Origin of the sequence: Bradyrhizobium sediminis (assembly GCF_018736085.1) — a bacterium.
GTDB classification, from domain to species: Bacteria; Pseudomonadota; Alphaproteobacteria; order Rhizobiales; family Xanthobacteraceae; genus Bradyrhizobium; species Bradyrhizobium sediminis.
Genome location: NZ_CP076134.1, coordinates 1,395,494 through 1,619,563 on the forward strand (window position 1 = coordinate 1,395,494; position 224,070 = coordinate 1,619,563).

The window sequence follows — 224,070 nt, forward strand, 5'->3', positions numbered from 1 at the left end:
CAGCGAGGGCTGGGTGCGGGTGACCGCGGGCAACGCCAAGGACCGCTACGGCAATCCGCTGACGATCAAGGTCCACGGCCCGGTCGAGCCGTATTTCCGGGACAAGGCCCCGTCCTGACGCTGTGCTTCGTCATTGCGAGGAGCGTTAGCGACGAAGCAATCCAAATCCACTCTTCCGCTTTGTGGCGCAGTATGGATTGCTTCGCTTCGCTCGCAATGACGGGGTAGGCCCCTTCCGAAAGCCCAACGCATGTCCGTCCGCATCACTGACATCAGAGAGATCACCAAGCCGATCTCCTCGCCCATTCGCAACGCCTATATCGACTTCACTAAAATGACGACCAGCCTGGTCGCTGTCGTCACCGATGTGGTGCGCGACGGCAAGCCGGTGGTCGGTTACGGCTTCAATTCCAACGGCCGCTACGGGCAGGGCGGATTGATCCGCGAGCGTTTTGCGCCTCGCCTGATGGAGGCCGATCCCAGGACCTTGCTCGATGAAGAAGGCCGCAATCTCGATCCGGACAGGGTCTGGGTGACGCTGATGTCGAACGAGAAGCCGGGCGGCCACGGCGAGCGCTCGGTCGCGGTCGGCACCATCGACATGGCGGTGTGGGATGCGGTGGCGAAGATCGCCGGCAAGCCGCTGTTCCGGCTGCTTGCCGAGCATCACGGCCGCAAGGCGAATCCGCGCGTGTTCGTCTATGCCGCCGGCGGCTATTATTATCCCGGCAAGGGCCTGTCGATGCTGCGCGGCGAGATGCGCAGCTATCTCGACCGCGGCTACAATGTCGTCAAGATGAAGATCGGCGGCGCGCCGATTGCGGAAGACCGCACACGCATCGAGGCTGTGCTCGAGGAGATCGGCAACGAGGCGCAGCTTGCAGTCGACGCCAACGGCCGCTTCGATCTGGAGACCGCGGTCGCCTACGCCAAGATGTTGCGCGACTATCCGCTGTTCTGGTACGAGGAGGCCGGCGATCCCCTCGATTTCCAGCTGCAGGCGGCGCTGGCGGAATTCTATCCAGGTCCGATGGCGACCGGCGAGAATCTCTTCAGCCATCAGGATGCGCGCAATCTGCTTCGTTACGGCGGCATGCGGCAGGACCGGGACTGGCTGCAGTTCGACTGCGCACTGTCCTACGGTCTCTGCGAATATCAGCGCACGCTGAAGGTGCTGGAGACCTGCGGCTGGTCCGCGAGCCGCTGCATTCCCCATGGCGGCCACCAGATGTCGCTCAATATCGCGGCCGGCCTCGGCCTCGGCGGCAATGAGAGCTATCCCGACCTGTTCCAACCCTATGGCGGCTTCCCGGACGGCGTGCGCGTCGAGAACGGTCACATCACCATGCCTGATCTGCCGGGTATCGGGTTTGAGGGAAAATCCGATCTCTACGCGGAGATGAAGGCGCTGGCGGCCTGACGTGTCGGTCAGGACCCTCCCGGGTGTGGAGCCCGACAAGATCAAGGTTCGAACAAATAGCCTCGCTCAAGCGCGGACTCGCGATCTCTGAAGATTGCCATTGCTGTCTTCATCCGCAAGAATCCGAGCTTCGCATAGAACGGCTCGCGGCCTGGGACTGAATAGAGGATTATCTTCGCGTGCGATTGCGACTGTGTGACGAGCCTGGCGACGATCTCTTTTCCTAGTCCAATTCCCTGATGACTCGGCGAGACCGCAATGTCGCAGAGATAGGCGCAATCACGACCATCCGCCAGGACCCGGCCCGCACCAACAAGCCGGTTTCCGTCAGAGGCAAAGCAAAAAAAATCTGCTGTTGCCGAAGACGATTTCCAGGTCGGTTGCGTTCTTGTCTCCGAGCGGCGCCGCGCGATAGACAGCCGCAAGCTCCTGCCAATCGACGCCGACTCGACTGTTGCTCCAGGTGATCGTCATTGCATGACCTCACCTTGCGCCCTGCGCGCGGACCGCTGTGACGATCTCGGCGGCGTCCGGAAAATGGCCCTTCAGGCGCCGGGCCACGGTCTTGCCACCGACCGATACTTCGAACACGCCACCCTTGCCGGGCACGAGGTCTGCAACAATTCCAAGCTGCCGCTGCAGCGCCATCGCAACCTCCTTGGCGCGCTTCTCATAGCCGCAGGGACGACAATAGATGATGGATACGTCCGTCATGATGACCTCCTCGTACTGGCTTCAGCGTTCACGCCGCGGCAGGCAATACAGAAATCGCTCGGGCGGCTTCGATTCCCGCGATCCATCCTGTAAGCGTGCGACCTATTGCATCAGGATGATCCTCCTGCAGGTAGTGCAGTCCGGATCCGAGATTCATCACGCTGCAATGCCGCAGCGAAGCGGCAAATTCGCGCCCGAACGCCGGCGAAACGAGTGCCCCGGGCTCGCCGGTGAACAACAGCTTCGGATATTGCGCGGTCTTTAGCGCTGCGTGAGCAGTCTCAAGCATTGCGTGAACGTCCGAAGGCTCGCCCGCTATCGGGAGTTCGCGCGGCAGGGCAAGAACTGGCTTGCGGCTTTCTGCCGTGGGGAATGGCGCACGGTAGGCGGCAAGTTCGTCATCGGCGAGCTTTCGAACGATCGAGCCCGGCAGCACACGTTCGACGAACGCGTTGGCCTCGAGCACCATCTGCTCGCCGACGCCCGGCGTCCGGAATTTCCTGAACGTCTCCCGTGCAACCGCTGTCTGATGGAAGTCCTCCCATGAGGCCATTGGGCGGATGAACTCCATGAAGGCGAGGCCACGCACGAAATTTGGCCTGCGTGCGGCGAGATGGAAGGCGAGCGCAGTGCCCCAGTCTTGCGCCACCAGATAGGCAGATTGAACGCCGAGGCTGTCGACGAATGCGTCGAGGTAGCGCGCGTGGTCGGCAAACCGGTAGTCCAGGTCTGGGCGTCCTGATTGTCCAAATCCGACAAGGTCCGGGGCAATGCAATGCCCCACCGACTCGACAAACGGGATGATGTTTCGCCAGATGTAGGAGGAGGTTGGGTTGCCGTGCAGGAACAGCACGACAGGCGCGCTGGCCGCACCGGCTTCACGAAACGCCATCGTGGTGCCGAGTACCTCGCGCGTGCTCACTTCGATCTCCAAACGGTTGGTCATTGCTCCACCTCTTTCAGGACAGTTGAAAAAACGATCGACTTGAAGCGCTCGAGTGAGGCCGGGCTGCGCTCGACCTTCATGCGCAGGATGGCCCCCTGCCAGGACGTGAGCAGAAACTCGGCCAGGTCGTTCGGATTGAACGCGTCGTCGATTTCGCGCCCTGCTTGGGCCTCAGCAATGCAGGCGGCAAACGGGGTGCGCCACTCCTGAAAAATCTCGTCCAGCCGGGCACGGAGCGCCTCGCTGCTGGTCGAGGTCTCAAGGCTCAGGTCGCCGATCAGGCAGCCGCGGCTCCAATTGTCGCCTTCCAGCCTGCCGGTGATGATGTCGAGATAGCGCCTTAAGCGTTGGCGCGGCGTCAGCGACTTGTCATTCAGCGCTTGGGCCACGCATTCTTTGACATGTGCGAAATAGCGGTCGAGCACCTCGCGCGCGAACGCCTCCTTGCTGCGGAAGTGGTTGGTGAATGAGCCCTGGGGCGCGCCCGCCGCGGCGGCAATGTCGCGCACGCTTGTGCCGTTGTAGCCGGTGCGGAACATCGTCTTGAGGCCGGCATCGAGAATTGTGTCTTTGAGAGATGGCTTTGGCATAAGTGATATAATACGTACGTACGTATTAAAGTCAACCGCAGATTTTTGTTTGGAATGAGTACCCCACCATGCCGATCTGGTCTGATTGCCCGACGCCCGATCCGGTCGCGCCGGTTTCGGCCGGCTACGACAGCCGCATATCCAGCAGCCGCCGGCCTTCGGTCTTCAGCAATTTCTTCACCGCGCTGGAAGCGGCGACCTCGCCCTGGTTGGCGTAGGCCTCGTGGTTCTTTTCGATATCCTCGAGGCGATAGAGATAGTTGACCATGATCCCGGCGGATTCGCGCAGGCCCTTCGGCGAGAGATCGCCGAGCCAGTCGATCCGCTCCAGCCGCGCGCCGTTGCCGAGATGGAATCGCGCCACCGAATCGATCAGCCGGCCCTTCGGCGTGCGCGCTTTCAGGAAGTAATAGGCCGCGAGCGGCTCCAGCACCGCGCGCAGTTTTGAAGCCAGTTCCGCATCCTCGAACCAGTCGGGCTTGTCGAGACTTTCCAGCAGCGCCCGCTCCTCGTCGGTGACCGGAACGTCGTTTCCCTGCTTCAGCCACGTGACAAAACCCGGCACCGGCGACAGCGTCACGAAGTTCTCGAGCTTCGGCAGTTCGCGCCGCAATTCCTCGACCACCTGCTTGATCAGGAAGCTGCCGAACGAGATGCCGCCGAGCCCGCGCTGGGTGTTGGAGATCGAATAGAACACCGCGGTGCGGGCGCGCTCGACCGGCACCAGCGGCCGGTCTTTGGCGAGCAGCGGCGCGATCGCGGCGGGAATCGCTTCGGTCAGCGCCACCTCGACGAAGATCAGGGGCTCGTCGACCAAAGCGGGATGGAAGAAGGCGTAGCAGCGCCGGTCGACAGGATCGATGCGGCGGCGCAGATCGTCCCAGTCGCGGATCTCATGCACTGCCTCGTAGCGGATGATCTGTTCCAGAATGTTCGCTGGCGTCTGCCAATCGATTCTGCGCAGCACGAGAAATCCCCTGTTGAACCAAGAAGACAAAAGATGCACGGCGTCGCGGTCGACCGCGGCGAGATCCTTGTGCCCATTCATGAGGCGGAGCAGATCGGCGCGCAGCGCCACCAGTTCGCTGGTGCCGCCGGGCGCGCGGTTCAGCCGCCGGATCAGTTCCTGCCGCCGCGGCTCCGACGCAAAGTGCAGGTCGCTGGCGTCCTCGTCGGAGGGTTGGCTGCGCCAGGCCTCGATCGCCTGTGCAAGCCGTTCCCGGTCCGGGCCGTAATCGCGGGCCAGGGTTTCGAAGAACGAAAGCCGGCCGGCCTCGTCGAGGTTGCGATAGCGGTCGAGAACCTCGCGCGCCATCGCGGTGCCGGAAGCCTCGCCGCGGCCCGACAGCAGCGCCTCGCACAGCTGGGCCAGCTCGGAGACGTCCTGTTTCGCGTCCGAGGACCCTGCGCGGCGCAGCAGGGTGCGGCCGCGCTCGGAAATCGAGGCGAGGAGGTCGGAAAAGAAGGCGTTGCTGCTCATGGGCACCGGTCGAATCCAGATCAGGCGGAATGCTACAGGAGAATTATGTCGGAAGGGATCACAATCAAGCGGGAGAGACTGAGCAAAAAGGCATCATGTTGCCACGGCGGCGGTGCGAGCGATGACCGCATTGGCCGGCAAATCTCACATGCTGAAACCAGAACCCGGGATGAAGCGGCCTCATGGCTCAAGACCCGCGGTGACCGGCGGATTCCTAAAAGTGATTTGCCCGACATGTTAAGCGATTTATTTCGAGTCCGGGGCTTGACCCCGCATTTTCAGGATCGGAGTTGATTTGCCCCGTCGTTGTGTCGCGGGTTTCCGAAGGGGGTGGCAACCCCAAACCAAAAATATCGAAAACAACCCCATGCACAGTAGGCGGCAGCCGTTAGGGCGGGTTAGCGAAGCCCAACCCGCCGGCACGAAAAAGACAGGATGGCGGATTACGCTGAAATCCGCCCTACCGATTCCTCTTCGGAAGGGGGGCTCTCACCGCCATGATGCGACAGCGCAAAGGGGCCGGGCGTGATATCGTCGAAGGCAGTTCCAACATGTTGATCGAAGGACCCCGGGCTTGAGCGTTGCCTTCACCAAGGAAGACAGTGCCGAAACGGCTTCTGAAACGCTGCTGCCGGACCGCCCGGTTTCACCTCATCCGAACCTCGTGACGGAAGCGGGATTGAAGGCTCTGGAGTTTCACCTCCAGCAGGCTCGTGAGGCCTACGAGACCGCGCAGAAAATCGAAGACGTCAACGAAAGACGGCGGCAAGCCGCGGGCCCCTTGCGGGACGCGCGCTACTTCGCGGCGAGAGTTCGGACGGCTCAGGTCATCGCCGACCCTGCGTCAACCGACACGGTGGCCTTTGGGAGCACGGTGGTTTTCAGGCGCGACGATGGGCGCATCCAGAAATATCGGATCGTGGGAGAGGACGAAGCGGACCCCAAGGCCGGTTCTATTTCCTTTGTATCTCCCGTGGCGAGGTCCCTGATGGGGAAGGCGGTTGGGGATGTCGTCGGCGCATCTGGTCAGGAGCTTGAGATTATTGCGATCTCGTAGGGCGCAGGCAACCTAGTGCCGTCATTGCCTGCGACAAACGCAAAGCGTTTGCGCAAGGGAGCACTTGCGACGAAGCAATCCATTTTTCTTGTCGCCTCACGAAAGCTGGATTGCTTCGCTGCGCTCGCAATGACGGCGGATTACGTTATCGCTAGTCCGCCCTACGGGCTGATTGTCATTGCCGGGCTTGACCCGGCAATCCATCCTCTTCGAAACGACTCTTGATGAAGCATGATGGATACGCGGGTCAAGCCCGCGTATGACGATCTCGTTTGGAGCGGCATTAGTGCTCACGCCTCATTCCTTTTCCGCAAACTCCGTCGGCGTCTTTCCCGTGACCTGCCGGAACGCATGCGAAAAGGCCGGCACGCTGGCGTAGCCGAGATCGGAGGCGAGTTGCTTGACCGAGACGTTGGCGTCGACGGAAAGTTTTTCGATCGCAGCCGCGATGCGCGCGCGCTGGCACCAGCTCTTGAAGCTCAACTGCGTCTCCGACGAAAACAGCCGCGACAGCGTCCGCGCCGAGGTCCCGACCGCGCGCGCCAGCGTCTCGATCTCGTGCAGGCCGGTAGGGTCGCCGAGCACGATGTCGGCGGCGCGGCGGCAGCGCGGCTCGTGCGGCAATGGGATGAAGGTGGTGGAGTCCTCGGCCTGATGCAGTTCGAGCATGGCGAGCTTGACCAGAAGCCCGGTACGAACAGGGTCGTTGCGGCCGTCGAACAGCGCCAGGATGGCTTGGTGCAGCAGCGGCGAGACCCGCACTACGAATTCGGCATCGAGGCCGGCGCTGCGGTCCTCCCGCTCGAGCCACGCCAGATCGAAATAAAGCGTCCGCATGTCGGCATCCGCCAGCATGTCGATGGCGTGTTCAAGCCGCGCGGGCACCCATACCGCGCGGTCCGGCGGCACCAGCCAGCGTCCCTTCGGCGTGGTGACCTGCATGGTGCCGCGGGCTGCGTACACCAGTTGCGCCTCGCGGTGCATATGGGTGTCGAGCCGGACGCCCTTACGGTAGTGGTTCGCAATCATGTGGACGCCGTCGCCGGTCGAGATACGGCGCCCCTTGATCCCTGCAATTGGCTTTTCGGCGATATTCATTGGCCACATCCCGTCAGCCCGACCACGTATAACCTATTTCAGGAAACAGCGGGATTCGCCAATGAACAGCCCGAGCCGGGTGATCGGCTTCGTCAACGCCGCGCACTTCATCGACCATTATTCGATGCTGATCTTTGCCGCCGCTGTCATCGTGATGGGGCCGGCGCTCGGCATGGCCTATTCGGAGCTGCTGCCTTACGCGACGCCGGGCTTCGTCGCCTTCGGCGCCGGCTCGCTCTTGACCGGCTGGCTCGGCGACCGCTGGAGCCGCCGCCACATGATGGTGATCTTCTTTGCCGGGATCGGCCTGTCGATGATCGCGGTCGGCCTGGTGCAGACCCCGCTGCAGCTCGGCGCGGCGCTGTTGTCGATCGGCCTGTTCGCGTCGATCTACCATCCGGTCGGCACCGCCATGATCGTGTCCTATGCCGACCGGCTCGGCCGCGAGATGGGGCTGAACGGCGTCTGGGGCAATCTCGGCGTGGCGTCGTCGGCGCTGGTCACCGGCGCGATCGGCCAGTATCTCGGCTGGCGCTGGGCTTTTGTCATTCCCGGCATCGTCACCATTCTGATCGGCGTCGCGTTTGCGCGGATGGTGGTCCACGAGGACCGCTCCGGCTTCAAGCAGGCGGCGGCGCAGGCGCGGGTGGCGAAGAAGGACATGTGGCGGGTGATCCTGGCGCTGTTCATCGTGGTGATCGCGATTTCCACCACCTTCAACGCGGTGACGGTGGCGCTGCCGAAGCTGTTCGCGGAACGGCTCGCCGACATGACCAGCAGCCCGGCGCTGCTCGGGGTGATCGCGGCCTGCGTCTATGTGTTCGGCGCGATGACGCAATATACCATCGGCAAGCTGATCGACCGCTACTCGCTGAAGGCCATCTCGATGCCGCTGTCCCTGCTGCTGGCGCCGTTTTTGTATCTGGCGGCGACGCTGTCGAACCTGCCGCTGATCCTGGCTTCGATCGGCATCGTGATGGGCGCGTTCGGCCAGGTCACCGTCAACGACGCCATGGTCGGTAAATACACCAGCGAGGAATGGCGCAGCAGAGCCTATTCGGTGCGTTATTTCCTCGGCTTCACCGCGGCCGGCGCTTCGGTCGGCCTGGTGGCGTGGCTGTACGAGCAGGGCGGTTTCGTCACCATGCTGCATGCCTTCGGCGGGCTGTGTTTGCTGGTGATCGCCGCCGCCATCATCCTGCCGACGGAGATCAAGGTGCCGGCGACCAGCGCGAATTGACGGTGCCGGCCGCGAAGGCGATTGCGTAGCCGACGGCGGCGCCGATCGCGGCGCCCAGCGATTTGAACTCCACATCGCGCAGGCTCGGATGGCGGCCGGCGGCGATGAACTGGAGCGGCTCGAATAGCGCCGCCGCCAGCGACAGCGCCAGCACGATCAGCCAGAGTTTCCTGGGATAGGCCGCGGCAAACAGCGCGCCCACGGCAGCCATCGCGCAGAAGCGCTCGATGTTTGGCGACAATCCCGTGGTGGGGCGGAAGCCGATCGGTACGATCGTGACCAGGAGAACGATCGCAATCGAGAGCCAGGCCGCGCCCCTGATAACCCGCCGCATATTCATCACGCTGCAGTCCTTCACATCGGCTCAGCGCCTGAAAAGCTTACGGAAAAGCTTTTGCGACTTGGGAAACCGGTTGTTGTCGATCTGGGTCGGCCATAATCCGTCGACGTCGAAATAGGCCGCATAGGCGATGCCGTCCTGATTGTTCCGGAACCAGTCATGCATCTGCTGGATGAAGAAGGGGTTGTCGCCGAACTGGCCGACGCCCCATTCCGGGTAGCTCATGCGCTTGCCGTGCCGGGCGGCAAAGTCGCGCTGCCATTGCAGGCCGAATGGCGCTTTCAGATAATAAGCGTCCCAGCGCTCCTGCGGCGATCCCTGATATTTGAAATCGTAGACATCGAGACCGATGTAATCGACCACGTCGTCGCCGGGATAAGCGAGGTCGGCGGCGAGTTCCTGCGGGCCCCATCCCGGGCACCAGTCGTATTTGAAGCCGTCCGAATGGCGCCTGAAGATTCCGACCACGCGCCGGAAGGCCGCGATGTAGTCGGTCTCCTGGCCCTTGGCGAACCATGGGGAGTCGACGAGATTCATCTCCCAGCCGAGCCGGATGATCGCTTTTGGCTGGGCCTCGGCAATCGCTTTCGCCGCGGCCTCGAACTCGGCGTCGTGCAGGCCGTTGGCGATCTCCGCGAGCGGCGTTCCCTTCACCGTCAGCGGAACCGACCAGACCACGTTTCGCGCCGGGTTGAGCTTGTTCCACATCCCCGGCACCCAGCTCAATTTGAAGAAATCCTCCCAGGTCGATTGGGCGTAGAAATCGACGCCGAGCACCGACGACGGCGTCTGGTTCAGCCATTTTTCCCAGGCCTGCAGCATGCGTTCGCGGCCGTCGGGCCCCCAGTTGACGAAGGCGCCGGCAAGTTTGGCGGAGTTCGAGGCGTTGCGCGCGGCATCGTTCGCGCCATGGGCCGGAGCGGTGCCGCCCAGCGCCAAAACCGCAGCGCCGATTGCCGGGTAGAGAAGCGCCCGCGCCGCGCGCGCGCGCTCAGTTCGAAACATCGTCGGCCCTCGCCAGTTTGTCGATAAAGGCGGTTGAGAGCCTTCGCCCCACCACCACCGATCCCTTCGCCGTGAGATGACCCGCGTCGAACTGCAAGGGAATGTCGCCCTCCGCGAATTCGTCGCAGACGCCGTTGCGGCACACGGAATCATAGACCGAAACGTAAGCCGCGCCCTCGGCCGCGACGACCCGCCGCATCGCCTGGTCGCGCTCCAGAACCCCGGCCTTGCGCATGGTTCCGGCGACCGCCGGATTGTTTTGCAGGATTTCATCGGCGAGCAGCCGCGGCAGCGCGCTGTCATATTCGACGATCGGCCCGAGTACGGTGACCTCGAACCCCCTCGATTTCAGTATCCTGAGCGTGGCCGACAGGATCGGCAGATCCTCGTCCTTCCATGACGCGGCGAGCAGAATCTTGTCGACCTTGTTGTTGACGAGGAAGTTGCCAAAGACAAAGTCCATCAGCCTCCGGCAAGATGGCGTGTCATGCCGCGAGCCGGGCTGTACGGCCGGCCGGCACAGGCTGGCGGTGGCCTGCAATACGTTGACTTCCGGCATCGATGAAGACAGACCGAACCAGAGATGGGCGGCGTGGCTGTCGCCGACCAGAAGGTAATTCGGCCGCATGGCGTCCAGCTTCATGCAGGCCGGCGTATCGAAATGCTGGCGGCTCGACGCCAGATAGCACTGCCCGGACCGAAACGCGGCCGAGGGATCGTAGGCGAGATAGGAGGCGATCGACACCACCCGCTCGGGAAAGCGGAACGGCGCGCCGCCGACGAACAGCACGAGGCCACAAAATGCTATAGCCGAGGCCACCGCGGTAGTGGCCATGCCGAAGACTGCGGCCTTGGAGGTTTCGCGAGCCTTCGAGCGGAACGGCGTCTCGACGAATTTCCACGACAGGAAGGCGATGCCGGTCGAGGCCGCGATCAGCGCAAGCTTGGTGACGATGCCGGATGAGTCGGCAAGCAGCAGCCCGTCGGTGCGCTGAAATACGATCAGCGGCCAATGCCACAGATACAGCGAGTAGGAGATCAGGCCGACGAAGGCGACCGGCCGCAGCGACAATAGCCGTCCAACCGTCGAAACGCCGCTTTCGCTGGAGGCAATCACCAGGGTGGCGCCGACGCTGGCGAGCGCTGTCATCAAGAGCAACGGAGCCGAGGGCGAACCAACGAGTATCGCGCCGAGCAAAAGCAGGATCCCGCCGGCGCCGCAGACAGTTTTCCAGAATGAGGTCCTGGGCGCCGGAATGAATCCAATCGACAGCAGCGCACCGAGCGCCAGCTCCCAGGCCCGAAACGGCGTGAGATAGAACACGAAGGTGGTGTTGCGATAGCTGATCGCGAGCGCCGCGGCAAAGGACGCCGTGGCGGCGACGGCAAACAGCAGCCTCGCGCGTTTCGGCGCGACGCGCCAGGCGAGCAACATCAGCAAGGGAACGATCAGGTAGAACTGCTCTTCGACTCCGAGCGACCAGGTATGCAACAGCGGCTTGGTCTCGGCGGGCGCGTCGAAATACCCGGCGGTGCCCGCGAAGTAGATATTCGAAATCGAACCGGCTGCGCTGGCGAGGCTCCGGGCATAATCTTCGAGCTCGACCGGCAGGCAGTAGACATAGGCCAGAATGCTGGTGACCAGGAACATGACGAACAGCGCGGGCAGGATGCGCAGCGCCCGGCGCTTGTAGAAACTCCCGAGCGAGAACGTTTCCTTGCGGATGTCCGCATCGATCATGCCGCAGATCAGATAGCCGGAGATCACGAAGAAGATATCGACGCCGACGAAGCCGCCGGGGAAACCGGGAACGCCGGCGTGGTAGAGAACGACTGGAACGACGGCAAGCGCCCGCAGGCCGTCGATATCGGCGCGATATTTCATGATCCACGCCTCAAGGCGGCGAGCACGTGAGGAGCCGGTTCCGTGGCGGAGGCGCGCAAGGCGTTAACGATCCGGCCGGAGCGGTCGCCGCAGACGGCCTTCGCCGTCGCAAAACCGGACACCCCGGACAGTCCGCCTGTGCCGAAAAGGGCTGGTGCCGCGGCCTTCACGCCATCAGCGCGAACAAACCGCGGGAAATACGTTCCATTCGTCATGCGTCGACACCTTCGCCGAGAAAATCGGCGATGTGGGTTGGTCTTTGCAATATCCGGTCCAGCCGCAATATCCGGTCCAGCGCGCCGCCGTGCGCGGCAGGCGCGGCCGCATGGTTAAGGCGAGTTCATTAACCGACACGGGAAGATTGCGGCGCCAATGCGCGCTTGCTGCCCTATAATTTCAGTTCGGGGTTTTTGCACGTCGCCCAGAACGTAACGTCCCGGGCGATCAACCACTCCTGACCACAGCCGACGAGTCTTGCCGTGAACAGGTTGTCCGCCCTCTGGATCGAGTCGCCGATCGGCCTCTATGTCGGCCGGATCGAGATCGCGCACATCCTGCGCTTCGCGCTGTTCATCGCCATCTTCCTGCTGCCCTGGATTTCCTTGCAGCCGTTCGCCAATCTCGGCGACGCCACGATCGGCGATGCCGCCGCGGGACGCGGCCTCACCTACGCGTCGTTCGGATTTCTCGCCGTGCTTTCGCTGGTGCTGGTGACGCGAAGGCACGCGGAAGCGCTTCGTTCGTTCGTGTCGACACCCTACATCCTGTTCGGCTGCTGGATCTGCATCAATCTCGTGATGTCCCGCGACCCCGGCGCCTCCACGCAACGATTCGTCCTCACCGCCTGCGTGTTCGTCGTCGCGGCAACGGTGCTGCTGCTGCCGGCGACCACGCGCGAATTGAACCGTTGGCTCGGCGCCGCGGTGCTGTCGTTTCTGGCGGTCTGCTACCTCGGGGTCATGGTGGCGCCCGGGTTTTCAATTCACCAGGCCACCGACGTCGCGGAATATCATCTGGCCGGGGACTGGCGGGGTGTTTTCGATCACAAGAACACGGCGTCCGCCATCATGGCGATGCTGGTCTTCGTCGGGTTCTACCTGATGCGATCGGGAGCGGTGCTGGTCGGGCCGCTGATCACGGCTCTTGCGGTGGTCTTCCTGCTCTTCTCCCGGGGCAAGAGCGCGACCGCGCTTGTCATACTGGTCCTGGTGCTTGCCGAAGGGGTGGCGGCGGCAAGGACGTTCCGGGCTCGGGTGGTGCTGTGTTATGCGCCGCTGATCGTTCTCAATCTCCTGAGCATCGGCACCGTCGTCAGCCCGACCCTGTCGGCCATCAGCAGATCGCTGCCGTTGGACACCAGCTTTACCGGACGCGACGAAGTCTGGAAATTCGCCTTCGCGTCGATCGCGCAGCGCCCGATTTTCGGTTACGGCTATTTTGCTTTCTGGGGCAGCGATTTCGTGCGCGACGCCGATCCCGGCGAAAGCATCCATGAATGGGTGGTGATCGCGTCGCACAGCCACAACGGCTATCTGGATTCCGCGCTAGCGCTCGGGATTCCAGGCCTGCTGTTCCTGATGGCGATCCTGATCGTTGCACCGCTGAGGGACTATCATCTCGCCGAGGCACGCGGTCAGGGGACGCCGCTTGGCAAGATGTTCCTGCGGATATGGCTGTTCGGGATCTACCTCGCCTCGCTGGAAAGCTTCTTCCTCGATCGCGCCGATCCGGTATGGTTCACCTTCCTGGTGTCGGTGATCGGCCTGCACTACGTGTCGCGATTTCGAACCACCTGAGAGGCGCTGTTCGACGGCTCCTTCCTCGCAAGGGAGAGCGGTCGTGCCCTGAAGACCGCATTTGTACGGAGCTGAGAAGGCCGGAAGACTTCGGCGGCCTGCTCCGGAATTCACGAGGTTTGGCGCGGCGGGTCGCCCTGGAGACGCCTGACGCCTGAGTTTAGGAGCCCATTTACGTTGTTTGGTAACCCGGTCTTTGCTGCCCCCTGTCAGAGTCATTGCCGAATAAGGGGGGGGGTATGAGTCAAGTCGCGGGCAATTTCCCAAAAGGGAAATTCATTCAACTCGTTCTCGCAGCGATCGTCGCTGGCGCGGCTGGCATTGGCTCGGCCCATTCCAGCGATGTGGTTCTGCAGGGGTCGACTACCTTTGCGACCGGAATAGCGCAACCTTTCGCGAGTTCGGTCGAAGCTCAAACCGGCCACCACCTTGAGATCATCCCGAACAAATCGAGTCTCGGGCTGCTCGCCCTGCTGGAGCGGAACGCGGAGCTGGCGATGATTTCAACCACCCTTGACCGGGAGGTGGAGATCCTGCGCCGGTCCGATGCAGGTCTTCCGTTCGGGAGATTGAAGGCGTTCGAGATCGCCCGCACCCGCGCCGCGCTGGTCGTTCACCCGGACAATCCGGTTCGCGCGGCGCGTCTCCAGGAAATTGGAAAAATACTAACCGGCGAGATTTCCAACTGGAAGCAGCTGGGCGGGCCGGATCTGCCGATCCGGGTCGTGGCGGTCCGCGAAGGCGGCGGCGTGCTGGCTTCCGTCGAAGCAAGGCTGCTCGGCGCGGCGCACATTTCGGCTCCCGATACGATCCGGGTTCAGGTCGGTACACAGATCATCAAGGTGGTGGCGCAGGAGCCCGGAGCCATCGGCATCACCCAGCTGGCCATCGTCAAGTCGAGTTCCGCGGTGGAGTTGGTGACGGACGAACCGATCGAGCAGATCCTGAGCCTGGTCAGCCTCGACGATCCATCGCCTGCGGCCAGCGCGATCATCGAAGCGTTTCGACGCATCGCCAGTCAAGGCAGTTGAGGAGCGCGCCATGCTGTCCCGGCTTTGGAGGTCGATCCGCTACGGCATCGCGGCCAAGTTCTATCTTCTCACCGCCATCGCGCTTGCGGCGCTGGCGGTGCTGGCGGCCGCGTCCACCCACTTCGCCAGTCAAACCAGAACAGCCGCCGAACGGCTCTACGGCGAAGGGGTTGTGGGGATCCAAACCGTTACCGAGCTCGAGGTCCTGTTCGAGCAGCATCGCGCACTGATAACGGCAGCGCCGGCGCTGCTCGACCGAAGTCGCATTCGAAACAGCCGACTGGCGGTGGCGGCGCTCAATGCGCGGATCGAGGAGAGCGTCCGGACGCAATTGTCGCGGAGCGATGCGACCAGGGAAATATTGCTGCAGCAGATCGCCGCCCATGTTCCCACATTGAGCCAGGCTGGCGATCGGGTTTTGATGCTCGCCCACAATTTCGCTCAGGAGAAGGCGCTCGCGGTCAGCGAGGGCGAGTATGCGCAGGCGGCCAACGTCATCCAGGGCGCCATGGAGGGACGGTATCAGGAGCAAATCCGCCACGTCGATCGCGAGGTCCATCGGCTTTCGGAGGCTTCCAGCGGCCTGATGCTATGGGTGGTTGCATCCGCATTGGTCGCCTTCGTGCTGATCGGCCCGGTAACCTTATGGGCCAAACATCGCATCCTCAGCCGGCTCGGCAAGATCACCGCGGTCATGCACCGGCTGTGCAACAACGAACTCGGCGTCGACGTGCCCTATACGAAAGCCCTCGACGAAATGGGCGACATTGCCAGGACCATCGACGTATTCAAGGGCAACGCGATCGCGCTCGGCCTCACTCATCTGCAGCTGGATGCGGCCCTCAACAACATGGTGCAGGGCCTTTGCATGCTGGATGCGCAGCATCGGCTGGTGCTGTGCAATGACCGCTTCCTGGAAATATTCAGGCTGTCTCGCCAGGATGTCACGCCCGGCATCGGCCTGTTCGGATTGATACAATGCATTGTCTCCGCCAACGGCTTTCCGGAGGGGACGGCGGAGCTATTTCACGAATACTACGTCGCCCGCGCTTTCGTCGACGGATCCGACTCCTACCAGCAGGAGTATCCCGATGGCCGGGTCATTGCGATTTCGAGGCGCGAATTGCCGGGCGGAGGCTGGGTCGATACGCATGAAGATATTACCGAGCGGAGGAGAGCCGAAAAGCGGATCGCCTACCTCGCGGAATACGACACCCTCACCGACCTGCCGAACAGGAACCTGTTCCAACGTAATCTTACCGAAGCGCTGGAAGTTGCAGATACCGATCAACTCGCGATTTTCTGCCTGGACCTCGACGGCTTCAAGACCGTCAACGACATGTTCGGTCATTCGATCGGGGATGAGTTGCTGAGGCAAGTCGCCAGGCGACTGCAGCACTGCGTCGGCGAACAGGGAATGGTGGCGCGGCTGGGCGGCGACGAATTTGCGATCCTGCAGCGCGGGCAGCCGCAGCCCCATGGCGCGAATACGCTGGCGCTGACGGTGACCGAAGCCCTGGAGGCGCCATATGACCTTGCCGGAAATCACGCGGTCGTGGGAGCGAGCATCGGGATTGCGAATTTCCCGGGCGATGCATCGTCGTCGGACGAGCTCCTGAAATGCGCCGATATGGCCTTGTACAGCGCCAAAGCCGACGGACGGGGGATCTGCCGTTTCTTCGAGCCGGAAATGAATGCCAGGGTCAAGGCACGGCGCCGGCTCGAAGTCGATTTGCGGGCGGCCATCGCCGGCAAGCAGTTCGAGATGTTCTATCAGCCGGTGGTTTCGGTCGATAGCAACGAGGTGATCGCGTTCGAAGCCCTCATCCGCTGGCGTCATCCCGATCGCGGGATGATATCGCCGGCGGAGTTCATTCCCGTGGCAGAGGAAACCGGCCTGATCATTCCCCTCGGTGAATGGATATTGCGGCAGGTTTGCACCGATGCGCTGAGCTGGCCCCGGAATATCCGGGTCGCGGTCAACCTCTCACCGGTTCAGTTCAGGAGTCCCAACCTCGTTCAAACCGTGTTCACGGCCCTGGCCGTCAGCCATCTCGAGCCGGGCAGATTAGAGCTGGAAATCACCGAAACGACCCTGCTCCAGGACAGCGAGGCCATTCTCGAAAGACTGCATCAGCTCAAGAGCTACGGCGTTCAGATTTCGATGGACGATTTCGGCACGGGATATTCGAGCCTGAGCTATCTCAGAAGTTTTCCTTTCGACAAGATCAAGATCGACCAGAGCTTCGTTCGCGGGCTGGGCAAACTGCAGGATTCCCTGGCGATCATCCGCGCGGTAATCAGTCTGGGAAAAAACCTCGGCATGACCACCAATGCCGAGGGGGTCGAGACCGCCGATCAGCTCCGCATCCTCAAGGAGGAGCTTTGCGACGAGGTGCAGGGATTCCTGTTCAGCCCGGCCGTCCCCCTGAAGGAAACCCATCGGCTGCTCGGGCTGTCTCGGTCGTCGGCCGTGATCGTCGCCTGAATTTCGTCGTCTCCCGTCCCGGCGCTGCCACCGGCCTTGCACCGGGCATCACCAATTCTGGGCCGGAGACGATGAACATCGGCGAGCCGATCACGGGAATACACAGGAGTTGGACGAGGACGGGAAGCAGCGCCTGGCAATTCCCATCAATAGAGGGCGGCGTCGAAGCTTTCAGGAGGTCTTCGACACCGCCGGATGGTGCGGCCTATCGGGCCTAAACGGATTGGCAGCGGCGGAGGGTCAGAATGCCGGCGCGCCTGGGCCGAAAACTTACCCCTCGATCACGCGCGCAATTTTGCGACGGCTTTGATCTCGACCAGCGCGCCGGGGCGCGCGAGCTCTGTAATCCCGATCGCCGTCCACGCCGGATGAGGCTCGGGGATGAACCGGTCCTTGACCTTGAGGAAGGCAAGAAGCGTCGCCTGAAGACCGACGTGATAGCTGGTAAGCTCGATCACATCGTCGAACGTCAGGCCGGCTTCCGCGAGCACTGTCCCGAGCGACTGGAACGCCAGCGGAAACTGGATCTCCGGGTCGGGCGACAGTTCCCGTCCTGGGCCAAATCCGATCACGCCGGAACAAAAGAGAAATCCAGAACTCTTCACTGCCGGCGCGAAGTGCAGCGTTTCATAGGTCTTCTGCATTGATGCCGGCACCACGATATCCCGCCTGGAAGTCACATTGATCTCCTTTCCGAATAAAGTCTTGATTGCAGTTGGCGTTACGCTTACGCGCTGAACTCTGGTGCGGAAACCAGCCGCAAGAGCGCGCGGAACAGCACGCTCCCCGGGACGCCCATGTCCTCGATCACGTCGGCATGATTGCGGTGGGAAACGACAATCTGCTCGGTGAGCACCTCGGGCCATCCTTCGCCGAGCAGCGCCGTCTGGCGGTGAAATTCCGAGGTCTCGAACTCTCCGACCGCCGTCACCAGCCTCACCCCGACGTTGGGGCGAAAACGAACCGGGCTTAGTCTTGCGACATCGGCCGCACCTAGCCGCAGAATGTCCTTTATGAATGGAGCCTTGGCGAGCGGCTCCAGATCGTGAAGGCCCGAAACCGAGACGCCGCCTTTCACGAGACTCTCCGGAAGGCCGTCCCCCAGCTCCGCCCACCGGGTCGCCAGCAGCATCGCGGTGAGGTGCCCGCCCGCCGAATGGCCGGCGGCGAACACACGATCACGGTCAAAACCGAGACTTGCCGCTTCCCGCCACAACCACACGGCCGCTCGGCGTACGCTGTCCACGACCTCGTCCAGCGCAACGTTCGGGAGGAGCGGGTAGTTCAAGACCGCGACGTTCAGGCCGGCATCGACCATGGCCGGCGCGAGATAGGAATATTGCGACTTGTCGAGGGCGTGCCAGTAGCCCCCATGAATAAACATGACGAGAGGCGCCCGTGCGTCCGGCGCCGGAAAGAAGTCGAGGCGCTCCTTGTCAGCATCCCCATAAGCCACATCCAGGCGGCCATTGAGCTTCGTACGAACGACCGCGGATATGTCCGCGCCGCGGGCAATGACCTGCCGAATGTCAGGCGCGGCGATAAACACATCATACTGCTGGTCGTAGTCGTCGATCGCTAAAGGGACACCGCGCTTGGGCGATTGAGGCTGCATCGATCATGGCCCGGAATTGGATTGGCAATTTGCGCTCAGCCACCGACTGGGTCAGCGCCGCCGAGAGAATGGTGCGAACGGATCGTGGCGGGTATGACAAATAGCTGGGTCAATCCGCCAAATCATGGACCGGCGCCCCATGACCTGCTCAGGAACGGCGCGACTACTGATCCGTCATGATTGCGAAAGCGCGACGATACACGGTCGGTGAGGCGCCAAATCGTCGGGCAAAAGCTGTTGAAAACGCTGCGGCGTCACCAAAGCCGCAGCGAGCCGCCACCGTTTTCACGGGTATCGAATTATTTCTTAGCAGAGCTCGTGCATGATCCATCCGCAGCTCGTTCAGGAGCTTTGCCGGAGCCATTCCGAACGCCGCGAAACACCGGCGGTAGAAACTGCGCTCGCTCATCCCGATCGCCGTCGCCATCTCAGCTACCGTCGTTTCACGGTGCCGCCGCTCACTCAGCCATGAAATGAGCCTGCCGAGATCGGGCCCGGCGCTGGCTTGAAGCGACAGCGGCGCTGCAAACTGCGACTGCCCGCCCGGCCGCACGAGATGCAAAACGAGACCTCGCGCCACGAGTAAGGCCATGTCGTGCCCAAGGTCGCGGGCCACGAGAGCCAACGCCAGGTCTATTCCGGAGGCCGCGCCGGCCGATGTCCACAGGCGTCCGTCTTCGACGAAGAGCGCCTCGCGCTCAACACGGGCCTTCGGAAATTTCTCCGCCAGCCTATCGAGCCAACCCCAGTGGGTGGTCGCACGGTGGCCGTTGAGCAAACCGAGTTCGCCAAGCAGGAAAGCCCCGGTGCAGATTGAGACGACACGCGTCGCCGTGTCAGCCGCTTTAGACATCCAGTCCATGAGTACGGTGTCGGCCATCGCGGCGCGCATCGCGTCGTCTCGGGCGCCGGGCACAATCAGGGTGTGAACGGTCCGGCGGGCGCTGGGCAACGGCTTTGCATTCAATACCAGCCCCGCAGATGTGCGCACGGTGGGTTGCGACGCGACGAACATCACCTCGTAAGTGCCGCCACCCGCCCGCCGATCGGCCTGTACGAGCACGTCGGCGGGACCCGCCGCATCGAGGAGCTGAATATCTTCATAGAGCGCGATGACAACGCGCCGCGGTTTGGCAGTTTCACCCATATATTTATCATAGCCGCCAAGTGCCGATTGATCAATCTTGCTTACTCGCTGCGAGTGGCAGTTCGGATTCCGGACAATCAGACATAGAGGCCAGCGATGAGAATTCAGATGCTCGTATATCCGGGGATGACGCTACTTGACCTGATCGGCCCCCTTCAGACTTGGGCCCGATTGCCCAATGCAGAGCTGCAATTTGCCTGGAAGGCGCCGGGAGACATTCCGACCGACGCAGGCCTATCGGTCAACGCCACGGTAGGTTTTTCCAATGCATGGGAGGATCCCGACATCCTGTTCGCGCCGGGTGGGCTCGACCCGACGTTCGCCCTCCTGGATGACGATGAAACAATCCATTTCCTGGCTTCGCGGGGTGAAAAGGCGAAATGGGTGACCAGCGTATGCACCGGCGCGGTCTTGCTAGGCGCAGCAGGGCTTCTGAAGGGATATCGCGCAGCGACACACTGGTTTTTTCTGGATCAGTTGGAGCTCTACGGCGCGACGCCATCGGACGCGCGGTACGTTTTTGATCGCAATCGAGCGACTGGAGGCGGCGTGACCGCTGGCGTCGACTTCGGTCTGGTCATGGCGGCGCGCATCGCTGGCGAGCCCTTCGCCCGTTCGGTGCAGCTAGCGATGCAGTATGCACCTGAGCCGCCCTTTCGATCGGGTACGCCGGCCGAGGCTCTTCCAGAAACAGCCGCCGCTGTCAGGGCGCGGTTCGAGGCGAACGGCCGAGCTCAAGCATTGCGCGACGCCTGTATCCGTACCGCGGCTCGAATGAAGTGAGACCTGAGATTCGAAGAGTTGCGTCGACGACGGCGATGCCTGCGGGTCCGCGATGTGCATCGACGCGACGCTTCGTTGGATCAAAAGCACAACCGGGCCGATTTGGAGCTTTGAGATCGTGGAAAAGAAAGTAATGTCGGCGGTATAACAAAATCAGGGAGAAAACATCGTGCGCAAGGTAATCAGTCTGTTTGTATTCACGGCGTTCATCGGGTTGACTTTGTCCCAGGCTTTTGCCCAGTCGACGGATGAGCAGAAGAAAAAGTGGGGCGGGGGCAAGCAGCGCGACTGCGTTGAGCGCGGCAATTGCCCAAAGTAATCTCCATCATTCCGGACGGTCCGTGGCGCGGGCCGATCCGGAATCTCGAAGTGACCTGAGAACCTGCTTTCCGCGAGATTCCCCGATGTGCAATTGCACATCTGAGATTCGCGCGTTTTGCGCGCGGCCCGGAATGACGAACCCTTCTTCAGCTCACGAATTGACGTGCACGAAATCCCGCAGCAGCGGATAGATTTCGTTGTTCCAGCGCTTGCCCGAGAACACGCCGTAATGGCCGACGCCGGCCTGCATGTGATGCACCTTGCGATAGGCGCGCACGCCGGTGCAGAGGTCCTGGGCCGCCAGCGTCTGGCCGATCGAGCAGATGTCGTCCTTCTCGCCCTCGATCGTCATCAGTCCCATGCGCCTGATCGAGGCGGGGTTCACCGGCCGGCCGCGATGCATCAGCTTGCCTTGCGGCAGCAGATGTTCCTGAAACACATCGCGCACCGTTTCGATGTAGAATTCGGCCGGCAGGTCCATGACCGCGAAATATTCGTCGTAGAAGGTCTTGATGATCTCGGCCTTCTCCTTTTCGCCCTTGGCCAGATGCTGCGCCAGATCGATGTGCGACTTGATGTGGCGCTCGAGGTTCATTGACACGAAGGCGGTGAGTTGCACAAAGCCGGGATAGACCTGCCGGAACGCGCCCTTGCATTGAACGGGCACGCAATTGATCAGGTTCTCCTCGAACCATTTGATCGGCTTGCTCCTGGCGAATTCGTTGACCTTGGTCGGCTGAATGCGGGTGTCGATGGGACCGGTCATCAGCGTCAGAGTCGCCGGGCGGGCGAGGTGATTGTCCTCCGACATGATCGCGGCGGCCGCGAGCGCCGACACCGAGGGGGCGCATCGCCACGATTGCGATTTCCAGATCGTCATCATGACCAAGGGCTGGGCGCGCTTCATGTATGAGGACAAGCCGACGCTGGTGCAGGCCGGCGACGTCGTGCATCAGCGGCCGGGCATCGTGCACTACCTCTACGATTACTCGCCGGACATGGAGTATCTCGAAATCGTCAGCCCGGCGGACTTCAAGACCGTCGACATGCCGCCGGCCACCGACAGGGTGCCGCCGGCGACGCCCTGGAAGTAACTGCCATGTCGTCCCCGGAGGAATTAACCTTTGTTGTCGGCCGCTGGCTGCGGCCGATCGTGGCTGTCCTGCATGTGGTGCGCTGGATCCTGCCGGCACCGATATCTAGCCGTGAACAGGGGAGTACAGAGCCCAACCGCTGATTCGGGCGCGATTCGTTCCGTCCGCGTTCCGAACCTTAAGATGCCGCCGGCTCCCGTTGCATTTTGGCACAAAGACCGGTCTCAAGGCCGGGTGCGAACGCCGGGAGCCGGCAGGCGCCAGCCGACCACCGTCGCCTCGACGGTGCCGCCGGATTCGTTATTCTTCCATTCGCCATCGATGAAGCGGCAGGCGAACGGCAGTTGGTACGTGCCGCTGTGATCCTCGCAAAGTACCTGAACCGGTTGATCCGGCGGCGGTTCACCGTTGCCATTGAATTCGGCCAGCCGTCGTTCGCGCGTCGCCATTTCGTATCTCTCCTTCAGCGCGGCGCGAGGTGCCGCGGTTTGGGTTCCCGCGCCCTGAGCGCCGTTCCCCGGTCCAGGCCTTTAACGCAGCAAACCTCAACGCGCGAATGAGGTTTCAGTATGATAACGTTCGGCGTCTTGCGCCAACTCGCAACAAATTGACCGCGACGGGCGCCTTTTGAATGGGGATTTTGATGATCGGCCGCATCGTTCTCGTCGCGTCGGTGGTTTTGGCGTCCGGTCTCGCGATGCGCGGGAACGCGCGGGCCCAGGACGTTCCCGGCATCGAAATCTGCACCGTCGAAAAGACCATGGAGCGGCGCACTAGTTGCCTGCAGAGCAACGTCGACTTCCTGATGAAGACGATCACGAAACTCGGCGCCGATCATCGGCAGAAGCTCGACGCCGCCAGCCGCCAGATCGAGGCGCTGAAAGGCGCGCTCGCCTCGTTGCAGAAGACCGTCGACGATCTGCAGGCGGCGCAGCAGAAGGCGGCCGAGGATTCGAAGAAGAAGGCCGACGCGCCGGCGGGCAAGGATGGCGCGAAGTAATTTCGGCGCACCTGATGTTTCCGCAATGCGGAGGAAGCCGGTTTTCCCGTTTCGCGGACAAGCGACCGAGAGCAAGGACTGTCAAATGCAGCGTCTGCAAATCGATCATGATGCGGGCGCTTCGAATGAGGGCCGTACTCCATGAATCCCGCCCAGAAGGCGCTGTGGTTTATCGAAAGCCATCTTGCCGGCGAACTCACGCTCGACGGGATCGCCGCGATCGGCGGCATCTCGCGCTTCCATATGGTCCGCGCGTTCGGCGCCGCGACGGGGCTGTCGGTCATGCGCTACGTGCGCGCGCGACGGCTCACGGAAGCGGCGCGGGCGCTCGCAAATGGCGCGCCCGATATCCTCAACCTGGCGCTGGAGGCGGATTACGGCTCTCACGAAGCGTTCACCCGCGCGTTCCGCGACCATTTCGGGGTCACGCCCGAAACGGTCCGCGGCTCGACGTGCCTTGACCGCCTCAAGCTTCAGGAGCCGATCGTCATGGATTCGACCGTCATCGACAACCTTCAAGCGCCGCGCTTCGAAGCCGGCAAGCCGTTCCTCGTCGCCGGCATCGGCGAGCGCTACACCTGCGAAAGCGGCGCCGCGATTCCCGGCCAATGGCAGCGCTTTCACCAATCCGTCGACCGCATTCCCGGCCGGCTCGGCAAGGTGGCCTACGGCGTCTGCTGCAACGCCGACGATGCCGGCAATTTCGACTACATCGCCGGCGTCGAAGTCTCCGACTTTTCCGACCTGCCGCGCGAACTCGCAAGGGTCCGTATCCCCGAACAGAGATATGCGGTGTTTTCCCACCGCGAGCACATCTCGACCATTCGCCGCACCGTCAACACGATCTGGAATCACTGGCTGCCGTCGTCCGGCCTGAGGGCCGCCGATGCGCCCAACTTCGAGCGTTATGACGAGAAGTTCGATCCGCTGACCGGCAATGGCGGGCTCGAGATATGGATACCGGTCGCCCGATAGGCTTGCACGCAACGCTGCCCTGCGCGGCTGCATGTCCCGACATTGCTTGGCAAGCGATATCGACTTTGCCATAACATGGCGCAACGAAATCGTTGCGCGTGCGGAAGAAGCCTGGAATCCGCCTGCAGCCAAAAAAGCGGGGGATTTCATGTCCAATGTTCGCGTTCTCGCCACCGGCCTCGAATTTCCCGAAGGGCCGGTCGCGATGCCGGACGGCTCGGTGGTGCTGGTCGAAATCCGCGGCCGGCGGCTGACCCGGGTCTGGCCAGACGGCCGCAAGGAGGTGGTCGCCGAGATTCCGGGCGGGCCCAATGGCGCAGCGCTCGGCCCCGACGGCAAGATGTATGTCTGCAACAATGGCGGCTTCAGCTGGATCCCGACGCGCAACCTGATCATGCCGGGGCCGCAGCCCGACGACTATCTCGGCGGCTCGATCCAGCGCGTCGATATGCAGAGCGGCAAGGTCGAGACGGTCGTCGATAAATGCGGCGAGCATCCGCTGCGGGGGCCGAACGACCTGGTGTTCGACAAGCATGGCGGGCTCTGGTTTTCCGATCTCGGCAAGCGACGCGCCCGCGACATGGATGTCGGCGCGTTCTACTACATCAAGCCCGGCATGAAGGAGATCGTCGAGGGCGTGCATGGCATGCTGCCCGCCAACGGCATCGGGCTGTCGCCTGATGAAAACACGGTCTATATCGCGGAGACGCCGACGGCGCGGCTGTGGGCGTTCGATCTTTCGGCGCCCGGCACGGTGAAGCCGCGCGACCCGATCTATCGCGGCGAGCGTGGCAGGCCGATCGCGGGGCTCGGCGGCTACCAGATGTTCGACTCGCTGGCGGTGGAAGCTTCCGGCAATGTTTGCGTCGCCACCCTTGTCTCCGGCTGCATCTCGGTGATCGCGCCTGACGGCACTCTCGTCGAGCAGGTGCCGACCGGCGACCGCGTTACCACCAACATCGCCTTCGGCGGCCCCGAACTGAAGACCGCCTACATCACGCTGTCAGGCAGGGGCGAACTGATCGCGATGGACTGGGCGCGGCCCGGCCTGCCGCTGAATTTCTTGAACAAGTGACGATTTCGAAAAACGCAATCGTCATTCCGGGGCGATGCGAAGCATCGAACCCGGAATCTCGAGATTCCGGGTCTGGTGCTAGCGCACCATCCCGGAATGACGGCACGGGAAACGGAGTACTGAATGCCCTGGCTTGAACCGATAACCCTGCGCGGCCAGTATGCGCGGCTGGAGCCGCTGTCGCCAGATCATTGCGACGGGCTGACCGAGGCGGTGAAGGACGGCGAGCTGTGGAAGCTCTGGTACACCTTCGTCCCCAAGGCCGAAGACATGCGCAAGGAGATCGACCGCCGGCTTTCCCTGCAGGCGGCGGGGTCGATGCTGCCATGGACGGTGTTCGATGCCGACGGCAAGATCGCGGGCATGACGACCTATATGAATGTCGACGCGCCGAACCGGCGGGTCGAGATCGGCTCGACCTGGTACGCCAGGCGCGTGCAGCGCAGCGCGCTCAATACCCAGTGCAAATTGCTGCTGCTCGCCCACGCCTTCGAACAGCGCGATTGCATCGCGGTCGAATTCCGCACCCATTTCTTCAATCATCAGAGCCGGCGCGGCATCGAGCGGCTGGGCGCCAAACAGGACGGCATCCTGCGCAACCATCAGATCGCCTCGAACGGCACGCTGCGCGACACCGTAGTCTACAGCATCATCGCCAGCGAATGGCCGACGGTGAAGGTGCATCTGACCTATCAACTTCATGAAAAGGCGCGGTAGCGTACCGCCGGAGCCACGATGACCGATACATTCGACTACGTGATTATAGGCGCGGGCTCTGCCGGCTCGGTGCTCGCCAACCGGCTGAGCGAGGATGCCGGCACCAGCCTCTGCGTGCTCGAGGCAGGTCCCAGCGACTGGCATCCGTATATCCACTTGCCGGCCGGCTTCATCAAGACCTTCCATATGAAGAGCATCAACTGGGCCTACCAGCAGGAACCGGGGCCGTGGACCGGCGGCCGCAGCATCTACGCGCCGCGCGGCAAGACCCTCGGCGGCTCCTCCTCGATCAACGGCCACATCTACAACCGCGGCCAGCGCCAGGATTTCGACACCTGGGCCCAACTCGGCAATCGCGGCTGGGGCTATCCGGACGTGCTGCCTTACTTCAAGCGGCTGGAGCGGCGGGTCGGCGAGGGCGATGACACCTATCGCGGGCGCGACGGCGCGCTCACCGTCACCACCATGGACTGGCGCGATCCGCTCTGCGAGGCCTTCATGGCCGGCGCCATGAGCCTCGGCATTCCGAGAAATCCCGATTACAACGGCGCGATCCAGGAGGGCGTCTCCTACGCCCAGCGCACCATCCAGAACGGCCTGCGCGTCAGCGCGGCGACCGCGTTCCTGCACCCGGCGCGGAAACGGCCGAACGTCCATGTGCGCACGCACGCGCATGCGACCAACATCATCTTCGAGGGCAAGCGCGCGGTCGGCGTGCGCTACATCAAGGGCGGCAGGAACGGCACCCCGGTCGAAGTGCGCGCCAGCAAGGAAGTCATCCTCGCCGGCGGCACCTATAATTCGCCGCAACTCCTGCAATTGTCCGGCGTCGGTTCGCCGGAACTGCTGGGCTCGCTCGGCATCGAGGTGCGTCACGCGCTGCCGGGGGTCGGCGAGGGATTGCAGGACCATTACGCGCCGCGTTCGGTCGCCCGCGTCAAGAACATCAAAACCATCAACGAGCTCAGGCGGGGCTTGAGCCTGTGGGTGGAGGCGCTGAAATGGGCGACCACGCGGCGCGGCCTGCTGTCGTTGTCGCCGACCATGGTCTACTGCTTCTGGCACTCCGGCGAGAGCACCGAGAGCTCCGACCTGCAACTGACCTTCACGCCCGCGAGCTACAAGGAGGGCGTGCAGGGCCAGCTCGAGGACGAGCCCGGCATGACGGTGGCCTCCTGGCAGCAGCGGCCGGAAAGCCGCGGCTATGTCCGCGCCCGTTCGGCCGATCCTTTTCAGCCGCCGATCATCCAGACCAATTACCTGGTCGAGGAACTCGACCGCCGCACCGTGGTTGCCGGCATGAAGCTGGCGCGGCGGTTGCTCGGGTCGGCGCCGTTGGCGCCGTACTTCGCCTATGAAGACTTTCCCGGACCCAACGTGCAGTCCGACGATGAGTTCCTGGCGGCGGCGACACAGCGCGGCACCACCACGTTCCACCCCGGCTGCACCTGCCGGATGGGACCGGCCGATGCCAAATGGGCTGTGGTCGACGACCAGCTGCGCGTGCACGGGCTGCAGGGCCTGCGCGTGGTCGACGCCTCGATCATGCCGCGGATGATCTCGGCCAACCTCAACGCCTCGACCCTGATGATCGCCGACAAGGCCTCGGACATGATCCGCGGCAAGGCCGCGCCGGAAGCGGCGGTCGTCTAGTCAGCCGGCAGCTGGTTTACCGTCATTGCGAGCCAACGGGTCGCGCGAATGCGCGCCCGATGACAGGCTCCGCGAAGTAATCCATAGCCGCGATGAAAGTGTGAATTGCTTCGTCGCTTTGCTCCTCGCAATGACGGGGCTCCCGCCTAAACCTCGCGCCGGCTCAGGAACGCCAGCCGCTCGAACAAATGCACGTCCTGCTCGTTCTTCAACAGCGCGCCGTGCAGCGGCGGGATCAGCTTGCGCGGGTCGCGCTCCCTGAGCATTTCCGGCGTCATGTCCTCGTTGAGCAGCAGCTTCAGCCAGTCCAACAGCTCCGAGGTCGATGGCTTCTTCTTCAGCCCGGGCACCTCGCGCACCTCGAAGAAGATCCGCAACGCTTCTTCCACCAGGCGCTTCTTGATGCCGGGGAAATGCACGTCGACGATCCGCTCCATGGTGTCGGCGTCGGGGAACTTGATGTAGTGGAAGAAGCAGCGGCGCAGGAACGCGTCGGGCAGTTCCTTCTCGTTGTTCGAGGTGATCATCACGATCGGACGAAGCGACGCCTTGATGTTCTCGCCGGTCTCGTAGACGAAGAATTCCATGCGATCGAGCTCGAGCAGGAGATCGTTGGGGAATTCGATGTCGGCCTTGTCGATTTCGTCGATCAAGAGCACCGGGCGCTTCTCGTGGGTGAAGGCTTCCCACAATTTGCCGCGCTTGATGTAATTGCTGATGTCGGAAACCTTGGAGTCGCCGAGCTGGCTGTCGCGCAGGCGCGATACCGCGTCGTATTCGTAGAGGCCCTGCTGCGCCTTGGTGGTCGACTTGATGTGCCAGGTCAGGAGCGGCGCGCCGAGCGCTTTGGCGACTTCCTCAGCCAGCACGGTCTTGCCGGTGCCGGGCTCGCCCTTCACCAGCAGCGGGCGCTCGAGCACGATCGAGGCGTTGACCGCGACCTTGAGGTCATCGGTGGCGACGTAGTCCTTGGTACCGGTAAATTTCATCGAGCACTTGCCTTGTTGTTTGTTCTTGAGCGCACCAGCGCGCCACGGTCTGAACGGGAAACGACCGCCGTTCCGGCGGTCGTTATCGGGGTGAAGGGATGTGTCAGGCGCGTCTGACCAGCGACAGGATGACGAGCACGATCACCGCGCCGATGGTGGCGTTGACGATATCGCGAAACGCGCTGCCGCCGAGGCTGACGCCGAGTTGCGGCAATATCCAGCTTGCGACGAACGCGCCGATGATGCCGATCACGATGTTGCCGATCAGCCCGAAGCCGGCGCCGCGCACGATCAGGCCGGCGAGCCAGCCGGCGATCGCGCCTATCACGAGTACCGCCAAAATGGTCATTTATGATGCCCCGTTGAAAAGCCCTGTTGGCTTAATTCTAGTTGAAAAACCCGGCAGGTCTAGGCCTCTTCCATGCACGGAAGCCCCTTGACGTCCACCGCCCGCCGGGCAATCTGTGACCCATGTTTTTGCAGTTCTTCACATCGCTGCGCGATGCCCAGGTTCCGGTGACCTTGCGTGAATATCTGACGCTGATGGAGGCGCTCGACGCCGACCTCGCCGGGCAGACGGTGGAGAATTTCTATTATCTGTCGCGCGCCGCGCTGGTGAAGGACGAGCGCAATCTCGACAAGTTCGACCGCGTGTTCGGCACCGTGTTCAAGGGGCTGGAAAGCCTGCTCGACGCCATGGAGAAGGCGGACATTCCCGCCGAATGGCTGAAGAAGCTCGCGGAAAAATACCTCACCGAGGAAGAGAAGAAGCAGATCGAGGCGATGGGCTGGGACAAGCTCATGGAGACGCTGCGCCAGCGCCTCAAGGAGCAGCAGGGCCGGCACCAGGGCGGCAACAAGTGGATCGGCACCGCCGGGACCTCGCCGTTCGGCGCCCACGGCTACAATCCGGAAGGCGTGCGGATCGGCCAGGAAAAGAACCGCAACAATCGCGCGGTCAAGGTATGGGACAAGCGCGAATTCAAGGATCTCGACGGCAACGTCGAACTCGGCATCCGCAACATCAAGATCGCGCTGCGGCGGTTGCGCAAATTCGCCCGCACCGGCGCGCCCGACGAACTCGATCTCGACACCACCATCAAGGAGACCGCCAACCACGGCTATCTCGACGTGCACATGCGCCCCGAGCGGCGCAACGCGGTCAAGGTATTGGTGTTCTTCGACATCGGTGGCTCCATGGATTCGCATATCGAGCAGGTCGAGGAGCTGTTCTCGGCGGCGAAGAGCGAATTCAAGCACATGGAATATTTCTACTTCCACAACTGCCTCTATGAAGGCGTCTGGAAGCAGAACAAGCGGCGGTTCACCGACCGCACCCCGACCTGGGACGTGCTGCATAAATATCCGCACGACTATAAGGTGGTGTTCGTTGGCGACGCCTCGATGTCGCCTTACGAAATCATGGTCCCCGGTGGCTCGGTCGAGCATGTCAACGAGGAAGCCGGATCGGTCTGGCTCGATCGCATCACCCGCACCTATCCGCACGCGGTCTGGCTCAATCCGGTGGCGCAGAAGCATTGGGACTATTCGGAATCCACCACCATCATCCGCCGGCTGTTTTCGGAGCGCATGTTCCCGATCACGATCGAGGGCCTCGAAGGCGCGATGAAGGAACTGGTGCGGTAGACGTTACCGTCGTCATTCCGGGGCGCGCGTCAGCGCGAACCCGGAATCCCGATGCAATAGAATTCGATCCAGATCCGGGTTCAACGCGTTGCGTTGCCCCGGAATGACGGGAGGACCACCAAATGCCCCAGGACATCCACACCGGCATCAAGGCGCTGATCGACGAGGCCAATGCCGAGATCGAGACTCTGAGCGCCGCGGAGGCGATCCAGGCCGCGCAGGACGACGGCGTCGTGATCGTCGATATCCGCGACCCCCGCGAGATCGAGCGCGACGGCCGGATCCCGGGCGCATTCTCCTGCACCCGCGGCATGCTGGAATTCTGGATCGATCCGGCGAGCCCCTATGCCAAGGCGATCTTCCAGGAAGACAAGAAGTTCATCTTCCATTGCGCCGGCGGCCTGCGTTCGGCCCTGGCCGCCAAGACCGCGCAGGACATGGGACTGAAGCCGGTCGCGCATGTCGCCGGCGGTTTCGCCGCCTGGCGCGACGCCGGCGGCCCGGTCGAGAAGTTCGAGCCGAAGAAGCCGAAGGGCTAAAAGGTCGTCACCCGCGGGCTTGACCCGCGGGTCCATCTTCTTCGAGTGATGGATTGCCGGGTCAAGCCCGGCAATGACGCTCATAGGGATGCCGGGAAATCACATGACATCGCCACACGATCCGCTTGTCTCCACCGACTGGCTCGCGACGCATCTCGGGGATCCCAAGGTCAGGGTTATCGACGCATCGTTCAAGATGCCGGGCGTCATGCCGCTGCCGATCGACGATTACCTTGCCTCGCATATCCCGGGCGCCGCGTTTTTCGACGTGGACGCGGTGTCGGATCATTCAAATCCGCTGCCGCACATGTTTCCGGACGCCGAACAGTTTGGCCGCGATGTCGGAGCGCTCGGGATCGGCAATGACGACACGGTCGTGGTCTACGACGCAGGCGGCTGGGTTGCGGCCCCCCGCGCGTGGTGGATGTTGCTCTCCTTCGGCCATCGGAATGTCCGCGTGCTCGATGGCGGCCTGAAAAAATGGGTCGCGGAAGGCCGCAAGGTCGAGAGCGGTCCGGTGACACCGAAGCCAGGCACGTTCAAGGCAAGTTTCGACGCGCGGCGCACGCGCAGCCTGCAGCAAATGATCGCCAATATCGCAAGCCGGGCCGAGCAGGTGATCGATGCGCGGGCCAGTGAACGTTTTCAGGGCAAGGTACCCGAGCCGCGACCCGGCATTCGCTCCGGCCACATCCCGGGCAGCCTGAACCTGCCCTACAACAATCTATTCGACGCCTCGACCGGTACGATGAAATCGCTGGACGAGTTGCGGGCCGCGTTTCTGGGCGCGGGTATCAGGCTCGACGCACCGATCGTGACGAGTTGCGGCTCCGGCGTGAGTGCGGCCGTGCTGACGCTGGCGCTGTACCGCCTCGGCGTCGAGAACCCGGCGCTCTACGACGGCTCGTGGACGGAATGGGGTGCCGAGGACGGCCCGCAGATCGCGACCGGTCCGGCATAATCCGGCATAATCCGGCATAATCAAGAAGCCTCAGCGGCTGCGGACATTCGTCGTGGGCTGCGCGAACGGATCGGCGGCCTGTTGTTGAGCCGCGACCTGTCGCGCCAGCCGCGCGCGTTGCGCGGCCCGGCGGCGCTGGGCCGCCCGGCGGGCCTGCTGCCTTTTCTTGACGACGCTGGGGTCCGGCTTGGCGCTGGCGGCCTTCGCCGACGCCTCGGCCTCGATGGTGACGGGCTGATCGCCCAACGTGGCGATTTTCGTCGCGGCGACATCGGTTTCCGCCGCGGCCGCCTGTTCGGGTACCGGCGTTTCATCCGTCGGCGGCAAGGCCCGCGCCGCGGTTGCGATCCCGGTCTCGTCAGCGGAGGCGGGCGCTTCGGCCGGCGCGGATGCGCCTTGCGCCGGGTTTTCCGCCGCGGGGATTTCCGGTTTCGCCGCCTGCGGCGGACTGGAATCCTGCGGGTTCACCGCTGCGACCTTCTCGGGCTCAGTGGCGACGGTGGCGATCGCCGGGGGCTCGGCCGGTGCTGCCGCCGCAACGCCGTCCGGTGGCTTCTGCTCGGATGGGTCCGGCTCAAGGCGCAGCATCGCCAGTACGGGAATGGGAGCCTCGTCTTGTTGGGCAAACCTTGGTTCGGGCACGCGCCATGAGGGGTTGGCGGCAAATTCCTCGTGGGCGGCGCGGAGCAGGGCCGCTGCTCCGAGCCCGAACACCAATATCGACATCGTCAGCACGATCGCGGCGAACAGAAAACGAAAGCCGGGGAGCATGGAAGCATTCCGCCTTCGCAGGGGTCTGGAAGGCTCTTGAGCCAGCGGGAACGCGGTGACCACCACAGGTTTGGCCGGCTTCGCGGCGCAGAATACCGCCAACACGGAGCGAATCAGGCTGATATCAGGATACCGCAACCGTCCCGTTCACGTTTGTTACAAATCAGCGGCCTCGGCACCCCAGGGGCCCTGCCGGTTGGCGATTTCGGCGGGGGTGAGGCATCGTTGCCACGACGCGCCAGGCCCATCACAAAATGCCGGAATCGGGCCGGATTTCGCGGATTTGTCTTGAATGCGCCGCTATCTTCCGCCATCTGCCGTTAACGGTCCGGTGTCGGCTTGGGGACTATACAAGAACGATGATGATCAAACGCATTCTGACGATTTGTGCTGCCTTGGCGGCGGGTGCAGCGGGAACCTCGCTCGGATCCCCGCTTGCCTTGGCGCAGGGCTATTCGCAGGCCCCCGGCTCGGTCTATTCGGCATCGCCGGCACCCTATCCGCCCGGCGGTTATGTGGTCGATGAGCGCCGCCTCCCGGGCGCGCCGGATTTCGACGCGCTGGAGGACGATGACGCGCCGAATGCGCAGGGTTCGACGGCGCTCTTGCCCCCCGGTCCGGTGCTTTCGCCCGCCGATCCGCGCTATGGCCGCCCCGATCCTGCCCGGCCGCTTTATTCCGACCGCGGCGCGCCCACCGGCCCGATCCTGTCGCCTGACGATCCGCGCTACGGCCGGCCGGCCGGACCGCCGCCGGTGATCTATTCGGACCGCCCCGCCGGTCCGCCGCAGCAGACCTATTCAGACCGCAGCAACGACACCCTGCGTCCGCCCGAAGCGGTAGGCGCCCCGGCCGGCGTCACTGGGGCGGTACAGCCTCAGCAGAGCCAGGGGGCCGACGGCAAGCCGCTGGTGTTGTCCGCGCTGCCGCCGGAAGAACAGCCTGAAGTCGCACCCGCGCAATTGCCGCCGAACCTGCGCCGCCAGGAGGTCCCTTTCGTCACCAAGGAGCCGGCGGGCACGCTGGTCGTCGATACCCCGAACACCTACCTTTATTACGTCCTGGGTGGCGGCCGCGCGGTCCGCTACGGCGTCCGCGTCGGCCGCGACGGCTTTACCTGGACCGGCGTGCAGAAAATCACGCGCAAGGCCGAGTGGCCGGACTGGCATCCGCCGACCGAGATGATCGAGCGCCAGCCTTATCTGCCGCGCTTCATGGCGGGCGGACCGGGCAATCCGCTCGGTGCGCGCGCGATGTATCTCGGCTCCACCGTCTATCGCATCCACGGCACCAACCAGCCCTCGACGATCGGCAAGTTCGTCTCCTCGGGCTGCATCGGCATGCTGAACGAGGACGTCTCCGACCTGTTCGAGCGCGTCAAGGTCGGCACCCGCGTGGTGGTGCTTCCGGGCGGCCCGCCGCCGGGAACCGCAACCGCTTCGGCACAGCCGGTGCCCGCGCCGGGCTCGGCGCAGGCGTCGAACGCTCCCGTTCCCGGCATGGCGCCCACCGTGGTGCCGCCGCTGCCCGCGCCGGTGACGGTGCGGTAACAGGGATTGAAAACCCGCTATCGAGAAAGGCCCGCCGAAGCGGGCCTTTTTTTCGTCATTGCGAGCGAAGCGAAGCAATCCATGGGGCCACAAGCGAAGAATGGATTGCTTCGTCGCGGAGCCTGTCATCGGGCGCGCATTCGCGCGACCCGTTGGCTCCTCGCAATGACGGAGGCAGATGGCTACGCCAGCCTTCGAACCGGCTCGCCCTTGAACCAGGCGTCGATGCCTTCGACCATCTGGCTGTAATGGGCGCGAAAAGTCTCCTCGGTGACGTAACCGAGATGCGGCGTCAGCACGAGATTGTCGAGCTTGCGGAAGGGGTGGTCGACCGGCAGTGGCTCGACCGAAAACACGTCGACCGCGGCACCCGCGATCTTTTTCTGCTGCAGGGTTTGCAGCAATGCGGCTTCGTCGATGATCGGCCCGCGCGCGGTGTTGACGATGAAGGCGGTCGGCTTCATGCGCGCCAGATCGGCGGATCCCACCAGCCCGCGCGAGCGCTGGCTCAGCACCACATGGATGGTGACGATGTCGGCGCTGGCGAACAATTCCTCCTTGCTGGCGTAGCCGACGCCGACTTCCCTGCATCGCTCCGGCGTCAGGTTCGGGCTCCAGGCGATCACGTTCATGCCGAACGCCTGTGCGAGTTTCGAAACCTTGGCCCCTAGCTTGCCGAGGCCGACGACGCCAAGCGTCTTGCCCTCGATCTCGAGGCCGACGAATTTCTGCAAGGGCTCGCCGGCGTGCATGCGGGCGTTCTCGCGGCCGATATTGCGGGTCAATTCCAGGATCAGCCCCATGGTCAGGGGGGCGGTGGGGTCGCGGCCCCATTGCGTCCCGCACAGCACCACATCGTGGTCCTTGGCGGCCTCCAGATCGAGCGCGGCATTACGCATGCCCGAGGTGATCATGAGTTTCAGCCTGGGCAGGCTCGCGAACAGGGCCCGCGGAAACGGCGTGCGTTCGCGCATCGCGCAGATGATCTCGAAATCCTTCAGCGCGGCGGCGGCGGCCTCCTGCGAGGCGAAGGGCTGGTTGAATACGGTGACGTCGACGCGATCTGTGACCTTCGACCAGTCCGCGATATCAAGGGCCAGATTGAGATAGTCATCGAGAATTGCACAGCGCAGCCGCGTCATGGGAGGTCCGTTCATGGCGATGATGACGGGGCGGAAGCGCGCCGTCCGGGAGGTGCCATGGTCGCGTGCAATCTTTCAGCGTGCAAGCGCCCGCGGCCCCAAAAGCGCCCGCGGCCTCAAAAGCGCCCGCGGTTCAGGAAGCGCCGCAGCCCGATCAGCGCCGCGGTGTCAGCGGTCGGGGATGGTCAGCTGGAGTGGCGGTGCGACGAGGCCTTCTGCTTGGCGCGGCAGGCCGGGCCGGGGCCGCGCATATAGTGCAGTTCCGGCCGGTAGGGGTTGAAGGCCCGGGCGAAGAACTGGTGCCAGAAGTCGCGGATTTCGGCGAGAGCGCTTGCCTGCCCGTCGCGGCTGGCTGCCGGGGAGGAGAGGGACGCTGAGTTGCTGGTTGCCATGACGCGGGCCCCGCCGTTTTTCGTGCGCGGCTTTTGCCGCGAGAGAGCCCCTTTGGGGCGCCGAAAACGAGTTTTCGCCCGATTTGTTAAAAGAAGGTTTCAATTGTCATGATCCGGCGCAAGCATGGTATCTATCGCGTAATCATCCGTGGTGAAGGGATGGAAAACGCATGCGCGCGGTTGCCCTTTCGGGGCTGCATCGCTACATCAGCGGCAGCAAATTTCCGATAAATGCAACGGTTTCAAGGATCGCGATGGCGCGCCAGTTCGTCTACTTCATGCAGGGTCTTTCCAAGACCTATCCCCCCAACCGCAAGGTGCTCGATAACGTCCACCTGTCGTTCTATCCCGACGCCAAGATCGGCGTGCTCGGCGTCAACGGCTCCGGCAAATCGACGCTGCTGCGGATCATGGCCGGCCTCGACAAGGAATATTCGGGTGAGGCCTGGGTCGCCGAGGGCGCGCGGGTCGGCTACCTCGAACAGGAACCGCAGCTGGATCCCGCCAAATCCGTGCGCGAAAACGTCATGCTGGGTGTCGCCAAGCAGAAGGCGATCCTCGATCGCTACAACGAGCTGGCGATGAACTATTCCGACGAGACCGCCGACGAGATGACCAAGCTGCAGGACCAGATCGAGGCCGCCGGGCTCTGGGATCTCGACAGCAAGGTCGATCAGGCGATGGACGCGCTGCGCTGCCCGCCGGACGATGCCGACGTCAGCAAGCTGTCCGGCGGCGAGCGCCGCCGTGTCGCGCTGTGCCGGCTGTTGCTGGACCAGCCCGATTTGCTGCTGCTGGACGAACCGACCAACCATCTCGACGCCGAGTCGGTGTCATGGCTGGAAGGCCATCTGCGCAACTATCCCGGCGCCATCCTGATCGTCACCCATGACCGCTACTTCCTCGACAACGTCACGGGCTGGATCCTCGAGCTCGACCGCGGCAAGGGCATTCCCTACGAGGGCAACTACACCGCCTGGCTGTCGCAGAAACAAAAACGGCTCGCGCAGGAGGGCCGCGAGGAGGCCGCGCACCAGCGCACGCTGGAGCGCGAAAAGGAATGGATCGCGGCCTCGCCCAAGGCCCGCCAGGCCAAGTCCAAGGCGCGCTACCAGCGCTACGAGGAACTCCTGAAGCAGGCCAGCGAGAAGCAGACCCAGACCGCGCAGATCACGATTCCGGTGGCCGAGCGGCTCGGCCAGAACGTGATCGATTTCGACGGGCTGACCAAGGGCTTCGGCGACCGCCTCTTGATCGACAACCTCACCTTCAAGCTGCCGCCGGGCGGCATCGTCGGTGTGATCGGCCCCAACGGCGCCGGCAAGACCACGCTGTTCCGGATGATCACCGGACAGGACAAGCCGGACAAGGGCACCATCACCATCGGCGAGAGCGTGCACCTCGGCTATGTCGACCAGTCGCGCGACAGTCTCGACGGCAAGAAGAGCGTGTGGGAGGAGATTTCCGGCGGCAATGAGCTGATCCTGCTCGGCAAGCGCGAAGTCAATTCACGCGGCTATTGCTCGTCGTTCAACTTCAAGGGCGCCGATCAGCAGAAGAAGGTGGGTTCCCTGTCGGGCGGCGAGCGCAACCGCGTGCATCTGGCCAAGATGCTGAAGTCCGGCGCCAACGTGCTGCTGCTCGACGAACCGACCAACGATCTCGACGTCGACACGCTGCGCGCGCTGGAGGAGGCGCTGGAGGATTTCGCCGGCTGCGCCGTGATCATCAGCCATGACCGCTGGTTCCTAGACCGCATCGCCACCCACATGCTCGCCTTCGAGGGCGACAGCCATGTCGAGTGGTTCGAAGGCAACTTCCAGGACTACGAGAAGGACAAGATGCGCCGGCTGGGACAGGACTCCGTCATCCCGCATCGGCTGAAGTACAAGAAGCTGACGAGGTGAGGCGACGTTTGATATCGCCGAACCCATCGAGAAAGTTCCGCGCACGGGACAGCGCGTTACGGAGGTATTGATTTGGCTGTCGCGGCCAAAGTCCTTCGGCCGACTCGGCGCGGCCGGTTGGCAGGCGTTATTATCCCACCTTCTCCGCCAGCCACATCTTGATCAGTGACTGATACGGCACGTCGCGCTTGTTGGCGGCGATCTTGATCTGCTCCAGCAGGCTCACAGGCAGTCGCAATGAGATGGCTGTGGTCGATGGCTTCAGGTTTGGGAAGCGCACCCGCGCGGCCTTGCTCAGGTCAAAATAGTCCGCAGTATCGTGCGACTCCCAAAAAGAACGTTCCTGGGATTCGTTGGCAAATTTGGGGACTTGTTTAAGTTTCTTCGGCATAGCGTGTACGCTCCTTCGCGCTCATCGGACGTACTGAAATGATCCGTAACAGAGTTGCGTCCTGCCTCAATGTGAAGGCGATCTGCAGAAGACGACCTGCATGTGTCTTTCCGTAAGCATGGTATCGCTGTTCGGTCGCGCTGTGCTCGGGGTCATGTAGCAGCAGAAGCGGAGTGTTCAGAAACACCTGCTCCGCCTCGGCCTGGCCGACGCCGTGTTTGTCCGCGCTCTTTCGGCTGTTGCCATCGTCCCAGTCGAAGCCGGCGATCCGGTCGAAGTTGATCATTGTGTATATGTCCAACATATACAAAAAGGCGCATCGATGCAATATGGCTTCAAAGAAGCGCTACCCTGATCTGCGCTCACACCCCGCCTGCGCCAAATGGCCGCTCGGCCCCGGACGTCCGGAATGTGCCATATCCGAATGCTAGAGTTAACGCGATTCCGCACACTGATTCCCGCACGGAAAGACCCGCCCTATGTCCATGACGCCGGAAACGCCCCTGCCGCCCAAAGGCAAGGGGATAGAGTTACGTCCGATCCCGATGCTGATCTTCGGCTCCCGCTGGCTGCAATTGCCGCTCTATGTCGGCCTGATCGTCGCGCAGGGCGTCTACGTGGTGCTGTTTCTGAAGGAGTTGTGGCACCTGTTCGCCCACTCGTTCGATTTCAGCGAGCAGCAGATCATGCTGGCGGTGCTCGGCCTGATCGACGTGGTGATGATTTCCAACCTGCTGGTGATGGTGATCGTCGGCGGTTACGAGACCTTCGTCTCCCGTCTCAACCTGCAAGGTCATCCCGACGAGCCGGAATGGCTCAGCCATGTCAACGCCAGCGTGCTCAAGATCAAGCTCGCGATGGCGATCATCGGCATCTCGTCGATCCACCTGCTGCGAACCTTCATCGAGGCCGGCGGACTGGCGTCGGGGAAGACCGGCTACACCGAAACCGGCGTGATGTGGCAGACCATCATTCACACGGTTTTCATCCTGTCGGCGATCGGCATCGCCTATGTTGACCGTCTGTCGAATATTGCGACCGGAGAAGCAAAGCACTCCGCTTCGCACTGATGGGCGACATGGCATTCGATCGGGTTCCGGTTCTGCGCAACGGCGTACTCGCCGCGCTTGTTCTGACGGTAGTTGCAGTGATGATCGGCGTGCCGCATTCCGCTCGCGCCGCCGATGCCGGCTTCACCCGGTTCATCGCCTCGCTGTGGCCGGAAGCGCAGGCGCAAGGCGTGCCGCGCGCGACGTTCGACGCCGAGACCCGCGGGCTCGCGCCGGATTACAAACTGCCGGATCTGATCCTGCCGGGACGGCCCGCCACCGGCGCGCCGTCGCAGGCCGAGTTCGTGCAGGTGCCGGCCGACTATGTGAAGGAATCGAGCATCGCGCGGCTGGCGGCGGAGGGGCAAAAGCTGATGGCGAAGCACCGCGCCGCGCTCAGCGCGATCGAAACGCGCTTCGGTGTGCCCGGCGCCATCGTGCTGGCGATCTGGGGCCGCGAGACTGATTACGGACGCTACGCGCTGCCCTATGACGGTTTGCGCGTGCTGGCGACGCAGGCCTATGTCGGCCGGCGCAAGGATCAGTATCGCGGCGAGTTCATCCTGGCGTTGAAGCTGATCGGCGAGGGCGTGGTGACGCGCAAGGATCTGCGCTCGTCCTGGGCCGGCGCCACCGGGCTGACGCAATTCCTTCCCTCCGAGCTCTACAAGCACGGCGTCGATCTCGACGGCGACGGCCGGGTCGATATCTGGCATTCGGTGCCGGACGCGCTCGCCTCCGCCGCCCAGCAGCTCGTCAACAAAGGCTGGCAGCCGGGTGTCCGCTGGGCCTACGAAGTGCGCGCGCCGGCTGGCGCCGACTGTACCCAGGGCGTGCCCGAGGTGACGAAGCCGATCCGCGAATGGCTGCGCGAAGGCTTCGTGCCGGTGCGCGGACAAAAGCTCAGTGCCGCCGAGCAGGCGCAGCCGGCCTCGCTGCTGCAGCCCGAAGGCATCTACGGCCCGGCGTTCCTGACCACGAAAAACTACTTCGTCATCAAGGAATACAATTTTTCGGATCTCTACGTGCTGTTCGTCGGCCACCTCGCCGATCGCATGCTGAGCTCGCAGCCATTCGCGACGCCGTGGTCGGCCTCGACCCAACTGCGCACATCAGCGGTCGAGGCGATGCAGCGTCACCTCACGCGCATCGGCCTCTACGGCGAGAAGGTGGACGGCAAGGCGGGCATGAAGACCCGCGCGGCGCTCGGTGCCTACCAGAAATCGGCCGGGCTCAAGGTGGACTGCTGGCCGAGCGAAGCCGTGCTGCGTTCGATCGGCACAGCGCGCTGAGGCAAGATTCCGACGACCGTTCTCGTCATTGCGAGGAGCCAACGGGTCGCGCGAATGCGCGCCCGATGACAGGCTCCGCGACGAAGCAATCCATTCTTTCTTTCCTCGGCAAGATGGATTGCTTCGCTGCGCTCGCAATGACGGTCTCAAAAGAAAACCCGGCCGCACGGGCCGGGTTTCAGAATCACAATGCGGTAATCGAAGCGCAGGTCAGCTCAGTCGCAGACCTCGACGCGGCGATAGCGCCAGCCGTAACCGTCCCAGAAGCGCTCACGCACCATACGGCAGGCCGGGTAGTCGTCCACATAGACCGGGGCCGGGGCGGCGTAGGCCGGGCGGCTGGAGGCGATGGCACCGCCGATGATCGCGCCGCCGATCAGGCCGGCCGCCACGCCTGCGGCCACGCCGCGCTGCGCGCTGGCGGGCGTCGCGGCGAGCGACCCGGCGATCGTTGCGACCGCGACGAAGGCAGCAAATGTTTTCTTCATGTCCTGGACTCTCCTGGAGATGGCGCCTTGCGCCGGCGCCGGGTTTAGATTGACTCACACGCCGTATTCGAAACCGTCCGTCTCGCTTAGAAAGCGCATAACGGTCAATCGAAGGTAAACGCTGGCGAAGCAGTGGCCGGAAAAAACGGTTTTTTCAGGCCATCAACGAAAACGCCCCGGAAAACGCCATGTTTCCGGGACGCCGCTGATGGTTTTAATGAAGATAAACGGCTTAATCGCAGATCCGAACGTTGCGAACCCGCCAGCCATAACCGTCCCAGAACCGCTGCCGTTGCCAGAAGCAGCTGGGCTCGGCGACATAGACCGGACCGCCGTAATAGCCGTATCCCGGGCCATAATAGCCCGGCCCGTAATAGCCATTCTGGGACGCAATCGCGCCGCCGACAATGGCGCCGCCGAGCAGCCCGGCCGCGACGCCGGCGGCAATCCGGCCGTTGCGAGCCTCGGCGGCCTGCGGCGCTGCCACGGCCGAAACAGCCAGGGTGGCGGCGGCAGCGAGCGCCATCAATGTCTTCCTCATGGCCTTCACCTTTCTCATTGAACCGGGACCGCCAAATGGTCTGTCCGGGCAAAAGTTCCACATTTTGCTTGAATGATCAATGAACGGACCTGCCCGATTTGGCGACGAATCCGGGCTGGCGCGGTGTTTTTGCGGCGCACAGGCCGGGTTTAGGAGCGAAGGAAACCCAATGACAAACGCGATGGCGGCATTCGGAATTGCGGCCGGCGGTACCTCCCTGATCTGCTATCTGCTGATGACGCGAAAGCCGAAACGCCGCGCCCTCGGCGGCTCGTCCGGCGACAGTTCCGGGCAGGATGGCGGCATGGCCGGGGGTGACGGCTGGAGCCTGCTGAGCTGGTTCGGCGGCGATAATTCCACGTCCGACAGTTCGGGCAATCCAGGCGGCGGCGGTGGTGGCGATTGAGTCTGCAAAACCCGCAAGAATGGCGCCATTTGATCTGGCGCAACCGCATCTCTTTAGATCAGTTCTAGCCTGCATGTGCGATCACTTTGGAATCGCTTGAAAAGACGGTTTTTCTTTTTGCATCCCGCCGCGCCGTTACATATCGATAGGCTTACGCATCACCGATGAGCCCTGCCGTTTCATGATTGTTTGTTCCTGCAACGTCATCAGCGACCATGATGTCCGTAGCGCCGTCAACGCCGCGGACGATCTTCCACGCAGCCCCAAGCAGGTCTATGACTGCCTCGGCTGCAGCGCCGAGTGCGGTCGATGCGCGCGCACCATCAAGACCATCATCGACGACGCCCTGGGCGCCTGCGCCAAGTCCTGCGGCGCCGGATGCCCGCACAGCGCGGCCGCCGCGGAGCCGCATGTCCATGCCGAGTTCGCGCTCGCGGCCTCCTGAAACCTGCAAAGATTCTCCCGCTTGCACCATCGGACCCGTTCGGCACGGGTTTGCTGCCGCATATTAACGCATGATCCTGTCGCCCAACCGCTTACCCTTTGGAGGGTCTTGCGCTAGTAGGCTTCTGAATCCACCTTACCTCGGCAGCGGGAGTGCATCATGCAGGGCGACGCAAAGGTCATCGAATATCTCAACAAGGGTCTTCGCAGCGAACTCACCGCCATCAACCAGTACTGGCTGCATTACCGGCTGCTCGCCAACTGGGGCCTCCTGGAAATGGCCAAGGTCTGGCGCAAGGAATCCATCGAGGAGATGGAGCACGCCGACAAGTTCACCGACCGGATCCTGTTCCTCGACGGCTTTCCCAACATGCAGGTGCTCGATCCCTTGCGGATCGGCCAGAACGTCAAGGAGATCATCGAGTGCGATCTCGCCGCCGAGATCAGCGCCCGCACGCTCTATCAGGAAGCGGCGACCTATTGCCATGGCGTCAAGGACTACGTCTCGCGCGATCTGTTCGAGAGCCTGATGAAGGACGAGGAACACCACATCGATTTCCTCGAAACCCAGCTTGATCTGATCAAACGCATCGGGCTCGAGCTCTACACCCAGAAGCATGTCGGCGGGCTCGAGAGCGAGGGCTAGGGCAACGCAACTAAGTCGTCCGGATCTACCGACACCTTGCCCTTGCCGCCGACGCGCAGCGTCTCGTCGATACCAGGCACGAAGAAGATCAGCTGCACCAAGCCCGAACCCTCCACGATGTTCCTGAAACTGTCGATCCGGTTGTTGCCGGAGCGGTCGGGCATCAACAGCCGGTTCGGCCCGGCGATGGATCCGGATAGATCGTCTTGAGGTCGCTGGCGGCAAGCTCGGTCAAGATTGCTCTCCGGCCGGAAGATGCTCTCGCAAAACTATCATGACGAAGCGCGCCCGCAAAGCGAGCGCGGCCTCACTCACACCGCGTCTGCAGGGACAAAGCAGCTGATCACGATGCTGCCGCGATGATGCACGTACCACACCACGGCTTCGCCGACCGGGTTGCCGCGGTCGCGGATGATGGCGTGCGCCGGCACCTGCATCCATTTGCCCTCGATAGGTACCCAGTAGGCGCCGCCACGGACGTCGTACTCGGTGCGATGACCGTCGGAGATGTCGCAGCAGGGCACGCCGTTGGGCGCGATCACGCTCTTGAACCAGGCGCGGATATCAGGGGGAACGTGCTCGTACTGCCCGTTGTCGAAGGCGAACGCCGCGCCCGCCAGTGCGCAACAGCACGCCAGCAGCGCGGCCTGCGCGAACCTTCGCATGCGATCCTCCACGCTTCTGCGTCCGCATCGCCACGTCCGGACTTGCCGCCGCCACGAATCGAACGATTGCATGCGATTAGGCCCGAGCTGCCGGGCGGATGCATGCTCAAAAAATATGCGACGAGCGGTCTGCGGTTTGATGCGGCGCGGAATCAGGACTTCGCCGTTGGTTGCAGCTTGAGCAGCGTCTTCGGCGCGACGTTGCGCCACGCCATTGAAAGAGCGCTCCTGAGCGTCGTCTGATCGGCTTTCGCAAGCCGTACATTGGTGTAGCCTTGCTTGCCCCATGCTCCGGGGATCGGGCGGAAGATTTCGGGCTCTGCCTCCACCAGCACCGACTGCTGCTCGGGCGTGAGCTTCACCATGCCCCATTTGTCGTCGGGATAGCCGAGCGTAGCGAAGATGCGCTTGCCGGCGCGGAAGTCCGTGCGCCCCTGATGCGAGCCCTCGATCGCTTCAGGCTGGGAAAGTGCGACACGGCGAAAGCGGCTCGACGACATCTGTGCTCTCTCCCGAAATACGGCCGCTTGGCAGCGGGCCTGGCATATGGCGGCTATTTCGTCGTCACCAGATCGCCGAACAGCGTGTAGTTGGCTTTCGGCCCCTGCATCACCAGCGTCCAGTGCGAAAAATCGTCGGCGCTGGTGCAGCTGTTGCCGGCGCCTTGCAGGATCAGCGTCAGCAACTGACGCGGTGCGATGCCGGGCCGGAACACGCCGCTGCCCGCGGCCGGCGCGGTGAGCTTCCATTCCTTGTAAAGCGCGGGCCCGTGTCCGCGGTCGGGGCGGTCGCGCGGGTCGACTTCGAACACCGACACCGTGTTGGGACGGGCCAGCGCCAGGGCGCCGGTGTGGCCGGTCTTGTCGCGGAACGACAGCACCAGCCGGTCGTCCAGCCATTTGGCCGTGAATTCATAACTTCCCGAAGGCGTGGCGATGCCTTCGATCCCCTCGACGTCGCCTTCGCCGGTGAACAGCGTCGCCTTGCCGGAAAAGCGCAGGCTCTCGATCTCCTGGCGCTTGCCGGAGTCCAGCGCCACCGTCGCGACGTTGCGCTGGCCTGCGTTGGTGCAGCAGGCACAGGCGAAGGCGGGCGAGGCGGCGCCGATCAGGACAAGCAAAGCTGCGGCAAGGCGAAGGCCATGGCGGATCAATTCGGTCATCGGTTGTTCCTTCGCCGCGTCATCGGATGATCGACGTGGCGGCTGACGCGTTCCACAGCAGGGCCAGGGCGTTCGCGCAAGCTAGGCCTTGTCCTCGACATCGGTGTCCGGACGGTCGATGCCGGCGGCGGTTTCGGTGTGCCAGATGCCGTCGGGGGTCTCGTACTCGATCACTTCGGTGCGCCCGGGCACGCGCTGTTCGGCGGCGGCGCGCTTGGCGGCGGCAAGCGCTGCGGCATGGGTCGCGAAGGCTTCCGAAAACACGCCATTGACGGTGTAGGCCCAGCCGTCGTCGTGCTGAACGATCCGGTAGATGACGTGGCTCATCGGGAACTCGCTGTTTTGCTGGCGCGGGCACGGCGACCCGGGGGGTGAACGACCGGCCTATTCTATGACAAAATGGGGCGCGATGTAGGGGTTGCTTCTGGCCGTTCGTCCTTTCGTAGGGACGCAGGATCAGGGCGCCGGCGGGCAAGGGAGAAGATAAATGTGCCGTAACATCAAGACGCTGTTCAATTTCGAGCCGCCGGCGACCGAGCAGGAGATCGAGGCCTCCGCGCTGCAATTCGTGCGGAAGCTGTCGGGCTTCAACAAGCCGTCGCAGGCCAACGCGGAGGCCTTCGACCGCGCCGTCGCCGAGGTCGCGGCCTCGGCCCGGCGGCTGCTGACGTCGCTGCATACCCATGCCCCGGCGCGCGACCGCGAGACCGAGGCCGAGAGGGCGAAGGAGCGGTCGCGGCTGCGGTTTGGCTGAGCGGTTCGCGGTTACGTGATCCGCCTCACGGTGCAGCGAGACGGCGGCGCTCATGATGGCTTGAAGCCGTTCAGCCGCTGGAGAGAACCATGAACCCGGGAACCTCATTGAAACTCAGCGCCATCGCTTTCACGGTTCTATGGACCGGCTGGATGCTGTGGTGGGGTGGATCGTTCGAGCGCGCCAACGTCATCCTGCTCATGATCTGCGGTATCGTGGCTGGTTATGTGTGGTACCGCGCCATGCGCTGGCAATTCCAGCGCACCGGCATGCTGCCACGAAACGAAGGTCCGGCCGATCCGGCAGCGAAGCGATAGGCGCTTGCTACTGCACGGCGAGTTGAATATTCGACGTCACCATCACGGGCTGGCCGGCCTTGACGACACGGACATGCCCGCCTTGGGCGATGCCGTTGCTGCCGCCGGTATGGGCGGCGATGCTGATGCCGGCGACAGCAATCGCGCCGATCAGCGCCACGGTCACGACCTTCAAATGTGTGGTTCTGTCGACGCTGTAAAATGAGTGATTCATTCCAAGCCCCCCACCATTCAACCGATCTGCCCGCATGCTCCTTATGATGCTTGGTAACCGCTGACGCCGGAGACCGCCATTTCGCTCGATGCCTTAAGGCGAGTTCCCTACGTAGTTTGCCGGAGGCGGCCTGCTGCTGGCCGGCTCAACCGGCTGGCTAACCCGCGTCCCACGCGACCGGCAGATTGAACAGCCCGCGAAACGCCCAGCCGCCGATCCGCACTTGCTCGCCATCGTCGAGCCGCAGGCCCTTCAATCTCGCAAACACGCTCGGCAGCGCGACGTCGGCGACCATCGCCCGGGAGGCGAAGGCGCCGGCGCAATAATGCGGGCCGGCGCCGAAGGCGATGCTCTTCTGGGTATCGCGGGTGAGGTCGAAGCGGTCGGGGTCTTCGAAGCAGGCCTCGTCGCGATTGGCTGAGCCGAACATGAAGAACACGCGGTCCTCCGGCTCGAAATCGACGCCGCCATAGGACCACGGCTTCGCCACCCGCCGCGGCGACATTCCGATCGGCGCGATCCAGCGGGCATATTCCTCGAACACGTCGAGCCACTTCGCCTTGCCTTCGCGGACCAGCGCGAGCTGATCGGGATGGGTCAGGAGCGCCCAGACCGTGCCGGAGATGGCGTCGCGCGGCTCGTTCTGCCCGCCTGAGATCGCAAGCTTGATGTTGGCTCGGATGCTCGGGATCGGCTGGCCGGCCGCCAATAGCACGCTGAGGATCGAGGTGTTGGGGTGCTTGGTCACCACCGGGATCATGTCGTCGATCGCGGCGTCGATGCCGGCGGTGGCGGCATGGCAGCGCGCCTCCACTTCCTTGTTGCCGGTGTAATTGGCGATGCCATCGATCATCGCCTGCGACCACGCGTCCATGTCCGCAAAGCGCACATTGGTGAGCCCGGTGATGTCCTTCAGGCACTCGGCTGACAGCGGCAGCGCGAAAGCCTTGCAGAGGTCGGCGCGCCCGAGCGGCGCCAGCTCGTCGAGGATGCGGTCGGCATGGGCCTGGAACTGCCGGCTCCAGGTGTCGCGCACGGCGCGCGGCGACACCGAGGGAAACATCGCTGCGCGCTCGGCCATGTGCGCGTCGCCGTCCTTGCGCATCATGTTGTGGCCCATCAGCGTGTTCATCAGCCCGGCCGGCTGATGCGAGGAGAACACGTCGATGCGTTTTTCCTGGGTGAAGATATCGTCACGCCGGGTGAACACGGTGGAGCCGAGCTGCGGCACGAACGCGATCGGCGCCTGTTTTCGCATCTTCGCCAGATCGGGATAGGGGTCGGCCCAGAATCGGGCGACATCGATATCGAAATGCGGCGCGTTGGACATGGCGTTCGGCTCCCCACCCGGGGCTTTCCGCCCGGCTGCAGGGAACTCTAGCGTGAATCCCGCAACAGTGAATACCAAGCCTGAGTTGCGCCCTCCGCGGTAAGCCGGATGCGGTCGCCCTAGTCCCGATGCTCGGGCACGTCGATGCCGTCGGCCACATATTGACGGATCTTGTTGCGCAGGGTGCGCACGGACACCCCGAGCACGCGCGCGGCGCGGGTGCGGTTGCCGCCGCAGCGGCCGAGCGTCTGCAGCACCAGTTCGCGTTCGACCTCGCCGACGGTGGACCCGATCAGCAGCGGCACGATTTCATTCGGAGCGAGTGCGGGCGCCGGCACAGGCGGCGCGGAAACAGCATGGGTCATCAACACCTCCCGATCAACGCCCGCTCGAATCATGGAGCGGCAACATCGAGAACAAACTACCCCCAACAACCAGAACGTGCGCGGAGTCGGTTAACAAATTGCTAACGCCGGCGGTATGGAACCGGACGAGGCCCGGTTCCACACCCGGTTCCATATCCTTGCGGTCCCCAATGAGCGTCATCATCCGCGAAAGCGGATGATCCAGTACGCCGTGGCCTCTCGATTCATCACAGCCGTCCCGGAGTACTGGGTCGCCCGGTCGAGCGGGCGACGACAGCGTTGGGCTCGCTCAGATCGTCCGGTAGCCGCCATCGACCATCACGATGGTGCCGCTGACATAGGCCGACAGATCCGAGGCGAGGAACACGGCCGGTCCCACGATATCCTCCGGCTTGCCCGCGCGGCCGAGCGGCGTGTGCTCGATGAACACTTTCGCCAGCTCCGGATTGCTGGCGCGCACCTTTTCGTTGAGCGGCGTTTCGATGAAGCCCGGGCCGATCGCATTGACGCGGACGCCGTCCTTGCCGAGTTCGGCGGCAAGCGCCTTGGTGAAGCCGAGCACGCCGTGCTTCGAGGCGGTGTAGGCGGGCGAACTCGGCGTGCGCAGATGCACGAAGGACTGGATCGAGCCGATATTGACGATGCGCCCCCTGGCGGCGCGCAAGGGCGCGAGAAACGCGTTGGTCACGTTGAACACGCCGGTGAGGTTGATGGCGATGATGTCTTCCCAGTCGTTGATCACGGCCTCGGGCGCGCCCAGCATGCCGTTGCGCCGCGCGATGCCGGCATTGTTGACCAGGATCGAGACCTGCCCGACCTTGTCGGCGACCTTCTTCGCCACCGCGACGCAGTCCTCGCGTTTGGTGACGTTGAGCACGAAACTCTCGGCTCTGCCGCCCGCACTGCGAATTTCCTGCGCGGCTTCGGCCAGCGCCTTCTCGTTCATGTCGAGCAGCACCACCTGCGCGCCCTCGCGGGCGTAGCCCGCCGCGATCGCGCGCCCGATTCCGGAAGCAGCACCGGTGACGACCGCGATGTGGTTTTGGAGAAGGGGCATTGGCGTTTCCTCTGTGTTTTTGGTTTTTGAATTCGGACAAGCTAATTCAAGTTTGAGCGGCCGCAAACGGAAAGCTTTACCGGGAGAGTTGTATTCGTCTTGTCCGGTGTTGCGCCATGGATAGCAAGCTCAGGCAATGGCAGCTCGATATCGAGCGGATCTGGCAGGCCCCCGCGTCCGACTGGCGCGAGGCCGCGCGGCTCGCCGACGTGATGGCGCGGACCAGTCCCGAAGTGCTGCTGCGGCACGCGGCGGCGCAGGCGCTGCCGATCCTGCGCCATGCCGCGGCTGAGAGCGGCGACCCTGAAATCACCGAGGCCGCGCGGCGCCGCCTCGGGATCATCCGCGAAGTGCTGCATACGCTGACCACCCCGCGGTTCGGCCGCCGCGACATCCCGGTGAAGACGCTGACGCCGGGCGAACGTTACCGGCAACTGCTCGGATTGCCGCTCGACCGCCGTCTGACGGCGACGGAAATTCACCGCGCCTACAAGCGCGTCGCCAAGACCGCACACCCCGATGCCGGCGGCAGCGCGCATGAATTCCAGGCGCTGTCGGCGGCGCGCGAGGCGCTGATGAAGGAGCGGTGAGGGAGGCTGGGCGGCGCGTCCCCAAAGGGAATGGGCACGGCGCCAGTTAGCGCACGTGCCCATCCTTTCCGCCGATCGAACAGTTTCAGGGGCCCAGGGCTTGCACCCCTTTTTCAGCATGCCGTCCTTGAGGCCAAGCGGCGCCGAACTTCGGCGCCGGCAAGGAATGCGCCTGCCGGGGACGTCAGGCATTGATGAAGGTCAATGACGGGCCGGGTTTCAATTCAGCGCGAAGCCTGTTTGCTCCATGGGGAAAGAGTTTTGGCCGCCTCTCGCGGGTTGACTGGGGGAGGACGGTGCCGGGGGTCGGGATACCCGGACAAGGAGTGAGTGTCGGGAACCGGCGCGAAGGTTCAAGCGAAAATGCGCATAGAGTAGGCAAAGCCACCGGGTCGCGCGAACGAACTCCGTGCGCCCACCACAGTGTGGACACACGAATGCGCTTTGCCGATCCGGCCCATCGGCTACACTTGCCAAAACGCGACTCAATCTGCGTCGCTGGCGCTGCCCGCAAAGCTCTCAAGGAGACCGTCCCCATGAAGATCCTGTCCGCCATTCGCGTTGCGCTGGTCGCGCTGACCGCTTTCGCCGGCGCCACGCTGTCCTCCGCCTCGCACGCCGACGAGGGCACCGTGTCGCTCGTGATCTACAAGGCGGGCTGGATCATCGGCGGCTCCGGCGGCAGCGGCACGCTGACCTTCCGCGGCCGGGTCTACCCGCTCTCCACCGGCGGACTGGACTACGGCCTGGTGTTCGGCGGATCGAAGACCGTGCTGCGCGGCCGCGTCAGCAATATCTACCGGCCCTCGGATGTCGCTGGCGTCTACGGCGCGGCCGGCGCGGGGCTCGCGGTCGGCTCAGGCGCGCGCGCGATCGTGCTGACCAACCAGAAGGGCGCGGTGCTGGAACTGTCCGGCCGCCAGGTCGGCCTGATGGCGAACGCGGACCTGAGCGGGCTGGCGATTACGCTGAAGTAGCGACGTGGCGCGGCGAGCGGCCATGAAGCCGCGCATCCCGAGACTGAAACCGCTGGCGTTGTCGAAGGTCTACCAGTTGCTCGAGCCCGGGCCGGTGGTCCTGCTCACGACGGCGCGCAAGGGCCGCGCCAACGTGATGACGATGTCCTGGCACATGATGGTGGAGTTCGAGCCGCCGCTGGTGGCGTGCGTCGTCTCCGCCGCCAATCATTCCTTCGCTGGCCTGCGCGCAGGCAGGGAATGCGTCATCGCCATCCCGGCGCGGCGGCTCGCGGCAAAGGTGGTGAAGGTCGGCAACAGCTCGGGACGCGACATCGACAAGTTCGAAGCCTTCGGCCTGACGCCGCTGCCGGCTTCCCGCGTCGCGCCGCCGCTGATCGCGGAATGCTTCGCCAATCTCGAATGCAGGGTGAAGGACACGCGCCTCGTCGGCGCCTACAATCTCTTTATCCTCGAAGTGCTCGCGGCCTGGTCCGACCCGGCGCAGAAAAATCCCAAGACCATCCACCATCGCGGCTATGGCAGCTTTGTGGTGGACGGCCCGGTGATCCGGCTGAAATCGCGCATGCGGTAGTGCGTATTCCAGCCGTATGGAATCATGACGTCGTATGCCATGGCCTCGTGGTTCGAGACGCGCGGCGTTGCCGCGCTCCTCACCATGAGGGTCTAGGACCTCATCCTGAGGAGCCGCGAAGCGGCGTCTCGAAGGATGAAGCCAGCGTCGGGAAAATGCACTGGCGCGCGTGCGTGGGCAGCCGATCTCCCCATGTCGTCCCTGCGTTTCGCAGGGACGACATGAGGCAAGTTCCAGATTCGAATATCAAACAGCGAGAGGACGTGCGTCCGCATTGTCGCGGCGCGATGCGCCCGAGCTTTGCGTCGAGTGCCGCCCTCGAAGAGAACAAGAGGGCGCAGGGAAAGCCGGGTGCGCGCTGCACCCGCGGTCTCGTGTGCAAGATGCACATAGAAAGACGCACACGAGCATACAGGTTCAGCGGAGGCAATCCGGCCTTGGGCAAAGCGCAGCGTGCCCACCATCTTTCCGACGAAACAAGAATGGTGGCACGGCACGTCCGCCGTAGCTCGAAGGACTAAGGCGGAAGGCGTAACCCGGATTACGGCGCGGCATTCTCCAATTGCGTCCGCAATAATCGCGAATACGATGGCGCGACACCGGCAGCAGGAGGTTCGCGATGGCCCTCGACACCGACAAGATCGACGACGCAGCGCTGGCGCTGCTCTATCTGACGCTTCACAACGGCTACAGAGCCTGGAAAGGAATAGACTGGGCTGTGCTCGATCGCCTGCACGACAAGGGCATGATCGACGATCCCGTCGGCAAGGTAAAATCGGTGGTGTTCACGGAAGAAGGATTGGAGCGAGCCAAGACGCAGTTTGAGGCGATGTTCAAGAAATGATGTCGCCTTTATGGCGGCTTGGCAGTGGCCTGTAGGATGGGTTGAGCGATCGCGTCCGCCGAAGCCCAAGCTGGCGAAGGTGGAAGCGAAACCCATCGTGGCCATCGCGATGGGTTTCGCAAGGGCTCAACCCATCCTACCAGCTCAAAATGAAACGGCTGGGCTTTCGCCCGGCCTTTCGATTGCCCGATGGAACGCCCGAGGCATTCCCGGGCACAACGAGGAGAGGATGCCTCACAACACCCGATTACTCTCCTTCACCTTCTCCGCATCCAGGTACACGCTCGACCCCATCTCCTTGAATTTTGCCGACATCTGCGCCATGCCGTCCTCGATCACGCCCGACACCGACATGCCGACGGCGCCGCCGGCCACCGCGCGCTTGTCGGGGTCGTTCAGCGTCGCTGCATAGTCGCGCACGTCCTGCGTGATCTTCATCGAGCAGAATTTCGGTCCGCACATCGAGCAGAAATGCGCGACCTTGTGGGCTTCCTTGGGCAGCGTCTCGTCGTGGTAGAGCCGGGCGGTTTCAGGGTCGAGGCCGAGGTTGAACTGGTCCTCCCAACGGAAGTCGAAGCGGGCGCGGCTGAGCGCGTCGTCGCGGAGTTGGGCCGCCGGGTGGCCCTTGCCGAGATCGGCGGCGTGTGCGGCGATCTTGTAGGTGATGACGCCGACCTTGACGTCGTCGCGGTTGGGCAGGCCAAGATGCTCCTTCGGCGTCACGTAGCACAGCATCGCGCAGCCGAACCAGCCGATCATGGCTGCGCCGATCCCTGAGGTAATGTGGTCGTAGCCGGGTGCTATGTCAGTGGTCAGCGGCCCCAGGGTGTAGAACGGCGCCTCGCCGCACTCCTTGAGTTGCTTGTCCATGTTGATCTTGATCTTGTGCAGCGGCACATGGCCGGGGCCTTCGATCATGACCTGGCAGCCCTTCTTCCAGGCTACTTGCGTCAGTTCGCCGAGCGTCTCCAGTTCGGCGAATTGCGCGCGGTCGTTGGCGTCGGCGATCGAGCCGGGACGGAGGCCGTCGCCGAGCGAGAACGACACGTCGTATTTGCGCATCAAGTCGCAGATCTCTTCAAAGTGCGTGTAGAGGAAGCTCTCCTTGTGATGCGCGAGGCACCACTTCGCCATGATCGAGCCGCCGCGCGACACGATGCCGGTGACCCGGTTGGCGGTGAGGTGGATGTAGGGAAGCCGCACGCCGGCGTGGATGGTGAAGTAGTCGACGCCCTGTTCGCACTGCTCGATCAGCGTGTCCTTGTAGAGCTCCCAGGTCAGTTTCACCGGATCGCCGTCGCACTTCTCCAGCGCCTGATAGATCGGCACCGTGCCGATCGGGATCGGCGCGTTGCGCAGGATCCATTCCCGGGTGGTGTGGATGTTGCGGCCGGTCGAGAGGTCCATCACGGTGTCGGCGCCCCAGCGGATCGCCCACACCATCTTGTCGACTTCTTCCTCGACCGAGGAGGTGACCGCGGAGTTGCCGATATTGGCGTTGATCTTGGTGAGGAAGTTGCGGCCGATGATCATCGGCTCGAGTTCGCCGTGGTTGATGTTGCAGGGAATGATGGCGCGGCCGCGCGCGATCTCGCTGCGGACGAATTCCGGGGTGACGAAGGCCGGCACCGAGGCCCCAAAACTTTCGCCGTCGGCGATGGCGGCTTCGGCGCGTTCGAGCTGCTGTTTGCGGCCGAGGTTTTCGCGGGTCGCAACGTAGATCATCTCCTTGGTGATGATGCCGGCGCGGGCGAATTCCAGCTGGGTGATCATGTGGCCGTCGAGCCCGCGCAGCGGCTTGTGATGCGCAATGAAGGATTTCGCGGCATGCGCGGCGCCGACATTGCCGTTGTCTTCCGGCTTGATGTCGCGGCCCTGATACTCCTCGACGCCGCCGCGCTCTTTCACCCAGGCGATGCGGTTGCGCGCGAGCCCGGCGTTGACGTCGATGGTGACGGCGGGATCGGTGTAGGGGCCTGAGGTGTCGTAGACCGGCAGGTCAGGCTCGCCGGCGCCCTTGCTCAAAATGATCTCGCGCAGCGGCACGCGCAGGTCGGGCGCTTCATCCGGGGTGACGAAGATTTTGCGCGAGGAGGGCAGCGGGCCTGTGGTGACGGCGGGCAGCGTGGTGTCGGGATTGGAGCGGATGTTCATGGCCTATCCTCCTGTGTATTTCTGATTCTTGATCCCGTCATTGCGAGCGCAGCGAAGCAATCCATGGTGCAGCGAACCCGGTGAAAGATGGATTGCTTCGTCGCTTGCGCTCCTCGCAATGACGGCTGGTAGTTCCGTGAAACTCATGTCACGCCGCCTCCGCGTTCAACCCGAGCCACGCGCGCACCCGCGCGTCGGGGTCGGCATTCTGGGTGACGTCGCTGACGACGGCGATGGAATCGGCGCCGGCCTTGAAAATCTCTGCGGCGTGTTCGAGCTTGATGCCGCCGATCGCGACCAGCGGGATGTTGCCGATGCGCTTCTTCCATTCGGTGATTTTTGGGATGCCCTGCGGCGCGAAGCGCATCGATTTCAGCGTGGTCGGGAAGATCGGCCCCAGCGCGACGTAATCCGGCCTGGCGCGCAATGCGGTTTCGAGCTCCTCGTCGTCGTGGGTGGAGATGCCGAGCGTCAGTCCGGCGTTTCGGATCGTCTTGAGGTCGGCTTCCGCAAGATCTGCGAGGTCCTCTTGGCCGAGATGCAGGTGTTTGGCCCCCGCCGCGATCGCCGCGCGCCAGTAGTCGTTGACCACCAGCCTGGCCGGCGTGCCCTTGATCACTTCCAGCGCGTCGCGCACGATCTGCAGCGCGTCGGCATCGTTCAGCTCCTTGGCGCGCAGTTGAATGGTGCCGACGCCGAGCAGCGCCAGCCGCGCCACCCAGGCGACGCTGTCGACGACGGGATAAAATCGATCAGGATACGCGTGGCGATCAGGATACGGCATGCCAGAACGGGGTCCCAACGACAGGGGTTGAAGGAGAGGCGAAATCGCGGGCTTCCATCAAGCCCGCCTCATAGGCTGACCGACCGGCCTCGACGGCCTGGCGAAACGCTGATCCCATCGCGACGGGGTCGGCGGCCTTGGCAATCGCGGTGTTGAGCAGCACGGCGTCGTAGCCGAGTTCCAGCGCCTGCGCCGCGTGGCTGGGTGCGCCCAAACCGGCATCGACCACCAGCGTGATGTCGGGCAGCCGGTCGCGCAGCAGCTTCAGCGCGTCGCGGTTGACGATGCCCCTGGCGCTGCCGATCGGCGCCGCCCAAGGCATGACAACCTTGCAGCCGGCGTCGACCAGCCGCATCGCGACGCCGAGGTCCTCGGTGCAATAGGGGAATACTTCAAAGCCGTCCTTGATCAGGATGGAGGCCGCCTCGACGAGGCCGACCACGTCGGGCTGCAGCGTGTCGTTGTCGGCGATCACTTCCAGCTTGATCCAGGAAGTGCCGAACAGTTCGCGCGCCAGTTTTGCCGTGGTCACCGCCTCGCGCACGCTGCGGCAGCCGGCGGTATTCGGCAGCACCGTGACGTCGAGCTCGCGGATCAGCGACCAGAACGCATCGCCGGTCTTGCCGCCGGCGGATTCGCGCCGCAGCGACACCGTGACGATGTTGGCGCCGGAGCTGCGGATCGCCTGCTGCATGATCGCCGGCGACGGATACAACGCGCTGCCGATCAGGAGGCGGGAGGAAAATTCGCGGTCGTAGAATTTCAGCATGATTACTCTCCGTCATTCCGGACGGTCCGCACAGCGGACCGATCCGGAATCTCGAAGTAGTGTGAGGACTTGCTTCCGCGAGATTCCGGGTTCGCGCTTGCGCGCGCCCCGGAATGACGACCGAGAGGCTGCGGCGTACTGGATCGCCCGGTCAAGCCGGGCGATGACAGCGCAATTTGGGGATGCAGGCGACTCATCGCCATCTCACCCTCCCTGCCGTGGCGTGATGATTTCGATCTCGTCGCCGGCCCGAAGCGGCGTCTCTGCCCAGCGGCTCTTCGGCAGCACGTCGTAGTTCAGCGCGACCGCGAAATGGGTGCCCTCATATTCGAGCTCGGCGAGCAGCGCGTCGACGCTTGACGAGGAAATCTCCCGCGCCTCGCCGTTGACGATCACACGCATCGCATCACCTCGTTGTCGATCTGGCCGCGTTCGACGAAGTTGAGCGTCAGTTCCGCCAGCGCCGGCGCGATCAGGAAGCCGTGGCGATAGAGCCCGTTGACCGCGATGTGCTTTTTGTTGATCGCGATGCGCGGCAAATTGTCAGGAAATGCCGGGCGCAGGCCCGAGCCGAATTCGAGAATCCGCGCTTCGGCGAAGGCCGGGTGCACCGCATAGGCCGCGCCCAAGAGTTCCAGCGCGGAGCGGACGCTGACGCCGGTGTCCTCGGCCTCGATCGAGGTCGCCCCCAGCATGAACAGGTTGTCCTCGCGCGGGATCACGTAGAGCGGCCAGCGCGGATGGATCAGCCGCACCGGGCGCGCCAGTTGAACCTCGTTAGTTTCGATCAGGATCAGCTCGCCCTTGACGCCGCGCAGCTCGGCTTGCGTGTCGCGCGCGGAAAGCCCGCGGCAATCGATCACGATACCGTCGAGTTCGGCAGGCGCCGGCTCGCTGTTGAACTTGATGGTGCCGCCGGCGGCGATGATGCGCTCATGCAGTTTCGGCAGCACGCGGCGCGGCTCGACATGGCCCTCGTCGGCAAAGAACAATGCTTCGCGGAACCGGCCCTCGAGCGAGGGTTCGAGTTCGGCGAGGCCGCGCGCATCGAGCCGCTGGTGGCCGGAGGTGAGCTTCGCAAAGCGTTCGAAATCGTTGCGCTCGCGCGGCAGCGCCACCACCAGCGAGCCGTTGAACGGCGTATCCGGCAATTCGCGGCGCCACAGATCGAGCGATTTCAGGCCGAGCCGGCTGATGATGGGTTCGGCGACCTCGCTCTCGCAATAGGGCGCCAGCATGCCGCCGGCCCAGTGGCTGGTGGATAGCATCATCGCCTCGTCGCTGCGCTCGTGCAGCGTGACGTCGTGGCCGGCCTGCGCGAACAACAGCGCCTGCCAGGCGCCGGCAATGCCGGCGCCGATGATGGAAACCGGGGAGTCCCCCCGGGGCGCGACGGGCAATTGCCCGCGCTGTGCTTTCGAACTCTGGTACATCCCTGTCCCTTCGCCGGCATGACCCGGATCAGGTTCAAAGGGTCACCGCGGTCTCTGGCCTGAAAACAGGTTCGAGCTTGCAGTATCTCAGCTCCTCATCGGAGCTCCCCTCGGAACGGGGCTAATGTAGGCCGATGGCAGGGAGTGTCAACGCTGCGCCCCCGGTTTGCACCGGTCTAGCGCGCGGGAACCTGCTGTGCCTTGGCGTCGACGGAGTTCCTGGCCGCGTGTTTCCGCGGCGGACCGCCGGATATCTCGATCGGATTGCCGGAGGGCTCCCGCCCCTGAACCGCGACGCGCTCCAGCCGCTGGCGCTTGGCGACGTGGTAATAGCCGCTGGCGTAATAGGCCATGGCGCGGTTGTGGTCGCCGTTGGCGGCGCGCAAGGCGCCGGCGAGATACTTCACGCCATAGGTCAGATTGGTGGCGGGATCGCGCAGCCCTTCGGCGTCGCCGCTGTAGCCGAGGCCGCGCGCAGTCGCGAGCTTGATCTGCATCAGCCCGATGGTGCCGCCGCGCCCGACCAGCTGCGGCTGGTAGCGGCTCTCATGCTTGATCACGCGATGCACCAGCGCTTCCGGCACCGCATTGGCGCTGGCGTGGGTCGCGACCAGCGCATCGTATTCGGCGCGCTGCGCCAGCGCCGTTTCGGAAAATGGCAGCGTGGCGATGGCGGCGAAGCAAGCGAGCGACAGCAAACGTTTCATCGGGAAAAGGGCCTTGGTGCGATGATGGGGGGTCTGGGCATCTCCATTGCCGCAATCGCCGGGCAGGGATGTGGCCAAATCCCGGCTTTCTCGGGCGTTTTGCACATGCTTTGGCGGGCCGGGTTTACCAAGAATTATGCCCTGGCGTGCTTCGATTGGCCGGAATACCTCAAGAAAACCGGCCGCGCCATGACCATGTCCGTTGCCCACACCACGGAGGTCGCGCACCCCTTGCGCGGCTTGCTGCCGCTATGGGTCGGCGTCGCCATCTACGCGCTGTTTCTTTTGGCCGGAAACCGGCTGCTGATCGACCCCGACACGATGTGGCAGATCACCGTCGGGCAGTGGATCATCGACCACCGCGCGGTGCCGGAGACCGACGTCTATTCCTTCACCATGCGCGGCCAGCCCTGGATTTCGACGCAGTGGCTGGCGCAGGTGATGTACGCCAAGGTTTTCGCGATGTTCGGCTGGAGCGGGCCGGTGGTGCTGGCGGCATCAGCGATATCGGCGACCTTCGCGCTATCAACCAAATTCCTGAACCGGCATTTGAGCGAAAGCACCACGCTGGTGTTCATTGCCGCAGGCTTGGCGCTGGCGGTGCCGCATCTGTTGGCGCGGCCGCATGTGCTGGCGCTGCCGGTCATGGTGGCGTGGGTCGGCGGCATGATCGCGGCGGCGGAGCGCCGCGCGGCGCCGTCGTTGTGGCTGCTGCCGCTGATGGCGCTGTGGGCCAACCTGCATGGCGGCTTTGTGTTCGGCCTGGTCTTGATCGCGCCTGTTGCGCTCGACGCGGTGTGGAGCGCGGAGGCGCGCTTGCGCAAATCGCTGGTGCTGCGCTGGGCGGCGTTCGGCGTGGCGGCGCTGCTGACGAGTTTCGGCACGCCCTACGGCTGGAATGCGCTGCTGGCGTCGCAAAAGATCCTCGGCCTCGGCGCCGCACTGCCGCTGATCATGGAATGGAAGCCGGCGGATTTCGGCAGCCTCGGCGCGCTCGAGGCATGCCTGCTGCTCGGCACCGGGCTCGCGCTCTACCGCGGCATCAAGCTGCCGCCGGTGCGCATCGTGCTGCTCCTGGGACTGGTCCACATGGCGCTCGCCCAGGGCCGCGCCAGCGAAATCCTGGCGCTGCTGGCGCCGCTCGTTCTCGCCGCCCCGCTGGCGAAGCAGATCGGCGGCGCAGAGACGGCCCATTCAGCCGCCGCGCCGATGCGCGGGCTATTGTTCGCCGGGGTCGCGGCAGCGCTGCTGGCGGGAACGATCGCCTGGACGTCGGTGCATCGCTTCGAGCCGCATACCCGCGGCTCGCCGGTTGCCGCCGTGGCTGCGCTGAAGCAGCTGAATCTTTCGCGCGTGTTCAACGATTACGATTTCGGCGGCTACCTGATCGCCAACGGCGTCGCGCCCTTCATCGATGGCCGCACCGAACTCTATGGCGAGAAATTCTTTGTCGACCACAATGCGGCGTCTGGCCTGATGGAACCGGAAAACCTGTTCCGGCTGCTGGAAGCGTACAACATCGAGGCGACGCTGATGCGAACGCAAAGTGCGGCGACCAAATTGCTCGACCATGTCGACGGCTGGCAAAAGACCTACAGCGACGACATTGCCACGATTCATCTCCGTAAATCAGGTGCGGTGCACACCAGGGAGCCGGCGGTCGATCCGAAGGCGAAATGATATCATCTTGCTTACCCTCCCCCTCCGGGGGGTGAAGTTCATCGCCCCGTAATAGACGCAATGCGCGGCAAGAATTACAATCCGCTCGCGTCAATATCCGGCAGCAATTCTGCCCAATCTGCTTCCAGTACCACCACCCACTCAAAACCAAGAGACGACAAGGGAGACGCGCATGGCCCGAAAAGAGTTCGGCTATCTGCCTCGTGAGAATCCTTGTGCCCAATGCGGCGAGCCGATCGCCGCCCCGGACTGGATCGAAAACGGTCCGCGCCGCATTTCCTATCTGTGGTGCTGCAAGGCCTGCAATTACCGCTTCGAGGCGGTGGCGTTCTACGATGCGTCGCAGCCGGACCGGGAAACGCCGCTGGCGGCCTGACGGAACTCGTTGAAGGGCATAGCGTTAGTCTCCTTCATCAACCCAGGGAGGGATGATGATGATCGACGTCATGACCAAACAACATCAGTTGATTGCGAGCGACCGGGTCGAAGGCACCGCGGTGCGGCGGCCCAACGGCGACAAGATCGGCCACATCGAGCGGCTGATGATCGACAAGGTTTCCGGCAAGGTGGCCTATGCCATCCTCAGTTTCGGCGGGTTCCTCGGCATGGGAACCAACCTCTTGCCGCTGCCGTGGGAGCGCCTCACTTACAATACGACGTTCGAGGCCTACCAGCTCGATATCGACGACGAGGAGCTCAAGCGCGCGCCGTCGTTCCGCGCCGACAAGGATTTCGACTGGGGCGACCGCTCGCAGGAAGCCGAGCTGCATCGTTATTATCGCACACCGCCGTACTGGGGCGGGTTCTGATCGAGTTCCCAGACCAGACCTGAAAGCCGCGCAACGCAGCAGCGCGAGCTGTCCGCGCATACGGCGACGTGTTCCGCGGAACCGATCGCCATCCATCGCACATGTTGAAAATGCGTCCGCCCCTGGAACGGCCGGGGACGTAGCGGGTTTTCTCTCCATCGATTTCATATCAGGGAGACCCCAGATGTTGGCAAAATTCATGACGGCGGGTCTGGTCGGATCCGCATTGCTTGCGACGGTTGCGTTCGCGCAGACCCCGACCGCCACCACTGACAGCGCCAAGTCATCGCCGTCGGTGGTGTCGGACACTTCGATGCAGGGCAACTGGCGTGCCTCGAAGCTCGTCGGGCTCAGGGTCTACAACGACGCCAATGAAAGCCTCGGCTCGATCAACGATCTCTTGACCGACAAGAGCGGGAACATCAAGGCGGTGGTGCTCGGCGTCGGCGGCTTCCTCGGCGTCGGCGAGCATCTGGTCGCCGTTCCCTTCGACAAGATCAGGTTCGTCAATGAGCCGATCGCCTACACCGGCGCCGCGAACGCGCCGGGCAGCCGCCCGTCGTCGACCACGACCACGGGCGCTGCCACCGGCACCGCGCCGGCGGCGACGGCCTCGAAGCCCAATCCGTGGTATCCGGACCACGCCGTGTTCAGCGCCACCAGAGATGCGCTGAAGGCAATGCCCGAGTTCAAATATTCGATCTGAGCGGGCAAGGCCCACGCTTTAACGCCTTGAGCCGATGATCCGAAACGGCCGGACGGCAGCGCTGCCGCCGCCCGGCCATTTTCTGCAGCGGTCCGATGCGCCGGCTGCGGCGCACGGAAGCATGCTGCGCCGCATCCTTTCGGCGCCGGTATCCCGATGTTAGGCTTCCCGCGCGGCAGGAGCACCCTGTGTCCTGCCTGACATCAACGGGAGGACGACATGGCTGAGAGCGTCTACAAGGTCATCGAGCTGATCGGCACCAGCAAGGAATCCTGGGAGAAGGCCGCCACCGCAGCCGTCAACCGGGCCGGCAAATCCCTGCGCGATCTCCGTGTTGCCGAAATCGTTCAGCTCGATCTGCAACTGGACGCCAAGGGCAAGGTCGAAGCCTACCGCGCCAAGCTGAAAGTCTCGTTCAAGTTCGAGGGCTCATGAAGCGTCAAGCTGCGAGCCCGCTTGCCTAACCTCGTCCCGTAAGCGGGGCGAGGTTTCTCATTTCAAACTGACCCGGACACCGGGGCTGACCTGATCGCTGGGGTAGACGATCACGCGCTCGCCCTGGGCGAGCCCCTTCCTGACCGCGGCAAAACCGCGGGAGCGGCGTATGAGCTCGATGGTTCGCGGTTGCGCGCGTCCATTGTCGGCGACGTAGACGCTCCAGCTGTCGCCGCGGCGGAACAGGGCGCCGGCCGGGATGATCTCGATGTCGTCCTGCGTGAACACGGTGATCCGCGTGTCCACCTGAAAACCGTCGCCGAGGCCGGCCCATTGCTGCGGCGGCGCCAACACGTCGATCAGCACATTGACCCGCTGCTCTTCGACGCCGAGCGTCGACACCTTGGTGAACGCCGCGGGCTCGACCCGGCGCACCCGTCCCGAAAGCGCGCCGGGCCCGCCCCAATGCTCGATCGTAACGTCAGCGCCGGGACGGATTTCGACCGCATCGGTGCTGAGAACGTCAGTCACGATTTCGAGGTCGCGCGGATCGCCGATTTCCATCAGCGGCATTCCCGACTGCACCACCGTCTCGCTCTCCTGCAGGACCTTCAGCACCACGCCCGATACCGGCGCCGTGACGTTCCAGGGTTCGGTCGGTGCGTCCACGCCATCGCTGTAACGGCCGAGCAGCGCCTTGGCCTGAGCGACTTCATGGCCCGCCGCATGATCCTGGAATTCCGCAGCCCGCAGGTCGCGATCGGCGATCCGCTGCGCGAGTTCGGCGCGTTCCAGCGCCTGCACCGTCGAGGCCCCGCTCGAGGCCAGCGTGCGGGTGCGATCGAGATCGGTCCTGGCCTGGTCGGCCTGGGCCTGCGCGCGCTCGACGGTAGCCTTGCTGCGCTCCAGCGCGGCCTCGGCGGTGCCCAGCCGTTCCTCGGCCTCGCGGCGGCTGCGAGGGTCGAGCAGCGGCGCCGGCGGCGGCAGGATCGCGGCCACGACCTCGTCGGCGGCAACCGGGTCGCCTGCTTTCAATCGGACGCGCGTCAGGCGCCCGGCGATCGGGGCTGCCACCACATAACGCTGGCGGATGCGGGTCTTGCCGTCGTCATCGACACTGGCGACAAAGCGCCCCTTGCTGACGGCCGCCGTCTCGACCGGGATCGCCTGCGGCATCACAAACCAGGCGATGCCCGCGGCCGCAGCCAGTGCGCCCAGCGCCAACCCCACACGACCGGCCGTCATCTGCATCGTCAATCCCTCGTCTTCAGTACCGCAACCAGATCGAGACGATCGACCCGGCGGCGTACGATGTACGCGCTGGCCGCGGCGGTGGCCACGACGATGGCGACCGCCACCACATAGGTTCGCGCGCTCACCACGCCCGGAATCTGGAAGCTCTCGTTGGAATGAAACCGCGCGATCAGCGTGACGATGCTCTGGGAGAGCACCAGCCCGATCGGAATCGCCAGCGCGATTTCGGCGGCGAATTGACTGAACAGGATCTGCGCCACCTCGGCGCGGGTGAAGCCGAGCACGCGCAGGCTGGCGAGCTCCCAGGCGCGCTCCTGCAAGGCGATGCGGGCGCTGTTGTAGACCACGCCCACCGCGACGATCACCGCAAAGGCGGTGAGAATGCCGGCGCTGACGAGAACGATGCCCGCGATCTTGTCCAGGAACGAGCTCAGCGTGTAGGTCTTCACCGCCACCGACTCGATGACGGGCAGTTCCTTGAATCGCCGCGACAGGGCCGGAAGCGCCGACGGCTCCACGAACAGGGACGCTGCCGACACCACCGCGCCTTCACCGGTCAAGCGGTTGAGCGTGTCGATCTCCATGTAGGACGACATCCCGATCGTCTCGTCGACGATGGCGCTGACCGGCAGGTCGATCTTGCGGCGCTGGCCCTCCATGACCTCGATCGTCACGATCTCGCCGGGGCGGACCTCGATCCGTTCGGCCAGCCGGCGGGTGAGGGTGATGCCATCGGGCGGCACGTCGATCGGACGCAATGCCGCATCGTGCGGGCGCCGCAGGCCGGCGTTGAACGGCAGGCCGATCACCGACGTCAGGTAGCTGCGATGTCCCGCGCGCAGGCGGACCGGGACAAATCGCAGACCTTCGGCGACGAGCACGCCGGGCTCGCGCGCGAGGTCGCCGATCACGGTGCGGTTGAGCGGATGGGGGAACGTGACCACGGCGTTGCCGCGTTCGACCAGGTTGAACTGGACTTCAATCATCTGGTCGATCGCGTCGCGCCAGAACAGGCCGAGCACGACCATCGGCACCGCGAGCGCGATGCCGACGATCGTGAATGTGCTGCGCAGCGGACGGCCGGCAAAATTGCGGATCGCCAGCACCCGCCGCGGCGTCAGCGCCTTCGCCGACAGCAATGCCTCGATCCACGAACGGCGAAAACGCCGCGGCGCAGCCGGCCGCATCGCCACCGCCGGCGCCAGCGCGACGACGTTTTGCAGCGCCGTCACCACGCCGAGCGTGGCCGCCGCGAGGCTGATCAGGAAGCCGGCGAGCGCGGACCAGGGCGTCAGTTCGAACACCAGCGCCGGCAGGCGAAAGAAGCCGTGATAGCTTGCCACCATCGCCTCGCCGAACATGTAGCCGCCGGCGAGACCGAGCGCCGATCCGAACAGAACCACGACCGCGACCAGCTTGAGATAGTGCAACACCAGCGGCGTCGTCGGAAAGCCGAGCGCTTTCAATGCGGCGATCTGCTCGCGCTGCGCGGTCACCAGCCTTCCGAGCACCACGTTGAGCAGGAACGCGGCGACGCCGAAGAAGATGAAGGGAATGGTGATCGACATCACCTTCTGCTGGTTGAGCTCGTCGTCCAGGAAACGATTGGACGGCTGATCCCGCCTGGCGATGGCGCCGACCGAACCGTAGGGCTCGAGCAGGCGGTCGAGCTGGTCGATCACCTGCTTCGGGTCGGTGCCCGGGGTGAGCGACACGATGGCGTCGTTGAACGCGCCTTTCATATCGAAGGCGGCCTCCGCTGCGCTGCGGTCGACCCAGAGCACGGCGTAGAAGCGGTCGTCGGGGATCGGCACCCCCGGTTTCACCGCATAGACATATTCGGGCGACAGCGCCACGCCGGCGACGCGAAAATTCTGGATACGCCCGTTCAGCACGACCGGCACGTCGGTGCCGAGCTTGACCGAATTCGCCTCGGCAAAGGCCTCGTTGATGGCGACGGTTCTGGTGTCGCCCGGCTCCGGCGGGGTGCCTCGGCGCACATGCAACCGCGCCAGCGGCTCGTCGCCGGCATGCGTCAGCGAAACCATCCGCGCCGAAACCGGCAGGATGGCGGAGGGCCAGTCCAGAATGACGTCGCGCACGATCCGCGGTTCGATCGCGGCCACGCCCGGAATTTCCCTGAGCTGCGCCACCACCGAGAGCGGCGCCCGCTTGAGGGTTACGAAAACCTGCGGAAACCGCGTGGCGGCGTAGAAGCGGTCGCGCCCGGCGCGCAGCGAATCGTAGGTCGAGATCGAGGCGATGAAGACGGCCATGCCGGCGGCGACCACCAGCGCAATGGTCGTCACCTGCCCGCGCATGGCCAGGATATCCCGCAGCAATTTGCGATCGAGCAGGGTCACCAGCGCACCTCGTCCGGCGAAAGCCGGCGCGCATTGCGCTCTTCGCCGACGATGCGTCCGCCGCCGAGACGGAGAACGCGATCCGCCATGCCGGCGATCGCCGCGTTGTGGGTGATGATGATGGTGGTGGTGCCGAGTTGCTCGTTGACCCGCGCGATGGCGGCCAGCACCACCTTTCCGGTCTCGTAATCGAGCGCGCCGGTCGGCTCGTCGCACAACAGCACATCGGGCGACTTGACGATGGCGCGGGCGACCGCGACGCGCTGCTGCTCGCCGCCGGAAAGCTGCGAGGGAAAATGATCGAGCCTTTGGTCGAGGCCGACCAGCGCCAGCGCTTCCCGGGGATCGAGCGGCTTGTCGGCGATCTCGTTCACAAGCGCCACGTTCTCCAGCACGGTCAGGCTCGGAATCAGATTGTAGAACTGAAACACGAAGCCGACATGCTCGCGCCGGTAGCGGGTCAGTTCGGCGTCATCGGCGCCGACCAGGTCATGGTCGCGCCAGCGCGCCTGACCGCCGGTCGGGGCGTCGAGCCCGCCGAGGATGTTGAGCAAGGTCGACTTGCCCGAACCGGACGGCCCGAGCAGCACGACGAATTCGCCTTCATAGATGTCGAGATTGACGTCCCTGAGGGCGTGGACCTCGACTTCGCCCATAACATAGGTCTTGGACAGATCGCGGGCCTGAAAGACCAAGCGACGGGGTTCGCCTTGCTGCCGGGGTTGGTTCAGCGCCACGATGTCCTGCTACTGCCAATGCGCGCTTCAACGAGCGGCCGATGATAGGTAGCGCCTTGCGTCGTACCCTGTTTGAGACAGGTCAATCTGGCGCCCGGCGCTAGCCCCGTCACAGTCCCGGCAGCGCCGTGAGATAGACATTCATCATGCCCTCGGCCTCCGCGGTCACGCGTAGCGTCCTGGAATCGAAGGCGATGCCGGCGAGCCGCAGGCTCGAGATCTCGGCCGCCACCCGCACGCCGTCCTCGTTCTTCTGGAAGTCCGCGATCACGGCGGCGATCTTTTTCTGCGCATTGCTGGCGAACGGCTTGAGGTCGATCGTCGCCTTGTCGGCCAGCGACTTCTGCAGATGCGGCATGGCCGCGCGCGCCGCGGCGCCGAGCAGGCCGAACGCGGCTTCGGATTCGACCGCGAGTTCGATGTCGGTCAGCCGCAGCGTCTGCTTGGCCTGATCGAGCACGGGCTTGCCCCAGATATGCACGTTGGCTTCGCCGCCGAAGCCGAAGAAGCTCCTCTTCTCCTTGGCGTTGACCAGGAGCGAGATCAAGAGCCGGTCGCCCGAGGCGGCGACGCTGGCGCGCTTGACGGTGACGTCGACCGCGCCCGAGCCGTCCTCGGGAAAGGTCTTGCCGGCGAACTGCGCCTCCACGATCTTGTTGATGTCGGTGAACGGCATGTCGATCGGCACGCCGATGCTGACCCCGCCGGGCGTCGCCGGGATGATGGCGATGGTCGCCGGGAACGGACAATTGGGCTTGGTCTGCACCGGGGTGATGCGGGTTTCCGCCTCGATGCCGAGCGTCAGCGTGACCGCGGAGGCATCGACGCGCGGCTGCGCGGCGATCGCCCGGGTCGGCCGCAATTCCAGCCACAGCGCCGGCAGCGACGAGGTGGCGCCGGTGCCTTGCAGCGGGATCGAGCGGCAGGCCTTGGCCCATTGCGCCCGCGCGTTCTGCTCCAGCGCCGGATCGTTGCGAATCCGCGCCTGGGTCGCGGCGATCTGGTCGGATACCGTCTTGTCGATCAGCGGCTTGACCTGTGCCGGAACGTTGACGCGCGCGCCCGCCACCACGAGGCTGCTGTCGCCGAGATTGACCTGCGCGGCCAGGTTCGGCTCGATCCGCCAGGCGGCGGCGAGCTTCGGCCGCGCGGTGATGGCGACGTTGCCCTTGATCTCGGCGCTGGCGTTGAGGTTCTTGATGCTCACGCTGCCGATCTGTTTGGCGACATTGCCGCCGAGCAGGCCGCCGAGCGCGTCGCCGACCGCGCCGGTTGCTTTCGCCGACAGCGAGCCCGTCACATTCAGCGTCCCCGTCAGGGGGGTGGCCAGCGACAGCACGTCCTGGGCGCCGGTCGCCGTGATTGGCCCGCGCGAGGCGGTCCAGCCGATGTCGGCGTTCTGCAGGATCTGCGACACCGGATTATCGGCCTTGCCGGCGAAGGTGCGCGGCGCGGCGCGATCGGCAGCGTCGCGAATCGCGGACAGCGCGATCGCTACCGGTGCGATGATGCGGGAAGAGCGCGGGGCCGGCGGCAGCGGCGGCAATTCGACCAGCACCGGCGGGCGGAACGTGCCGCGCGGGGCCACCCAGTCCATGATCTTCAGGCTGACGAAAAACGAGACCGCGACCACCGCGACCCCGAGCAGGATCGTCCTCAGATTTATCGGCAGCCGCATCGTCCCCCCGGACCAAATCAGCGCGCGAGTCTACAGGGCGGGCGGGGGCGGCGCCAGAGCGGGGGGAGAGGTGTCAGTAGCTCGTGATCTGTCGCCTGTTTGTAGCTCGTGAAGTGTCGTGTTTTTGGTGCCCCGGAACAAAGGGGGCACGATGGGCACGGCATCCATTCACGAGGGTGTACGACGGATGCGGTTTTCGAGTTTGCTGGATCGGACTGAGGCGAAGGAGCTGACGCAGGAGGCGGCGTCTGAGCTTCTGGGGATCAACGTGCGGACGTTCCAACGTTGGGCGGAACGCTTTGAGGCGGAGGGCGATGACGGGCTGGTCGACCGGCGCATGGGCCGGCGATCACCGAGGCGTGCGCCGGAGGAAGAGCTGGAGCGGATGCTGGGGCTGTTCCGGGACAAGTACGCCGATTTCACGGTGAAGCACTTCCACGAGCAGCTGCAAAAGCGACATGGCTATGTGCTGGGCTACACGGTGACGAAGCTGGCCTTGCATGCTGCGGGCTTGGTGCAGAAGGCGCCGAAGCGTTCGGCGCACCGCAAGAAGCGTCCGCGCCGGCCGCTTCGGGGCATGCTGCTTCACCAGGACGGGTCGCGCCACGTCTGGATCGAAGGTCTGCCGGCGATGGACCTGATCGTCACGATGGACGATGCGACGAGCGAGATCTACTCGATGCTGCTGGTCGAGGAAGAAGGGACGGCGTCGACGTTCCGGGCCTTGGGCGAGGTGATTGGCGAGCGTGGTCTGTTCTGCGCGCTCTACACCGATCGCGGCAGCCATTACTTCTACACCCCGAAGGCCGGCGCGAAGGTCTCGAAGACGCAACAAACCCAGGTGGGACGGGCTTTATCGCATCTTGGGATCGAGCATATCGCGGCCTATTCGCCGCAGGCGCGCGGGCGTTCAGAGCGGGTGTTCGGCACGCTGCAGGGCCGGCTGCCGAAGGATCTGCGGCTCGCCGGGATCAGGACGGTCGAGGCCGCCAATGCGTGGTTGAAGGCGCATTACATCGCCGAGCATAATGCGGCGTTTGCGATCGTGGCCGAACAGCAAGGCACGGCGTTCGTAGCCGACCGGCACGAGGCCTGGCGCGAAGCGCTGTGCGTGATCGAAGAGCGAACCGTCGCCAACGACAACACGATCGCATGGAGCGGCCGGCGGCTGCAGTTGCCGGAGAGCCGGCTCAGGCCCCACTTCGTCAAGGCCGTGGTGCGGGTTCACGGGTATCCCGATGGCACCGTGGGCGTGTTCCTTGGCCCGCACCGATTGGCGAGGTTTGCCGCCGATGGACAGCAGATCAGCCCCGACGCGCCTCAGCCTGGCAGCGTGCTCGGAGCCGTCAAGGACAAGCCCTTACGGGCGCGCAAGTGCGCGTCCTTGACCGCTCCTGCGCGCGCCGCCGTCGAGATAGCGCGGGTCGGGGCGGAGAAACGGGCTTCAAGTCAAACAAAGAAACCAACCCGAGGGGCTAACCTGCCACCAATATCCATGGCATGACCAAACCGGCGGAACCGTCCACGCCTTCCGGCTCCTCCGAAACTCAATAACGAAGGCGACAGATCACGAGCTACAAAAATACGACAACTTCACCCGCTACGGACAGAGCGGGGGGAGAGGGGGCCAATGGAATTAGGACGTATTAGCCGTCATTGCGAGGAGCGAAGCGACGAAGCAATCCATGCCGTCCGTGTCCAAGCTATGGATTGCTTCGCGGAGCCTGTCATCGGGCGCGCATTCGCGCGACCCGTTGGCTCGCAATGACGACTGTAACACTGACGCGTCAATTCAAGAGCAAATCAGACAGGCAACAGCAAAAACAAAAAATGGCGCGGAGGTCGCGCCATTTTTCAAATCACGTGTTCGGCAAGCCCTGAAAAATTATCCCCGCTTGCCGATCGAATTGTCGGCGCGGCGGTCCATCGGCAGCACGATCACCTTGGTGCCGACGTTGACGCGCGAATAGAGGTCGGTGACGTCTTCATTGGTCAGGCGCAGGCAGCCGGAGGAGACGTGGGTGCCGATCGTGTGCGGCGCGTTGGTGCCGTGGATGCGATAGATGGTGCCGCCGAGATACATGGCGCGGGCGCCGAGTGGATTGCCGGGGCCGCCGGCCATGTGACGCGGCAGATAGGGCTGACGCGCGATCATCTCCGGGGGCGGGGTCCAATCCGGCCATTCCGCCTTCTTGCTGATGGTCTGCACGCCGGACCAGGTGAAGCCGTCGCGGCCGACGCCGATGCCGTAGCGGATCGCCCGTCCGCCGCCCAGCACGTAATAGAGATAGGTGTTGGGGGTATCGATGATGATGGTGCCGGGCGCCTCGCGGCTGGCGTAGCTGACGATCTGGCGCTTCAGGCGCGCCGGCAACTCGGCCACGGTGCCTTCATCGTCGGAAGGCGCGGCCTGCACCGGCGGCGGCGCGGCTTGCACCGGCGGCGTCATGATGAAGGGAAACAGCTGCAGCGGCGCGGCCGCCGCGGAGCCGGAAAATGCGAAAGCACCGATCGTCAGCGCGCCGACGGCGGCTGCGAGGCGGGAATTCAGCCTGAATGAGTTGAACATTGGTCGTCCCCTGTTTGCGCCTTGCGCGCCATTTTGGCGCGTCGTTGGGGAAACCAGTACCGATCAACCGTTTCAGGACGTTTGCACAATGTCGCCAAAATGGTTTCATCGCGGTAAGATTTGTTTCATCGCCGGCCTCTCGACGACATAATACGGCGTGGGGTTATTCATTCCCGACCCCGGGCGATAAGTTTTTATCGATTGGTTTCAGGTGCTTATTAGGGGTGGCGTTTGCCGGGCTACAGCGCCCGCATGCGCGCCGGTTCGGCCCCCTCGGAGGCTGGGCCGATGGCGGCGCGGCGGTCGGCTACCGCGTGGTTGAACTGGTCGAGCACAAGGCTGATGGCGGCCAGATCGCCTTCCTCGATCGCCCCGTCGTCGTAGCAATTCAGCGTTTCCCGTAGCAGGCGGTCCGCCTCGGATTGCAATGCCGTCAGTTCGTCGGGTGTATCCGCCAGCCGCACGCTCGAAATGATGGCGAGCAGATGATCGCGATGCTCTTCGTATTGCTCCCTCTCATCCCGCTTCAGATAGTGCCGCAGCCAGGCGCCGGCCGAGCCGAGCCCCGAGAGCACCAGAATGGCGCCCCAGATGTAGTCGGTATATTTCTCGAGGAAGGTGCGTTCGGTGCCGTCGATATAGGCCGCCGCGCCCTGGTGTGCGGGCAGGGCGGCGTCCTTGTCGGTATCCGGCTTCTCGATCTTGGCCGCGCTCGGCACTTCCCTGGCAAGTGAGGAGCGCACCGTGAACAATTGCCGGACGAAGGCGGCGACCGCGGTTTCCGACAGCGACTTCGGCGCGATGATCAGATGGTTGACGCTGACGGTGTCGACCTTGTCCTCGGGGCGCGCGGGCGACGTATTGAAGGTGCTGCCGGGAATTTCCTCGGCTTCGTAGAGCGGATGTTTCTGGGCCAGCGCCTCCGACACCTCGATCGCCAGGAATTTCGGCTCGCCCCGCGCTTTCGCGGTGGCGGCGATGGCTTCGGTGGTGATCTTGCTGTTGAGCGGCCCCACCGCCATGAACGCGTCGATGGCGGGATCGCGCGCCATCTCGGCGATCTGGTTGGTCGCGAACTGGGTGACCGTCACCTTGTCCGGATTGACGCCGGATTCGCTCAGGATCACGCGCAGCAAATTGACGTTGGCCTTGGTCCGGCCGATGACACCGACGCGATGTCCGGCGAGATCGCCGATCTCCTTGATTTTCGACACCGGCGGCTTCTTCGAACCCCTGGGCGGATGGCCGGCAACCGACCACAGCACCACGACGTTCTTGCGCAGGATGGCGACCGACTGGGCGTCGGCCGGCAAGTCCAGGTCGCCGCGCGCGACCGCCAAGTCGGCTTTCTTCGCCGCCATCAGCGCGATGCTCTCGACCGCGCCTTCCGTCGTGATCGGCGTCAGCCGCACCGGACTTGCGTCGCGGGCGAAGGTCTGCGCCAGCGCCTGCACCAGTTTCTGGTCGTCGCTGCCGGGCGGGCCGACGGCGATGCGCAGGGTGACCGGGCGCAGCACGTAATACAGCCCGCCCGCGGCCGCGCCGAACAGGAAGATGCCCGCCGCCAGCACCAGCAGCGAATAATCGCGCCGCTTGCGGCGCCGGGGAGGCGCATCCGGCGTTTTGTCAAGTTCTGATGACGACATCGTTGCGCCACGCTACACGAAAAACCCGCGAGTGGCTCGAAAAAGACGGCCCCGCGCAGGGTGACGTCACACGCCTGAAATATCCTTGGCCGAACGTCCGCAATTGAGAATCATTAGCTCTCAGGTTCCTTCATGCGGATTCTAGTTGCGACCGACGCTTGGCATCCGCAGGTGAACGGCGTTGTCAGGACGCTGACCTCATTGGCCCGCAGCGCTTCCGCGCTCGGCGCCGAAATCGACTTCCTGACCCCCGACGGGTTTCCGTCCGTTGCCGTCCCGACCTATCCGGGGTTGCGGGTAGCGCTGCCGAACCGGCGCGAGATTGCCCGGAGAATAGAGGCGGCATCGCCGGACGCCATTCATATCGCGACCGAGGGGCCGATCGGATGGGCGGTGCGCGCCTATTGCCGGCGCCGCAGGCTGGCATTCACGACCTCTTACACGACACGCTTTCCGGAATACATCGCGGTGCGTTCGATCGTTCCGGCCTGGCTCAGCTACGCCGTGCTGCGGCACTTCCACGCGTCGGCGTCGATGACGATGGTCGCGACCTCGTCGCTCAGGCAGGAACTCGGCGCAAGAGGTTTTCGGAAACTGGGCAACTGGACGCGCGGGGTCGATACCGATCTCTTCAAACCCGACGATCCGGTCGAGCTTGATTTGCCGAGGCCGATCTTCATGACCGTGGGCCGCGTCGCGGTCGAGAAGAACCTGGAGGCGTTTCTCGCGCTGAACCTGCCCGGATCGAAGGTGGTGATCGGGGACGGGCCGCAGAAGGCGGTGCTGGAGCACAGATATCCGAAGGCCAAATTCCTCGGCGAAAAGACCGGCGCGGATTTGACTTCGCATATGGCGGCGGCGGACGTCTTTGTCTTTCCGAGCCTCACCGACACCTTCGGCGTCGTTCAGCTCGAAGCGCTGGCGTGCGGCACTCCGGTTGCGGCGTTTCCGGTCACAGGCCCGCTGGATGTGATCGCGGATCACCCCGTCGGCGTTCTGGATAGCGACCTTCGCCGCGCCTGCATCGGGGCGCTGAGCATCTCCCGCGAAGCGTGCCGGCGTTTTGCGCTCGAGCGTTCCTGGGAAAACAGCGCACGGCAGTTCATCGGCAATCTGAGCGCATTGCAGCCGAGCCGTTCGCTGCGGCCCGCCCGCCGCATGGCAAGCAGAAGCGCCGTGCAGGGCTAATCGGAAAAAAGGTAGAGCAACGATGGCAGAAATAATCAAGCTTGACGGTGCAAGGCAGTTGGACTTCGACCGCGAGATGGTCGAGCAGGCCTATGACCGCTGGGCGCCGATCTATGACCTCGTGTTTGGCGGGGTGTTCAGCAAGGGCCGGCGCGCCGCCATTCTCGCCACCAACGGCATCGGCGGCCGCGTGCTTGAGGTCGGCGTCGGAACCGGCATCTCGTTGCCGCAATATGCCTCTCACCTTCATATCTTCGGCACCGATATTTCGGAAGCCATGCTGCGCAAGGCGAAGGCGCGGGTAGCCGATCTCCGCCTCAAGAATGTCGAGGGTCTTGCGGTCATGGACGCCGAGAAGCTGGAATTTCCGGATTGCTCGTTCGATGTGGTGATGGCGCAATATGTCGTGACGGCGGTGCCCAACCCGGAAGCCGCGCTGGACGAGTTCGCCCGGGTTCTGCGGCCCGGCGGTGAACTCATCCTGCTGAGCCGCGTCAGCGCCGATGCCGGACTGCGCCGCTTCATCGAGCAGCGGCTGCAGCCGGTGGTGCGCCAGCTGGGCTGGCGCACCGAATTCGCGTGGTCGCGCTATGCGCAATGGCTGGCGGGCGCGCGCGACATGGAACTGGTCGAGCGCCGTCCGGTGCCGCCGCTCGGCCACTTCTCGCTGATCCGCTTTCGCAAGACCGAGGTTGCGGCCGCCTAGGCGCGTCGGCAGGCATCCATCAACCGCCGCCCGGCGAAACGTCACATGTCATTATGATGTCGTCACACCCCGGACATCGAATCTCGGTAAACGATATCTCGACTGATTTTGGGGGGAGAAGATGATGAAGAACTTCCGCGAACAATTGCGCACGCAACGCTGGGATGACCATCGCTACTACCATCACAGCCGCATCAACCAGAGCCTGCACTTTGTCAGCGCCGCGAGCTTTCTGATCGCCTATGCGATGTTGTTCGTCGATCCGCTCGCCGCCGCGCTGATCGGCTGGCTGGTCTCGATGACCACCCGGCAGGCGGGGCATTTCTTCTTCGAGCCCAAGGGCTACGATCATATCAACCAGGCGACCCACGACTATAAGGAAGAAATCAAGGTCGGCTACAATCTGAACCGGAAGATCGTGTTGATGGCGATCTGGGCGCTTTCGCCGCTGGTGCTGTTCCTCGACCCGACCCTGTTCGGAGTCTTTACGCCCTGGAGTTCACCGGCGGATTTCATGCGGCAGGTCGCCAAGGTCTGGCTGGCAATCGGGATCGGCGGCCTCCTGTTCCGGACCGTGCACCTGTTCTTCATCCGCGACGTCGAGACCGGCCTGGTCTGGATGACCAAGATCCTGACCGACCCGTTCAGCGATCTCAAGCTGTACTACAAGTCACCGCTGTACTTGATGAAGGGCGAGTTGATCGATCCCGGCCACGATCTGATCGATCACGGTGTCGAAAAGCACGCTTGAGTGCTTGATTCGGACAAGGGGATCGGCTGCGGTGCAACAAGACTTCGTCATGCCCGGCCTCGTGCCGGGCATCCACGTCTTGGCGGCATCGCGGCAGGGAAGACGTGGATGGCCGGGTCAAGCCCGGCCATGATGGCGCCTTCACTGCGGCCGTCTTCGCGTGATCATCTCCTTCAGGATCTGCCGGCGGATGTTCTTGTTGGTGAGCGAAGCGGCATGCCGCCACCAGCCGTCCTGTTGCATCTTCGATGCCGCAGCAACAAACCGGTCGGCCACTTCCGCAAAATCCGCGTCGGTATAATTCAGGCTGAAAATCAGGCGGCCGGTCCCGACCCAGCTCAGGGCGAGCCCTTCCGCCCGCAGATAGTATTGAAGCATCCAGTTGTAGCGCGACGGCTCGGTATATTGCACCATCCAGATCGACGACAGGTTGGAGAGGCGAACCGGCAGATCCTGCGCGGCCAGCCTTTCGTTGAGCTGCCGCGCCCTCCCGTCCCAGGTGTCGTCGAGCCCGTCATAGACCGAACGGAACGCCGGATCGGCGAGCCGGTTGAGGAATTCGTCCATCGCCGTCATGACGTAGGGGTGCGAATTGAAGGTGCCGCGCGCGAAACAGACATCGACCGGGCGATCTTCGCGGAAGCGCCGCATCAGGTCCCTGCGGCCGCAGACCACGCCGACGGGGAGGCCTCCCGCCAGACTCTTGCCGTAGGTCACCATGTCGGCGCGCACGCCGAAATATTGCTGCGCGCCGCCGGCGGCCAGCCTGAAGCCGACGAACACCTCGTCGAAGATCAGGACGATGCCGCGCTCGGTGCAGACTTCGCGCAGCGCTTTCAGCCACTGTCCATAGGCGGCACGATCGAAATGCCCGGCCCGCGAGCTGTCGACCAGCGCGGAATCGGCGTGCGCATTGGCGTTGGGGTGAAGCGCCTGCAGCGGATTGACCAGCACGCAGGCGATATCGCGCCGCGTCTTCAGCACACGCAGCGTCCGTTCCGACATGTCGGCGAGCGTATAGGTCTCGTGCGGCGAAATCGGATTGCCGACGCCGGGCTGCACGTCGCCCCACCAGCCGTGATAGGCCCCGGCAAAGCGCACCAGATGCGAGCGGCCGGTGTGATAGCGGGCAAGCCGCACCGCCTGCATCACAGCCTCGGTGCCGGACATGTGGAACGAAACTTCGTCGAGCCCGGAAATCGCGCACAGCCGCGCGACGTTGTCGGTAATGACGGGATGATAGGAACCGAGCACCGGGCCGAGCGCATGGGCGCGCGCCTCGGCCCCGGCAATGCATTCCTTGTAGAAGTCGTTGCCGAAGATATTGACGCCGTACGAACCGGTCAGGTCGTAGAACATATTGCCGTCGAGGTCGGTGAGCGTCACCCCCGCCGAGGACGCCATGAAGGCACCGCTGCCGAGATGCTCCCGGACCAGCCGGCTGTACTGGAACGGCACCCGGTAGGCCTCGGTGAATTGCAGGTCGGAGATTCTTTCCGATGCCTGCAGTGTCATCTGCCGGCCCTTGGGGAAGCGTTCCTTGAAGAGCGCCGCGAGTTTGAAAAAGCCGTCCTGCCGCTGCAGGGCGATTTCGGACGGTGCGCCATCGGAACGAAAGAAGTCGTCGATGTCGAATTCATAGAACGGCACCAGCCGCGCGACCAGGCGGGACATTTTGGAGTGTCCGGTCAGCGACCGATGCTTGGCCCGCGACAGCGCCAGCCGTGCGTGCAATTTGGGAAAGATGGTCGCGGCGCCGGTGATCGCGGCGGCGGACAAGGCCAGAATCGGAAGAGGCGAATCCATGCCACCAGCGCTAACCAGTCCCGCTGACAGATTCATGACAATCCGAGGCCTGATCTCCGCCCTGACACAGCAGGAAGACCTGAACTTCCTCTTGACCAATCGCATCCCGCGGGCGGCGCTGACCCGGTTCATGGGTTGGTTCAGCAAGATCGAACAGCCGCAGATCCGCGATCTCTCGATTGCATGCTGGCGGCTGTTTTCCGATCTCGATCTGAGCGAGGCGCGCCAGACCAGCTTCAAGAGCCTGCACGATTGCTTTACCCGCGAGCTGCGCCCCGGGCTGCGGCCGCCCGATCCAGACCCATCGGTCGTGGTCAGCCCCTGCGACGCCATCATCGGCGCGCACGGCCGGATTCAGGATACCGAGCTGTTTCAGATCAAGGGCGCGCCTTACTCGCTTCCGGACCTGCTCGGCGATCCCGCGCTGGTGGAGCAGCACCGCAACGGGCGCTTCGTCACCCTGCGTCTGATGTCCAGCATGTACCATCGCTTCCATGCGCCGCACGATTGCCGGATCGAGCGGGTCACCTTCATCCATGGCGATGTATGGAACGTCAATCCGATTGCGCTGAAGCGCGTTGAACGGCTGTTTTGCAAGAACGAACGCGCGGTGCTTCAGACGCGGCTGGCGACCGGAGAGGCCCTGACGCTGGTGCCGGTGGCGGCCATCCTGGTTGCAAGTATCCGTCTGCATTTTCTCGACGTCACCCTCAACGCCCGGACCAAGGGGCCGGTCACGTTCTCCTGCGATGCAAGCGTTCGCAAGGGCGACGAACTCGGCTGGTTCGAGCACGGATCGACGATCATCGTGCTGGCGCCCGGCGATTTCGAGTTTTGCGATGATATCGTGGAGTCGGCGCGGATTTTCGCCGGTCAGCCGCTGTTTCGAAAACCGTCCGTGCGATCTCGATTTTGACGCCGTGCGCCTCTATGTAGGGCGGTCGAAACCCGATTCGAGATTGCAGGGGACCTGGCAAGGGGCGTGGGATGACGCGGGCGCCGGTGCTGGCGGCGGGAGGCATTGTGCTGCGGCAGGAGGAAACGCCGCTGGTCGCGGTGGTGCGCCTGCGCAAGCGTAACGAATGGGTGCTTCCCAAGGGCAAGCTCGACGACGGTGAAACGGCGCGCGCCGCCGCCGAGCGCGAGGTGCTGGAAGAAACCGGGCATGACGTTGCCGTGCACGAATTTCTGGGCACGCTGGTCTATGAGTCCGGCGGTCGTTCCAAGGTCGTGCACTACTGGCGCATGGAAGCGGATGGCGGGCAGGTCCACGAGCTGATGAATGATGTGAAGGCGGTCGACTGGCTGCCGCTCGACGCCGCCGTCGAGCGCCTCTCGCGCGGCTATGAACGCGCGTTTTTGGCCAATGTCGGTCCGCTCGCGCTGGAGGCGGCCGCGCTGGCCCGGATCGCCCGGCGGCCGAAGCCAAAGCAGCCGGTCCTCGAAAAGCGCAGGGCCCGGCAGGTTGCCGTGCCCCGGCCTTCGCTCGCGATACCGGTATCGGCTCCGCCGCCGCCCGATCTGGCGACCTCGGCGATCGGGCAGGAGGAGCGCCCGATTGTCGCCTGCGATGTCGTTGAAGCCAGGACGCCAGCGGAGTTCGGGCCGACGACGCGATTTCCGGAAGCCGCCGCTGCCGCGCCGGCAAGGGAGCCTGAACCTGAAAACAACGATCGGCCCGGAGCGGTGCAGGGGCGGCGAAGCCTGGTGCAGAAGCTGCGGGACTGGCTGCGGGCTCCTTGATTGATTTTGCGATTCGATGGCGCCGGTTACTTCACCCGGGCCGGTACCAGATTGACCGGCTTGGCGGGTTTTGACGTCGTATATTTCACGGGAGTGGCCGCCGCGGGCGTCTCCTTCTGGAACACCGCCTTGCAGCCTTCGCTGAGCAAGGCGCGCTGCCGGATCATGCAGGCGGTGATGCGGTCGACATTGGGAATTTCCGAACTGCACAGCCGCATCGCGTCGCCGGTGCACATCTGTTCCTGCTCCGGCGTGTGGGCCAGCGACGCCGTGGTCAGCATGCCGAATGCGAGTGTTGTCGCGATCAGCAATTTGCAGCCGCGCGTATTTAAATCCGTGAAAGTCATTGAATGTCCCCTTGGTCTGCGCCCCGAGTCACGCGCCGGTCCCGGGCGCCTCGTTGTGAAGAAGCTACACGGCGACCGTTTCAGGACGTTTGCGTCAAACGCACAAATTGGTTTCGTCGCCTTGAGATTTGTTTCATCGTGGCCGTTAACCGTTAACCGTCATTCCGGGATGGTCCGAAGGACCAGACCTCAGATGTGCAGCTGCACATCGGGGAATCTCGAGATTCCGGGTTCGCGCTTTCGCGCGCCCCGGAATGACGAGGGAGGCAGTCTTCAGCTGACGCGCTTCCAGGTCTGGCCGCCGCAGAACATGCCGCCAAAGGCGCAGCCCTGAACCCGCAGCGCGTTGGTCCCCTTCATCGCGATCGTCGAGTCGTAATTGCGGCCGCTGTCGGGATCGTGAATCCGGCCGGTCCATTTGGAAGCCGACGGCTTCATGTTGATCAGGATCCTCTCGCCGGTCTTCACGGCATATCCGCACAGGTTCTGCCCGCATTGCTCGATGCGGACGTTGCCCTTGTTTTCTTCGGTCGCCCAGACGCCGAGCGGCGTGGTCGGCGCCGGTACCGGTGCGGCGGCGACGGGTGCCGGCGCAGCGGCGGCAGGGGCGGGCTGCGCTGCGGTGGCCGGGGCCGCCGCCGGGGCGGGCGTATCGAAGCCGACTGACGGCGCGGGCGAAGCGGCCGCAATCGTCGTCGGCGCGGCAGCTGCCGTGCTGGAGGTGGGCGCGGTGCTGGCGACAGGTGCAGGGCTCGTGACAGGGGCCGCCGGCTGGGGCGCAGTCGCCTGAACGGCGGGAGCGGGGGCGGGTGCCGCCTTCGGCGCCGGCTCGGCAACGACATCGTCATCGTTGGAGCTCTTCGACTTGAAGCCCTTGAAGCCGCCGAAAGAGGAGCCGGAAAGGCTCGGCGCGGAGATCTGGATGCAGGACAGCGAGTCGCAATTGCGCGGCGCCTCGATGCGGATGCGGTGTCCCTCGATCTGGAAGGAAATCGAATTGCCGGCATGGGCCGAACTGGTGGCCATCAGCAGCGCGGCGAGAACATAGAACTTCTTCATGTGAGCCTCCTGAAAGCGGCTGGTGAACTTGCCGTGGACCCTATGCCGGGCCAGGGCGCGGTTCTGTGATGCGGGTCACCAAGCGAGGCGGTTACGCGGTGCGCTGCGGCACGGTGATTCAAGTCACATTCAGTCCCGCTTCCCGGCGGTTAGGTTTCGCGCCAAACCCGGGAGGCTCCGATGAAACGATTCTGGTTTCTCGTTGTGCTGATGGCGCTGAGTTCATCCGCGGATGCCGGCAATTCGCTGTCCTTCGTCGTCGGCGGGCACCGCATCCGCATCGAGGCGCCCCGGCATTGCCATTCCACCTCATGCGTCTCGGTATCGATCCCCGGCATCCAAGAAACGCGCCGCTGGCGCGACCGGGATGACGACGAGCGCGATGTTGCCGCGCCGTCGAAACCGGCGGTCACCACGGCAGCACCGGTACCGGTGCAGGCCGTTCCGCCTCCGAGCAATTCCCCTGTTGCACCCGTCGCCGTCGCGCCGCCGCCGGCGGTCTTCAAGCCGGCTGCTGCCGCGACGCAGCAAGTCACCGCGCCATCTCCGGTCAGTGCGCCGCCAACGGCGCTTCCGCCGGTACCGCCTCCGCCGGCAGCGCTGCCGCCGCTGCCGCCGGTCGAGCGGCCGGCCGAGGCCGCACGGCCCAGGCCGGAACCGCAGGTTCAGAAAGCTTCGCATCGAATGGAAGACGAACCGGCCGATACGCCGCTCGGCGACTGGCAGAGCGAGGGCAACAAGGGAACCGTTCGCATCGAACGCTGCGGCCATGCGCTCTGCGGCTATGCGATCCATTCACCGTCGAACGACAAGGGCGAGGCGGTGCTGGTCAACATGAAGCCGAAGACCGACTCGCAATGGACCGGCAGCGTCTACAGCCACGACAGCGGCGATACCTATTACGGCACCATGGCCTTGAAGGGCTCGAACGCGCTGCAGGTCGAAGCCTGCGCGCTGGGGCGGTTCTACTGTTCCGGCAACGTCTGGACACGGATTACGACGAAGTCCGAGAGGCTGGTCACCTCACGGCAGATATCGCCGCAGCCGCGGTCGTAACGACAATGCTTGATCGGCGGTGATCCACCGCCAATGAAAATGCCCGGCGGCTGGATCGATCCAGGCCGCCGGGCGCTCGAAATTCCGGTGTGGTGCCGGGTCCTAGAACATCCCAAGCACAATGGCGCCGACGAAGGCGAACGCTATATATGCGGTCACAACGCTCATTCGGTTGACCAGAGACACGAGAAATCTCCCTGTTTCACGTCACTGCCCGCTTTAACGCCAAAAGCTAGCAAACCGTTCCGGACGGAAAAAGTCAGCTTTGCTGTCGCTCGCGTCATCCGCTGTGATGCTGCACCGCCGTCAACGTGGTTAAAGACTCGTAAAAACAACGCATTGAAGAGTCCTTAAATAAATTCGTTGAAGTTCTCCGCATGACGCGCGGAGTTCGTTTGTATCTCGTCGGCTCCTTCGTCCTTGTTTCGTTGGCGGGCTGCGGCCGTGGATTTTTTTCCGCGGAGCGTGAACCGTGGCGGGCCGAGGCCGAGATCGCGTGCCTGAAGTCCGGCGCGGTGAAGGAAACCCCCGAACTGGTCCGCATCAGCCCGATTTCCGGCCCCGGCGCTTGCGGGGCGGAATATCCGCTCAAGGTGGCCGCGCTCGGCGAAAGCAGTGGCAGCTTCGGTTTCGCCGACGACCTGCGGCCGCCCGGCAGTATCGGAAACCAGCCGCGCTGGCCGGTCGCGCAGCAGCCGGTTTCGCAGCAGCCGCTCCCGCCGGCACGCGCCTCCTCCTATCCCGTTGAACCGATGCGGCAGCCGGGCTATGGCGCGGCTGCGGGCGGACCGATTTCGCTCGCCGCTCCCGGCGTCGCGCGCGAGGAGGACGATATCGACCTGCCGGCCGAGGGCACGCCGGGGCAGGCCTATCCGCAGCGCGATCGCTATCCGGCGCCTTATTCGGAGCGCCCCGGCGCGCCGCCGGCTCTGCCGCGGCTCGGGCCGGCGCAGGGCAATCCGGTCGCCGGTTTCGGTCCCGTCTCGATGAAGCCCGCGGCGACGCTGGCCTGCCCGATCGTCTCCGCGCTCGACCGATGGCTCGCCGATTCCGTGCAGCCCGCCGCACTGCGCTGGTTCGGCACCCGCGTGGTCGAGATCAAGCAGATCTCCGCCTATTCCTGCCGCGGCATGAACGGCAATTCGCGCGCGCATATTTCCGAGCACGCCTTCGGCAATGCGCTCGATATCGCCGCCTTCACGCTCGCCGACGGACGGACGGTGACGGTGAAGAACGGCTGGAAGGGCATGCCGGAAGAGCAGGGCTTTCTGCGCGACATCCAGGCCGCCGCCTGCCAGCAGTTCAACACCGTGCTGGCGCCGGGCTCCAACGTCTATCACTACGATCACATCCACGTCGACCTGATGCGCCGCGCCAGCCGTCGCATCATTTGCCAGCCGGCCGCCGTCTCCGGCGAGGAGATCGCGGGCCGGGCCGGGATGCGCAATCCCTATGCGTCGCGCGAGCCCTACGTGACCGGCTCGCTCGGCGGCCGCAAGACCCTGACGCACCGGCGCAAGGCCAGCGAAAAGGTCAACGAAGAAGACGAGTTCATGGACGACTAGAGCGTTTTCAAGCGAAGTGGATACCGGTTCGCGTGAAGAAAACGCGTCAAAACAAAAAGATAGAGCCCCGTTCCGATTCAATCGGAACGGGGCTCTAGGCGCGCAAGGTCCGTCGCGCCGCAATCCGTGCTACACTTGCTTCAGGGAGATTACGAATACGCAGCCCAACCGCATCGTGACCGAGGAGTGGGATGATGGCCGACAGCATCATGTTTCACGAGGGCAATCGCAGACTGCAGGATCAATTCGACAGCCGCCGCATTTCCGACCGCCTGGAACAGTTCGCCCGCAAGGAATTCACGCCCGACGACCGGGCATTCATCGAGAGCGCGCCGTATTTCTTTCTTGCCACTGCAGACGCCGGGGGGCGGCCCGATTGCTCCTTCAAGGGCGGCATGCCGGGGTTCGTTGCCGTCACGGGGCCGTCCGAGCTCGCGTTCCCCGACTACGACGGCAACGGCATGTTCAAGAGCCTCGGCAACATTCTGGTCAATGCCGGCGTCGGCCTGCTGTTCATCGCCATGCATGGAAAGCCGCAGCGCCTGCGTGTCAACGGCACGGCGACGGTGAGCCGCCAAGATCCGCTGCTCGCCCGCACCGTCGGCGCCCAGCTGATCGTCCGTGTCACGGCGCGCGTGATCTTTCCGAATTGTCCGCGCTATATCCCGGACATGCAGTTGATGGATCCTTCGATCTACGCGCCGCGCCCGGGATGCGATCCGCCCGAGCCCGCGTGGAAGGGCTTCGACAGCTTCAAGGACTGCGTGCATCCGCGGCAACCGACCTTCAAGGGGTGACTTCAATCGGAAGCGATCGCTAGCCTGACGGCGGCCTTCGCGGAAAGCTCATCAGCACGGAGGAGGTTCGACATGCGTTGGGTCAATATGGCTGTGATAACCATCCTCGTCGTCGCGGCGCTGATTTTTGCCGTGCAGAATTTTCAAAGCGTGACGGTTTCTTTTCTCAGCTTCAGGATCAGCGCACCTCACGCGTTCCTGGTTGCGATCATCTATCTGCTCGGCATGATCACAGGCGGCAGCCTGTGGGCATTGATGCGCCGTGTATTCGAGGGAGTGCGATCATAGGCTTCCCCCTACAAGCGGACGTTCATGCGACCAGGGACGGTCAAAAGGAACTCAGTGTTCCGTCACCTCACGGGGCATGCCGGTTTTCTTGATCGCCGGCATGCACAATCTTGCCATTACCGGGATCACGAGCAGGCTGCAGATCGGCGACAGCAGCATGCCGCCGACGATGACGCAGGCCAGAGGCTGCTGCACCTGTGAGCCGATCCCGGTCGAGATGGCGGCCGGGACCAGTCCGATACAAGCTGACAGGCCGGTCATGAAGATCTGCCGCATCCGCGTTTCGGCGGCGCGGATGATCGCATCTTCCGTCCCCATGCCTTCATCGATGTCTCGCCGGATGTAGGACATCAGCAGGATGCCATCCATCGCCGACACGCCGAACAGCGAGATGAAGCCAACCGCGGCCGAGACGCTGAAATTCAGGCCCCCGATATAGAGCCCGAGAATTCCGCCGGCTACCGCGAACGGGATGCCCGATAACGCCAGCAGGCTGTCCCGTATGGAATTGAACAGGCTGTAGAGTAGCATCAGGATCAGAAGCAGGCTCAGCGGCACGATCAGCGCCAGCCGCTTCTTGGCGTCGACCAGGGCGCCGTATTCGCCCGACCATTCGAGCGAGTAGCCCTGCGGAACCGGGACCTTCTTGTGGATCCGGTCCTGGGCCTCGACCACGGTGGAGCCGAGATCGCGGTCGCGGACGCTGTATTTCAGCGGAATGAAGCGCTGGCTGTTCTCGCGGTAGATATAGGCCGCGCCGCTGACGAGCTTGACCTCGCCGAGATCGCCGAGCCGGATATAGGCGGTCGGCGTCTTCGAGTCCGGATTCGGCAGCGCCACCGGGATCGAGCGGATGGCCTCGACATCGGTGCGAAACTCGGGCGCCAGACGGACCGTGAGCGCGAAGATCATCTCGCCTTCATAGACCTTGGACACTTCCTGGCCGCCGATCGCTGCCTGCACGACGGAATTGATGTCGGTGATCGAGAAGCCGTAGCGCGCGACTTTGGCGCGGTCGATGCGAATGATCAGGTTGGGCTGGCCGAGCAGATTGAAACTGGCGGGGTCGGCGACGCCGCGGACGCCCGAGAGTTCGGTCTTCACCGATTTGGACAGCCGTTCCAGTTCGACGAGGTCCTTGCCGAAGATCTTGACTGAGTTCTCGCCTTTCACGCCGGAGACGGCTTCCTCCATATTATCCTGAATATATTGTGAGAAATTGAAATCGATGCCGACGAATTCGCGGTTGAGCCGCTCGCTCATCTGCTTGACCATCTGCTCCTTGGTCAGTCCTTTCGGCCACATGTCGACCGGCTTGAGCGGGACAAAGAACTCGGCGAGAAACGAACCGTCGGGATCGGTGCCTTCATCGCCCCGTCCCTGCTCGGAAAACACGGTCTGCACCGGCGGATAGCTCGATATGATGGCGCGGATCCTTGCCACGGTATCCATCCCGGCCTCCAGCGTGATGGTCGGCGGCATCACGGCCCGGATCCAGAGATTGCCCTCTTCCAGCTTGGGCAGGAATTCGGTGCCGAGCCGCAAGCCGAGGCTGAGGCACAGCACCAGAAACACCGCGGCAATGGCTGCCGCGCGGCGATAGTTGTGGACTGCGCGCACCAGAACGGCCTGGTAGATGCTGCGGATATGACGGACCACGAAAGTTTCCACTTCCTGGACATGCGCCGGCAGCAGGATCGATGCCAGCACGGGCGTCACGGTGAAAGTTGCGATAACGGCGCCGATCAACGCATAGGCATAGGTCCGCGCCATCGGCCCGAAGATCTGACCTTCCACGCCCTGCATCGTGAACAGCGGCAGGAAGGCTGCGATGGTGATGATCACCGAGAAGAAGATCGCCTTGTCGACCTCGATGGCACCCGTCAAGACTCGGTGGAGCTTGTCGCTGAGCCGCGCCGGGCGATCCCTGGGCACCCCTGGCGTGTGATGGGCGATATGACGGAAGATGTTTTCCACCATGATCACGGTGCCGTCGACGATAATGCCGAGATCGATGGCGCCGACCGACAGCAGGTTCGCGGACTCCCCTCGCATCACCGTGATCATCACCGCCAGGAACAGCGCAACCGGAATCGTTGCCGCGACGATCAGCGCGCAGCGCAGGTCACCGAGAAACACCCACTGGATCAGGAAGATCAGGGCTATGCCGAACAGGAGATTGTGCAGCACCGTCTGCACGGTGATCGCGACCAGGTCGCCGCGATCGTAGAACGGCACGATCTTGACGCCCGCCGGCAGCGATCCGTCAGTGTTGATGTGCTCGACGGCCGCGCGTACGCGCTTGACCACGTCCATGGTGCGTTCGAGTTTCTGCATCAGGACGATGCCGGTGACGACGTCGGTCTTGTCGTCACGGCCGGCGAGACCGAGCCTGGGCGCGTAGCCGATCTGAACCTTGGCGACATCGGATACCAGTACGGGCACGCCACCCTGCTGGGTCAGGACGATATTGCCGATATCGTCCAGCGAGGTGATGACGCCGATGCTGCGGACATTGACGGACTGTTCGCCGATCGAGATGGTGCGACCGCCGACATTCGAATTGCTCGCCGAAATCGCGGTCATGATCTGCGGCAGCGTCAGCCCATAGGCCATCATGCGGTCGAGATTGATCTCGGCCTGGAATTCCTTGGTTTTTCCGCCGAGCACCGCGACGTCGGCGACACCGGGCACGATCCGCAGCTTGCGTTCGACCACCCAGTCCTGCAGCGCCTTGAGCCGCATGACGTCCATGCCCGGCGGCCCCACCAGTTCGTAGCGGAAGATTTCGCTGATGCCCCCGGCGGGCGAGATCACCGGCAGCACGCCTGCCGGCAGGACCGCATCCTTCAGCCGGTTGAGCGTCTGCTGGCGCACGAAATGATAGTCGCGGCCGTACTCGAACTGCAGGCGGACGAAACCGAGCCCATAGACGGTGTTGGAGCGGATGAACTTCAGGCCCGGCGTAGAGGCGACCGCGACCTCGATCGGGATCGTGATGTAACGCTCGACTTCCTCGGGGGACTGGCCCGCTTGCTGGGCGATAATTTCGATGATCGGCGGCGCCGGATCCGGGTAGGCCTCGATGTTCAGCGTCGTGAAGGCGGCGTAGCCGAGGCCGAGAAAGGCTCCGAACGCAACCAGCACCAGCAGTCGCCGGGAGAGGCAGAACGCAATGAGACTACGCAGCATGAACGGCCCCGGCCACCCGAATCATTGGCGCCACTCGTTATCGACGAAAATCGCGCCGCGCGCGACGACCAATTCGCCGAGAGCGAGGCCGCTGCGAATCTGAGTCAAGCCGTCCTGCTGGATGCCGATCCCGACCACGCGGCGCTTGAACAGCATCGGCTCGGACTCGACCCACACCGTCGCAACGTCGCCTTCACGAATTACCGCGACGGTCGGCACCGCCGGCGTTGGCGCGGCCGCTTCAGTCTCGATCCTGAAGCTCGCGTACATATCGGACTTGAGTGCGCCGTCCGGATTGCCGATCTCCGAGCGGACCATAACACGGCGCGTCGTCAGGTCGGACGCCGAGCTGATCGCGCTGATACGCGCCTTGAAGATCCGGTTCGGCGCAGCCGCAACCCTGGCCTCGATCTCCTGGCCGATGCGCACGAACGCGATATCCTGCTCGAAGATCTGGGCCTTCAGCCACATCGTCGAAAGGTCGGCGATGGTATACAGCGCCTCGCCGGAATCGGCCCTGACATATTGTCCCGGCCCGACCTTGCGCGAGATGATGGTGCCGTCGATCGGCGCGGTAATCCGGGTGACGCGGCTGAGAACGCCCTGCTGCTCGAGTGTCGCAATTTCCGCATCGGTGCGGCCGAGGATGCGCAGGCGGATGCGGACGGCTTCGAACGCCGTGTCGGTCGATCGCATGTCACTCTCGGCGGCGGCGAGTTGCGCCTCGGCCTGCTGCAGTTCCTTGAACGGGGCAGCCTTGCCCTCATAGAGATCGCGGACGCGCTTCTCGACGATCTGCGCCAGGTCGAGCTGGGAGCGCGCCTTGTTTCTGGCGGCCTGAGCGGCGATGAATTCGTTCTGCGGCGTGACCTGCTCGGGGCTGTCGATTTCCAGCAGCGCATCGCCGCGCCTGACCCGGTCGCCGACCTTGGCGATCAGGCGGATGACCCGGCCGGAGAAAGGCGCCAGAACGATGGTGCTGGCGTCTTCATTGAACCCGATCTGACCGATCGCCGATCTCTGCACGCGGAAGGTATGGGGATCGACCTTCACCACCTCAAGCTGGTGCATCTGATCGGTGACGACGCGCACATAATCGCTGCCCTTCGTCGTGCCTTCGGCCGCCGCAAACGACGTCGTCAGCGCCATGCCAAACAGCATTGCGATCAGGCGATACGTTGTGGCAGCGATCGACCAGGCCATGAACGATAGCCCTCCCTATAGATAACCGGCTGTTTTCGCCGATAGCGCGTTCCAGCCGCCCGCTGGCGTCGCAACAATTCCTTTTCGCGCTGCAGCACGATTGGGGTTGTTGGCCTTTCGTTTCAATTCAAGTGGCGGCATAGCGGACGTCGCAGCAATTCGCCAGTGGCAAAACGGAGTGATGGAAGCAACATGACAAGACCGTGTCAGAACGTTCTTAAAAACGTCGTTTGCGAGCGCCTCCGGCAAAGGCTAAAAAAGCGCCGGGATGCTTCGGCTGCCGCCGAATGCCTCCCCCCAAGGGGCAAATGCTAGTGGAAATTGGCAACAAACTTCGAACGCTCAACCATCAACGGCTGGCCGTTGGCGTGGCCTTGCTGGCGCTTGGTGTGTCTGCCGTTGCTGGACTGCTCTATCCAAGGAATGCGCTGGTTGGTCATTCCGACGTGTCGAGCCAGGACCGCAAGGGATTGCAGCGCTACACCCCGACCCAGGCCGAATGGGCCAGCCTGACCATCCAGCCGGTGACCGAGCGCGCCTTCCGGGCGGAGCATGTGACCGAAGGCAGGATCGCGGTCGATGAGGATCGCTCGACGCCGGTGTTTTCGCCCTATGCGGGCCGGGTTACCAAATTGCTGGCGCGGCCGGGCGACAGCGTCACGCAGGGACAGCCGCTATTCGTGATCGAGGCCGCCGAAAACGTGCAGGCGCAGAACGATTTCATTGCCGCCATCAGCGCGTCCAACAAGGCCAAATCGGCGCTCGATTTCGCGCAACTGCAAGACAAGCGCACCAGGGATCTGTTCGATGGCAAGGCGGTCCCGCTGAAGGAATATCAGCAGAGCCAGGCCAGCCTGATCCAGGCGCACAACGATCTGCGCTCGACGGAAACGGCGCTGGAAGCGGCGCGCAACAAATTGCGGATCCTTGGTCTGACCGACGAGGCGATATCGGCCTTTCAGGAAAAAGGCCGCATCAATCCGGAAATGACGGTCTTCGCCCCGATCGCGGGAACCGTGGTCCAGCGCAAGATCGGCCCCGGCCAATACGTCAACGCCGGCGCCAGCGATCCGGTGTTCGTGATAGGCGATCTTTCCACCGTCTGGCTCACCGCCTTCGTCCGGGAGACCGAAGCTTCCGCGGTGGCGGTGGGGCAGGAATTGACATTCAACCTGCTGGCATTGCCCGGCCGCGTACTTACCGGCCGCGTCAACTACGTCGCGGCGGCGATCGATCCCGCCACCCGCCGGCTGCTGGTGCGCTCCACCGTGGATAACAGCGGCGGACAATTGAAACCGGAAATGTTCGCTACCGTGACGATTTACGAGCCCGGCGACCAGCCGTCGGTTGGCGTTCCGAAGCAGGCCCTGATCTACGAAGGCGACCAGGCCCGGATATGGGTCGCGCACGAGGACAAGTCGATCGAACTCCGTCAGATCAAGACCGGCCCTACAAGGGGCGACTTGGTCGAGGTTCTCGGCAATTTGAGACCGGGGGAGCAGATCGTTACAAATGGCAGCCGGCTCATCGACCTGGCGTCCGGCAGCTGATGCCGAAGGGATGCGGCTGGTCCTAGTGAACCGTCCTGGGTTGGCGATCCATCTGATCGGCGAGCGAAACAGCCGCATAGAGCCGATAGAGTTCGGCTTCCAGATGCTCATTGACCAGCAACAGAGCCTCGAGCGCTCCGTGCAAGTTGCCATCGCAGGATGCGATGATTTTCTCGATAACGATGTCGGTTCGTTTGGCAGCCATGTGCAATCCCCTGCTACGCTTACTAGCCCGCTAGAGAGAGAGGGATTGGGGCGGAATTCTGCGCCCGGGAAGATCATTTGGTGAGCCCGTAGAACTACGGGGGCGCTGGATTGCCGGAACGCAAAGCCAGCATTGGTGGCCGCCGCCTGATCCACGATCGTCAGGGTTGAATCGTGAAGCCGCCCGCAAGGCGCGGCTTTTGCGTCGATCGCCTCGAGGCCCGTCCTAGCCGGCCGGCAGCAGCAGCTCGGCGAGCCGCCGCCGGTGATGGGTCGCGTCGCCGAAGGCATATTGCAGCCAGAGCGCGCGGCGCAGATAGAGCTGCGCGTCGCAATCATAGGTGAAGCCGAAGCCGCCGTGAAACTGCACGGCCCGGTCGCCGGCGTAAACGAAACTGTCTCCTGCCTCGACTTTCGCCATCCGCAGCGCGACCTCGGCGTCCTCGCCGGCGGCGAGCAGGGAAGCTGCGTGATAGACGTGCGAGCGCGTGCGCTCCAGTCCGACCAGGATCTCGGCGCAGGTATGCTTGAGCGACTGATAGCTGCCGATCTTTCGCCCGAACGCCGATCGCGTGTTGAGATATTCGACGGTCGTCTCCAGCGCGCCGGCAATGCCGCCGGCGGCCTCGGCCGCGGCGAACAGCAGCGCAGCGTCGCTGATGGCCCTGAGTGCGGCGCGCGCCTTGTCGCCGGTGATCAGGGAAGAGGCGGGAACGCTGACGCCGTCGAACTCGAGGCGCCAGGCGCGGCGGGTCTCGTCGATCACCGTCTCGCGTGTCCTGCGCTCGCGCGGCAGATCGGCGGCCTTCACGATTGCGAGCGCCGGCGCGCCATCCAGCGCAACCGACACCAGAACGAAGTCCGCCACCGCAGCGTCGCAGACCAGCGTCTTGGCGCCGCTCAACCGCGCCGCATCGACTGCGATCACGGCTTGGCTCTCCAGATGTTCGAGGTTCCAGTCGCCGTCGCCTTCGAACAACGCCACCGTGCCGACCGCACCATTGCAGATCTTCGGCAGCATCTCGCGCTGCTGTTGCTCGCTGCCGCCGGCCAACAGCGCCTGTATGAACAGCTGCGTGGAGATCAACGGCGTGCCGGCGAGGTGACGGCCCATCGGCTCGATGATCACCGTGACATCCGCAAGCGAGAGCCCGCTGCCGCCGAAACGCTCCGGCACCGCAATGCCGAGCCAGCCGAGCTCGGCGATCTCGCCCCAGAGTTCGCGGTCGAACCCGGACTCCGAGGCGATCTGCCGGCGCACGGTCGTGATCGAGCTTTTCTCGCGGAAGAAACTGGTCGCGATGTCGAGCAGCATGGCCTGCTCGTCGGTGAAGGTGATGGTGTTGCTCAGTTGCGCCATCGCATCAATCCTTATCAATCCTTGGGCAGGCCGAGCACGCGCTCGCCAACGATGTTGGCCTGGATCTGGCTGGTGCCGCCGCCGATCGTGGAAGAGAACGCGTTGAAATAGCCGCGCTGCCACTTGCCGCCGTCGATCGCGCTGCTGTCGCCGACGAAACGCACGGCGTTCGCTCCCTGCAGCGACAGCGCGAACTGCATCAATCGCCGCCGGTGCTCGCTGACGCGCAGCTTGACGGAAAGCCCGATCGCGTTCGGCCGCTCGCTGCACAACGCCGCGATCTCGCCGCGTTTGGCGCACAGCCGGTCGCCCTGGTCTTCGATCATGAAGCGGACGATCTGGTCGCGGATCGCGGGATCCTGCAGCGCCGGGGCGCCGTCGCGTCGGGAGCGGCGCGCCAGCTCGACGACGTCATTGAGGCCGGGCGCGACCCGGCTGATGCCGCCGGCCTGTCCGCCGGTGACGCCACGCTCGAAGGTCAGCGTCAGCATCGCGATCTTCCAGCCTTCGCCTTCCTTCCCCATCAGGCACTCGGCCGGAATGCGCGCATCGGTGAAAAAGGTCTGGGTGAAGCCGTATTCGCCGGTCAGCTTCTTGATCGGCCGCGGCTCGATGCCCGGCGTCTGCATCGGCACCAGGAAGAACGAGAGGCCGTCGTAGCGCGGCTTCTGCGGATTGGTCCGCGCCAGCAGGATCATGTATTTGGCGTAGCTGCCGAGGCTGGTCCAGATCTTCGAACCGTTCAGCACGTAGTCGTTGCCGTCGCGTTTGGCCGCGAGCTGGCTGTTGGCGAGGTCGGAGCCCTGGTCCGGCTCGGAAAATCCCTGGCACCAGATGTCGTCGGCGTTGAGGATGCCCTTGATGTAGCGCTTCTTCGCCTCTTCGGTGCCCATCGCCAGGATCAGCGGGCCGGCCCAGTTGAGGCCGATGGTGTTGGGCACGAACGGCACCTTCTGCCGCGCCATCTCGGCGTTGACGATGTCCTGATAGATTTGCGGCTTGCCGCCGCCGCCATATTCGCGCGGCCAGGCCATGCCGAGGTAGCCGGCATCATAGATCTTGCGTTGCCAGTTGCGCAGGAATTCGAACTGCGCGTCGGAGCCGACTTCCATGAAGGATTCGGGCAGCAGGAAATCCGGTTCCGGCGGCCGGTTGTCGCGAAACCACGCCTCTACCGTGCGGCGGAATTCGTCAAGCTCGCTCATCTGTCGTTGCCTCCCGGCACTTTTCTTTTTCTTCGTACCAACGTCCGATAACGGGACTTTCGACCCGGCGCAATCGCAACCGGCGAAACTCGCGCCGCCGGCGGGAAAAACCGGACCGCGGCGCTTCCGTATCCCGGCTGGTGCTGCTAGCGTTCATTCCCCAAAGACAATCAAGCGCCGGCGGCTTCGATCGTTCGGCGAACATCGGGAGGCAAGAAGCGGTATGTTTTCGCATGTGATGATCGGCACCAACGACCTGGAAAAGGCCAAGTCGTTCTATGACGCCTTGCTCGGCACCCTCGGCGTTCCACCCGGACGGGTCGACCGCCATCGCGTTTTCTACCGCACCAAGACCGGCGTGTTCTCGGTGTCGCTGCCGATCGACGGCAAGCCTGCAACCCACGCCAATGGCGGCACCATCGGTTTTGCCGCCAGCTCGCCCGAGCAGGCCGACGCCTTCCACGCGGCCGGTATCGCCAATGGCGGCAAGACCTGCGAGGACCCGCCGGGCGTGCGCGAAGGCCCCGCCGGCAAACTCTATCTCGCCTATTTGCGCGATCTCGACGGCAACAAGATCTGCGCCATGCACCGGATCGGTTGATCCGGCGCGTCCGTATCCTGCGGCAACAAGGGTGGGCACAGCGCAAGCGCGTTCTTGCCTACCCTGCAACGCCTACGCCGCCAGCCGCTCCAGCAGGTCGTGCACGACGCCTTCCAGCAGATCGTGCTTGTATGCCGTCATCGGCAGCGGCCTGGCGCCGGATGTCGCCTGCCTTGCCGCCTCCGCGATCGCAGCCGCAGTCGCCGGCTTGCCCTGCAGGGCGGCCTCCGCCGCTGCGAGGCGAAGCGGGACCGGCGCGATGCCGCCGGCACTGATGCGGATAAACTGGAACGCGCCGCCGGCGACGACGGCGCGGGCACATACTTCGGCCAGCGGCCACTCCGCATGGCTGCGGCTGATGGCGCGCTTGTAGAACGCGCGTTCGCCGCGGACCGGCGGCGGCAGCTCGACGTTACGGATCATTTCGCCCGGCGCGAGGGCATGATCGGCAGCGCCATTGGAGCCGTCCCCCAATAGATCAGCGATCGAAAGCCCGTTTCTCCGATCGGTGACGATCCTGGCGTCATAGGCGAGCAGGGCCGCCGCCATGGTCGAGGGATGCGGCGCCACGCAGGGGCCGAGATCGAAGGCGACGCCGTAGAGATGATTGCCCGATCGGGCCGGGCAACCGCTGCCGCCCTTCTTGAGGCAGGCGATATGCGGATCGCGAAAATACCAGCAGCGCGAGCGCTGGGCGAGATTGCCGCCGAGCGTGGCGAGGTGGCGGATCTGCGGCGTGGCAAGACCAAGCGCGGCAGCCGCGATGCCCGGACAGGCCTGCGCAAGCCGGGCGTCGGCGGCGATCGCGGCGATGGTGGTGAAGGCGCCGATGCGCGCGGCGCCGTCGGCGCCCCATGCGACGCCGATGGTGTCGGCCGAGGGGGCAATATCGATCAGCGGTCCGGTCGAGACGCCGCTGCGCCGCCGTTCGGAAAGGTCGGTGCCGGCGGCGCGGAATTCGGCCGCGCCTGAGACGGTCATGGTTGCGGTCGTCATGCTGCGGCCCTCCCTTTCAATGCGGCGATCAGACGATCGGGCCGGATCGGAATCTCCGTCAGCCGGACGCCGGTGGCGTTGCGGATGGCGTTGGCCAGCGCCGGCGAGGTCGGCACGGTGGCGACCTCGCCGATGCCGACGCTGCCGCCGAGCACATGGTCGAAGCCATGCTCGTCGAAGTGCACGTCGATCCCGGGCGTGTCTGATATCCCGGGGATGCGGTAGTCCTCCATCCCCGCGCTGAGGATGTCGCCGCTGCGCGGATCGGTCTCGCGCGCTTCATAGAGCGCATAGCCGAGGCCCTGGATCACCGAGCCCGCCGCCTGGCTGCGCGCCAGCGCCGGTGCTGCGATCCTGCCGACAGCAATGCCGGTGTGGACGTTGAGCACGCGGACATGGCCGAGCCAGGTGTCGACTTCCACCTCGATCACCTGCACCGAACTCGGAACGCCGGCGCCAACCACGATGTTGGAAAAGCGCCGCATCATCCAGCCGAATATCAGGCCCATGAAGCCCGCGTCCTTCAGCGGCGAGCGCACCCCGGGAGACTTCGGCCTGGAATCTTCGGGGCGCACCGCCGAGGCGCTGAGATCGGGCGCGGCCGCGATCATTTCCCGCCACGGTGCGTTGGAGCCGCGGACCGGCTTGCGCGTCGCACTGCGCTCGATCGCTTCCTTCAGCTTCTGCACCGCGAGCAGCGTCGGCGGAATGACGGAAGCCGTCGAGCGGCTGCCGCCGGCGCCGGGGCCTTCGGGCAGATTGGAATCGCCGATTCTAACCTCGACCTCGTGCGGCTCGAGCCCGAACGCATCCGCGACCGTATTGGCGATCACGGTGCGGCTGCCCTGGCCGATGTCCTGCGTCGACGTGCTGGCGACGATGCGCCCGCTTTTGACCGCGACCTCGATCCTCACGCCGGGCTGCCAGAGATAAAGCCAGTAGCCGCTGGCGACGCCGACGCCGCGGCGATAGCGGCCGGTCTGCGGCGCCGCGCGCTTATTGCCGCGCCAGACGTCGAGCTCGGCCGCCCAATCATAAAGACGCTGGCGATTCGGATTCGGATCCCAGCGTTGGCGCAATGCGATCGGATCGACCTTCATCCGCAACGCCGCCTCATCAATCGCCTGTTCCAGCGCGAACGCCATCGGCGGTCCGCCGGGGCCGCGGAACGGCGCGCCGGGCGGCAGGTTGCTGACGACGTCGTAATCGGAAAGCGCCTTGGCCTCCGCCGGATAGATCAGGCGGGCGAGTGCTGCCATCGTCGAATTGGTCGCCGCACCCGTATCGGCATAGGCGGTGAGCGACAGCGCCTTGAGGCCGCCTTGCTCGGAGGGCAGCAACGCGATCTTCAGTTCCGCCGCCGGCCGGTAGCCGGTGACGGAGAGTTCTTCGTGGCGGTCATAGGCGATCCTGACCGGCGCCTTGGCCTCGCGCGCCAGCTCGATCGCCGCAATGGTTTCGGTGCCGAGGCTCGCCTTCGACCCGAACCCGCCGCCGACATGATCGGCGATGACGCGGACCTTGTCGTTTGAGAGCTTGTAGCGTTTGGCGATCATCTCCATCAGATGGAATACCGCTTGCGTGGAGACGTGCACGGTGAGGCTGTCGCCGTCGAAACGCGCGACGGCGGCGTGTGGCTCGAGGCAGGCATGCGACTGCGTGCCGGTGCGGAAAGTCGCTTCGACCAGCAGCGGGTTCTCGTCCTCGCGCGCGGCCGCGATCCAGCTCCGCGCCTTGCCGGCCTTGTTCGAGAACGCAGCGGACGGTCCGCGGACGTTGCCGTTCCAGGGCGCCGGCGCCGGCGTTCCTTCCGAAACATTGCCGGCTTTCTTGCGGGCCGATTTTTCGAACACCACCGGCGCGCCGCTCTTGCGCGCGGCATCGAGCCCGATCACCGACGGCAGCGCTTCGCTCTTGAGCCGGATGGCGGCGATGGCGGCCAGCGCGGTCCTGCGATCCTTTGCGGCGACCGCGGCGATGGGAGCGCCGACATAGCGGACGATGCGGTCGTCGCCGAGCAGCGAAACCGCCGCGCTGACGCCTGCAAGCGCGCGCGCCGGCGCGAGATCGAGTTCGGCGATGCGGGCATGCGCGAGCTGCGAGCGGAGGATGACGCCTTGCTGCTGCCCGTCATGGCGGATATCGACGGTGTATTTGGCTGTTCCCGTCACCTTGGCGTGCGCCTCGACGCGGGGCGAAGCGAATTCACGGCCGTCGAACTGGCCCATGCAGGCCGCGGCCACCGCGTCGAAAATGCCTTCATAGGCGCCGCAGCGGCACAGATGCCCCGACAGCGCCGCGCCGATTTCCTCGCGCGACGGCTCCGCGGTTCCCTTCGCCGCGCGCCAGCGGTCGCAAAACGCGGCGGCCTCGACGATGAAGCCCGGCGTGCAGAACCCGCATTGCAGGGCGTCATACGCCATGAAGGCTTTCTGCACCGGGTGCAGCGTGCCTGCGCCGATCGCCTCCACCGTCGTCACCGCCTTGCCCGCCGCTGATCGCGCCGGCATCAGGCAGCTTGCGACCGGCGCGCCGTCCACCAGCACGGTGCAGGCGCCGCAAACCCCGGACCCGCACACCAGCTTGGTGCCGGTGAGATCGAGTTCATTCCTGATGACGTCGACCAGCAGCGCGTCGGGATTGTCGGGCAGGGGAGCGAGGCGGCCGTTGATGGTCATGGTGCTCATGTTCGACCTCCAGGTTTTTTCGGCGTGGGTTTTTTCGGAAGGAGTTTCCTTGGCAGCACTTTCTTCGCGGCGGGTTTTGCCGGCCGCGATTTCGGCGAGGACACGACGGCGCCGGCGATCAGCGTCCGCGTCATCACGGTGAGATCGCGCAAGAAAGCGTCGGCCGGCTGCATCCCGGGGTTGGCGGATTTGGCACCGTTGATCGCCATCTCGACGCAGCGGGCAAGCCCCTCGGGCGTCATGTCCTTGGCCAGCGCGAGGCGCTGCCTGCGGCAGATCCGTTCGATCGTCGCCGCGCCCTGCGCGGCGTAAAGCCCGGCATATTTCTGATAGAGATCGCGCGCCTGCAAGAGGTGTTCGGAAAACAGCTCCTCGATATGCGGCGAACCGTCGAACGAGGCGATGAACTGCTGCAATCGGGCGCTGACCCCGGCGACGAGAACGTCGGCAAGGCTGCCGCCGGCCTTTTCCGCGGCGTTTACCGCCGCGATCTCGGCAGCCAGCGCATCCTCATGCACCCGCTCGATCACGGCGCGGAACAGCGCTTCCCTGGACTTGAAATGGTGATAGAGCGCCTGCCGCGTCAGCCCCGCGGCCTCGGCGGCCTGCTCGATCGACGAGCGCCGGAACCCGTGCCGGCGGAACACGGCCATGGCGGCGTCGAGAATGCGGTCGCGCGGCTTCATTTGACGATTTTGACAAGATGAGACGAAGTGTCAAATAACGGATTTGTGTAGCTGGCGACAGTCGGGATCCAGCGCATTATTAGGTAATACTAATGTAATGAAGACTGATAGGTCGAGCATCACGCAGAGGTGACTTGCTTGTCGCTGCTCGCCTGAAGCAGAAAGCGCGAATGTACGGGCACCACCCCATCGATTCCAAGCGCGGAATGCCGAGTCGGTCAAAGGGCTTGTGGCGTTCCTTGCTTGCGCTGTTGTGTATCTTGGGGATGTTTGCATCGTTCCTTCAGCCCGCCCTCGCGCGCGCGCCCTCAAAGGCCGCATCAGCGGCCTTCCTGCAGAGTCATTCGGTCAAGGGCGACAAACCCTGCCAACGGGCGGCGCTCGGCGCCCTGGGCATGTCGTGCAGCGTCGGCACCCTGGTTGGGTTGGAGATCAAGGCTTCCACGGTGATGGAAGCCCTGCATGGCAAGGCCGGCGTGGTGCCGTTCGCTGACAAGCTGCTCCATGTGCAATGGCTTGCCGCTCCCCAGTTCCGGCCTCCGCGGATCGGCGCATAAGGTCAGCTTCGCGCTGACGTCATCATTGCGTCCATAGATACCTTCGGAGACTTCTCATGACATCGCCGTTAGCCGCACTCCGTGCGGCGGCGCATCCGTGCCTGCGCGCTCTTTGCGCCTCCGGATTGACCGCTCTGCTGGCAGCCTGCAATCAGGCAACGCTCCAGCAGGCGTCGTATGCGCCGCCCCGTCAGCCACAGTACCCCGCACTTGCAGACAACGCGTTCAAAATTCCGGCGATCGACGCTGGAACGATCGACCCGAAATACGTCAAACAACGCGTCCGCTACGTGGCCCAGCATCCGCCCGGCACTATCGTCGTCGATCCCTATGCCAGGTTTCTCTATCTCGTGCAGGATGGCGGCTTTGCAATGCGTTACGGGGTAGGTGTGGGCCGCGACGGCTTTGGATGGTCCGGAACAGCGGACGTTCGCCGCAAGGCGCAGTGGCCGACATGGACGCCGCCATCATCCATGATTGCCCGGCAGCCCGAACTGAAGAAGTACAGCGCAGGTATGGGCGCAGGGATCGAGAATCCGCTCGGTGCACGTGCGCTGTACCTGTTCCAGAACGGCAAGGACACGCTGTTTCGCATTCACGGCACCAACGAGCCTGCAAGCATTGGCAAGAATGTCTCAAGCGGATGCATCCGGCTTTTGAATCAGGACGTGATCGATCTCTTCGATCGTGTGCCGGTCGGGTCCAGGGTCGTTGTTCTCTCGGAACAGGAAGCGCGTGCGGCCTCCTCGATGGAGGCCAATCTCCGTACCCGAGCCGAGGTGTCGAGATGATGCGTCTCCTACTCCGCGCGATGGCCGCGCTCACTTTGATATCCGCGGTCGCCGCTGCGCAGGGCGGGTCCTTCGCGCAAGCGTCAGCCGAGAAGCCTGATATCAAAGCCGACCTTCTGACAGGGAACTCCGAAGCAGGCGGTCGGGAGCTTTGGATCGGTGTCCGTCTGAACCTTGGTTCCGGCTGGAAAACCTACTGGAAATCCCCCGGGGACGCCGGCCTCCCCACTGAGTTCGATTGGTCCGGCTCGCAGAATATCGTCGACGCGGAGGTGAACTGGCCCGCGCCATCCAGGCTGTCGATCCTCGGATTCGAAACGATAGGGTACGCACAAGAAGTCCTGTTCCCGGTGAGGATCAAAGTTCGAGATCCAGGTGTCGAGACGCGGATCCGCCTGAAGCTCGCGATCTACGCCTGCGGCACAATCTGTGTTCGGGAGGAGCGCACGCTCGCTGCCACGATCCGGCCGGGCGCCAGCGGTGACTCCCCGACAATCATCGATGCATGGCGATCCAGGGTGCCGCTCGCCACGTCCATTGTGCTGTCGGTTCTCTCGATCGAGCGGTCTCTAACCGGGCCGGCATCGCTGCGGATCGAGGTCCAGTCGGCCAGGCCGCTCCTTGAGCCAGATGTCTTCGTCGAGAGCGATCCGCCGGTCAGCGGGGACAAGCCGATCATAACATTCGATCAAGGCAATCGGGCGACCCTGATCGTAAACCTGCCTGGCGAGACCGCCGAGAGCCTTCGCACGCGCCCGGTGATCGCCACCGTTGTGTCTGACGATGCAGCCGTGTTGGCGGTGTCACCCGCGCCGCTGGCAAACACCGGAGCAACAAATGGTTCAGGGGCTCCGCGGCCAGCGCTGGATGCTCCGGGCAGCATGCTCGCTTTAATCGGAATAGCGCTTGCCGGCGGGTTCATTCTGAACCTGATGCCCTGCGTGTTTCCGGTGCTGTCACTGAAACTCCTTTCGTTCGTTCACGGTAGCACCGGCGATCGTGGCCGGGTTCGCAAGGGATTTGCGGCTTCGGCCGCCGGCATCGTGGTGTCCTTTCTGCTGCTGGCGGGCACGCTTGCCGGCATGAAATGGGCCGGCGCCAGCGTCGGATGGGGCATCCAGTTTCAGCAGCCGCTGTTTCTTGGCGGCATGGCAGTTGTCCTGTCCCTGTTCGCAGCGAGCCAGTTCGGGCTGTTTCACCTCGCGGTATCCTCGGGCTTTCTTACCTGGGCAGGTGGCCTCGCGGGCGGCACATCGGCGACATCGCATTTTATGAGCGGCTTCGTGGCGACGCTGCTCGCAACTCCTTGCTCGGCGCCGCTGGTCGGAACCGCCGTGGGTTTCGCGCTGTCGCAGGGAGCCGCCGAGATATTTGCGATATTTACTGCTCTCGGCATCGGCATGGCGTCGCCTTATCTGGTCGTGGCGGCTTTTCCCGCGCTGACAAGCGCCATCCCGCGGCCTGGGCCCTGGCTGGCCCATGTCAAACGACTCTTTGGCGTGGCGCTCCTGGCGACGGCGGGCTGGTTGTTGCTGGTGCTTGGCGAAGTGTCCGGGCGATTGCCCGCGATTTCCCTGGGCGCTGCCTTGGCCCTGGGATTCGTCATCTTCGGTCTGTCGAAGGGCTTCGTTGCAAGAAAAATGGCGGTAGCGACTGCGACGATCGCGATCATTGTCGTCGCGCTTGCTGCCATGGCGCCGCGGTCGCAAACGCAGGACCGGATTCCGATACCCTGGCGCTCGTTTTCTAGCAACGAACTGCGAATGCTGGTCGGCGCCGGGCGCACCGTGTTCGTCGACGTCACGGCGGATTGGTGCATCACCTGCAAAATCAACAAGGCTCTCGTCATCGACAGGCAGGAGGTTGCAGGACGGTTGTCTGCGGATGTCGTGCCGATGCGGGCCGACTGGACAAAGCCGGACGACGAAATCGCAGGGTTCATGCGTGAGCACGGGCGCTTCGGTATCCCGTTCAACATCGTCTTCGGCCCCGCAGCCCCCGATGGCATCGCCCTTCCGGAAATCCTCTCAACCTCGACTGTATCGGCAGCGTTCAACGAAGCCGCGGCAGCCTCGAATAACCCTCAACAGAAACAGGTCACACCATGAAGAAATCCACCATCGCCGCCGTTGCCGCATTCACGCTGTCGCTTGGAGCGATCATCAGCTTTGTGCCGGGAGCACAGGGCGAGAGCGCGGACGCCTTCAGGGAAAGCGTGCTCCGTGACCCGGATGTCCCGTCGATCGGAAATCCACAGGGTGATATCACCATCGTTGAATACTTCGACTATCAGTGTCCCTACTGCAAGAAAGTCGCCCCCGAATTGGTCAAGCTCGCCAGGGAGGATGGCAAACTGCGCATCGTGATGAAGGACTGGCCCATCTTTGGCGGAGCCTCGCAGTATGCGGCCAAGATGGTTCTCGCGGCCAAATACCAGAACAAGTACCACGAGGCACACGCGGCACTGATCGGGGCCAGCGCGAAACTGAGCGAAGACGTGGTTCAAAAACTGCTTGGAGAGGCCGGTATTGATGTAGATCGCGCGACCGGGGACATGGAAACGCACAAGCCGGCAATAGAGGCTCTGTTGCTCCGCAACAATGCGCAAGCCGAGGCATTTGGATTTCAAGGGACGCCTGCGTTCATTATCGGCACATTCAGGGTACCTGGGGTCCTGGATGCAGCCGGCTTCAAGCAGGCCATCGCCGATGCACGGACGGCTGCGCGCAAGAAGAAATAGAGCATCGCGGAAGGGCAGTGGCCAGGAGGCAAATCTCGCCGCGGCGCCGGCGCCGCCCGCTACCGAGTAGGCAGCGGGTTACGCCGGAACCGGTCTTCGGCCGCGCCTTTGCACTGATCCGGAAGAGCAATGGCAGCGCGGCCATGGCGCAGGCGAATATGCGCCGTGTGGTGATGCAATCGCCGGGCAAAGGGGCGGTTGATCCCGTGCCACAATGCCTTGAGGATCGAGCGCAGCGACGCGTCAGTCCGTTCGGGAATTCGAGCAGGCCAACAAGCTCGCCTCCACGGGCGAGCGGAGCAGCAGCCAGACTCTCCTGGCCACGGTCATGCTTCTCGCGGCCGGCCGGGGCGCGCCGGCTCCACCGGTCGGCGTCCTGGCGGCTCTGGTTCCTCAGCTCTGGTCGATGCTGCAAATTGCGAGCGATGGAATGTTGCGGCCGCTTCGTGTCCCCGCGTCACTCGGCCTAACGCCTGGCAAAACTCAAATTGCACAGCCGGTTTTCATTGCGTTTTCCGGCGCCCGACGAGCCATCAAACTGCGCCGTGACCGTATAACCGTAGGGTGAACCAGCCTTGGCGTGACCAAGAGTAGCCGCAGGGCTTGCTGTAAGACCCTTCGCAACCAAGGTGGCCTTGCCGTCCGTTCCGATCTTTCCGTCAATGGCGAGCCAGCCGGGCGTTCCGCGTGTCAGCTCCTCGGCGTGAAACGTGCTGTCCTTGACAGCCGCGATCATGAATTTCGAGTAGGCGCCGACATTCCCCGTCTGCGGGCAGAGTATTTTCACATCCCACTCTCCATCGAACTTACCTGTTCCGGTCTTTGGATCGGATGGCAAAGGGGGTGCGAGTGCTGCTTTCTGCTTCAAGCCGTCGATCCGCGCCCTGGCGAGGTTGCTGAACGCGCATGTGGGGAATCTTGCGACGTGATCTTCATACGCCGTGACCGTGCCGATGACGTCGGCGGCTTTCCAGTGCGTCTCAGCCGCCGAGCAGAGGTTGGCTGGGGCGGATTGGGCCGGTGGCGTTACCGTGATCGAAACCGGTCCGTTCAGGTAGAATTTTCCAATGATCGATAGCGACAGTTCGGGAAGCTGTGATCTGCCACTGGTTTCATAGACGTCGGCGCTGATGTCGCGAAAGACCTCGCCAATTTCCTTCGGTTCCTCGATGCGCCTGACGAAGGCCGCGGTGTATGGGCTGTTGCGGCCGGTTCCATCGTCAGCCGTTTGCCCTGCCTGGGTCGAGAATGACACGATCGTGCCGAGAGGGGCGTCCATTTTTGATAACCCTTGCCTCACCGAGGCGCCTCTGGTCGGCCCAAGCGACCGCTTCAAGGCTTCCGGGAATGGATTGTCGCGGCAGGAATCCAGGACCAGGATCCGCAGGTTTTTGGCTTGCTGCAAATCATTCATAATATCGTCTACTCGGGTAAAGCGCTTTAGGTCCGCCTCATCATCCAGCTTGGCGTCGATTGGCATCAGATAGTTGACGCCATTGAATTGCATCGCATGGCCGCTGTAACAGAAGAGCGCAACGTCAGCGTTTCTTGCCGCACGCGAGAAACGGATCGCCGCGTCCTGCATTTCCAATTGGCCGAGATTGTTGGCCAGGATGACTTCAAAATTGGTTCGTTTGAGCGCAGCCGCCACATCCGCGGCGTCGTTTTCCGGATTGGTCAATCGCGCCTTGTGGGAGTAGGCGCCGTTGCCGATGACCAGGGCCACCCGTCTTTCGGCTGATGCCGGGCTGCACCCCAGCGCGCAGGCGAACAGCAGCAGCAGGCAAACCTTCCAAAATGTCTGCATCTCGACCCCTGATCGCATTCCGAGCAGATTATTCAACAATGCCGGAATCGCAAGAATCCTCAGTGAGGTTCGTCACAGTGCTCTGATGGCAGTGGGCGAAACTTCTTGCTCAGCCCGGGCGCTACGCGCCGCGGAGCCCCAATCTTTTTCGCCACTCAACTCAGTGGTGATGGGCTCCGGCTCAAGGCCGGGGCGACGAGGTGGAGTGAATCTCCCGCATGCGTGGGGGATGACGGTCTTGAGGTGGGGCTTCCTTGTTCCCGAAGCGTGCTTTGGCGTTCACCGGGGCGACGGGCAGGGCGGAATGCACGATCACTCCCGCTTGTTTTGATACCCCGCCAGGAAAATCCGCGTCGCGCTGCCGACTACTTCGGCGATGCGCTCGGCCGTCGGCGCCGGCGCTGCCTGAAACAGGAACGGCATGAACAGCGAGGCCTGGCACAGCTGCATGAACTGCGTCGCCGCGAGCTGGCAGTCCTCGATTTCGAGATCGCCGGATGCGACGTGAACCTCGAGATAGGCGGCGAGCCTGGTGATGGTGAGCGACACCACGTTGTCGTAGAAGCGCCGGCCGACCTCCGGCATCCGCTCGGCGATCGCCATCACCGTGCGCGTGGCCGATCCGCCGCCGGGCCGGCACAGCAACTGGATATAGGCCTGGCCGAAATCCATCAGCGTGGTGGTGACGTCCCGTTCGGGGTCGAAGTTGAATGCCACCTTGCCCTGCGCGAGCGATTCCTCCTCGACGATGGCTTCGAACAGCCGGCTCTTGTCGGCGAAGTAGACATAGAGCGTGCCCTTGGAGACGCCGGCCGAGCGGGCGATCTCGCCCATGCTGGCGCCGTCGAAGCCGAGATCCAGGAACACCCGGCGCGCGCCGTCGACAATCTGGCGCCGCTTCGAGGAGTCCTGCTCGTCGCCGACGGGGTGAAGGGGAGTGGGCTTCGCTGCAACCATTGGTTTAGCTTTTCCGGAAAGATTCCCGCCCCGATCAGGCCGGGGAGGGGAACCGCATTGTATGGTCTGGCGAATTACATACCTTGACCGAACCGTTCGGTCAATGTTACTTGAGGGGCTGGTGTGGCGGCAGGGCGGGTTTTGGCCTGCCCGCATCGCATCATTGCAGTTGGGGAGGCCTTGATGGCCGCAGCGAGAGACCAGGCCGCACGCATCCTTCGTCCCGAGCCGGACGCCAGGGAAGGTGAGTTTGCTCGCGACGCTTCCATGCCTCCCGCCGATCAGCCTCGTTCCCGCGTTGCGGAAGAGCCCGTCGCGCACCGTCCCGCGGAAGCGCCCGCGAGCCCGGCCACGACGAGTCCTGCCACCGCAAAGCCGGCCGGCGCGCTGGAAGCAGCAGCGCCGGCATCGGGCAGGCGCAAGCTGGTTCTGATGGGCGTGCTCGCGCTGCTTGCGCTCGCCGCGGCCGGCTACGGCGTCTATTTCGTCCTGGTCGGACGCTTCTACGTCTCGACCGACGACGCCTATGTGCGCGCCAACAACACCATGCTCGGCGCACGGGTGTCCGGCCACATCGCGGCGATCCTTCCCGGCGACAACGCCGTGGTGCGGACCGGCGATGTCATCTTCAAAATCGACGATGGCGATTATCGCATCGCGGTTGACGCCGCGCGTTCCAGGATCGCGACCCAGCAGGCCACCATCGACCGCATCGGCCGCCAGGTCACCGCACTGGAAAGCGCCGCCGAACAGTCCAAGGCGCAGCTCGCCTCGGCCGAAGCCGTGTTGAAGCGGGCCGGTCTCGATTTCGAGCGCCAGCAGGCGCTCTCCACCAAGGGCTTCGCCTCGCGCGCCACCTTCGAAGTGTCGGAAGCCGGGCGCGACCAGGGCGTGGCGGCGGTGAGGTCGGCGCAGGCCGCCTACGACGCGGCGCGCGACAATGTCGAGGTCACCAAGGCGCAGCAGGCCGAGGCCCGCGCGCAGCTCATGGAATTGCAGGCATCGCTCGCCAAGGCCCAGCGCGATCTCGACTTCACCAATGTGCGCGCGCCGGTCGACGGCACCTTCTCCAACCGTCTCGTCAACACCGGCGACTTCGTCCAGGCCGGACAGCGGCTCGGCAACCTGGTGCCGCTCAACGACGTCTTCATCGATGCCAATTACAAGGAGACGCAGCTCAAGCGCATCCGTCCGGGCCAGCCGGTCAGGATCTCGGTCGACGCCTACGGCCACCGCAAATTCGCGGGCTTCGTCGACAGCATCTCGCCCGCGGCAGGCTCGGTGTTCACGCTGCTGCCGCCGGACAACGCCACCGGCAATTTCACCAAGATCGTGCAGCGGCTGCCGGTGCGTATCCGCGTGCCGAAGGACGTCGCAAAACAGAACCTGTTGCGCGCGGGCATGTCGGTCTACACGACCGTCGATACCCGCGAGGGCGCCGTGGACGCCGACAGCGAGGCCGATCTCGATGCGCCGGCCATGGTTCATCCGAAATGATTTCTTTCGTCTCGGGCGGCTCGCCCGATCCGATCGAGCCCGCCCCTGACCCGGTTAGACCATGGCTGACGCCACCACCGCCCCGCCTTCGATGATGAGCGCCCCCGCGGTGCCGGACGAGCGCATCCCGCCGCGGCGGCTGTTTGCGTTTCTCATCATGGTGTTCGGGATGTTCATGTCGATCCTGGACATCCAGATCGTCTCGGCCTCGCTCGCCGAAATCCAGGCCGGCCTGTCGGCCAGCTCATCCGAAGTGTCGTGGGTCCAGACCTCGTATCTGATCGCCGAGGTGATCGCGATTCCCCTGTCCGGTTTCCTGTCGCGGGCATTCGGCACCAGGCTGTTGTTTGCGATTTCGGCCGCCGGCTTCACCATCGCGAGCTTCCTGTGCGGCTTCGCCACGACCATCGAACAGATGATCCTGTGGCGCGCGATCCAGGGCTTTCTCGGCGCCGGCATGATCCCGACCGTGTTCGCCTCGGCCTATACGGTGTTTCCGCGTGCGAAATTCTATATCGTCGGCCCGATCATCGGCCTGGTCGCCACGCTGGCGCCGACCGTAGGCCCGACGGTCGGCGGCATCATCACCGACTGGTTGTCCTGGCACTGGCTGTTCTTCATCAACATCGTGCCGGGCATCGGCATCACCGTCGGCGTGCTGGCGCTGGTCGATTTCGACCAACCGAACTTCAAGCTGCTGGAGCGGTTCGACTGGTGGGGCCTGATCTTCATGGCGGGCTTTCTCGGCTCGCTCGAATATGTGCTGGAGGAAGGCCCGCAATATGAGTGGCTGCAGGATACCTCGGTTGCGGTCTGCGCCACGATCTGCGCGGTCTCCGCGATCGCCTTCTTCTGGCGCGTGCTGACGGTCGACGAGCCGATCGTCGATATCAGGACGTTCGGCGACCGCAATTTCGGCATCGGCTGCCTGATCTCGTTCTGCGTCGGCATCGGCCTGTACGGCCTGACTTACATGTATCCGCGCTATCTCGCCGAGGTGCGCGGCTATAGCGCGCTGATGATCGGCGAGACCATGTTCGTGTCCGGCGCCGCCATGTTCCTGACCGCGCCGATCGTCGGCCGGCTGATGCAGCGGATCGACATGCGCGTGATCATCGCCATCGGCCTCGTCATCTTCGCGCTCGGTTCCTTTCAGATGACCTGGATCACCCGCGATTACGATTTCTACGAGCTCTTGGTGCCGCAGATCCTGCGCGGCGTCGGTATGATGTTCGCGATGGTGCCGACCAACACCATCTCGCTGGGGACGCTGGCGCCGGAGCGGGTGAAGAACGCCTCGGGCCTGTTCAACCTGACGCGCAACCTCGGCGGCGCGGTGGGCCTGGCGGTCATCAACTCGGTGCTGAACCAGCGCACCGACCTGCACATCGCGCGGCTGCACGAGAGGGTGACTTGGGGCAACGCCACCGCGACCGAAACCCTCAACATGTTCACCCAGCGCCTGCAGGGCATGGGCGACGCCTCGCTGATGGCGATGAAGCAACTGTCGCAGATCGTGCATCGCCAGGCCGTGGTGATGGGATTCGGCGACGCCTTCCTGATGCTGACGGTGTTCTATTTCGGTCTCACGGTGATGGTCGCATTTCTGAACAAGCCTGCCGGCGTTCTGTCGGAACCCGGGCATTGAGCGCGATCATGCGCTTGCCATGTTGCCAAAACCACAGGATGCATTTATAAGCAGCACATTGTCGCTCGAACCGGGGAGGATTTGCATGATTTCGATGTATTCGCAGATCGCGTCCTCGCGTCCGAAGCTTTTTCCGGATGCCCGCGTGGCCCTCTGAGGGCCAACTCCGCCAGCATCGATCGGGCCTGACCACCCGGTCCCGCTAACTTCCCCGTCTGTATCGACTTTTTTCAACGACGCGCGTTCGGCCCGATGCCGTCGCGCGCCAAAACGGAGCCGGCCCGCGCCCGCGCGCAGCCGGATGAGGCCGACCCCATGAAGGACTTAAGCCAGGGCTCGATCGTGAGCCACATCGCGGTGATGGCTCCGCAGATTTTCGTCGGCATGATCTTGATGATGCTGTGCGGGCTGATCGATTTGTATTTTGTCGCGGGCCTCGGTGACGCTGCGATTGCAGGCGTCGGCGCCGCAGGCAATGTCGGCTTCCTGATCAACGCGCTGACTCAAATTCTGAGCGTCGGCGCCGTGTCGCTGATTTCGCAGGCCGTCGGACGCAAGGACCGGGCCGATGCCAATCTGATATTCAATCAGTCGCTGGGGCTATCGGCGGCAGGGGCCCTGTTTACGATGGTTGCAGGATGCATGCTGGCGCGCAGCTACATGCGGTCGGTTGCCGTTGACGAGGCCGTGATCGAGGCGGGCACCACCTATCTGGTCTGGTTCGTGCCGGCGCTGGCGCTGCAATTTATCGCGCTGGTGATGGGCTCTGCGTTGCGCGGCACCGGCATCGTGCGTCCCACCGTGATCGTGCAGGCCGTCACGGTGATCATCAATATGCTGCTTGCGCCGATTCTGATCTCGGGCTGGGGCACAGGTCTGGCGTTGGGCGTTGCCGGCGCCGGTCTGGCGAGCACGGTCGCGGTCGCGATCGGCGTGGCGATGATGTGGATCTATTTCCACCGCTACGAGCACTACGTTGCCATCAACAGCGCGTTGTGGCGTCCGCAATTGGCGCAATGGAAGCGCATACTGGGCATCGGGCTGCCTGCCGGAGGCGAGTTCGCCATCATATTCCTCAATATGGCGGTGATCTATTTTGCGTTGCGGCATTTCGGCGCCGCGGCTCAGGCGGGCTTCAGCATTGGTTCGCGCCTGTTGGGCCTCATTCATATGCCGGGGATATCGATTGCCTTGGCGGCTGGTGCCATCGCCGGACAGAATTTTGGCGCTGGTAACGGTGAGCGTGTGAGAAGGACGTTCAAGACGGTCTTGCTATTGGTCACCGCTGTGATGATCGGCTTCACGATGATTGCGCAATGGCGGCCGGAGTTCTTCCTCGGCGGCTTTACCGAAGACGCCGCGACGATCGCGGTCGGCGCGCTGTTCCTTCGCATGGTCTCGCTGAACAATGTCGCGCAAGGGGTGAATTTCGTTTGCTCGAGCATGTTTCAGGGACTGGGCAACACCAGGCCGGTGCTGCTCAGCTCCGGCGCACGGCTGCTGACCAATACGCTGCCGCTGATCTGGCTGTCCGCGATGCCCGGTTTCCGGATCGAGCACGCCTGGTATTTGTCGATTGCCACGACCACGCTTCAGGCGGGGTTGAGTTTGTGGTTGCTGCGCCTGGAGTTCAGGAAGCGGCTGGGACCGGTACTGCAATGACTTCACCCGCGTTTCGGCCGCGGAATAGGGCTGCTGCGCCATTGCGGCGCGTCGACCGCTTGAGCTAGGTATGCGTGCGCCGTGTCGGGCGCGCCAGGGAACCGGGGATGATTGAAGCTGCAAGAAGAGAGCCCGGCCGGTCCAGGCTTGCGCTGGTCCTTCCCGCCCCGTTCAGCCCGGCGGCGTGGATCCTCAGCGTCGATCTGCTGACGGTGCTGATCGCGGTGCTGTTGCCGTGGTCGACCTCCGGCGTCGCGATTGCCGCGGTGCTCTGGCTCATCGCGCTTATTCCCGCCATCGAGCCGCGCGCCTTCTTGCGCTCACTGATGCGGCCGGTCTCCGCGCTGCCGATCGCGATCTTTGCGCTGGCGCTCGCCGGAACCCTGTGGTCGGAAGCAGCTTGGGGCGCGCGGCTCTATGCGGTCGGCCCCACCGCAAAACTGCTGGTGCTGCCGTTATTGCTCTATCATTTCGAACGCTCGTCTCGCGGCGTATGGGTTTTCATCGCCTTCCTCGTCTCCTGCACGCTTCTGATGCTGGTGTCCTGGGCGGTCGCTTTCGAGCCCAGCCTCACGCTCAAGCCCAGCGCCGAAATGCGGGGGATCTTCGTCAAGAACTACATCGATCAAAGCCAGGAATTCGCGCTGTGCGCGGTGGCGCTGGCCTATCCGATCATGACCTTGCTGCGAGCCAACCGGATCCGGCTTGCGGTGCTGCTCACGGCGGTCTCCCTCAGCCTGCTGGCGAACATGATGTTCGTCGTGGTTTCGCGCACCGCGCTGGTGACCATGCCGATCATGCTCGCGGTGTTCGCGTTGCTGCACTTGAAATGGCGCACCAGCCTCGCGATATCAGGCGCCGCTGTCGCCATCGTCGGCCTGGCGTGGACGGTGTCGCCTCAGTTGCAGTGGACCACCACGACGTTCCTGAGGGATTACCAGATCTACAAGGAGCTGGATCAGCCGACGTCGATCGGATTGCGGCTTGAATTCTGGCAGAAATCGCTGCGCTTCATCGCCGAGGCCCCGGTGATCGGGCATGGGACCGGATCGACGCGGGGGCTTTTCGAGCAGGCCGCGACCGGACCCAAGGTGCTTGCCGGCAGTCAGGTCGTCAGCAATCCGCACAATCAGACCCTGCACGTCGCGATCCAGTGGGGCGTGCTCGGGGTCATCGTGCTCTATGCGATGTGGTGGCGGCACTTGGTGCTGTTTCGCGGCGAGGGCCTGGCGGCATGGATCGGCCTGCTGGTGGTGGTGCAGAACGTCTTCACCTCGCTGTTCAATTCGCATTTGTTCGATTTTCACGAAGGCTGGATGTACGTGCTGGGCGTCGGCGTCGCCGGCGGCATGGTGCTGGGCGCGCGCCGCGATGCCGCAACCAGGGCCCCGGGTCAGCCCTGAGTAACCGGCGCCGGGCGGCTTCGGGTGCGCGTGCTGATCGCCACCGTCGCCACCACGGCCGCTGCGAACAGCAGGATCTGCAGCGTGATGGTCTCGTCGTTGAAGAACGCCGCCAGCGCGAAGGTGACGAACGGCTGCAGCAATTGCACCTGCGACACCCGCGCGATACCGCCCATCGCCATGCCGGCATTCCACGCGAAGAACCCGATCCATTGCGAGAACAGCGCGACGTAAAGCAGCGCCAGCCATGGTTTCAGGGCGATCTGGCCGATATCGGCGGGCATCGTCAGCGCCGCCGCCGGCAGCGAGATCGGCAGCGCCATCACCAGCACCCAGCTGATGACCTCCCAGCCCGGCATTTGCGCCGTCAGCCTGCCGGAGAAGGCGTAACCGATCGCGGATACGGCCACCGCCGCGAACAGAAAGAGGTCGCCGGCCGAGAACGCGCCGCCGCCCTGGCGCAACGCGAACGCAATCACCAGCGCAGCACCCGCCATCGCCGCGATCCAGAACAGCGGCCTTGGGCGCTCGTGGGTGATGACGACGGCGACCAGCGCGGTGGCGATCGGGAGAATCCCCAGCACCACCCCGCCATGCGAGGCGTCGACGGTCTGCACCCCGAGCGCCATCAGGAACGGAAAGGCGATGCTGACGCAAATCATCGCGATCGCCAGTTGCGGCCACAGCCGGCGCGGCGGCAACGGCCGGCGCAGCACGATCAAGAGCGCCAGCGAACACAATCCGGCAATCGCGGTGCGCAGCGCGGTCATGGCGAGCGGATCGATCGCGGAAACCGCGATGCGCGTCGCCGGCAGCGTGCCGCCGAAAATCGCCATGCCGACGAAGCCCAGCAGCAGGCCGAGATGTTCGCGCGACAGCGCAGGGGACGTGAGGGTGCGTGAGGTGGAGGACATGTGCGAGAGGTAGCGAGTTTGATGGCGCGCGTACAGCGCCCGGGCTTGCCCGCATGGCGGGCATGCATCGCGGCGATCGGCGGCGGCTAGCGCAGGCCCAGACTGCTCCAGACCCAGACTCCCATCGCCAGCAGCGCGCCGACAAACAGAACTGTAAGCGCGGCCGTACCCATCAGCGATTTCCGGATTTCTGACTGTCATTCCGGGGCGTGCGAAGCACGAACCTCAGATGCGCAATTGCGCATCGGGGAATCTCGAGATTCCGGGTCTGGTCCTACGGACCATCCCGGAATGACGGCTGCTGTGGGGTCGCAACATTTACACCGCGCTTCGGACGGGTACTATCGCAATCGACCCCGGTCCAACAACCCTGCTCGCAAATGGAAACAGCCCGATGAACGCTCCGTCCCCCAAGACTTTTCTCGTCTGCCACGGCGCGTGGTCGGCCGGATGGGCGTGGAAGAAGATGCATCCATTGATGGCCGCGGCAGGGCATCGCCTGCTGACGCCGACCTATACCGGCCTCGGCGAGCGCGCGCATCTGGCCAATCCGTCGATCGATCTCGAAACCCATGTTCAGGACGTCCTGAACGTCATCAAATATGAAGACCTGCGCGACATCGTGCTGGTCGGCCACAGCTATGGCGGCATGGTCGCAACCGGCGTCGCCGACCGCGCCCGCGACCGCGTCACGCAGCTGATCTATATCGACGCCTTCGTGCCCGATGACGGGCAATCGCTGCTCGACCTCAACGAAGTGGCGCGAGCGCCGATGACGGAACTTGCGAAATCCGGCGACGGCTGGCGGGTGCCGCCTAATCCGACACCGCCGGATACGCCGCAAGCCGATCTCGAATGGCTGACCGAGCGCCGCGTCAATATGCCGGTCAAATGCTTCGAGATGAAGCTCGAGCTGCATGGCGGCCCGCTGACGTTGCCCCGCAGCTACATCTACGCCACGCGGATCGCGCCGGCGGACACTTTCGGCCGGTTTGCGAAGCAGACCAAAAACGATCCCGCCTGGCGCTATCACGAGATCGACGCCAGCCATTCGCCTAACGTCACCGCGCCGGAAGCGCTGATGTCGCTGCTGCAGAAGATCGTCGCGGAGCAGAAGCCGTGAGGCAGATCCGGATCGGCGACATCACCGTCGACGCGGTGATCGAGCGCGAAGGCCCGTGGCGGCGGCCGCAGGATTTCTTCCCGGCCTATGACGACACCGTCTTCAAGCGCCATCTGCCTGACATGGAGCCGGTTCGACTACCGGTTCAAGCGGGATTGAGCTGCCGTGTCTCAGCGTCATTCCGGGGCGCGCAGCGAACCCGGAATCTCGAGATTCCGGGTTCGCTTCGCGTCGCCCCGGAATGACGGGTACAAAAATGGCGAGGGGTCCGGCGCCTTACGCCGAACCCCTCATTCTCAGCAGACGCGTTTTCTTCGAAAACGCTTCCGTTAGAAGCATCAGCCAGCCTGTAAGCCGGGTTCTGTAGGGCACCGCCTGCTTGCGCAAGCGGTACGTGACGGCCATTCCTCTGGGACAACGTTTGCACGTTGCCTCGAGCAACCTACCCGGACGGCGAGCCTGACATCGCCCTGCGGAGTTATCGCTTTGCAGCGAACATCCCGCGTTGCCGTCCCTATTCGGTCTTGCTCCCGGTGTGGTTTGCCATGCCGGTTCCGTTGCCGGACCCGCGGTGCGCTCTTACCGCACCTTTTCACCCTTACCTCCCCCTCCCTTAATCCCTCCCCCGCAAGCGGGGGAGGGTAGGGTGGGGGAAGGCGGTTCGTTCTCTGTGGCACTGTCCCTGGGGTCGCCCCCGCCGGACGTTATCCGGCACCGTATGTCGATGGAGCCCGGACTTTCCTCCCCCGCAGCCTTTCGACCGTAGCGGGAGCGGCCGTCCGGCCGACTGACACCCTTGTGATGGGGGCTCGAGGCCGTCGCGTCAAGCCGATAACGGCGACGCCGGCCCTGAAAATAAATTATCCTGAAGATGTCGTTTTGCGTTGTCGCCGTTCGACTGGGGGCCGGCGATCCAGCCGATCAAAAGGAGCTGACCCGATGCAGTAATCAGGCGCTGAGGAGGCAAATCGAATCGCGCTCGACAGCGACCGGGGTGTAGGGCGGATTGGCGTAGCGTAATCCGCCATCTTTGCTCCAGGCATGCCCTGCGCGGTGCCGCCGGTTACTTTGCATGGGGTTGTTTTCGATATTTTTGGTTTGGGGCTACCGCGCCGCGACCGCCTCGTAGATGTCTTCTTCCTGCGCGGTGTGCAGGCGGACCAGCGTCTCCACCGCCTCGATCAGGCGCTGGGCGTCGCGGACGAGATAGCGGTCGACCTTCTCCGACGGCAGGTCCTCGACGACGCGGGCGAGCAGGCGGGCGAGATGCAGGATCTCGCGGTGCGCGCGGCTCATTGCCGAGAGGCCGTGGCTTTCCCGCAAGACCGTGGCGAGCTGTGGATAGACGTGGCCCTCGTCGTCGCGCTCGTGGGCGACCACCTGGTCCTGAACCAGTTTGTTGGCCTCGGCGATGATGACGGCGGCGCGCTCCGGGCTGGCATCGTCGAGCTCGTCGACGATCGATCGCAGCCGGTCGAGGTTGCCGATCAGTTCGAGATGACTGCGATGCAGCTCGTGTCCGGCCGCAGCGGTCATGCTTCCGCCGGCGCGGCCGCGACCCGGGTTGAGGGCGCGCAGCGCATTGAGGATCACGGCAACATCGATCACCTCCTGGACGATGGCCGCCGGAACCGGCAGCAGCCAGCCTAAGGTCGCCGCCAGCATGGCGAGCGTCGACAGCGCCATGCCTGCGACGATGCTTTCGATGGCGATCCGCCGCGCGCGTTGCGCGATCTCGATCGCCTCGCCGACCCGGTCGAGCCGGTCGGCCAGGATCACCACGTCGGCGGCTTCCGACGAGGCGCTGGCGCCGCGGGCGCCGAGTGCGATCCCGACATCGGCCGCAGCCAGCGCCGGCGCGTCGTTGATGCCGTCGCCGACCATGATGGTCGGATTGAGCCGCTGCTCGGAGCGCACCGCGTCGACCTTGTCGGTGGGCACGCGCTCGGCCAGCACCGAGTCGAGATCGAGTGCTGCGCCGATCGCCTGCGCGGCGCCGGCGCGGTCGCCGGTGACCATGACGATGCGGGCAACGCCGGCCTCGCGCAGCAGCCGGATCGCCCGCGGCGTGTCGGAACGCAGTTCGTCGGCGAGCAGCAATGCGCCGATCGGCCGTCCCTCGACCGCGACGAAGACGATCAGCGCCGATCGCCACGAGGCGCGCCGGATCGCCCGCGTTGCCCATTCGGCGACCTGCGAGCTTGCAAGAATCATTTCGCGCGAACCCGCGCTCACGCGCCGTCCCTCGATCACGCCGTGCAGGCCCGAGCCCATGGCCTCCCTGACCTCTTCGGGCAGCTTGAGATGCAGGCCGCGCTCGGTGCCGGCCTGCACGATGGCGCCCGCGATCACATGATGCGACGCCTGTTCGAGCGAGGCGCCGAGCAGCAATACCTCTTCGGCGGTTTCACCCGGCGCCACTTCGACGGAAAGCAATCGCGCGCCGCCGACCGTCAGCGTCCCGGTCTTGTCGAACAGCACGGTGTGGGCGCGCGCCAGCGCCTCCAGCGGGCCGCCACCCTTGACCAGGATGCCGCGCCGCGCCGCCCGGGCAACGCCGGCGATGAAGGCGACGGGAGCAGCCAGAATCAGCGGACACGGCGTCGCCGCCACCAGCACGGCGAGGCTGCGCAGCAGATCGCCCGAGATCAGCCAGGCGACGAGCGCCAGCGCCAGCGTTACCGGCAGGAATACCAGCGCATAGCGGTCGGCCAGCCGCACGAACGGCGCCTTCGCGGTCTGCGCCGTGGTCACCAGCTTTACGATGCCGGCATAGGTGCTGTCGCCGGCGACCGCCGTCACCGTCATTTCAAAGGTCTCGCCGGCGTTCAGCGAGCCGGAGAGGATCGCGGCGCCGCGCGCTTTGGCCACCGGGATCGGCTCGCCGGTCAGCGCCGACTCGTCGACGACAGCCGTGACCGAACTGACGATGCCGTCGACCGGAACGACTTCGCCGGCCCGCACCAGCAGCCGGTCGCCGACCGCCACCGTGCCGACCAGCACTTCCTCGATTCGGCCATCGACGCAGCGATGGGCCTCGCGCGGCGCGCGATCGACCAGCGAACGCAGATCGTGTTCGGCGCGGGCAACCGCGATATCCTCGAGCACATTGCCGCCAGAATACATCAGCGCGACCACGGCTCCAGCCAGCGGCTGGCCGAGCGCCAGCGCTGCACTCATCGACACCAGCGCGATGGCATCGACGCCGAACCGGCCCGCCAGAAAATCTCTCACGATCGAGACCGCCAGTCCCGCCACCACGGGTACGGTCGCCAGCGTCCAGCAGAGATCGGCAAGGTCGGTGCGGCCGTCCAGCGCGGCCAGAATTCCCGCTGTCAGACCCGCGATGGCGATCGCGACCAGCGCCGACCGCAGAACGCGCTCAAACGACATCGACCCATTTCCTGCTCAAGCCGCCATGGCGGCTTGTCGCCGAAAACGCGCCGGTCGCACTTGATGAAAGTCAATGGCCGGGCCGAATTGTCCCGATGTTACCTTGCTGCGACGGCCACGGCTTCGGCCGGCAGGCTCTCGAGCAGCGACTGCAAGGTGACCAGCGTCGAATGATCGGCGACGCCGTCGACGCGGGCAGGGCGGAAATGGCGCTGGAACGCGGCGACCACTTCCATGGTGGTGCCGTCGTATTTTCCATGCGTGGGGATGCCGTAGCCGTACTTGGCCAGCGCCCGCTGCAGGCCGAGCACGTCGTCGCCGATGCTGCCGAGCTTCATCGCTTCGCCGCGCACGATCGGCGCCGGCTGCACCCAGTGGCCGACCCCCGAATTGGCCAGCGAATGCCAGGGAAATTTCTCGCCCGGGTCTTTCTTGCGGGAGGGGGCGACATCGGAATGGGCGAGCACGCGATGCGACGGCACCTTGCGGCGGAGCATGATGCCCCGGCACAGCGCGATCACCGCGGCGATCTGGCGCAGCGGAAAATCCGGATAGCCCCAGTCGTGGCCGCGATTGACGATCTCGACGCCGATCGAACAGGAATTGATGTCTTCTTCGCCTGCCCAGGACGCCGCGCCGGCATGCCAGGCGCGCTTGGCCTCCGGCACGCACTGCACGATGCGGCCGTCTTCCAGCACGATATAATGCGCCGATACGTCGGTGCCCGCCGTGCACAGTTGCGCGATCGCGCCTTCGACATCGGGCATGCCGGTGTAGTGCAGCACGATCATGTCGGGCAAACGGCCCTTGTTCCGCTCGCCATAATTCGCCGACGGGATCACGTCGGAGGCGATCGAGGAATCCGGGGTGAATGTCTTCATACTGGCGTTGGCCTTGGGCAACGGGACGGCGCGACGCCTCGAATCAATCCCAACAGGCGGTGCGAACGAACCGAGCGACATAGGAAGGCTCAAACCGGGCAGGAGAACGGCAATGGCGCGTTTTCAAGACGACCTCGTTTACTATTCCTTTACGATGTCGTCAGCGCAATCGGGCAGCGCCCTGCCGCTTCGCATTTTGGCCGAGTGTGTGCGGGAAGCATCACCGGCCGTCCGGTTCCAGGCAATAGACGGGCATTGCCGCGAGGAGCGGCCGCGCGCCTTGCCCGCGACCCAAATCCTCCCCAATCCTTCAACGCTTTCTTAACGCTAACTGACGTTACTAAGTGGTGAAGAGCCGGACCGGTTTTGGGGGACGGCCGAGGCCAGCTTTGACGCTCGAAATCCCATGGCAGCCCAGCAAATTCCATCGGGAAATCCGGGCTTGCGATGGGGGATACGCGGGATCGGCAATCGTGCCTCGCCAAGGCTTTCTTGTCGAACGCCGTCTTTCGAGGCGAAAAGTCCGGCGAAGCGCAGGGATTTGAGGCGCAATGGGCCTGTTCGCGTCCAGTTTCCGCACCTTCCCCCGGACCGTATCCGGAGCCGGGGCATGAATCCGGCTGGCCCACGTCATATCCCCGTGCTCGGCCGTCAGGCGATCGAGATGCTCGCCCCGCGCGACGGCGGCATCTATGTCGACGCCACCTTTGGGGCCGGCGGCTATAGCCGGGCGATCCTCGACGTCGCCGGAACCCGCGTCATCGGCATCGATCGCGACCGCACGGCAATTGCGGGCGGATTCGATCTGGTGGATCGATCCGGCGGCCGGCTCACGCTGGTCGAGGACCGCTTTTCCAATCTCGCCGAAATCTGCGCCGCGCAGGGCGCCTCCGCGGTCGACGGCGTGGTGATGGACGTCGGGGTGTCCTCGATGCAGCTCGACCAGGCCGAGCGCGGCTTTTCGTTTCGCCTCGGCGGCCCGCTCGACATGCGGATGGGCCATGACGGGCCGAGCGCGGCCGACGTGGTCGCCAGGGCGTCCGAGGCCGATCTCGCCAACATCATCTACATCTTCGGCGAAGAGCGTCACTCCCGCGCCGTCGCCAAGGCCATCGTCGCCGCGCGCAAGGAAGCGCCGATTACGACCACCCGCGCGCTGGCCGATATCGTCTCGAAGGTGGTGTGGTCGAGGCCGGGCGAAATCCACCCGGCCACCCGCACCTTCCAGGCGCTGCGGATCTTCGTCAACGAAGAGCTCGACGAACTGCATCTGGCGCTCGCAGCGTCGGAACATGTGTTGAAGCCGGGCGGCCGGCTGGTGGTGGTGTCGTTCCATTCGCTGGAAGACCGCATCGTCAAGAATTTCCTGGTCGAGCGCGCCAGGGCCGGCGGCGGATCGCGGCATCTGCCCGAGGTGAACCAGGCCGCGCCGAGCTTCGTCATTCTGACCAAGCGTCCGGTCACGGCCGATGACGACGAGATTGCCGCCAACCCGCGCGCGCGTTCGGCAAAGCTGCGTGCGGCCGAGCGCACCGCCGCACCTGCGCATGCAGGTGCGGCATTGCCGGCATGGCCTGTTCTCGATGACGTGATGAGGGGAGGCTGACCATGCGGATCATCCATCTCCTCGTGATCGCCGCTTTGGTGTTCGCCGCCGCCTATGTCTACCGGATCAAGATGGAATCCACTTCGCGTACCGAGCGCGTGCTGCGGCTGCATGCGGAAATCCGCGAGCAGCGCGACGCCATCGCAGGCTTGCGGGCGGAATGGGCCAAGCTGGACTCGCCGTTGCGGCTGCAGGGCCTCGCCGAGCGTCACCTGGGGCTGAAACCGCTCACCGCCGCCCAATACGATTCATTGAAGAACCTGCCCGAGCGGCCGCCGCGCTTCTTCAAACCGGGCGATCCCGATCCGATCGGGGCGATGCTCGAGACCATCGATGCCGCGGCCGATGCTTCGACTGTGACGGGTTCGGTGCCGGCACCGGGGGATCGGCGATGACCGGTTCCGCGCCCACCGCCGTCAAGCCCACGGAACCATGGCGGCAGCGGCTGATCCGCAGCCTGTTGTATGGGCGCAATGTCGACCGCGCCGCCAAGGCGCGCGCCCGTGTCGGACTGGCCATCCTGGCGTTCGCGGCGATCTACGCCGTGATCGGCGGCCGGCTGGTGATGTTCGCGATCGGCGCCGACAATCACGCCGCGCGCCGCACTGCGGCGCAGGACGCCATTGCCACCGCACGGCCCGACATCGTCGACCGCAACGGCGAGGTGCTCGCCACCGACGTCAAGTCGCCGAGCCTGTTCGGCGAACCGCGCCGGATCATCGACAAGGACGAGGCGATCGAACTCCTTACCGCGACGCTGCCGGATCTCGACACCGGCGAAGTGCGTGAACGGCTGTCGTCGAAAAAGGGCTTCGTCTGGCTCAAGCGCGAAATCACGCCGAAGCAGCAGCAGCAAATTCACCGCCTCGGCATTCCCGGCATCGGCTTCCTGCGCGAGAACAAGCGGGTGTACCCCACCGGCGCCGAGGTGGCGCATCTGATCGGCCTGGTCAACATCGACAACCAGGGCATCGCCGGGATGGAGAAATGGCTCGACAACAACGGTCTGGCCGATCTGCATCGCGCCGGCTTCGCCACCGACCGGCTGCAGCGGCCGGTGGAACTGTCGATCGACCTGCGCGTCGAGCACGCGCTGCGCGACGAACTCCTGAAGGCCAAGGACAAATACAAGGCCAAGGCCGCCTCCGGCCTCGTCTCCAACGTCAAGACCGGCGAGATCGTGGCGATGGTGTCGCTGCCCGACTTCGACCCGAACAATCCGAAGGAAGCGCATGATCCTGATCGTATCAACCGGCTGACGACCGGCGTCTACGAGATGGGCTCGACCTTCAAGGCGCTGACGCTGGCGATGGCGCTGGATTCCGGCAAGGCCAATCTGAATACGCTGTTCGATGCGCGCGGCGCGCTGCATTACGGCAAATTCACCATTCACGACACCCATCCGCTGGGCCGCCAGATCACGCTGTCGGAAGTGTTCACCTTCTCCTCCAACGTCGGTGCGGCGCGGATCGCGCTGGCGCAGGGCGTCGAGGCGCACAAGGCGTTCCTGCGCAAGATGGGTCAGCTCGACCGGCTGCGCACCGAGCTGCCCGAAAGCACTTCGCCGATCGTGCCGAAGCGCTGGAGCGAACTGAATACCATCACCATCGCCTTCGGCCACGGCCTTTCGGTCGCGCCGCTGCAGGCGGTGATGGGCATCAACGCCGTCATGAACGGCGGCTACCTGATCCCGCCGACCTTCCTCAAGCGGTCCGAAGCGGAAGCCAGGGCGATCGCGAAGAAGGTGCTCAAGTCGGAGACCTCCGACAAGATGCGCTATCTGATGCGGCTCAACGCCGAAATCGGAACCGCCAAGAAGGCCGACGTGAAGGGCTACTATATCGGCGGCAAGACCGGCACCTCGGAAAAGGTCGTCAACGGCCGCTACTCCAAGAAGCAGGTGCTGAACTCCTTCACCGCGATCATGCCGGCCGACAATCCGCAGTTCCAGGTGCTGGTGATGCTGGATGAGCCGAAGCCGCTGCCGGAAACCCACGGCTTCATTACCTCGGGCTGGAACGCTGTGCCGACCGGTGGCAAGGTGATCGAGCGCATTGCGCCGCTTCTGGGGGTCGAGCCGCGGTTCGATCTGCCGCCGTCCGAGCGCCTTATTCTTGCGGCATCCAAGGGAAGCCAGTAAGGCGTATATCATTGTCGCCGGTTTGAAGTTCCTGCCGTGGGTGCCGCGAATTCCTTTAGAGACTTCAAATTGATAAGCGACGCCAAGGCCGGCCGGACTGGAATATCATGAGACTTCGCGATCTGTTCAGCGACGACGCCACGCTTCCCCCGCAGGCGGAAGCGGTCGTGGTGTCGGGGCTTGCGGTGGACAGCCGCGCGGTCAAGCCGGGCGACCTGTTCTTTGCGCTTGCCGGCAGCAAGACCGACGGCGCGCGCTTCATCGATGCGGCGATCTCTGCCGGCGCCGTGGCGGTCGCGGGCGATCATCCGCCGCCGGATGGCATCGGCGTGCCTTTCGTCATGACGCCGAACCCGCGCCGCGCGCTGGCGCTATCAGCGGCAAGGTTCTTTTCCCGGCAGCCTGCCACGATCGCCGCGGTCACCGGCACCAGCGGCAAGACTTCGGTGGCCGCCTTCACCCGGCAGATCTGGCAGCGGCTCGGTCATGAATCGGCCAGCATCGGCACCATCGGGCTGGTGTCGCCGAAGCGCACCGTCTACGGCTCGCTGACGACGCCGGATCCGATTGCACTGCATCGCCAACTCGACGAAATCGCGGGCGACGGCGTCACCCATCTCGCCTTCGAGGCCTCCTCGCACGGGCTCGATCAATACCGGCTCGACGGCGTGCGCATCGCGGCCGGCGGCTTCACCAATCTCTCGCGCGACCACATGGATTATCATCCCGACGTCGCCCATTACCTCAATGCCAAGCTGCGGCTGTTCCGCGATCTGGTCGCGCCCGGCGGCGCCGCGGTGATCTCGGCCGATCATGATTGCTCGCAGGACGTGATCGAGGCGGCGCGCGCGCGGGGCTTGCGCATCGTCACGGTCGGCAGCAGGGGCGACGGCGCAGGCGAGGGCATTCGCCTGGCCGGGGCTGACATCGACGGCTTTGCGCAGAAGCTGACACTCGAACATCGCGGCCGCCGATATCCGGTGCGACTGCCGCTGGTCGGCGCATTCCAGATCGAGAACGCGCTGGTGTCCGCCGGGCTCGCGATCGGCACCGGCAGCGAGCCCAAAGCGGTTTTCGCCTCGCTCGAACTGCTCGAAGGCGCAAAAGGCCGGCTGGAGCGGGTCGCCGAACGCAACGGCGCGCCGATCTTCGTCGACTATGCGCACAAGCCGGATGCGTTGGCGAAGGCGCTGCAGGCGCTGCGGCCTTACGCCAAACGCCGGCTGGTCGTGGTGTTCGGCGCCGGCGGCGACCGCGACGCCGGCAAGCGGCCCTTGATGGGTGCGATTGCCGCCGGGAATGCCGACAGCGTCATCGTCACCGACGACAACCCGCGCAGCGAAAATCCGGCAGCGATCCGCGCTGCGATCTTGAGCGCCGCCAGGGGAGCCAGCGAAATCGGCGACCGCGCCGAGGCGATCCGATCAGCGATAGCGGCGCTGCAGCCGGGCGATGCGCTGCTTATCGCCGGCAAGGGCCACGAGACCGGACAGATCGTCGGCAACAGCACCTTGCCGTTCAGCGACCACGACGCGGTTGCATCCGCGCTGGCCTCGAGGGTGGCATGAGCGCAGCACCGCTATGGACGATTGCCGAAGTGGCCCGGGTACTGGGCGTGTCCGGCGCCTTTCCCGAAACCAGCATTGACTTCGTCACCCAGGACAGCCGGCTGGTGAAGCCTGGAAGTTTGTTCGTGGCGCTGAGCGGAACGCCGAGCGGCGGCTTCGTCTCGAGTTTCGCCAGCGCGCGCGACGGATGGGAGTTCGCCGCAAATGCCGAGAAGGCCGGCGCGGCGGTGATGATCGTGCCGCACCGGATCGACGACGTGAGCGTGCCTCAATTGGTGGTGAAGGACACGCTGCTCGACGGCCTGTGGGCGCTCGGCCGCGCGGCGCGCGCGCGCTTCAAGGGCCCGGTGATCGGCCTGACCGGCAGCGCCGGCAAGACCAGCACCAAGGAATTCATCGCGGCCTATCCGGGGGCCTATGCCAGTCCGAGCAGCTTCAACAATTTCTGGGGCGTACCGCTGACCCTGTGCAATGCCAACCCGGCTGCCGCCGTGTGGGTGGTCGAAATGGGCATGAACCAGGCCGGCGAGATCGCGCGGCTGAGCGATCTGACACGCCCGACCGTGGCGCTGGTCGTCAACGTGCAGCCGGTGCATCTGGAAAAGCTCGGCAGCCTGGAAGCGATCCGGCAGGAGAAGGTCAGCATTGTCCGCGGCCTGCCCAGCGACGGCGTCCTGGTATTGCCGGCGGGAATCGATGCGCCGGAATGGCGCGGCAAGACCATCCGCTTCGGCGGCGCGTCGGAGGTGCGGGAGCTGAAGCATTCGGCGCGCGGCGAGAGCTGGGACGTATCGGCCGAAGTCGGCGGCAGGCAGATCGCGTTCAGCCTGACGCCCGGCGCGCCGCACCGGCTGCAGAATGCATTGGCGGCGCTGGCGGCGGTTCACGCCGCGGGTCTGGATGAGACGGCGCTTGCCGCCGAACTCGACGACGTCGGTATCATGACCGGACGCGGGGTGGAGCAAACCGCTGGCGGCGCCGTTCTGATCGACGACAGCTTCAACGGCAATCCGGCCAGCATGGCGGCGGCGCTCGACAGCCTGAAGGCGCGGCCGGTCAAAGGCGGCCGGCGCATCGCGATCCTGGGCGACATGCTGGAACTCGGCGTCGAGGCGCCGGCCTATCACGAGGGCCTGGCCGAACATCTGGCGGGTATCGATGGCGTGTACTGCGTCGGTGCGCTGATGCACCATTTGTACAGGCTGCTGCCGGCGGGCCAGGCGCTCGGCTGGCATGAAGACCCGGCCACGCTCGAGCCGCGGCAAATCGCCGGCTTGCTCAGGGAAGGCGACGTCGTGGTGGTCAAGGGCAGTAAAAAAATGTTCTGGGTCAACAAGTTCGTGCCACGGCTTGCGGCGGCCCTGCAGACGAGGGCGTAAATCGGTCGACATCTCACGGCTTTGTGAGACGCTCTTCCCACGGGCGAACGGGGCTTGTATGCCGATGAAGTGGACCGCAGCCAGTTTCCGCGATTCGCGCTGGCGAAAATGAAAAAGATTGTAACCGCGCTCGAAAAGCGCTTTCCCGGCAAGGCCGCGCGCGACGAAGCCGCGGTATAGGGCGGATTGAATGTTTTATTGGCTGATTGACCTTTCCAACACGGTTCCCGGTCTGGGCGTGTTCCGTACATTCCTGAACGTGTTTCGCTACATCACCTTCCGCACCGGCGGGGCGATGGTGACCGGCGCCCTGTTCGTTTTCCTGTTCGGCCCCTGGATCATCGATCATCTGCGGCTTCGCCAGGGCAAGGGCCAGCCGATCCGCACCGACGGCCCGCAATCGCACCTCATCAGCAAGAAGGGCACGCCGACCATGGGCGGGCTGATGATTCTTTCCGGGCTGGTGGTTTCGACGGTGCTGTGGGCCAATCCGCTCAACCCCTACGTCTGGATCGTGCTGGCGGTGACGCTCGGCTTCGGCTTCGTCGGCTTCTATGACGACTATCTGAAGGTGACGAAACAGACCCATAGCGGTTTCGCCGGCAGGATCCGGCTTCTGATCGAAGCGGTGATCGCGCTCGCCGCCTGTTACGCGCTGACCCGGCTCGGCCGCGTCCCGTTCTCGACCTCGCTGGTGATTCCCTTCTTCAAGGACATCGTGCTGAACTTCGGCTGGTTCTTCGTGATCTTCGGCGCCTTCGTCATGGTCGGCGCCGGCAACGCCGTCAACCTGACCGACGGTCTCGACGGCCTCGCCATCGTGCCGGTCATGATCGCGGCGGCGAGCTTCGGCATGATCGCTTACCTCACGGGCAACGCGGTGTTCTCGGATTACCTGCAGATCAATTACGTCGCCGGCACCGGCGAGCTCGCGGTGCTGTGCGGCGCGGTGCTCGGCGCGGGGCTGGGATTTCTGTGGTTCAACGCGCCGCCGGCGTCGATCTTCATGGGCGACACCGGCTCGCTGGCGCTCGGCGGCATGCTCGGCGCGATCGCGGTGGCGGTCAAGCATGAGATCGTGCTTGCCGTGATCGGCGGCCTGTTCGTGCTGGAAGCGGTTTCGGTGATCGTGCAGGTGGCCTCGTTCAAGCTGACCGGCAAGCGGGTGTTCCGGATGGCGCCGCTGCATCATCACTTCGAGCAGAAGGGCTGGACCGAACCGCAGATTGTGATCCGGTTCTGGATCATCTCGGTGATGCTGGCGCTGGCCGGCCTCTCCACGCTGAAACTGCGGTGATCGTGTTGCATCGGTCTCTCTACAGTCATTCCGGGGCGTGCGAAGCACGAACTACGATGCGCAATTGCGCATCTGAGAATCTCGAGATTCCGGGTTCAGCCCTGCGGGCTGCCCCGGAATGACAGCGAAAAAACCATGATCCCCGTCACCTCCTTTGCGGGCAAGACGGTCGCGGTGTTCGGCCTCGGCGGTTCCGGGCTGGCAAGCTGTCACGCGCTGAAGGCGGGCGGGGCGGAGGTGATCGCCGGCGATGACAGCGCCGACAATGTCGCCAAGGCCGCGCAAGCCGGTTTCATGACAGCGGATCTGCGCAAGGTGTCGTGGGCGAATTTCGCGGCCCTGGTGCTGACGCCGGGCGCGCCGCTCACCCATCCGGCGCCGCACTGGTCGGTGCTGGCAGCGCGCGAGGCCGGCGTCGAGGTGATCGGCGATATCGAATTGTTCTGCCGCGAGCGGCGGCGGCATGCGCCGGATGCGCCGTTCGTCGCCATTACCGGCACCAACGGCAAATCGACCACCACCGCGCTGATTGCGCATCTGATGCGCTTCGCGGGTTACGACACCCAGATGGGCGGCAATATCGGCACCGCCATCCTGTCGCTGGAGCCGCCGCGCATGGGGCGGGTCCATGTCATCGAGATGTCGTCGTACCAGATCGACCTGTGTCCGTCGCTCGACCCTAGCGTCGGCATCCTGCTCAATGTCAGCGAGGACCACATCGACCGCCACGGCACGGTCGAGCATTACGCCGCCGTGAAGGAGCGCCTGGTCGCCGGCGTGCAGCCGCATGGCACCGCGATCGTCGGCGTCGACGACGGCTGGAGCCGCAATACCGCCGACCGGATCGAACGGTCCGGCAAGCGCGTGGTTCGCATCTCCGTGAAGAATCCGCTGGCCGACGGCATCTATGTCGAGCGTGAAACCATCCTGCGCGCTGCCGGCGGCGCCCGCACCGAGATCGCGCGGATCGGCGGCATCGGTTCGCTGCGCGGCCTGCACAATGCGCAGAACGCCGCCTGCGCCGCGGCCTGCGCGCTGGCACTCGGCGTCTCCACCGAGGTGCTGCAGAATGGCTTGCGCAGCTTTCCCGGCCTCGCGCACCGCATGGAACAGGTCGGCCGCCGCGGCAACGTGCTGTTCGTCAACGACTCCAAGGGCACCAATGCGGACGCCGCGGCGCATGCGCTGTCGTCGTTCGCCGATATCTTCTGGATCGCCGGCGGCAAGCCGAAGCTCGGCGGCATCACCGGTCTCGCCGAATTCTTCCCGCGCATCCGCAAGGCCTATCTGATCGGCGAAGCCGCACAGGAATTTGCCGGCACCCTCGGCGACCGCGTGCCGCACGAGATCAGCGAGACGCTCGATGTCGCGGTCGCCAACGCCGCGCGCGACGCGGAAGCCTCGGGGCTGGCCGATCCCGTGGTGCTGCTGTCGCCGGCCTGCGCGTCGTTCGACCAGTACCGCAATTTCGAAATCCGCGGCGCGGCCTTCCGCGACCTGGTCACCGCGCTGCCGGGCGTCAAGCCGGTGGTTGTCGTCGCCCGCGAAGGCGGGTGACCCAGTATTCCAGAGCCGTTGCGGTTCGATCGCCGGCGCAGCGGCGTACTGGATCCCCGCTTTCGCGGAGGATGACGAGTTCTTGTGCTGCAAGGCCTGCGACCAATCTCAAAAGTTACCCATCCCATTAACCGCTTGGAAACCATCCTAGGCGACCAATGGGCGTTACCTCTGCCTGTTGGGGACGCCCATGATCTCCCGTGAAGAACGCACCCCCTTAAGCGAATGGTGGTGGACCGTCGACCGCCTGCTGCTGGCGGCGATCATCGCGTTGATACTGGGCGGCGTGATCCTGTCGCTGGCGGCCAGTCCGCCGGTGGCGACAAGGATCGGGCTCGATCCGTTTCACTTCTTCAACCGCCATGTGCTGTTCCTGCTGCCGTCCTTCATCGTGCTGATCGGCGTTTCCTTCCTGTCGCCGCGGCAGATCCGGCGCGCCGCGCTGATCGTGTTCACGGTCTCGGTCGTGCTGATCGTGGCGACGCTCCTGATCGGGCCGGAGGTCAAGGGATCGCGGCGCTGGATCACCCTGATCGGCGTCAACATCCAGGCCTCCGAATCCGCCAAGCCCGCTTTCGTGGTGCTGGCGGCGTGGCTGTTTGCGGAATCGGCGCGGCGGCCGGAGATGCCGGCCACCTCGATGGCGATGGCGCTGCTGCTGACGCTGGTGGCGCTATTGGTGATGGAGCCCGATTTCGGCCAGACCATGCTGATCCTGATGGTGTGGGGCGCGCTGTTCTTCATCGCGGGCATGCGGATGATCTGGGTGCTGGGACTGGCGGGCGCCGCGGGCGCCGGGCTGTTCGGCGCCTATCTGTTCGTGCCGCACGTCGCCGGCCGCATCAAGCGCTTCATGAATCCGGCCTCGGGCGATACCTTCCAGGTCGATACCGCGATGGAAGCCTTCTCCAACGGCGGCTGGTTCGGGCTCGGGCCGGGCGAGGGCATCGCCAAGCGCAGCCTGCCGGACAGCCACACCGATTTCGTATTCGCGGTGGCGGCGGAGGAGTTCGGCATCATCCTTTGCCTGGCGCTGCTGGCGCTGTTCGCCTTCGTCGTGATCCGAGCGCTGACGCGCGCCTATGCCACCGAGGACATGTTCGCGCGGTTCGCGGCTTCCGGCCTGGCGATCCTGTTCGGGGTGCAGGCCGCGATCAACATGTCGGTCAATTTGCAGCTGATCCCGGCCAAGGGCATGACGCTGCCGTTCATTTCCTATGGCGGCTCGTCGATCATCTCGCTGGCTTACGGCGTCGGCATGATGCTGGCGCTGACCCGGCATCGGCCGCGCACCGAGATGGCATCGATCGGCGACGCCAACGCCAAGGCCGCGCCCAACTACGCTTGACCTGAGGGGCAAGACGCGCTCTTTCGTCATTGCGAGGAACGAAGTGACGAAGCAATCCATCTTTGCTTCATCCGGTAGTCCATGGATTGCTTCGCTTCGCTCGCAATGACGGTGTTTCATTCGCAGAGATTGCCGAGATGGATCCTTCGCCCCTCATTCTGCTCGCCGCGGGCGGCACCGGCGGCCATCTGTTTCCCGCCGAGGCGCTGGGCGTCGAATTGATCCGGCGCGGCTATCGCGTGCGCCTCGCCACCGATTCCCGCGCGCTGCGCTACAGCGGCCTGTTCTCCAAGGACACCATCGACGTGGTGCCGAGCGAGACCGTGCGCGGCCGCTCGCCATGGTCGCTGGCGCGGACGGGCTTCCTGCTCGCCGCCGGCACTGTCGTGTCGCTCAATCTGATGCGCAAACTGAAGCCCAAAGCCGTGGTCGGTTTCGGTGGCTATCCGACGCTGCCGCCGCTGCTCGCGGCGCGGCTGTTCGGCGTGCCCGGCATCATCCACGATGCCAATGCGGTGCTCGGCCGCGCCAACCGCTTTCTGTCGAGCCGCGTCAGCGCGATCGCGACCTCGCTGCCCGGCGTGCTCGATCGCGATCCGCAGCTTTCGGGCAAGACCACCACGGTCGGCACGCCGATGCGCCCCGCGATTCTGGCGGCGGCTGCGGTGAACTATACGTCTCCCGAAGCGACCGGCCCGCTGCGCCTGCTGGTGGTCGGCGGCAGCCAGGGCGCGCGGGTGATGGCCGACATCGTGCCGCCGGCGATCGAGCGGCTGGAGCCGGCGCTGTGGAGCCGGCTGATCCTGACCCAGCAGGTGCGCGAAGAGGATATGGCCCGGGTGCGCGGGGTCTATGACCGGCTCAAGATATCAGCCGAGCTGGCGCCGTTCTTCACCGATCTGCCGGCGCGGCTGGCATCGAACCATCTGGTGATCTCGCGCTCCGGCGCCGGCACGGTGGCCGAACTCGGCGCCATCGGCCGGCCGTCGATCCTGGTGCCGCTGCCCGGCTCGATCGATCAGGATCAGTTCGCCAATGCCGGCGTGCTGGTGCAGGTGGGCGGCGCGCTCCGGATTCCGCAAACGGATTTCACGCCCGACCGGCTGGCCGCCGAGATCTCCGCGCTGGCCGCCGAACCCGGGCGGCTGACCGCGATGGCGGCGGCCGCCCGCACCGTGGGCCGGCTGGACGCCGCTGAGCGGCTGGCCGATCTGGTCGAGAAAGTCGCCGGAATCTAGGCGAAAGACTCCGGATTCTTGAAATTTAGCGTCATGGCCGGGCTTGTCCCGGCCATCCACGTCTTGCATGAAGTGAGGGAGATTCGTGGATGCCCGGGACACCTGGCGCGAAGACGCGCTTCGCGCTTTTACCCGGGCATGACGGCAACATACGGAAAACCTCATGAGACTGCCGCGCGAGATCGGACCCATCCACTTCGTCGGGATCGGCGGCATCGGCATGAGCGGCATCGCCGAGGTCTTGAGCAATCTCGGCTACACCGTGCAGGGCTCCGACGCGTCCGAAGGCGCCAATGTCAACCGGCTGCGCGACAAGGGCATCAAGGTCACCGTCGGCCACAAGGCCGAGAATGTCGACGGCGCCGATGTGCTGGTGGTCTCGACCGCGATCAAGCGCGACAATCCGGAACTGATGGCGGCCCGCGCGCAGCGCATCCCGGTGGTGCGGCGCGCCGAAATGCTCGCCGAGCTGATGCGGCTGAAGAGCTGCGTCGCGATCGCGGGCACCCATGGCAAGACCACCACGACCTCGATGGTCGCAGCACTGCTCGATGCCGGCGATCTCGATCCGACCGTGATCAACGGCGGCATCATCAACGCCTACGGCACCAACGCCCGGCTCGGTGCCGGCGATTGGATGGTGGTGGAGGCCGACGAGAGCGACGGCACCTTCCTCAAGCTGCCGGCCGACGTCGCCATCGTCACCAATGTCGACCCCGAGCATCTCGATCACTTCAAGACCTTCGACGCCGTGCAGGAGGCGTTCCGCAATTTCGTCGAGAACGTGCCGTTCTACGGCTTCGCCGTGATGTGCATCGACCATCCGGTGGTGCAGACCCTGGTCGGCAAGATCGAGGATCGACGCATCATCACCTATGGCGAAAATCCGCAGGCCGATGCGCGGCTGGTCGATCTCACTCCAACGGGCGGCGGCTCGAAATTCAAGGTCGCGTTCCGCGATCGCAAGGCCGGCACCTCGCATGAAATCGCCGATCTCGTGCTGCCGATGCCCGGGAGGCACAACGCGCTCAACGCCACCTCGGCGATCGCGGTGGCGCACGAACTCGGACTTGCCGACGACACCATCCGCAAGGCGCTCGCCGGCTTCGGCGGCGTCAAGCGGCGCTTCACCAGGACCGGCGAGTGGAACGGCGTCACCATCATCGACGATTACGGCCATCACCCCGTCGAGATCGCGGCGGTGCTGAAGGCGGCGCGGGAATCCACCGCCGGCAAGATCATCGCCGTGGTGCAGCCGCATCGCTTCACCCGGCTGCAGTCGCTGTTCGAGGAATTCTGCACCTGCTTCAACGACGCCGATACCGTCGTCGTCGCCGAGGTCTATCCGGCCGGCGAGGCGCCGATTGCGGGCATCGACCGCGATCACTTCGTGCTCGGCCTGCGCGCGCATGGCCACCGCGAAGTGATCCCGCTGCAGAATGCGGGCGAACTCGCCGGCGTCGTTGCCGGGGTGGCGAAGAGCGGCGATCTCGTCGTCTGTCTCGGCGCCGGCAACATCACGCAATGGGCCTACGCGCTGCCGGGCGAATTGAAGGCCTTGGGCTAGAGGTGACGGACTTCCCCGACATCACGCCCGAACTCAAAGCCGCGATGCCTGGCTTGCGCGGGCGGCTATTGGCGAACCAGTCGCTGGCCGAGCTGACCTGGTTTCGGGTCGGCGGTCCGGCGCAGGTGCTGTTCACGCCGGCGGATGAAGACGATCTGGCCTATTTCCTGGCGCATCTGCCGCCCGGGCTTCCGGTCATTGTCGTCGGCGTCGGCTCCAATCTGATCGTGCGCGACGGCGGCATTCCGGGCGTGGTGATCCGGTTGTCGCCGCGCGGTTTCGGCGACGTCCGCGCCGATGGCGACATCGTCAGCGCCGGCGCCGCCGCGCTCGACAAGCGCGTGGCGGAAACCGCCGCCGCGGCCAATATCAGCGGGCTGGAATTCTACTTCGGCATTCCCGGCACCATCGGCGGCGCGCTGCGCATGAACGGCGGCGCCAACGGCAGCGAGACCAGGGACGTGTTGATCGAGGCCACCGGCATCGGCCGTGACGGTATGAAGCATACCTTCACGAATGCGGACATGAAATTCGTCTACCGGGGCAGCGGCGTCGATCCCTCCATCATCTTCACCTCGGCGCGCTTTCGCGGCGCCATCGCGGCGCCGGAAGCGATCCGCGCGCGGATGAACGAGGTGCAGAACCACCGCGAAACCGCGCAGCCGATCCGCGAAAAGACCGGCGGATCGACCTTCCAGAATCCGCCCGGCCACAGCGCCTGGAAGCTGATCGACGCCGCCGGCTGCCGCGGCCTGCGCGTCGGCGGCGCGCAGGTGTCGGAGATGCACTGCAATTTCCTGATCAACACCGGCGCCGCCACCGGCCACGATATCGAAACCCTCGGCGAAACGGTCCGCGCCCGGGTGAAGGAAAATTCAGGAATTGAGCTACACTGGGAAATCAAGCGGATCGGGATTCCGGCATAGTCGTCATTCCGGGGCGCGCGCGGCGCGAACCCGGAATCTCGAGGTAATGTGGAAAGAAGAGATTCCGGGTCTGTGCCTTCGGCACATCCCGGAATGACGAAAGAGCAAGATCAGCGGAACGGCATGATGCGCACTACCATCCTTTTCGGCGGCACCAACAAGGAGCGCCTAGTTTCGGTCGCTTCCGCCCAGGCGCTGCATCAGGCTTTGCCTGAAGCCGACCTGTGGTTCTGGGATGTCGACGACACCGTGCATGACGTCCGCTCCGAGGCTCTGCTTGGCCATGCGCGACCGTTCGAGGATGATTTCAAGCCCGGTAACCGCGGCGTCGGGCTCGAACAGGCGCTCGACAAGGCAAAGGCCGAGGACCGCGTGCTGGTGCTCGGCCTGCACGGCGGCCGGGCGGAAAACGGCGAGCTCCAGGCGATGTGCGAGATGCGCGGCATCCCGTTCACCGGCTCGGGTTCGGCGTCGTCGCATCTGGCCTTCGACAAGGTGGCGGCCAAGCGCTTCGCCGCGATCGCGGGGGTGAAGGCGCCGGCCGGCATCGCCCTGGACGATATCGACGCGGCGTTTGCCGAATACGGCAAGCTGATTGCCAAGCCGGCGCGCGACGGCTCGAGCTATGGGCTGATATTCGTCAACGCCAGGCAGGATCTCGTCGCCGTGCGCAACGCCGCCAGGACCGAAGAATATGTGATCGAGCCGTTCGTCTCGGGCGTGGAGGCGACCTGCGGCGTGCTGGAACAGTCCGACGGTTCGGTGTTCTCGCTGCCGCCGATCGAGATCGTTCCGGCCGAGGGCGGCTTCGACTACACCGCCAAATACCTGCTCAAATCGACCCAGGAGATCTGCCCCGGGCGCTTCACGCCTGAAATCACCAGGCAAATCATGGGCGAAGCGCTGAAAGCCCATAAAGCGCTTTCGTGCAGCGGCTACTCCCGGTCCGACTTCATCGTCTCGGAGAGGGGACCGATTTTCCTCGAGACCAACACCCTGCCGGGGCTGACCAAGGCTTCGCTCTATCCGAAGGCGCTCAAGGCCCAGGGCATTGAGTTTGCCGATTTCCTGCACGACCAGATCGCGTTGGCGATACGACACACGCAAAAGTAGCATGGTTCTGCGCTGCTGTCCGGGGGGGCGCCGGGTCCCGGGCTGCCTTGAATAGTTCCATTGATAAAAATGTTACGATTGCCGGGCAAAGTACGGAGAAGGCGGACCAAAACGGCTCCTGCCTGCACCCGGTTTACCCTTTGTTTACCAGGAAGTCCGAAGGTTAACGCTGGCGGCGCATGTGGCGCTTGGCTGCCGGGGCGTGAGCTGTTGCGGATTTCCGCTTCGACGATCGCATCGAGGGAAAAGTGGCCTCTCCTGCCTTGAGGCCAATACCCAGCCCGGCATGTCCGAGACGTCATTTGTGCCAGATCTCGCAAGCGTTTGCGGGGATAACATTTGACGAGCTCGTGCAATGGATGGTGCAGGACGCCTCGCTCGATCGCTGAGATCGCTGGGGCCCCAAGCTGACCTGAAAGCGGCCGCCATTGGCGCGGTCGTGTTGCTGCGCGAGCGGCTGGGCCTGCCGCGGGCGCCTGCCAAACCGCGCCTCGAACGCCAGCCGCCACCCCGCCTGATTGCATTTCTCGAGCGCCATTTGCCGCGTCGCGCAGGCGTTGCCGCCACCGTGCTGCTGCTGCTCGGCAGTGCCGGTCTCGGCGTCGTCAAGGGCGGGCATCTCGAGGCGTTCATCGCGGTGCTGAGCGACACCCGCAATGCGATCGCCAATTCCGCCGGATTTCGCATCACCACGGTCGCGATCAACGGCCGCAAGCAGCTGACCCAGGACGAGGTGCTCGGGATCGGCGGCGTCAACGGCCGCTCGTCGCTGCTGTTCCTCGACGCCGCCACGGTGCGCGACAAGCTGAAAGCCAATCCCTGGATCGCCGAAGCCACGGTGCTGAAGCTTTATCCCGGCCGGCTCCAGATCGACATCGTCGAACGCTCGGCGTTCGCGCTGTGGCAGCATGACGGCCGGCTGGCGGTGATTTCCGACGACGGCGCGGTGCTCGAGCCCTACCTGTCGCGGCGCTTCATCTCGCTGCCGCTGGTGGTCGGCAAGGGCGCCGAAACCCATGCGCGCGATTTCCTGGCGCTGCTGGCGCGCTATCCGCAGGTGAAGAGCCTCACCAAGGCCGCGATCTTCGTCGGCGAGCGGCGCTGGAACCTGCGGCTCAAGGACGGTCTCGATATCCGCCTGCCGGAAAACAACGTCGGCAACGCGCTGGCGGCCCTGTCGAAACTCGACAAGGAAGACCGGCTGTTCTCGCGCGACATCGTCGCCGTCGACATGCGCCTGCCCGACCGGCTGACGGTGCAGCTGTCGGAGGATGCGGCCAAGGCCCGCGAGGAACTGTTCAAGGACAAGAAGTCGAAGAAGAAGGCCGGTGACGCATGACCGGCCTTGATCGCTATCAGACGCCGAAAACGCGCCCGATGCCGCAGAAGCGCACAGCGCTGGTGGCTTCCCTCGATATCGGCACCAGCAAGATCGCCTGCATGATCGCGCGGCTGAAGCCGTGCCCGCCGAATGAGGCGCTGCGCGGCCGCAGCCATGCCGTCGAGCTGATCGGCTACAGCCAGATCCAGTCGCGCGGCGTCAAGGCCGCCGCGGTGGTCGATCTTGCCGAATGCGAGCAGGCGGTGCGCCAGGCGGTGGCGCTGGCCGAACGCATGGCCAAGGTCCGGGTCGAGTCGGTGCTGCTCTCGGTCTCGGGCGGCCGGCTGCAGGGTCATCTGGTCGAGGCCGCGGCCGACATCAAGGGCGGCGCGGTCACGCAGGCCGACGTCACCCGCATCACCTCCGCCGGCATGCGCCACGCCACCGGCGAGGGCCGCACCGTGCTGCATGCGTTGCCGGTCAGCTACGCGCTCGACGGCGTCAAGGGCATTCGCGATCCCAGGGGCATGGTGGCGCGGCAGTTCGGCGTCGACATGAACGTGGTCACGTCGGATGCTACCGTGGCCAAGAACCTGATGCTGGTGGTCGAGCGCTGCCATCTCAACGTCGAAGCCATGGCGGCGAGTCCTTATGTCGCAGGCCTTTCGGTTCTGACCGACGACGAGGCCGATATCGGCGCCGCCGTGGTCGAAATGGGGGCGGGCACCACCACCATCGCCACCTATTCCGGCGGGCGCTTCGTGCATGCCAGCGGATTTGCGGTCGGCGGGCAACACATCACCATGGATCTTGCGCGCGGCCTCTCGGCATGCATTGCGGATGCCGAGCGAATCAAGACGTTATATGGCACCGTGCTGACCGGCGGGTCCGACGCGCGTGAGTTGATGTCCGTGCCGGCGGCCGGCGACAACGAGCGGGATGCACCGCAGATCGTGTCTCGAGCCACGATCGCGAACATCGTCCGGCACCGCGCCGAGGAGATTTTTGAGATGGTCAGGGACCGGCTCGCGGATTCCCCCTTTGCGGCAGAGCCGAGGGCGCGGGTTGTCTTGAGCGGCGGCGCTTCGCAGCTCACCGGCCTTCCCGAACTGGCGACCCAGATCCTCGGCCGGCCGGTGCGCATCGGCCGTCCGCTCGGCTTCGGCCGGCTGCCCAACGAGGCGAAAAGTGCGTCGTTCGCGGTGCCTTCGGGCCTCCTGGTCTATCCGCAATACGCTCACCTTGAACATGTCGAACCGCGGCATACGCGGCAGCTCAGGACAGGGACTGACGGTTATTTCGGAAAGGTCGGACGATGGCTTCGCGAGGGCTTCTGATGAATCGTTTCCGCACCCTTCGGCTTTCACCAACTCCCGCGGCCGCCGGCCGGGGCGAACCAACGCGCGCGTCGTAATCGAGAGGCAACCATGGCACTCAATCTTACCCCCCCTGACATCAGCGAGCTGAAACCGCGGATCACCGTCTTCGGCGTCGGTGGAGCTGGCGGCAATGCCGTCAACAACATGATCACCGCCGGGCTTCAGGGTGTCGATTTCGTCGTCGCCAACACAGATGCGCAGGCGCTCACCATGTCGAAGGCGCAGCGCATCATCCAGATGGGCACCCAGGTCACCCAGGGCTTAGGGGCCGGTTCGCAGCCGGATGTCGGCGCGGCCGCGGCCCAGGAAGTCCTCGACGAAATCCGCGACCATCTCACCGGCGCCAACATGGTGTTCGTCACCGCCGGCATGGGCGGCGGCACCGGCACCGGGGCCGCCCCCGTCATCGCCAAGACCGCGCGCGAGATGGGCATCCTCACCGTCGGCGTGGTGACCAAGCCGTTCCACTTCGAGGGCCAGCGCCGCATGCGCACCGCGGAGTCCGGTATCGCCGAACTCCACAAGGTGGTCGATACGCTCTTGATCATCCCGAACCAGAACCTGTTCCGGGTCGCCAACGAAAAGACCACCTTCGCCGACGCCTTCGCGATGGCCGACCAGGTGCTCTATTCGGGCGTCGCCTGCATTACCGACCTGATGGTCAAGGAAGGCCTGATCAACCTCGACTTCGCCGACGTTCGCGCCGTGATGCGCGAAATGGGCAAGGCGATGATGGGCACCGGCGAAGCCTCCGGCGACAAGCGCGCCCTGACCGCGGCCGAGGCCGCGATCGCCAATCCGCTGATCGACGACTCCTCGATGAAGGGCGCCCGGGGGCTGCTGATCTCGATCACCGGCGGCAAGGACCTGACCCTGTTCGAGGTCGACGAAGCCGCCACCCGGATTCGCGAGGAAGTCGACCAGGACGCCAACATCATCGTCGGCGCCACCTTCGACGAGAGCCTCGACGGCATCATCCGCGTCTCCGTGGTTGCCACCGGCATCGAGCAGGCGATGATCGCGCGCAACGCCACGGCGCCGGCCGCGACCGTCACCCATGCGGCGGCGCCGGCTACCCCGGCCGCCACCACCCCGGACACCCGCCTTGCCGACCTGACGGCCCGGCTGCGCGCCGACAATGCGCGTATGGCCGAGCGCGCCCAGAAGCTAGAATCCGCCAGCCCGGCGCCGGCGGTTCCTGCCGCGCCGCAACAGCGCGCCTCCAACAGCGTCGAACGCGCGGCACTGGCGGCCATCGCCGCGGCGGTCGCCCCGGAAGTGCCGCAGCCGGTTGCCGCGCCGCTGCAGCCGGCGAACTACGGCGACGTCACGGTTCGCCCGATCGCGCAGAAGCCGACATTGTTCCCGGATCACGAGGTCGCGCGCGTCGAGCCCCCGGAGCCGGCGACGCCCGAAACCTTCATCCCGCAGGCGGCCGAGCGTCCGCCGGTTCGCGCCCCCAGGATGCCGAAGTTCGAAGACCTGCCGATGCCCGCGCAGAACGAGATCCGGCAGGCCCGCGGCGAAGTCGAGGAGGAGCATCCGCAAAAGACCCGGATGTCGCTGCTGCAGCGCCTGGCCAATGTCGGCCTCGGCCGCCGCGACGAAGAGACCGAGCCGCCGATCGCGGCCCGCGCCTCCGGTCCCTCCATGGCGCCGATGCCGCCGCTGCCGGATCGCAAGCCCCAACGCTCGGTGGCGCAGCAGATCGCGGCCCACGAGCCGGTATCCGAATATGCCCGCCGCCCGGCGCCCCAGGGATTGGACGTTCACGGCCGCCCGGCGCCTGTTGCGGCAGCGCCACAGGGCGATGATCATTTGGATATCCCGGCCTTCCTGCGCCGCCAGTCGAACTGAAGTTTGTTACAATTCTGACGACGAAAAAGGTCCCGGCCGCGCAGGCCGGGACCTTTGCTTTTGTGCGGGGAAGGTCAAAAGCGCCTCCGCCAAGCAACTGATATTCAATGATTAATTATGTATTTCGTGGTGAGGTGATGGGGCAGAAATCGTCACCGGCCGTGCCGCAATTTGGTTAAGCTTTGGCATGAATACGGCAGAGATGGGGTAACAATCGGTAAAAAAGCGTGAGTTGGCGCTCATTCAGGCAGTGATTATTGTCTGCCGTGACTTGGGGATACCTAAAGACGAATCGGCGCGTTCAATCGAGTCAGAGTCTTTAAGTAAGTCGGTAGTGGGCAGTTAAGAATGAAATTCAGCCGGCAAACAACGCTTCGGTCGCAAGCCACCGTGACGGGCGTCGGCGTTCATTCCGGTTTACCCGTCAACCTGACCCTCGGACCTGCACCCATCGATGCAGGTTTTATTTTTGTCCGCAGCGGACTGGATGGTTGCGACCGCGAAGTTCAGGCATCAGCCGAATCCGTGATCGCCACCGAATTCGCCACCACGCTGGGCGACCGTGAAGGCCCACTGGTCTCGACCGCCGAGCACGTGCTTGCTGCGCTGCGCGGCATGGGCGTCGATAACGCCGTGATCGAAGTCGACGGTCCCGAGGTTCCGATCATGGACGGCAGCGCCGCAGCTTTCGTCGCCGCGATCGATCAGGCCGGTATTTTTACCCAATCCGCTTCGCGCCGCTTCATCCAGGTCTTGAAGCCGGTGCAGGTCACGATCGGCAAATCGTTCGGTGAATTGCGCCCCCATGCGGCCGGGTTCCGCGCCGAGGTCGAGATCGACTTCGCCAATCCGGTGATCGGCCGTCAGAGCTACATGCTCGATCTCAGCCCCGAACGGTTCCGCCGCGAGATTTGCCGCGCCCGTACCTTCGGCTGCATGAGCGACGTGGCGAAGCTGTGGAGCGCCGGGTTTGCACTCGGCGCGTCCTTCGAGAATTCGGTGGTATTCGACGATGAGCGCCTGCTCAACGCCGAGGGGCTGCGTTACAGCGACGAATGTGCGCGCCACAAGGTCCTCGACGCGGTCGGCGATCTCGCGCTGGCCGGGCTGCCGCTGCTCGGCGCCTATCGTTCGGTGCGCGGCGGCCACAAGCTCAATCACGCCGTGCTGACCGCCCTGATGGCCGATCGCAGCGCCTGGCGGGTGATCGAGGCCGAAACCGCCCGCCGTACACGGGCTTACGCGGAAGTCGGCAGCGGAATGGTGGGCGGCATGGTCGCCCCGGCCTACGGCCCCGACGTTTCCTGACTTTCCCCTAACCGCCTTTCCCCTGACCGCTTTGCGGGTCGGCGCGGTCCTGTTCCCGATTTTCCGCAGTAACCATGATCGGCCGCAATCCGGCCCGGCCGCCTTAATCCGGGCGAAATGCCTGCGTATTCGGTTGGTTAACGGATGTTTTTCAGCTAAATAGGCCCGCGGTTGCGCGACAGGCGCTACGGGCACGGCGATCATTGCGTCCATGACCACGTTCATGGCGTGGCGGGCACCGCATCACAGGCGTCAGGTCTTAATTCTATGTCGGCACAGCGTATGACGCTCGAACTACGCAGACTATCGGCTCGTTCGGTCCTCGCGCGCCGCGGGCGGCAGTTGCTGATGGCCGCGGGCCTGGTGGCGCTGGCGATTCCCCTGAGCGGATGCGGTACCGGCGCGTTGTGGGACAAATTCCTCGCCAAGGACGACACCTTCGTCGAAGAACCGGCGGACAAGCTCTACAATGAGGGCTTGTACCTCATGAACCAGCGCAAGGATCCGAAGGCGGCGTCGAAGAAGTTCGAGGAAGTCGACCGTCAGCATCCTTACTCCGACTGGGCGCGCAAATCGCTGCTGATGTCGGCCTACTCGTTTTACAACGCCGGCGACTACGACAGCTGTATCGGCGCCGCGACACGCTACGTCACGTTGCATCCCGGCAGCTCCGATGCCGCCTACGCGCAATATCTGATCGCGGCCTCGCATTACGACCAGATTCCGGACATTTCCCGCGACCAGACCCGAACCGAGAAGGCGATTGCCGCGCTCGAGGAAGTGATCCGCAAATATCCGACGTCGGAATACGCCAACAGCGCCAAGGCCAAGCTCGAAGGCGCCCGCGATCAGCTGGCCGGCAAGGAAATGAATGTCGGCCGCTATTACATGCAAAAGCGCGACTACACCGCCGCCATCAACCGCTTCAAGACGGTCGTGACCCAGTACCAGACCACGCGGCATGTCGAGGAAGCGCTGGCGCGCCTGACCGAGGCCTATATGGCGATCGGCATCGTCGGCGAGGCGCAAACCGCCGCCGCCGTGCTTGGCCACAACTTTCCTGACAGCCGCTGGTACAAGGACGCCTATAATCTTGTAAAGTCCGGCGGTCTCGAGCCGAGCGAGAACAAGGGTTCCTATATTTCCAGGGCCTTCAAGAAACTGGGTCTCGGCTAGGAATTTACCTCGCATGCTGGCGCGTCTGTCGATCCGTGACATCGTCCTGATCGAACGGCTCGATATCGAGTTTTCCCGTGGCCTTGCGGTGCTGACCGGCGAAACCGGCGCGGGCAAATCCATCCTGCTCGATGCCTTTGCGCTGGCGCTCGGCGGCCGCGGCGACGCCGGCTTGGTCCGTCACGGCGCAGAACAAGGCCAGGTCACCGCGGTGTTCGATGTCCCCAAGGGCCATCCGGCCGCGGCCATCCTCAGCGACAACGGGCTCGAGGACACGGTTTCTGAGGATTCGTGCGAGATGATCCTGCGCCGGGTGCAGCTCGCCGACGGCCGCACCCGCGCCTTCATCAACGATCAGGCGATCAGCGTGCAGACCCTGAAGGCGGTCGGCTCCGCGCTGGTCGAAATTCACGGCCAGCACGACGAGCGCGCGCTGGTCGATGCCTCGACCCACCGGCGGCTGCTCGACGCCTTCGCCGGGCTGGAGAAGGACGTCACGGCGCTGGAGGCGCTGTGGGACGCCAGGCGCGTCGCCTGTGCCACGCTCGACGAGCATCGCGCCGGCATGGAGCGCGCCGCCCGCGAGGCGGACTATCTGCGCCATGCCTCCGATGAATTGATGAAGCTGAAGCCGAAGGACGGCGAAGAAACGGCGCTTGCCGAACGCCGCACCACGATGATGCAGGGCGAGAAGATCGCCTCCGACCTGCGCGAGGCCCAGGACGCCGTCAGCGGCCATCATTCGCCGGTTTCGGCACTGTCGGCGGCGGTGCGCCGGCTGGAGCGCCGGGCCGGCAATGCGCCGGCTTTGGTTGAGCCCGCCGTGAAGGCGATCGATGCCGCCATCAACGCTCTGGAAGAAGCCGACCAGCATCTGACGGCGGCGCTGGTCGCGGCCGATTTCGATCCTGCCGAACTCGAGCGAATCGAGGAACGGCTGTTCGCCCTGCGCGCCGCCTCGCGCAAATATTCGACGCCGGTCGACGGCCTCGCCGCGCTGGCCGCGAAATACGCCGCCGACGTGGCGCTGATCGATGCCGGCGCCGATCAATTGAAAAAGCTGGAGGCGGCGGCCGACGAAGCCGACAAGCGCTATGGCGCTGCAGCTACAAAACTCTCAGCCGCGCGGACAAAGTCGGCCGAGAAGCTCAACAAGGCGGTCAATGCCGAACTCGCGCCGCTGAAGCTGGAACGCGCCAGGTTCATGACGCAGATCGATTCGGATCCGAAGTCGCCGGGTCCGCAGGGATTCGATCGTGTCGAGTTCTGGGTCCAGACCAATCCCGGCACCAAGCCGGGACCGCTGATGAAGGTCGCCTCCGGCGGCGAGCTGTCGCGGTTCCTGCTGGCGCTCAAGGTGGTGCTGTCGGACAAGGGGTCGGCGCCCACTTTGGTGTTCGACGAAATCGATACCGGCGTCGGCGGCGCGGTGGCGGATGCGATCGGCGCGCGGCTGGCGCGGCTCGCCGGCAAGGTGCAGGTGATGGCGGTGACCCACGCGCCGCAGGTTGCCGCAAGGGCCAACCAGCATCTTTTGATTTCCAAGGACGCGCTCGACAAGGGCAAGCGCGTCGCCACCCGCGTCAATGCGCTCGCCGCCGATCACCGCCGCGAGGAAATCGCCCGCATGCTGGCGGGCGCCGAGATCACCGCCGAGGCCCGCGCCGCCGCCGAGCGGCTGCTGCGCGCGGCAACGGCGTGATTCCTGCCGTCATTCCGGGGCGATGCGAAGCATCGAACCCGGAATCTCGAGATTCCCCGGTGCGCAATTGCGCACCTGAGGTCTGGTCCTTCGGACCATCCCGGAATGACGAGCTCAAATACAGATCGATTCATACAAATCGTTCCACTGCGGATTTTGCGCTTCGATCAACTGGGTCTTCCAGGCCCGCTTCCACTTCTTCAGCTCTTTCTCGCGCGAGATTGCTGAGATCGGATCGTCGTAGATTTCGAACCACACCAGCCGTGTGATATTGTATTTGGAAGTAAAGCCAGGGACGGTTCTGGTCCGATGTTCGTAGATCCGGCGCACAATATCGTTCGTCACGCCAATGTAGGTCGCTCCATCTCTCCGACTCGCCAGGATATAGACGTAGTAAGCCATGATTGTTGCTCATAACTTCACTGACCGATTCATTCCGGGGCGCGCAGAGCGCGAACCCGGAATCTCGAGATTCCCCGATGTGCAGTGCACATCTGAGGTCTGGTCCTTCGGACCATCCCGGAATGACTTCCGTGTGTCGCGTCATTCCGAGGCGCGTCAAAGACGCGACCCCGGAATCTCGAGATTCCGGATATGGTCCTGCGGACCATTCCGGAATGACAACCCGTTAGCTTCATCATGATGGCAAAATCAAAAAAAGTCAGCCCCGCCGACGTCGCAAGCCTCACCAAGGCGCAGGCCAGGGTCGAGCACAAGCGGCTGGCGCTGGAGATCGAGCGCCACGACCAGGCCTACTATCAGGAAGACGCGCCTGTCATCTCGGACGCCAAATACGATGCGCTGCGCAAGCGCTTCAACGCCATTGAGGCGAGGTTTCCTGAACTCGTCACCGGCGAATCGCCGTCGCAGAAGATTGGCGCGGCGCCGTCAGGGAAATTCAAGAAGGTTCGGCATGCGGTGCCGATGCTCTCCCTCGACAACGCTTTTGCCGAGGAGGACGTGCTCGACTTCGTCGGCCGCATCCGCCGCTTCCTCAAGCTCGACGACGGCGACCGCATCGACTTCAGCGCCGAGCCGAAGATCGACGGGCTGTCGATGTCGCTGCGCTATGAGGGCGGCGAACTCGTCACCGCCGCCACCCGCGGCGACGGCGCGGAAGGCGAGGACGTCACCGCCAATATCCGCACGCTCAAGGACGTGCCGCAGAAACTGAAGGGCCGCAACGTGCCGGATATCTGCGAGGTGCGCGGCGAGGTCTATATGACCAAGCAGGCGTTCCTCGCGCTCAACAAGAAGCAGATGGCGGCTGGAGAAGCCCCATTCGCCAATCCGCGCAATTCGGCGGCGGGCTCGTTGCGCCAGAAAGATTCGTCCATCACCGCCTCGCGGCCGCTCGGCTTCTTCGCCTATGCCTGGGGGCAGATGGCGGAGATGCCGGCGGAGACGCAAACCGCCATGATCGAATGGTTCGAGCGCTGCGGCTTCAGGACCAATCCACTGACCAAACTGTGCCACTCGGTCGAGCAGCTGATCGCGTTTCACCGCAAGATCGAGGAACAGCGCGCTAGGCTGGATTACGATATCGACGGCGTCGTCTACAAGGTGGACCGGATCGACTGGCAGGAGCGGCTCGGCTTCGTGTCGCGCACGCCGCGCTGGGGGATCGCGCACAAATTCCCGGCCGAGCGCGCCATGACCTTGCTCCGTGATATCGAGATCCAGGTCGGGCGTACCGGGTCATTCACGCCGGTCGGCAAGCTCGAGCCGGTCGGCGTCGGCGGCGTCATCGTGCAGAACGTCACGCTGCACAATGAGGACTACATCAGGGGCATCGGCGGCGACGGCGAGCCATTGCGCGAGGGCCGCGACATCCGGATCGGCGATACCGTCATCATCCAGCGCGCCGGCGACGTCATCCCGCAGGTGGTGGACGTGGTGCTCGACAAGCGGCCGCGAGGCGCCAAGGAGTTTCATTTTCCGAAGAAATGCCCGTGCCCGCTGCATACCGACGTGGTGCGCGAGGAGACCGCGACCGGCGAGGAGGGGGCCCGCGCCCGCTGCACCGGCGAGTTCGCCTGTCCCTACCAGAAGATCGAGCACCTGAAACTGTTCGCCTCGCGCCGCGCCTTCGACATCGAGGGACTCGGCGAGAAGCAGATCCAGTTCTTCTTCGAGCAGGAATGGGTGAAGGAGCCGGCCGATATCTTCACGCTGCAGGCGCGCAACGCCAAACTCAAGCTGGAGGAAATCGAAGGCTACGGCGAGACCTCGGTGCGCAATCTGTTCGCCGCGATCGAGGAGCGGCGGCGGATTTCGCTCGAGCGCTTCATCTTTGCGCTCGGCATGCGCCATGTCGGCGAGACCACGGCGCTGGCGCTGGCGCGCGGCTACGGCTCATGGAAGGCGTTTCACGACGCCTGCCTCAAGGTCGCCAGGGACGACGAGGAGGCGATCGCCGAGATGGATGCGCTCGACCAGATCGGCGAAACCGTGATCGCCAGCATCAAGGCCTATTTCGGCGAGAGCCATAACCGCGGCATCGTCGAGCGGCTGACCAAAGAAGTCACTATCCTCGACGCCGAAAAGCCGAAGAGCAAATCGGCGATCGCCGGCAAGACCGTGGTGTTCACCGGCGCGCTGGAAAAGATGACGCGCGACGAAGCCAAGGCCATGGCCGAGCGGCTGGGGGCCAAGGCGGCAGGTTCGGTGTCGAAGAAGACCGATTACGTGGTCGCCGGTCCCGGCGCCGGCTCGAAGCTGGCGGAAGCCAAGAAGCACGGCGTCGAGGTGCTGACCGAGGACGAGTGGCTGAAAATGGTCGGGCAGTGAGGGCGGCGCGGCACACCCAGTCGTCATCACCCGCCACCGGGTCTCGCCTCCGGCGAGCCCGATGACAGGCTCCAGCGGGTGACCCAGTATTCCAGAGACGTTAGCGCTGGAACCGAGGAGCCGCGGCGTACTATATCTAGTGCCGGGACGCGTGCCGCCGGTCCAGCCATTCTTTGCATGGGGTCGTTTTCGCGTTTTTTTGTTTGCGCTTGCACCCCTACAGCATCCCCGACTCTTCCTCTTCCGCCTTCTCGATCAGTTCCTCGCTGACCACCACGTCGCGGCGGGGAATCAGGAAGACCATCGTCGAGGCGCAGGCGATCGACAGCACGACGATGGCGATATTGAGCGGCACCGGCGTGGCAAAATGGCCGCCGAGCCAGGCGCCGAATTGCGAGACCAGCGAGCCGAGCCCCATCTGCAGGAATCCCATTGCGCCCGATGCGGTGCCGGCGGCCTCCGGGCGGATGCTGATGGCGCCGGCCGCCGAGTTCGACATCACGAAGGCATTGGCGAACATCACGATCATCTGGGTGCCGAACAGCCAAGACGGCGCCTGATTGAGTCCGGTGACGCCCCAGACGAGGTTGAGCAGGCTGCCGGCCAGTTGCAGCGCCAGCCCGAACCAGATCAGTTTTTCCAGCTGGTGGCGCGGCGAAAACCGCGCGGAAAACAGATTGCCGACCAGGAACGCCAGGCCCGTGGTCGCGAACCACGCGCCATATTCGGCGCTGGAGCGTCCCATCTGCGTGACCACGATATAGGGGCCGCCGCCGGCAAAGATGAAGATGATCTGCGAGGCCAGCACTTGGCACAGCATATAGCCGATGAAGGCGCGGCTGGTGAGGAGGCTGCCGACATCGCCGCGAAATCCGCCGGCCTCGATGCGATCGCGCCGGGTTTCCGGCAGCGCGATGGCGATGGCGACCGTAATGACGAGCGAGGCGGCGGTGATGAGATAGAAGATGGCGCGCCAGCCGAAGGCGATCTCCAAAAGGCCGCCGGTGAGCGGGCTCAGCATCTGCGCGATCATCATGACGGCGACCACCAGGCTGATCATGGCGCCGACGCGGTCGCGGCTGTAGAGGTCGCGGATGATGGCGCGGCTCACCACCATGCCGGTGGCGCCGCCGAGCGCCTGCAGGAAGCGCGCCGCGATCAGTTGCGGCAAAGTTTCGGCGAAGATGCAGGCCGCGCTCGCCGCCACCATCAGGCCGAGGCCAGCCAGCAGCACCGGGCGGCGTCCGAACTTGTCCGACAGCGGCCCCATGATGATCTGCGAGCAGGCTATGCCGACCATGTAGAGCGACACCGTCATCTGCGCGATGGAGATATCGCGCCCGAAAGTGGTGGCCAGCACCGGCAGTGCCGGAACCAGCATATAGAGCGAGATGGGCGCGACGCCGGTCATGGCGACGAGCAGCAGCAGCGTGATCCTGGACGTCGCGACGCCGCCGTCGGTTGCCGCTCCGGGCGGCTTGCCCATCACTCCGTGCATGCTGGTCCAATTCCGATCGTGTCAATCGGACTGTAGCGTCATCCCTCAGCGGGAATATGCCCGTTTCGGAATAAGGCTATTCCGTTTTCGCCGAGGCGGAGATGATCTGTCATTCCGGGGCGATGCGAAGCATCGAACCCGGAATCTCGAGATTCCGGGTTCGCGTCTTCAACGCGCCCCGGAATGACGGCCGCTACACCCCCAGCGGCGCGGTCGCTGCATCCAGCCACACCTTGGTGGCCTCGTCGACATGCGGCCGCACCTCGCGGCGCACCCTCGCGTGATAGTCGTTGAGCCAGCCCAGTTCCTTCCTGCTGATCATCTTCAGGTCGATCAATCGCCGGTCGATCGGCGCCAGCGTCAGCGTCTCGAAGGCATTGACCGGCTTCTCCGCGCCTTCAATGTCGGCGGCGACCACCAGTTCGAGATTCTCGATCCGGATGCCGAAGCCGTCGGTCTTGTAGTAGCCGGGCTCGTTGGACAGGATCATGCCGCGCTTCAGCGGCGTGGTGCCGAGTTTCGAGATCCGCGCCGGACCTTCGTGTACGGAAAGATAGCTGCCGACGCCGTGGCCGGTGCCGTGCTCGAAATCGATGCCGGCCTGCCAAAGGAACTGCCGCGCCAGCGTGTCGAGCTGCGCGCCGGTGGTGCCGTCGGGAAATACCGCGCGCGCAATCGCAATATGGCCGCGCAGCACACGGGTGAAGCGGTCGCGCATTTCGTCCGTCGGCTCGCCGATCGCGATGGTGCGGGTGACGTCGGTGGTGCCGTCCTCGTACTGCGCGCCGGAATCGATCAGCAGCAAGTCGCCCGGCGAGATCCGCCGGTTGGTCTTGCGGGTGACGCGGTAATGCACGATGGCGCCGTTCGGACCGGTGCCGGCGATGGTCGGGAACGAGACGTCCTTCAGCGCGCCGGTGTCGCGGCGGAAGGTCTCCAGCGCCTCGACGGTGTCGATTTCGGTCAGCGCACCCTTCGGCGCTTCGCGGTCGATCCAGGCGAGGAACCGCGTCAGCGCCACCGCGTCGCGCCGGTGCGCGGTTCGCGTGCCCTCGATCTCGGTCGAATTCTTGACCGCCTTGAGCAGGCTGACCGGATCGCTGCCGCGCACCGGCTTGCCGCCGGCGGCCGTTATCAGCCGGCTCAGCGCGTCGGCGGCGGTGGCGCTGTCGAGCGCGATCGAGGCATGCGCTTGCGCCAGCGCGGTGAGCCTCGGCGCCAGCGCATCCGGCTCCTCGACATCGGCCGACTGTTCGAGATGATCGCGGGCGCTGTTGGACAGCTTGCGGTGGTCGATGAACACCGTGGGCCGGCCGTCCTTTGGCACCAGCGCATAGGACAGGGGCAGCGGCGTGTGCGAGACGTCGGCGCCGCGGATATTGAAGGTCCAGGCCACCGCGTGCGAATCCGACAGCACCAGCGCGTCGGCGCCCAGACGCACGATCTCGAGGCGAATCCGCTTCAGCTTTTCGGCTTCCGCTTCGCCGGAAAATTGCGGGCCGTGTATGGCGACCGGGCCGAGCGGCGGGGGCGGGCGCTCGGTCCACACCGAATCGAGCGGGTTGCTGTCGACCGCGACCAGTTCCGCGCCGGCCCGGGCGCAGGCCCCGGCCAGCCGTTCGGCTGCCGCCGAAGTGTGCAGCCACGGGTCAAATCCGAGGCGGTCGCCGGCGGCAAGATGCTGCGCCAGCCAGCTTTCCGGCGGCGGATCGGCCAGCGGCTCGACCTGCCAGGCCCTGGTATCGACCTGTTTCGCCGCCTGCAGCGTGTAGCGGCCGTCGACGAACACCGCGGCCTGCCGGGTCAGCACGACAGCCATGCCGGCGGATCCGGTAAAGCCGGTCAGCCAGGCCAGCCGCTCCTCCGAGGGCGCGACATATTCGTTCTGTTGCTGATCGGCGCGGGGAATCACGAATCCGGTCAGCTTGCGCCGCGCCAGCTCCTCGCGAAACGCCGACAGCCGCGCCGTCAGCGCCACGCCGGCTTCGGGGTCTTCGAATGTCTGGAAGTGGGCTTCGAACATGGCGTGGTCACCTTAGGATTGCGGAGAGGCCTCCGCAATCTGATCCAAATCAACCCCGATTTGGCATGGAATGTGCTTAAATTATGTGCTCGCGTCAGACGGGATGGAATGATTTGCTCTCACGGACAGTTGTTCCAACGATATCGGGGGGAATTCCAGGAGTGTTTCAACTCAACGACGAGGGGATACACAATGCCTGCCTTTACGTTTGAGAAGATTTCGCCCCCGGTTCGCCGCGGCCCGATTCCATCCATCGAAAAGAAGCAACGGGGTGTCATCGTCCAGATTCTGGATCGCTTCGTCGAGGCGCGTGTCAAGCGGACCTCGCGCGATGAAAAGGACGTGATCGCCCGCAGCCGGCACCGGCCATCGGATTGAGCCCTTACCCTGCTTTGCGCATCAGCAGGCTGCTCCAGCCCTCGATGTTGAGTTGACGCACCAATACCAGCCCGCGTGCGCGATAGGCGGCAACGACGCCGCTGGCCTGAGGCGGCAGCAGCCCTGAGAGAATGACCAGCGCCGATGGTGCGAGATGCCGCGCCATCGGCGTTGCCATTTGCCGCAACGGATTGGCGAGAATATTCGCCAGCACCAGATCGAACGGCCCGCGCTGTGCGAATTGCGGCGCCGAAAACCCGGTCGCCCGGATCGTCTCCACCAGGTCGCCTGACCCGTTGAGCCGGGCGTTCTCCGCGGCCACGCGCACCGACAGCGGATCGATGTCGCTCGCCAGCACATTGATTTGCAGCGCCTTCGCCGCCGCGATGGCGAGCACGCCGGTGCCGGTGCCGAGATCGAGCACGCGCCGCGGACGCCAGGCCTTCAACACCTCGTCGAGCAGCAACAGGCAGCCGCGGGTGGTGCCGTGATGGCCGGTGCCGAACGCCAGCGCCGCCTCGATCTCGATGCCGAGCTTGTTGGCCGGCACCTTGGCGCGGTCATGGTGGCCGTGCACGATGAAGCGGCCGGCGCGGACCGGGACCAGTTCCTCCAGCGTCGCCTTGACCCAGTCCTTGGCCTCGACCGTGTCGAAGGCGATATCCCCCGCGACCTCGTCGCCGGCGGCGAGACGGACCAGTTCGCGGATCGAGGCCTGGTCCGGCGGCTCGGCGAAATGCACGGTGATGTCCCAGCGCCCGCCGGCGCCCTCGAACGCGGCAATCGCCGCCTGGCCCTCGAAAAAGCTTTCGGTCAGGAGGTCGACCACGCGCTTGGCGGTCTGTTCGCTGCCGATCGCGAAGCTGGCGCGGGTGGTGGCGGGGGTGAGGGTCATAAGGGATCCGGGTGGGATATGGGCGGCGGAGGCGCGTGTTCTAGGCTGTCGGTACCAAACACGGGGGCTGTCCGGTAGTGTTTCGGCTTGAATTTCCTCACTCTGGCCGCCGGACTTCTGCCGCTTGCTTTGCTATGCTCAACCAGAGAGCGAAAGGGAGCGGCCATGGCGGCAATCAATCGTGAATTTTACCGGAGCTGGCGTGGACCTGCCCCGGCCGATCAGGATACGTGGAGTCTGGTGTTCGACGAGGCGACCCGGCGCTTGCTGGTGCGTCACGAATGGCAGGCTTCGAGGCACAGCGGCTGCGACGAGTTCGAGGTCGCGGAATTCCTGAAGCAGACGGGGCCCGCGCAAACGGCTCTGATCGACTGCCTATTTCTGGTCCATGCGGACGCCTGAAGGAGCAAAGGGCGCAGAGCGCTCCAGCTTGGGGAGATGTTCCAACATGATCTTAATCCGCCTCGATTCCAAACCGAATCCGAAGCCAGACGAATATCCCGATGATCACCGACAAGTTGAGTATGGCGTAGAGCAGATTACCGACTCCCTTCCCGAGGCTTCCAGGGTGAAGGTGGCTTTCCCGCGCTTTGGTCGGGGGGAGCAAAAACGGAGCGACTTCGCTGTAGAAATGAATTGGGTCGATGTTCAGGGCTATGTTCGAGAATTTATCGAAATGGGGCACCCGGATGCATTGCATCTGCAACGTCTCATCAGACTCGCCGAGAAGATCGAAAATGCTGGCTGGTTTCCTGATGATCCGCCAACCGAAGATTTTTGGGATATTGTGCCACCAAATTCAAACTGAGACACTACCGAGCATCCACAGAGCTACGTCGAACAGACAGGGATTGTCCACAAACCGGGAGGCCGGGTCTGCACAGCAAATCCACCGGTTTTCCCAGGCACTCACCCACCGCTTTTCCACAGCCTGTCCACGGGCTTTTCAACCGGCTATCCGGTAGTGTCTCAGTTTGAAATTCTGGCGAAAATGAGCACTAAATTGATCAGGCCACAAAGTACCGGTAGAAATAATCCGACATTCCGACCGGTGAGCTTCCCCTGCGATTTTTCTGGTAACAGGTGAGCAATCTTGGCGCGGAAATGACCGATGTATTGGGTGGTGCGTAGAAGAATTACGCAAGCTGCGCTCATGACCAGAACGCCTATAAAGGCGGCCCAATGGGCGGTTCTGGGATGACCGGCCGTCATTAGGGAATACCAACTAGCTGTGATCCCGAGTTCGGCGACGGGGACCAGAGCGACTAGCTTTAAGAATAGGTCTGACTGTTTGACCCAGAGATCAGCGTATAGCTTGTCCTCATCTGCCGCCATTTGCCCCTCCTTGCCTTGCGAAGCTTACCGCTAAGCATTAGCATATTCGTGTCTTAGCGGAAAGCAGGAGGCGCTGTGGCCTACCACGTCAAAGTCATCCCGCCGAGCGGTCGGGCGCGAATCCATGATGCAGGGTGCAAGTTCTGCAACGCCGGACAAGGCATGGAGAATCAGGACAAGGGGACTGGGCCGACTTATTGGCACCCGCCGTATCCCGCGCCGGGCTTTCGGACCATTGCCGAGGCGCAGGGGTATGTTGATGGCTTGAGTTCGCGCTACGTAGACACTGGGAAATGCCCTTACTGCATGAAGGAGCAGGTCGATGCCGCGCGGCCCTAAAGGTGAAAAGCGCCCAGCCGACGCCATCGGCAACGCCGTCATGATCGCCAAGATCGCGACCGGCGAGATTGAGGACATCACCACCGATGACGGCAAGAACGCTGCCGCCGTGGCGCTGGGGCGCATGGGCGGCAAAGCGCGGGCTGCCGGGATGACGGCCAAGAAGAGGTCAGAGATCGCCAAGAAGGCCGCCGAGAAGCGCTGGAAACGCTAATTTGGTTTTCGCAGTGGGATGACATCTGCGCTGGTGCCAGTCCCGTCCCTTGTTTTCAGCTTCGGTTCAAACGGCACCACTGTAGCTGGGTCGGCAAAGTAATGCGGCTGCAAACAAGCAAGCTGTTCGACATCGTGTCCAGCCAAACAAATATCGGACAACAGAAGATCAGTTTTGGACCTGACTTTTGCCTGAACGATCATTTCAACAGAGCGCTTGAGTAGCCGGGGCTCCTCCACCGGAGTTTCGTTCGGCAAATCCAATGGCTCTCTCTTATGCCATCCTCGGGTTGCCCGATATTGCCAAAGCCGTTGCGCGGCGGCATCACTCAGCATTTCTAGCTGATGGGCGCGCTTAATCATCGCCCCGACGGATACCATCCACTTGGGCTTCAGCGCCAAAAGACCATCAAGCGATAGAGAGAAAATGTCTGCGGAGAATGAGCGATGCGGCAAAAGAAACGCGCTGGCGAGATACTTTGCTTGGTCTTCGATCAGATGGAAGTTTTCGGCTAGCTCTGCCTCCGAAACACCCCTATGCAAAATCAAATGGCAAAGCTCGTGGGCAAGGTCCATCTGCCGCCTAAATGCCGTGTATTTATCGCCAGCCAGCAAAATGTAAGGCCGATGATCGGCGCGCGACCAATTGCCCTGACCGTCAATCTTGGTGGACCCTACCGAATCGACACCAACAACCGTTCCGGCATTCTCAGCGACCAAGATGGCGTTCTTTATCGGAGCTTCGCCCAGGTTCCAATGCTTCCGCATTGCCTCAGCAAGCTTCTCTAAGTCTGCGTGTTCCAGCCGCTTGTAGTCGCCATCCGAAAGCAACTGCGGAAAACGAACTTCGGGAAAATCCAGTGTTCGCTGTAGCGTAAGAGAAATGTGCTGAAGCCAGCGAACCCTAGCCTTCTCCCTCGTCCGGATACGCGCAGTTGCGTTTGCCAGTGATCGGAAAAAAATTGCATCGTCGCCGTAGTCAGGCATAGGCAGCCGGAAGTAGCCGGTCGGAACTTCCATAAGCCCGGCCAATTGTTCAAGCGCTGCTGGCTCAGGTGCCTGCTCTCCACGCTCCCAATTAGAGATTGTCGAATTCGATCGATTTAAAGATTTGGCAACGCCAGTTTGCGTCAATCCACGCGCCTCCCGAACCTCGGTCAGGCGCTCCTTGATGAAAAATTCCTTGGTGGTAGCTCGGCTCATTCTCCGCCCGCTCTTCTTGGTTGTTTTTAATTCTTAAGATGGCTCGTCTTCGCCAAAGCCTTTTTTGTCTCCGGGAATTTTGAATGTCGGCCAAGAAACATCGGGAACCGAATCTTCGCCAGCTCGCGAACCGGCACCGCGATCAACACGCTCCTGTAACATGGCGTGAAGTCGGTGCAGAGGTATCCAAGCAATCCAGCGATTGAGTGATGGCGTGGGAATAGCAAGCGCCAACTCGGCCGGTGACGAGGGGTCGCGCATCGCCGCCACCGTGATCAAGCACCCGAAGTAGGCTAAGTCAGTTACCGGTTTTGGCTTGTCGTCAAACAGGGTCGTCTGCGGATCAAGGGCACTGTTAGGTTGACTCAGTAGCTTCTTCGACATGGTCGCGCGCGGAAATGCCTTGGGTTTTTGAACCGTAGCGCTCACCAGCGCAAATCTGCCGACGCGCGCCACGGTAAAGACCCCGCCGGGCGGCTGCGTCTTAAGCGGAATTGCGCCAGCCCCGGCGCTTCTTGCGGCTTGGGCTAGAGCTGCTTCACCAAGATGGTACCGAAGCTGACCTCGGATTTGAGGGAGGTGGCCGTCCGACGCCGCGCGCGCCTCTGCATCTCGGGCTGCATCTGCCCATGATGAATTCCGACGCTCGTCCCATGCCAGCATCATGTTGCGCGCTCGCTCAGCATTCCGGTCGGTAAGCAGGTCTAATGCGATCTCTTCTGGATCCATCCTAAGCCCCAAAAATTGACCTTTCGTTAAGATGAAAAATGGAGCAAAATCTTTCGGATTGCAAGGGCTGATTTGGCTGAAAATAGTGCTTGGCGCTAAGTATAAAAGTTCAGATAGTCGGGGCATGAACAAGTTGCCCCTAGAAACCCGCGTTCAAATCCTCTCCATGCTCTGCGAGGGGTCATCCATGCGTTCGGTCTCCCGAGTGACTGGCGTTTCGATCAACACGGTTTCCAAGCTGCTAATCGATGCTGGCAACGCCTGCGCCGCCTTCCACGATTTGACGGTCCGCAACGTCCCCTCCAAGGCAGTCCAGTGCGATGAAATTTGGTCGTTCAGCTACGCCAAGCAAAAGAACGTCAAGTTCGCCAAGGCTGCCCCTGAGGCCGCTGGCGACGTGTGGACGTGGACGGCGCTTGATGCCGACTCCAAGCTGATCGTTTCCTGGCACGTTGGCGACCGCAGCCAGCACACCGGCATTTCGTTCATGGGCGATTTGAAGGCCCGCCTTGCCAACCGCGTCCAACTCACCACGGACGGCCACAAGGCTTACCTCAAGGCCGTGGCGGTCGTGGACTTCGACGCGGACTACGCGATGCTGAACAAGATATTCGCGACGGACTACGCTGGCGCGGGCCGCTACAGCCCGCCCAAGTGCATCGGTGCGGTGAAGCAAACCATCATGGGCAACCCGGACCCGGACCTTGTAAACACGTCCTTTGCCGAGCGCCAGAACCTCACCATGCGCATGTCAATGCGCCGGTTCACCCGTCTGACGAATGCGTTCTCCAAGAAATTCGAGAACCATTGTCACGCGCTGGCGCTCTATTTCGTGTTCTACAATTTCTGCCGGGTCCACAAGACGCTTGGCGCAACGCCCGCGATGGCTGCGGGACTTGTGGATAAGGTTCTGAAAATGGCGGACGTGGTTGGCATGATCGACGCGCGGGAAACCGTTGCGGTTCGTGGACCTTACAAGAAAAAGACCGCTGAAATTTCAAACTGAGACACTACCCGATTTGCACAGCCGATGCACCGGCCACTCCACAGGGCCATCAACAGCTTTTCCACAGCTTACCCACGGGCTTTTCCCCATCAGCCATTCACCGCGCGACAGCCTGGACCGTCACCTGATGCTGGCGGACGGGGGTTGCTTCCCAGGACCTCTGGTAGACGAAGGTGACGCTCGCGCTGCCGGCGCTGGTGGCCGCGATGCTCCAGCGATGAATGCCGGGTGCGCCGAGCAGGCGCTTGCCGTCCGCATTTTGCAAGAATCCGCGGTCGTTGATGCGCAGGATCGAGGCGTTGACGCCCGCCTTGGCATCGATCGTCCACTGGTATCCGGTCGACGGATTCTCCTCGAGCTCGATGGCGGCTTCCTGACCGACCGCCAGCTGGAGCGTCTGGTCGGCGGCATATGCTTCAGTACCTGCCGCCGTCAGTATCGCTGCGGCCAGCAACAGGCATGCTAGTGGGGCACGCATCATCGTCTGCTCCCGTTCGTCTGCGCGAACAGCGCCCGGTGATCCCCGAGGATCACCCGTGCGGCGTTGTGGCCGGGGGCGCCGGTGACGCCGCCGCCGGGATGGGCGCCGCTGCCGCAATGGTAGAGGCCCTTCAGCGGCCCGCGATAGTCGGCATGGCCGAGCATCGGCCGCGCCGAGAACAATTGATTGAGCGTCAGCGCGCCATGAAAAATGTCGCCGCCGAGCAGCCCGAACTGGCGCTCCAGATCGAGCGGCGACAGCATCTGCCGTCCGATCACGCTTGCGGCAAAACCCGGCGCGTATTTGTCGACCGTTGCGATCATGAGGTCGGCGACCTCCTCGCGATGGTCGTCCCACGACTTGCCGCCGGGCAATTCCGGCGCGACGTGCTGGCAGAACAGGCTGGCGACATGCTGGCCGGGCGGGCACAGCGTGTCGTCCAAGGTCGAGGGGATCAGGACCTCGACCACCGGCTCGCGGCTCCAGCCATGTGCGCGGGCGTCCTGCCAGGCGCGATCCATATAGCCGAGGCTGGGGGCGAGGATGATGCCGGCCGTTAGGTGATCGCCTTCGCCCGGCAGCGCGGTGAACGAGGGCAGCGCATTGAGCGCGACGTTGATCCGGAAGGTGCCGGAGCCGTTGCGCCAGTGCTGAATGCGGTTGAGAAACGCCGCCGGTAGCGCGTCTGCCGGAACGAGGCGCGTGTACAGCAGCTTCGGATTGACGCCGGAGGCGACGTATTTCGCGCGGATGGTCTCGCCATTGTCGAGGATCACGCCGATCGCGCGGTCGCGCTCGACGATCACCTCGCGCACGCCGGCCTCGGTTTCGATCCCGGCGCCATGGCCGCGCGCCGCCTTCGCCATCGCCTGCGTGATCGCGCCCATGCCGCCGATGGCGTGGCCCCAGACGCCCTTCTTGCCGTTCACCTCGCCGAAGGCGTGGTGCAGCATCACATAGGCCGAACCCGCCGCGTAGGGGCTGGCGTAATTGCCGACGATGGCGTCGAAGCCGTAGAGCGCCTTGACCAGGTCGTTCTCGAAGGCGTCGTCCAGCATGTCGCCGGCCGAGCGCGTGAACAGGTCGAGCAGGGAGCGCTGCTGCTCCAGTGAAAGCCGGCGCAGGATGTTGGCGGTGCCCAGCGCATTGAAGGCCTCGCGGATTGCCCCGATGCCGAATCCCTCGACGAGGTTCGGCGGCGCGCGCAACACGAAGGCGCGCAGCACGTCGGCAATGGTTTCGAGTTCGCGGTTGAACGCATCGATGCGCCCGGCGTCACGCTCGCTGAGTTTTGCCACGGACGCGTGGGTGCGGCCCTCGCCGGTCAGCAGATAGCTGCCGTCGGGGGCGGGCAGGAAATTCTGCGCGCGGCGTTCGACGATCCGCAGGCCGTGATCGGCCAGTTTCAGGTCCGAGATGATCTGCGGGTTGAGCAGGCTGACGGTGTAGGCCGCGACCGAATTGCGGAACCCCGGATGGAATTCCTCCGTCACCGCAGCGCCGCCGACCACCTTGCGGCGTTCGACGACCTTCACCCGCAAGCCGGCCATCGCCAGATAGGCGGCGCAGGTGAGGCCGTTATGTCCAGCCCCGATGATGACGACGTCGGTTTCGTTCATGTCCGCTTCAGGAATTATCTGCCTTGTCATTCCGGGGCGATGCGAAGCATCGAACCCGGAATCTCGGGATTCCGGGTCTGGTCCTTCGGACCATCCCGGAATGACGTTTCCAATCATTAGCGAAGATGTGAATGTCAGCACAGCGCCAAATAGGTTCCTGCGTCTGTCCGTAGCGGGTGAAGTTGTCGTATTTTTGTAGCTCGTGATCTGTCGCCTTCGTTATTGAGTTTCGGAGGAGCCGGAAGGCGTGGACGGTTCCGCCGGTTTGGTCATGCCATGGATATTGGTGGCAGGTTAGCCCCTCGGGTTGGTTTCTTTGTTTGACTTGAAGCCCGTTTCTCCGCCCCGACCCGCGCTATCTCGACGGCGGCGCGCGCAGGAGCGGTCAAGGACGCGCACTTGCGCGCCCGTAAGGGCTTGTCCTTGACGGCTCCGAGCACGCTGCCAGGCTGAGGCGCGTCGGGGCTGATCTGCTGTCCATCGGCGGCAAACCTCGCCAATCGGTGCGGGCCAAGGAACACGCCCACGGTGCCATCGGGATACCCGTGAACCCGCACCACGGCCTTGACGAAGTGGGGCCTGAGCCGGCTCTCCGGCAACTGCAGCCGCCGGCCGCTCCATGCGATCGTGTTGTCGTTGGCGACGGTTCGCTCTTCGATCACGCACAGCGCTTCGCGCCAGGCCTCGTGCCGGTCGGCTACGAACGCCGTGCCTTGCTGTTCGGCCACGATCGCAAACGCCGCATTATGCTCGGCGATGTAATGCGCCTTCAACCACGCATTGGCGGCCTCGACCGTCCTGATCCCGGCGAGCCGCAGATCCTTCGGCAGCCGGCCCTGCAGCGTGCCGAACACCCGCTCTGAACGCCCGCGCGCCTGCGGCGAATAGGCCGCGATATGCTCGATCCCAAGATGCGATAAAGCCCGTCCCACCTGGGTTTGTTGCGTCTTCGAGACCTTCGCGCCGGCCTTCGGGGTGTAGAAGTAATGGCTGCCGCGATCGGTGTAGAGCGCGCAGAACAGACCACGCTCGCCAATCACCTCGCCCAAGGCCCGGAACGTCGACGCCGTCCCTTCTTCCTCGACCAGCAGCATCGAGTAGATCTCGCTCGTCGCATCGTCCATCGTGACGATCAGGTCCATCGCCGGCAGACCTTCGATCCAGACGTGGCGCGACCCGTCCTGGTGAAGCAGCATGCCCCGAAGCGGCCGGCGCGGACGCTTCTTGCGGTGCGCCGAACGCTTCGGCGCCTTCTGCACCAAGCCCGCAGCATGCAAGGCCAGCTTCGTCACCGTGTAGCCCAGCACATAGCCATGTCGCTTTTGCAGCTGCTCGTGGAAGTGCTTCACCGTGAAATCGGCGTACTTGTCCCGGAACAGCCCCAGCATCCGCTCCAGCTCTTCCTCCGGCGCACGCCTCGGTGATCGCCGGCCCATGCGCCGGTCGACCAGCCCGTCATCGCCCTCCGCCTCAAAGCGTTCCGCCCAACGTTGGAACGTCCGCACGTTGATCCCCAGAAGCTCAGACGCCGCCTCCTGCGTCAGCTCCTTCGCCTCAGTCCGATCCAGCAAACTCGAAAACCGCATCCGTCGTACACCCTCGTGAATGGATGCCGTGCCCATCGTGCCCCCTTTGTTCCGGGGCACCAAAAACACGACACTTCACGAGCTACAAACAGGCGACAGATCACGAGCTACTGACAAAATAGGTTCCTGCGTCCTGCATTGCTCGCGATCTTGCCGTATGCTCTATCCGACCCATCCGGCACCCCTGCCGGATTTCCGCCTCCGGCTTTCAGCCGGGTTCAAGCCGGAGCTTTCATGATTCTGTCCGAGCCGTCCGTCGTCGCGGGCCAGCCGTCCATTGCCCGTAACCGGCTGGTCCTGGTGGTCTATACCGCCGCGATCTTCGTCAGCGCGCTGCTGCTGTTCTCGGTGCAGCCGCTGTTCACCAAGATGGTGCTGCCGCGGCTCGGCGGCTCGCCGGCGGTGTGGTCGGTGGCGATGGTGTTCTTTCAGTCGCTGCTGCTCGGCGGCTATGCCTATGCGCATTACCTGATGCAGATCCGCAACCGGACCGTTCCGGTGGCGATCCATTTCGCCTTGCTGGTGCTCGCGCTGCTGTCGCTGCCGCTGTCGATCGCGGGCGGGTGGGGCGAGCCGCCGACCTCGGGCTATGCAGTGTGGCTGCTCGGCCTGTTCGCGGTATCGATCGGGCTGCCGTTCTTCGCACTCGCCGCCAACAATCCGCTGCTGCAGGCCTGGTTCGTGCGCACCGGCCATCCCAACGGCCCCGATCCCTACTTCCTCTATGCCTCCTCGAATATTGGCAGTTTCCTGGCGCTGTTGACCTATCCGGTGCTGCTGGAGCCGATGTTCACGCTGCGCATGCAGAACCTGATCTGGACCGGCGGCTATGGCCTGCTGATCCTGCTGATCGCGGCTTGCGCCGTATTGATGCTGCGCTCGCCGGTCATGGCCGCGGCCGATATCCGCGCCGAGGACACCCACTCGCCGGCGCCGCCCCGGATCCTGCGCGCGCGCTGGATCTTTCTCGCCGCTGTCCCCTCGGGGCTGCTGATCGCGGTGACCGCGCATATCTCCACCGACGTCGCCGCCGCGCCGCTTCTGTGGGTGCTACCGCTGTCGCTGTATCTCTTGACCTGGGTGCTGGTGTTCCAGTCGCGCCCGCTGCTGCCGCATAAATGGATGCTGATGCTGCAACCGCTGGCGATTGCGGGCGTGATCGTGCTGCTCGCCTTCGGCGGCGAGCAGAACCTGCTGCTGACGCTCGGCGGTCATCAGTTGTGTTTCTTCGTCATCGCGATGGCGTGCCATGGCGAACTGGCGCGTACCCGTCCGGCCGCGAAATATCTCACCGGCTTCTACGTCGCGCTGTCGTTCGGCGGCATGGTCGGCGGCCTGTTCGCCGGGTTGATCGCGCCGTTCACGTTCTCCTGGATCGCCGAATATCCGATCCTGCTGGCGCTGGCGGCGCTGTGCCGTCCGTCCGGCGGCAATGAGAGGCTGCCGCGCTGGAGCCAATGGTACTGGCCGTTTCTCGCCGCGCTGGCGGTGGCACTGATCCTTCCGGCCTTCTACACGGGCAAGATGTTCACCTGGCTCGATGAACATCGGGTCTGGGTGATCGGCGCGGTCGGCGTGCTCTCAGCCTTGCTGGCGCTCGGATTGAATGCCAACCGCTGGAAGATTTTCGCGACTGTCGTGGTGGCGCTGGTCCTGCTGCGGGCCTATCCGTCCGACGACGGGCGGGTGGAAACCGTACGCAGCTTCTTCGGCGTCCACAAGATCGTGGTGACGCCGAACGGCCAGTATCACGTGCTGATGCACGGCACCACGATCCACGGTGCCGAGAAATTCCAGAACGACGACGGCACCCCGGTGACCGGCCGGCCCGAGCCGATCACCTATTACCACAAGGACGGCGGCATCGGTCAGGCGATCGCGGCGGTGCGCGAACGTAAAGGCGCGCCGCTGCGGGCCGCGGTGATCGGCCTCGGCTCCGGCACGCTGACCTGCGCCTCCGAACCGGGCGAGAACTGGAAGTTCTTCGAGATCGACCAGTCGATGGTCGATACCGCGAAGGACCCGAAATACTTCACCTACATCCAGAAATGCGAGCCGGACCTGAAGCCCGTGATCGGCGATGCGCGGCTGACCTTCGCCAGGGAGCCTGATGGCATCTACGACCTGATCGTCATCGACGCCTATTCATCGGACGCGATCCCGATCCATCTTGCCACCGAAGAGGCGATGAAGATCTACAAGGACAAACTGGCGCCGCAAGGTGCTGTCGTGATGCACGTCTCCAACCGGCACCTGGAGCTGTCCAGTGTCGTGGTCGGCATTGCGGACGCCAACGACCTCAAGAGCTGGGTCTACAACGAGGATTCCGGGCGCGACAACGAATACATCTTCTCGACCTCGGTGGTGGTTTCGGCGCGCGAGGATGCGGATGTCGGCAAGCTGGCGTCGTCGGAAGACTGGGCGCTGGAGGAAGCCGACGAGCAGCAGCGGGTCTGGACCGACGATTATTCCAACGTGCTCGGCGCGGTGTGGCGGCGGCTGAAGAACGGGGAAGAGTAACGTTCGGTTCCGATCGCTGCAGGACCTGCGCCGCTGCCAGTCGTCAGCCGGACGCTGCGTCGTCGTTGGGAGGCGGATATCCGGCCGCAGAATGCCCGCCTTCGAGCTTCTGCGCCAGCAATCCGGCGATCTCGCCCGCCGGGCGCGGATTCGAGAAAAAGAAACCCTGGATCTGGTCACAGCCGAGCTCGCGTAGCTTGTCGACCTGGTCTGCACTTTCCACACCTTCGGCGATCGTGGACATGCCTAGCCCCTCTGCGAGGGTCACGATCGCCCGAACGATCTTGATGCTCTCGTTTTGCGTCGCCACATCGTCGATGAACGACTTGTCGATCTTGATCCTGTCGAAGGGGAATCGCCGCAGGTAGCTCATCGACGAATATCCGGTACCGAAATCGTCGATGGCGAGCCGGACTCCGAGCTGCCGTAGTCGTTCAAGCGATCCCTTGTGCTTCTGCGTCGTTTCCATCAAGACCGATTCGGTCAGCTCGAGCTCCAGCGCGGATGGGGCAACGCCAAACCTGGCGAGGCTGTTCGCGACGATCCGATCGAGGTCGGACTCCCCCTTGAACTGTGCGGCGGAGATGTTCACCGCCACCAGCGGGGGCACCACCCCCTGGTCTCGCCAGAGTCTGATCTGCCGACAGGCCTGCTCGATCGCCCATTTTCCGATCGGCAGGATGCTCCCGGTGGTTTCCGCGATCGGAATAAAGACCGTCGGCAGCAGCAAGCCGCGCGTCGGATGGTTCCAGCGGATCAGCGCCTCCAGCCCGACGATCCTTCCGGATTCGAGTTCCACTTGCGGCTGGTAGTATAATTCGAACTCCTGGCGCTCGATCGCCAGATGCAGGTCGGCGGCGAGCATCATCCGCTCGCGCAACTGCCGATCGAGTTCGGCCATATGGAAGCGGAACTGGTTGCGCCCCTCGTCCTTCGCCCGGTAGAGCGCAAGGTCGGCCTTCCTCATCATCGCCTCGGGCCCGTCCGCGTCCGAGTCGTAGGGGACGATCCCGATGCTGGCGGTCGTATGTACCTGATTGCCATCGATCGAAAAAGGTGCGGCAAGGCTGGCGCCGATCTTGGTGGCCATCGCCTCGACGCCGACCAGGTCGGAAATATCGTCCTGCAGCACCGCGAACTCATCACCGCCGAAGCGGGCGACCAGGTCGGTTTCGCGCACGCAGCCCCGGAGGCGATCGGCGACCGCCCGCAGCAGCGCGTCCCCGGCCGGATGTCCCAGCGTGTCATTGATATCCTTGAAATGATCGAGATCGAGATAGTGTACGGCGAACGGATTGGCGCCGCGTTGAGAGCGAGCGAACGCCAGTTGCAGCCGTTCGATAAAGGCCGCCCGATTGGCGAGCCCGGTCAGAAGATCGGTTCGCACCATGGCCGCGATCTTCTCGTCTGCCGATTTTCGCTCGGTGATATCGTTGAGGACGCCCTCGATAGCGACGAGCCGGTGCTTCTCGTCGCGCACTGCGTATCCGCGTCCTTCGAGCCAGACGAGGGAGCCATCCGACTTCTTCAGGCGGAATTCGAGCAGGGTGGAATCCACCCTTCCTTCTATGATGGACTTGATGTCGGCCGCGATAGCAGGATGGTATTCGCTTTCGATGAGCTGCATCCATCTGCTCGGCGACGCCAGCAGTTCTTCGGCGTCGTAGCCGTATCGCCGGACGTTTTGCGACAGGTAGATCAGCCCGAACGGGGGCTGCGCGCTCAGCCGGTAAAGCATCGTCGGACTGTTTTCGACGATGCGGTTGGCGTCGGAGAATTTCTGCAGGCGGCGCGTTTGGGTGATCGCCGCGCCAACCAGTTCCGCCAGCGTCCTGAGTGCATCGATCTCGCGCGGTGACCATTTGCGTTCGCTGCGGCAATCATCGAAACCGATCAGACCCCACCATTGGTCCTCGGCAAACACGGGAACCGCCACCGCCGATTTGACGCCGCCAAGCTCGAAGAATCGGCGCACGGGATCCTCGAAATCCCGGGCGAGTCCCGCGACGGACTCGCCCCGCATGAGCTTCGGAATCCATGACTGAAGGCCGACCTCGACCATGGTGCGGCCCCGCGCATCATTGAAGCCGGCAGGCGTCGATATGCCGGCTGCACTCCACAGGTTGTGGCTTATGATGCGGCCCTCGTCGATTGGCCCGGTCGGATCGACTTCGAGCATGTGCATCCGGCCGACGCTGGTAGCGAGACCGATATGCTCGAGCACCTTCGGAATCGAGCGCGTCAGGTCGCTTGCGCGCAGCAATTCCTTCGCGCTTCTGGCGATGGCTTCAAGCAGCAGGTCGCGGCGGTGGGTTTCCAGCATCGCGAGAGAATTGGCCTGCCGCTCGCGATCCGATGCCTCCGACTGGTTTTGTGTTTTCAGCTTGTCGACCACGACGTCACCGGAAGGTGGGAGCCCCGTGCGAGCGCCCCTCAATGCAATTGTTTCAAATGATAGCGGGCAGCCGTCGACTTCCGGTTGCGGTGATCGTTCAAGTTGTCGGTAAACACGGTCAGCAAGCATAACGGCATGATGGAAGCCCGGCTCCGAAGCGCCCAAGGAAGCTCCCAAGTATGCCGCTGTTAACCTTGAGGATCAATTGACGAGCAGCAGCTTGCCGGCGCCTCGCTTGGGCGTGCACCAGCAGGCTCGATCGATGAGGACGCGTCAGTCTTGGTAGGTGAACAATCCGCGCGGCTGATAATACGGGCGCGGCTGATAGTAGCCCGGCGGCGCGTATTGCGGGGCATAGCCGCGATCGTAGTAATATTGCTCCCGCGGATAGACCTGCGCGCCATGGAGGCGCCGGTTGCGCGGCGCCGGATAGCGCGCTTCGTTCGAAGAGCCGTCGGCCGGATAGATATAGCCGTCATCGGCTTGGGCCCGGGACTCGACCTGCGGCGCGACCTCGCCCGGCTGCGGCGTCAGCACGATCGGATCGCCGGCGGCGTTGTATTGCGGCGCTGCGTCGCGGCGCGCCACGGCGGTGTTGCCGCGGCCCCGCGGGTTGCGCGCCAGGGCGATCTGCGAGGAACCGGTCAGGTTCACGGTGGTGTTGAGCACGCCTTCTTTTTCCACCAGTGCATACAGCGTTGCAGCGTTGGCGCGCGACAGCCGCACGCAGCCGTGCGAGGCCGGGCTGCCGAGGCGGCTCACCGAGTCGGTGCCGTGAATGGCGTGGCCGATCTTGGTGAAGAAGATCGAATGCGGCATCGGCGCGTCGTCGAATTCCCTGGAGTAGTGGTCTGCCTCCATGCGGAAGGTCTTGAAGCTGCCATTCGGCGTCTCGTAGGACGGCAGGCCGGTCGACACCGGCCACTGGTAGCGCTCGACGCCGTCGATCGCGACCGTCATCAGCTGCGCATTCTTGTCGACGGTGATGGAGACCTTGGCTTGGGCGGCGCCGGTGGCGAACAGCAGCAGGCCGGCGAAAGCAATGAGGAAGGAACGCATCTTACCTTTGGCCTCCAGGCCCGCTTGCAGCGCCGCGGCTCTCCGTCCCCCGGCAACCAATATGCCCGGATTCCGGTTTTGGTTCCAGTGCCCTCACAGCATCGTTAATGCGGCGCGCGGCGCAAACAAGGCGGAGGCGGGGCGCAATCCGGCCGCTGGTGCTGACGTTTTCGCGAGTGGGATGCGCGACTGCCGTTAGACGTCATTCCGGGTCCGGTCGTTCGGACCATCCCGGAACGACGCTCCGCGTCAATTCTTCAGCCGGTACCCGGTCCGGAAGATCCACCACACCGCGACCATGCAGAGGCCGAGGAACGCCAGCGTGATGCCGACGCTGAGACCCACGCTGACGTCGGAGATTTCGTAAAAGCTCCAGCGGAAGCCGCTGATCAGATAGACCACCGGATTGAGCAGCGTGATGGTGCGCCAGCCCGACGGCAGCATGTTGACCGAGTAGAAGCTGCCGCCGAGGAAGGTCAGCGGCGTCACCACCAGCATCGGGATCATCTGCAGCTTCTCGAAGCCGTCGGCCCAGATGCCGATAATGAAGCCGAACAGGCTGAAGGTGACGGCGGTCAGCACCAGGAAGGTCAGCATCCACCAGGGATGCAGGATGTGCAGCGGCACGAACAGCGCGGCGGTGGCGAGGATGATCAGGCCGAGGATGATCGACTTGGTCGCGGCGGCGCCGACATAGCCGAGCACGATCTCGAAAGACGACACCGGCGCTGACAATATTTCGTAAATGGTGCCGACGAATTTCGGAAAGTAGATGCCGAACGAGGCGTTGGCGATGCTCTGCGTCAGCACCGACAACATCACCAGCCCCGGCACGATGAAGGTGCCGTAGCTGACGCCCTCGACCGAGGTGATTCGCGAGCCGATTGCAGCACCGAACACCACGAAATACAGCGAGGTGGAAACCACCGGCGAGACGATGCTTTGCAGCAGCGTGCGCCAGGTGCGCGCCATTTCGAACAGGTAGATCGCGCGGACGGCCCGGAAATTCATGGCGCCCTCACCAGACTGACGAAGATGTCTTCCAGCGAACTCTGCCTGGTATCGAGATCCGAGATGCGGATACCGGCGCTCCGGAGGTCGCTGAGCAGGCTGGTAATGCCGGTGCGATCGCCCTTGGTGTCGTAGTCGTAGGTCACGGCGCGGCCATCGTCCGACAGTTCGAGGTTATAGGCGGCAAGGCTGGCGGGGATCACATCGAGTTTGGCCTGCAGGTGCAGCTTCAACTCTTTCTTGCCGAGCTTTTGCATCAGGTCGGCCTTGTCCTCGACCAGGATGATTTCGCCCTTGTTGATGACGCCGATCCGGTCGGCCATCTCCTCGGCCTCTTCGATGTAATGCGTGGTGAGGATGATGGTGACACCCGACGCCTGCAGCGCCCGTACCACCTCCCACATGCCCTTGCGCAATTCGACGTCGACGCCCGCGGTCGGCTCGTCGAGAAACAGGACCTGCGGCTCGTGCGACAGCGCTTTCGCGATCATCACGCGGCGTTTCATGCCGCCGGACAGCGTGACGATCTTGGAATCCTTCTTGTCCCACAGCGACAGGTCCTTCAGCACCTTTTCGATATGGGCGGAGTTTTTCGGCTTGCCGAACAGGCCGCGGCTGAAGCTCACGGTCGCCCACACCGTCTCAAACGCGTCGGTGTGCAGTTCCTGCGGTACCAGCCCGATCAGCGAGCGCGCGGCGCGATAATCGGCGTTGATGTCATGGCCGCCGACGCTGACGCGGCCTTCGCTCGGATTGGCGATGCCGCAGACGATGCTGATCAGCGTGGTCTTGCCGGCGCCGTTCGGTCCCAGCAGGGCAAAAATCTCGCCGCGATTGATCTCGAGGTTGATGCCGTTCAGCGCCTTGAAACCGGAGCTGTAGGTCTTCGACAAATTTGCAACAGATATGATGGGAGCCATGCGGGACTTGATGGTCTGAATTGAAAATTGCGGGAGGCCTGGAGCGGCACTGCGGCGCGTTTCGGGCAGGCAGGGGCGAGCAGCAACAGATAGGAACGGAGAAGTCGAAATGCAATCGGTGCCCGCGCTGAAACCATTCGGTTCAACTGCTCAATAAATCACCGGGATTCCTGGCGGCTTCGAAGCGGGGGATGAGGTCGGCGGGAAGCGACACCAGTTTCGCCGAGCGATCGATCGAATCGCCGAAAATGGCGGCGCCCGCGATCTGTTTGGCGAGCCGGGTGTATTCGGACCAGATCAGGTAAAGCATCAGGGGCGGCTGCTCTCCGTTTGCCAGCAAGCGCCCACAGCGCTCGACGGCGCCTTCCGTGAGCCACCATCGCTGCGACAGCGTCACCAGCTTCCTGAAATTGCGCAGCGTGCCGGATTGTTGCGCCGGAGGGACGCCGGCCAGTTCGGCGCAGTGGGTAAGCCAGTTGAGGCCGGCCACAATGGCAATGGAGAAATCCGCCGTCGCGGTGCCGGTGAAATCGATCACGGTGTCGGCATGGGGACGCTGGAAAAGATAGGCATCGATCATTTCGAGCTGACGGGAAGCGGCGCTCAGCAGCCCGGAATCATGACCGGGCACCGCCATCACGTACTGCATCGCTTCCAGCCGGGTGTGATCCCAGACCGAGCCGACATCGCCGTCGACGTCCGACAGCGTTCGCTTGCAGGCCGGATAGATCAGTTTGCCCTGGTCGACGTCGGCGAGATATCGGGGAACGCGCTTGCCGAGGTCATCGAGGAGAACGTCGGGTGGGACGAAGCCTCCCGGCGATCGCTTCGCCGCCGGGCTCTCAGACGACTGCCTTTTCGAATGCAACCAGCCGAACAATCCGCTGCCCCGATGAAGGGTTCATGCAGACCTTAACCCCGATCTAGCCAACTATCGACCGCCTTTTTTTGGCCGCGGGTCGGACTCGATCGGGTTCCGGCGATTACGTCTCTTGATTGCCTGAGGGGCGATCGTTCTTGTAACCCAGCGGCCTGCCGGTGGATCGGTTGATCAGATGCATCCGTGTACAGGACGGGCATGTGACAAATACGTAGGTATTGTCATCGGCAGGCTTCTCGTCGTCCGGCCAGGTGTGCTGGACGTTCAGGCCCGTTTGCGGACATTGAAAGACGAAGGCTGCCATGGCCTAGTTGAGGCGCAGGCATACCGCACCGGCATTGACCGGCATCAATTCGCGCGGTGGGTCCTTACTTTCTCTTGGGTGGGGGGTGCTCGTCCTTGGCCGCTTCCTCGGCGAGCAGCTTCAACAGCATCTGGCGCCGGGCCTCATCCCTGTTGTTCGGGTCGGCCAGGAGCTTTCGGTAATGTTCAAGATTCTGCTGGTGGATAAATCTTTCCAGATCCATGGAGGGCTCTCCGAAGGATGAAGAAATTTTTATTCTGCGCCCATAACCGCCGCACGTCCAGATTTCCGCGAGAATAATTTGCGACAATAGTACTTACGGATGTTCAGGAGCCAGAATTGCGTCAAAAGCCAACGAGTCCGGACGTGTGCTCAGTCGCCCATGCAGGTTCTCACACCCGCTCGACGAAACTATCGACCACCTTCTTCTCGCCGGCCTTCTCGAACGCGATGGTGAGCTTATTGCCGTCGATCTTCACTACGTTGCCGTAGCCGAATTTCTGGTGAAACACGCGGTCGTCCAGCGAAAATTCCGACGTGGTGCCGGTGGATTTCGCGATCAGCTCGCCTTCGATGGTCAGGGGCGCGCGCTTGTTGCGCGAGAAGCCCTCGCCCCGCGAACTCGAGGTATCGCTGCGCGAACCTGAGGTATCGCTGCGCGAACCTGAGAACGGTGACTGGCTTTCATTGAAACCGCCGCCGGCCTGTCCGCCGCCCCGGCCGCCATTCTGGCTGCGGGCACGCTGGGCCTGCGCGCGCTGCCAGCCCGGCGTCGAATAGCTGGAGCCGAAGGATTCCACATTGTCGAAGCGCGAGGGGCCGTAGCCGCCGCTGCCGCCCCAGCCCGAGCCGCCCTTGGATTCCGTGATCTCGACATTCGGCGCCGGCAGCTCATCGAGAAACCGCGACGGGATCGTGGTCGACCACGTGCCGTGAATGCGGCGGTTGGTGGCGAAATAGAGTTTGGCGCGGCGGCGCGCGCGGGTCAGCCCGACATGGGCGAGGCGGCGCTCTTCTTCAAGGCCGGCGCGGCCCTGTTCGTCGAGCGTGCGCTGGCTCGGAAACAGGCCTTCCTCCCAGCCGGGCAGGAACACGTTGTCGAATTCCAGCCCCTTGGCCGAATGCAGCGTCATCAGCGAAACCGCATCGTCCTCGGCGCCGCCGTCGCGGTCCATCACCAGCGAGATGTGTTCGAGGAACCCCTGCAGGTTCTCGAATTCCTCCATCGAGCGCACCAGTTCCTTCAGGTTCTCGAGCCGGCCGGCGGCGTCGGCGGAGCGATCCTTCTGCCACATTTCGGTGTAGCCGCTCTCGTCGAGCACGATCTCGGCCAGTTCGGTATGCGAGGTCACCTCGCGCTGCGCGCGCCAGCGATCGAAACTGGCGATCAGGTCGCGCAGGGACCCGCGCGCCTTCGGCTTCAGCTCATCGGTCTCGACCACGGCGCGGGCGGCCTCGAACAATGGAATCCGGCGCTTGCGGGCGTGGTCGTGCAGCATCTGCACGGTGGCGTCGCCGAGCCCGCGCTTCGGCACGTTGACGATGCGCTCGAAGGCGAGGTCGTCGGCCGGCGAATTGATGGTGCGCAAGTATGCCAGCGCGTCGCGGACTTCGGCGCGTTCGTAGAACCGCGGCCCGCCGATCACGCGATAGGGCAGGCCGAGCGTGACGAAGCGGTCTTCGAATTCGCGCATCTGGAACGAGGCCCGCACCAGGATCGCGATGTCGTTGAGCTTGTTGCCGGCGCGCTGCAGTTCCTCGATCTCCTCGCCGATGGCGCGGGCTTCTTCTTCCGAATCCCAGGAGCCGGTGACGGTGACCTTCTCGCCGTCGACGTCTTCGGTGCGCAGCGTCTTGCCGAGCCGGCCTTCATTATGGGCGATCAGGTGCGAGGCGGCGGCGAGGATGTGGCCGGTGGAGCGGTAGTTGCGTTCGAGGCGAATGACCTTGGCGCCGGGAAAATCGTGCTCGAAGCGCAGGATGTTGTCGACCTCGGCGCCGCGCCAGCCATAGATCGACTGGTCGTCGTCTCCGACGCAGCAGATGTTCTTGGGGGGATTTGGCGCCGTCATTCCGGGCTGCGCTGAAAGCGCAGACCCGGAATCCCGAGTTGAATCCTGTGCCGCCCGAGATTCCGGGTTCGCATCTTCGATGCGCCCCGGAATGACCGAGGAGGGGGGGACGCCCGGCTTCGACGGGGCCTGCGCCAACAGCCGCAGCCACAGATACTGCGCAACGTTGGTGTCCTGATATTCATCGACCAGGATGAACTTGAAGCGGTGCTGGTATTGCCGGAGCACGTCGGGGTGTTCGCGGAACAGCCGGATGTTTTCCAGCAGGAGATCGCCGAAATCGGCGGCGTTGAGAATTTTCAGGCGCTCCTGATAGGCCGCATAGAGCTTGCCGCCGCGGCCGTTGCCGAAAACAGCGGCTTCGCCCGGCGGCACCTGCGACGGCGTCAGCCCGCGGTTCTTCCAGCCGTCGATCAGTCCTGCCAGCATGCGGGCCGGCCAGCGCTTGTCGTCGATATTGTCGGCGGCGAGCAACTGCTTAAGCAGCCGGATCTGGTCGTCGACATCGAGCACGGTGAAGTTGGATTTCAGCTGCACCAGTTCGGCGTGGGTGCGCAGGATGCGGCCGCCGATCGAATGGAAGGTGCCGAGCCACGGCATGCCTTCGACGGCTTGGCCGAGCATTTGCCCCAGCCGCAGCTTCATCTCGCGCGCGGCCTTGTTGGTGAAGGTGACGGAGAGGATTTCGCCGGGCCGGGCGCGGCCCTGGCTGAGAATGTGGGCGATCCGGCAGGTCAGCACGCGGGTCTTGCCGGTGCCGGCCCCCGCCAGCACCAGCACGGGACCGTCAAGCGTTTCCACCGCCTCGCGCTGCTCGGGATTGAGACCGGAGAGGTATTGCGGGGTCGCGGCCGCCCGCGCACGCGCGGCGATGCCGCCGGCCGCAGGCTGGTGGTCGGGGACGCCGTGAGGGCTCAGTCTTTTCGGTTCGGTCATATCGCGAATCGTCTTCCGCCCACGATGGCACCGCGGGGCCGTGAAGGGGAGCCTTCATAGCAGGATTGAAGGGCATATAGGGCTTTGCCGGCGGTTTTGACAGGTTTTATCCCGTGCCAAGACAGGCGCCATTCCCGCCGCCCGGGGCGGACTTTGTTCGCGGGGGGTATCGGGATTTTGAGCGGTTTCGCAACCGGACCGCTGCGGAACTTGCGTTTCCGGCCTGGATCGTTTGCGGAAGCAGGATGCGCGAGGCCTGCGGCCGCGCACGCGGCCAGCCTGAAGCGCTAATTGAAGCGCTACTTGGAGGGCATCGCAATCCTGCGGCCGACGCCCTCGGGGCGCGCCACCGCCGCGTGGGCCTTCGCCACCGCCGCGATGCGGGCGCGGATGTCGGGCGGAAACGGCGCCGTCTTCCGGGCGTTCATGTCGATGTGAATGGTCATGTTTTCCGAGGTGGCGGACAGCCAGCCCTCGGTGGCGTGGCGCAACTCCTCGAACGTGTGCAGCCGCTTTTCGTCGGCGCCAAGCAGAAAAACCGAAATCTGCACGGGATCGCCGAGATGGATCTCGCGCAAATAGCGCACGTGGCATTCCGCGGTAAAGGTCGAGCCGTTGCGCTCCTTCATGTAGGCCGGCCCAATCCCGAGCTGCAGCCACATTTCGTCGATCGCGCGGTCGAACATCACATTATAATAGGCCATGTTGAGATGGCCGTTATAGTCGATCCACTGCGGCTCGATCTGCATCACCGACGACAAGAACGGCGAGGGCGGAAGCGGCATATCCTTGGCGGCGGCGGCAGTCGTCATCGATCCATCCCTGTCTGTCCGATCTGGTCTCTTGACCCCTTATATATCCTTTGCCACGGTCTTTTCGCCGGGAGGATATCGTGAGCCTGATCATCACCAATAATTTGCCGCGGCCGGAGCCGCAGGCGCTGGCCAGCACCGTCGAAGCGCTCGCCGCGCGGTTCGGCAACCGTCTGATCACCTCGCAGGCGGTCCGCGAACAGCATGCCCATACCACGACCTGGTTGCCCTCGCAGCCGCCGGACGCCGTGGTCATGGCGCAGGAGACGTCGGATATCCAGGACGTGGTGCGGATTTGCGCCAAGTATGGCGTTCCCGTGATCGCGTTCGGCACCGGCACCTCGCTGGAGGGGCAGGTGAATGCGCCGGCTGGCGGGATCTGCATCGACCTGCGCGACATGAACCGGATCCTTGAAGTCCACACCGAGGATCTGGATTGCGTGATCCAGCCCGGCGTCACCCGCAAGGCGCTGAACGAGCATCTGCGCGACCAGGGATTGTTCTTTCCGATCGATCCCGGCGCCGACGCCTCGCTCGGCGGCATGGCGTCGACGCGCGCCTCCGGCACCAATGCGGTGCGCTACGGCACCATGCGCGACAACGTGCTGGCGCTCAAAGTGGTGCGCGGCGACGGCGAGATCATCACCACGGGCACGCGGGCGAAGAAATCCTCGGCCGGCTACGACCTGACGCATTTGTTCGTCGGCGCCGAAGGCACGCTCGGCATCATCTCCGAACTCACCATCAAGCTGCGCGGCATCCCCGAAACCATCGCGGCGGCGGCGTGTTCGTTCGAGACCGTGCGTGGCGCCTGTCAGGCCACCATCCTGGCGATCCAGACCGGCATTCCCGTGGCGCGCATCGAGCTGCTCAATGCCGCGCAGGTCAAGGCCTGCAATTCCTATTCGAAGCTGTCGCTGCCCGAGACGCCGCTGCTGCTGCTCGAATTCCACGGCAGCGAGATCGAGGTCGCCGAGCAATCGAAGAATTTCAAGGAAATCGCCGCAGAATGCGGCGGCGGCGATTTCACCTGGACCACCAGGCCCGAGGACCGCACCAAGCTCTGGCAGGCGCGGCATGACGCCTATTGGTCGGTCAAGGCGCTGCGTCCCGGCGCCGGCGTGGTGGCGACCGACGTCTGCGTGCCGATCTCGCGGCTCGCCGATTGCGTCACCGAGACCGAAGAGGACCTGAAGCGGCTCAATCTCCTGTCGCCGATCGTCGGCCATGTCGGCGACGGCAATTTCCACTGCTCGCTGCTATGCGACGTCGACGACGCGGAAGAGATGGCGCGCGGCGAGGATTTCATGCACCGGCTGGTCGAGCGCGCGCAATCGATGGGCGGCACCTGCACCGGCGAGCACGGCATCGGGCAGGGCAAGCAGAAATACCTTGAAGCCGAACTCGGCCCCGAGGCGCTCGACGCCATGCGCGCGCTGAAGAAAGCGCTCGATCCGCAGAACATCTTCAACCCCGGAAAGATATTGCCGGCGGTATAGGGCCGGTTTCTGCACACAACGTCAACGCCTGTGCCTCGTTACCCCGAAGCGGACCTGGATTCCGACTGCGGACGCTGTCGCGTCAGTGAAACGGAGCTATGGCGCCAACGCTCAATGCGGACCGCCCACGAAAAGTCGTGCCGCGCGTCAGGGGACCAGTTCGAATTGCAGCATCATCTCATTGTCTTCATGCTCGAGCACATGGCAGTGCCACGGATATTTTCCGGGAACGCCATCGAAGCGCGCAATGATGCGGACGACCTCACCGGGATCGGCCCGAACGGTATCTTTCCATCCGCGTTCCTGGGGTGGCGGCGGGATGCGGCCGCCGCGCAGATAGGGCTCGGCTGAAATCGGATCGGGACCTTCGCCCGGGATCTCCGCGTTCCATGCCTTCAAGTAATCGTCGCCGTCGAACTTCTGGCGATCGAGCACTTGAAAGCGGACCAGATGCAGGTGGATCGGATGGGCGTCCTCCGTGGGGTTGATCAGGTGCCACACTTCGGTATCGCCAATCTTGCACTGGATCGTGACCGGCGCATCCCACTTTCGCCCGTTGAGCAGGACGAGCGTCGGCTCGCCTTTCGCGTTCTTGTATTCGCTGAAGGCCATGTAGCGCACTTTGGCATCCCGCTCCGGCAACGGCGCGACAGTACGCAGCTTGTCGGGAACGCGCGCCGTGTCCGGCCGGGCAAGCCGTCTGCCGACACGGAATTCCATGACATTTGCCGTGGTTCGGCGGTCCGGGGCCTCGCCGTTCGGATAGGGCGTCGGTGCATCGTTCAAGAGGCGGATCGATCCGCGCGCGCCGCGGAAGTCGACGATAACGTCCGCTCGCTCGGCCGGCGCCAGCAACAGGCGACGCACTTCCACCGGGGCCGGCAACAGCCCCTGATCGGTCCCGATCTGCAGGAAGCTGCGGCCGTCGGCGAGACGCAACTGGTAGAAGCGCGCGTTGGAGCCGTTGAGAATGCGCAGCCGGTACTTCCGCGGCTCGACTTCCAGATGCGGCCACACTTTGCCGTTCACGAGAATCGTGTCGCCGAAGAACTCCGGAACCCATGGTCCCGGACGATCCGCCGATCCTGTCGACTCCGCAATCGGGTAAGTCAGCGAGCCGTCAGCCGCAAAGCTGCGGTCCTGGATCATGAGCAGGACTTCGTGGTCGCCCCCCGGCAGGCCGAGGGCGTCCTCATGGTCGTCGCGGATGAGGTAGGCGCCGGCAAGTCCTGCATGGACATTGAGCCGCGTCTGGCCGATGGCGTGATCGTGATACCAGAGCAGGCAGGCATCCTGCTGGTTTGGATATTCATAGATCTCCCGCGTCCATTCGGCTCCGCGCCGAGCGAACCCGTTGGTGAACCAGGCGTCGGGCCGGCCGTCGCTGTCTGGCGCCACGACGGCGCCGTGGAGATGCACGACGGTCTTGGTCGGCGGTTCGCCGTGATGGGTGCCATGCAGATGCGGGTCGAACGCCTGCGGGATCAGGAAATCGCCGTCAGGAATTTCATTGACCCAGCGAACGAAGATCCTCCGCCCGGTGCGGACATCGAGCGTCGGTCCGGGAAATTGACCCGCATAGGCCCACAGCGGCGTCGGTGGCAGGTCGCGGTGCAGGCGCTGACGGACAGCGCGCATCGCGATCTCGTAGAGCGGGCTGCCTTCGTGGCTGCCGCTCGGTTTCAGCGCCTGGTCGAGCCGGGGCAGGGGATCGACGAATTTCTGCAATTTCGGACTGCCGGCATGACTTGCAGCCGGGCCGTGGCTTCGTGCGCCCTTCGGGGACAGCGACAGACCGGCAACGACGCCACCGCCGATCCAGAGCAGGCGTCGTCTCGATAACATTGCCACCCCATTTGTTCCTTGCCTGATGATCCATTCCCGCCGCCGCCTTGGCAAGGGCATTGGCCGGCTAGTCTGCCTTCCGCCGACGGGTCTTCATTTGACGAGGCTCAACAGGCCGGGGCGCGGCTCGAACAGCTCTCCTGCCCCGATCATCGACGCGAGTGCGCGATACAGCGCTTCGTGCGTCAAACCAAGCTCGGCGGCCCACGCCTTCTTGGTATGGTTGAGTTTGACCGCGTCATTGCGGCCCTCCGTCTCGATGAAGTGGCAGATTCGCTCGCGCGCGGTTCGGAGCATCAGACGTTCGCTCTGGGCGCGGGCGCGGCGCAACTCCGCGCTGACATAGCCGATCCAGGCGTCCCTGAAATGCGCGGTCGCCAGCGCCCTTTGAAAAGCATCCCGGGGGATGGCGACAACGCGCGATCGTTCGATCACCACGGCATTGCAGTGATAGGAGGCCTGGTCGAGGCTGGCCTCGGCGATGAAACCTCCGCGCGATCGCTGCAGGGTGATGTCTGCACCGGCAGAAGAGGTGCGCACCAGCCTGATTTCGCCGTGCAGCACGCAATGCATCGCTTTCGGTCTTGCGCCCTGCGCGAACAGCAGGGTTCCCTTGGCAAGATCCCGCTCCGAAGCGGCCTTCAGTGCGTCGGCAGGCAATGCCGACAGCAATTTCTCTGACATGAGCATTTTCCTGGATTCGCTCGGCCTTATGATCCAAATCATATGGGCCGATGGCGGGCCGCGCTACGGTGCCGAATGATCGAGAGGGGATTTATGCGAATTCTGGTGGCCATCGTTGCCGCGGTTCTGGCCGGCGGCGGCGCGACACTCGCTGTCGCCCAGCATCACCACCGGCATGATTCTTCCGTCCCGCGCACGCCGGACGCCCGGCAGTTCGTCAAGTTTCCTGCGGCATTGGTCGAGGACACGCTCGCCAACATGCGCGATCATCTGCAGGCGCTGCAGGAGATTCAGTCGCAACTCGGCATGGGTCATGCGGACAAGGCCGCCAGCATCGCGGAGACGCGGCTCGGAATGTCGTCGCTGGGGCTGCACGGCGCTGCGGAAGTTTCCAAGCACATGCCGCAGGGAATGCAGGATGCCGGGACGGCGATGCACCGCGCGGCCAGCCGGTTTGCAATCGCAGCCCAGGATACGGTTGTTACCGGCGACCTGAAGCCGGCATTTGCGGGACTTGCCGAAATCACGGCGCAATGCGTCGGTTGTCACGCCAGTTACCGCATAAAGTAGCGCCGCAACGCCGGCACGATGTTCGCTTCGGGTCAAGAGCAGCGATAACGCCGCGCGGGGGTACGTAAAAGCAAAGATTGATCGGCTGCACATATCCGGATATCCCGACAGCAAAGGTATCCGATGCGGCTTCCCTTCTTTTACGGCTGGGTCATCGTCGTCGTGACGTTCGTCACCATGGCGATCGGCGTCAACGCGCGCACGGCGTTTTCGCTGTTCTTCCCGCCGATCATCGACGAGTTCGGCTGGGAGCGCGGCGTCACCGCCGGCGCCTTCTCGTTCGGCTTCGTGGTTTCCGGCGCGGTGAGCCCGCTGATCGGCCGCATGATGGACCGCTATGGCCCGCGTGCGGTGATGGAACTCGGCGTCGCGTTGATGGCGGGCGGCCTGTTGCTGGCGCCGTTGACGACGCAGCCCTGGCATCTGTACCTGACGATCGGCGTCATGGTCGGCGCCGGCAGCGTCTGTCTCGGCTATTCCGGCCAGTCGCTGTTCCTGCCCAACTGGTTCAACCGCCGGCGCGGCCTCGCCATGGGCCTTGCCTTCGCCGGCGTCGGCATCGGCTCAGTCACCCTGCTGCCCTGGGTGCAGCTGATGATCGAGCAGACCGGCTGGCGCACCGCCTGCACCGCGATGGGCATCATGATCCTGGTCGTGCTGGCGCCGATCAATCTGTTGCTGCGCAAGCGCCCCGAGGACGTCGGGCTCTTGCCCGACGGCGATGCCGCACTGACGGCGGCATCGGCGAAGCCGATATCGAACATCGTCGATCTCGCCTGGGCCGGCATCGACTGGACCCTGCGGCGCGCGATGCGAACCGCGCGCTTCTGGTGGCTCTCGCTCGGCTATTTCTGCGGCTTGTACGTCTGGTACGCGGTGCAGGTTCACCAGACCAAATACCTGCTCGACATCGGTTTCAGCTCCGGCGTCGCGGTCTGGGCATTGGGCGTGGTCAGCCTGCTCGGCATTCCCGGCCAGATTTGGCTCGGACATCTCTCCGACCGGATCGGGCGCGAATGGATCTGGACGGCGAGCTGCATGGGTTTTGCGATCTGTTTCGCGGCCCTGATCGCGCTGAAGTTTTATCCGACCGTGCTGCTGGTCTACCTGATGATTCTGACGCAAGGCGCGCTCGGCTACGGCATGACCTCGATCATAGGCGCGATCGTGCTGGAGATTTTTCAGGGCAAGCAATATGGCAGCATTTTCGGCACCATCATGCTCGCCGCGCTGGCGGGAGGCGCCGCGGGACCCTGGTTCACCGGCTTTCTGCATGACCTTTCCGGCAGTTACACGGTCGCCTTTGCGATCGGCATCGGACTGAGCGTGCTGTCCGCGGTCGCGATCTGGCAGGCGTCGCCCGGCAAGGTGCGCGCCGTTGCCGGCCAGTTGCATAAAGCGCAAGGCTGAGCCGCTGGAGCCTTCCTCAGCTCGATGAGATACCCATCCCTCGCTGCAGATCGCCGATGGCGCGCAGGAAGCTGTCGGCCGGCGTGGTCTCCGGGTCGATCAGGCGGTGCAGACGGAAGCCGTCCTCCAATGCCAGCAGGATCGCGCCGGCCCATGTCGGATTGAGAGACTGGTTCTTCCCGTTGTTCTTCAACGTGGTCTCGACGATATCCGCGACCAGTTTTCGTCGGGCCCGCAGCCGCTTGGCGAGATCGGGTCTGCGCTTTTCGGCGCGCGCCACAAACAGGATCATTTCCATGTGCAGAAGTGGAGAACGCCCGAGCGGATCCTGCTGGCTGCGATCCATGGTCTTCAGCGCATCAATGAAGTCCGCGAGACTCTTGTGCTTGGCGAGAAGATCGAGACTGCGCCTGATGGATTGCGCGACGTGATCCTCGATCATGGCGATGATCAGCTCGTCCTTGCTCTTGAAGTTGGAATAGAACGCCCCGCGGCTGAAGCCGGCCGCCGCCGCGATGGCCTCGATGCTGGCGCCCCCGATGCCCTGTTCCTCGAACACGCGCGCCGCTGCCTCGAACAGCTTTTCGCAGGTGTCGTCCCTGGTCGGTCTGGTTCGAACTCTTGACATCGATCAATTTTAGGTCAGAATGCAACTCGATACAATAGTGTATCCAATTTCAATTGGTCCGGATGACAACCGGTCCGGCCCCCGAGGACAGCGCCAATCCGCCCGAATGGGCGGGCATTTCAGCGCGGCAACTGATTGAGGTCACCATGAACGAGCATGTTCAGACGACGACCAGCGCGCCGCTTTTCAATCCCTTGGCGCCGGAGTTCATTCGCGACCCCTATCCGCATTACGAGCGGCTGCGCACCACCGATCCGATGCATCTGACGCCCCTCGGCATGTTCGTGGCGAGCCGCCACGCCGAGGCCAGCCTGGTGCTGCGCGACAAGCGTTTCGGCAAGGACTATGTCGAGCGCTCGAAGCGGCGCTACGGGCCGCAGATCATGGACGAGCCGGTGTTCCGCAGCATGAGCCACTGGATGCTGCAGCAGGACCCGCCCGACCACACGCGGCTGCGCGGCCTGGTGGTGAAAGCCTTCACCGCGCGCCGGGTCGAGGACATGCGTCCGCGCATCCAGCAGGTGGTCGATGACACGCTCGACCGCATCGCTCCCCAGGGGCATATGGACCTGATCGAGGATTTCGCGTTTCGGCTGCCGGTGACGATCATCTGCGACATGCTCGGAATTCCCGAGGAGCACCGCGAGACCTTCTACAACGGCTCGCGCGACGGTGGCCGCCTGCTCGATCCGGTGCCGCTGACGAAGGCTGAAATCGAGCAGGGCAACGCCAGCAACGCGATGGCCCAGATGTATTTCCAGCAACTGTTCGAGTTGCGGCGGAAGAATCCCGGCGACGATCTCACCACGCAGCTGGTGCAGGCCGAGGAAGACGGCAGCAAGCTCTCCAACGAGGAACTCACCGCCAATATCATCCTGCTGTTCGGCGCGGGCCACGAGACGACCGTCAACCTGATCGGCAACGGGCTCCTGGCGCTCTACCGCAACCCCGATCAGCTCGCGCTGCTCAAGGCCAACCCCGCGCTGATCACCAACGCCATCGAAGAATTCCTGCGCTATGATTCCTCGGTGCAGATGACCGGCCGGGTGGCGCTGGAAGACATCGACGACCTCGGAGGCAAGAGAATCCCGAAGGGCGAGACCGTGCTCTGCCTGCTGGGTTCGGCCAATCGTGACCCGGCGGTTTATCCCGACCGGCCGGAGCGTCTCGATATCACCCGCCCCAAGATCCGTCCGCTGTCCTTTGGCGGGGGCATCCATCTTTGCCTCGGCGCCCAACTGGCGCGAATCGAGGCGGAAGTCGCGATCGCGACCCTGTTGCGGCGGCTGCCGGACCTGCGGCTCGACGACGCCGAGAATCCGGAATGGCGGCCGACCTTCGTGCTGCGCGGCCTCAAGCGGCTGCCCGCAAGCTGGTAACGGCCTCCGGCGCGGAGCCGTCGCACGCGCCGCTGTGACTTCGCCACTATTGCCTCTATATATGGTCCTGCTCCGGCGTTGATGTCAGCGTGGCGGCGGGTGGGCCGTCCCGGGCCGCCATCGCGCCGGGACGTGCCCAAAGGGAGACACCGTGCAGACGACGCTGCTCGGATTGGCGATTGCCTTCATCATTGCGCTGGTAGCCGCGCTGATCGGGCCGTACTTCATCGACTGGAACCAGTTCCGGCCGCAATTCGAAGCCGAGGCCACTCGGGTGATCGGCGCGCCGGTGCGCGTCGCCGGTAAACTGGACGCGCGTCTGCTGCCGGCGCCGTCGCTTCGGCTGCGCTCGGTGACGGTCGGCGGCGCCAACGACCTCGGCAAGGTTCGCGCCGACAAGCTCGACGTCGAGTTCAGCCTGGGCTCGCTGATGCGCGGCGAATGGCGCGCCACCGAACTGACCATCAACGGCATGGCGCTCGATCTCGGCCTGGATTCGCAAGGAAAGGTCGACTGGCCGGCATCGTCAGGGAGATTCAATCTGGGGTCGCTGGCGATCGACCGGTTGAACCTGACCGGCCGCATTGCGCTGCACGACGCCTCGAGCCGCGGCACGCTGGAGCTGAATGACATCGCCTTCAGCGGCGATGTGCGTTCGCTGGCCGGTTCGGTGCGCGGCGATGGCAATTTCGTGCTTTCAGGGGTGCGTTATCCGTTCCGGGTGTCATCCGGTCAGACCCCCGACGGCAACGGCACCCGCGTTCATCTCAACATCGATCCCGGCGCGCGTGCGTTATCGGCCGATCTCGACGGCGTGCTCTCTTTCGAGGCGCGCGCGCCGCGCTTCGAAGGCGCGGTAACGCTGGCCACTCCCGCCGGACTCAAGACCACCACAAATGTGCCCATCACGCCGTGGCGAATATCGGCCAAGGCAAAAGCCGATCCATCCGCCGCGCGGCTCGAGCAAATCGAGGCGAGCTACGGCACGGAGGACAACGCGCTGAGATTTTCAGGCGCCGGCGACCTTCGCTTCGGCGCTTCGCCGCTGCTTCGCGTCACGCTATCGGCGCGGCAGCTCGACGCCGACCGGTTCGTCGCCAAGGGCGACGGCGCCGGCGAGCCGGTGCGGCTGCTGCCGGGCTTGCGCGCATTGATGGCCGCGTTCCCGCAGACTTCTCCTGTCCCGGCGCAGATCGAACTGAGCGCCGAACAGATCATGCTGGGCGGACGCCCGGTGCAGAATCTTGCCGCCGCGCTGCAGACCGACGCCAGATCCTGGAGCATCGACCGGCTGGAGTTTCGGGCGCCGGGCGCGACCCGCGTCAGCCTGAGCGGTTTCAACCCGCAGCCCGGCAGCTTCACCGGCGCGCTTAGCGTCGATTCTTCCGATCCGGATGCCCTGGTGACCTGGCTGCAGGGCCGCGGCGAGGTGATCCATCGCAGTCAAAAGCCGCTGCGGCTGCACGGCGATCTGACCGTGGGTCAGGATCGCGTTGGGCTCGAAGCCATGAAGGCCGAGATCGAGGGCAACACCGTCGAGGGGCGGGTTGCGATTTCCACGGGAGGCGGCGGCTCGCGGTTCGAGGCCGGGTTGAAGGCGGAACGTCTCGATCTCGACGCCGCGATCGCTTTGGCGCGTTCGCTGGCGGGTCCGCAAGCCGAGTGGCCGGACGAGGCGCAGCTCACGCTCGATATCGGCCGCGCTACATCGGCCGGTCAGGAACTGCGGCCCTTGATCGCGAAGCTCGGCTATGGCGCGAAGATGTTCTCGCTGGATCAGCTGAAGATCGGCGAGGCCGGCAGCGTGATGGTCGAGGGCGCGGGAAGTTTTGACCGCGTCAACACCACCGGAAAGCTGACGCTGAATTCGAGCGCCGCGTCGCTCGCACAGATCAGCGGCCTGATCGCGCCGCTGGCGCCGGCGGTCGCGGCGCGGCTCAATGCGATCACGGCTGGTCCCGGCCCTGCGCGCCTCAAGCTGTTGCTCGATCTCGACAAGAACCCTCAGCAGGCCGATCGCGCCAGCGCGCGCGCCGTGTTCGATTTCGACGTGCCGCGGCTCAAGGGCACCGCCACGATCACGGCAAGGCCCGTGATCGCCGCGGTACGCGGGATCGATCTCGATGCGCTCGGGCGCAGCGAGATCAACATCGAATCGAAACTGTCCGCAGAACAAGGCCGTTCGTTGCTGGCGCCGCTGGGGCTCGATCGCGTGATCGGCGCGGGCGATGGCCCGGCGCAATTCGAGGGCTCTTTGGCGGGCGTTTGGCGTGCGCCGTTGCGGCTGAAGGTGAAGATTTCGGGAACCGGTCTCGACGCCGAAGCCGAGGGGACGGCCGAGCCGTGGGCGGCCGAGCCGAAGGCCAGCGTCAACTTGAAGGCTCGCAGCGTCGATCTCACGCCGCTGTTCGATCTCAAACCATCCGATAGCCCTCCGCGGAATATCAGCCTGTCGTCGCGCGTCTCGCTTGCGGGCAACAGGCTGAGCTTCGACGATCTCGACAGCACGATATCGGGCTCGAGGTTGCGCGGCCGCGTGGCGCTGGTCCTTGACGAGGAAAAGAACGTCGAGGGCGAAGTCGGCCTCGATACGCTCGACCTCGGGTCGGCCTTTGCACTTGCGATCGGCGCGGCGGGACACGATGCCGCCGAGCCGCTCGGATCCGGGCTCTTGAAGGGCTGGCGCGGCCGCATCGCGTTTCAGGCGCTGCGCGGCGCGCTGCCGGGCGGCGGCGAGTTGCGTCCCGTCAGCGGCGCGGTCAGGAGCGACGGCCAGTCGTTGAGCTTCGATGCGATCAAGGGCGGCATCGGCGGCGGCGAGGCGAGCGCCAATATCGACGCCAGAGCGACCGCCAATGGAATCGCCTTGAATGCGCGCGTCCAGTTCAGCGGCGTCGAAGGTGCTGCGCTACGCTATCGCGGGCTGAAGATGCCCGAAGGCCGCGCCTCGATGCAGATGACGCTGGCGAGCCAGGGCCGCAGCGCGTCCGCGCTGACCGGCGCCTTGTCCGGAAGCGGAACGGTGACGCTGGAATCCGCTCGCATCGCCGGGCTCGACCCGCGAGCCTTCGAGGCCGCGGTCCGCGCCAGCGACGGCGGGCAGGCGACCGACGACGCCAGGCTGCGGCAGATCGTCGAGCCGGCGCTGTCGGCCGGCGCGCTGTCGGTCAAGTCGGCGCAAATTCCGTTCAACATCAGGGACGGGCGGATCCGCGTCGGTGCGACCACGCTCGAGGCCGAAGGCGCGCGCGTCATCGTGTCGGGCGGCTACGATATTCCCGCCGACCAGGCCGACATCCGCGCCAACCTGGCCTCGACGGCGGCCGGGTCGGCGACGAGCCGCGCGGAAATTCAGTTGTTCGCCGCGGGCCCGCCCGATGCGCTCGACCGCACGGTCGACGTCGCGGCGCTGTCGTCATGGCTGGCGGTGCGGGCGATCGATCGTGAAACCCGAAGGCTCGAAGCGATCGAGCGCGGCGAGCCGCCCCCGCCATTGCCGGCTTCGCTGCCGCCGCCTGCGACCGCGCCGTCTTCGACCGAGCCACCGGAGGCGGCCTTGCCTCCGCTGCCAACTTCCGAAGTGCCGATTCCCGGCCGCGATCCACGCCGGCCTGCGCCGAAGGCCAAGGCCGCCGTGCCGCGTCCGCCGGGCGCGGCGCCGATCCCCAACGCGGCGAGCCCGGCAAGTTCCAATGCACCCGTGGCGAGCCAGCAGCAGGCGGCGCCGCTGCCGCCGCCGATCGAGGTCAAGCCGGCGCCGAACGTGGTGCGTCAGCCGCCGAAGCCGCGGCCGCCGCTGGTGCTGACGCCGCCGGTTGCCAATCCATAAATAACCGGCGTTTTGAGACTCAGACCTTGCGCAATATCAATGAGCTGTCTGAGGGAACACGCGATGAAGGTTTCCCTCCAGGGAGCAACACATGGCCAAGCGCATCGCGATCATCCAGGGCCATCCAGACCCGGCGGGCCATCGCCTGTTACACGCGATGGCCGACGCTTATGCCGAAGGTGCAACTGCAGCAGGGCACGAGGTTCGTCGCATCGAAGTCGCGAAGCTCGAGTTTTCTCTTCTGCGCACGCAGGTGGATTTCGAGACCGGCGCGTTGCCGCCGGCTCTGGTGCAACCGAGCGACGACATGCGCTGGGCGGAGCACTGGGTGTTTCTGTTTCCCCTCTGGCATGGAACCATGCCGGCGCTGTTCAAGGGTTTTCTCGAACACATTTTCAGGCCCGGCTTTGCCATGGAGTACAAGAAGGAAGGTTTTCCGAAACGACTGCTCGCCGGCCGTTCGGCCCGCATCGTCGTGACCATGGGAATGCCGGTACTGCTTTATCGCTGGTACTTTGGTGCCTATGGACTGCGGGCTTTCGAGCGCAGCATGCTGAGCTTCGCCGGAATCAAACCTGTCCACGAGAGCCTTTACGGGCTCAGCTTTGCCGATCAAAAGAAGCGGGCGCGCTGGCTCGAGGACCTGCGCAGGCACGGCGGGCGCGGTGATTGAGTGCATGACGGATGATGCGAACCGCGATAGATATTCCCGATGGATATTTCTGCAATCCTGCAAGCGATGATCTTGCTGACGCTGGCCAACGGCACGCCAGTCGTTGCCAAGAGGGTCTTCGGGCCATCCTTTGCGCTTCCATTGGATGGCGGACTGACACTTTTCGATGGACGCCCCCTGTTCGGACCATCGAAAACCATCCGCGGGATCGTGTTTTCCGTTCTGGTGACGGCTTTGGGCGCGCCGCTGATCGGTCTGGATTGGAGCGTTGGTGTGATAGCGGCGGCTGCCGCCATGGCCGGCGATCTGTGCTCCAGTTTCGTGAAGCGCCGTTTGAATTTTCCGTCGAGCAGCCAGGCGCTCGGACTGGATCAATTGCCGGAATCGCTGTTGCCTTTGCTGGCATGCCGTGCCGCGTTATCGCTGACGGCCGTCGACATCGCCCTTGGCGTCGCGATCTTTTTCGTCGGTGAACTGATTCTATCCTGGGTTCTCTACCGCGCGCATCTGCGCGACGAGCCGTATTAGAGCGTTTTCAAGCGAAGTGGATGCCGGTTCGCGTGAAGAAAACGCGTCAAAACAAAAAGATTGAGCCCCGTTCCGATTCAATCGGAACGGAAAAGGCTCTTGCCAGCCCTCAGCCGCGCCGCAGGTGATGCAGGGTTATTTCGGGCGGACAGTTGAAGCGTACGGCGACGACGCTCGAACCGGCGCCGACGGAGGTATAGCCCTTCATGTCGTGATACTGCCAGGCGCCCGAGCCCATGCGCCGCGGCAACACGGATTCGAGCGTGATCGGAATCGATCCGGGCAGGCAGATCTGGCCGCCATGCGTGTGCCCGCTCAATATCAGATTGAAATCGGCGTGGGCGGCCTGGCGATAGATTTCCGGCGTGTGCGACAACAGGATGGAGAACTCGTCGTCGGGGATCTGTGACGCGGCCTTTTCGATGTTGTCGACCCTGAAGAAGTGAGCGTCATCGATCCCGGCGATATAGATCCGCTGACCGTCGCGCACGATCGCCTCGCTCTCGTTGAGCAGCATACGGATTCCCATGGCCTCGAGCCCCGGAACCATCTGGATGGTGTCGTGGTTGCCGAGCACCCCATAGACCGGCCCCTTCAGGTGTGCCCGTACCCGCGAAACCCCGTCCAGGGTGGCCTCGAAGGGTCCGAACGTCTTGCCGCGAAAATCGCCGGTCAGCACGCATACGTCGTAGCTGAGGTCGGCGACCAGTTCGACAAGGCGGCGCATGGCCGCCTCATTCATGTCGGCATGCATATCGCTGATGTGGAGCAGGGTGAAACCATCGAAGTGCGGCGGCAGGTCCTTGAACCAGACGTCGTTATGCCTGAGCACGATGCGTTCGGCATTTCTTCGGCCCCGTCCGTAGAGACCGGTCAGCCTGAGCGCGTTCCGGATCACCGAATGGACCGAGTACCAGTTCTCGAGGTGAAAGAAAGTCAGGCCCTGCCCGAACACTTGCGCCTCGTGATCGGTCTCGATCCCCAGCCGCTGCTTTGCATGCACCCGTCCGAGGCGCTGCTCCAGTTTCGTCAGAAGGTCTTCGTGCATTTGGCCACGTCCCTTGGTATTTCTCCGGTCGCTCACGACAGACATTAGCTGGCTGGTTTCGTTCCAGCCTTCATGGTGGCGGACATGATCAGCGCCGCCAATCCCGAAAACACCGCGCCGGCCAGGAACGTCGCCGTCGGTCCGAACGCTTGCCAGAGCCAGCCCGCAAGCACGCTGGCGATCAGCAGCGCCGCTCCGGCGACGAGATTGAAGAGGCCGAAGGCGGTGCCGCGCAGATCTTCAGGCGCGGTATCGGCGACGAGCGCCGATAGCAGGCCCTGGGATAGTCCCATATGCAGGCCCCAAAAGCCGACGCCGATGAAGACCGCGACAAGTCCCGGAGCGAAGGCCAGCGTCAGATCGGCGATGAACAGTGCGCCGAGCCCGCATAGCAGCAATTTCACCCGGCCTGCCCTGTCGGATAGAATGCCGGCCGGCGTTGCCGTCAGGGAATAGACGACATTCATCCAAACCAGCACCAGCGGGATCAGCGCCAATGCCAGCCCCTCAGCCTGAGCCTTCAGCACCAGAAAGGCTTCGCTGAACCGCGCCAGCGTGAACACCATGCCGATCGCAATGACCATCCAGAAGGATGGCGATAGACGCTTGAGGTCCTGCTTGTGGATCGGCCAGCCGCGCTTTGCACTTGCCTTGACGCCGTCCGGCTCCTGTACGCCGACCACGATCAGGAGCACGGCTAGCGCCGCGGGTACCGCCGCCCACCAGAACACGGCGCGGAAATCGTTGGCATAGAGCGCCATCAGGGCTACCGCCAGCAGCGGCCCCGTGAATGCCCCGACGGTATCGAGTGCCTGGCGGATGCCGTAGGCGGCCCCGCGGATCGCGGGTGGCGTCACATCCGCGATCAGCGCATCGCGCGGCGCGCCGCGAATACCCTTGCCGATCCGATCCACGAAGCGCGCCGCCAGAACCTCCCAGGCCGTGCTCGCCAGTGGAAACACCGGCTTGGTGACGGCTGCCAATCCGTAGCCGATGCCTACCAGCAGCTTGCGCTTGCCGATGCGGTCGGAAAGGGCGCCGGAGAAAAGCTTGGCGATTGATGCGGTAGCTTCGGCGATGCCCTCGATCAAGCCGACGATCGTCGTGCTGGCGCCGACGGCGGTCACGAGAAAGATGGGCAGCAGGCTGTGGATGAGTTCGGACGAGATGTCCATCAGCAGGGAGACAAAACCGAGCGCCCACACGCTGGTAGGCACGTCGCGCCAGGTTTTTCCGGTTTCGGAATTCATCTGGCAAATCTAGCAGCCCGTCGGGCACCGGTCTTGCGTTAAGTCAGCCCGTCGATGCCTTTGGTTAGCCGAAAGCTTCAGGAAATTGTCCGATACGGAAGATGACCGTGGGCTCGTCGTCATAGTCGCCCATCTCGGGATCGCCAGTGGATGAGAAGGCCACGACGCCGAGTTTGCTCAACGCCAGTCGTTCCGCCGTCCGGACCGCGCCTGTTGCCGTCTTGCAGGCTATCGGAGTATCGGCCTTCAGGTTTCCGCCCCTGCCGGCGTTGAAGGACTGGACGAAATAAGTCGTCTCGCGGGCCATGTGGTCTCCTTGCGCCCGTAGTCTAAGGCGCGGGCAACGCGCTTGATGGCCATCAACTCTTCATCGCCTGCATCAGCGCCGAAATCCTGATGGTCGCAAAATTGGAAAAGGTGTCCGACACCGCATACGGCAAGATGATCTGGCCGTTGTGCCGCATCGCCCCGCACGTATAGACGACGTTGGGGACGTATCCTTCGCGCTCGGACGGCTGGGGCCGCAGTAGCGGCTCGCGCGAACGCGCCAGCACCTTGGAGGGATCGTTCTTGTCGAGCAGCGCCGCGCCGATTGAGTACTTGCGAACCGGGCCGACGCCGTGCGTCAGCAGCAGCCAGCCTTCGTCGAGCTCGATCGGCGATCCGCAATTGCCGATTTGAACGAACTCCCAGGGAAATTCCGGTTTCAGAATGGCCTGGCCGCCGTCCCATGTGTGGAGGTCGTCCGAATAGATCAGATACAGGTTCTCGTTATCCTGTCGCGCGATCATCGCGTATTTGCCGCCGATCTTGCGCGGAAACAGCGCCATACCCTTGTTCCGTGCTGCCGTGCCTCTTAATGGCACCAGCCGGAACGACATGAAATCGCTGGTTTCGATCAATTCGGAACGGATCGCCCGTCCGCTATAGGCGGTGTAGGTCGCGTAGTAGGTCTTCCGGCCGTCGTCGCTGAATTCGACGAAGCGCGCGTCCTCGATGCCGTTCGACTGGGAATCGGTGACCGGAAAAATGACGCGCTCGCTGAGTTCTTCTTCGGGATTGAAAGTCAGCTCGACATGGTCGCCGTTCGGTCCGGATGCGCGGCGGCTAATCCGGGGGCTCGAGGCGAGCCGCGCCGTAGGGTCGACGGTCAGGCTGCCGTCGGCTGCGATGGTGCCGGCGCGAAACGTCAGCGACGACACATGGCCTTCGCCGATGGCGCGGAGACTGAGGATGAAACGCATGCCACCCTTCGGCGCGCCTGACTGGTCGGGATGCGGCACGATGCTGGGATTGAACAAGGCCGAGGCCTCGAACGAATATTCGTTGAGGAAATAGGCGCCGATCAGTTGGCACTGGGCTTTGGAAAAACAGCCGTGAGCCGCCAATGCCTGTTCCATCACCGCGGCGCGCGCCTCGAACGTCTCCAGCAGGTTGCGGTGCCGGCCCTGGAAGTTCTCCAGGACATCGGCGAGCTGGCTGGCGACGGTTTCGGAATCGAGTGCAAGAACCCGGTCGACGATGTGATTGGCGCGGGTCTTGTCGGTCGGGTTGAGATCGCGGGGTTCGGTCGCCGGCTTGAACGGTCGCACGATCACCCGCGCTGGGTCAGGACGAAGATAGAGCGCCTGCCGGTTCAGGAAGGTGGGTTGTGACACGATGTCCTCGGCTCGCTGGAAGGGGAGATGAAATTCGGGCGCCGACGGCGCGAAGTGCCGCGGGCCTTACCTGGCCGTCGTCGACCCGTGCAAGCTGACGAATCTCCGCAAGACCAAGCAGGTAGCACACAACCGACTCGCCGCCGCGATTTTCGTTGGCACGGTCGGGATGCAATCCGTCGCGGCAACTGCCGGTCTCGGGATCGGCCAGCGCGACGGAGAGGTCGTTGCTGCCGAGAAACCACGCGAAGACCCGCCTCGCCACGGCTTTCCATCCGGGATCGCCATCGGCGCGCCATGCAGCGACACAGGCTGAGATCGTTGCTGCGGCTTCCACCGGCTGCTGGTCGAAGGCGCTGGGCTGCTGCCGCTGTTCCCCGAATCCGGCTGTGCCGACGGGGCGGAAATGACCGGCTGGCGCCGTTTGCTGGGTCATCAGCCAGCGCAGCGTTCTCAAACCGGCCTCGACATAGGCGGGCGTTTGCGTCGCCATGCCCGTCATCATCAGGGCCTGCGGCAGGCGCGCGTTGTCGTAGGCCAGACCTTCTTCGAACCACACCCAGTCCGGTGTCTCGACCGACGCGAGAAGCCTCATCAGCCTGTCCGCAAGTACCGGCCGGACGTCCCGGGCGTGCAGATCATCGGGAGAAGCCGCACAATAGGCATCCAGACCCAGCAGCGTGAATGCCCACGCGCGGGGAGAGCCAAACGCTTGCGCGCTCGAAAGTGCTTCCGCGAACAAGGATGCGGCCCAGCGGCGTCGCGATGGACTGGCGTCGCTGCGAGCGCACTCGCCCAAAGCCCAGAGCGTGCGCGCGTGACTATCCTCCGAGCCGCTGGGTTCAAGCCAGGTCCGGCTGAAGCCCATGAAGTTGCGAAACCGCCTGGTGTCGGGATTCCACGCATGCTGCACAAAGGCGGCAAAGCGGGTCGTTAGAATCTCCGACAAGCGCTGTTCGTCTCGATTATTCAGGGCGCACGCCAACAGCAGCGCACGAGCGTTGTCATCGACGCAATAGCCGTGCGAGCGATCGGGTACAGAATGCACTGCGTGCTGAAACAGGCCAGTATCGTCGCACATCGACAGAAAATGATCGATTCGCATCGCGGGCAGGGCGGGGCCCTGTGGCCCGGGCACCGCCTTCCTCTCGGGGAGGGCAAGGGCCTGGAGCCAATGACCCTGTCGCGCATTCTCGAAGGCAGACAGGTAGCGTTCGGCGGTGCGTTGCCATGTCATCGATCGGCTGACCGCATAGGCGCGCTTGCATATCGCCTGGCGGCGAGAGTCGTCGGTGAGCAATTCCGCGATTTCACGGCCGGTCGCTACCGCGTCGCCAAAAGGAACCAGAACGCCGCGTCCGTCAGCCAGCAGCTCATGCGCGTGCCAGTACGGCGTCGAGACGACCGGCTTCCCAAGTCCGTAGCTGTAGGCCAACGTGCCTGATGTCATCTGCGCCTCATTGAGATAGGGCGTGACATAGACGTCGCACATCGAGATGAATTCGAGCAGCGTCGGCTGATCGACGAACTGATCGAGGAACACCACGTGGTCTTCGACGCCAAGCTCACATGCGCGCGCGAGCAGGCTTTCGCGATAGGCTTCGCCCTGGTCTCTGACCAGATTGGGGTGCGTTGCGCCGAGCACCACATACACTGCGTCGGGGCGGCGCTTCAGGATCGACGGCATGGCGTCGATCATGACTTCGATCCCCTTGTTGGGCGACAACAGGCCGAACGTCAGAACCACCGACCGTCCGCTAAATCCGAGCCGGGCCTTGGCCGCATCGGGACCGACGAACGCAACGTCGGGAATGCCGTGGGCAATGACCTCGATCTTGTCTTCGGGGACCTGATAGACGCTGCGCAGCAATTCGCGGCCCTTGTTGGCCATCACCACGATCTTCGACGAGCCTTTGACGATTTGCTCCATCACGGCGCGTTGCGCGGCCGTCGGCTTGGCCAGTACGGTATGGAGCGTCGTCACTACCGGCATGGTCAGGCGCGACAGCAGCATGAGGATGTGAGCCCCGGCCTCGCCGCCGAAAATCCCGAACTCGTGCTGCAGGCAAACCGCGTCGAACCGGCCGGCGTTGAGGAAGTCTGCGGCGCACACATATTCCTCGACATTGCCGTCCTTGATCTGCAAGGCGACCGAAGCGGGATAATCATAGGTCTGGCCGTGGTCGGTCATCGCCACGATGCCGGTCTCGAGATCCGGACGAGACGTTGACACCGCCTGCTGCAGGTCGGTTGTGAAGGTGGCGATCCCGCAACGGCGGGGAAGCGAATTGCCGATGAAGGCGATACGGCGGAGCGGCGTCATGTCTGGGCCTCGACAATCTCTTTCGGCTTCGGCAACGAGCGCAGGGTGGACGTGTCGGCAGATGAAGTCATTTGCTCTCCGGATTCCTGCAGCAACGACATGATCGGATCCGGTCCGGGATAAGCGATCAGAGCGCTCATCCCGTCGGCCCCGGCTTCAATGCCGGCACGATCGCCTTCGACAAACATTGCATCGCCGACCGACGTGCTTGCCATGTCGATCCGCGCATCCCCTTCGATCACGAGAACCCAGGTTTCCCGGTCGGCGTTGAGTATCCAATTCGAATTCGCCGGAAGATCAATCCGCTCAATGACGAAATGCGGGATGGCGGCAAGGGCCGTTCGAGCAGCGGTGAGGCGGCGCGGACCGGATTGGGCTTGAAGTGGCCCGGCGCAGGAAGCGGCAACCGCGTTGTCTTCGTGCAACTCGCGCGGCCGGCCATAATCAAACAGGCGAAACGTCGCGTCGCTGTGCTGCTGAATCTCGGCGAGCACGATACCCGCGCCGATGGCGTGGATCGTACCGGCCGGAACGACGATGATGTCGCCTTTCGTGGTCGAACGCCAGTCAACGAGCCCGGCAATCGAGCCATCCCTGATCGCTGCGCGCAATTCCTGTGGTGTGAGATTTCGTTTCAGTCCGACGGCAACCTGCGCGCCCGGCTTTGCCGAGAGGATATACCAAGCCTCGGTCTTGCCGTTCGGCAGTCCGATTGAGTGTGCGAATGCGTCGTCGGGATGAACCTGGATCGACAGCGGCTCGCTGGTGAACAGCAATTTGAGCAGCAGGGCGGCGGGTGGCGCAGTCTTGTCGGCACGCTGAAACAACAGCTCTCCGACGGCGTCACCTGAACCGTCGGTCAGGCTCCAGGGATGGAGATCGTTGACCCCCCAGGGCTTGTGCACGACCTGCACCGCGGCATGTTCGATAGGCATGGGTTGTCCTGACCGGGAACGCGCATATCGATGCGATATGCCGTTGGTCGATCCGTCATTAAGATTTAGCTAATGCGTCGCGCTTCGGGACATGGGCTGTTGCAGCGATCCGATGCGCTATTTGATAAGATGGCTACTCTGGCCCCCAATAGCAACTGCGCGCGTTCCCAAAAGTCTGTTAAATCACGGCGCATGTCCTGGGACACTTCGCGTAGCCTGACCTGAGTTCGCTGGTCGCTCAGTCTCCAGCGGGGTTTAATTCCCCCTCGGGCATCCCCACATAGCAATCATGGCTCACTGGCAAGCATCTATCACGCGGGCGCCGCCGAAGACGAAGGCTGAGCTGCGCCAGATGCTGACCGAGGCCGTCCGCAACACGCAGCCCAACGCGGACCACGGGGCGAAGCACCCGCCGAAGGTCAAGAAAGATCGCAGCTAGGGCGGCCTGCGTCGATTAGATCTGCTGGATCATCAGATAGATAACCCCCACCGCCGGAATCTTCGCGCGTCCACGGCCGAAGAATGACATTCGCTGGTCGGCTCCTGGAACCATTGTCGCGCGAGCCTATTGGCTTCCCGACACAATCACTCACTTTGGAGATATGCTATGAACAGTCTCGCGATCACTCTGGCAGTCGGGGCAAGTGCGCTTTTCATGACTGCGGCTTCCGCTGCACCGCTTTCCGCCGACGTATCAGTCTCACCGGGGAGCAATATTCAAAACGTTCGCATGGTCTGTAATGAAAACGGCCGTTGCTGGCGCGAACGCGGTGAACGCCGTGTCATCATCCGTGAGTCCGGTGATGCGTACGGATACGCTCCTCGTCGGCGTCATATCGAGCGCCGGGGGTACGACGACGAACGAGGCGGAAGTATTGGTTTCCGAGCGCCGGGTGTGAGCGTTGGTATCGGCACCGGCCGCTACTGAGTTGGAAAGAGAACCCGGAGAACCTCTCCGGGTCCTCCGATTCCTACAGACAGTGCGGCTGGAGTGGCGATGGCAATGTGTTCCGCGTGCTGCGATCGAACCCCGATGGGGTGGCTCAATCTGACAATGGAACTTTGAAGCCTCGAAAACATTCGCTCCTGGTCGCGATAACGCGGCTTCAAGGAGAAGCTCAAATGAACATTTCTTGCTGATAGCCGTCGGCGTAGTCGCGACCATGCCGGCGCTATCGGCTGCTGCAATACTGTGCTACAGGGCACACGCTGATGACTGCTTCACTCACGTACGAAATACCCGCTTAATGATGGTTCCGGATCATCCCGCTCCCGCCGCAGTCGTTCTCGTCGTTGAAGATGAGATGCTGCTGCGGATGCGCGCGGTCGATATGGTGGAAGACGCCGGCTATACCTCGGTTCAGGCTGTGGATGCTGACGAAGCCGTCACAATCCTCGAGTCCAGGTCCGACATCGCTTTGCTGTTCACCGACATCCAGATGCCCGGCAGTATGGACGGTTTGAAGCTTGCGCACGCGGTGCATGAACGATGGCCGCCGATCAAGATCATCCTGGTATCCGGGCAGTTGAAGCTGGCAGACATCGAAATTCCAGCCAATAGCCGGTTTTTCGGCAAACCGCTCGAGGCCAATATCATGATTGCCCAAATGCAGAGCATGATCGGTCACTTCTGACATCTGCATTACCGGGCGGAAACGGCGATAATCACCCTATTGTGCAGCAATTGCGACACAATTGATCTGACCGAGATACGACAGATGATGATACATTGAATGATGTTTGAAATCGATGATCACCTGGATAAGCGCCATTCGGACGGGGTAGTACCCCCACCGGAGTTTCTGGCAGCGGAGAACGTCAGCCTTCGGCTGCTGCTGGCGCAAGCCGAAATCGATGCTCAGGAATTGCTCGCTCAGGCCGGTATTGACGCCAAGGAGCGCGAGGCAGCTGACAAACTTCAGAAGCTGATCCTGGAAGAGCTTCACCACCGCATCAAGAATACCTTGGCGACGGTCAGCGCCATTGCCTCGCAGAGCCTGCGCAACGTGCCGGGCGCCGAACACGCGCAGCACGCTATCGAAGGCAGGCTGCTGGCTCTGGGGCGGGCTCACGACCTTCTCTTGCAGGCAAGATGGACCAGTGCCGATCTCGGGAAGATCGTTCGCGGCGCCACCGAAGCTTTCGACAATCCCGATATGCCGAAATTCACGATTGCGGGACCTGATGTCCGGATGACGTCGGGAGCCGTGATCGCGATTGCGATGACCCTCAACGAACTCTGCACCAACACCACGAAGTTCGGCGCATTGTCGGTGCCTGCCGGCCGCGTCGACATTGCCTGGACGCTTGATCCCAGGATGCAGCGTCTGCATCTGATATGGACTGAGAAGAACGGTCCCGCGGTTCGGGCTCCGGATAACCGCAGTTTCGGCACACGATTGGTCGAGACGCTCGGCAAGCAACTCAAGGGCGATGTGCGTTTGACCTATGAGCCCAGCGGCTTCGTGTACGCCTTCGACGTGCCCCTGGCATCTCTAACGGCAATATCACCTGGAGCGTAGCGTGCTGCCACCGCGACCGCCGAAGCCGATCCGATGAAATCGGACCGGCTCGTCGGCTATGACCTGAAGTCACCAACCTGAACGGACGACCCCCTGAGAGGAGGACGTTATGGAAGAATTCATACACCGCGAAAACCTGATCATCTTCAAACGGCAGCTTACTGGAGCCAAAAACGATGCCCGTCGGCAGGTGCTCTTGAAGCTGCTGGCCGAGGAAGAAGCAAGGGAAATGCCGGCGAAAGCGGCGAAGTAGGGCCGCCTCAGTTGGCACCTCTGTTTCATCGTGCGGAAACAACTGTGAAGACCGGAACGACAAACCACACCGCAAACACCAGCGCAGCTACAAACTCACGCGTGTGTTGAGTCAGAGTTGATCTCGCTTCTCATCCAGGGTGGCGAGTGTCGTCACCGCACCAGCACGGGGATTGCCATGCTTTCAGTCTTGATCGGTGTCTTGATCATTTGCATCGTAGGTGCAATTTGCTTTTGGGCCATTGACAAGTTTGTCAATGAAGCCCGCCTCGCAAACCTTCTCAAACTGCTTGTGGTTCTGATCTGCCTGGCGGCGATCCTTCAACGGGTACTGCCGCTGGCTGGGATTAACTGGCTGTAAGCGAAAACTGGGAATATTGGAGCCCCGCGGTCGTCGGCTCACATTCGCCGGAAATACGTGAAATTTCGACGATCCCAGCCGGTCTCCGAAGCCCAAAGCCGGCTTTCCCGAGCAGCGGGCGAACAGATTCATCGGCATTTTAGCGAATTTTTAGAGATAATACTTATTCGCCGACTTTACGGAAAAATCGCGTTTGCAGCGTAGGATCCAACCCGCGCAGGTGCCGTTTGCGCGTGTTGGTCGCGACTTAAGGTCTAAGAAAAATGAGTGGGGCAAAATCCTTCCTGAGGGATCTCGACCAGGCGGTTTCGCGGGGAACGGCTGAAAGCCGCATGCGGGCGTTGTGGCATACGACCGATCTGATGATCACCGGCCGCTACAGCGAGGATGAGATCTGGACCTTCGGCGAGGTCATCGGACGGCTCGCGGACGAGATTGAAGTAGCGGCCCGCGCCCAGCTCGCAAGGCGGCTGGCCCGCTTCGAGAAAGCCCCGGTCAATATCATCCACAAACTCGCCTTTGACGATTCGATCGACGTCGCCGGCCCGATCCTGGAGGAGTCCGAACGGCTGGAGCCTTATGCCCTGGTCGCCAACGTCTGCACCAAAGGCCAGCCGCATATGCTCGCGATCTCGAAACGGGAGACGCTCGAGGAATCAGTGACGGACGTGCTGGTGACCCGGGGCAACAGCGAGGTCGTGAACTCGGTCGCCACCAACAATGGCGCGCGTTTCTCGGATTTCGGTTTCCTGCACATGATTCAGCGGGCCGAAGGCGATTCCATTCTCGCCGAGCAGCTCGGCCTTCGCGAGGACATTCCCAGGCATCTGTTCCAGCAGCTGATCGCCAAGGCGACGGACGACGTGAGAAAGCGGCTCGAACGCGAGCGTCCCAACATGATCGACCAAATTCAGTCCACGGTGACCGATGTTGCGGGCGAGCTGCAATCCAAGTTCGGCCCGGTATCGCGAGGCCATTTTGTCGCAAAACGGGTGGTGACGACGCAGCATCGCCAGGGCAACCTGAATGAAAAGAGCATCTCCCTCTACGCCAGGTCCCACAGGCTCGAGGAGGTCACGATTGGGCTGTCTTTGTTGTGTTCGTTGCCGAGCGATGTGATCGAGCGCGCCTTGCACGACAGGAACAGGGAAACGCTGCTGATCCTCGCCAAGGCCCTCGACTTTTCGTGGGAGACCACGATGTCCCTGCTTTTCCTCGGTGCGAAAGATCACCGCATCACCGCGAAAGACCTGAGAGACCTGGAAAGCGATTTTGGCCGCCTCAATGTCGAGACGTCCCGAAGCGTTCTGGAATTCTATCAGTCGCGCAAGAGCATCGGGGACACCTATGCCAGCCCGAAGCGGCAGGCCGCCGTCGTGCAATGATATCACCGCTCTAGAACAGGCTCGGGAGTATCGGCAATGAACGCATTCACATTCGGAACTTCCATTCGCAAGAGCTTCGGTGTTGCCTCCAGCGAGCCGAAGCCCGAAGCCTCCTCGGTGGACATGGCCTGGCTCGTTCTCGAAGCCGCGAACGATCTCGGCGACGAGGCGGCCATCGCAGCCTGCCGGCGGGTGATCGATGCGAGCCTCAATGGCACGCCCGCCCCGCCATCCGACGTCCATCTCATCGCCGAATATTTCAGGTGATTTGGGGCGCTGCGGTCGGGCGCAGCCCGGCTCGCTCGCGGCCATGCCGGACGTGGTTGGCGAATCCGGCGCGATCATGCACCATGAATCATGGACTCGCTTGCGGCCGTTTTTCGTGAAGTCGGCGCCCCCGTCTCGATCGAGCGCATCGCGCTGGATCCCCCGGGGCCTACCGAGGTGCTGGTGCGCATTGCCGCGGTGGGCCTGTGCCGCACCGACTATCACGTCATGCGCGGCGAGCGCCGTGTCGCCATGCAGCCGATGGTGCTGGGCCATGAGGCCGCAGCCGTCGTCGAACAGGTCGGCGGCGCGGTCACGGGCATCAGCTCCGGCGATCACGTCGTTCTCACCTTCATCCCCGGCTGCGGCAAATGCCACTGGTGCCGGCGCGGCCTGCATCATCTGTGCGCCGAGGGCGCGCGCATCACGCAGGGGCCGCAACTCGACGGTACCTACCGCCGGCGTGACCGCGACGGCGCGGCGGTCGGCGCTTTTTGCATGATCGGCGCCTTTGCCGAGCGCGCCGTCGTCGATCAGGCCTCCGTCGTCGTGATCGGCAAGGACATCCCGTTCGATCTGGCCAGCCTGGTTGCCTGCGGCGTACCGGCCGGCGTCGGCGCCGCGCGCCAGCGGGCGCGGGTGCAGCCAGGGCAAAGCGTGCTGGTGGTGGGCTGCGGCGGCGACGGCATGAACGTGGTTCAGGGCGCGCGGCTGTGCGGCGCCGCCAGGATCATTGCCGCCGACATCGTGCCGGCCAAGCTCGACTGGGCGCGCGAGTTCGGCGCGACCCATGGCGTCAACGCGCAAGGCGAGGCGCTGATCCGCGCCGTGCATGGGCTGACGGACGGCATCGGCGTCGATCACGCCTTCGTCTGCATCGATCCGCCCTCGACCCTGCTGCCGGCGTTCCGCGCCACCGCCAGGGGCGGCAACGTCGTGGTGACCGCGCTGACGCCGGACACCGTGACCGAGATCAAGATTCCTCCGCTTGAATTGTTCGTGACGCAAAAGGCGATCATGGGTGCTGTGTACGGCTTTGCCAGTCCCCGCCTGCAGATCCCTGAGCTGCTGGCGCTGTATCGCACCGGCGAGTTGAAGCTGCGCGAACTGATCACGCGCACCTATCGTCTCGACGAAATCAACCGCGGCTACGCCGATCTCGAGGCGGGCAGGAATCTGCGCGGCGTGGTGGTGTTCGAGGGCTAGGTTCAGCCGGCCCCGAGCGCGACCGCGATGTCGTAGATCGCAAGGCTCGCCGCATCGACCGCGATCGGGATGGGATCACGTTGGGGGACGACGACGGACCATTGTTCTTTTCGTGCCCGGACGCGGCGCTGCACGCGTGCTGCGGGCCGAGCATTCTACTTTGCATGGGGTTGTTTTCGCGATTTTTTGGTGAGGCGGCTGCGCCGCGTCCGGGCCGCCGCAACTAGCCGGCTCCGAGCGCGACCGCGATGTTGTAGGTCGCAAAACTCGCCGCGTAGGCCAGCACCAACATATAGGCGAAGGTGATCGCCATCCATTTCCAGCTTCCGGTCTCGCGGCGGATCACCGCTAGCGTGGAGGCGCATTGCGGCGCGAAGATGTACCAGGCCAACAGCGACAGCGCGGTGGCGAGACTCCATTTCGTCGCCAGCAACTGGCCGATCTGCTCGGCGGCTTCCTTGCCGCCCTCGATGGCATAGACGGTACCGAGTGCTGCGACCGCGACTTCGCGCGCCGCCATGCCCGGGATCAGCGCGACAGCGATCTGCCAGTTGAAGCCGACCGGGGCCAGCAGGGGTTCGATTGCCTTGCCGATGACAGCGGCGAGGCTGTAGTTGATGGCGGGATCGGCAGCGCCGGCCGGCGGCTGCGGGAACGACGCCAGGAACCAGATCAGCACCATCATCGAGAAGATCGTGGTGCCGGCGCGCTGCAAGAACATCTTCGCCCGTGTGTAGATGCCGATCGCGATGCTGCGCGGGCGCGGCATCTTGTAATCCGGCAATTCCAGCATGAATGGCGCCGGGGCGTAGTCGCGCAGCATGAAGAACTTGATCAGGAACGACATGCCGAGCGCGCTGGAGATGCCGGTCGCGTAGAGGCCGAACATCACCAGCCCCTGCAGATTGACAAAGCCCCAGATCTGCTTTGCCGGGATGAAGGCCGAGATGATCAGCGTGTAGACCGGGATCCGCGCCGAACAGGTCATCAGCGGCGCGATCAGGATGGTGGTCAGCCGGTCGCGGCGGTTGTCGATCACCCGTGTCGCCATGATGCCGGGGATCGCGCAGGCGAAACTCGACAGCAGCGGAATGAAGGCGCGGCCGTGCAGGCCGGCGCCGCCCATGATGCGGTCCATCAGGAACGCCGCGCGCGCCATGTAGCCGAAATCTTCCAGCAGCAGGATGAACAGGAAGATGGTGATGATCTGCGGCAGGAACACGACGACGCTGCCGACGCCGGAGATCACGCCGTTCTGCAGGAAGCTTTGCAGGAGGCCGGCGGGCAGGGTGTCATGAACCAGCTGCCCGAGTGCCGCGAAAGCCGAACTCAGGAGCTCCATCAGCGGCTGCGCCCATGCGAACACCGCCTGGAACATCACGAACAGGATCAGGGCCAGGATCAAAAGCCCCGCCACCGGGTGCAGCACCAATGCGTCGATCCGCGCGGTCCAGGTGTCGGGCCTCGCTGGCAGGCTGATGGTTTCGGCGATGATGCGGTCGGCCTCGCGCTGGGTGGCGCGCAATTGCGCCACCGTGAGCGGTTGCCAGAGATTGGGCTGCAGCGGGTGTGGCGTTTGCGCGGCGATGATCTCGTCGGTCCGGCGCAACAGCTCGGCGGTGCCGCCCTTGCGCACGGCGATCGAGGTCACGACCGGAACGCCGAGCGCCTCCGACAGCCGCGGCACGTCCACGGTGACGCCGCGGCGGGTGGCGATGTCGAACATGTTGAGCACCAGCATCAGCGGCCGGCCGGTGCTCTTGAGCTCGAGCACGAGGCGGATCGTTAGCCGCAGATTGGTGGAATCGGCCACGCAGAGCACGAGGTCGGGCAGCACCTCGCCGGCGGTGCGGCCGAGCACGACGTCGCGGGTGATCTCTTCGTCGGGGCTGCGGCCGCGCAGCGAATAGGTGCCGGGCAAATCGACCAGCGACACCTGACGGCCTGTTGGCGTGACGAACGAGCCTTGCTTGCGTTCGACCGTGACGCCCGGATAGTTCGCCACCTTCTGGCGGCTGCCGGTGAGAGCATTGAACAACGAGGTCTTGCCGCTGTTCGGCGTGCCCACCAGGGCCAGATGCAGCAGCGGAGCTTCCATGAATTCAAGATCCGGTCGCGTCAGGCGACAATAATGGCCATGGCCTCGCGCCGGCGCACTGCGATCGTGACGTTTTCGACGCGAACCGCGATAGGATCGCGGCCGACGATGCCTTCGTGCAGGACCTCGACCTTGGCGCCTTCGACGAAGCCGAGTTCAATCAGCCGGCTCTCCAGCTCATGGGCCGACAGCGCCGAGCCGGAATCTCCGGCGGCGAGCTGCTGGATCACGCCCGAATAGCCGCGCTTGACCAGCCCCAAGGGCATTCCAGGGGCCGAATGCGGACGCCCGCCGTTCCGTTGAGTCATGGTTTCTTATTTCCAACCAGCGGCGGGCCGGTCAAGGCAGGCGGTCGAAATGCGGCGGCACCTTAGAGCGATTATAAGCAATTCGCGCACCTTCCCGGGTTCTGCAACACTTTCAGATCAACTCCTTAAACGCTTGAAAGCCGGACCCGTATTGATCCAGCGCAATCCTTTTCCGGCAGTGAATCTTCCGGGGAATGCCGCGCCAAAAGCGGGGTTTACACCTCCGGCTGGAGAAATCGCTCACAATGCAGCACCAGGAGGCTCGCATGAACAGCTCCGCGACAAGGTTGATAACACTGGCTATGTTTCTGACGGCGCTGGTCGCGGCTGCCCCGGTCATCCCGGCGTTGGCCGCCGGGGGAGGCGGTGGTGGTGGCGGCAGCGATCCCTATGGCTCTTCCTATCCTTCGACGACCCCGCCCTCGGCGGGTACCAAGGCCACCGGCACTACCCACAAGGGCAAAAAGAAGACCGACAAGCAGTCCTCCCTGTTCGACAACCCCGCCTTTGCTCAGGGGTACCGCGCGGCCTATGCGACGATCTACGATCGCCACGACTATACCGGCGCCATCGAGCAGCTGAAAGCGCTCGGTCACGACGACCTCGCCAGCGTCGCCAACCTGATCGGCTATTCCTATCGCAAGCTCGGCGACTACAAGCTCTCGCAAGTCTGGTACGAGCGCGCGCTGAAAGCCGACCCGAACCACGTGCTGACCTGGCAATATTACGGCCTCTGGCAGATCGAGCAGGGCAACCGCGACCAGGCGCAATATCATCTGAGCCGGATCGCCGCGATCTGCGGCACTGGCTGCGACGAGTACCGGTCGCTGGCCGCGGCGCTGGAAAAACCGCCCGGCACCGGCCTCGTCTACTGAAATTTGCGGACGCCATTCGGCGGGCGCGCTCCCAGTGGGAGGCGCCCGCGGCTGGCGCGTATTCGGCTAAAGCGCGCCTTCATGCCGACATCTCTACGCCGTGTGTCTCGTCATCGGTAAGGATTTCGAACGCCGCGCGGTTCTTCGTCTCCAGCACCTCTGTCGTACCGGCGCGCCTGTCCGTGAGACGCAGCGTACAGCGGGCAATCTTGCTGTTGAGGCAGTGTTTCACGCCACCCGGCGGATTGTAGTAGCGCAATCCCACGAACGCCTCCCGCGGCGCCGATATCGTGGCTGCGATCTCGGCATCCCGGTTTCGCGACGCAAACTGCCACGAAAAATATCCGAACTTTCCTCTGGCCCGGATCGCCTGCCCCAATCCCGTGAACGCGTATTCCCTTTGCTTGTGGCGAAGCACCATGGGCGTGATCGGCGGCGTCCAGAACGGCCCGAGCCGAAGCCGCGCGGTCGCCACCTCCAGAAAGCTGTCGGGCTGGTTGTCGAACCCGGCGACCTGGCCCCACGCATAGAGATCGGTGTGACGAGATCCCCAATTGTGGTTTTGGCTGCCGACCCAGTCGGCGATCTCGATCTGCTTTCCGTCGACGGTCAGCACGCCGCTGAAGCGCGCCATCGGCAGGCTGACGACGCTCTTGGCGGCGGGAAAGCGGCGTTCGTAAAACGCCAGAGGCAGCAGGAGAGCCGGCGGCGAATCTCCTTCGAATTTCAGGTTCCAGGCCAGGCTGTGTTGTGTGCCTTCGATGGCTCCCTCGAGCCGGTTCGGAAGCAGCGTCGCCTTGCCGACCCGCACGCGAAACGACGAGGCATCGAAATCGCAGTCGGCGAGCCGGTATTCCTGCTTGGCGACCGCGTGGCGATTTAGTTCGGCATCGAAAAAAATCGCCCAGATTTCGCCGATCGCGTCATCCGGGCGTCCCTTCGGGCTGAAGATCGTGTAGCGAATCCAGAAGGCCTGCGCGCGATGCGGGTGGTTCGCGCGTACGAAGAAACTCTCGTAGTGACCCTCGGGTTGGCCGCGATAGCGCGTGAAGTTCACACCTCGCGAAAATGTCTCCAGCCGGTCCTGCATGTTGGTCCCACGGTCATTGATCTGCCCAATGCGATCAACTCGAAACTCATGATTACGCGGCTTGATACGCCGCGGCTAGCCTCCGGCCAAATCCGTTTTATTGATCCGCATCAATGGCGCGTGACGGCTTACGGGTGAAATAAATAGTTATTGCGGTGCAAGGCCGGCGGACCGATTGTCTCACGCCCATCGAATTGCTTGCGCATCGCGGGGCGGGGAGATTTGATTACTGGGCAACGAGAACGAGGGAGACCCGACCATGAAACGGAAGCTCGCATTTGCCGTTCTCAGCCTGACACTGGGCTCGACCGCTCCGCTGATGGCTCAAGGCCAATCCGCTGTCGGTACGCTCGATGATGCCGGCAAGATGGATAAGGCGACGGCCGAGAGGGTTTTCCCTTCCAAGCCGATCTACTCGCCCTACGCGGGTCGCAAATTCCCCACCCGTCCGCTGTTCGGCGATACGCATTTGCATACGGCGGCCTCGTTCGATGCCGGCGCGTTCGGCGCCAGGCTCGGCGCCCGCGACGCCTATCGTTTTGCCCGCGGCGAAGAAGTGACGGCGTCGAGCGGACAGCCGGCAAAGCTGTCGAGGCCGCTGGATTTTCTGGTGGTCGCCGACCATTCCGACAATATGGGGGTGTTTCCCGATCTCTTCGCCGGCAAACCGGAAATCCTGGCCGACCCGACCGGAAGGAAATGGTATCAGATGATCATGGGCGGCAAGGGCGCCGACGCCGCCCTCGAAATGATCATGTCCTTCAGCGCCGGGACCTTTCCGAAGCCGTTGACCTACGCGCCGGATACCCGCGCCTACAAGGCGGCGTGGCAGGACAATGTCGCGGCGGCCGAGCAATACAACGAACCCGGCCGGTTCACCGCCCTGATCGGTTACGAATGGACCTCGAACACCGGCGGCAACAACCTGCATCGCAACGTGATCTTCCGCGACAACGGCGACCGGGCCAATCAGATCGTGCCGTTCACGACGATGGCTCCGCTCGGCAGCGACAACCCGCGCGACCTCTGGAAATGGATGGCGGCTTACGAGCAGAAGACCGGCGGCAGCGCGCTCGCCATCGCGCACAACGGCAACCTCAGCAACGGCCGGATGTTTCCGATCATCGAATCCTTCACCGGAAAGCCGGTCGACAAGGAATACGCCGAACAGCGGGCCAAGTGGGAGCGGCTCTACGAAGCCACCCAGACCAAGGGCGACGGCGAGGCTCATCCGGTGCTTTCGCCGAACGACGAGTTCGCCAACTTCGAGCGCTGGGACTTCGGCAATCTGGACGCCAGCGTCGCGAAGACCAAGGACATGCTGGAGTTCGAATATGCCCGTTCGGGGCTGAAGAACGGCCTGAAGCTCGAGCAACAACTCGGCACCAACCCGTACAAGTTCGGCATGGTCGGTAGCTCCGATGCCCACACCGGCCTCGCGGCCATGGAAGAAGACAATTTCTTCGGCAAGACGACACCGCAGGAGCCCAGCCCGGAGCGCCTGACCGCGACGTTCGTGGAAAATCCCAAGACTGGCATCAAGGTCATGGACTGGCAGGTCAGTTCGTCCGGCTATGCGGCCGTGTGGGCTACCGAAAACACGCGTGAATCCATCTGGGACGCGATGCAGCGCCGGGAGACCTACGCCACCACAGGTTCGCGGATGGCCGTTCGATTCTTCGGCGGCTGGGACTTTGACAAGGCTGATGCCCAGACCCGCAGCCCGGCCATGGCGGGCTATGCCAAGGGCGTGCCGATGGGCGGCGATCTCAGCCGCGCGCCCGCGGGGAAGGCTCCGAGCTTTCTGGTCGCCGCGCTGAAGGATCCGCTCGGCGGCAATCTCGACCGCATCCAGGTCGTGAAAGGCTGGATGGATGCCAAGGGTGAATTGCAGGAGAAGGTCTACGACGTCGTCTGGAGCGGCGACCGCAAGCCCAGCGCCGACGGCAAGCTTCCCTCCGTGGGCAATACCGTTGACGTCGCCAATGCGATCTGGACCAACGCCATCGGCGCGCCGGAATTGATCGCGGTCTGGAGCGATCCGAACTTCAATGCCGCCGAGCGCGCCTTCTACTACGTCCGCGTTCTCGAAATTCCCACGCCGCGATGGACGGCCTATGACGCCAAGCGCTTTGGCTCGAAGCCGTTGCCAAATACCCAGATGACGGTGACCGAGCGCGCCTACACCTCGCCGATCTGGTACACACCGGGATGATGAAGCGGCTTCTCAGGGAACCGCTGCTGCATTTTCTGTTGCTGGGGGCCGTGCTGTTCGCGGCTCACGGCATTCTGTCGCGGGGGAGCATCAGCGAGCCGGGCAGGATCGTGGTCACGCAGGGCCAGATCGAGAGCATGGCCCTGCTGTATGCGCGCACCTGGCAGCGGGCGCCTACGGAAGCGGAGTTGCTGGGGCTCATCCGCAATCATGTGCGCGAGGAGGTACTGTACCGCGAAGGCCTCGCGCTGGGCCTCGATCGCGACGATCCGATCATCCGGCGGCGCGTCGGCCAAAAACTGGAGTTCATCAGCGAAAATGCCGAAGCCGCCGAGCCAAGCGACGGAGACCTGCAGGCCTATCTCGATTTGCACCCCGCAGTGTTCGCTGCCGAACCCAGGTTCACCTTCCGCCACATCTATCTCGACCCGAGGCGGCACGAAAAGACGCTTGCGGCCGACGCCGGGCGAATGCTGAACGAGCTGAATAGCCGGGGAAGCAGTCTCGATGCGTCAAGCCTGGGCGATCCCACCACGCTTCCGCTCGACTTCGACAAGGCCGCGGCGAGCCGCGTCAAGAATACGCTGGGCATTCAGTTTGCGAAGGCACTTGCCGGGATTGCACCGGGGCCGTGGACCGGTCCGGTCGAGTCCGGCTACGGGATGCATCTGGTGCAGGTCAGCGAGCGCACGGAGCCGCGCGTTCCGGCCCTTGCGGAAGCGCGCGAGGCCGTCAAACGGGAGTGGCAGCTCGCCCGTCGCATCGCGGCGAGCGAGAAGTCTTACCAGAACCTGTTGCAGCGCTATACCGTGACCATCGAGCGGCCGGGATTGGCGCGAGAAGAGAGGCCGTGAGCATGCGCCATCTCCTTCGGGGCATCATCGGTCTCTGCGTCCTGCTCGGCGCCTTCACCACGGACGCCGATGAATTCCGGCCGGGCTACCTCGAACTGCGCCAGCGGGACGCGGAAACTTATGACGTGTTCTGGAAAGTCCCGGCGCAAGGCGAGAATCTGCGGCTCGGCATTTACGTCGTGTTTCCCGCCGACGCCGTCAATCTGTCGGAGCCACGCGGCGCATTCCATGCCGGAGCCTACTCCGAACGCTGGCGGCTGAAGCGTCCCGGTGGCCTCGTCGGCCAGACGGTTCGCATCGACGGGCTTCCATCGGGGGTTACCGACGTGTTGGTGCGCGTGGAACGGTTCGACGGGACCGCGCAGGTGACGCGTCTTTTGCCATCCAACCCGGCTTTCGTCGTCGAGGCTTCCGCCGGGGCGTGGGAAGTGGCGCGGACTTACCTCGTGCTCGGCGTGCAGCACATCCTGCTCGGGGTCGATCATCTGCTTTTCGTGCTGGCGTTGTTGCTGGTCGTCAAAGGCGCCGGGCGCGTGGTTGCGACCGTTACGGCCTTCACCGTCGCGCACAGCATCACGCTCGCTGCGGCGACGCTGGGTGTGGTCCGCGTGCCGGGTCCGCCGGTGGAAGCGGTGATTGCGCTTTCGATCGTTTTCGTCGCCGCGGAAATCGTTCACGACGCGCGGGGCAGGCCGGGCCTGACGGCGCGCTGGCCATGGGTGGTGGCGTTTACGTTCGGATTGCTTCACGGCTTTGGTTTCGCCGGCGCCCTGAGCGAAATCGGCTTGCCGCAGAACGCCATCCCGCTGGCGCTGTTCTTCTTCAATGTCGGCGTCGAACTGGGGCAACTGCTCTTCGTCGGCGCCTTCGCGCTCGGCGCGCTGCTGGTCGCGCGCACGCACATCGTCTGGCCGCGCTGGACTGAAGTAGCGCCGGCCTATGCCATCGGCAGCATTGCGATGTTCTGGGCGCTGCAGCGCGCCGCGGCGCTCGGCGGCAGCTAAAACGCCGGCGTCGCCTAGCCCTGCGGCTTATGCTCCGACGCGGCAGCAGTGGCGCTGGCAGCGGCGGCGGCGCGGGTCCGGAAATAGTCGAGCACGAACAGGCGAATGGCCGACGACAGGTTGCCCTGCTGGCGGTTGGAGTCGATCTCGCCGACCAGTTCGGACAGCGTCATGTCGCGCAGGCCCGAGATTTCCTTCATGCCGTTCCAGAATGCCTCTTCGAGGCTGACGCTGGTCTTGTGGCCGGCGACCACGATCGAGCGCTTTACGACCGGCGATTTCATGGCGCGTCCTCACCGTCGATGCGATGCTGATCCAGCAGATCCTTGGCACGGCTGCTGCGCTGTTCGTCCAGAACGCGTTCGGATTTGGTTCGGCCGAACCGCGTCCGGTTGGCGTCGGCCTGCTTCGCCGACGCTTCGCGCTCGGCGCGCTTCTTGAATCGCTTCAGGTTGACCACGTCCCCCATGCCTGCCTCCATCATCCAAATACTGAAGGACAAGAGAAATAGTAGCGAGGGCGTAAGTGGCTTTGCGCCTCAGCCGGCTCGGTCGTCATCCCAGGAAATCCCCGTTAGTACTCTCTGATAGCACTAAAAATATGTTTCGCTCTGCGAAAACCAAATATTGCAGTGCTCTACCATGAGCCAGATCAACGAGATAGCCGATTGGTCTCAGTCTTTAGGTGTTATCTTCTATAATTATATCGTCGCCCCGTAATTTCACGGGGGTTGCTGCGGTGGTCAGCCGGGGTGTGTCATTTTGTCCGGCTGCACCAGCCGGTCGAATTCGGCTTCCGAAACCAACCCCAGCCGCACCGCCTCTTCTCTGAGCGTGGTTCCGCGGCCGTGGGCCGACTTCGCGACCTTGGCCGCATTGTCGTAGCCGATTTTCGGCGCCAGCGCGGTGACCAGCATCAGCGAGCGTTCCATCAAATCCCGGATGCGCTTTTCGTCGGCGCGGATTCCCTCGATGCAGTTGACGGTGAAGGAGCGCGCGACGTCGGCCAGCAATTGAACGGACTGCATCATGCAATGGGCCATGACCGGCTTGTAGACGTTCAGCTCGAAATGGCCCTGGCTGCCGGCGATGGTGATGGCGGTGTGGTTCCCGAACACCTGACAGCACACCATGGTCATCGCTTCGCACTGCGTCGGGTTGACCTTGCCCGGCATGATCGACGAGCCCGGTTCGTTTTCAGGCAGGATCAATTCGCCGAGGCCGGAGCGCGGACCCGATCCCAAGAGGCGGATGTCGTTGGCGATCTTGAACAGCGCGGTCGCCACCGAATTGATCGCGCCGTGCACGAATACGTAAGCGTCGTTGGCAGCCAGCGCCTCGAACTTGTTGGCGGCGCTGGTGAACGGCAATCCTGTAATCTTGGCGACCTGCCGTGCGAACAGCCTCGCGAATTTCGGTTTCGAGTTGAGGCCGGTGCCGACCGCGGTGCCGCCTTGCGCCAGCGGATAAAGATCCTTCACAACCACGCGCAGCCGCGCGATGCCGCTCGCGACCTGCGCCGCATAGCCGGAGAATTCCTGGCCCAGCGTCAGCGGCGTGGCGTCCTGGGTGTGCGTCCTTCCGATCTTGACGATGCGGGCGAACGCCTTTTCCTTTTTCTGCAGCGCACGATGCAACTCGCCCAGCGCGGGGATGAGATCGGCTGTGATGCGCTGCGCGGCGGCGATATGCATGGCGGTCGGGAACGAGTCGTTCGACGACTGGCTCATGTTGACGTGGTCGTTGGGATGAACCGGCTTTTTGGCGCCGAGCTCGCCGCCCAACAGTTCGTTGGCGCGATTGGCGATCACCTCATTGAGGTTCATGTTGGTCTGGGTGCCGGAGCCGGTCTGCCAGACCACCAGCGGAAAATGATCGTCGAGCTTGCCGTCGATCACCTCGCGCGCGGCGCGCGCAATGGCACCGGCGCGGCGCGCATCGATCAGCCCGAGTTCACGGTTGGTTTCGGCCGAGGCCAGTTTGACCATGCCGAGTGCGCGAACAATGGCCATCGGCATCCGGTCCTGGCCGATGCGAAAGTTCTGCCGGGAGCGCTCGGTCTGCGCGCCCCAATAGCGGTCGGCTGGAACTTCGATCGGACCGAAGCTGTCGCTCTCGCTGCGGGTGGATTTCGTTCGCGATGGAGATGTCGATCGAGCCATGAATGACGTCCGTTGCGCGAGGTCGCGGCTATCGGAACCGGCGCACGGCCTGCTCCGCGCGACGGCGGCATCTTCATTTTACACGGCCGCAGGATTTCCTGCGCGCCGATTATTTCTTGCGGAAGCGATCGAGCCGCACCACTTCGGCGCCCTCGCTCGGCTTGGCCGGCTCGTCCTTGGTTTCGGCGGCAGGCGCCGCAACCGGCAGCCCGGAGGGGGCGGCAACAGCCGGCAGGTTCGCCGTCGGCGCCTCGGCCGCAGCGTCCGCCGGCTCGAACTGCAGGCCGAACTGCACCGACGGGTCGAAGAAGCTCTTGATCGCGTTGAACGGAACCACCAGCCGCTCGGGAATTCCGCCGAACGACAGCCCGACCTCGAAACGGTCTTCGGTCACCACCAGGTCCCAGAACTGGTGCTGAAGGATGACGGTCATTTCTTCCGGATATTGCGCGAGCAGCCGCGGCGACAGCTTCACGCCTTCGGCGGTGGACAGGAAGGTGATGAAGAAATGGTGTTCCCCGGGCAGGCCGTGCTCGGCGGCGTCGGCCAGCACGCGGCGCAGCACGCCGCGCAGCGCGTCGCGCGCCAGCACGTCGTATCGGATGTGATCGGTCGCCATGGTCTGTCCTGTCGCGTTTAAAATGCTGCCGGCGGATCGACGCACGGCAGTGCCCCGACTCGCCTGTTCCGGCCATGCTACCCCGGCAGCGGGCCGAGGTCAGCAGGCGTTGCCGTCGCCGGCGGGAATTCCGGGCTCGCGTTTCAGGCAAATCGAATGAAGTGGAGGCTTCTGTTGCCAGGTGCCTCCGAACCCCGCCTGGCGGAGCTTAACCCACTAGGACTTTAGACTTGGTTTTTCAAACCGCTTAAGCGGCCTGAGCAACCGGAGCATAGTTGTCGTTTGCAACTATTGCATAGCCCGATAACGGCGGAACCATACCGGGAAAAAACACGTCCTTTACGCCCTCGTCGATCCTGTTTCGCCCCCGCCGAAACCCGCGTTCTGGCACGGCGGGCTTGGGTGGAGGCGCCGGGTACTGCCCCCGGGTCCGAATGGTTTATTGCGACGGCAATTTATTTCCATAGCCGGCGAACCGGCACCTCCAATATAGGGGGCAAATCTCCGGAAAAACAGAGCCGGAATGCCGCATTTGGACCGGGAACCCGCCCTCGCTGGCCCGGCGGAGCCGCCGTTCCGAATCTCGGACCTGCCCTTGGATCGACGTGATCGCGATATCGCGGATGTCGCCGGGGGCCGGATTTGCCGTTCGTAACCTGATCGGCTTCCGTTGCCGCCGCGGTGCTGGCCTTTGCCAACCGCCTCAATCCGCTCTAGATGCTGCGGGCCGGGGGCGGGGTTTTGCTGGCGTTACCTGACGAAAATCGGTAGGCAGGATCGCCGGACCGGTATGACAGCCATCCAAACAGAATGGGCGCGAAGCCCTGTGCGGGGAGAGAGTGCGATGAGTGATACGCCGAGCCATGGGCCGGTCAAATACATCATGCCGAAATGGATACGCGGCCCGCAGGATTTCGTCGGCGGCCTGGCGCTGATTGCAATCGCAGTATTCGCCTTGTGGGCATCGAGCGATCTTCAGGGCATGCGTGGATTTTCGTTCGGAGCCGGAACCGCGCCCCGGATGTTCGGGTTTCTGTTGCTCGGCCTCGGCATCGCGGTGATGATTGTCGGTCTCGTGAGCGATGGCGAGCATATTACGACCTATGCCTGGCGAGGCCCGCTGTTCGTATCGCTGGCCATTCTTTCCTTTGCGATCAACATTCGTCCTCTGGGCCTGGTGGTTTCGGCCTTTGCGAGCTTCATCATTTCAGCGTTCGGCACCCCGGAAACCAAGTGGAAGGAGACCATCATCGTCGGCATTTGCCTGACGACCTTCTGCAGCCTGTTGTTTCCCTACGCGCTCGGTCTGCCTTTGCAGATGTGGCCGAAATTTCTGATCCGGTGAGGGTGTGATGGGAGACGTCTTTTCAAATCTTGGTCTCGGCTTCGGCGTCGTATTCCAGTTGGTGCAATGGACCCCCGCCTTTCTCGGCGGCATGTCGATTCCCATTCCCGTCAACATCCTGCTGTGCCTGATTGGTGCGCTGGTCGGCACACTGGTCGGGGTGCTGCCGGGCATCGGCACCATTGCCACGGTCGCCATGCTGTTGCCGATCACCTTCGGTCTGCCGCCGGTCGGCGCGCTGATCATGCTCGCCGGCATCTACTACGGCGCCCAGTATGGCGGCTCGACGACCTCGATCCTGGTCAACATTCCGGGCGAGGCGGGCTCCGTGGTGACCGCGCTCGACGGGTTCCAGATGGCCAAGCAGGGCCGGGCAGGTCCGGCGCTCGCGATCGCCGCGATTGGCTCGTTCTTCGCGGGCTGCGTCGCTACCGTGTTGATCGCGGTGCTCGGCGCGCCGCTGACCAAGCTCGCGCTGGCGTTCGGGCCCGCCGAATATTTCTCGCTGATGGTGCTCGGCCTGATCTTCGCCGTGGTGCTCGCCAAGGGATCGGTGCTGAAGGCGATCGCGATGATCGTGTTCGGCCTGCTGCTGTCGATGGTCGGGTCCGACATCGAGACCGGCGCGTCGCGGATGTCCTTCAACATCCCCGAACTCGCGGACGGCCTCGGCTTTGCCACCGTCGCGATGGGTCTGTTCGGCTTCGCCGAGATCATCCGCAATCTCGATGCCGGCGGCGAAAGCGACCGCGAACTGGTGCAGCAGAAGGTCACGGGCCTGATGCCGACCAGGAAAGACATGACGGATTCCGCGCCGGCGATCCTGCGCGGCACGGTGCTGGGATCGATCCTCGGCATTCTGCCGGGCGGCGGCGCGGTCATCGCCTCGTTCGCGGCCTATACCATGGAAAAGAAGCTGTCCAAGAATCCGTCGCGGTTCGGCCGCGGCGCGATCGAGGGCGTGGCGGCGCCGGAAAGCGCCAACAATGCGGCTGCCCAGACCTCGTTCATTCCGCTCTTGACGCTCGGCATTCCCCCCAATGCGGTGATGGCGCTGATGGTCGGCGCCATGACCATCCACGGTATCGTGCCGGGACCGCAAGTGATGCAGAAGCAGCCCGAACTCGTCTGGGGCATGATCGCCTCGATGTGGGTCGGCAACCTGATGCTGCTGATCATCAACCTGCCGCTGGTCGGGATCTGGGTGCGGTTGTTGCGGGTGCCGTATCGCCTGATGTTCCCGTCGATCGTGATCTTCTGTGCGATCGGCATCTATTCGGTGAACAACGCGCCGATGGACGTGGTGCTGGCCGGCATATTCGGGCTGCTCGGCTATTGGCTGATCAAGCACGATTTCGAGCCGGCGCCGTTGCTGCTCGGCATGGTGCTCGGACCCCTGATGGAAGAGAACCTGCGCCGGGCGCTATTGATCTCGCGCGGCGACTGGACGGTGTTTGCTACCCGTCCGCTCTCGGCGGTGCTGATGGCGATCGCTGCGTTCCTGCTGGTGCTGGCGGTACTGCCGTCGCTGCGCAAGAAGCGCGACGAGGTGTTCGTGGAGTCCGAGAGCTGACATGCGTCGGAGCATCCCGAAGTCCAATCGACTTCGGGATGCCGGGTGGCTTAGTGTAAGTGTCGGCCGGCCTGCGCCGGTATCACAGTAGCGGCATTTTTGGAGCACCCTGATGAACTGGTATGGTCGCCTGCTGGCAAGCGGTGGACTGATTGCGCTTGCCGGCGTCAGTGCGCTTCCCGCGCCGGCCCAGGCACAAGCCTACCCGACGCGTTCCATCACCATGATCGTGCCGTTCGCGGCCGGCGGGCCGACCGATGTCATCTCGCGCATCGTTACCGGTCATATGGCGCAGACGCTGGGCCAGAGCATCATCATCGAGAACGTGGTCGGGGCCGGCGGCACCACCGCGACCACCCGCGCCGCGCGCGCCGCTAACGACGGATATACCTTGATCACCGGGCATATGGGCACCCACGCCGCATCGGTGCCGCTGTATCCCAAGCTCGCCTATCATCCGCAAAAGGATTTCGAGCCGGTCGCGCTGCTGGCCGGGACCCCGATCCTGATCCTGGCGCGCAAGGATTTCCCGCCCAAGGATCTCAAGGATTTCGTCACCTACGTGAAAGCCAATGTCGAAAAGGTCAATGCGGCGCATGCCGGCATAGGCTCGGTCTCGCACGTGTCGTGCCAGCTTCTGAACTCGGTCCTCGACATCAAGCCGGTCGGCGTTCCCTTCAACGGCACCGGTCCCGCGATGAATGCGCTGGTCGGCGGTCAGGTCGATTATATGTGCGACCAGATCGTCAACGCCGTGCCGCAGATCAAGGGCGGCACCATCAAGGCCTATGCGGTGGCAACGCCTGCGCGCAATCCGTCCTTGCCCGACGTTCCGACCACCACGGAGGCCGGCCTGCCGGCCTTCCAGGCCCAGGCCTGGAACGCGATCTTCGCGCCGAAGGGAACTCCGCCGGAGGTGATCGCCAAGCTCAACGCGGCGGCGGTCAAGGCGCTCGACGATGAAAACGTCCGCAAGCGCCTGCTCGATCTCGGCAGCGTGATCCCGGCGACGGCCGAACGCACGCCGGAAGCGCTGGCGGCGCTGGTGAAGAGCGAAATCGCCAAGTGGACGCCGGTTCTCAAGCCCGCAACCAACTGATTGCTCTCGGCGAAGCCGTTTTGAGGGCAGGGACGGAGCGTCCCTGTTCCCCTTGCCTTAAGCCGGCCAAATCCTCATTTTTCCGGGTATAATCCAGCCGTTCTGCCGAGTCGGCGCTGTCGATCGGCCGGACCGCCCGCTAAGACTTGGGCTCCCCGGGGGCCGCAATGCCATGAACCAGTACCACGACCTGCTCGAACGGATTCTCTCTGACGGCGCGGAGAAGCACGACCGCACCGGCACCGGTACGTTGTCGATCTTCGGCCATCAGATGCGCTTCAACCTGGCCGCCGGCTTCCCGATGCTGACCACCAAGAAGTTGCCGCTGAAATCGATCGTGCACGAGCTGCTGTGGTTCCTCAAAGGCGACACCAACATCAAATACCTCAAGGACAACGGCGTTTCGATCTGGGACGAGTGGGCCGACGCCAATGGCGATCTCGGCCCGGTCTATGGGTCGCAGTGGCGATCGTGGCCGGCGCCGGACGGACGCCGCATCGACCAGATCTCCAACGTCATCGACATGATCCGGCGCAATCCGGATTCACGGCGCCTGATCGTCAGCGCCTGGAATCCGGCCGATGTCGACAAGATGGCGCTGCCGCCCTGTCATTGCCTGTTTCAGTTCTACGTCGCCAACGGCAAATTGTCGTGCCAGCTCTATCAGCGCTCCGCCGACGTGTTTCTCGGCGTGCCCTTCAACATCGCTTCCTATGCGCTGCTGACGATGATGGTCGCGCAGGTAACTGGCCTGAAGCTCGGCGACTTCGTTCACAGTTTCGGCGACGTTCATCTTTATTCGAACCATCTCGATCAGGCCCGGCTGCAACTGACGCGCCAGACGCGGCCGCTGCCCACGATGAAGATCAATCCCGACGTAAAGGACATCTTCGCCTTCCGCTATGAGGATTTTGTGCTCGAAGGCTACGACCCGCACCCGCATATCAAGGCCGAGGTCGCGGTGTGACCGCGACGACCCGTCCGGAAGTCGTCTTCATCGTCGCGGTCGCCGAGAATGGCGTGATCGGCGCGCATGGCGCGATGCCATGGCGGCTGAAGTCCGACATGCAGCGCTTCAAGGCGATGACGATGGGCAGGCCGGTGGTGATGGGCCGCAAGACCTTCGTCTCGTTGCGCAGGCCGCTGCCCGGACGGACCAACATCGTCGTTACGCGCGACGCCGGCTTTCGCGCCGAAGGCGCGGTGGTGACGACGTCGTTCGCCGCCGCCCGCGCGGTCGCGACCGGTGACGCGCTGCGGCGTTTAGCCACTGAGATCGCCGTGATCGGCGGCGCCGAAATCTACGCGCAATGGATGACGTGCGCCGACCGTCTGGAAATTACCGAAGTCCATGCCCGGCCCGAAGGCGATACGCACTTTCCCGCCATCGATCCGGCCGTTTGGGAAGAGGTCGCGCGCGTGCGGCATACGGCCGGACCGGACGACAGCGCCGACACCTCCTATGTGACATATCGCCGGCGAAAGCCGCATTAACTCCATTCGGCAATGTTTGCATTGACAATTACCGGCCCGGGCATAGCTCCTTCGAGCCAACAAGCCGCGTTGTAAGGGCCGGGGCGGTCCCCTATAAAGCCGGGCAGATATTGCGGGGCCGGGCGTCTTTGCCCTTAGGCCCGCGAAGGAGACGTCGATGCCGTGGAAGAATCAAGGCGGAGGCCCGTGGGGCTCCGGTTCGAAAGGGCCCTGGGGCTCCGGCCCGCAATCGGGGGGGCCGAGGCCGCCCGATCTCGAGGACCTTCTGCGCCGCGGCCAGGACAAGCTCCAGCAATTGCTGCCGGGCGGGTATTTCAGCGGCATGGGCGTCGCGATCATCCTGCTCGCGGCCGTGGTGATCTGGGGACTGTCCGGATTCTTCCGCGTCCAGTCCGAAGAGCTCGGCGTCGTGCTGCGTTTCGGCAAGCATGTGCGCACGGTGCAGCCGGGCCTGAACTATCATCTGCCGTATCCGATCGAGACCGTGCTGCTGCCGAAGGCGCTGCGGGTCTCCACCATCAACATCGGCATGAACCTGATCGAGGATCCGGCGCGGCGCGGCAGGACGATGCGCGATGTGCCGGAAGAGAGCCTGATGCTGACTGGCGACGAGAACATCGTCGACGTCGACTTCACCGTGCTGTGGCGGATCAAGCCGGACGGCGTCGGCAATTACCTGTTCAACATCCAGAACCCAGAAGGCACTGTGAAGGCGGTGGCCGAAAGCGCGATGCGCGAGGTGATCGGCCGTTCCAACATCCAGCCGATCCTCACCGGCGCCCGTACCACCACCGAGGCCGGCGTGCAGGAATTGATGCAGAAGACGCTCGACAGCTACGGCTCCGGCGTCCTGGTACAGCAGGTCCAGATGCAGAAGGTCGATCCGCCCGCACAGGTGATCGACGCGTTCCGCGACGTGCAGGCGGCGCGCGCCGATCTCGAGCGGCTGCAGAACGAAGCGCAGACCTATGCCAACCGCGTAGTCCCCGACGCGCGCGGCCGGGCCGCACAGATCATCCAGGTCGCCGAAGGCTACAAGGAGCAGGCGGTCGCCGAGGCCAAGGGCCAGAGCGCACGCTTCCTGAAGGTCTACGACGAATACAAGAAGGCGCCCGATGTTACGCGGCAGCGCATCTATCTGGAGACGATGGAGCGCATTCTCGGCAATGCCGAGAAGCTGGTCTATGACGGCGGCAATTCGTCGTCCGGGCAGAGCATCGTGCCGTATTTGCCGCTGAGCGAGCTGTCGCCGCGGCGTCAGGCCGCGCCAACTCAACAGCAGGGCGGAGCCGCAAGATGAGATCCGGTATTACAGGTATTGTCTCGCTGATCGTGCTGTTTTTCGTCGTGATCGTCGGCTACAGCTCGGTGTTCACGGTATCTCAGACCGAACAGGTGCTGGTGGTGCGGCTCGGCGAGCCCGTGCGGGTCGTCACCGAGCCGGGCCTGAACTTCAAGGCGCCGTTCATCGATACCGTGATCAGTATCGACAAGCGGATCCTCGATCTGGAAAACCCGTCGCAGGAAGTGATCGCGTCGGACCAGAAGCGGCTCGTGGTCGACGCCTTCGCCCGCTACCGCATCAAGAACGCGCTGCGGTTCTATCAAAGCATCGGCTCGATCCAGGCCGCCAACATCCAGTTGACGACGCTGCTCAACGCGTCGCTGCGCCGCGTGCTCGGCGAGGTCACCTTCATCCAGGTCGTGCGCGACGAGCGCGAGGCCTTGATGGCGCGGATCCGCGACCAGCTCGACAAGGAGGCCGACGGCTACGGCATCCAGGTGGTCGATGTGCGGATCAGGCGCGCCGATCTGCCGGAGCAGAACAGCCAGGCGGTGTACCAGCGCATGCAGACCGAGCGGCAGCGCGAAGCCGCCGAGTTCCGCGCCCAAGGCGGCCAGAAGGCGCAGGAGATCAGGTCCAAAGCCGATCGCGAAGCCACCGTCATCATCGCCGACGCCAATTCGAGCGCCGAGCAGGTGCGCGGCGCCGGCGACGGCGAACGCAACCGGCTGTTCGCCGAAGCCTATGGCAAGGATCCGGATTTCTTCGCCTTCTACCGCTCGATGACCGCCTACGAGACCGGGCTGCGCAGCAACGATACCCGCTTCCTGCTGCGTCCGGACTCCGACTTCTTCAAGTTCTTCAGCAATTCGTCGGGCAAGCCGCCGGCGGCGGCCGCGCCGAAGCCGTAACGCTGCTGGCGCAAGATGAGGGCGAAGCGGATGCCGCTTCGCCCTGCCGAAGCGTTTTCGAGCGAAGTGGAAGCCGGTTCGCGTGAAGCAACGCGTCAAACACAAGGATGGCCTCGATTCCGTTTCGATCGGAACCGAGGCTCCAAAACCAAGAACAACGCCAAACGGGAGGTTTCAGTCCGATGAGGTCCATTGCGTTCGCCGACTTCCTCATCGGTCTGGGCATTCTGTTCGTGCTTGAGGGCCTCTTGTTCGCGGCAAGCCCGGCCTGGATGCGCCGGGCCATGAAGAGCGCGCTGGAGACCCCGGACAACATCCTGCGCGTCGTCGGCATCGGATCGGCGGTCGCCGGCCTGATCCTGATCTGGTTCGTGCGGCGCTGATCGCCTCGGTCGGGGCGGGCAGAAAATCCTGCCGTAACAACGCGATCGTGAGCGATTGGCGTCGGTTTTTCGCCGGAATGTCCGGCTCAAATGCTTGCGCCAAAGCCCGGTTCGGGCGCACTGTGGCGGCCAAATCCCGACCCGTTTTATAGAGAGACGCTGACATGACCGGTGCGATTCGTTACCAGAGCCGTCGCTTCCGTCCCTTGGTGGCCGCAATCTGCCTTGGCGCCGCAAGCGTTCTTTCCGCGCCGGCTTTGGCCCGGGGGCCCGACGGCATTGCCGACATCGCCGAGAAGGTGATCGACGCGGTCGTCAACATCTCGACCTCGCAGACCGTCGAAGCCAAGGGCGGGTCTTCCGGCGGCGACAGGGGCGCGATGCCGCAACTGCCGCCCGGCTCGCCGTTCGAGGAGTTCTTTGACGATTTTTTCAAGAACCGCCGCGGCGGCCCGGGAGGCGGTTCCAAGGGCGGTGAGGTGCAGCCGCGCAAGACCAACTCGCTCGGCTCCGGTTTCATCGTCGACACCGCGGGTATTGCCGTGACCAACAATCACGTCATCGCGGATGCCGACGAGATCAACATCATCATGAACGACGGCACCAAGATCAAGGCCGAGCTGGTCGGCGTCGACAAGAAGACCGATCTGGCGGTGCTGAAGTTCAAGCCGCCGGCGAAGCCGCTGGTCGCGGTAAAGTTCGGCGATTCCGAAAAGCTCCGGCTCGGCGAATGGGTGATCGCGATCGGCAACCCGTTCAGCCTCGGCGGCACGGTCACCGCCGGCATCGTCTCGGCGCGCAACCGCGACATCAACTCCGGTCCCTATGACAGCTACATCCAGACCGACGCCGCCATCAACCGCGGCAATTCCGGCGGTCCGCTGTTCAACCTCGACGGCGAAGTCGTCGGCGTCAACACGCTGATCATCTCGCCGTCGGGAGGTTCGATCGGCATCGGCTTTGCGGTGCCGTCGAAGACCGTGATCGGCGTGGTCGATTCGCTGCGGCAGTTCGGCGAGCTGCGCCGCGGCTGGCTTGGCGTCCGTATCCAGCAGGTTACCGACGAGATCGCCGAAAGCCTCAACATCAAGCCTGCGCGCGGCGCGCTGATCGCCGGCGTCGAGGAAAAGGGCCCGGCGAAGCCCGCCGGCATCGAGCCCGGCGACGTCGTCGTCAAATTCGACGGCAAGGACATCAAGGAGCCAAAGGATCTGTCGCGCGTGGTGGCCGGCACTGCGGTCGGCAAGGAGGTCGACGTCGTCATCATCCGCAAGGGCAAGGAAGAGACCCGCAAGGTCACGCTCGGCCGCCTCCAGGACGACAAGGCGGTGCAGGCCTCGGCCAAGACCAAGGAAGAGCCCGCGGAAAAGCCGGTGACGCAGAAGGCGCTCGGCCTCGATCTCGCCACCCTCAGCAAGGACCTGCGCACCCGCTACAAGATCAAGGACAGCGTCAAGGGCGTCATCATCACCGGTGTCGACAACGCCTCCGACGCCGCCGAAAAGCGCCTCAGCGCCGGCGACGTGATCGTCGAGGTCGCGCAGGAGTCGGTCGCCAACGCCGCCGACATCAAGAAGCGCGTCGATCAGCTGAAGAAAGACGGCAAGAAGTCGGTGCTGCTATTGGTATCGAACGCCGAAGGCGAACTGCGGTTCGTGGCACTGAGCGTGCAGTAGGGGCGACGCGCACCGTCTTGAGGTCAAGCTTGAAGGTGGCGCCGTCGAATCCTGCCGAGAAATCGGCCGCGAGTTCGATATGGCGCAGGATATCGCGAAGGGCAGTGTCGAGCGACTTAGAAGGCATAGATTGCGTTAGCCGTCGCAGCGGGGCGGACGTAGGGTTTGAGGCCGTCGCGGTTCACCACGTCGACGGGACCATCAAACAGGCTCGCGATATAATCCTTGAGACCCACATAGTCGAACACGGTGAGATGCGCGTCCGGATCGATCTCGACCATGATGTCGACATCGCTGCCAGGACGGCTGTCGCCGCGCGCCGCCGAGCCGAACACGGCCGCCCGCCGCACGCCGCGCGCACGGAGATCAGGTTCGGATCGACGCAAGGTCTCAAGTGCTTCGTTACGGTTCATACGTTGAAACGTAGCACGAAATCCCGGCTAGCGGGAGGGAGCGGATTGCGCCCTTGCCGAGCTGCTCCGCCCACGGACCTTCTCCTCATTCCTTGACCGGAGGATTGGGGGTATGGACCGGCGCGACCGGTGCCTCAAGCGCCCGGCCGGCCGCGCAGCATCCCGGCGACGCCGAGGTCCTCGTCGAGTTCAGGCCAGTGAATGCCCATCGGCATCAACTCGAAGCGCTCGCGCGCCGTCACACCGGCGTCGCGCAGCCGCGGATACCACGCCAGTGGGGTCGCGATCTTGCGTCCATCCGCCAGTGTCACCACCAGCTCATCGGCCGTGAAGGCAACCGAGACCGGCCTGATATCGGCGACATCAATTTCCAAAGTGCTCATGCCATTTGCTTTCGAGCAGATCGCGTTGCGGTCTCAAGTGACGGACAATAGCGCCGATTTCATGGGCGGGAAATCCCGCATTGGCCGCGACAGAGAGGTCATGCAGCCAGAACTTGGCTTCAAAATCTCCGGCCCTGACGTGAATATGCGGCGGTTCGCCTCCCTCGTTGGAGTAAAAGAACGCCCGATAAGGTCCCCAACGCAGGACGGTTGGCATCGAACCTATCCCTCCACGAACTCGTCCCGCCGATACCCCTGCGCATACAACAACGCCGTGAGGTCGCCGTGATCGATCCTTGCCGCAGCGGCCGCGGCGACGGCGGGCTTGGCATGATAGGCGACGCCGAGGCCGGCGGCCTGGATCATGCCGAGGTCGTTGGCGCCGTCGCCGGTCACCAGGGTGTCGATCTCGTCGAGATCGAAGGACTCGCGCAGCTCGATCAGGGTTGCGAGCTTGGCGGCGCGGCCGAGGATCGGCTCCCTGACTTCGCCGACCAATTGGCCGTCGCGGGTCAGCAACTGATTGGCGCGGTTTTCCTGAAATCCGATCGCCGCCGCCACCGCTTTGGTGAACAGCGTGAAGCCGCCCGAGATCAGGCAGGTCCAGGCACCGTGGGCGCGCATGGTCATGACCAGCTCGCGGCCGCCCGGCGTCGGCGTGATGCGTTTCTTCAGCACCTCCTCGACCACGCTGACGGGCATGCCCTTCAGCAGCGCGACCCGCTCGCGCAACGCCGGCTCGAACTCGATCTCGCCGCGCATCGCGCGTTCGGTGATCGCGGCGACATGCGGCTTCAGGCCGACGAAATCCGCCAGTTCGTCGATGCATTCCTGGCCGATCATGGTGGAATCCATGTCGGCCAGAAAAAGCTTCTTGCGCCTGGCGGCCCGAGGCTGCACGACAATGTCGATCGGCAAATCGCCGCGGGCCTCGCGCAGGCGATCCTCGATGACCCGGGTATCGTGTTGGCCTTCGAAGGGGATATCGACGGCGACTTCGTCGAACAACCATTGCGGAGCGCCGGCCGAGGGCAGAACGGCGCGCGCGCCGTCGACCACGGTGGAGTCGAGCGCAGGGTTGGCGGGATTGCAGATGAGCGTGGCGACGAGAGACATTTGACGTGAATTCACCTGACGACAGCAAGGCCGTGCTTATCGCAGGGCCGACCGCCAGCGGCAAGTCGGCGCTGGCGCTCGAGCTTGCGCAAAAAACCGGCGGCGTCGTCATCAATGCCGATTCCATGCAGGTGTATCGCGATTTGCGCATCCTCACCGCGCGTCCGACGCCGGAAGAGGAAGCGCAGGTTCCGCACCGGCTCTATGGCCATGTCGATGCCGCGGTGAATTTTTCCGCCGGCGCATGGGTGGCCGATGCGGCCAAGGTGCTGGCGGAGCTGCGCGCGCAAAACCGGCTGCCGATCTTCGTCGGCGGCACCGGCCTGTATTTCAAGGCGCTGACGTCAGGACTGTCGGCGGTGCCGCCGATCCCCGCCGAAATACGCGACAGCGTGCGCGCGCGGCTGGAGCGCGACGGTGTCGAGGCGCTGCATGCCGAACTGGCGCGACACGATCCGGCGTCGGCCGAACGCCTGAAGCCGCGCGACCGCACCCGCATCGCCCGCGCCCTGGAGGTGGTCGAGGCGACCTCGCGTTCGCTGACCGACTGGCATCGCGACAGTCTGCCGCCGCTGTTGCCGCCGGGTCAATTCCGCGCGCTGTTTCTCGCGCCCGATCGCGATCAGCTCTATGCGCGGATCGATGCGCGCTTCGATGCGATGCTGAAATCAGGCGCACTGGAGGAGGTCGCGGCTTTGGCGGCGCGGCATCTCGATCCGCTGCTGCCGGCGATGAAGGCGCATGGTGTGCCGGCCCTGATCCGGCATCTTGCCGGCGAGATCAGCCTGGAAGAGGCGGCCGTGATCGGCCGCGCCGATACCCGGCACTATGCCAAGCGGCAATTCACCTGGTTCAGGCACCAATTGCCGGAGTTCCAGTGGGTGAAGCCGGAGCAGGCGAGGGAGTGGCTCTCGGCAGTCATTCCGGGGCGCGCATAGCGCGAACTCCGATGTGCAATTGCACATCGGAGAATCTCGAGATTCCCCGGTGCGCAATTGCGCACCTGAGGGCTGGTCTTTCGGACCATCCCGGAATGACGGGGTGGGAAGGGGCGCGCATGGCTGCGTGCCGCATTTTCGCACTCGCCCGGGGCAAAAAACCCCGCTAGGCTGTCTGCGTCGATTGCTGCCCGTGGCTTGACTTTCCAGGCTTGGGCAGTATGTTCCGCGCAACCTTTGGGAAGTCCGAGCGGTCGAATGTGTAATATTATTACCAAACTCCTTATCGTCGTACCCAGGCGCACCGCCGGGGATGGCTAAGGCCATCCACATTCAGGCGGTGTGCATGGGGCCTCTTGGGCCCCTTTTTATTTTCCCAAGTTAGTTTCCCAAGACCCAGCTGAAGAAAACAGACCCAAACTGAAGCAAGCCGCTGACAACAGCGCATCCGGAGCAAGCCATGAGCGATACCAGCCACGATCCGAACCAGATGACGGGAGCCGCCATGATCGTGCGCGCGCTGATCGATCATGGCGTCAAGCATATCTTCGGCTACCCCGGCGGCGCGGTGCTTCCGATCTATGACGAGCTGTTCCAGCAGAGCGATGTCGAACACATCCTGGTGCGGCATGAGCAGGGCGCCGGCCACGCCGCCGAAGGCTATGCGCGCTCCACCGGCAAACCGGGCGTGGTGCTGGTGACCTCGGGTCCGGGCGCCACCAACATGGTGACGCCGCTGGCCGATGCGCTGATGGATTCGATCCCGCTGGTCTGCATCACCGGGCAGGTGCCGACGCACCTGATCGGCAATGACGCGTTCCAGGAATGCGACACCGTCGGCATCACCCGTCCCTGCACCAAGCACAACTGGCTGGTGCGCGACGTCAACGACCTCGCCAAGGTGCTGCACGAGGCGTTCTACGTCGCCTCCAGCGGCCGGCCCGGTCCGGTCGTGGTCGACGTGCCGAAGGACGTGCAGTTCGCGGTCGGCACCTATCACCCGCCGCGCAAGTCCGACGTTCACGTCTCCTATACGCCGCGGATCAAGGGCGACGCCGCGCAGATCCGCAAGGCCGTGGCGCTGATGGCATCCGCCAGGCGTCCGGTGATCTACTCTGGCGGCGGCGTCGTCAATTCCGGCCCCGAGGCCTCGAAGCTGCTGCGCGACCTGGTCGAAGCCACCGGCTTTCCGATCACCTCCACCCTGATGGGGCTCGGCGCCTATCCGGCCTCGGGCAAGAACTGGCTCGGCATGCTCGGCATGCACGGCACCTACGAGGCCAACATGACGATGCATGGTTGCGATGTCATGCTGTGCGTCGGCGCGCGCTTCGACGACCGCATCACCGGCCGCACCGATGCGTTCTCGCCGGGCTCCAAGAAGATCCACATCGACATCGATCCGTCCTCGATCAACAAGAACATCCGCGTCGACGTCCCGATTATCGGCGACGCCGCCAACGTGCTGGGCGATCTGTTGCAGGTGTTCAAGGCGGAAGCTAAGAAGCCCGATATCCGCGCCTGGTGGCAGGAGATCGCAAAGTGGCGCGCGCGCAATTCGCTGTCCTACAAGAAGAACAACGACGTCATCCTGCCGCAATATGCCATCGAGCGGCTGTTCGCGATGACGCGCGGGCGCGATACCTACATCACCACCGAAGTCGGCCAGCACCAGATGTGGGCGGCACAGTTCTTCGGCTTCGAGGAGCCGCACCGCTGGATGACCTCGGGCGGTCTCGGCACCATGGGCTACGGGCTGCCGGCGGCGGTCGGCGTCCAGGTCGCTCACCCGAACAGCCTCGTGATCGACATCGCCGGCGATGCTTCGGTGCAGATGACGATGCAGGAGATGTCGACGGCGATCCAGTATGAATTGCCGATCAAGATCTTCATCCTGAACAACCAGTACATGGGCATGGTGCGGCAGTGGCAGCAGCTCCTGCACGGCAACCGGCTGTCGCACACCTATTCGGAAGCGCTGCCGGATTTCGTCAAGCTCGCCGACGCCTTCGGCTGCGTCGGTCTGCAGGCGGTCAAGCCCGGCGATCTCGATGGCGCGATCAAGGAAATGATCGATATCAAGCGCCCGGTGCTGTTCGATTGCCGGGTGGCGGCGCTGGAAAACTGCTTCCCGATGATTCCGTCCGGCAAGGCGCACAACGAAATGCTGCTGCCTGCGGAAGCCAATGACGAAGCCACCGCTGCCGCCTTCGCCGGCGGCAAGGCGCTGGTGTGAGGGTGAGCCGCGCCGATGTTTGATCTCGGGCAACTGGAACGAGCGCAGGAGGTGGTCGGCGCGGCGATGCCGCCGACGCCGGCCTATGCGTGGCCGCTATTGTCGGAGCGGCTCGGCGCTGATGTCGTCGTCAAGCATGAGAACCATACGCCGATCGGCGCCTTCAAGGTGCGCGGCGGTCTCGTCTATCTCGATCGTCTGAAGCGCGAACGGCCCGACACCGTCGGAATCATCTCGGCGACGCGGGGCAATCACGGCCAGAGCCTCGCCTACGCTGCGAGCCGCTACCGCATGAAGGCGATGATCTACGTGCCGTCAGGCAATTCGGTCGAGAAGAATCGCGCGATGCGGGCCTTCGGCGCCGAACTCGTCGAGCACGGCGAGGATTTCCAGGCGGCGCGCGAGGAAGCCTGTCGGCGCGCCGAAGCTACCGGACTTCACATCGTCCCGGCGTTCCACCCGAACCTGGTGCTGGGCGTCGCGACCTATGCGCTGGAGCTCTCGAGAAAAGCGCCGGATCTCGACGTCCTTTACGTGCCGATCGGGCAGGGATCGGGCATCTGCGGCTGTATCATGGCGCGCGATCTGCTCGGGCTGACCACCGAGATTGTCGGCGTGCAGTCGACCGAAGCGCCGTCCTATGCGCTGTCCTTCGCGGCCGGCACTGTCGTGACCACCGAGACCAGCAATACGCTGGCCGACGGCATGGCGACGCGCGTTCCCGATCCTGATGCGCTGGCGATCATCCGCAAGGGCGCCTCGCGCATCGTTCAGGTCACCGACGACGAGGTGGCCGCCGCGATCCGCGCCTACTGGACCGACACGCACAACCTTGCCGAAGGCGCCGGCGCCGCGGCGCTCGCCGCCGCCCTGCAGGAAAAGCCGAAGATCCGCGGCAAGCGGGTCGGCCTCATCCTGAGCGGCGGCAATATCGATTTCGAACTGTTCAACCGATGGGTCGTTCCGCAAGCCGCGGCCTCCGCCGCCGGCAAGGTGCTGGTGTGAAGATGGCAACCGCTGCATCACCAATGTTGCTGTCATCGCCCGGCTTGACCGGGCGACCCAGTACGCCGCGGCGTCTCGATTCAATTGCTGCTGCTCTGGAATACTGGGTCCCCGCCTTCGCGGGGACGACGAGTGGTGGGCGTATGACGAACAAGAGAACGACAGGGAATTGAAATGAACCAGCCCGCATCCGCCTATTTCATGGAAGACCGCCATGATCCGATCGAGGCCCATACGCTCTCGGTGCTCGTGCAGAACGAGCCGGGCGTGCTCGCCCGCGTGATCGGGCTGTTTTCGGGGCGCGGCTACAACATCGAAAGCCTCACCGTCTCCGAGACCGAGAGCCAGAAGCACCTCTCGCGCATCACCATCGTCACCACGGGCACCCCGATGGTGATCGAGCAGATCAAGCACCAGCTCGACCGCATGGTCCCGGTCTACCGCGTCGTCGACATGACGCTGACCGGCCGCTCGATCGAGCGCGAACTGGCGATGGTCAAACTGCGCGGCACCGGCGATCACCGGGTCGAGGCGTTGCGTCTCGCCGAGGCGTTTCGCGCCCGCGTCATCGATGCCACCATCGAAAGTTTCGTGTTCGAGATCACCGGCAACTCCGCCAAGATCAACCAGTTCATCGACCTGATGCGACCGCTCGGCCTCGTCGAGGTGTCGCGCACCGGGGTCGCCGCGATCGGGCGCGGGCCGGAAGGGATGTAAGCCATGCTGGCGCGCGACTGGTATTACACCGAGCGGCGGCGGGTCGGGATCGATTCTGCCGTCGCTTCAATCTACGACCGGCATGACGACAGCGACAGCCGTGCCCGCGCGGCGCTGACCATGCTGGGGCTGCAGCGCGGCTGGCGGCTGGCGGACATCGGCTGCGGCAACGGCGTGCTCGCCTGCGAGGCGGCGGCGATGGGCGCCGAGGTCGACGCCATCGACATCTCGCCGGCGATGCTGGCGCTTGCCGACATCCTGGCGCGCGACCGCAAGGTGGCGATCCGCACCCAGTTTGCGGGGCTTCTGAGCTTCGCCTACCAGCCGAATTCGTACGACCTGATCGTCAGCGAATTCGCGCTGCATCATCTGCCGGATTTCTGGAAGGCGGTGGCGCTGGCGCGCATCTATGGCGCGCTGAAGCCGGGCTCGAGCTTCTATTTGCGCGACATCGTGTTCGCCGGCACGCTCGACGGGATCGAGCGCGACGTCGAGGGCTGGGCGGACTTCAGCATCAAGAACCACGAATTCGATCGCGAAAGCGTCATCACCCATATGCGCGACGAATATTCGACCTTCGGCTGGGTGATCGAGCGCATGCTGACCGACGTCGGCTTCACGCTGGTCTCGGCCGACTACCACGCGCCGCTGCACGGCACCTATCTGCTGCGCAAACCGAAATTCGGCGAGCAGGGCTAGCGACGTGAAGCCTTTCGACCTCTTCCTGGCCGTCATGGCGGCGGCGATCCGGGGCCTTGCCTTCGTGGCGAGCCGGATCGCCACGGCTTGATCAGGGAAAGCAGGCGCCGCCATGTCCCATTCGCTGCTGATCGCCTTCGTCATGTTCGCCGTCGTGATGTTCTTCACGCCGGGACCGAACAACATCATGCTGCTGTCGTCGGGGCTGACCTACGGCTTCCGCCGCACGCTGCCGCATGTCGCGGGCATCACGATCGGCTTTGCCTTCATGATC

At 64.0% G+C, this 224,070-nt stretch carries 212 protein-coding genes, 2 other RNA genes, 5 pseudogenes and 1 riboswitch (2 of these 220 only partly in view); of the genes and pseudogenes, 118 read left to right on the forward strand and 101 right to left on the reverse strand.

Going from position 1 to position 224,070, the window contains the following annotated elements; translation table 11 throughout:
• Positions 1–118, forward strand: the end of a protein-coding gene (locus KMZ29_RS06625) for a DUF3297 family protein (protein WP_369810082.1). 131 nt of this gene lie to the left of the window's left edge; only the last 118 of its 249 coding nucleotides appear in the window; its start codon lies off the left edge, out of view; the stop codon is at positions 116–118.
• Between the two features lie 132 nt (positions 119–250).
• Complete coding sequence (locus KMZ29_RS06630) at positions 251–1,420, forward strand: mandelate racemase/muconate lactonizing enzyme family protein (protein ID WP_215622977.1); 1,170 nt, start codon at positions 251–253, stop codon at positions 1,418–1,420.
• 41 nt (positions 1,421–1,461) lie between these two features.
• Here the strand turns inward: KMZ29_RS06630 and KMZ29_RS26635 are convergent.
• The 6 genes and pseudogenes from KMZ29_RS26635 to KMZ29_RS06655 form a co-directional block, all read right to left on the reverse strand.
• Positions 1,462–1,725 (reverse strand): annotated as a pseudogene (locus tag KMZ29_RS26635) (GNAT family N-acetyltransferase); the annotation flags it as partial.
• 22 nt (positions 1,726–1,747) lie between these two features.
• Positions 1,748–1,894 (reverse strand): hypothetical protein, encoded by a 147-nt coding sequence (locus KMZ29_RS26640; RefSeq protein WP_249779994.1) that lies wholly within the window; start codon positions 1,892–1,894, stop codon positions 1,748–1,750.
• 9 nt (positions 1,895–1,903) lie between these two features.
• Positions 1,904–2,134: a SelT/SelW/SelH family protein gene (locus KMZ29_RS06640; RefSeq protein WP_215622978.1), complete on the reverse strand. Its 231-nt coding sequence runs from the start codon at positions 2,132–2,134 to the stop codon at positions 1,904–1,906.
• A gap of 28 nt (positions 2,135–2,162) precedes the next feature.
• Complete coding sequence (locus tag KMZ29_RS06645; RefSeq protein ID WP_215622979.1) at positions 2,163–3,080, reverse strand: haloalkane dehalogenase; 918 nt, start codon at positions 3,078–3,080, stop codon at positions 2,163–2,165.
• Positions 3,077–3,670, reverse strand: a complete 594-nt coding sequence (locus KMZ29_RS06650; RefSeq protein ID WP_215622980.1) for a TetR/AcrR family transcriptional regulator — start codon at positions 3,668–3,670, stop codon at positions 3,077–3,079. The genes KMZ29_RS06645 and KMZ29_RS06650 overlap by 4 nt, the downstream gene beginning before the upstream one ends.
• Positions 3,671–3,794: 124 nt before the next feature.
• Positions 3,795–5,150, reverse strand: a complete 1,356-nt coding sequence (locus tag KMZ29_RS06655; RefSeq protein ID WP_215622981.1) for a malonyl-CoA decarboxylase — start codon at positions 5,148–5,150, stop codon at positions 3,795–3,797.
• Between the two features lie 574 nt (positions 5,151–5,724).
• Here KMZ29_RS06655 and greA point away from each other — a divergent pair.
• Positions 5,725–6,207, forward strand: coding sequence for a transcription elongation factor GreA (gene greA / locus KMZ29_RS06660; protein WP_215622982.1), 483 nt, complete (start codon positions 5,725–5,727; stop codon positions 6,205–6,207).
• A 297-nt stretch (positions 6,208–6,504) separates the two neighbouring features.
• On the opposite strand, the gene KMZ29_RS06665 is transcribed toward greA, so the two are convergent.
• Positions 6,505–7,305: an AraC family transcriptional regulator gene (locus KMZ29_RS06665; RefSeq protein ID WP_249779845.1), complete on the reverse strand. Its 801-nt coding sequence runs from the start codon at positions 7,303–7,305 to the stop codon at positions 6,505–6,507.
• 61 nt (positions 7,306–7,366) lie between these two features.
• On the opposite strand from KMZ29_RS06665, the gene KMZ29_RS06670 reads away from it, so the two are divergent.
• Positions 7,367–8,545 carry an MFS transporter gene (locus KMZ29_RS06670; RefSeq protein ID WP_215622984.1) on the forward strand — a complete coding sequence of 393 codons (1,179 nt, stop codon included), beginning with the start codon at positions 7,367–7,369 and terminating at the stop codon, positions 8,543–8,545.
• Here the strand turns inward: KMZ29_RS06670 and KMZ29_RS06675 are convergent.
• Genes KMZ29_RS06675 through KMZ29_RS06685 form a run of 3 tightly spaced genes read right to left on the reverse strand, consistent with a single transcriptional unit; the run spans position 8,517 to position 11,775 of the window.
• Complete coding sequence (locus tag KMZ29_RS06675) at positions 8,517–8,885, reverse strand: VanZ family protein (RefSeq protein WP_369810117.1); 369 nt, start codon at positions 8,883–8,885, stop codon at positions 8,517–8,519. The genes KMZ29_RS06670 and KMZ29_RS06675 overlap by 29 nt on opposite strands.
• Before the next feature lie 24 nt (positions 8,886–8,909).
• Positions 8,910–9,890 carry a glycoside hydrolase family 26 protein gene (locus tag KMZ29_RS06680; protein WP_215622985.1) on the reverse strand — a complete coding sequence of 327 codons (981 nt, stop codon included), beginning with the start codon at positions 9,888–9,890 and terminating at the stop codon, positions 8,910–8,912.
• Positions 9,877–11,775 carry an acyltransferase family protein gene (locus KMZ29_RS06685; RefSeq protein WP_215622986.1) on the reverse strand — a complete coding sequence of 633 codons (1,899 nt, stop codon included), beginning with the start codon at positions 11,773–11,775 and terminating at the stop codon, positions 9,877–9,879. The genes KMZ29_RS06680 and KMZ29_RS06685 overlap by 14 nt, the downstream gene beginning before the upstream one ends.
• A 479-nt stretch (positions 11,776–12,254) precedes the next feature.
• On the opposite strand from KMZ29_RS06685, the gene KMZ29_RS06690 reads away from it, so the two are divergent.
• The 3 genes from KMZ29_RS06690 (at position 12,255) to KMZ29_RS06700 (ending at position 17,090) form a co-directional block, all read left to right on the forward strand.
• Entirely contained in the window at positions 12,255–13,571 is a 1,317-nt protein-coding gene (locus KMZ29_RS06690) for an O-antigen ligase family protein (RefSeq protein ID WP_215622987.1), read from the forward strand.
• A 218-nt stretch (positions 13,572–13,789) separates the two neighbouring features.
• Entirely contained in the window at positions 13,790–14,602 is an 813-nt protein-coding gene (locus KMZ29_RS06695) for a substrate-binding domain-containing protein (RefSeq protein WP_215622988.1), read from the forward strand.
• 10 nt (positions 14,603–14,612) lie between these two features.
• Complete coding sequence (locus tag KMZ29_RS06700; RefSeq protein WP_215622989.1) at positions 14,613–17,090, forward strand: putative bifunctional diguanylate cyclase/phosphodiesterase; 2,478 nt, start codon at positions 14,613–14,615, stop codon at positions 17,088–17,090.
• 281 nt (positions 17,091–17,371) lie between these two features.
• Here the strand turns inward: KMZ29_RS06700 and KMZ29_RS06705 are convergent, their stop codons facing one another.
• The 3 genes from KMZ29_RS06705 to KMZ29_RS06715 all read right to left on the reverse strand — a co-directional run bounded on the left by KMZ29_RS06705 (position 17,372) and on the right by KMZ29_RS06715 (position 19,852).
• Positions 17,372–17,770, reverse strand: coding sequence for a RidA family protein (locus tag KMZ29_RS06705; RefSeq protein WP_215622990.1), 399 nt, complete (start codon positions 17,768–17,770; stop codon positions 17,372–17,374).
• A 47-nt stretch (positions 17,771–17,817) separates the two neighbouring features.
• Positions 17,818–18,705, reverse strand: coding sequence for an alpha/beta hydrolase (locus tag KMZ29_RS06710; RefSeq protein WP_215622991.1), 888 nt, complete (start codon positions 18,703–18,705; stop codon positions 17,818–17,820).
• Between the two features lie 163 nt (positions 18,706–18,868).
• Entirely contained in the window at positions 18,869–19,852 is a 984-nt protein-coding gene (locus tag KMZ29_RS06715; protein ID WP_215622992.1) for a GlxA family transcriptional regulator, read from the reverse strand.
• Positions 19,853–19,948: 96 nt separating this feature from the next.
• Between KMZ29_RS06715 and KMZ29_RS06720 the strand changes: the two genes are divergently transcribed.
• Together KMZ29_RS06720 and KMZ29_RS06725 are read left to right on the forward strand one after the other, a co-directional pair.
• Complete coding sequence (locus KMZ29_RS06720; RefSeq protein WP_215622993.1) at positions 19,949–20,635, forward strand: DJ-1/PfpI family protein; 687 nt, start codon at positions 19,949–19,951, stop codon at positions 20,633–20,635.
• Between the two features lie 169 nt (positions 20,636–20,804).
• Complete coding sequence (locus KMZ29_RS06725; protein ID WP_215622994.1) at positions 20,805–20,954, forward strand: hypothetical protein; 150 nt, start codon at positions 20,805–20,807, stop codon at positions 20,952–20,954.
• A gap of 153 nt (positions 20,955–21,107) precedes the next feature.
• Here the strand turns inward: KMZ29_RS06725 and phaZ are convergent.
• Positions 21,108–21,806 (reverse strand): annotated as a pseudogene (gene phaZ / locus KMZ29_RS06730) (polyhydroxyalkanoate depolymerase); the annotation flags it as partial.
• On the opposite strand from phaZ, the pseudogene KMZ29_RS06735 reads away from it, so the two are divergent.
• A pseudogene (locus KMZ29_RS06735) lies at positions 21,790–22,050 on the forward strand (AraC family ligand binding domain-containing protein); the annotation flags it as partial. The pseudogenes phaZ and KMZ29_RS06735 overlap by 17 nt on opposite strands.
• 224 nt (positions 22,051–22,274) lie before the next feature.
• Here KMZ29_RS06735 and KMZ29_RS06740 read toward each other — a convergent pair.
• Positions 22,275–22,499, reverse strand: a complete 225-nt coding sequence (locus KMZ29_RS06740; RefSeq protein WP_215622995.1) for a hypothetical protein — start codon at positions 22,497–22,499, stop codon at positions 22,275–22,277.
• 248 nt (positions 22,500–22,747) lie between these two features.
• On the opposite strand from KMZ29_RS06740, the gene KMZ29_RS06745 reads away from it, so the two are divergent.
• The 5 genes from KMZ29_RS06745 to KMZ29_RS06765 all read left to right on the forward strand — a co-directional run bounded on the left by KMZ29_RS06745 (position 22,748) and on the right by KMZ29_RS06765 (position 27,470).
• Positions 22,748–23,050: a hypothetical protein gene (locus KMZ29_RS06745; protein ID WP_249779927.1), complete on the forward strand. Its 303-nt coding sequence runs from the start codon at positions 22,748–22,750 to the stop codon at positions 23,048–23,050.
• 141 nt (positions 23,051–23,191) lie between these two features.
• Positions 23,192–24,025: an AraC family transcriptional regulator gene (locus tag KMZ29_RS06750; RefSeq protein ID WP_215622997.1), complete on the forward strand. Its 834-nt coding sequence runs from the start codon at positions 23,192–23,194 to the stop codon at positions 24,023–24,025.
• 148 nt (positions 24,026–24,173) lie between these two features.
• On the forward strand, positions 24,174–25,100 hold the full coding sequence (locus tag KMZ29_RS06755; protein WP_215622998.1) for an SMP-30/gluconolactonase/LRE family protein: 927 nt from the start codon (positions 24,174–24,176) through the stop codon (positions 25,098–25,100).
• A 123-nt stretch (positions 25,101–25,223) separates the two neighbouring features.
• Positions 25,224–25,817, forward strand: coding sequence for a GNAT family N-acetyltransferase (locus tag KMZ29_RS06760; RefSeq protein ID WP_215622999.1), 594 nt, complete (start codon positions 25,224–25,226; stop codon positions 25,815–25,817).
• A gap of 18 nt (positions 25,818–25,835) precedes the next feature.
• Positions 25,836–27,470: a GMC family oxidoreductase gene (locus tag KMZ29_RS06765; RefSeq protein WP_215623000.1), complete on the forward strand. Its 1,635-nt coding sequence runs from the start codon at positions 25,836–25,838 to the stop codon at positions 27,468–27,470.
• Between the two features lie 146 nt (positions 27,471–27,616).
• On the opposite strand, the gene KMZ29_RS06770 is transcribed toward KMZ29_RS06765, so the two are convergent.
• Positions 27,617–28,459, reverse strand: a complete 843-nt coding sequence (locus KMZ29_RS06770; protein WP_215605299.1) for an AAA family ATPase — start codon at positions 28,457–28,459, stop codon at positions 27,617–27,619.
• A 103-nt stretch (positions 28,460–28,562) separates the two neighbouring features.
• Entirely contained in the window at positions 28,563–28,808 is a 246-nt protein-coding gene (locus KMZ29_RS06775) for a GlsB/YeaQ/YmgE family stress response membrane protein (protein ID WP_215605300.1), read from the reverse strand.
• Between the two features lie 122 nt (positions 28,809–28,930).
• On the opposite strand from KMZ29_RS06775, the gene KMZ29_RS06780 reads away from it, so the two are divergent.
• From KMZ29_RS06780 to sseA, 3 genes are all read left to right on the forward strand, one after another.
• Complete coding sequence (locus KMZ29_RS06780) at positions 28,931–30,106, forward strand: vWA domain-containing protein (protein ID WP_215605301.1); 1,176 nt, start codon at positions 28,931–28,933, stop codon at positions 30,104–30,106.
• 122 nt (positions 30,107–30,228) lie between these two features.
• Positions 30,229–30,645, forward strand: a complete 417-nt coding sequence (locus KMZ29_RS06785; RefSeq protein WP_215623001.1) for a rhodanese-like domain-containing protein — start codon at positions 30,229–30,231, stop codon at positions 30,643–30,645.
• 103 nt (positions 30,646–30,748) lie between these two features.
• Positions 30,749–31,606 carry a 3-mercaptopyruvate sulfurtransferase gene (sseA, locus tag KMZ29_RS06790; RefSeq protein WP_215623002.1) on the forward strand — a complete coding sequence of 286 codons (858 nt, stop codon included), beginning with the start codon at positions 30,749–30,751 and terminating at the stop codon, positions 31,604–31,606.
• Positions 31,607–31,636: 30 nt separating this feature from the next.
• Here sseA and KMZ29_RS06795 read toward each other — a convergent pair whose 3' ends face one another.
• Positions 31,637–32,377, reverse strand: coding sequence for a hypothetical protein (locus KMZ29_RS06795; RefSeq protein WP_215623003.1), 741 nt, complete (start codon positions 32,375–32,377; stop codon positions 31,637–31,639).
• Between the two features lie 359 nt (positions 32,378–32,736).
• Between KMZ29_RS06795 and KMZ29_RS06800 the strand changes: the two genes are divergently transcribed.
• Positions 32,737–33,927: a L,D-transpeptidase family protein gene (locus KMZ29_RS06800; RefSeq protein ID WP_215623004.1), complete on the forward strand. Its 1,191-nt coding sequence runs from the start codon at positions 32,737–32,739 to the stop codon at positions 33,925–33,927.
• A gap of 182 nt (positions 33,928–34,109) precedes the next feature.
• Here the strand turns inward: KMZ29_RS06800 and KMZ29_RS06805 are convergent, their stop codons facing one another.
• A complete protein-coding gene (locus tag KMZ29_RS06805) occupies positions 34,110–35,069 on the reverse strand; it encodes a D-2-hydroxyacid dehydrogenase family protein (protein ID WP_215624171.1) in 960 nt (319 codons plus the stop codon).
• Between the two features lie 185 nt (positions 35,070–35,254).
• On the reverse strand, positions 35,255–35,461 hold the full coding sequence (locus tag KMZ29_RS06810; RefSeq protein ID WP_215623005.1) for a hypothetical protein: 207 nt from the start codon (positions 35,459–35,461) through the stop codon (positions 35,255–35,257).
• A gap of 254 nt (positions 35,462–35,715) precedes the next feature.
• Between KMZ29_RS06810 and ettA the strand changes: the two genes are divergently transcribed.
• Positions 35,716–37,368, forward strand: coding sequence for an energy-dependent translational throttle protein EttA (gene ettA, locus KMZ29_RS06815; protein WP_215624172.1), 1,653 nt, complete (start codon positions 35,716–35,718; stop codon positions 37,366–37,368).
• 130 nt (positions 37,369–37,498) lie between these two features.
• Here the strand turns inward: ettA and KMZ29_RS06820 are convergent, their stop codons facing one another.
• Both KMZ29_RS06820 and KMZ29_RS06825 read right to left on the reverse strand, forming a co-directional pair.
• On the reverse strand, positions 37,499–37,759 hold the full coding sequence (locus KMZ29_RS06820) for a BrnA antitoxin family protein (RefSeq protein WP_215623006.1): 261 nt from the start codon (positions 37,757–37,759) through the stop codon (positions 37,499–37,501).
• Positions 37,743–38,045 carry a BrnT family toxin gene (locus tag KMZ29_RS06825; RefSeq protein WP_215623007.1) on the reverse strand — a complete coding sequence of 101 codons (303 nt, stop codon included), beginning with the start codon at positions 38,043–38,045 and terminating at the stop codon, positions 37,743–37,745. Before KMZ29_RS06825 ends, KMZ29_RS06820 begins: the two co-directional genes overlap by 17 nt.
• Positions 38,046–38,238: 193 nt before the next feature.
• Here KMZ29_RS06825 and KMZ29_RS06830 point away from each other — a divergent pair, with 193 nt between their 5' ends.
• The gene (locus KMZ29_RS06830; RefSeq protein ID WP_215623008.1) at positions 38,239–38,829 is read left to right on the forward strand and encodes a TIGR00645 family protein; all 591 of its coding nucleotides are present in this window, start codon (positions 38,239–38,241) and stop codon (positions 38,827–38,829) included.
• A gap of 80 nt (positions 38,830–38,909) precedes the next feature.
• Positions 38,910–40,100, forward strand: a complete 1,191-nt coding sequence (locus KMZ29_RS06835) for a lytic murein transglycosylase (protein ID WP_215624173.1) — start codon at positions 38,910–38,912, stop codon at positions 40,098–40,100.
• A gap of 215 nt (positions 40,101–40,315) precedes the next feature.
• Here KMZ29_RS06835 and KMZ29_RS06840 read toward each other — a convergent pair whose 3' ends face one another.
• Both KMZ29_RS06840 and KMZ29_RS06845 read right to left on the reverse strand, forming a co-directional pair.
• Positions 40,316–40,588: a hypothetical protein gene (locus tag KMZ29_RS06840; RefSeq protein ID WP_215615061.1), complete on the reverse strand. Its 273-nt coding sequence runs from the start codon at positions 40,586–40,588 to the stop codon at positions 40,316–40,318.
• A gap of 232 nt (positions 40,589–40,820) precedes the next feature.
• Positions 40,821–41,129 carry a hypothetical protein gene (locus KMZ29_RS06845; RefSeq protein WP_215605311.1) on the reverse strand — a complete coding sequence of 103 codons (309 nt, stop codon included), beginning with the start codon at positions 41,127–41,129 and terminating at the stop codon, positions 40,821–40,823.
• 169 nt (positions 41,130–41,298) lie between these two features.
• Here KMZ29_RS06845 and KMZ29_RS06850 point away from each other — a divergent pair, with 169 nt between their 5' ends.
• The 3 genes from KMZ29_RS06850 (at position 41,299) to bfr (ending at position 42,625) form a co-directional block, all read left to right on the forward strand.
• The gene (locus KMZ29_RS06850) at positions 41,299–41,535 is read left to right on the forward strand and encodes a hypothetical protein (protein ID WP_215623009.1); all 237 of its coding nucleotides are present in this window, start codon (positions 41,299–41,301) and stop codon (positions 41,533–41,535) included.
• Positions 41,536–41,716: 181 nt separating this feature from the next.
• Positions 41,717–41,980, forward strand: coding sequence for a (2Fe-2S)-binding protein (locus tag KMZ29_RS06855; protein WP_215623010.1), 264 nt, complete (start codon positions 41,717–41,719; stop codon positions 41,978–41,980).
• 159 nt (positions 41,981–42,139) lie between these two features.
• Positions 42,140–42,625, forward strand: a complete 486-nt coding sequence (gene bfr / locus KMZ29_RS06860) for a bacterioferritin (protein WP_215623011.1) — start codon at positions 42,140–42,142, stop codon at positions 42,623–42,625.
• A 2-nt stretch (positions 42,626–42,627) separates the two neighbouring features.
• Here bfr and KMZ29_RS06865 read toward each other — a convergent pair.
• From KMZ29_RS06865 to KMZ29_RS06885, 5 genes and pseudogenes are all read right to left on the reverse strand, one after another.
• Positions 42,628–42,813 (reverse strand): annotated as a pseudogene (locus KMZ29_RS06865) (MSMEG_1061 family FMN-dependent PPOX-type flavoprotein); the annotation flags it as partial.
• 123 nt (positions 42,814–42,936) lie between these two features.
• Positions 42,937–43,290 (reverse strand): hypothetical protein, encoded by a 354-nt coding sequence (locus KMZ29_RS06870; protein WP_215623012.1) that lies wholly within the window; start codon positions 43,288–43,290, stop codon positions 42,937–42,939.
• A 152-nt stretch (positions 43,291–43,442) separates the two neighbouring features.
• On the reverse strand, positions 43,443–43,790 hold the full coding sequence (locus KMZ29_RS06875; protein WP_215623013.1) for an MmcQ/YjbR family DNA-binding protein: 348 nt from the start codon (positions 43,788–43,790) through the stop codon (positions 43,443–43,445).
• Positions 43,791–43,843: 53 nt separating this feature from the next.
• Positions 43,844–44,452, reverse strand: a complete 609-nt coding sequence (locus KMZ29_RS06880; RefSeq protein WP_215623014.1) for a hypothetical protein — start codon at positions 44,450–44,452, stop codon at positions 43,844–43,846.
• Positions 44,453–44,533: 81 nt separating this feature from the next.
• Positions 44,534–44,779 (reverse strand): DUF2188 domain-containing protein, encoded by a 246-nt coding sequence (locus KMZ29_RS06885; protein WP_215605318.1) that lies wholly within the window; start codon positions 44,777–44,779, stop codon positions 44,534–44,536.
• A gap of 160 nt (positions 44,780–44,939) precedes the next feature.
• Between KMZ29_RS06885 and KMZ29_RS06890 the strand changes: the two genes are divergently transcribed.
• Together KMZ29_RS06890 and KMZ29_RS06895 are read left to right on the forward strand one after the other, a co-directional pair.
• Positions 44,940–45,206 (forward strand): DUF2277 domain-containing protein, encoded by a 267-nt coding sequence (locus KMZ29_RS06890; RefSeq protein ID WP_215623015.1) that lies wholly within the window; start codon positions 44,940–44,942, stop codon positions 45,204–45,206.
• Positions 45,207–45,295: 89 nt separating this feature from the next.
• On the forward strand, positions 45,296–45,523 hold the full coding sequence (locus KMZ29_RS06895) for a hypothetical protein (protein ID WP_215623016.1): 228 nt from the start codon (positions 45,296–45,298) through the stop codon (positions 45,521–45,523).
• A 7-nt stretch (positions 45,524–45,530) separates the two neighbouring features.
• On the opposite strand, the gene KMZ29_RS06900 is transcribed toward KMZ29_RS06895, so the two are convergent.
• The 4 genes from KMZ29_RS06900 to KMZ29_RS06915 form a co-directional block, all read right to left on the reverse strand.
• Positions 45,531–45,737 (reverse strand): hypothetical protein, encoded by a 207-nt coding sequence (locus tag KMZ29_RS06900; protein WP_215623017.1) that lies wholly within the window; start codon positions 45,735–45,737, stop codon positions 45,531–45,533.
• 157 nt (positions 45,738–45,894) lie between these two features.
• Positions 45,895–47,067, reverse strand: a complete 1,173-nt coding sequence (locus tag KMZ29_RS06905; protein ID WP_215623018.1) for a cytochrome P450 — start codon at positions 47,065–47,067, stop codon at positions 45,895–45,897.
• A gap of 119 nt (positions 47,068–47,186) precedes the next feature.
• Positions 47,187–47,432, reverse strand: a complete 246-nt coding sequence (locus KMZ29_RS06910) for a helix-turn-helix domain-containing protein (RefSeq protein ID WP_215623019.1) — start codon at positions 47,430–47,432, stop codon at positions 47,187–47,189.
• A 289-nt stretch (positions 47,433–47,721) separates the two neighbouring features.
• Positions 47,722–48,489 carry an SDR family NAD(P)-dependent oxidoreductase gene (locus tag KMZ29_RS06915; RefSeq protein WP_215623020.1) on the reverse strand — a complete coding sequence of 256 codons (768 nt, stop codon included), beginning with the start codon at positions 48,487–48,489 and terminating at the stop codon, positions 47,722–47,724.
• A gap of 116 nt (positions 48,490–48,605) precedes the next feature.
• On the opposite strand from KMZ29_RS06915, the gene KMZ29_RS06920 reads away from it, so the two are divergent.
• From KMZ29_RS06920 to KMZ29_RS06935, 4 genes are all read left to right on the forward strand, one after another.
• Positions 48,606–49,079 (forward strand): DnaJ domain-containing protein, encoded by a 474-nt coding sequence (locus KMZ29_RS06920; protein WP_215623021.1) that lies wholly within the window; start codon positions 48,606–48,608, stop codon positions 49,077–49,079.
• A 536-nt stretch (positions 49,080–49,615) separates the two neighbouring features.
• Entirely contained in the window at positions 49,616–50,056 is a 441-nt protein-coding gene (locus tag KMZ29_RS06925) for a hypothetical protein (RefSeq protein WP_215605326.1), read from the forward strand.
• A 43-nt stretch (positions 50,057–50,099) separates the two neighbouring features.
• Positions 50,100–50,630, forward strand: coding sequence for a flavin reductase family protein (locus KMZ29_RS06930; RefSeq protein ID WP_215624174.1), 531 nt, complete (start codon positions 50,100–50,102; stop codon positions 50,628–50,630).
• 619 nt (positions 50,631–51,249) lie between these two features.
• Positions 51,250–51,474, forward strand: coding sequence for a DUF6429 family protein (locus tag KMZ29_RS06935; RefSeq protein ID WP_215623022.1), 225 nt, complete (start codon positions 51,250–51,252; stop codon positions 51,472–51,474).
• A gap of 234 nt (positions 51,475–51,708) precedes the next feature.
• Here KMZ29_RS06935 and thiC read toward each other — a convergent pair whose 3' ends face one another.
• From thiC to KMZ29_RS06965, 6 genes are all read right to left on the reverse strand, one after another.
• Entirely contained in the window at positions 51,709–53,628 is a 1,920-nt protein-coding gene (thiC, locus tag KMZ29_RS06940) for a phosphomethylpyrimidine synthase ThiC (protein ID WP_215623023.1), read from the reverse strand.
• A gap of 148 nt (positions 53,629–53,776) precedes the next feature.
• Positions 53,777–54,412: a thiamine phosphate synthase gene (locus KMZ29_RS06945; RefSeq protein ID WP_215623024.1), complete on the reverse strand. Its 636-nt coding sequence runs from the start codon at positions 54,410–54,412 to the stop codon at positions 53,777–53,779.
• Entirely contained in the window at positions 54,399–55,181 is a 783-nt protein-coding gene (locus KMZ29_RS06950) for a thiazole synthase (protein WP_215623025.1), read from the reverse strand. Before KMZ29_RS06950 ends, KMZ29_RS06945 begins: the two co-directional genes overlap by 14 nt.
• A 204-nt stretch (positions 55,182–55,385) precedes the next feature.
• Positions 55,386–55,583 carry a sulfur carrier protein ThiS gene (thiS, locus tag KMZ29_RS06955; protein ID WP_215623026.1) on the reverse strand — a complete coding sequence of 66 codons (198 nt, stop codon included), beginning with the start codon at positions 55,581–55,583 and terminating at the stop codon, positions 55,386–55,388.
• On the reverse strand, positions 55,574–56,614 hold the full coding sequence (locus tag KMZ29_RS06960; protein ID WP_215623027.1) for an FAD-dependent oxidoreductase: 1,041 nt from the start codon (positions 56,612–56,614) through the stop codon (positions 55,574–55,576). The genes thiS and KMZ29_RS06960 overlap by 10 nt, the downstream gene beginning before the upstream one ends.
• Positions 56,602–56,735: riboswitch (TPP riboswitch) on the reverse strand. It overlaps the preceding gene by 13 nt.
• 55 nt (positions 56,736–56,790) lie before the next feature.
• Positions 56,791–57,321: a lytic transglycosylase domain-containing protein gene (locus KMZ29_RS06965; RefSeq protein WP_215623028.1), complete on the reverse strand. Its 531-nt coding sequence runs from the start codon at positions 57,319–57,321 to the stop codon at positions 56,791–56,793.
• A 189-nt stretch (positions 57,322–57,510) separates the two neighbouring features.
• Between KMZ29_RS06965 and KMZ29_RS06970 the strand changes: the two genes are divergently transcribed.
• The 5 genes from KMZ29_RS06970 to KMZ29_RS06990 all read left to right on the forward strand — a co-directional run bounded on the left by KMZ29_RS06970 (position 57,511) and on the right by KMZ29_RS06990 (position 60,951).
• Positions 57,511–59,001, forward strand: coding sequence for a hypothetical protein (locus KMZ29_RS06970; RefSeq protein ID WP_215623029.1), 1,491 nt, complete (start codon positions 57,511–57,513; stop codon positions 58,999–59,001).
• A gap of 172 nt (positions 59,002–59,173) precedes the next feature.
• A complete protein-coding gene (locus KMZ29_RS06975) occupies positions 59,174–59,377 on the forward strand; it encodes a hypothetical protein (protein ID WP_215623030.1) in 204 nt (67 codons plus the stop codon).
• A 55-nt stretch (positions 59,378–59,432) separates the two neighbouring features.
• Positions 59,433–59,810, forward strand: coding sequence for a PRC-barrel domain-containing protein (locus KMZ29_RS06980; RefSeq protein ID WP_215623031.1), 378 nt, complete (start codon positions 59,433–59,435; stop codon positions 59,808–59,810).
• Between the two features lie 184 nt (positions 59,811–59,994).
• Positions 59,995–60,516: a PRC-barrel domain-containing protein gene (locus tag KMZ29_RS06985; RefSeq protein WP_215623032.1), complete on the forward strand. Its 522-nt coding sequence runs from the start codon at positions 59,995–59,997 to the stop codon at positions 60,514–60,516.
• 219 nt (positions 60,517–60,735) lie between these two features.
• Positions 60,736–60,951: a dodecin family protein gene (locus KMZ29_RS06990; RefSeq protein ID WP_215623033.1), complete on the forward strand. Its 216-nt coding sequence runs from the start codon at positions 60,736–60,738 to the stop codon at positions 60,949–60,951.
• A 57-nt stretch (positions 60,952–61,008) separates the two neighbouring features.
• Here the strand turns inward: KMZ29_RS06990 and KMZ29_RS06995 are convergent, their stop codons facing one another.
• The 4 genes from KMZ29_RS06995 to KMZ29_RS07010 form a co-directional block, all read right to left on the reverse strand.
• Positions 61,009–62,202: an efflux RND transporter periplasmic adaptor subunit gene (locus tag KMZ29_RS06995; protein ID WP_215623034.1), complete on the reverse strand. Its 1,194-nt coding sequence runs from the start codon at positions 62,200–62,202 to the stop codon at positions 61,009–61,011.
• A 2-nt stretch (positions 62,203–62,204) separates the two neighbouring features.
• A complete protein-coding gene (locus KMZ29_RS07000) occupies positions 62,205–64,568 on the reverse strand; it encodes an ABC transporter permease (RefSeq protein WP_249779848.1) in 2,364 nt (787 codons plus the stop codon).
• On the reverse strand, positions 64,565–65,224 hold the full coding sequence (locus tag KMZ29_RS07005) for an ABC transporter ATP-binding protein (protein WP_215624175.1): 660 nt from the start codon (positions 65,222–65,224) through the stop codon (positions 64,565–64,567). The genes KMZ29_RS07000 and KMZ29_RS07005 overlap by 4 nt, the downstream gene beginning before the upstream one ends.
• A gap of 190 nt (positions 65,225–65,414) precedes the next feature.
• Positions 65,415–66,983 (reverse strand): DUF4403 family protein, encoded by a 1,569-nt coding sequence (locus tag KMZ29_RS07010; RefSeq protein ID WP_215623035.1) that lies wholly within the window; start codon positions 66,981–66,983, stop codon positions 65,415–65,417.
• A 187-nt stretch (positions 66,984–67,170) separates the two neighbouring features.
• On the opposite strand from KMZ29_RS07010, the gene KMZ29_RS07015 reads away from it, so the two are divergent.
• The gene (locus KMZ29_RS07015) at positions 67,171–68,487 is read left to right on the forward strand and encodes an ISNCY family transposase (RefSeq protein ID WP_215620016.1); all 1,317 of its coding nucleotides are present in this window, start codon (positions 67,171–67,173) and stop codon (positions 68,485–68,487) included.
• 381 nt (positions 68,488–68,868) lie between these two features.
• Here the strand turns inward: KMZ29_RS07015 and KMZ29_RS07020 are convergent, their stop codons facing one another.
• Together KMZ29_RS07020 and KMZ29_RS07025 are read right to left on the reverse strand one after the other, a co-directional pair.
• Positions 68,869–69,552, reverse strand: coding sequence for a L,D-transpeptidase (locus KMZ29_RS07020; RefSeq protein ID WP_215613101.1), 684 nt, complete (start codon positions 69,550–69,552; stop codon positions 68,869–68,871).
• A gap of 239 nt (positions 69,553–69,791) precedes the next feature.
• Positions 69,792–71,198, reverse strand: a complete 1,407-nt coding sequence (locus KMZ29_RS07025; RefSeq protein WP_215623036.1) for a TAXI family TRAP transporter solute-binding subunit — start codon at positions 71,196–71,198, stop codon at positions 69,792–69,794.
• A gap of 132 nt (positions 71,199–71,330) precedes the next feature.
• On the opposite strand from KMZ29_RS07025, the gene KMZ29_RS07030 reads away from it, so the two are divergent.
• From KMZ29_RS07030 to KMZ29_RS07040, 3 genes are all read left to right on the forward strand, one after another.
• Entirely contained in the window at positions 71,331–72,386 is a 1,056-nt protein-coding gene (locus KMZ29_RS07030) for a glycosyltransferase family 4 protein (protein WP_215623037.1), read from the forward strand.
• Between the two features lie 22 nt (positions 72,387–72,408).
• The gene (locus KMZ29_RS07035; protein WP_215623038.1) at positions 72,409–73,092 is read left to right on the forward strand and encodes a class I SAM-dependent methyltransferase; all 684 of its coding nucleotides are present in this window, start codon (positions 72,409–72,411) and stop codon (positions 73,090–73,092) included.
• Between the two features lie 121 nt (positions 73,093–73,213).
• The gene (locus tag KMZ29_RS07040; protein ID WP_215623039.1) at positions 73,214–73,843 is read left to right on the forward strand and encodes a hypothetical protein; all 630 of its coding nucleotides are present in this window, start codon (positions 73,214–73,216) and stop codon (positions 73,841–73,843) included.
• Positions 73,844–73,984: 141 nt separating this feature from the next.
• Here the strand turns inward: KMZ29_RS07040 and KMZ29_RS07045 are convergent, their stop codons facing one another.
• On the reverse strand, positions 73,985–75,649 hold the full coding sequence (locus tag KMZ29_RS07045) for an aminotransferase class III-fold pyridoxal phosphate-dependent enzyme (protein WP_215623040.1): 1,665 nt from the start codon (positions 75,647–75,649) through the stop codon (positions 73,985–73,987).
• A gap of 34 nt (positions 75,650–75,683) precedes the next feature.
• Between KMZ29_RS07045 and asd the strand changes: the two genes are divergently transcribed.
• Positions 75,684–76,565: an archaetidylserine decarboxylase gene (gene asd, locus KMZ29_RS07050; protein ID WP_215623041.1), complete on the forward strand. Its 882-nt coding sequence runs from the start codon at positions 75,684–75,686 to the stop codon at positions 76,563–76,565.
• A gap of 71 nt (positions 76,566–76,636) precedes the next feature.
• Positions 76,637–77,392 carry an NUDIX hydrolase gene (locus KMZ29_RS07055; protein WP_215623042.1) on the forward strand — a complete coding sequence of 252 codons (756 nt, stop codon included), beginning with the start codon at positions 76,637–76,639 and terminating at the stop codon, positions 77,390–77,392.
• A 26-nt stretch (positions 77,393–77,418) separates the two neighbouring features.
• On the opposite strand, the gene KMZ29_RS07060 is transcribed toward KMZ29_RS07055, so the two are convergent.
• Positions 77,419–77,739: a hypothetical protein gene (locus tag KMZ29_RS07060; RefSeq protein ID WP_215623043.1), complete on the reverse strand. Its 321-nt coding sequence runs from the start codon at positions 77,737–77,739 to the stop codon at positions 77,419–77,421.
• Between the two features lie 273 nt (positions 77,740–78,012).
• Positions 78,013–78,798 carry a DUF2147 domain-containing protein gene (locus KMZ29_RS07065; protein ID WP_215623044.1) on the reverse strand — a complete coding sequence of 262 codons (786 nt, stop codon included), beginning with the start codon at positions 78,796–78,798 and terminating at the stop codon, positions 78,013–78,015.
• Between the two features lie 180 nt (positions 78,799–78,978).
• Between KMZ29_RS07065 and KMZ29_RS07070 the strand changes: the two genes are divergently transcribed.
• The 4 genes from KMZ29_RS07070 to KMZ29_RS07085 all read left to right on the forward strand — a co-directional run bounded on the left by KMZ29_RS07070 (position 78,979) and on the right by KMZ29_RS07085 (position 82,504).
• A complete protein-coding gene (locus KMZ29_RS07070; protein ID WP_215623045.1) occupies positions 78,979–79,854 on the forward strand; it encodes a DUF2147 domain-containing protein in 876 nt (291 codons plus the stop codon).
• 377 nt (positions 79,855–80,231) lie between these two features.
• Complete coding sequence (locus KMZ29_RS07075; protein ID WP_215623046.1) at positions 80,232–81,419, forward strand: extensin family protein; 1,188 nt, start codon at positions 80,232–80,234, stop codon at positions 81,417–81,419.
• Between the two features lie 194 nt (positions 81,420–81,613).
• The gene (locus KMZ29_RS07080) at positions 81,614–82,216 is read left to right on the forward strand and encodes a pyridoxamine 5'-phosphate oxidase family protein (RefSeq protein WP_215623047.1); all 603 of its coding nucleotides are present in this window, start codon (positions 81,614–81,616) and stop codon (positions 82,214–82,216) included.
• A gap of 72 nt (positions 82,217–82,288) precedes the next feature.
• Positions 82,289–82,504, forward strand: coding sequence for a LapA family protein (locus KMZ29_RS07085; RefSeq protein ID WP_215623048.1), 216 nt, complete (start codon positions 82,289–82,291; stop codon positions 82,502–82,504).
• Between the two features lie 51 nt (positions 82,505–82,555).
• On the opposite strand, the gene KMZ29_RS07090 is transcribed toward KMZ29_RS07085, so the two are convergent.
• Both KMZ29_RS07090 and KMZ29_RS07095 read right to left on the reverse strand, forming a co-directional pair.
• Positions 82,556–85,696: an efflux RND transporter permease subunit gene (locus KMZ29_RS07090; protein WP_249779849.1), complete on the reverse strand. Its 3,141-nt coding sequence runs from the start codon at positions 85,694–85,696 to the stop codon at positions 82,556–82,558.
• A gap of 21 nt (positions 85,697–85,717) precedes the next feature.
• On the reverse strand, positions 85,718–86,899 hold the full coding sequence (locus KMZ29_RS07095) for an efflux RND transporter periplasmic adaptor subunit (RefSeq protein WP_215623049.1): 1,182 nt from the start codon (positions 86,897–86,899) through the stop codon (positions 85,718–85,720).
• A 308-nt stretch (positions 86,900–87,207) separates the two neighbouring features.
• On the opposite strand from KMZ29_RS07095, the gene KMZ29_RS07100 reads away from it, so the two are divergent.
• On the forward strand, positions 87,208–88,449 hold the full coding sequence (locus tag KMZ29_RS07100) for an efflux RND transporter periplasmic adaptor subunit (RefSeq protein WP_215623050.1): 1,242 nt from the start codon (positions 87,208–87,210) through the stop codon (positions 88,447–88,449).
• A gap of 22 nt (positions 88,450–88,471) precedes the next feature.
• On the opposite strand, the gene KMZ29_RS07105 is transcribed toward KMZ29_RS07100, so the two are convergent.
• From KMZ29_RS07105 to KMZ29_RS07115, 3 genes are all read right to left on the reverse strand, one after another.
• Positions 88,472–88,654, reverse strand: a complete 183-nt coding sequence (locus KMZ29_RS07105; protein ID WP_215623051.1) for a hypothetical protein — start codon at positions 88,652–88,654, stop codon at positions 88,472–88,474.
• A 225-nt stretch (positions 88,655–88,879) separates the two neighbouring features.
• Positions 88,880–90,013, reverse strand: a complete 1,134-nt coding sequence (locus KMZ29_RS07110) for an acyl-CoA dehydrogenase family protein (protein WP_215623052.1) — start codon at positions 90,011–90,013, stop codon at positions 88,880–88,882.
• A 14-nt stretch (positions 90,014–90,027) separates the two neighbouring features.
• Positions 90,028–91,218: an acyl-CoA dehydrogenase family protein gene (locus KMZ29_RS07115; protein WP_215623053.1), complete on the reverse strand. Its 1,191-nt coding sequence runs from the start codon at positions 91,216–91,218 to the stop codon at positions 90,028–90,030.
• 223 nt (positions 91,219–91,441) lie between these two features.
• Between KMZ29_RS07115 and KMZ29_RS07120 the strand changes: the two genes are divergently transcribed.
• Positions 91,442–91,819 carry a VOC family protein gene (locus KMZ29_RS07120; RefSeq protein WP_215623054.1) on the forward strand — a complete coding sequence of 126 codons (378 nt, stop codon included), beginning with the start codon at positions 91,442–91,444 and terminating at the stop codon, positions 91,817–91,819.
• A 72-nt stretch (positions 91,820–91,891) separates the two neighbouring features.
• Here the strand turns inward: KMZ29_RS07120 and KMZ29_RS07125 are convergent, their stop codons facing one another.
• The 3 genes from KMZ29_RS07125 to KMZ29_RS07135 are packed head-to-tail and all read right to left on the reverse strand — an operon-like array spanning position 91,892 to position 96,188.
• A complete protein-coding gene (locus tag KMZ29_RS07125; protein ID WP_215623055.1) occupies positions 91,892–92,815 on the reverse strand; it encodes an FAD binding domain-containing protein in 924 nt (307 codons plus the stop codon).
• Positions 92,812–95,502: a molybdopterin-dependent oxidoreductase gene (locus tag KMZ29_RS07130; protein WP_215623056.1), complete on the reverse strand. Its 2,691-nt coding sequence runs from the start codon at positions 95,500–95,502 to the stop codon at positions 92,812–92,814. The genes KMZ29_RS07125 and KMZ29_RS07130 overlap by 4 nt, the downstream gene beginning before the upstream one ends.
• Positions 95,499–96,188, reverse strand: coding sequence for a TetR/AcrR family transcriptional regulator (locus KMZ29_RS07135; RefSeq protein ID WP_215623057.1), 690 nt, complete (start codon positions 96,186–96,188; stop codon positions 95,499–95,501). The genes KMZ29_RS07130 and KMZ29_RS07135 overlap by 4 nt, the downstream gene beginning before the upstream one ends.
• 134 nt (positions 96,189–96,322) lie before the next feature.
• Between KMZ29_RS07135 and KMZ29_RS07140 the strand changes: the two genes are divergently transcribed.
• The 4 genes from KMZ29_RS07140 to KMZ29_RS07155 are packed head-to-tail and all read left to right on the forward strand — an operon-like array spanning position 96,323 to position 100,276.
• A complete protein-coding gene (locus KMZ29_RS07140; RefSeq protein ID WP_215623058.1) occupies positions 96,323–96,745 on the forward strand; it encodes a hypothetical protein in 423 nt (140 codons plus the stop codon).
• Positions 96,746–96,801: 56 nt separating this feature from the next.
• Positions 96,802–97,536 carry a L,D-transpeptidase gene (locus KMZ29_RS07145; protein WP_215623059.1) on the forward strand — a complete coding sequence of 245 codons (735 nt, stop codon included), beginning with the start codon at positions 96,802–96,804 and terminating at the stop codon, positions 97,534–97,536.
• Positions 97,533–99,644, forward strand: a complete 2,112-nt coding sequence (locus KMZ29_RS07150) for a protein-disulfide reductase DsbD family protein (RefSeq protein ID WP_215623060.1) — start codon at positions 97,533–97,535, stop codon at positions 99,642–99,644. Before KMZ29_RS07145 ends, KMZ29_RS07150 begins: the two co-directional genes overlap by 4 nt.
• A complete protein-coding gene (locus tag KMZ29_RS07155; protein WP_215623061.1) occupies positions 99,641–100,276 on the forward strand; it encodes a DsbA family protein in 636 nt (211 codons plus the stop codon). Before KMZ29_RS07150 ends, KMZ29_RS07155 begins: the two co-directional genes overlap by 4 nt.
• Positions 100,277–100,742: 466 nt before the next feature.
• Here the strand turns inward: KMZ29_RS07155 and KMZ29_RS07160 are convergent, their stop codons facing one another.
• Together KMZ29_RS07160 and KMZ29_RS07165 are read right to left on the reverse strand one after the other, a co-directional pair.
• Positions 100,743–102,119 carry a caspase family protein gene (locus tag KMZ29_RS07160; RefSeq protein WP_369810083.1) on the reverse strand — a complete coding sequence of 459 codons (1,377 nt, stop codon included), beginning with the start codon at positions 102,117–102,119 and terminating at the stop codon, positions 100,743–100,745.
• A gap of 276 nt (positions 102,120–102,395) precedes the next feature.
• Positions 102,396–103,040 (reverse strand): TetR/AcrR family transcriptional regulator, encoded by a 645-nt coding sequence (locus tag KMZ29_RS07165; protein ID WP_215623062.1) that lies wholly within the window; start codon positions 103,038–103,040, stop codon positions 102,396–102,398.
• Between the two features lie 183 nt (positions 103,041–103,223).
• On the opposite strand from KMZ29_RS07165, the gene KMZ29_RS07170 reads away from it, so the two are divergent.
• From KMZ29_RS07170 to KMZ29_RS07185, 4 genes are all read left to right on the forward strand, one after another.
• Positions 103,224–104,537 carry an HlyD family secretion protein gene (locus KMZ29_RS07170; protein ID WP_215623063.1) on the forward strand — a complete coding sequence of 438 codons (1,314 nt, stop codon included), beginning with the start codon at positions 103,224–103,226 and terminating at the stop codon, positions 104,535–104,537.
• Positions 104,538–104,598: 61 nt separating this feature from the next.
• Positions 104,599–106,185: a DHA2 family efflux MFS transporter permease subunit gene (locus tag KMZ29_RS07175; protein ID WP_215623064.1), complete on the forward strand. Its 1,587-nt coding sequence runs from the start codon at positions 104,599–104,601 to the stop codon at positions 106,183–106,185.
• 315 nt (positions 106,186–106,500) lie between these two features.
• A complete protein-coding gene (locus KMZ29_RS07180; protein WP_215623065.1) occupies positions 106,501–107,847 on the forward strand; it encodes an MATE family efflux transporter in 1,347 nt (448 codons plus the stop codon).
• Positions 107,848–107,954: 107 nt separating this feature from the next.
• The gene (locus KMZ29_RS07185) at positions 107,955–109,250 is read left to right on the forward strand and encodes an O-antigen ligase family protein (RefSeq protein ID WP_215623066.1); all 1,296 of its coding nucleotides are present in this window, start codon (positions 107,955–107,957) and stop codon (positions 109,248–109,250) included.
• On the opposite strand, the gene KMZ29_RS07190 is transcribed toward KMZ29_RS07185, so the two are convergent.
• Positions 109,241–110,164 carry a DMT family transporter gene (locus tag KMZ29_RS07190; protein ID WP_215623067.1) on the reverse strand — a complete coding sequence of 308 codons (924 nt, stop codon included), beginning with the start codon at positions 110,162–110,164 and terminating at the stop codon, positions 109,241–109,243. The two genes, KMZ29_RS07185 and KMZ29_RS07190, sit on opposite strands and share 10 nt — an antisense overlap.
• A gap of 394 nt (positions 110,165–110,558) precedes the next feature.
• Here KMZ29_RS07190 and KMZ29_RS07195 point away from each other — a divergent pair, with 394 nt between their 5' ends.
• Together KMZ29_RS07195 and KMZ29_RS26970 are read left to right on the forward strand one after the other, a co-directional pair.
• On the forward strand, positions 110,559–111,287 hold the full coding sequence (locus KMZ29_RS07195; RefSeq protein ID WP_215623068.1) for an alpha/beta fold hydrolase: 729 nt from the start codon (positions 110,559–110,561) through the stop codon (positions 111,285–111,287).
• A pseudogene (locus tag KMZ29_RS26970) lies at positions 111,284–111,415 on the forward strand (MBL fold metallo-hydrolase); the annotation flags it as partial. The gene KMZ29_RS07195 and the pseudogene KMZ29_RS26970, both read left to right, overlap by 4 nt.
• Before the next feature lie 206 nt (positions 111,416–111,621).
• Here the strand turns inward: KMZ29_RS26970 and rnpB are convergent.
• The 3 genes from rnpB to KMZ29_RS07215 all read right to left on the reverse strand — a co-directional run bounded on the left by rnpB (position 111,622) and on the right by KMZ29_RS07215 (position 115,561).
• An RNA gene (rnpB, locus tag KMZ29_RS07205) (RNase P RNA component class A) lies at positions 111,622–112,078 on the reverse strand.
• A 313-nt stretch (positions 112,079–112,391) separates the two neighbouring features.
• A complete protein-coding gene (locus tag KMZ29_RS07210) occupies positions 112,392–114,680 on the reverse strand; it encodes a heavy metal translocating P-type ATPase (RefSeq protein ID WP_215623069.1) in 2,289 nt (762 codons plus the stop codon).
• Positions 114,681–114,778: 98 nt separating this feature from the next.
• Positions 114,779–115,561: an N-acetylmuramoyl-L-alanine amidase gene (locus KMZ29_RS07215; RefSeq protein WP_215623070.1), complete on the reverse strand. Its 783-nt coding sequence runs from the start codon at positions 115,559–115,561 to the stop codon at positions 114,779–114,781.
• Between the two features lie 610 nt (positions 115,562–116,171).
• On the opposite strand from KMZ29_RS07215, the gene rsmH reads away from it, so the two are divergent.
• From rsmH to recN, 19 genes are all read left to right on the forward strand, one after another.
• Positions 116,172–117,167 (forward strand): 16S rRNA (cytosine(1402)-N(4))-methyltransferase RsmH, encoded by a 996-nt coding sequence (gene rsmH / locus KMZ29_RS07220; protein ID WP_215623071.1) that lies wholly within the window; start codon positions 116,172–116,174, stop codon positions 117,165–117,167.
• A gap of 2 nt (positions 117,168–117,169) precedes the next feature.
• Entirely contained in the window at positions 117,170–117,562 is a 393-nt protein-coding gene (ftsL, locus tag KMZ29_RS07225; RefSeq protein ID WP_215623072.1) for a cell division protein FtsL, read from the forward strand.
• Positions 117,559–119,307: a peptidoglycan D,D-transpeptidase FtsI family protein gene (locus KMZ29_RS07230; protein ID WP_215623073.1), complete on the forward strand. Its 1,749-nt coding sequence runs from the start codon at positions 117,559–117,561 to the stop codon at positions 119,305–119,307. Before ftsL ends, KMZ29_RS07230 begins: the two co-directional genes overlap by 4 nt.
• A gap of 107 nt (positions 119,308–119,414) precedes the next feature.
• Complete coding sequence (locus KMZ29_RS07235; RefSeq protein ID WP_215623074.1) at positions 119,415–120,875, forward strand: UDP-N-acetylmuramoyl-L-alanyl-D-glutamate--2,6-diaminopimelate ligase; 1,461 nt, start codon at positions 119,415–119,417, stop codon at positions 120,873–120,875.
• Positions 120,872–122,254 carry a UDP-N-acetylmuramoyl-tripeptide--D-alanyl-D-alanine ligase gene (locus KMZ29_RS07240; RefSeq protein WP_215623075.1) on the forward strand — a complete coding sequence of 461 codons (1,383 nt, stop codon included), beginning with the start codon at positions 120,872–120,874 and terminating at the stop codon, positions 122,252–122,254. The genes KMZ29_RS07235 and KMZ29_RS07240 overlap by 4 nt, the downstream gene beginning before the upstream one ends.
• A gap of 190 nt (positions 122,255–122,444) precedes the next feature.
• On the forward strand, positions 122,445–123,551 hold the full coding sequence (gene mraY / locus KMZ29_RS07245; protein ID WP_215623076.1) for a phospho-N-acetylmuramoyl-pentapeptide-transferase: 1,107 nt from the start codon (positions 122,445–122,447) through the stop codon (positions 123,549–123,551).
• A 135-nt stretch (positions 123,552–123,686) separates the two neighbouring features.
• Positions 123,687–125,108 carry a UDP-N-acetylmuramoyl-L-alanine--D-glutamate ligase gene (murD, locus tag KMZ29_RS07250; protein WP_215623077.1) on the forward strand — a complete coding sequence of 474 codons (1,422 nt, stop codon included), beginning with the start codon at positions 123,687–123,689 and terminating at the stop codon, positions 125,106–125,108.
• 190 nt (positions 125,109–125,298) lie between these two features.
• On the forward strand, positions 125,299–126,456 hold the full coding sequence (ftsW, locus tag KMZ29_RS07255) for a putative lipid II flippase FtsW (protein WP_215623078.1): 1,158 nt from the start codon (positions 125,299–125,301) through the stop codon (positions 126,454–126,456).
• 137 nt (positions 126,457–126,593) lie between these two features.
• Positions 126,594–127,694: an undecaprenyldiphospho-muramoylpentapeptide beta-N-acetylglucosaminyltransferase gene (gene murG, locus KMZ29_RS07260; RefSeq protein ID WP_215623079.1), complete on the forward strand. Its 1,101-nt coding sequence runs from the start codon at positions 126,594–126,596 to the stop codon at positions 127,692–127,694.
• Between the two features lie 163 nt (positions 127,695–127,857).
• A complete protein-coding gene (murC, locus tag KMZ29_RS07265; protein ID WP_215623080.1) occupies positions 127,858–129,261 on the forward strand; it encodes a UDP-N-acetylmuramate--L-alanine ligase in 1,404 nt (467 codons plus the stop codon).
• Complete coding sequence (gene murB, locus KMZ29_RS07270; RefSeq protein WP_215623081.1) at positions 129,219–130,187, forward strand: UDP-N-acetylmuramate dehydrogenase; 969 nt, start codon at positions 129,219–129,221, stop codon at positions 130,185–130,187. Before murC ends, murB begins: the two co-directional genes overlap by 43 nt.
• A 126-nt stretch (positions 130,188–130,313) precedes the next feature.
• The gene (locus tag KMZ29_RS07275) at positions 130,314–131,300 is read left to right on the forward strand and encodes a D-alanine--D-alanine ligase family protein (protein ID WP_215623082.1); all 987 of its coding nucleotides are present in this window, start codon (positions 130,314–130,316) and stop codon (positions 131,298–131,300) included.
• 118 nt (positions 131,301–131,418) lie between these two features.
• Complete coding sequence (locus KMZ29_RS07280; protein ID WP_369810118.1) at positions 131,419–131,643, forward strand: D-alanine--D-alanine ligase; 225 nt, start codon at positions 131,419–131,421, stop codon at positions 131,641–131,643.
• 12 nt (positions 131,644–131,655) lie between these two features.
• Positions 131,656–132,639, forward strand: a complete 984-nt coding sequence (locus tag KMZ29_RS07285; protein ID WP_215623083.1) for a cell division protein FtsQ/DivIB — start codon at positions 131,656–131,658, stop codon at positions 132,637–132,639.
• Positions 132,636–133,958, forward strand: a complete 1,323-nt coding sequence (gene ftsA, locus KMZ29_RS07290; protein ID WP_215623084.1) for a cell division protein FtsA — start codon at positions 132,636–132,638, stop codon at positions 133,956–133,958. The genes KMZ29_RS07285 and ftsA overlap by 4 nt, the downstream gene beginning before the upstream one ends.
• Positions 133,959–134,048: 90 nt before the next feature.
• The gene (gene ftsZ / locus KMZ29_RS07295) at positions 134,049–135,857 is read left to right on the forward strand and encodes a cell division protein FtsZ (RefSeq protein WP_215623085.1); all 1,809 of its coding nucleotides are present in this window, start codon (positions 134,049–134,051) and stop codon (positions 135,855–135,857) included.
• Between the two features lie 348 nt (positions 135,858–136,205).
• On the forward strand, positions 136,206–137,165 hold the full coding sequence (lpxC, locus tag KMZ29_RS07300) for a UDP-3-O-acyl-N-acetylglucosamine deacetylase (protein ID WP_215623086.1): 960 nt from the start codon (positions 136,206–136,208) through the stop codon (positions 137,163–137,165).
• A 267-nt stretch (positions 137,166–137,432) separates the two neighbouring features.
• Positions 137,433–138,341 (forward strand): outer membrane protein assembly factor BamD, encoded by a 909-nt coding sequence (locus tag KMZ29_RS07305; RefSeq protein WP_215623087.1) that lies wholly within the window; start codon positions 137,433–137,435, stop codon positions 138,339–138,341.
• 13 nt (positions 138,342–138,354) lie between these two features.
• Entirely contained in the window at positions 138,355–140,043 is a 1,689-nt protein-coding gene (recN, locus tag KMZ29_RS07310; RefSeq protein WP_215623088.1) for a DNA repair protein RecN, read from the forward strand.
• 114 nt (positions 140,044–140,157) lie between these two features.
• Here recN and KMZ29_RS07315 read toward each other — a convergent pair whose 3' ends face one another.
• Positions 140,158–140,445 (reverse strand): GIY-YIG nuclease family protein, encoded by a 288-nt coding sequence (locus KMZ29_RS07315; RefSeq protein WP_215623089.1) that lies wholly within the window; start codon positions 140,443–140,445, stop codon positions 140,158–140,160.
• 240 nt (positions 140,446–140,685) lie between these two features.
• On the opposite strand from KMZ29_RS07315, the gene ligA reads away from it, so the two are divergent.
• Positions 140,686–142,833: an NAD-dependent DNA ligase LigA gene (gene ligA, locus KMZ29_RS07320; protein WP_215623090.1), complete on the forward strand. Its 2,148-nt coding sequence runs from the start codon at positions 140,686–140,688 to the stop codon at positions 142,831–142,833.
• Between the two features lie 217 nt (positions 142,834–143,050).
• Here the strand turns inward: ligA and KMZ29_RS07325 are convergent, their stop codons facing one another.
• Entirely contained in the window at positions 143,051–144,331 is a 1,281-nt protein-coding gene (locus KMZ29_RS07325) for a multidrug effflux MFS transporter (protein WP_215623091.1), read from the reverse strand.
• A 193-nt stretch (positions 144,332–144,524) separates the two neighbouring features.
• Positions 144,525–146,354 carry an aminopeptidase P family protein gene (locus KMZ29_RS07330; RefSeq protein WP_215623092.1) on the reverse strand — a complete coding sequence of 610 codons (1,830 nt, stop codon included), beginning with the start codon at positions 146,352–146,354 and terminating at the stop codon, positions 144,525–144,527.
• A gap of 192 nt (positions 146,355–146,546) precedes the next feature.
• Between KMZ29_RS07330 and KMZ29_RS07335 the strand changes: the two genes are divergently transcribed.
• Complete coding sequence (locus KMZ29_RS07335) at positions 146,547–146,732, forward strand: hypothetical protein (protein WP_215623093.1); 186 nt, start codon at positions 146,547–146,549, stop codon at positions 146,730–146,732.
• Between the two features lie 4 nt (positions 146,733–146,736).
• Here the strand turns inward: KMZ29_RS07335 and KMZ29_RS07340 are convergent, their stop codons facing one another.
• Positions 146,737–147,627, reverse strand: a complete 891-nt coding sequence (locus KMZ29_RS07340; RefSeq protein WP_215623094.1) for a 50S ribosomal protein L11 methyltransferase — start codon at positions 147,625–147,627, stop codon at positions 146,737–146,739.
• Between the two features lie 165 nt (positions 147,628–147,792).
• Here KMZ29_RS07340 and KMZ29_RS07345 point away from each other — a divergent pair, with 165 nt between their 5' ends.
• A complete protein-coding gene (locus tag KMZ29_RS07345; protein WP_215623095.1) occupies positions 147,793–148,029 on the forward strand; it encodes a hypothetical protein in 237 nt (78 codons plus the stop codon).
• 46 nt (positions 148,030–148,075) lie between these two features.
• Positions 148,076–148,435, forward strand: coding sequence for a hypothetical protein (locus KMZ29_RS07350; protein WP_215623096.1), 360 nt, complete (start codon positions 148,076–148,078; stop codon positions 148,433–148,435).
• Positions 148,436–148,596: 161 nt separating this feature from the next.
• Here KMZ29_RS07350 and KMZ29_RS07355 read toward each other — a convergent pair whose 3' ends face one another.
• Entirely contained in the window at positions 148,597–148,962 is a 366-nt protein-coding gene (locus KMZ29_RS07355) for a hypothetical protein (protein WP_215623097.1), read from the reverse strand.
• 322 nt (positions 148,963–149,284) lie between these two features.
• On the opposite strand from KMZ29_RS07355, the gene KMZ29_RS07360 reads away from it, so the two are divergent.
• Complete coding sequence (locus tag KMZ29_RS07360) at positions 149,285–149,515, forward strand: RNA-binding protein (protein ID WP_215623098.1); 231 nt, start codon at positions 149,285–149,287, stop codon at positions 149,513–149,515.
• Here KMZ29_RS07360 and KMZ29_RS07365 read toward each other — a convergent pair.
• Positions 149,512–150,717, reverse strand: coding sequence for a helix-turn-helix domain-containing protein (locus KMZ29_RS07365; protein WP_215623099.1), 1,206 nt, complete (start codon positions 150,715–150,717; stop codon positions 149,512–149,514). The genes KMZ29_RS07360 and KMZ29_RS07365 overlap by 4 nt on opposite strands.
• Before the next feature lie 33 nt (positions 150,718–150,750).
• Positions 150,751–151,572, reverse strand: a complete 822-nt coding sequence (locus KMZ29_RS07370) for a hypothetical protein (protein WP_215623100.1) — start codon at positions 151,570–151,572, stop codon at positions 150,751–150,753.
• Between KMZ29_RS07370 and KMZ29_RS07375 the strand changes: the two genes are divergently transcribed.
• Entirely contained in the window at positions 151,571–152,452 is an 882-nt protein-coding gene (locus KMZ29_RS07375) for an IS1 family transposase (protein ID WP_215623101.1), read from the forward strand. The genes KMZ29_RS07370 and KMZ29_RS07375 overlap by 2 nt on opposite strands.
• A 97-nt stretch (positions 152,453–152,549) precedes the next feature.
• Here KMZ29_RS07375 and KMZ29_RS07380 read toward each other — a convergent pair whose 3' ends face one another.
• The 3 genes from KMZ29_RS07380 to KMZ29_RS07390 all read right to left on the reverse strand — a co-directional run bounded on the left by KMZ29_RS07380 (position 152,550) and on the right by KMZ29_RS07390 (position 156,138).
• Entirely contained in the window at positions 152,550–152,933 is a 384-nt protein-coding gene (locus KMZ29_RS07380; RefSeq protein WP_215623102.1) for a protease inhibitor I42 family protein, read from the reverse strand.
• A complete protein-coding gene (locus KMZ29_RS07385; RefSeq protein WP_215623103.1) occupies positions 152,930–154,552 on the reverse strand; it encodes a phytoene desaturase family protein in 1,623 nt (540 codons plus the stop codon). Before KMZ29_RS07385 ends, KMZ29_RS07380 begins: the two co-directional genes overlap by 4 nt.
• Positions 154,553–154,821: 269 nt before the next feature.
• Positions 154,822–156,138: an ISNCY family transposase gene (locus tag KMZ29_RS07390; RefSeq protein ID WP_215620016.1), complete on the reverse strand. Its 1,317-nt coding sequence runs from the start codon at positions 156,136–156,138 to the stop codon at positions 154,822–154,824.
• Positions 156,139–156,372: 234 nt separating this feature from the next.
• Here KMZ29_RS07390 and KMZ29_RS07395 point away from each other — a divergent pair, with 234 nt between their 5' ends.
• Positions 156,373–158,658: a spermidine synthase gene (locus KMZ29_RS07395; RefSeq protein ID WP_215623104.1), complete on the forward strand. Its 2,286-nt coding sequence runs from the start codon at positions 156,373–156,375 to the stop codon at positions 158,656–158,658.
• 43 nt (positions 158,659–158,701) lie between these two features.
• On the opposite strand, the gene KMZ29_RS07400 is transcribed toward KMZ29_RS07395, so the two are convergent.
• The 8 genes from KMZ29_RS07400 to KMZ29_RS07435 all read right to left on the reverse strand — a co-directional run bounded on the left by KMZ29_RS07400 (position 158,702) and on the right by KMZ29_RS07435 (position 169,047).
• Positions 158,702–161,053, reverse strand: coding sequence for a putative bifunctional diguanylate cyclase/phosphodiesterase (locus KMZ29_RS07400; RefSeq protein WP_215623105.1), 2,352 nt, complete (start codon positions 161,051–161,053; stop codon positions 158,702–158,704).
• Positions 161,054–161,326: 273 nt separating this feature from the next.
• Positions 161,327–162,112 carry a L,D-transpeptidase gene (locus KMZ29_RS07405; protein ID WP_215623106.1) on the reverse strand — a complete coding sequence of 262 codons (786 nt, stop codon included), beginning with the start codon at positions 162,110–162,112 and terminating at the stop codon, positions 161,327–161,329.
• 249 nt (positions 162,113–162,361) lie between these two features.
• Positions 162,362–163,123 carry an ABC transporter permease gene (locus tag KMZ29_RS07410; RefSeq protein ID WP_215613038.1) on the reverse strand — a complete coding sequence of 254 codons (762 nt, stop codon included), beginning with the start codon at positions 163,121–163,123 and terminating at the stop codon, positions 162,362–162,364.
• Positions 163,120–164,043 (reverse strand): ABC transporter ATP-binding protein, encoded by a 924-nt coding sequence (locus tag KMZ29_RS07415; RefSeq protein WP_215623107.1) that lies wholly within the window; start codon positions 164,041–164,043, stop codon positions 163,120–163,122. The genes KMZ29_RS07410 and KMZ29_RS07415 overlap by 4 nt, the downstream gene beginning before the upstream one ends.
• A gap of 142 nt (positions 164,044–164,185) precedes the next feature.
• The gene (locus tag KMZ29_RS07420; protein WP_215623108.1) at positions 164,186–164,911 is read right to left on the reverse strand and encodes a hypothetical protein; all 726 of its coding nucleotides are present in this window, start codon (positions 164,909–164,911) and stop codon (positions 164,186–164,188) included.
• Positions 164,912–165,291: 380 nt separating this feature from the next.
• A complete protein-coding gene (locus tag KMZ29_RS07425; protein WP_215624434.1) occupies positions 165,292–165,450 on the reverse strand; it encodes a hypothetical protein in 159 nt (52 codons plus the stop codon).
• Positions 165,451–165,619: 169 nt separating this feature from the next.
• Entirely contained in the window at positions 165,620–168,235 is a 2,616-nt protein-coding gene (locus KMZ29_RS07430) for an ATP-dependent helicase (RefSeq protein WP_215623109.1), read from the reverse strand.
• A gap of 299 nt (positions 168,236–168,534) precedes the next feature.
• Entirely contained in the window at positions 168,535–169,047 is a 513-nt protein-coding gene (locus KMZ29_RS07435) for a thioesterase family protein (protein WP_369810085.1), read from the reverse strand.
• Positions 169,048–169,127: 80 nt separating this feature from the next.
• On the opposite strand from KMZ29_RS07435, the gene KMZ29_RS07440 reads away from it, so the two are divergent.
• Entirely contained in the window at positions 169,128–170,546 is a 1,419-nt protein-coding gene (locus KMZ29_RS07440; protein ID WP_215623110.1) for an FAD-binding oxidoreductase, read from the forward strand.
• A 147-nt stretch (positions 170,547–170,693) separates the two neighbouring features.
• On the opposite strand, the gene KMZ29_RS07445 is transcribed toward KMZ29_RS07440, so the two are convergent.
• Both KMZ29_RS07445 and KMZ29_RS07450 read right to left on the reverse strand, forming a co-directional pair.
• Complete coding sequence (locus tag KMZ29_RS07445) at positions 170,694–172,391, reverse strand: multicopper oxidase family protein (protein ID WP_215624180.1); 1,698 nt, start codon at positions 172,389–172,391, stop codon at positions 170,694–170,696.
• 93 nt (positions 172,392–172,484) lie between these two features.
• The gene (locus KMZ29_RS07450; protein ID WP_215623111.1) at positions 172,485–173,075 is read right to left on the reverse strand and encodes a Crp/Fnr family transcriptional regulator; all 591 of its coding nucleotides are present in this window, start codon (positions 173,073–173,075) and stop codon (positions 172,485–172,487) included.
• Between the two features lie 93 nt (positions 173,076–173,168).
• Between KMZ29_RS07450 and KMZ29_RS07455 the strand changes: the two genes are divergently transcribed.
• Positions 173,169–173,645: a hypothetical protein gene (locus KMZ29_RS07455; RefSeq protein ID WP_215623112.1), complete on the forward strand. Its 477-nt coding sequence runs from the start codon at positions 173,169–173,171 to the stop codon at positions 173,643–173,645.
• 123 nt (positions 173,646–173,768) lie between these two features.
• Positions 173,769–175,055 carry an MFS transporter gene (locus tag KMZ29_RS07460; protein ID WP_215623113.1) on the forward strand — a complete coding sequence of 429 codons (1,287 nt, stop codon included), beginning with the start codon at positions 173,769–173,771 and terminating at the stop codon, positions 175,053–175,055.
• 16 nt (positions 175,056–175,071) lie between these two features.
• Here the strand turns inward: KMZ29_RS07460 and KMZ29_RS07465 are convergent, their stop codons facing one another.
• Entirely contained in the window at positions 175,072–175,683 is a 612-nt protein-coding gene (locus KMZ29_RS07465) for a TetR/AcrR family transcriptional regulator (RefSeq protein ID WP_215623114.1), read from the reverse strand.
• Positions 175,684–175,829: 146 nt separating this feature from the next.
• Here KMZ29_RS07465 and KMZ29_RS07470 point away from each other — a divergent pair, with 146 nt between their 5' ends.
• From KMZ29_RS07470 to KMZ29_RS07485, 4 genes are all read left to right on the forward strand, one after another.
• Positions 175,830–177,062, forward strand: a complete 1,233-nt coding sequence (locus tag KMZ29_RS07470; protein WP_215623115.1) for a cytochrome P450 — start codon at positions 175,830–175,832, stop codon at positions 177,060–177,062.
• Between the two features lie 151 nt (positions 177,063–177,213).
• Complete coding sequence (locus tag KMZ29_RS07475; RefSeq protein ID WP_215623116.1) at positions 177,214–180,891, forward strand: AsmA family protein; 3,678 nt, start codon at positions 177,214–177,216, stop codon at positions 180,889–180,891.
• Positions 180,892–180,982: 91 nt separating this feature from the next.
• Positions 180,983–181,564 carry an NAD(P)H-dependent oxidoreductase gene (locus KMZ29_RS07480; RefSeq protein WP_215623117.1) on the forward strand — a complete coding sequence of 194 codons (582 nt, stop codon included), beginning with the start codon at positions 180,983–180,985 and terminating at the stop codon, positions 181,562–181,564.
• Positions 181,565–181,603: 39 nt separating this feature from the next.
• On the forward strand, positions 181,604–182,092 hold the full coding sequence (locus KMZ29_RS07485) for a CDP-archaeol synthase (RefSeq protein WP_215623118.1): 489 nt from the start codon (positions 181,604–181,606) through the stop codon (positions 182,090–182,092).
• 109 nt (positions 182,093–182,201) lie between these two features.
• Here KMZ29_RS07485 and KMZ29_RS07490 read toward each other — a convergent pair whose 3' ends face one another.
• The 6 genes from KMZ29_RS07490 to KMZ29_RS07515 form a co-directional block, all read right to left on the reverse strand.
• Positions 182,202–183,140, reverse strand: a complete 939-nt coding sequence (locus tag KMZ29_RS07490) for a metallophosphoesterase (RefSeq protein ID WP_215623119.1) — start codon at positions 183,138–183,140, stop codon at positions 182,202–182,204.
• A gap of 44 nt (positions 183,141–183,184) precedes the next feature.
• The gene (locus KMZ29_RS07495) at positions 183,185–184,390 is read right to left on the reverse strand and encodes an MFS transporter (protein WP_215623120.1); all 1,206 of its coding nucleotides are present in this window, start codon (positions 184,388–184,390) and stop codon (positions 183,185–183,187) included.
• A 64-nt stretch (positions 184,391–184,454) separates the two neighbouring features.
• Positions 184,455–184,697, reverse strand: a complete 243-nt coding sequence (locus KMZ29_RS07500) for a hypothetical protein (protein ID WP_215605420.1) — start codon at positions 184,695–184,697, stop codon at positions 184,455–184,457.
• Positions 184,698–184,749: 52 nt separating this feature from the next.
• Positions 184,750–186,048, reverse strand: coding sequence for a glycoside hydrolase family 130 protein (locus tag KMZ29_RS07505; RefSeq protein ID WP_215623121.1), 1,299 nt, complete (start codon positions 186,046–186,048; stop codon positions 184,750–184,752).
• On the reverse strand, positions 185,999–188,371 hold the full coding sequence (locus KMZ29_RS07510; protein ID WP_215623122.1) for a glycosyltransferase family 4 protein: 2,373 nt from the start codon (positions 188,369–188,371) through the stop codon (positions 185,999–186,001). Before KMZ29_RS07510 ends, KMZ29_RS07505 begins: the two co-directional genes overlap by 50 nt.
• The gene (locus KMZ29_RS07515) at positions 188,368–189,306 is read right to left on the reverse strand and encodes a class I mannose-6-phosphate isomerase (RefSeq protein ID WP_215623123.1); all 939 of its coding nucleotides are present in this window, start codon (positions 189,304–189,306) and stop codon (positions 188,368–188,370) included. Before KMZ29_RS07515 ends, KMZ29_RS07510 begins: the two co-directional genes overlap by 4 nt.
• Before the next feature lie 607 nt (positions 189,307–189,913).
• Between KMZ29_RS07515 and KMZ29_RS07520 the strand changes: the two genes are divergently transcribed.
• The 8 genes from KMZ29_RS07520 (at position 189,914) to KMZ29_RS07555 (ending at position 195,299) form a co-directional block, all read left to right on the forward strand.
• Positions 189,914–190,234 carry a hypothetical protein gene (locus tag KMZ29_RS07520; protein ID WP_215623124.1) on the forward strand — a complete coding sequence of 107 codons (321 nt, stop codon included), beginning with the start codon at positions 189,914–189,916 and terminating at the stop codon, positions 190,232–190,234.
• A gap of 319 nt (positions 190,235–190,553) precedes the next feature.
• Entirely contained in the window at positions 190,554–190,940 is a 387-nt protein-coding gene (locus KMZ29_RS07525) for a response regulator (RefSeq protein WP_369810086.1), read from the forward strand.
• Positions 190,941–191,042: 102 nt separating this feature from the next.
• Positions 191,043–191,828 carry a sensor histidine kinase gene (locus KMZ29_RS07530; protein ID WP_215606594.1) on the forward strand — a complete coding sequence of 262 codons (786 nt, stop codon included), beginning with the start codon at positions 191,043–191,045 and terminating at the stop codon, positions 191,826–191,828.
• 109 nt (positions 191,829–191,937) lie between these two features.
• On the forward strand, positions 191,938–192,081 hold the full coding sequence (locus KMZ29_RS07535) for a hypothetical protein (protein ID WP_215623125.1): 144 nt from the start codon (positions 191,938–191,940) through the stop codon (positions 192,079–192,081).
• Between the two features lie 117 nt (positions 192,082–192,198).
• Complete coding sequence (locus KMZ29_RS07540) at positions 192,199–192,441, forward strand: hypothetical protein (protein ID WP_215623126.1); 243 nt, start codon at positions 192,199–192,201, stop codon at positions 192,439–192,441.
• Positions 192,442–192,704: 263 nt separating this feature from the next.
• On the forward strand, positions 192,705–193,826 hold the full coding sequence (locus tag KMZ29_RS07545) for a DUF2336 domain-containing protein (RefSeq protein WP_215623127.1): 1,122 nt from the start codon (positions 192,705–192,707) through the stop codon (positions 193,824–193,826).
• 36 nt (positions 193,827–193,862) lie between these two features.
• Entirely contained in the window at positions 193,863–194,093 is a 231-nt protein-coding gene (locus KMZ29_RS07550) for a hypothetical protein (RefSeq protein ID WP_215623128.1), read from the forward strand.
• A gap of 90 nt (positions 194,094–194,183) precedes the next feature.
• The gene (locus tag KMZ29_RS07555) at positions 194,184–195,299 is read left to right on the forward strand and encodes a Zn-dependent alcohol dehydrogenase (protein ID WP_215623129.1); all 1,116 of its coding nucleotides are present in this window, start codon (positions 194,184–194,186) and stop codon (positions 195,297–195,299) included.
• A gap of 223 nt (positions 195,300–195,522) precedes the next feature.
• Here the strand turns inward: KMZ29_RS07555 and feoB are convergent, their stop codons facing one another.
• Positions 195,523–197,397 carry a ferrous iron transporter B gene (feoB, locus tag KMZ29_RS07560; RefSeq protein WP_215623130.1) on the reverse strand — a complete coding sequence of 625 codons (1,875 nt, stop codon included), beginning with the start codon at positions 197,395–197,397 and terminating at the stop codon, positions 195,523–195,525.
• 20 nt (positions 197,398–197,417) lie between these two features.
• A complete protein-coding gene (locus KMZ29_RS07565; RefSeq protein WP_215623131.1) occupies positions 197,418–197,705 on the reverse strand; it encodes a FeoA family protein in 288 nt (95 codons plus the stop codon).
• Positions 197,706–197,971: 266 nt separating this feature from the next.
• Between KMZ29_RS07565 and KMZ29_RS07570 the strand changes: the two genes are divergently transcribed.
• A complete protein-coding gene (locus tag KMZ29_RS07570; protein WP_215623132.1) occupies positions 197,972–198,580 on the forward strand; it encodes a tetratricopeptide repeat protein in 609 nt (202 codons plus the stop codon).
• Positions 198,581–198,659: 79 nt separating this feature from the next.
• Here the strand turns inward: KMZ29_RS07570 and KMZ29_RS07575 are convergent, their stop codons facing one another.
• Positions 198,660–199,670 carry a tocopherol cyclase family protein gene (locus KMZ29_RS07575; protein WP_215623133.1) on the reverse strand — a complete coding sequence of 337 codons (1,011 nt, stop codon included), beginning with the start codon at positions 199,668–199,670 and terminating at the stop codon, positions 198,660–198,662.
• A 319-nt stretch (positions 199,671–199,989) separates the two neighbouring features.
• Here KMZ29_RS07575 and KMZ29_RS07580 point away from each other — a divergent pair, with 319 nt between their 5' ends.
• The 3 genes from KMZ29_RS07580 to KMZ29_RS07590 are packed head-to-tail and all read left to right on the forward strand — an operon-like array spanning position 199,990 to position 203,743.
• Entirely contained in the window at positions 199,990–201,885 is a 1,896-nt protein-coding gene (locus tag KMZ29_RS07580; protein ID WP_369810119.1) for a DUF3604 domain-containing protein, read from the forward strand.
• Positions 201,885–202,739, forward strand: a complete 855-nt coding sequence (locus KMZ29_RS07585) for a peptidyl-prolyl cis-trans isomerase (protein WP_215623135.1) — start codon at positions 201,885–201,887, stop codon at positions 202,737–202,739. Before KMZ29_RS07580 ends, KMZ29_RS07585 begins: the two co-directional genes overlap by 1 nt.
• 2 nt (positions 202,740–202,741) lie before the next feature.
• On the forward strand, positions 202,742–203,743 hold the full coding sequence (locus KMZ29_RS07590; RefSeq protein WP_215623136.1) for a HupE/UreJ family protein: 1,002 nt from the start codon (positions 202,742–202,744) through the stop codon (positions 203,741–203,743).
• 14 nt (positions 203,744–203,757) lie between these two features.
• Here KMZ29_RS07590 and KMZ29_RS07595 read toward each other — a convergent pair whose 3' ends face one another.
• From KMZ29_RS07595 to ssrA, 5 genes are all read right to left on the reverse strand, one after another.
• Positions 203,758–204,027, reverse strand: a complete 270-nt coding sequence (locus KMZ29_RS07595; RefSeq protein WP_215623137.1) for a ribbon-helix-helix domain-containing protein — start codon at positions 204,025–204,027, stop codon at positions 203,758–203,760.
• Positions 204,024–204,212, reverse strand: coding sequence for a DUF4169 family protein (locus tag KMZ29_RS07600; protein ID WP_215623138.1), 189 nt, complete (start codon positions 204,210–204,212; stop codon positions 204,024–204,026). Before KMZ29_RS07600 ends, KMZ29_RS07595 begins: the two co-directional genes overlap by 4 nt.
• A gap of 273 nt (positions 204,213–204,485) precedes the next feature.
• Positions 204,486–205,904, reverse strand: a complete 1,419-nt coding sequence (fumC, locus tag KMZ29_RS07605) for a class II fumarate hydratase (RefSeq protein WP_215623139.1) — start codon at positions 205,902–205,904, stop codon at positions 204,486–204,488.
• A gap of 109 nt (positions 205,905–206,013) precedes the next feature.
• Positions 206,014–206,523, reverse strand: coding sequence for an SspB family protein (locus KMZ29_RS07610; protein ID WP_215623140.1), 510 nt, complete (start codon positions 206,521–206,523; stop codon positions 206,014–206,016).
• Positions 206,524–206,683: 160 nt separating this feature from the next.
• Positions 206,684–207,042, reverse strand: a transfer-messenger RNA (tmRNA) gene (gene ssrA / locus KMZ29_RS07615).
• A gap of 325 nt (positions 207,043–207,367) precedes the next feature.
• On the opposite strand from ssrA, the gene KMZ29_RS07620 reads away from it, so the two are divergent.
• The 9 genes from KMZ29_RS07620 (at position 207,368) to KMZ29_RS07660 (ending at position 216,289) form a co-directional block, all read left to right on the forward strand.
• Complete coding sequence (locus tag KMZ29_RS07620) at positions 207,368–207,868, forward strand: tripartite tricarboxylate transporter TctB family protein (RefSeq protein ID WP_215605440.1); 501 nt, start codon at positions 207,368–207,370, stop codon at positions 207,866–207,868.
• Between the two features lie 7 nt (positions 207,869–207,875).
• Entirely contained in the window at positions 207,876–209,441 is a 1,566-nt protein-coding gene (locus KMZ29_RS07625; RefSeq protein WP_215605441.1) for a tripartite tricarboxylate transporter permease, read from the forward strand.
• Positions 209,442–209,553: 112 nt separating this feature from the next.
• Positions 209,554–210,540: a tripartite tricarboxylate transporter substrate binding protein BugD gene (locus tag KMZ29_RS07630; RefSeq protein WP_215623141.1), complete on the forward strand. Its 987-nt coding sequence runs from the start codon at positions 209,554–209,556 to the stop codon at positions 210,538–210,540.
• Positions 210,541–210,712: 172 nt separating this feature from the next.
• Positions 210,713–211,507: a thymidylate synthase gene (locus KMZ29_RS07635; protein WP_215623142.1), complete on the forward strand. Its 795-nt coding sequence runs from the start codon at positions 210,713–210,715 to the stop codon at positions 211,505–211,507.
• 74 nt (positions 211,508–211,581) lie between these two features.
• Positions 211,582–212,034, forward strand: a complete 453-nt coding sequence (locus KMZ29_RS07640; protein ID WP_249779929.1) for a dihydrofolate reductase — start codon at positions 211,582–211,584, stop codon at positions 212,032–212,034.
• Between the two features lie 157 nt (positions 212,035–212,191).
• The gene (gene hflK, locus KMZ29_RS07645) at positions 212,192–213,334 is read left to right on the forward strand and encodes an FtsH protease activity modulator HflK (RefSeq protein ID WP_215623144.1); all 1,143 of its coding nucleotides are present in this window, start codon (positions 212,192–212,194) and stop codon (positions 213,332–213,334) included.
• Complete coding sequence (gene hflC, locus KMZ29_RS07650) at positions 213,331–214,230, forward strand: protease modulator HflC (RefSeq protein ID WP_215623145.1); 900 nt, start codon at positions 213,331–213,333, stop codon at positions 214,228–214,230. The genes hflK and hflC overlap by 4 nt, the downstream gene beginning before the upstream one ends.
• A 182-nt stretch (positions 214,231–214,412) precedes the next feature.
• Positions 214,413–214,613, forward strand: a complete 201-nt coding sequence (locus KMZ29_RS07655) for a DUF2065 domain-containing protein (protein WP_215613004.1) — start codon at positions 214,413–214,415, stop codon at positions 214,611–214,613.
• Between the two features lie 164 nt (positions 214,614–214,777).
• Positions 214,778–216,289 (forward strand): Do family serine endopeptidase, encoded by a 1,512-nt coding sequence (locus KMZ29_RS07660; RefSeq protein WP_215623146.1) that lies wholly within the window; start codon positions 214,778–214,780, stop codon positions 216,287–216,289.
• 116 nt (positions 216,290–216,405) lie between these two features.
• Here the strand turns inward: KMZ29_RS07660 and KMZ29_RS07665 are convergent, their stop codons facing one another.
• The 4 genes from KMZ29_RS07665 to serB all read right to left on the reverse strand — a co-directional run bounded on the left by KMZ29_RS07665 (position 216,406) and on the right by serB (position 218,201).
• The gene (locus KMZ29_RS07665; protein ID WP_215623147.1) at positions 216,406–216,702 is read right to left on the reverse strand and encodes a nucleotidyltransferase family protein; all 297 of its coding nucleotides are present in this window, start codon (positions 216,700–216,702) and stop codon (positions 216,406–216,408) included.
• 134 nt (positions 216,703–216,836) lie between these two features.
• Positions 216,837–217,085, reverse strand: a complete 249-nt coding sequence (locus tag KMZ29_RS07670) for a DUF2442 domain-containing protein (protein ID WP_215623148.1) — start codon at positions 217,083–217,085, stop codon at positions 216,837–216,839.
• The gene (locus KMZ29_RS07675) at positions 217,066–217,302 is read right to left on the reverse strand and encodes a DUF4160 domain-containing protein (protein WP_215623149.1); all 237 of its coding nucleotides are present in this window, start codon (positions 217,300–217,302) and stop codon (positions 217,066–217,068) included. Before KMZ29_RS07675 ends, KMZ29_RS07670 begins: the two co-directional genes overlap by 20 nt.
• Before the next feature lie 5 nt (positions 217,303–217,307).
• The gene (gene serB, locus KMZ29_RS07680; protein ID WP_215623150.1) at positions 217,308–218,201 is read right to left on the reverse strand and encodes a phosphoserine phosphatase SerB; all 894 of its coding nucleotides are present in this window, start codon (positions 218,199–218,201) and stop codon (positions 217,308–217,310) included.
• A gap of 5 nt (positions 218,202–218,206) precedes the next feature.
• Between serB and miaA the strand changes: the two genes are divergently transcribed.
• The 6 genes from miaA to KMZ29_RS07710 form a co-directional block, all read left to right on the forward strand.
• The gene (gene miaA, locus KMZ29_RS07685; protein ID WP_249779851.1) at positions 218,207–219,139 is read left to right on the forward strand and encodes a tRNA (adenosine(37)-N6)-dimethylallyltransferase MiaA; all 933 of its coding nucleotides are present in this window, start codon (positions 218,207–218,209) and stop codon (positions 219,137–219,139) included.
• A gap of 460 nt (positions 219,140–219,599) precedes the next feature.
• On the forward strand, positions 219,600–221,375 hold the full coding sequence (locus KMZ29_RS07690; protein ID WP_215623151.1) for an acetolactate synthase 3 large subunit: 1,776 nt from the start codon (positions 219,600–219,602) through the stop codon (positions 221,373–221,375).
• Positions 221,376–221,390: 15 nt separating this feature from the next.
• Complete coding sequence (locus KMZ29_RS07695; protein ID WP_215623152.1) at positions 221,391–222,380, forward strand: threonine dehydratase; 990 nt, start codon at positions 221,391–221,393, stop codon at positions 222,378–222,380.
• Between the two features lie 174 nt (positions 222,381–222,554).
• Positions 222,555–223,097 carry an acetolactate synthase small subunit gene (gene ilvN / locus KMZ29_RS07700; RefSeq protein WP_215623153.1) on the forward strand — a complete coding sequence of 181 codons (543 nt, stop codon included), beginning with the start codon at positions 222,555–222,557 and terminating at the stop codon, positions 223,095–223,097.
• Between the two features lie 3 nt (positions 223,098–223,100).
• Positions 223,101–223,796 (forward strand): class I SAM-dependent methyltransferase, encoded by a 696-nt coding sequence (locus KMZ29_RS07705; protein WP_215623154.1) that lies wholly within the window; start codon positions 223,101–223,103, stop codon positions 223,794–223,796.
• Positions 223,797–223,908: 112 nt separating this feature from the next.
• On the forward strand, positions 223,909–224,070 hold the 5' end (the start) of the coding sequence (locus KMZ29_RS07710; protein WP_215623155.1) for a LysE family translocator. The gene runs 441 nt beyond the window's last position; only the first 162 of its 603 coding nucleotides appear in the window; it begins with the start codon at positions 223,909–223,911; its stop codon lies off the right edge, out of view.

What these genes read in the sequence shown, in the direction of transcription:
- murD (WP_215623077.1), top strand. Translation starts at nt 123,687, where the DNA reads ATGATCCCCGTCACCTCCTTTGCGGGCAAGACGGTCGCGGTGTTCGGC.
- KMZ29_RS06990 (WP_215623033.1), top strand. Translation starts at nt 60,736, where the DNA reads ATGGCTGAGAGCGTCTACAAGGTCATCGAGCTGATCGGCACCAGCAAG.
- KMZ29_RS07425 (WP_215624434.1), bottom strand. Translation starts at nt 165,450, where the DNA reads ATGGATCTGGAAAGATTTATCCACCAGCAGAATCTTGAACATTACCGA.
- KMZ29_RS06780 (WP_215605301.1), top strand. Translation starts at nt 28,931, where the DNA reads ATGTTTTTGCAGTTCTTCACATCGCTGCGCGATGCCCAGGTTCCGGTG.
- KMZ29_RS06810 (WP_215623005.1), bottom strand. Translation starts at nt 35,461, where the DNA reads ATGGCAACCAGCAACTCAGCGTCCCTCTCCTCCCCGGCAGCCAGCCGC.
- KMZ29_RS06985 (WP_215623032.1), top strand. Translation starts at nt 59,995, where the DNA reads ATGTTGGCAAAATTCATGACGGCGGGTCTGGTCGGATCCGCATTGCTT.
- KMZ29_RS07120 (WP_215623054.1), top strand. Translation starts at nt 91,442, where the DNA reads ATGTTTTCGCATGTGATGATCGGCACCAACGACCTGGAAAAGGCCAAG.
- KMZ29_RS07175 (WP_215623064.1), top strand. Translation starts at nt 104,599, where the DNA reads ATGGCTGACGCCACCACCGCCCCGCCTTCGATGATGAGCGCCCCCGCG.
- thiC (WP_215623023.1), bottom strand. Translation starts at nt 53,628, where the DNA reads ATGAACATCCGCTCCAATCCCGACACCACGCTGCCCGCCGTCACCACA.
- KMZ29_RS07165 (WP_215623062.1), bottom strand. Translation starts at nt 103,040, where the DNA reads ATGGTTGCAGCGAAGCCCACTCCCCTTCACCCCGTCGGCGACGAGCAG.
- ligA (WP_215623090.1), top strand. Translation starts at nt 140,686, where the DNA reads ATGGCAAAATCAAAAAAAGTCAGCCCCGCCGACGTCGCAAGCCTCACC.
- KMZ29_RS06745 (WP_249779927.1), top strand. Translation starts at nt 22,748, where the DNA reads ATGCGCGGGAACGCGCGGGCCCAGGACGTTCCCGGCATCGAAATCTGC.
- KMZ29_RS07075 (WP_215623046.1), top strand. Translation starts at nt 80,232, where the DNA reads ATGACGCGCGGAGTTCGTTTGTATCTCGTCGGCTCCTTCGTCCTTGTT.
- KMZ29_RS07555 (WP_215623129.1), top strand. Translation starts at nt 194,184, where the DNA reads ATGGACTCGCTTGCGGCCGTTTTTCGTGAAGTCGGCGCCCCCGTCTCG.
- KMZ29_RS06945 (WP_215623024.1), bottom strand. Translation starts at nt 54,412, where the DNA reads ATGCCGTATCCTGATCGCCACGCGTATCCTGATCGATTTTATCCCGTC.
- KMZ29_RS07240 (WP_215623075.1), top strand. Translation starts at nt 120,872, where the DNA reads ATGAGCGCAGCACCGCTATGGACGATTGCCGAAGTGGCCCGGGTACTG.
- ftsW (WP_215623078.1), top strand. Translation starts at nt 125,299, where the DNA reads ATGATCTCCCGTGAAGAACGCACCCCCTTAAGCGAATGGTGGTGGACC.
- recN (WP_215623088.1), top strand. Translation starts at nt 138,355, where the DNA reads ATGCTGGCGCGTCTGTCGATCCGTGACATCGTCCTGATCGAACGGCTC.
- sseA (WP_215623002.1), top strand. Translation starts at nt 30,749, where the DNA reads ATGACATCGCCACACGATCCGCTTGTCTCCACCGACTGGCTCGCGACG.
- KMZ29_RS07115 (WP_215623053.1), bottom strand. Translation starts at nt 91,218, where the DNA reads ATGAGCGAGCTTGACGAATTCCGCCGCACGGTAGAGGCGTGGTTTCGC.
- KMZ29_RS06835 (WP_215624173.1), top strand. Translation starts at nt 38,910, where the DNA reads ATGATCGGCGTGCCGCATTCCGCTCGCGCCGCCGATGCCGGCTTCACC.
- KMZ29_RS07365 (WP_215623099.1), bottom strand. Translation starts at nt 150,717, where the DNA reads ATGAGCCGAGCTACCACCAAGGAATTTTTCATCAAGGAGCGCCTGACC.
- KMZ29_RS06960 (WP_215623027.1), bottom strand. Translation starts at nt 56,614, where the DNA reads ATGTACCAGAGTTCGAAAGCACAGCGCGGGCAATTGCCCGTCGCGCCC.
- KMZ29_RS07675 (WP_215623149.1), bottom strand. Translation starts at nt 217,302, where the DNA reads ATGCCAACCGTCCTGCGTTGGGGACCTTATCGGGCGTTCTTTTACTCC.
- KMZ29_RS07390 (WP_215620016.1), bottom strand. Translation starts at nt 156,138, where the DNA reads ATGCGGTTTTCGAGTTTGCTGGATCGGACTGAGGCGAAGGAGCTGACG.
- KMZ29_RS07190 (WP_215623067.1), bottom strand. Translation starts at nt 110,164, where the DNA reads ATGTCCTCCACCTCACGCACCCTCACGTCCCCTGCGCTGTCGCGCGAA.
- KMZ29_RS06855 (WP_215623010.1), top strand. Translation starts at nt 41,717, where the DNA reads ATGATTGTTTGTTCCTGCAACGTCATCAGCGACCATGATGTCCGTAGC.
- KMZ29_RS07510 (WP_215623122.1), bottom strand. Translation starts at nt 188,371, where the DNA reads ATGACGCCGCTCCGCCGTATCGCCTTCATCGGCAATTCGCTTCCCCGC.
- KMZ29_RS26640 (WP_249779994.1), bottom strand. Translation starts at nt 1,894, where the DNA reads ATGACGATCACCTGGAGCAACAGTCGAGTCGGCGTCGATTGGCAGGAG.
- KMZ29_RS06950 (WP_215623025.1), bottom strand. Translation starts at nt 55,181, where the DNA reads ATGCTGAAATTCTACGACCGCGAATTTTCCTCCCGCCTCCTGATCGGC.
- KMZ29_RS07015 (WP_215620016.1), top strand. Translation starts at nt 67,171, where the DNA reads ATGCGGTTTTCGAGTTTGCTGGATCGGACTGAGGCGAAGGAGCTGACG.
- ftsZ (WP_215623085.1), top strand. Translation starts at nt 134,049, where the DNA reads ATGGCACTCAATCTTACCCCCCCTGACATCAGCGAGCTGAAACCGCGG.
- KMZ29_RS07210 (WP_215623069.1), bottom strand. Translation starts at nt 114,680, where the DNA reads ATGTCGTTTGAGCGCGTTCTGCGGTCGGCGCTGGTCGCGATCGCCATC.
- KMZ29_RS07415 (WP_215623107.1), bottom strand. Translation starts at nt 164,043, where the DNA reads ATGGCTCCCATCATATCTGTTGCAAATTTGTCGAAGACCTACAGCTCC.
- KMZ29_RS07490 (WP_215623119.1), bottom strand. Translation starts at nt 183,140, where the DNA reads ATGCACGAAGACCTTCTGACGAAACTGGAGCAGCGCCTCGGACGGGTG.
- KMZ29_RS07655 (WP_215613004.1), top strand. Translation starts at nt 214,413, where the DNA reads ATGAGGTCCATTGCGTTCGCCGACTTCCTCATCGGTCTGGGCATTCTG.
- KMZ29_RS07315 (WP_215623089.1), bottom strand. Translation starts at nt 140,445, where the DNA reads ATGGCTTACTACGTCTATATCCTGGCGAGTCGGAGAGATGGAGCGACC.
- KMZ29_RS07085 (WP_215623048.1), top strand. Translation starts at nt 82,289, where the DNA reads ATGCGTTGGGTCAATATGGCTGTGATAACCATCCTCGTCGTCGCGGCG.
- KMZ29_RS07520 (WP_215623124.1), top strand. Translation starts at nt 189,914, where the DNA reads ATGAACAGTCTCGCGATCACTCTGGCAGTCGGGGCAAGTGCGCTTTTC.
- KMZ29_RS06675 (WP_369810117.1), bottom strand. Translation starts at nt 8,885, where the DNA reads ATGAATATGCGGCGGGTTATCAGGGGCGCGGCCTGGCTCTCGATTGCG.
- KMZ29_RS07690 (WP_215623151.1), top strand. Translation starts at nt 219,600, where the DNA reads ATGAGCGATACCAGCCACGATCCGAACCAGATGACGGGAGCCGCCATG.
- KMZ29_RS06870 (WP_215623012.1), bottom strand. Translation starts at nt 43,290, where the DNA reads ATGCGAAGGTTCGCGCAGGCCGCGCTGCTGGCGTGCTGTTGCGCACTG.
- KMZ29_RS07640 (WP_249779929.1), top strand. Translation starts at nt 211,582, where the DNA reads ATGCCATGGCGGCTGAAGTCCGACATGCAGCGCTTCAAGGCGATGACG.
- KMZ29_RS06765 (WP_215623000.1), top strand. Translation starts at nt 25,836, where the DNA reads ATGACCGATACATTCGACTACGTGATTATAGGCGCGGGCTCTGCCGGC.
- KMZ29_RS07495 (WP_215623120.1), bottom strand. Translation starts at nt 184,390, where the DNA reads ATGAATTCCGAAACCGGAAAAACCTGGCGCGACGTGCCTACCAGCGTG.
- KMZ29_RS07375 (WP_215623101.1), top strand. Translation starts at nt 151,571, where the DNA reads ATGAACAAGTTGCCCCTAGAAACCCGCGTTCAAATCCTCTCCATGCTC.
- KMZ29_RS07465 (WP_215623114.1), bottom strand. Translation starts at nt 175,683, where the DNA reads ATGTCAAGAGTTCGAACCAGACCGACCAGGGACGACACCTGCGAAAAG.
- KMZ29_RS07030 (WP_215623037.1), top strand. Translation starts at nt 71,331, where the DNA reads ATGCGGATTCTAGTTGCGACCGACGCTTGGCATCCGCAGGTGAACGGC.
- KMZ29_RS06920 (WP_215623021.1), top strand. Translation starts at nt 48,606, where the DNA reads ATGGATAGCAAGCTCAGGCAATGGCAGCTCGATATCGAGCGGATCTGG.
- KMZ29_RS07550 (WP_215623128.1), top strand. Translation starts at nt 193,863, where the DNA reads ATGAACGCATTCACATTCGGAACTTCCATTCGCAAGAGCTTCGGTGTT.
- KMZ29_RS06770 (WP_215605299.1), bottom strand. Translation starts at nt 28,459, where the DNA reads ATGAAATTTACCGGTACCAAGGACTACGTCGCCACCGATGACCTCAAG.
- KMZ29_RS07035 (WP_215623038.1), top strand. Translation starts at nt 72,409, where the DNA reads ATGGCAGAAATAATCAAGCTTGACGGTGCAAGGCAGTTGGACTTCGAC.
- KMZ29_RS06760 (WP_215622999.1), top strand. Translation starts at nt 25,224, where the DNA reads ATGCCCTGGCTTGAACCGATAACCCTGCGCGGCCAGTATGCGCGGCTG.
- KMZ29_RS06995 (WP_215623034.1), bottom strand. Translation starts at nt 62,202, where the DNA reads ATGCAGATGACGGCCGGTCGTGTGGGGTTGGCGCTGGGCGCACTGGCT.
- KMZ29_RS07610 (WP_215623140.1), bottom strand. Translation starts at nt 206,523, where the DNA reads ATGGCGACCGATCACATCCGATACGACGTGCTGGCGCGCGACGCGCTG.
- KMZ29_RS07105 (WP_215623051.1), bottom strand. Translation starts at nt 88,654, where the DNA reads ATGGCTGCCAAACGAACCGACATCGTTATCGAGAAAATCATCGCATCC.
- KMZ29_RS07185 (WP_215623066.1), top strand. Translation starts at nt 107,955, where the DNA reads ATGATTGAAGCTGCAAGAAGAGAGCCCGGCCGGTCCAGGCTTGCGCTG.
- KMZ29_RS06655 (WP_215622981.1), bottom strand. Translation starts at nt 5,150, where the DNA reads ATGAGCAGCAACGCCTTCTTTTCCGACCTCCTCGCCTCGATTTCCGAG.
- KMZ29_RS07395 (WP_215623104.1), top strand. Translation starts at nt 156,373, where the DNA reads ATGATTCTGTCCGAGCCGTCCGTCGTCGCGGGCCAGCCGTCCATTGCC.
- KMZ29_RS07525 (WP_369810086.1), top strand. Translation starts at nt 190,554, where the DNA reads ATGATGGTTCCGGATCATCCCGCTCCCGCCGCAGTCGTTCTCGTCGTT.
- KMZ29_RS07360 (WP_215623098.1), top strand. Translation starts at nt 149,285, where the DNA reads ATGCCGCGCGGCCCTAAAGGTGAAAAGCGCCCAGCCGACGCCATCGGC.
- KMZ29_RS07565 (WP_215623131.1), bottom strand. Translation starts at nt 197,705, where the DNA reads ATGACTCAACGGAACGGCGGGCGTCCGCATTCGGCCCCTGGAATGCCC.
- KMZ29_RS06935 (WP_215623022.1), top strand. Translation starts at nt 51,250, where the DNA reads ATGGCCCTCGACACCGACAAGATCGACGACGCAGCGCTGGCGCTGCTC.
- KMZ29_RS07025 (WP_215623036.1), bottom strand. Translation starts at nt 71,198, where the DNA reads ATGTCGTCATCAGAACTTGACAAAACGCCGGATGCGCCTCCCCGGCGC.
- KMZ29_RS07670 (WP_215623148.1), bottom strand. Translation starts at nt 217,085, where the DNA reads ATGAGCACTTTGGAAATTGATGTCGCCGATATCAGGCCGGTCTCGGTT.
- KMZ29_RS07095 (WP_215623049.1), bottom strand. Translation starts at nt 86,899, where the DNA reads ATGGCCTGGTCGATCGCTGCCACAACGTATCGCCTGATCGCAATGCTG.
- KMZ29_RS07410 (WP_215613038.1), bottom strand. Translation starts at nt 163,123, where the DNA reads ATGAATTTCCGGGCCGTCCGCGCGATCTACCTGTTCGAAATGGCGCGC.
- KMZ29_RS07630 (WP_215623141.1), top strand. Translation starts at nt 209,554, where the DNA reads ATGAACTGGTATGGTCGCCTGCTGGCAAGCGGTGGACTGATTGCGCTT.
- KMZ29_RS07215 (WP_215623070.1), bottom strand. Translation starts at nt 115,561, where the DNA reads ATGAAGACATTCACCCCGGATTCCTCGATCGCCTCCGACGTGATCCCG.
- KMZ29_RS06665 (WP_249779845.1), bottom strand. Translation starts at nt 7,305, where the DNA reads ATGAATATCGCCGAAAAGCCAATTGCAGGGATCAAGGGGCGCCGTATC.
- KMZ29_RS07635 (WP_215623142.1), top strand. Translation starts at nt 210,713, where the DNA reads ATGAACCAGTACCACGACCTGCTCGAACGGATTCTCTCTGACGGCGCG.
- ftsL (WP_215623072.1), top strand. Translation starts at nt 117,170, where the DNA reads ATGCGGATCATCCATCTCCTCGTGATCGCCGCTTTGGTGTTCGCCGCC.
- KMZ29_RS07275 (WP_215623082.1), top strand. Translation starts at nt 130,314, where the DNA reads ATGCGCACTACCATCCTTTTCGGCGGCACCAACAAGGAGCGCCTAGTT.
- KMZ29_RS06925 (WP_215605326.1), top strand. Translation starts at nt 49,616, where the DNA reads ATGAAGATCCTGTCCGCCATTCGCGTTGCGCTGGTCGCGCTGACCGCT.
- KMZ29_RS07515 (WP_215623123.1), bottom strand. Translation starts at nt 189,306, where the DNA reads ATGCCTATCGAACATGCCGCGGTGCAGGTCGTGCACAAGCCCTGGGGG.
- KMZ29_RS06640 (WP_215622978.1), bottom strand. Translation starts at nt 2,134, where the DNA reads ATGACGGACGTATCCATCATCTATTGTCGTCCCTGCGGCTATGAGAAG.
- hflK (WP_215623144.1), top strand. Translation starts at nt 212,192, where the DNA reads ATGCCGTGGAAGAATCAAGGCGGAGGCCCGTGGGGCTCCGGTTCGAAA.
- KMZ29_RS07590 (WP_215623136.1), top strand. Translation starts at nt 202,742, where the DNA reads ATGCGCCATCTCCTTCGGGGCATCATCGGTCTCTGCGTCCTGCTCGGC.
- KMZ29_RS07460 (WP_215623113.1), top strand. Translation starts at nt 173,769, where the DNA reads ATGCGGCTTCCCTTCTTTTACGGCTGGGTCATCGTCGTCGTGACGTTC.
- KMZ29_RS07455 (WP_215623112.1), top strand. Translation starts at nt 173,169, where the DNA reads ATGCGAATTCTGGTGGCCATCGTTGCCGCGGTTCTGGCCGGCGGCGGC.
- ftsA (WP_215623084.1), top strand. Translation starts at nt 132,636, where the DNA reads ATGACCGGCCTTGATCGCTATCAGACGCCGAAAACGCGCCCGATGCCG.
- KMZ29_RS07335 (WP_215623093.1), top strand. Translation starts at nt 146,547, where the DNA reads ATGCCTGCCTTTACGTTTGAGAAGATTTCGCCCCCGGTTCGCCGCGGC.
- KMZ29_RS07060 (WP_215623043.1), bottom strand. Translation starts at nt 77,739, where the DNA reads ATGACTTTCACGGATTTAAATACGCGCGGCTGCAAATTGCTGATCGCG.
- murG (WP_215623079.1), top strand. Translation starts at nt 126,594, where the DNA reads ATGGATCCTTCGCCCCTCATTCTGCTCGCCGCGGGCGGCACCGGCGGC.
- KMZ29_RS06850 (WP_215623009.1), top strand. Translation starts at nt 41,299, where the DNA reads ATGACAAACGCGATGGCGGCATTCGGAATTGCGGCCGGCGGTACCTCC.
- KMZ29_RS07130 (WP_215623056.1), bottom strand. Translation starts at nt 95,502, where the DNA reads ATGAGCACCATGACCATCAACGGCCGCCTCGCTCCCCTGCCCGACAAT.
- KMZ29_RS07090 (WP_249779849.1), bottom strand. Translation starts at nt 85,696, where the DNA reads ATGCTGCGTAGTCTCATTGCGTTCTGCCTCTCCCGGCGACTGCTGGTG.
- KMZ29_RS06680 (WP_215622985.1), bottom strand. Translation starts at nt 9,890, where the DNA reads ATGTTTCGAACTGAGCGCGCGCGCGCGGCGCGGGCGCTTCTCTACCCG.
- KMZ29_RS06910 (WP_215623019.1), bottom strand. Translation starts at nt 47,432, where the DNA reads ATGACCCATGCTGTTTCCGCGCCGCCTGTGCCGGCGCCCGCACTCGCT.
- KMZ29_RS07430 (WP_215623109.1), bottom strand. Translation starts at nt 168,235, where the DNA reads ATGACCGAACCGAAAAGACTGAGCCCTCACGGCGTCCCCGACCACCAG.
- KMZ29_RS07020 (WP_215613101.1), bottom strand. Translation starts at nt 69,552, where the DNA reads ATGTTCAACTCATTCAGGCTGAATTCCCGCCTCGCAGCCGCCGTCGGC.
- KMZ29_RS06720 (WP_215622993.1), top strand. Translation starts at nt 19,949, where the DNA reads ATGAGAATTCAGATGCTCGTATATCCGGGGATGACGCTACTTGACCTG.
- KMZ29_RS06915 (WP_215623020.1), bottom strand. Translation starts at nt 48,489, where the DNA reads ATGCCCCTTCTCCAAAACCACATCGCGGTCGTCACCGGTGCTGCTTCC.
- KMZ29_RS06875 (WP_215623013.1), bottom strand. Translation starts at nt 43,790, where the DNA reads ATGTCGTCGAGCCGCTTTCGCCGTGTCGCACTTTCCCAGCCTGAAGCG.
- KMZ29_RS06975 (WP_215623030.1), top strand. Translation starts at nt 59,174, where the DNA reads ATGGCCCGAAAAGAGTTCGGCTATCTGCCTCGTGAGAATCCTTGTGCC.
- KMZ29_RS07325 (WP_215623091.1), bottom strand. Translation starts at nt 144,331, where the DNA reads ATGCACGGAGTGATGGGCAAGCCGCCCGGAGCGGCAACCGACGGCGGC.
- KMZ29_RS06905 (WP_215623018.1), bottom strand. Translation starts at nt 47,067, where the DNA reads ATGTCCAACGCGCCGCATTTCGATATCGATGTCGCCCGATTCTGGGCC.
- KMZ29_RS07665 (WP_215623147.1), bottom strand. Translation starts at nt 216,702, where the DNA reads ATGAACCGTAACGAAGCACTTGAGACCTTGCGTCGATCCGAACCTGAT.
- KMZ29_RS07180 (WP_215623065.1), top strand. Translation starts at nt 106,501, where the DNA reads ATGAAGGACTTAAGCCAGGGCTCGATCGTGAGCCACATCGCGGTGATG.
- KMZ29_RS07660 (WP_215623146.1), top strand. Translation starts at nt 214,778, where the DNA reads ATGACCGGTGCGATTCGTTACCAGAGCCGTCGCTTCCGTCCCTTGGTG.
- KMZ29_RS07070 (WP_215623045.1), top strand. Translation starts at nt 78,979, where the DNA reads ATGAAACGATTCTGGTTTCTCGTTGTGCTGATGGCGCTGAGTTCATCC.
- KMZ29_RS06715 (WP_215622992.1), bottom strand. Translation starts at nt 19,852, where the DNA reads ATGGGTGAAACTGCCAAACCGCGGCGCGTTGTCATCGCGCTCTATGAA.
- fumC (WP_215623139.1), bottom strand. Translation starts at nt 205,904, where the DNA reads ATGGCTCGATCGACATCTCCATCGCGAACGAAATCCACCCGCAGCGAG.
- serB (WP_215623150.1), bottom strand. Translation starts at nt 218,201, where the DNA reads ATGTCTCTCGTCGCCACGCTCATCTGCAATCCCGCCAACCCTGCGCTC.
- KMZ29_RS07575 (WP_215623133.1), bottom strand. Translation starts at nt 199,670, where the DNA reads ATGCAGGACCGGCTGGAGACATTTTCGCGAGGTGTGAACTTCACGCGC.
- murB (WP_215623081.1), top strand. Translation starts at nt 129,219, where the DNA reads ATGGGCCTACGCGCTGCCGGGCGAATTGAAGGCCTTGGGCTAGAGGTG.
- KMZ29_RS06895 (WP_215623016.1), top strand. Translation starts at nt 45,296, where the DNA reads ATGAACCCGGGAACCTCATTGAAACTCAGCGCCATCGCTTTCACGGTT.
- ilvN (WP_215623153.1), top strand. Translation starts at nt 222,555, where the DNA reads ATGAACCAGCCCGCATCCGCCTATTTCATGGAAGACCGCCATGATCCG.
- ettA (WP_215624172.1), top strand. Translation starts at nt 35,716, where the DNA reads ATGGCGCGCCAGTTCGTCTACTTCATGCAGGGTCTTTCCAAGACCTAT.
- KMZ29_RS07135 (WP_215623057.1), bottom strand. Translation starts at nt 96,188, where the DNA reads ATGAAGCCGCGCGACCGCATTCTCGACGCCGCCATGGCCGTGTTCCGC.
- KMZ29_RS07535 (WP_215623125.1), top strand. Translation starts at nt 191,938, where the DNA reads ATGGAAGAATTCATACACCGCGAAAACCTGATCATCTTCAAACGGCAG.
- KMZ29_RS06965 (WP_215623028.1), bottom strand. Translation starts at nt 57,321, where the DNA reads ATGAAACGTTTGCTGTCGCTCGCTTGCTTCGCCGCCATCGCCACGCTG.
- KMZ29_RS07285 (WP_215623083.1), top strand. Translation starts at nt 131,656, where the DNA reads ATGGATGGTGCAGGACGCCTCGCTCGATCGCTGAGATCGCTGGGGCCC.
- KMZ29_RS06890 (WP_215623015.1), top strand. Translation starts at nt 44,940, where the DNA reads ATGTGCCGTAACATCAAGACGCTGTTCAATTTCGAGCCGCCGGCGACC.
- KMZ29_RS06845 (WP_215605311.1), bottom strand. Translation starts at nt 41,129, where the DNA reads ATGAGGAAGACATTGATGGCGCTCGCTGCCGCCGCCACCCTGGCTGTT.
- KMZ29_RS06685 (WP_215622986.1), bottom strand. Translation starts at nt 11,775, where the DNA reads ATGAAATATCGCGCCGATATCGACGGCCTGCGGGCGCTTGCCGTCGTT.
- hflC (WP_215623145.1), top strand. Translation starts at nt 213,331, where the DNA reads ATGAGATCCGGTATTACAGGTATTGTCTCGCTGATCGTGCTGTTTTTC.
- KMZ29_RS07125 (WP_215623055.1), bottom strand. Translation starts at nt 92,815, where the DNA reads ATGACGACCGCAACCATGACCGTCTCAGGCGCGGCCGAATTCCGCGCC.
- KMZ29_RS06980 (WP_215623031.1), top strand. Translation starts at nt 59,433, where the DNA reads ATGATGATCGACGTCATGACCAAACAACATCAGTTGATTGCGAGCGAC.
- lpxC (WP_215623086.1), top strand. Translation starts at nt 136,206, where the DNA reads ATGAAATTCAGCCGGCAAACAACGCTTCGGTCGCAAGCCACCGTGACG.
- KMZ29_RS07585 (WP_215623135.1), top strand. Translation starts at nt 201,885, where the DNA reads ATGAAGCGGCTTCTCAGGGAACCGCTGCTGCATTTTCTGTTGCTGGGG.
- KMZ29_RS07345 (WP_215623095.1), top strand. Translation starts at nt 147,793, where the DNA reads ATGGCGGCAATCAATCGTGAATTTTACCGGAGCTGGCGTGGACCTGCC.
- KMZ29_RS06750 (WP_215622997.1), top strand. Translation starts at nt 23,192, where the DNA reads ATGAATCCCGCCCAGAAGGCGCTGTGGTTTATCGAAAGCCATCTTGCC.
- KMZ29_RS07230 (WP_215623073.1), top strand. Translation starts at nt 117,559, where the DNA reads ATGACCGGTTCCGCGCCCACCGCCGTCAAGCCCACGGAACCATGGCGG.
- KMZ29_RS06755 (WP_215622998.1), top strand. Translation starts at nt 24,174, where the DNA reads ATGTCCAATGTTCGCGTTCTCGCCACCGGCCTCGAATTTCCCGAAGGG.
- KMZ29_RS07570 (WP_215623132.1), top strand. Translation starts at nt 197,972, where the DNA reads ATGAACAGCTCCGCGACAAGGTTGATAACACTGGCTATGTTTCTGACG.
- KMZ29_RS07595 (WP_215623137.1), bottom strand. Translation starts at nt 204,027, where the DNA reads ATGAAATCGCCGGTCGTAAAGCGCTCGATCGTGGTCGCCGGCCACAAG.
- KMZ29_RS06630 (WP_215622977.1), top strand. Translation starts at nt 251, where the DNA reads ATGTCCGTCCGCATCACTGACATCAGAGAGATCACCAAGCCGATCTCC.
- rsmH (WP_215623071.1), top strand. Translation starts at nt 116,172, where the DNA reads ATGAATCCGGCTGGCCCACGTCATATCCCCGTGCTCGGCCGTCAGGCG.
- KMZ29_RS07480 (WP_215623117.1), top strand. Translation starts at nt 180,983, where the DNA reads ATGGCCAAGCGCATCGCGATCATCCAGGGCCATCCAGACCCGGCGGGC.
- KMZ29_RS07385 (WP_215623103.1), bottom strand. Translation starts at nt 154,552, where the DNA reads ATGAACGAAACCGACGTCGTCATCATCGGGGCTGGACATAACGGCCTC.
- KMZ29_RS07145 (WP_215623059.1), top strand. Translation starts at nt 96,802, where the DNA reads ATGACATCGCCGTTAGCCGCACTCCGTGCGGCGGCGCATCCGTGCCTG.
- KMZ29_RS06740 (WP_215622995.1), bottom strand. Translation starts at nt 22,499, where the DNA reads ATGGCGACGCGCGAACGACGGCTGGCCGAATTCAATGGCAACGGTGAA.
- KMZ29_RS07600 (WP_215623138.1), bottom strand. Translation starts at nt 204,212, where the DNA reads ATGGGGGACGTGGTCAACCTGAAGCGATTCAAGAAGCGCGCCGAGCGC.
- KMZ29_RS07330 (WP_215623092.1), bottom strand. Translation starts at nt 146,354, where the DNA reads ATGTTCGAAGCCCACTTCCAGACATTCGAAGACCCCGAAGCCGGCGTG.
- KMZ29_RS07370 (WP_215623100.1), bottom strand. Translation starts at nt 151,572, where the DNA reads ATGCCCCGACTATCTGAACTTTTATACTTAGCGCCAAGCACTATTTTC.
- KMZ29_RS07435 (WP_369810085.1), bottom strand. Translation starts at nt 169,047, where the DNA reads ATGACGACTGCCGCCGCCGCCAAGGATATGCCGCTTCCGCCCTCGCCG.
- KMZ29_RS06805 (WP_215624171.1), bottom strand. Translation starts at nt 35,069, where the DNA reads ATGACGCGGCTGCGCTGTGCAATTCTCGATGACTATCTCAATCTGGCC.
- KMZ29_RS06970 (WP_215623029.1), top strand. Translation starts at nt 57,511, where the DNA reads ATGACCATGTCCGTTGCCCACACCACGGAGGTCGCGCACCCCTTGCGC.
- KMZ29_RS07695 (WP_215623152.1), top strand. Translation starts at nt 221,391, where the DNA reads ATGTTTGATCTCGGGCAACTGGAACGAGCGCAGGAGGTGGTCGGCGCG.
- KMZ29_RS07340 (WP_215623094.1), bottom strand. Translation starts at nt 147,627, where the DNA reads ATGACCCTCACCCCCGCCACCACCCGCGCCAGCTTCGCGATCGGCAGC.
- KMZ29_RS07450 (WP_215623111.1), bottom strand. Translation starts at nt 173,075, where the DNA reads ATGTCAGAGAAATTGCTGTCGGCATTGCCTGCCGACGCACTGAAGGCC.
- KMZ29_RS07045 (WP_215623040.1), bottom strand. Translation starts at nt 75,649, where the DNA reads ATGGATTCGCCTCTTCCGATTCTGGCCTTGTCCGCCGCCGCGATCACC.
- murC (WP_215623080.1), top strand. Translation starts at nt 127,858, where the DNA reads ATGAGACTGCCGCGCGAGATCGGACCCATCCACTTCGTCGGGATCGGC.
- KMZ29_RS07545 (WP_215623127.1), top strand. Translation starts at nt 192,705, where the DNA reads ATGAGTGGGGCAAAATCCTTCCTGAGGGATCTCGACCAGGCGGTTTCG.
- KMZ29_RS07065 (WP_215623044.1), bottom strand. Translation starts at nt 78,798, where the DNA reads ATGAAGAAGTTCTATGTTCTCGCCGCGCTGCTGATGGCCACCAGTTCG.
- KMZ29_RS07235 (WP_215623074.1), top strand. Translation starts at nt 119,415, where the DNA reads ATGAGACTTCGCGATCTGTTCAGCGACGACGCCACGCTTCCCCCGCAG.
- KMZ29_RS06900 (WP_215623017.1), bottom strand. Translation starts at nt 45,737, where the DNA reads ATGAATCACTCATTTTACAGCGTCGACAGAACCACACATTTGAAGGTC.
- KMZ29_RS06825 (WP_215623007.1), bottom strand. Translation starts at nt 38,045, where the DNA reads ATGATCAACTTCGACCGGATCGCCGGCTTCGACTGGGACGATGGCAAC.
- KMZ29_RS07625 (WP_215605441.1), top strand. Translation starts at nt 207,876, where the DNA reads ATGGGAGACGTCTTTTCAAATCTTGGTCTCGGCTTCGGCGTCGTATTC.
- KMZ29_RS07350 (WP_215623096.1), top strand. Translation starts at nt 148,076, where the DNA reads ATGATCTTAATCCGCCTCGATTCCAAACCGAATCCGAAGCCAGACGAA.
- KMZ29_RS07110 (WP_215623052.1), bottom strand. Translation starts at nt 90,013, where the DNA reads ATGGCGCAACTGAGCAACACCATCACCTTCACCGACGAGCAGGCCATG.
- KMZ29_RS07380 (WP_215623102.1), bottom strand. Translation starts at nt 152,933, where the DNA reads ATGATGCGTGCCCCACTAGCATGCCTGTTGCTGGCCGCAGCGATACTG.
- KMZ29_RS06840 (WP_215615061.1), bottom strand. Translation starts at nt 40,588, where the DNA reads ATGAAGAAAACATTTGCTGCCTTCGTCGCGGTCGCAACGATCGCCGGG.
- KMZ29_RS06880 (WP_215623014.1), bottom strand. Translation starts at nt 44,452, where the DNA reads ATGACCGAATTGATCCGCCATGGCCTTCGCCTTGCCGCAGCTTTGCTT.
- KMZ29_RS06775 (WP_215605300.1), bottom strand. Translation starts at nt 28,808, where the DNA reads ATGACCATTTTGGCGGTACTCGTGATAGGCGCGATCGCCGGCTGGCTC.
- KMZ29_RS07080 (WP_215623047.1), top strand. Translation starts at nt 81,614, where the DNA reads ATGGCCGACAGCATCATGTTTCACGAGGGCAATCGCAGACTGCAGGAT.
- KMZ29_RS06795 (WP_215623003.1), bottom strand. Translation starts at nt 32,377, where the DNA reads ATGCTCCCCGGCTTTCGTTTTCTGTTCGCCGCGATCGTGCTGACGATG.
- KMZ29_RS07155 (WP_215623061.1), top strand. Translation starts at nt 99,641, where the DNA reads ATGAAGAAATCCACCATCGCCGCCGTTGCCGCATTCACGCTGTCGCTT.
- thiS (WP_215623026.1), bottom strand. Translation starts at nt 55,583, where the DNA reads ATGCGTGTGATCGTCAACGGCGAGGCGCGGGAGATTTCCTCGTCAAGC.
- KMZ29_RS07580 (WP_369810119.1), top strand. Translation starts at nt 199,990, where the DNA reads ATGGCTCAAGGCCAATCCGCTGTCGGTACGCTCGATGATGCCGGCAAG.
- KMZ29_RS06785 (WP_215623001.1), top strand. Translation starts at nt 30,229, where the DNA reads ATGCCCCAGGACATCCACACCGGCATCAAGGCGCTGATCGACGAGGCC.
- KMZ29_RS07150 (WP_215623060.1), top strand. Translation starts at nt 97,533, where the DNA reads ATGATGCGTCTCCTACTCCGCGCGATGGCCGCGCTCACTTTGATATCC.
- KMZ29_RS07055 (WP_215623042.1), top strand. Translation starts at nt 76,637, where the DNA reads ATGACGCGGGCGCCGGTGCTGGCGGCGGGAGGCATTGTGCTGCGGCAG.
- KMZ29_RS06800 (WP_215623004.1), top strand. Translation starts at nt 32,737, where the DNA reads ATGATGATCAAACGCATTCTGACGATTTGTGCTGCCTTGGCGGCGGGT.
- KMZ29_RS06710 (WP_215622991.1), bottom strand. Translation starts at nt 18,705, where the DNA reads ATGCAGCCTCAATCGCCCAAGCGCGGTGTCCCTTTAGCGATCGACGAC.
- KMZ29_RS07355 (WP_215623097.1), bottom strand. Translation starts at nt 148,962, where the DNA reads ATGGCGGCAGATGAGGACAAGCTATACGCTGATCTCTGGGTCAAACAG.
- KMZ29_RS07170 (WP_215623063.1), top strand. Translation starts at nt 103,224, where the DNA reads ATGGCCGCAGCGAGAGACCAGGCCGCACGCATCCTTCGTCCCGAGCCG.
- KMZ29_RS07620 (WP_215605440.1), top strand. Translation starts at nt 207,368, where the DNA reads ATGAGTGATACGCCGAGCCATGGGCCGGTCAAATACATCATGCCGAAA.
- KMZ29_RS07470 (WP_215623115.1), top strand. Translation starts at nt 175,830, where the DNA reads ATGAACGAGCATGTTCAGACGACGACCAGCGCGCCGCTTTTCAATCCC.
- KMZ29_RS07445 (WP_215624180.1), bottom strand. Translation starts at nt 172,391, where the DNA reads ATGTTATCGAGACGACGCCTGCTCTGGATCGGCGGTGGCGTCGTTGCC.
- KMZ29_RS07010 (WP_215623035.1), bottom strand. Translation starts at nt 66,983, where the DNA reads ATGCGGCTGCCGATAAATCTGAGGACGATCCTGCTCGGGGTCGCGGTG.
- KMZ29_RS07195 (WP_215623068.1), top strand. Translation starts at nt 110,559, where the DNA reads ATGAACGCTCCGTCCCCCAAGACTTTTCTCGTCTGCCACGGCGCGTGG.
- KMZ29_RS06650 (WP_215622980.1), bottom strand. Translation starts at nt 3,670, where the DNA reads ATGCCAAAGCCATCTCTCAAAGACACAATTCTCGATGCCGGCCTCAAG.
- feoB (WP_215623130.1), bottom strand. Translation starts at nt 197,397, where the DNA reads ATGGAAGCTCCGCTGCTGCATCTGGCCCTGGTGGGCACGCCGAACAGC.
- KMZ29_RS07100 (WP_215623050.1), top strand. Translation starts at nt 87,208, where the DNA reads ATGCTAGTGGAAATTGGCAACAAACTTCGAACGCTCAACCATCAACGG.
- KMZ29_RS06645 (WP_215622979.1), bottom strand. Translation starts at nt 3,080, where the DNA reads ATGACCAACCGTTTGGAGATCGAAGTGAGCACGCGCGAGGTACTCGGC.
- KMZ29_RS06830 (WP_215623008.1), top strand. Translation starts at nt 38,239, where the DNA reads ATGTCCATGACGCCGGAAACGCCCCTGCCGCCCAAAGGCAAGGGGATA.
- KMZ29_RS07305 (WP_215623087.1), top strand. Translation starts at nt 137,433, where the DNA reads ATGTCGGCACAGCGTATGACGCTCGAACTACGCAGACTATCGGCTCGT.
- KMZ29_RS07040 (WP_215623039.1), top strand. Translation starts at nt 73,214, where the DNA reads ATGATGAAGAACTTCCGCGAACAATTGCGCACGCAACGCTGGGATGAC.
- KMZ29_RS07485 (WP_215623118.1), top strand. Translation starts at nt 181,604, where the DNA reads ATGGATATTTCTGCAATCCTGCAAGCGATGATCTTGCTGACGCTGGCC.
- KMZ29_RS06820 (WP_215623006.1), bottom strand. Translation starts at nt 37,759, where the DNA reads ATGCCGAAGAAACTTAAACAAGTCCCCAAATTTGCCAACGAATCCCAG.
- KMZ29_RS06670 (WP_215622984.1), top strand. Translation starts at nt 7,367, where the DNA reads ATGAACAGCCCGAGCCGGGTGATCGGCTTCGTCAACGCCGCGCACTTC.
- mraY (WP_215623076.1), top strand. Translation starts at nt 122,445, where the DNA reads ATGTTTTATTGGCTGATTGACCTTTCCAACACGGTTCCCGGTCTGGGC.
- bfr (WP_215623011.1), top strand. Translation starts at nt 42,140, where the DNA reads ATGCAGGGCGACGCAAAGGTCATCGAATATCTCAACAAGGGTCTTCGC.
- KMZ29_RS07705 (WP_215623154.1), top strand. Translation starts at nt 223,101, where the DNA reads ATGCTGGCGCGCGACTGGTATTACACCGAGCGGCGGCGGGTCGGGATC.
- KMZ29_RS07500 (WP_215605420.1), bottom strand. Translation starts at nt 184,697, where the DNA reads ATGGCCCGCGAGACGACTTATTTCGTCCAGTCCTTCAACGCCGGCAGG.
- KMZ29_RS07405 (WP_215623106.1), bottom strand. Translation starts at nt 162,112, where the DNA reads ATGCGTTCCTTCCTCATTGCTTTCGCCGGCCTGCTGCTGTTCGCCACC.
- asd (WP_215623041.1), top strand. Translation starts at nt 75,684, where the DNA reads ATGACAATCCGAGGCCTGATCTCCGCCCTGACACAGCAGGAAGACCTG.
- KMZ29_RS06700 (WP_215622989.1), top strand. Translation starts at nt 14,613, where the DNA reads ATGCTGTCCCGGCTTTGGAGGTCGATCCGCTACGGCATCGCGGCCAAG.
- KMZ29_RS07005 (WP_215624175.1), bottom strand. Translation starts at nt 65,224, where the DNA reads ATGGGCGAAGTCGAGGTCCACGCCCTCAGGGACGTCAATCTCGACATC.
- KMZ29_RS07530 (WP_215606594.1), top strand. Translation starts at nt 191,043, where the DNA reads ATGTTTGAAATCGATGATCACCTGGATAAGCGCCATTCGGACGGGGTA.
- KMZ29_RS06885 (WP_215605318.1), bottom strand. Translation starts at nt 44,779, where the DNA reads ATGAGCCACGTCATCTACCGGATCGTTCAGCACGACGACGGCTGGGCC.